Genomic DNA, 230686 nt, shown 5'->3' on the forward strand with positions numbered 1-230686 from the left:
TGGGGGGGGGGGCTGCTGTGGGGCTGGCGTGGTTCCTGAGGTTATCGTGGTTTCGGAGTGGGGTTATCGTGGTTCCGGAGGGGGCAGAGCGGGGCTCTCTCGGTTCCTGAGGCGGCGCGGCTCCGGGTTGGCGCGGCTCCGGGTTGGCGCGGCTCCAGGGCGCGGTGCAGCCATAAGTTATGTGCGATAGGGGTGAGGCGGAGTGTCACGTTGGGCACACGATACGTCATACTGAACACAAGTGTTGTGTGAGGAGCGGGCCGTGCCGTACGCGGCCATGTCAGGTGGGAGTGCGCATGAGTGACGAACAGCAAGAATCGCAGGGACAGCAAGAATCGCAGACGCCCCAGCCGGCGCCATTGCCGGGGAGCGTGTTTATTCGCCCGGGCATCGATGACCGTCCGGACTATGACAAGGCGTTAAGCGAGGAAGATAAGCGTGCCGTAGCACGGTTGGCAGTGCGTCAGCGAGTGCGTCCGCCCAAGGCCGCGAGCGAGCGTGTTGAGGTGCAAGCCGCGCAAGTCAACGCGGATGCGGCTCCCGTAACAGCCGCTGCCGGCTTGGACGTTGCTATTCCCAATCCGGATTCTGCGTTCTTGGATATGCGTGATCCCATGGTCGACGCTGAGGGGCATCGGCCTGATGCGCGTGAAGTGATTCGATTGCGCGCGGGGTTTGCGCTCGCGGCGTTGCTGGTGGCTATTCCGTGGACTGCAGTGAGTGTGGTGTTGCTCCCCGACCATATTGCGAGGGTTTTGGGGTTCGCGCGTGGTGTGCCGTGGGTGTGTATTGTTATGGCGATTGGCGCGTGCCTGCTGTTTGTGGCGAATGCGCTGGTCGCTGCGATAAGCGATCGTACGCGAACCAGGTTTGGTCGCCGTTCGCCGTGGGTGCTGATTGGCGGCGTGGTGGGCGCGGTTGCCATTGCTGGTGTGGTGAATACGGTGTGGTTGCCGGTGATGGTTTTCGGTTGGTGTCTTGCGCAGGTGGGGTACGCGATGGTAAGTATGCCGCTTGCTGCTGCTTTTGGTGAACGGGTGCCTGATAAATTCCGTGATCGGGCTGATGCCGACCGTGGTATTGCGTTGTCGGTGGGACAGCTTTTGGGTGGTGTGCTTGGTGTGGCGACTGTGCATATGCCCGATGTGGCGTTTGTGGTGTGCGGAGTGTGGTTTGTTGTCGCGTCGGTTGTGACGCTTGTTGTTTTGCCGCGGGAGCGGAGCAGTGAGTATTTGCCGTTGACGGCTATTACTATGCGAGTGCTGTGTGCGCCGTATGGCATGTCTCGTGTTGGGCGGCGTTTTGTGGTGGTCACGTTGTCGCGTATGGCGATGGCTGGGGCTTCGGGCCTGATTGCCATGATGGTGTGGCTGGCTGTGGTTGATTTGGGCAGGAGTGACGCGGTGTTGTCTGCTTGGGGCGGCGCTTCGGGGCTGATGCTGGCGGTTATGGTGTTGTCTTTTGTGGCGGGCATTGCCGCGGCGTTTGCGTTGGCGCCGTTGTTGACGCGTTGGGCTGAGCCAAGGGTTGCTGGTGTGTGCGCTTGTGTGGTTTGCGCGTTGGCGTTTGCGTTGCCGTGGCTTGTGGATGGTCCGTGGGGTTTGGTGGTTGCGGCCCCGGTGTACGGGTTTGCGTGCACTATTGCCGAGGGGGTTATGCAGACCATGGTGGTTTCTGCTCTTGACGCGGATGGCCGGGGTGTGGCGGTGTATCATGCGGCTGGCACGCTTGGCTTGGTTGCTGGAGCGTTGTTGGGACTTGTGGCGTGGTCGTTGTCAGGCATAGTGCTTGTTATGTTCCCCGTTGCGGCAGTGGCTGCGTTGATTGCTGCGGGCATATTGGTGGGCGCACGTTAGGCAAATGCGGTGTCGCTCGTGACGGCGAGTGGGCTGCGTGTATGAGTGGCTTGGGCGTATGCGGATGAGTTGGCTGTGTCATATATGACATAGTGCACAATTCTGCATATCTGTTCAGTATGCGATTGATATGTTCTTACTTTTTGGTCAATACATATAGATCAAAAGTTGGGAAACATTGATGATTGCTGGGAATGCGCTGATATGTAAGGCGTCGGCATGGGGTGGCGGATGTTGGTGAGGTCTATGCGGGGTGCCTGGTGTGTGCGTCGGATAACTTATGTTGGTACAACGATTTCAAGCTGAAACATCAGGCGATCTGTGGCGGTGGGTGAGAAAAGTCCGAAGAAAGTCTTCGTTGGAATGGCGCACTGTACCGCTGTATGCAGGGTGCATGCGATGCGTATATTATGCAATATATAGCATTTATGTCTATCGATAATGTCAATTTCCTTAAAATGTCTTGGTTGATTATTGACATAATGTCATTATTTATATGTAAAAATGTGATGAATGACACATTTATGTAAATTAGTCGTTGTGCCTTGGCGAAAGGCCGCGAAGGACTTGAGATAGCAGGGCTTTCTCGACCTAATGCCTGTGTTTTTGTAGGCATATTGGCGTGTGTTGTCTAAGGTGGGGGGGGGGGGGGTGTCATTTCTAGCTAGACTGTTGAGTAGTTGTCGCTAGGACTGTCTTTGTCATGCCTTGATGGGGATGGTCCCGGCTAGAAGTCCAACGTTAGAGTTGAGGAAGGTATACGATGGACCGTTTTCGTGGTGCGTTGAATGTGGTTGTCGGTGTGGTGCTGGCGTTGATGATGATGCTCAGTGGTGTGCCGGCGTATGCGGCGGTGTCGGCGTCCGAGGGGGTGACGGGCGACGCGGTGCTCTCGGGCGTGGAGCCGGGCGATCTGCTGGCGGATGGTTCGTTGCCGGTGGATGTGTCGGTGCAGGCGCCGGATGGGTCCGATCCGTTCGCGGCGTCGTTCGCCGGGGGCGCGTTGGCCGATCCGGGCACGCTGGGCTTCCAGGCGCCGAAACGGCAGGCGGACGGCGCCGACGGCTCGCAGGGCCAGGCCTCCCAGTCAGGCCAGGCCCAGTCGCGGGGCGAAGCCGGCTCGCAGGGCCAGTCCGATGCGGCGCAGCAGTCGACGTCGGGCAGCTCTGACGGTTCGCGGGATCAGTCTTCGCAGTCCGGTCAGGGGCAGTCGCAGGGCGAGGCCGGTGCGTCGCGGGCGTCGCGCTCTGATGGTTCCTCGGCCGGTTCGGTGACGGTGGGGTCCGTGGATGGTTCCGTCGTGTCTTCCGATGCTGAGGTGACGCCGTCGGCGGCGGTGGGCGCCGCGGTGGCGTCGGTGGCGGGCTCGGGCGTGCTCTCGTCGGTGGCGGGCGCGTTGGCGGGCGCGCTCTCGCCGGTGGCGTCGTTGCTGACGGGTCGTGTGGCGAGCGCGGATTCGGCGGCGAACTCGTTCGTGCCGGACCTGACCGTATCCTCCTCTTCTTCTTCTTCGTCTTCTTCGTCGGCGGCCTCCCAGGCCGCCTCCTCCGATGCTTCGGCCGGGGCGTCCACCTTACCTTCCTCGGACGCTTCGGCCGAAACCCCCTCCTCCTCGGATTCCTCCCCGTCGGATTCCGCTTCTTCCTCGTCTTCCTCGTCGGATTCGTTGGCGCGTGACGCGGCGACGCTGTCGGGCCTGCTGTCCGATCCGTCCTCGTACGAGGGCGCGTTCCTGGTGGATTCGGCGGACGGCTCGCCGGTGCGTGATTCGTGGGGCAATCCGTACCGGGTGCTCGCGGCCGACAGGCGCGAGGAGAATGGCGCGACGCGTTACGTGGTGTCCGGTTCGGACGAGGTCATGCAGTTGGGTTCGGGCCATGAGATCGTGCCCACGTGGAAGGCGGACGCTTCCGGCGAGCCCCTGTCCGTGACCATGGCCAAGACAAAGGCGCGTTCCGGTTCTGCCGAGGTACTTGCCACTGGCGGGGCGAGCGACCAATGGGGGCAGGTGACCGGCATCTACAAGGAAGTGGACGGCATTTTGGAGTCTTCTCCGAGCCTGTCCTATTCGGGAGGGTATTTATCCGGTAAGGAGCCTGTCCAGAACGGGTTGGTTTTCGAGCATGCGTACATTGAAATTGAGGGGATTCGTTACGAGCTTGAGTTCCTTGCGGCAGTGAATGGCAAGGTCAACTACGCCATCAAAGGTGCCTCCAATGGTGATACGGGTGACATAACACTGGTTACTTCGATTCGCAATGATTCGCAGAGGATTATTTTCTCTTACCGAAGCAACGCCAAAAAAGTGTCCGTGACGTACAAAGATATTAGTTATTTCTATCCTACCGTGCAGCCCCAGAATTCGCGATGGGTGTCAAGGACGACCTCCGCGTATGTCGGTGGAAAGGTGTCGTTCTCCATTATTCGAGCGCAAGGTACGTATTTTATTTGGAATATCAGTGGGGCCAACTCTCAGCCCAGAGAGGTGGCCGTGACTGGCACGCAGGTATATTATGAGCTCGACGGGATTACCGGGCCTGTGACGGTAGGCGTGACCGTACGTCCGGATGCGACGTCCTGGAAGGTGAATTTCACGGCTACGTCATATACGCCGCAGACGAATGACGAAACCCATCTTGAAAATTCGTTGTATGTGGGCGGGGTGCGCGACGACAAGCGTCCTATTTATTACAATTCTACGTGGGGATTTCCGAATCCGGATGGCAACGTGTTTAAGACTTTTCAGCGTACCCAGGGAATGGTGGCCGATGGGGAAGACGGATACGGTAGCGGCAGGGGACTGATTAGCCGTGCAAACTCTGGGTCGTGGAGTCCCGTGCAGGTGAAATTCTCGCAATATGTCGGGCAGATCGGAGGCGATTGGGGTAGGCTGACTATCAACGGCATCTATAACACGCTTCGTAACACGAATGCCAAGACCGGCAATTTCACGCAGCTTCCGACCTCAATTAGTGTCAATGGGGAGTCCGTGCAGCTGCCCGACATGAGTTATGAGTCGAATTCCGATGCCCCACCAGCCTATACGACCCTAAAGCAAGGGGCCGGGGAAGGCACCCAGGTCACGGTATATCGGTCCAGCTACCGTAGTGACACAAGCGCTTGGGTTCCGACCATTTCGATTGAGTTTAACAAGATCCATAGCGATCTTGACGTACAGGTTCGGTATTCTCCTACGACTCAGAAATATATGGCGGCCGGCAACCTCGTCGGCGTTGACGGACAGATTTATCAGAAACAAGACTGGTCGCCTTTCTTCAAGGGTTGGGTCGATATGAAGAGTGGTGATACCTACGCGGCCAAGAACGCCGCGGACTCAATCCTTGGCTCCGACAGTGGGGGCCGTTACACTTTCCGCGTCAGGCCCAAGAACGGGTGGCACATTAACTCGGTCACATCGACGGACGCTTCCTTGAGGGATTGGAACAAGGTCGATTACCAAGGGTGGCGTCTCTACTCGTTCAACGATCCTCTGTCGACGAATCTGGAATTCATCAACGTCGATGCATCTCCGACTCAATATAAGGTGGAATATTCTGCGAACGGAGGGCAGTATCAGGACAACCCGCCGTCGGACGAGGGAAGTTACGACATAATCAAGGCCGGAGCCATAGCGGTTCCGACAGCTGTACCGACCAAACAAGGATCGTACTTCTTGGGATATAAGGTGACGGAAGATGCCAACGGTCGGGTGTTCAAACCCGGTTCTACTGCTAAGCTATCGGACATGAATCTGGTGCCGGGCGGTACCAGTGCCGCCACCTCGACATTGCATTTCGTCGCTCAGTGGAAGCAAGGCTCTGGCGTGGGCACATTGGTGGAACGCCAGATACGTTGGATGAAACAGAAGGAAGACTCTTCCCAAAACGTTGTCTATGAGACGGCAAAGACCGAAAAAGTCAAAGTCGCGTACGGCACGACTTATAGCCTTTCCGGATATCAGGAATCGCTCGATACGGGATGGTCCCTTTCTAATCCCACGGGTGTTTCTGGAACCGTGGGAGATGACCAATCTCTGGCCGACTTGAATTACAGGCATAAGGCATCGGTGTCCTTTGGCGCAGATGGGGGAACGCCTATATCAAGGGCGGCCCCATCGTCAATGGGACAGTATTCGTACGACGAGATCACCCTTCCCCAGGCTTCGTATGCCAAGCCGAGCGCCGAGCAGGTTGGATGGCAAGCGCCTGATGGAACAAAGTACAATCTCGGGCAGAAAATCAAAGTCCCTTGGCAGTCCGTCACACTGACGCCGACATGGAAAAGTGTCATTGCCAAGGTAAAGTTCGACTTCACCACAGACCAGAAGAATTTGCAGGTATCTGGAACCGCTGCTCAATCTTCATTCGTCTATGATTTGAAGAACGGTAATATTGGTGCACTTCCGCGTATGACGAATCGTGGAGAATCTGGCGATGCATCGGATAGTGCGCGCATTATCGATGCGTGGCGAACTGATTCGTCGGATGCTGCTTCGTACAATCTGAATTATATTGAGGGTTGGTACACCCAAGAGAATGGCGGGGGCAGTAAGGCCACCGCAAACCAGTCGGCGGAAGATCTGAAGAGTAAGGGTGCATCTGTTGACAGTGCGGGCGTTATGACGTTGTATGCGCATTGGGTGGATCGTACGTTTGAGGCGAAGTTGGATACATCCACTACGCAGGATAAGTCCCTCCAGGTCAGTTTTGGCCAAGACGCCGCCACTTGGAACGTTAAGCTCTCTTTGCAAAACATGAAACTGGGAAGTACCGCACCTACGGGTAACGGTACCGGCGCATTGCAGCCGCGTATCGTTGATATCAGTTGGGTGTCATCAACTTCAAACGGAAGTTTCAAGATTGATAAGACGGGTATTTCGAGTGCTGTTGGACAAGGCATGAAGCCGACGAGTGGTGTATTCACCATTCCTGTGAAGCTCCTTGCCGGGTCCAACGGTGCAGGTACCTATACAGGCAACTGGAACATCACGCTTGATGCGGGTGACCAGGCCGGTGGTTGGAATTATAAGGTTGTAGTGCCGTTGACCTTGAAAGAAACGGTGAGCCGTAAGGCACGTACCGCGCCGAAGGCAACTATTGATTACGCTGGTGAGCAGGTTTCCTTCAGCGGAACAATGTCGGATGACCAGAATGGTTGGCAGGCCAACGGTTTGACCGGTGTCTCCGGCGCAGTCAATGCTGATGGCTCTACCAAGTATGCATTGACAAGTCTGCTCGATGGCAGCTCGCCGCATACGTTTACGTTGAGCAAGGATATCGACGCAACGTATAATGCGCTCACAGAGTCGTATCGGGTGAGCGACCGTCCCGCCGCGCCTTCTTTGGGTAGCGGTACGAATCAAGTGCAAGTGATTAATGCGTTGGATGACACCAAGGGCACCATCCGTGTCAATACTAACGATGCCAACGCGCAGTATCAGTACTACGCGGTGAATGGTGGCTCTGTGCCAACTTCGACGCCTCTGCCGGGCCAGTGGAAGACGCTTGGAGATAGCGGCCATGAGCTTACTGGTTTGGCTCCGGGCTTGTATCTTGTCCGTAAGGCCGCGTTGACCACACAAGGTTCAGAGGCATTTGCATCGCAGTATGTGCAGGTTCGTGTGAAGCAGACGTATACGGTGACGTTCAAGCACGTTGGGCCTGCCAGCAAGGATATGACGGAAAAGCTGCAGGGCGACCGTGCAGGTGAGGTCAACGTATCCAAGGTTGTGGATTCCGGAACGCAACTTACGTTGCCGTGGAGTACTGGTGCGGGTACGGGCGATGTGTTTATTCCTTATCACGTGCTTGCAAGTGTTTCTTCCAAGGTCGGTGATGGAAGTGCGACAGCCGTAACTCAAAATGATCCGAAGGTCACGATCGGCGGTAAGACACAAATCACGTATACCTGGAAGTCGTCCATCACCAAAGTTCAGTTTGTGTGGAAGCATGGTGCTGGAGCCAACTATGTGTCGGCGAGCGGTACCACTTCATCGACGTGGATCTATGATTTGACAGCGAATGGTAATGATAACGGAACGATTGGTGTGTTGCCGACGTTGTCCGATGCAGGCAGCTCTTCCGACGCCACTTGGCTGAAGAATAATCACCGTATCGATGCTTGGGACAACAGCAATAAGAGCAATCCGAAGAACTACATTGCCGGCTGGTGCCGTACCAGCTCCGGCACCTGCACGGATGTCAAGTCCACGGACAAGCCTGGCGATGATCCATCTTCGTGGGATATCAGCGGAGATACTGTCAAGGTGTACGCTAACTGGCAAGACCGTAGTTTTACAGTGGGGCTGAAGAACGCAGGACAATCTAGCTCTTCCGTTAACTTCACACTTAACAATGGTTATACCCAAGAGCAAGCAAGCAATACCGATGTTTCGGCAGCCGTCACTGACATTGTTCCGACAGGCAACACGTCAGTGGTTAAGCCGCGTCTGGTGAAGGTGTCGATGAGTGGCACAAACGCCAGTCTATTCCATGTCGTGCCAGTATCGTCATGCACCGTGGCGGAAACGGCGTCTGGAAATTGCTTCATTTCGGATGATGGTACGTTGGCGTTGAAGGTCACTTTCGACACAGGTCAGACCTCTGGGGCAGAAAGCACCACGTATTCGGCTACGGCAGCGTTGAGTTTTGATGCGGGTACCCAGCAAGGCGGGCACCATTATGTCAAGACGGCCACATTGAACTTGTCTGCCACGGTGGGCAAGACCGTGGGAACCATCACCTATGATCTCAACGGCGGTAAGTCGAGCAGTCCGCAAACGCCGAATGCACTTGATTCCATGCAGGTGTCTGATATTTATTCGGGTACGTTGGAGGACGCCCACGCCACCAAGAGTGGCAACAACCTCACGGGTCTATACAAGGCGTATACCTCCGACGCAAGCTGGTCAAACTTCTTCCGGAGTGATTACCGTTTCCTTGGTTGGTACACCAAGGATGGTGATGGCTCGAAGAACGATGGCTCTGGTGATGCCGAGGCCTGGGGCACGAAGCTCACCAACGATACTGCCAACACGGAAGCGTTCAATGGTAAGACTTCGCTGACGGTATACGCCCGTTGGCAATCGTTGCCGCTGACGCTAACGCAAACCGCGCCATCGACCACCGTAAAGGTTCCGTATTCCGACGCGGGAACCGAGTCGGCGACGACTACCATAACGTTGCATAACGGTTCCACGGTGCCCGAGCACGTATATGAGCTTGGCTTCGATGCGAACAACACCGGTATGTCGATTGCTTCGGTGAAGATCGACGGTGCCGATGTGAAGAAGGTTGACATCGACGGCCAGACCCCGTCTAGCGGGGCACCATGGCAATTTGACATTCCCGCTGGTAAGGATGCCGTGGTTACCATCACGCTCCCTGCCAACAAGGCTGCGGGAACGTATTCTGCGATTTTGGCTCCGAAGTGGAGCGGTCCCAAGAAGGACGGCGATACGGAATACAACATGCACTTTGGCGACAATCAGCGCACGAATCAGCAGATTCAGGCCACAGTGCAGGTGACGAAGATCGATTTCGATATTACGGCGCCGACTATCGACTATGCCAAGGAAACCATCACGTTCCATGGCTCGCAGGTGCAGGGTGCCTCCGTCTCCAATATCAGCGGATATACCAAGGTAACGGGTGGCGATGGTACTTCCACCTCGTTGACCGGTGTGCTGAATGGTTGGGACAAGAATGGTACGCCTGGTGGCACCGGTACCACTACGGTGACCGTGTCCAAGCAGGATACCAACCATAACTTGACTTCCAAGTCGGTGAATGTGCCGCATCGTCCGGCAGCTCCTGCGAATATCGCCACGCACTACGCATTGGACAACAAGGCCACTGGTACGTTGACGGTGAATAATCGAGAGAATGGTGCAACGTACCAATATCGCAAGGTCAACGCAGGTGATTGGACTGACGTGCCGAGCAATGGCACGGTTACGGGATTGGCAGAAGGCCAGTACGAAGTGCGGATTAAGTCCGGCGACAGCAACTTTGCGTCGCTGGCGTCTTCGCCGGTAACTGTGGATATGTATTACACCGTGAAGTTCGAGCATGTGAACAATGTCGGCAACACCGATGTGTCCCAGTCACTGGAAGGTGCTGGAAAGAGCCAGGTGCTGGATAGCCGTGAGGTGAAGCGCAATGGAACCACTTCGATTCCGGCGAGCGGTGCTTCGACTTATAGTCTCAAGGGGCATACGCTAAGCGCTTGGACGCAGATCACTGCGAGCTCTAGCGTGCAGCTTGGTGCTAATGCGGTACGGTCGCAGCCCATTACTGGTCCGACGACACTAAAGGCAACATGGAACAAGGTTAATGCCTTTGTGACATTTAACTATGGTGATGGCACGAACTGGTATATGAAGGATGGCTCTGCTACTAAGGGCGGCAAGGATACGGATTATTATCCTGCATATTCGTCTGCGACGGGTAGCGTGAAGTCTGGATGGGAGGATGGGTCTGCCTACCGTTTTGACTACACAGATGTCAATACGGCGAAGATTACGGTTCCTGTTCCTACGGCCTACACCAATACGAACATGACGTTCCCGAAGATGCCGTTCTGGCAGTCCGGCAAGTATTTCACGGGATGGAACACGAAGCAGGACGGTAGTGGTACTGCGGTTACCAGCGATACCGTGATGAAAGATTTGCTACCTGGCGTGTCGACTTCGGTAACTTTGTACGCACAGTGGGCAGATCTTACGGGCACCTTGTCTAGCGAACCGGCGCGCCTTGGCGTTGATGACGAGGGACAGGGCACGGCTTGGACGGCTACGTATGGTTATCAGCTAGCGTCTGCTGCGAAGTCTCTGACGGTAACGAAGCAGAATGTGGCTCCTGAAAACACCGAAATTACGGTTAAAACCGTGGCAATTGACGGTGCGAATAAGGATGCCTTCGCGCTGACCCAAAAGCCTCAGGCGGGGACGGCCATTGGCTCGGACGGCACGGTGTTCAAGGTGCAGCCCACGGATAAGGCGGTGAACGCCGGCACGTATAAGGCCAACATCGTCATCACGTACACGTTGGGCCAATTGGGGGGCGACCTGGGCGACAACATCAAGACGCTCACGATCCCGATGACCTTCACGGTGAAACCCAGCCAATGGGATATGAACTTCACTGCCGTGAATGTTAGCGATGAAACTGTTACCGTGTCTGGCGTTGGTTTGGGTACGGTGGCGATCGCCGGTACTTCGGCTGCTGATACCGCTAATACAGTAATTTCCGGTTTGCCGAATAGCTATAGTGCCGACAATTTGGCGCAGTCCGGCAACAGTTATGTGCTGACGCTGACCAAGGCGCTGGATTCCACGGAAGATAAGTGGGCGACCGGTGGCAGCCCGGTGCTGACCATCACGCGTAAGGCGGAGGACGGCAACCATATCGAAACAACTAAGACACTGACGTTGACTGCTCGTGCCAAGGCGCCGTCCATTACAAAGACCGACGCCTACGGTGAGGGCCAGAACGGTACCATTACCGTAACCTCTCCCAAGAATGTGACCTATCAGCACTATCACTTCGCCGATTCTAAGTACGCTGAAGGCGAAGGCAAGGCTACCGTGGGTTGGTCTGATTTCACCGGCGCGCTGAACCATGCGGCAGGAACCTATCCAATCCGCGTCGCAGGGGTGGCGGGCAAGATCAACTCCGTTGCCAATTCCGCGAATGCCAGCACGTATACGGGTACATTCGGCAGCCGCTCTGTGGGTGATGTGACCAAGGCAGAGAGTGATACAGCCAATGATCCGGTGCGTATCAACCAGTATTACCGTGTCATGCTTGGATTCACACCTGAATCCGGTAGCCGATTCTACGGCAAGCTGTCGGGCAGCTTTGGCGACGAAGGCACGGATGTGATGCTGATGCACGTCGGTACGGTGAAGAATGACGGTTCGGTTTCGCCTAATGATGATGGCTTCATCAAGCAGTACAACACCGATCCCATCGCTGGCACGCCGTCCTCTACGCCTCAGTACAACTCGTATTGGGTGAAGGCTGGCAGCTCCTACAACCTGCCGACATTCGGCAAGGAGAATCAGTGGGAGACGCCTGGTTATGACATCAAGTCGGTACAGCTGAAGCAGTTGCCGACGTCATACACGGCGAAGAATTGGGAGGAACTTAATAAGTTCAGTGGCAGCGACTCAACCAAGGCGACGGTGTCTGGCGTATCGGGAAGCTACTATGACGCCGCGAACCCTGCATTGGCGAATGTTCAGGGTGACATCATGGTGCAGTATGTACTTACCGAGCGTACGTACACCGTGAACTTCACCAATGCCGCCATGCTGGTCGGCAAGGATGAGGAGAGCGGGAAGACCGGTACGAACGAATACCAGCAGAACGCGGCCTCGACGCAGAAGCTGAAGTGGACGCGTACGGTAGCGACAACGCTTCCGGGTGGTACCTGGCCTAAGACCGGAGATACTGAGGAGCTGAAGTCGTATTGGAAGACCGTGTTTGGTGAATCATATAATGTCGACGATCTGGTTGATCCGGGTACCGTTACCGCGCTGAAAGAGGGTTGGGACACCGTTCCGTGGGCCATCGCACCTAACGGATATGCGTCGATTACTGACAAGGATTTCAACACGGAGTCCTTCCAGTACTTGTCCTCTATCGGCAATATCAGCAATTTGAAGCCGTCTCAGTGGGGACAGCAGGATTCTGCTGGCACGCCGTCGAACGCTACTTCTTGGCGTAACTTGGATGGCATCACCTTTGTGCAGAAGGCATATGCCAAGCAAGGGCAGTTTGGTGTGCGGTTTACCGTTCCTGAAAATACTGGCCTAGTGAACGAGAACGGTGCTGCTGCTCGTACTTCGTTGGTTTCTGGTGCTGCTACGTTTGGCTGGCCGCCGATTAAGGTGGCTTCCGGTAGCCAGCCTGCTGAAACAGGTATGTTGTTCGGCGGGTACTACTTTACGGCCGATAACACCAATAATGCTGGCTCGACGCAGGGTATTGAAGGGCTGCAACTGCAGGAATATGGTAAGAAGAACCCCTACAATACCCCGGTTACCGGCGATGCTGCACCGACCATGACTGAGTCGTTGGCTTCTGCATTCGGCAAGGACGCAGTGACGCCGTTGCAAAATACGCAATGCGTTGTTAACGGCGATCAAGAGGGATGTGCACAGGTCAATATTGAGGCGTTGATTGAAGATGCCAATTTGACGATTAACGACACCGTTCCTGCCGTCGAGCATGTTGCCGCTAATAGCAGCACAACCGAAAAGGCAACCTACAACGTGACGTTGAAGGCGCGTGACTTCTTGAGTAAGGCTGCTGGCCTGTCGTTGGAAGACCGCGGACTGAAGTCCCCGTCGTTCACGGTGACCAATGTGACGGTCGAACCTATTGCTCGTGCCGAAGATTGGATTGAGCTTGGATCCGACACTTCCGGGTGGAAGGGCAAGACGATCACGTCAGCAGACCAAACCATCACTGTGCCGGTGTCGGTGTCGGCGTTGGCCGTTGGTCAATATTCGGCGAAGGTGACGGTGGAATATACGTACACTGATGCGCATGGCGTGCAGCACACGCATACGGGCGAAGCGTCATCTTCGGTAATTGACAATAAGCGTATTCCGTTGGCCGAAACCACGATTTCAATGGACGTGCGTGCGACTACGGTTACTGAGGGTGAATACTCCGCCGCTATTCATGACTACGCCACCACTGCCGCTCAGGTGAAGTCTGAGCTCGCGAAGTCGGACACGACCGATCCGGATCCGGCGAAGTTCGCCGACAAGATGGGTCTGGTTGTGGCACGGACGGTGGGCGATAATCAGGTCATCATCGGTGCTGATCAGTACACCGTAGATAAGGTGACGCTGACCGCTGGAGCTGATCAGACTCCGGTCACGGCCATCGATGAGAAGATCACGCATGATCCCATCACGGTGAGCCTGCAGATTACGCCGAAGCAGAACACCACGTTGTGGACGTTGCTGGCAGGTCGAACCACGTTGGTACCAACGGCAACATTACGTGTGTTCGACACGGGTAGCAATGGTATCTATGCGGACAATGCGTCCAGCACACTGCCCGAGAAGGACCAGCATAACGGTGACGACACGTCCTGGACGGAGTACCTCAAGAAGGCCACCAAGGTGCAGGCATATGATACTGCCAATAACTGGCGTCCGGTATCGGTGACGCTGTCGTCGGATAGCGGCTTGAAGGCTGCTGGTGAGCCGGATATGGCAGCAGGCACTGATCATATGACTAATGGTTGGACGGTCGACTGGCAGGCTAGTGTGAATGGTGCTGACCAGCATGCCACCCCGTCGTACAAGTTGGTCAAGGTCACCAAGGACCAGCTGCCGAAGCTGTCCGTGCCGGGCAAGATGGATGATGCGGCCACCGATACGTCGGTAACCTTCACGGCCTCCACTCCGGAGACGCCGCTGGAAGACAAGTTCGGCAGCCATACCTATCTGCCGACCGTCGCCTATCGTGTGGATAATGGAGGCTCTGACGCGGATATGTCCAAGGGCTTGCAGGTAACTGGTCTGCAATCCAACACCAAGCACACGGTGACGGCCTATCTCAAGGGCAACAATGCGTTCGAGTCGGGCGACTTCACCGAGTCGGAGACGCTGTGGACCCGCCCCGCGAAGCCAACCGTGACGGACGCTGGAACCATTAACCGCACCTTCGATATGGCTGCGGAAACCATGAGTTACGCGTCCTCCTACACGGAGAACGGTAACGCGGTCAATGTTGCTGTCACCGGTTTGGGCAAGACTCGCACCAAGCGTGCGGCCGTGGCCAAGCAGACTGCCAGTATGGCAGTTGGCGACTACGCGGGCCGTTCCTACCGCTTCACCGTCACTGGTGCCGAAAGCGGTTTGAGCGTGGACTCGGAGAACGACACCGTGCCTGCCCGCCTGGCCACGCCGACTATTACGGTGACGCAGCCGGCATCGTCATCCGACAGTGCCGTGTTCAGGGTAACCGCCAATGCTGCGGCGCAGTATCAGGTCAAGGTCAACGGCGAATGGGGATCGGTCAGTTTTGATGGTGCCAAGATGTCGTTCCAGAAGGACGGTGCTATGACCGCGACCGATAGCACGTTGCTGACGGTTCCGGCCGCCTATCTGCAGGAGCATGGCTCGTTCGCCGCGCAATTCCGCGCAGTGCATACGAGCTCCCAGTTCGCTTCGCTGCCGACGGATGAGTTGACCGCAGGCGTTGGTGTGTCCATCAGCGCAGGCAACATCACCATCGGCAAGGATGAACTCAGCAAGTATCTGAATGCCGACGGCACGACTGTCGGCGGATACGACGAGAATGCTTTGACGCTGCGTTTGGTGCAACTTGCCAAGGCAAAGGTGAACAACGCCGCCGACGGCACCACGTCGCCGAAGATGCGGTTGGTTGCCGCGGGCGAGGCCACGGCGAACACCTACAAGCTGCGCTCCGCCGAAGGTGAGTACAAGCAGTCGGTAACCTTCTACGTCTCCGGCAACGGCGACGGTACCGAGGTCAGCAAGACCGTCGACGTCACCGTCACCTCGTCGGGTCAGACCGGTAGCCCCGATTCCTCCATCTATGCATGGAACTTCGCGGTGTCCAAGACCGAAGTTGCTGGCAAGAATCTCACGGACCTGAACAAGTTGGTGTGGGAACGTGCGAAGGCCAGCGGCACCAAGGTTAACGGCGACGCTCTACAGGCGAGCGACATCGGTACGGCGGTAACTATCGAATACAGTCCGTCTGTGACCGGTGGTGACTCTGTGCAATCGGGCAAGACTTACCGGGTTACTTTCGCTGTTCCTGAAGGCAGTGTGTCCACCACCGTGAACATGCGCGTGTATGACAATGGCGGTGCTTCCGAAGATGGACAGAACCTAGTGTTCTCTGATGCATTTAAGGCTGCTGCTAACGAGCTTGATGGCTATACCGGTTCCGATGCTAACGCGCTGACGGACTCGGAGGTCCGCTCCCGTGCCCACGCGGTGGCCTATTCCGCTGAGAATCCTTCTATGTCAGTTGATGAAGGGTCTATTCTGGTTAATCGCGAGAACTTCACCTCAACCCTTCACGAAAGTGGCGGCCAGGTGCAGGTTGGATTCTCCTATGGAACCGACAAGGGAAAGGCTTCTTCGATTTCTAATGTCACCGTATATGACAATGGCTCTGGTACGGAAGATGGTACCTCCCAAATTGCTGCGCGTAACTTCACCGCCAGCCGTGACGAGCTGAAGAAGCTGGAAGGCGAACCGGCGCAAAATGTGGAGTTCTTCTTCAACCGCGCTCACGTGTGGGGCCTCGTTGAGGGGAAGAACCTCACCGACGCTGAGGTAAGTGTTGCCGTTAAAGACGGCAATACGCAGGTATCCGCCGGCTCGGACTGGGCGAAGAACAGTTACCAAGTGACGTTCAGTGTCAATGGGCATGCTGGTATCGAGGCAACCGTCACTATGACCGTCAAGGATCATGGTGAGGAGAAGCCTATTGATCCGAACAATCCGGATAAGGGCTCGTATGGCGTCTTCTCTGACGACTTCGAGTTGAGTACGGAAGAGTTCGCGACGCTGGTACCGGAAACGAGCAGTGACCATTACGCGGCGTTGCAGACTCGTGCGAAGGTGGAGGCCTATTCGGTGGATGCCGATGGCAAGCGCACTACTCTGGCGGCCAAGGATGTGAATGTCCCGGCTGACGACGTGACGAAGCTGCGCAATACGAAGGCCGGTGGAAGCTCGACGGTGACCTTCGGTGTGATCGAAGGCAACCTGCAGGCTTACAGCACCTCCACCGGATATGTATACAGCGGCGGCCAGCAAGTTGGCGATAACAATATCTTCGCCGATGATTTTGTGGTTGGTCTCAATGAGCTTGCCGGTACCAAGCCCACTGGCATCACGTATGGAACGGAAGGTACTGCTGAACAGCAGGTTGCGTCCATGATGTTGGAACGTGCCGACGTGGCGGGAGTCCTGGATGGCATGGCCTACCCGACGGGCGAAAATCGTACCTACCCGCAGGGCGCCACCATCGCCATTAAGGCTGTGAAGACGGATGACAGTCAAGCACAGGAGTGGTCTGTTGGCAATGGCTGGAAGGTCACGTTCACCCTCACCAAGAACGATGTGCATCTCACGGCTACCGTGCGCATGGACATCAAACAGAACGGTGGGGCCAACGGTAACTTTGCGATCTTCTCGACGGATTCCTTCCGTGCATCCGTCAAAGAGCTGGAGTTGCTGGGAACGGGTAGCCCTCTGGTCACTCCGCAACTTGTATCTCGTGGTCAGGTCGAAGTATATAGTATCGTGCCTGGTGCTCCGATGAAGCCGGTTGAGAACTTCGTGGATGAGCTTGGTTCCGATGTATCGAACCTACAAAACAAGAAGGCTGGCGACGATGCTTCGGTGACATACCGATACAAGGAGGGTGACGTCACTCCGGCTGAGTCGACGACCAAGGTTGTCGTTTACGAAAACGGCATGACGGATTCCAACGGCACCAAGCGTAGCCTGTATGCAAATGATATGTATGCGGCCAAGAGCGAGTTCAAGCAGCTTTCCGCCGAGGAGTTGTTGAAGTTTGTGCTCAAGCGTTCTGGCGCTGTCGCAACCGATGCGGATGGCAATGAAATCGATCTGCAGCAGAATGCCAACCAAGTCACCGCCACCATTGGCGGCAAGACGATGACCGCTGATCTGTTGGTTGACGGCGCTGGCATCCTGCTGACGATGGGCAGTGGAGCGAACCAAGTGCAGGCGACGTTGGTGGCGCATATTCGCGACAACGGAACCATAACGCCGGGCGGTGAAGGTGAAGATGGAACGTTCTATGGGGCGTTCTCCAACGACTTCGACTTCCAAGCCAAGACCGACGCCATTTTCAACAATGCGAACAACTACCAGGCATTACGCACCCGCGCTCAGGCCTTCGGCGTGAAGTTCGATGCAAACATGGCCCCGGTGGAAACCACGCTGGAACCGACCGTTGATAGCGAGGACGTTACGGCACTGCAGGCGCTGGAAGCCGGCAAGGGCGGCGACATCACGTTCACGGTGCACACGGCGACCAGCAAGTCCAAGGCAACGGCTTGGGATAGCGCCATTATCCCCGACGATGGCAACGGCAAGCTGATGGCCAATGACTTCCATGCCTCTCGTGCCGATGACCTGACCGGCAAGGATGTGTCGCAGATTATCTCGACGATGTGGAAGAAGTCGGCGGCTGCAGGCTACACCGTGGCGAACGGTGTGCAGACTGCGCTGAATGCGGATTCTGTCTACGTGGCAGTGCGAGTCAAGGGCAGCAGTGCACAATGGACACAGCTCAATGGCTCCGGTACGTTGTCGTGGAATGAATCGGCCTATGAGGTACGGTTCACGGCAAAGTCGCAGTCGGCACTGGTCGCAACCGTCACCATGACGGTGTCCGACGACGAAGGCACCACCGACAACGGCGGCTACATCCGTGCGAATGGCTTCCCGGTGACCGTGGATGACATTGCCAAGATTGGTAATACGCCGAAGAACCAGTGGTTGTTCGAACGCGCCGGCGTCGAAGCCTACCTCGGCTCGGCCAAGCAGACGGTTGCCAAGGCCGACGTGTCTGACGCTGACTCCAGCCCGGTCACCGCGCAGGTGGCGAACTGGGATTGGTCCAAGCCTGCCGTCGGCGACTATCAGGTGACCTTCACCCTGCACGACGGTGACCAGACGGCCACCGCAACCGTCATCATGTCGGTGTTCAAGCATGGCGACGGCGGCAACGGAGATAGTAACAGCCAGTACATGGTGTACTCCAACGATTTCACCGTCTCCGAAGAGGAACGCAACGTCCAGAGCGACGAACCCTCCGACAGCGAACTTATCCGTCGCGCCGGTGCGGTTGCCTACCTCAAGACCAATCTGGTCACGCCATCCGGCACGGTTGAGCTGGCTCAAGGCGCTCGCGATACGCTTAACAAGGCATCCGTGGGTGACGTCATCGACATGGGCTTTACCGTGAAGGAAGACACCGCCAGCCCGAAGGCCACCGCCACTTCCAAAGTGACCATCACCAAGGGTGGCGCCACGGATCCGGAGCACAAGGCCGAGATCTTTGCGAACGACTTCACGGTCAGCCGCGAAGCGAAGCCCGAAAACTGGACCGACGGCCAGGTGCGTGAAGAACTGCTCACGCGTGCCGGCGTCACCGGTCAGCTCAACGGCACGCCTGCCGGTGAGACGAACGTCACCATTACGGTGGACGGTACGGTGACCATCGCGCCGAAGTCTGCCACTGCGACAGGTCGTGTCCTGGACGCTATCGCCAGCGTGTTCGCGGCCTCTGCCAATAACCAGATTGACTGGGCGAAGGACGAGCATACGGTCGTCTTCTCCTACGGCAGTGCATCCACCGCGCAAGCCACGGTCGCCATGCATGTGCGCGACCAGGGCACCGACCCGGTCGATCCGGGCGACGGTGGCAACAGACAGCAGGCTTCGATCTATGCCAACAGGCAGTTCATGGTCAAGCAGTCCGATCTGTCCGGCAAGAGTCTCGAAGCAGCCAAGCAGTTGGCTTATTCGGACGCCGGCGTGACCGGTACCGACACCAACGGCAAGCCGCTCACCTACACGGGCGTGACGGTTGCCATCGATGGTGCGGATGCTACCGTGTGGGGCAAGCCCAGCTACGAGGTCACGTTTACGGTTAACGGCACGGATAGCAAGCCGGTATCGGTCAAGTCCACCATGTTGGTGCGTGACAACGTGACTCCGGTCGACCCGAGCGATCCCGACAATGGATTGGCGTCCATCGCGTCGAACGATTTCACCGTACAGCGCAGCACCATTGCTGGTACGCAGGAGGACAAGCTCAATGAGTTCCTGTACTCCGGAGCTGGTGTGGCCGGCACTGACAAGACCGGTGCGAAGCTCACGGTAGATGGTGTGACCATCACTGTCGACGGCCAGGCTGTGGCCGAGGCCGCCAAGACCGGTTGGACCAAGCCCAGCTACCAGGTGACCTTCACCGTTACGGATACGCTCCAGGGCAAGAAGCCTGTCGCCACGACCGCGACCATGCTGGTGCGCGATCATGTGACCCCGGTCGATCCGACAGATCCGAGCGATCCCGACAAGGGCTTGGCGTCGATCTCCGGTGATGACTTCACCATGAAGCGCGGCGACCTGACTGGCGACGCAACCGCTCTGGCGGCAACCATGTATGATCAGGCTCGTGTCACCGGTACCGACAAGTCCGGCGCGGCGCTGGATGCCAGCAAGGTGTCTGTCACAGTTGGCGGCAAGCAGCTCGGCGATGTCACGGATTGGTCCAAGTCCTCGTATCAGGTGACCTTCACCGTCAAGGACGCCACCAAGGTGTCCACCACGGTGACGATGAGCGTGCGCGAGGACGGCGGAACGTCGAACACGTCGCAAGCCGAAATCTACGCGAACGACTTCTTCATGGTGCGCGGCGAACTCACCGGCAGCACGAAGGTGGAGAATGTGCCGGCGCTTATGGCGGCTCGTGCTCGCGTGGTCGGACGTGATAAGGACGGTGCGGATCTCACCGTAAACGGCATCACCATCACGGTGAACGTGAACGGCAAGGCCACCGCGGTCGATGAGGTGACCGATTGGAGCAAGGATTCCTACCAGGTGACCTTCACCGTTACCTCGGATGACAAGGCAACGGTGACCCGCACCATGACCGTGCGCGAGGACGGCGGCGATGCGAACAATCCGCTGGCTAGCGTGACGGCACACGGCTTCGCCGTTACCTTGGATGATCTGTCCAAGGCAGGCACGGAAGCCGCGGCCCGTGTGCAGTGGCTGGTGAAGCAGGCCGGTATGGCTGCCACGGACGCCAATGGCGATGCAATTGACTCCGCGAAAGTGACTGCTGAGTCGACTAGCCCGGTTGTCGTCAAGCTCGGCGGCAAGCTGCTTGGCGAGGCTACTTGGCCGACGGCCAAGGGTGAGTACCAGGTGTCCTTCACCGTCAACGGTACCGAAGCGACGGCCGCCGTCACCATGACGGTGTTCGACAACTCCAGCGGAGGCGACGGCGGAAGCGAAGGCACTACCTACGTGGTGTTCTCGAACAACTTCACCGTTTCCGAAGAAGAGCGCGATACCGCTAAGAACCTGCCTTCCGACAGCGAGCTCATCCGCCGTGCGGGTGCGGTTGCCTACAAGAAGGACGATTTGTCGAAACCTGCCGGCACTGTCATTGTTCCGGAAGATTCGCGCACCGCGCTGAATGCAGCCAAGGCTGGCCAAACCATCGACTTCACGTTCGGCGTGAAGGATGATGCGGCGACCTCCGTGTCCAAGGCCACCATCACCAAGGGTGGCACCACGGATCCGGATAACAGCGCCGAACTCTTTGCGAATGACTTCACCGTCTCTCGCAAGGATGACAACCCCACCGCTTGGGACAACGCCCGCGTGCGCGAAGAGTTCTTCAAGCGCGCCAACGTGACCGGACATCTGAATGACGAGAGCGCCACTAAGGACAACGTCACCATGAAGGTGGACGGCACGGAAATCGAGAAGCCAGCCACCACGGTGCTCGGCCGTATCGCAGCGTTCTTTACAGGAACCGATTCCACGTCCGCCAACACCATCGACTGGGACAAGGATGACCACAAGGTTGAATTCTCCTTCGACGGCACCAACGCCAAGTCGACGGTCACCATGCATGTGCGTGACAACGGCAGCGGCGGCGACGGCACCGATCCGGACAGCAAGGCCTCCATCCACGCCAACAACTTCGCGGTAACCCGTGACGAGTTGAACGCGGGAGATGCCCTTGCGGCATTCCTGGCCAAGCGTGCCAAGGTCGTCGGCACCAAGGCCGACGGCACGGCTCTGGAAGTGAGTGACGTAACCGCTACAGCGTTGGTGAATGGTCAATCCACCCCGGTCAGCCAGGTGAAGGATTGGACGAAGGACTCCTACCAGGTGACCTTCGCCATCACGGGCAACAATGCGGTATCGGCGACCGTCACCATGCAGGTGCGCGACCACGGTACCGGCCCGGTCGACCCGACCGATCCGGACAAGCCCGAAACCGGTCAGCAGGCGTCGATTTACGGCAATGACTTCACGGTCTCCGTCGACCCCGAGCTGAACGGTACCAAGAATGATGCCACCAAGCTGGCGCAGCTGCTGTACTCTGCGGCGGCAATCGTCGGCACGGATGTCAACGGCAAGCCTCTGAGCGGCGCAGATGGCGTAACCATTGCCATCAGTGGTTTCAAGACGTTGGACGAAGCGGCATCGTTCGCGTGGAAGGGCGGCAAGTCCTATCAGGTGACCTACACGGTTAAGGATGCGGACTCGAAGCCCGTCTCCGTCACCGTGACCATGACCGTCACCGACAAGGGCTCGCCGACTGATCCCGACAAGCCTGGTCAGGGCTCGCTGTATGCGAACAACTTCACCGTTGGCCGCGACAACGAGTTGATGGAGAACGGTGCACTGAAGGACGCCGACGCCATCGAAGCGCTGCTGCGCGACAAGGCCGACGTCGCCGGCACGAACGCCGATGGCTCCGCGCTTGACCGCAACACGGTGACTGTGACGATTACTTCGGGCGGCAAGCAGCAGAGCGTTGCCGACTACCTGAAGAACGGCGGTACCTTCGAGGAAGGCACCTATCAGGTGACCTTCACCAGCCAGTCAGGTGCCAGCGTCACTGTAACCATGACTGTCAAGACCGATACCGGTGGCGATCAGACCGATGGTAAGGCCCGCATCGAAGCCAACAGCTTCGCCGTGACGTTGGATGATCTCAACACGGCGCAAGCAAGCGGTATGTCGTTGTCGCAATTCCTGTTCGAGCATGCGTCCGTATCGGGTGCCGACAAGGACGGCGTCGAGCCGTTGAGCGTCGATAAGGTGACCATCACGCTGGCCGGCAATGCAGTGGACGCCAACACTGCCTGGCCGAACAGCAAGGGCGTCAGCACGGTGACCTTCACCGTCAAGGACACCAATGCGTTGGCAACGGTATCCATGCGTGTGTTCGAGAATGGCGGTGGTGAAGGCGACACTACCAACGGTGTGTTCGTCTACTCCAACGACTTCACCGTGGGCGCGAACCAGATCAAGAAGGATGGTCCGGCGTATCTCGACGATGCGGCGTTGCGCAAGGCGGCAAATGTGTTGGCCTATCGTTACGTCAACGGCGAGCGTACCACCATCACGGATCAGGTGACCAGCGATCGCGCAACGAGCCTGGATGACCATCCTGCCGGTACCGCCACGGTGACCTTCAGCGCCTCCGCACAGACGGGCGAAGGCCAGCAGACTGCCTCCAGCACGTCCAACGTGGTAATCACCGCCGACGGCGGCAGCAGCAACGATGGCACCTATCGCATCACCGCGCAAGACCTCTACATCTCCAAGCAGGAGATCGACGGAGCTTCTGACGCGGCGAAGCTGGCGACGTTGTTGATTGACCGTGCGCATGCCACTGTATATCGCAGCGGCGTGGCATTGACTGATGCCGATATTCAGGTCCTGCTCGGGCAGGAAGCGGTCAGCAAGGATACGATTGTCGATGGTTCGGCGATTACCTTCGCGTACACGATTCCGGCATCCGGCACAGCCAAGGCACGTTCGGCGCGTGCCGCCGGCGACACCATCACGGCCACGGTCACCGCGCATGTGCGCGACAACGGTGGTCAACCGGTTGGTCCGGACGAACAGGGCAACTCCTACCTCGTCATGTCGGACGATGTCACCTTGACGGTGGCGCAGCGCGATCAGTTGACCGATGCCGCCAACGCTCCGAACTACGCGGACCTGCAGGCAGCTGCGCATGTGGTTGGTGTGAAGGTTGATGCCAATGGCCTGGCCACGGCGTTGACCGCCGCAGAGATGGAGCCCACGGCAGATGACGTTGCCGCGCTAGCTGCTGCGTCGGCTGGTACCACCGCCCGCGTGGAGTTCCATGCAACCGCACAGACGCAGGCATCCAGCACCTCCGCGTTCACCATTTGGCAGGACGGTCAGGAGAACGAACACGGCAAGCTGTATGCATTGAACTTCGGCTTCGGCCTCAATGAGCTGAAAGACGATTATGCAGGCAGCAAGCCGAGCACTGTCAACAGCGTGAAGGCGCTTAAGACCGCTATGTTCGAGCGCGCGCAGGTCGAAGGTATGTTGGACGGCAAGAACCTGACCGTTGACGATGTCGCCGTGCAGGTGAAGGCTGCTGACGACGAAACGGCTGACGACGCATGGCGCATCGGTGACTACACCGTCACCTTCACGGCGGGCGAGGGCCAGAACGCGCTCAAGGCCGAGGTGACGATGACGGTAACAGCCGATGGCAGCGTCACGCCAATCGATCCGACCGACCCGAGCAAGGGCAATCTGGCCATCTTCTCGAATCCGTTTACCGTGTCTGAGGCGGAGATCGGGAATGGTCCGCAGCGGGTGAGCGATGCAGTGCTCCGTGATCGCGCCAAGGTGACCGCATACGTGTACGGCACGGACGAGCGCATTGACCTAAGCGATCAGGTCAGCATCGTCGACCGTGCGGGCACGCTCGACGGTCGCAAGGCCGGCGATGCCGACGCCAAGGCGCAGTTCCGCATTGAGTACGGTCAGGCCTCCGCGCAGACGACATCGCAGGTCACCATCTACTCGGCGAGCACCGTCGGACAGCATTATGCAATCTTCTCCGACGACTTCACCGTGGGCGAGGCTGAATTGCCGACGTTCGACGATGCGGCTTTGATCAAGTTGGGTAATGTCACCGTGTATGCCACGGATGACTACTCGACGCCGGTCAAGGATGCGGCCATTGACGTGGATGCTTCTGGCTTGAAGAATGGCGATGCGTACAAGACCGCAGGCCAGAATGCGTGGGTGGACTTCACCACTGCTGACGGTACGGTAACTCGCGCCGGACTGCTTTCCAGCCGCTCGCAGGTGCGTATCACCAACGGTGGCACTACGGATCCGGACTCCGGTATCAGCCTGCACGCGCAGGATGTGTACGCGTCCAAGAGCGAATTGCACGAACATGCCGATGCGCTTGGTGCATTCCTGTTCGACCGCGCGTATGTATCCGGTCGCAAGGCCGATGGGTCGGCGGTCACTGCGCAGGATGTGGAAGCGCTGGTGCGTATCAGCGGCAAGCTCGTTGACGCTACCGTGGATACGGTGACGGACGGCGCTACCGTGGTGTTCCGAATGGTGGATGATCACGCGGTCACCGCCTCGGTTACTGCGCACGTGCGTGATAACGGCGGACTTGTGCCGGTCGATCCCGAAGATCCGTCTAAGGGCGGGTACGTGGTCTTGGCCAATGACGCCGAGATCACTGCGGCCGAACGCGATCAGTTCGCGGCTGTCTCTCAGGCGCCGACATATGCGGGCTTGCAGCAGAAAGCCAACGTTGTGGCCATGCGAGTGGATGCCTTTGGTGCGGTTACTCCGCTGACCGCATCTCAGGTCGCTGCCGAAGAGACGTCGGTGGCTGCGCTACGTAAGGCGGGCGCAGGATCCACAACGGCGGTAACGTTCCAGATTGTAGATTTCCCGAAGGCCTCGGCTGTGGCGAAGTTTGGTCTGGGCGTTGTGCCGAGCGGCAATGTCGACGGTGGAACCGATGAGTCCGGCCGGACGACCACGCCGACGGGTGCGGCTGTGGCCGGTGTTGGTGTGCTCGTGGCCGCGATGGCCGGTCTGGCGTTCCTGCTGGTGGCCGGCAGGCGTAGGCGCGAAACCCACGCGGGGCGCTGACCGGGTGCTGTGAGGCCTGTGCCGCCTGGTCGGGGCGGCAGGGCCGGACGGCAGCGGTAATCGGACGCCGGGCGGGCGTGCCTGCCGCTGATCGTGTCCGACGGCTGGGAAAAAGGGAGCGGGTGATGGGCCCGCTCCCTTTGCGTATCCGGTGGGGTATGGATGTTGGTGGTTTGCGTCCGCCGGTTGGAGTCGTCTGCTGGCCGGTTCAATCCGTCGGTGGGGGCGTTGGTTGGTGGGGGTTGTCCGGTAGTGGGGTCCGCTGGTTGGTCTTATCCGATGGCCGTTTCCATCCGGTGGTCGTATTGGCACAGTGTGTGTTTGCGCCATCCGTAGTGGTTGGTTTTGGTGGGTTGGTTTGGCGCTGTTTTCGGAAAGTGTGTGTTTGCGCCATTGGTGGGTGGTGATCCCCGGGCCTTTTTCGGGTCTAGGTCGGAAAGTGTGTGTTTGTGCCATCCGTGGGAACCGTTTCGAGGCTCCACGAGTGTGGTAGACACGCATTTTCCTGCTCCGCATGGTGTATATGCGCACTTTGTGGGGTGTGGCGATGGTGTGTGCACGCACTTTCGTTCGATCACCTACGTGTGGGTGGCGTGGTTCATGTGTTTGGCGTGGTTCATGTGTTTGGCGTGGTTCATGTGTTTGGTGTGGTTCGTGTGGTTGGTGTGGCGGTGGGGCCGCGTACGGCGAAGCCCGCAATGGGCAAAGTGTGTGTTTGCGCCATTGGCAGGAGGCTGATGGGAGTGTGCGTGGGTGTGGGCAATACCCACGTTCACGTTCACGCCTGGAATGTGGCAATACGCACGGTATCGTGCATAACAGCGATGTTTTCACACACTATCAGGGTTCTGTTTGGTTCCGAGAGCCGGTTTCGCGTCGAACATCGCAGTCGTGTCGCGCAATATGAGTCGTGTAGGCATCAGTTGGTGGGGGGCATCAACATCGCGGCTTTCGAGCAGTGCAAGGGTGAGGGCTGCGGCGGTGCGGCCGAGCGTCAAGGGTTCTTGTCGGATGGTTGTCAAATCTGCGATATGCGCGATGTCGGCGTCGTCGAATCCGATGATCGAACAATCGTCGGGGACGCGCAGATGTTGGCGGCGGAGTTCTTTAACGAGTGCCACGGCCAACTCGTCGGTTTCCGCGCAAACTCCCGTTGGTCGTGGTGATAGGGAGAGCAACTGTGCGGCAAGCTGACGCGCAAGGAGGGCAGTAGTGTCTCCCCGCGCGGTAAGCGTATGGGAAGGGATACGAAGTTTGGTTGCGGCATCCCGGAAAGCGTGAACTCGCGCTGTGGTGCTGTACACCATGTCGGCAGGTGCTTCGCCGCCCACGAATACGCAGCGTTCGTGCCCGAGCGATTGCAGAAGATGCAGCGCTTGCGTCATGCCATCCGTATCGTCTACGTTCACTGATGCGTCAAAACCGGTGGTGGCCGGCGCGTCCAAGCCAACCACTGGCATGTGCATGGCGTGCAGTTGATCGTGGAGTGCTTCGCTGAACTCAAACGAAGAAACAATGATGGCGTCGGCGTTGCGGTTCTTGGGCAGCTCTTGGAAATACCTGTCGAGCTGTGCGCGGTTGGTGATGAATGAGGGGATGACGTCGTAGCCTTGCGGCGTAAGCGTTTCGTACACACCTTGCAGCACGTTGGCATTGAACCATCCGTTAAGTGTTCCCGACACTAGGAGCAGAATGCGCATCGCGCGGCCGGAGGCCAAGGCGGACGCGCTTTTGGAAAGGCTAAAGTTAAGCTGATCCGCGGCGTCGCGAACCCGTTCTTTGGTGGAGGGGCTTACATTGGCGGCGTTGCGCAGTGCGCGCGACACGGTGGCGGGGGACACGCCGGCCAGCGTGGCCACGTCGTTGATGGTGGCGCGGGTACGGCGGTCGTCAGTCACGGTGGAACCTCGATTGCGTCGGTATTGGTTGCTTGGCGTCGGCGGTGCGACATCCTCTCACCTATATGATAACGCTTACATGGACAGAGGAGCCGTCAATATGTCGTATATACCTAGATTGTTATGATTTATTGGCGCGTGTTGTTGCGCGTATAGCCCTCCCGTGCTGTAGTGGCGTGTCGCATAAATGAAAGCGCTATCATAACTCACGAATGATGTGGCGAAGACGTCTTGCACAACTTTGCCGCAGTGCAAAGCGCACGGCGCTAGATGTGGCATGCAAACGCTGCCACACAAAGCGATGCGGCGCATTGTTAGAGAACACTCAGAGCCGAGGAGAAGCTCATGACCAATACCGAACAACATAGCGCTTACGATCCTTCGCTGTGGTGGAAGCAGGCGGTTGTCTATCAGGTGTATCCGCGTTCCTTCAAGGACTCCACCGGATCGGGCCTGGGCGATATCGCCGGCGTTGCCGCCAAGGTGCCCTATTTGAAGCGACTGGGCGTGGATGCCATTTGGCTCAGCCCGTTCTATCCTTCGCAGTTGGCGGACGGCGGCTACGATGTGGACGACTACCGCAACGTGGATCCCAAGCTCGGCACCATGGAGGATTTCGATGCGCTGACCAAAGCCGCGCATGAGGCCGGTATCAAGGTGGTGGTTGATATTGTGCCGAACCATTCGTCGAACTTGCACGAGTGGTTCAAGGCGGCGCTAGCGGCGGGACCCGGTTCCCCGGAGCGCGACCGGTACATCTTCCGTGAGGGGCGCGGCGAACACGGCGAACTGCCGCCCACCAATTGGACCGCCTGCTTCGGCGGCTCGGCGTGGACGCGCGTACCCGACGGTCAGTGGTATCTGCACATGTTCACCGTGGAACAGCCCGACTGGAATTGGAACCATCCCGAAGTGCGCGAAGACTTCAAGAAAACCCTGCGATTTTGGCTGGACCACGGCGCCGATGGCTTCCGTGTCGACGTGGCGCACGGCTTGGCGAAGGACCTCGACCGTGATGACCTCGACGACTGGGATGTGACCGAAAGCGGGATGCCTTCCGACGGCAGCCACCCGCTGTATGACCGCGACGACGTGCATGCCATCTACCGCGAATGGCGCGAGGTGTTCAACGAGTACGATCCGCCGGCATTCGCTGTGGCGGAAGCGTGGGTGAACCCTGACCGTCAGTATTTGTATGCCGGCGCCGACGAGTTGGGGCAAGTGTTTAATTTTGAATACGCCAAGATGGATTGGGTGCGCGACGATTTGCATACGGCGATTGAAGAAGGGCTGGCGGCTGCCGAGCGTTCTGGCTCGACGTCGACGTGGGTGATGAGCAATCATGATGTGCCGCGTCATGCGAGCCGATATGGCTTGCCTCAGATGGACACTCAGGGCGCTCACCATCAGTTGGCCAAGGATTGGCTGCTGCGCGATGGCAAGACGTATGTGGAGAACCGCGAGCTTGGCGCTAAGCGTGCGCGTGCGGCGATTCTGATGGAGCTGGCATTGCCGGGGTCGGCGTACCTGTATCAAGGCGAAGAGCTGGGCCTGTATGAAGTGGCGGATATCCCGTGGGATCGGCTTGAGGACCCGACGGCCGTCACCAGCGCTGGCGCGCACAAGGAGAAGGGCCGTGATGGGTGCCGCGTGCCGTTGCCATGGGTTGGCGCGGATGCTGCATCGTTCGGATTCTCGCCTGCGGTGAAGGTCCCGGGGGCGGGCGTGAGCCAGGAGCAGGCTGGTGAAGCTTCGCATGAGCCGCATTTGCCGCAGCCTCGCTGGTATAGCTCGTTCGCAGCTGATGTGGAGGATGCCGACCCGCGGTCCATGCTGAATTTGTATCGCAGGGCGCTGGAGTTGCGCCACGAGTTGATGCCTGCTGACACGCAGCTGCAGTGGTTGCCGCAGGACCAGGCGTCCGAGGTGTGCGATGGCGCCGATGGGCATCGCGGTGGCGTGATTGCCTATCGCCGTTCGAATGGTTGGGCGAGCATCACCAATTTCGGCGCTCAGCCGGTGGATTTGCCTGCGGGCGACGTGCTGCTGGTGTCTGTTGAACTGACGGCTGACGGCAAGCTGCCGCAGGATGTGACCGCTTGGGTGCAGCTGTAAGGATGTGACGGCAAACGGAGGGCGGCGTCGGTTTCCGACGTCGCCTTTTGCGTGCGTGCCGCCTCTTTGCATGTGTTGTATTTATATGTCAAGTGGTAAAACTCAATTGTAACGTTTGATTAAGCATAATTGACGATATGTAGTTGGCCTAGTCCGGGAATATTCATGGTTTTTTCCCGAGAATATAAGGTATTTTTCGGTATCGGTTATAAGTTTTATGAGCTGATACCTATATTTTTTGTCCATTATATGAACATGGGTTGATTGTTACGTGGTATAAGGGATACGTTTTCCTCCAATCTCATCAGGAGTGAAAGGGGAAACGAATCATGAATAAGCGCATCTCGAAAGCGGGAAACCCAGCCACCGTGCCGACCATCTGACGCACGGAGGCGCACGCCATGCTCAAATATATCGCCAAACGTATCGTCAACTATGCGGTGATGCTGTTCGTCGCCATCTCCATGACGTACTTTCTCGCAAGCGCGTTCATGGATCCGCGGTCGAACTATCTGCAGCGCCATCCCCAGCCGCCGATCGAATCCATCAACCGTACGCTGACCAACGCGAACATCAACGATCAGACGCCGGTGATACTGCGTTATTTTCGTTGGCTGAAAAACATCGTCACTAAATGGGATTGGGGTCTGGCTCCCGACCAATCGCCGGTCGGACCTGCGGTGGCGTCGCGCATCGCCGCGTCCGTCCAGCTGGTCACCATCGCCACGGTCCTCGGCATCCTGATCGGCGTCAGCATTGGTGTATACACCGCCATCCGGCAGTATCAATGGCAGGATCGCGCGCTCAACGCCGTGGCGACGTTCTTCCTGGTGATTCCTCCGGCGGTGTTTGGTCTGTTTGTGGTGTTCGGTGCGATTGCATTGAACAATCTTACGGGTGTGCGCCTGTTCTTTGTCACCGGTTTGCATTCATACGAGGGGTCGAACCCGTGGGCGGCGTTCGTGGACTTCCTGCAGCACATCGTGTTGCCCACCATCGTGATTACGATTCCTGGCGCGGTGAGCTACCACCTGACCCAGCGTACGTATCTGTTGGATACGATGAACGCCGATTACGTGCGTACGGCTCGTGCCAAGGGCCTGACGCTGAACCAGGCGATCCGCAAGCATGCGTTGCGCACTTCCCTGATTCCCACCACCGTGAATGTGGCGTTTTCCATCGCCAGCGTATTCACCGGCGCGGTGATTACGGAAACCATCTTCGCCATCAATGGCCTGGGCCGGTATTTTGTGACGACCATCGCCAACAACGATATCAACGGAGCGGTATGTATCGCCGCATTCGGCGGCGTGTGCACGCTGACGGGCGCGCTGTTGGCCGATATTTTCTCGGCTTGGCTCGATCCGCGTATCCGGTTGAACTAAAGGTGGTGTAAGGCAATGGAACAGAACAAACAACAGACTGCCGCGCAGCAATCGGACCGGCCGTCGCAACTGCCGCAGGATACGGCGACTTCTTCGGTGACTACGACTTCGGAAGCGGCTCCGGTTGCCCCCAACTTCAAGCGCACCGGGCGCATGACCTTGTATGTGCGGCGGTTCTTCCGCCGTCCTTCGGCGGTATTCGGCTTGGTGATGCTGCTGGTGCTGATCGTGTTCGCCGTGTTTGGTTCGCATTTCTCCAAGTGGAGCTATGAAGATTTGGACTTCACCGCATTGGGTGTCGCTCCGAACGCCGAGCACTGGATGGGCACGACGAGCGGCGGCTCGGACTTATACGCCATGGTGGTGCGCGGTTTGGGGCGCTCGCTGAGCATCGGTATCTTGAGCTCAATGTGTACGACGGCAATTGCCGCGGTGATCGGCACGGCCGTGGCATTTTTCGAAGGTTGGGTGGAGAAGGTCGGCATGTGGATATTGGACATGCTCCTGGTGGTTCCTTCCTTCCTGCTTATCGCCATGATCGTGCGTTCCGCCGGTGGCAATTCGGGGTGGCTTGGCCTGACGTTTGGCCTTACCGTCTTTGGATGGATTGGCTATGCGCGTGTGCTGCGCACGCTGACGATGAGTTTGCGCGAGCTGGATTATGTGAAGGCGGCGAAGTTCATGGGCGTTGGTTCGTTCACGATTATTCTTCGTCATTTGATCCCCAATCTCGGCTCCGTGCTGATTATCAATACGGTGCTGGGCGTGGTCGGCGCGGTGAGTTCCGAAACGTCGTTGAGCTTCCTTGGCCTGGGCATCAAGGCGCCTGACACGTCGTTGGGTACGCTGCTCAACGAGGGACAGTCGGTATTGCTGACTGCGCCATGGGTGCTGATTTTCCCGGCGGTAACGCTTATTGTGCTCACGTTCTCCGTGCAGCTCATCGGCGATGGTTTGCGAGACGCCATCGATCCGTATTCGCGCTCTGGCGGCAAGGCGGAGTGACGGCCGTATCCATACGGCGAGGAATGTGCAGACACGGCGTGGCATACGTTGCGGTGCACGATGACAAACACGTTGAGAAATAAGGGGAAACAGAAATCATGAGTTGGTTGAAGACGAAAGTCAAAACAGCGCCTGGACAGACGATTCCCGCGCAGGCGGCGACTATGCAGGACGAGGCGATGATCCATTCGATCGCCAAGCAAGGCGATGTGGTGCTGGATGTGCGCGACCTGCATGTGAGCTTTGCCTCCGAAGCGGGCACGGTTCGTGCGGTGCGCGGTGTAAGTTTCGCCTTGAAGCGCGGTCAGACGCTGGGCATTGTGGGTGAGTCCGGTTCGGGTAAGTCGGTCACGTCCATGGCGGTGATGGGGCTGCTCAGCCCTAATGCGAAGGTCGAGGGTTCGATTCGTTTCCGTGGCGAGGAGCTGCTCACCAAAACCGATCAGGAGATGAGCAAGCTGCGCGGCAACCGCATTGCGATGGTGTTCCAAGATCCGTTGTCCGCGCTGACGCCGGTGTATAGCATCGGCGATCAGTTGAAGGAAGCGTTGGTCATTCATAATCCTGATATGACGGCCGAGCAGATTACGGCTCGTTCGATCGAATTGCTGCAGTTGGTGGGTATTCCGAACGCTGAGGAGCGGCTCAGGGCGTATCCGCATCAGTTCTCCGGCGGTATGCGCCAGCGTGTGGTGATTGCGATGGCGATTGCCAATGATCCGGATGTGATTATCGCCGATGAGCCGACCACCGCCTTGGATGTGACGATTCAGGCACAGGTGTTGGATGTGTTGCGCAAAGCGCAGCAGGAGACGGGTGCGGCGCTGATTTTCATCACGCATGACTTGGGTGTTATTGCCGGCACGGCTGATGACATTATCGTCATGTATGCCGGCCGTCCGGTGGAGAGTGCGCCGGTGGATGATATTTTCTTCCGCCCGGTGATGCCGTACACGATGGGCTTGTTGGGCGCGGTGCCGCGTTCGGACCGTAAGAAAACCAACCGTTTGGTGCCGATTCCGGGTGCTCCGATGAACTTGGTGAATTTGCCGCAGGGCTGCCCGTTCGCGCCGCGTTGCCCACTGGCTACCGAAGCATGTTTGGCGAGCGAGCCGGAGTTTGTGGCTGTTCCGGGGCGCAAGGGCCAGTTTGCGGCGTGCCATCGCATGCAGGATATTCTCGACCGTGGGTTGACGTTCTCCGACGTGTATACGGTGGGTGAGTCGTCGGTGTCGAAGTTTGCGGGCGTGCCGCGCGAGAAACGTGAAACCGTGCTGGATGTGCAGGGCTTGGTCAAGACATTCCCGTTGACGTCCGGCGGCTTGATGCGCCGCAAGATCGGCGAAGTGCATGCGGTGAACAAGGTCTCGCTGAATGTGCGTGAAGGCGAGACGGTGGCGCTGGTGGGCGAATCCGGATCGGGTAAATCCACCACATTGTTGGAGATTATGGGATTGCAGCGTCCGCAGGCGGGAACCATCACCTTGTTTGACCGTAACGTCGGCGAGAAGATGAGTCGCGCGGAGCGCCGTGATCTGCACAGCCAGGTGCAGTTCATTTTCCAAGATCCGATGAGCTCGCTTGACCCACGTCTGCCGGTGTATGACATTTTGGCGGAGCCGTTGAAGGTGCTGCATTACAGCAAGGAGGAGATCAACAATCGTATCGCGGAACTCATGCGGCTGGTCGAGCTGAACCCCGATCAGGTGGATCGTTTCCCCACGCAGTTTTCCGGCGGCCAGCGTCAGCGTATTGCCATCGCCCGCGCGTTGGCGGTGAATCCCAAGTTGGTTTTGCTGGACGAACCGGTGTCGGCGTTGGATGTGTCCATTCAGGCGGGCGTGATCAACTTGCTGGAGGATCTGCAGAACAAGCTGGGCGTGGCCTACCTGTTCGTAGCACACAACCTGTCGGTGATTCGCCATATTTCCAGCCGGGTCGCGGTGATGTACTTGGGCAGCATCGTGGAGCAGGGCGATACGTCGGATGTGTTCGACAACCCGCTGCATCCGTATACGCAGGCGCTGTTGAGCGCCGTGCCGGTGCCCGACCCGGAGGCGGAGCGTTCTCGCCAGCGCGTGGTGTTGGACGGCGAATTGCCCAGCCCGACGGAGCGTATTGCCGGCTGTCCGTTCGCGTCGCGATGCCCGTTGCGGCAGACGTTGAGCGAGGAACAGCGTGCGCGGTGCGATGGCGAATTCCCCGAATTGCAAGTCTCGCAGATGCAAGGCGACCATAAGGTGGCGTGCCATTTCGCACTGGCCTGAGCCGGCCTCACGTCTGCCCCGCAAGGCGTGATACCGCCGCCGCAATGGCGGGCGGTGTGCGTCAACCATATCTGTGGTGTTCCGGCGTAAGCTGCCGTTCTTCCGGAGGAGCGGCAGCGCGGAACACTGGCGGCATATCGCCGCTTATCCGGATTCCACACCGGCCATAACGGCCACGAGTAAGAGAGGATGACACCATGACGAGGCTCATGAAGCGTCTGACAGCAGCAGGAGCGACCGTAGCGGCGCTGGGTATGCTGCTTTCGGGTTGCGGCGGCAACACGAACGAAACCACACAGGCCGAGGGAACTCCCGAACCGGCTTCCGGTTTTCCTGCGGATTACGAGGGCGCGTACCCCATGCCTGACAAGGACAAGGCGTATAACAATCCGCAGGACCGTGACAATGTCAAGGATGGCGGCACGTTGACGTTGGCCACTACTTACACGCCGAATTGGAATATGTTCAGCGTGGACGGCAACACCGGCTATATGGGGGAGCTATGGCAGTGGTACATGCCGCAGCTGCTGAAGTTCGACGTCAAGGGCAACATGTCCTTCAATAAGGATTACATCACCGACGCCAAGGTGACGAGCGAGGATCCGCTGACCGTCGTATACACCATCAATCCGGATGCCAAGTGGAACGACGGCAAGGAGATTGATTGGACGGCGTTCAAGTCAACGTGGGAAGTGTGCAACGGCACCAATCCGGAATATAATCCGCCGATGACTGACGGCTATTCGTCCATCAAGAGCGTTACGGAAGGCGAGAACGCCAAGCAGGCTGTGGTGACGTACAGCACGCCGTATTATCCATGGCAGAGCGTGTTCACCACACTGTACAGCCCGGAGGCCACCGACCCGAAGACCTTCACGCAGGGTTGGGTTGACAATCCACACAACGAGTGGGCCGCCGGCCCGTTCAAGGTGGAAAGCGCCGATGAAAACGGAGCGGTCTTTGTGCGTAATGAGAACTGGTGGGGAGACACGCCAAAACTGGAGAAGGTAACTTACAAATACATGGAGGACACCGCGCAGCTCAACGCCTTCAAGAACGGCGAGATCGACTCGGTGAGCTTCTCCAGCAACAACAGCCTGCAGACGGTGAAGGATACGAAGAACATCCAGATCCGCTTGGGCTACAGCCTCAACACCAACGTGCTGACCTATAACGGTAAGTCCGGTGCACTCAAGGACATCAAGGTACGTCAGGCCATCACCGAAGCGCTGGATACGGACACAATCATCGAGGTGCTGTACCAGGGTCTGAATTGGAAGGCGTCCGCGCCTGGTTCCGAAGTGTTCCCTGTGTTCCAGGAAGGCTATGAGGACAATCGTCCGGAAGCCGCCCGCAAGGTGGATGTCGACGCTGCGCAGAAGTTGCTGGAGTCCGCCGGCTACAAGAAGGGCGACGACGGCTACTATGCGAAGGACGGCAAGACGCTGGATATCCGCTACACCTATTTCGGCGATGCGGCTACCGGCACGGCCATGGCCAAGGCGTATCAGCAGATGATGAAGACGGCTGGCATCAAGGTGACGCTTGATAACCGCGACACCTCCAAGTTTGCGACGACGGTGACGAGTGGCGACTACGATGTGCTGCCCATGTCGTGGCAGGCGACCAGCCCGTTCGGCCAGCTGAACATGTCCCAGCTGTATGGCTCGAAGTCTGAATCGAACTACACCTATGTGGGCAGCGATGAGGTGGACAAGCTGGTGGCGGTTCCCGGCACGATTGAGGATCAGAACAAGGCCGTGAAGGCTGCGAATAAGGCGGAGAAGGCTGCGCTGGAGCTGTATGGCACGGTGCCGCTGAGCACTCCGCCGGCATTCTATGCGGTGAAGGCTGGCCTGGCGAACTGGGGTCCGGCTGGTTTTGAAAGCATGGATCCGGTGAACATCGGCTGGCAGAAGTAAGCCGCGGTCGGCGGCTTGTGGCTGGGCGGCTTGTGGCTGTGGGGCTGACCGCAGCCTCCGCCGCTGCCGCCGTCACATTTGGCGACCGCCGCCAAGATGCGGTCGCTTCCAAACGGCCTCCGCTGCCAAAACTGTCGGCAGCCCGGATGGCATGTACTGCAGGGCTGCCGCAGAGCCAAAATACAAGACTTGGCGGGGATGACGCGCACGTTTTCGTTTCTCCTTTTTCGTGCGGGCATTCCGGCCAACACCAAAAACAAGCGGGGAGCGTGACTTTGAGCATGAGTCGCGCTCCCCGCTTATATGCTTATGCAGTGCGATTAATACAGTTCGGTGACGTCGTTGCAGGCGTCGGCGATATGCTCGTCGCAGGTGACGATGATCACGCAGCGTTTGCTGGCTGCGTCCGCGAGGGACAGCAGCAAGTTTTGGATGGCGGCCGCGTCGGCAGGATTGAGTCCGGCGGTCGGCTCATCCGCGATAATGACTTCGGCATCGCAGGACAATGCGCGAGCCAATGCTACGCGACGTTGTTCGACGTCGCTGAGGTCGCGGGTCAGTGTGTGCGCGAAGGTGTCGATGTCGTCGGTGGTGAATCCTACGCGTTCAAGAAGTTCGCGGGCAAGCGTTCGTTTGGGCTTGATGAAAGAACGGTTGGATGCGTCCATGGCCATGACCAGATTGTCGATTGGCGTGAGGTCGCCGCGCACCGCATACCGCTGCGGAACGATGCCGAGTCGGTGCCCTCGAGCGGTGATCGGCTCCAGCTCATGGAGGTCGGCACTGCGGTATCTCACCGTGCCGGAGGTGGGAAGACGCAGGCCTGACACCACTTGCATCAACGTGGTATGGCATTCCGTATCGTTGCGGTCTACGAGCAGGGCGTGCGTGGCGCCGTCGTAACATGCCATCGTGATGTGGTCGAGCGTATCGCGCCCGGTTTTGGGGTTTGACACGGTGACATCCTGCATGGAAAACGTTGGATACACCTTGAGCAGCGATAGGTCGTCTCGTCCTCGCAGCTTACGGTCGATGTGCGAAGAAGCCGTATTCGCCGCTGATGCCACTGCGCTGCCCGCATTATGAGTGTCGTCCGTATCATCGGTGGTGGTATTGGAGTCTGCGACGGCATCATCCGACGTTGTAGCGGCTGCATCGTAGACAGCATCCACATGACGGGTGGCCGCTTGCACAATGGTTTCATCCACGGCCGGAACAACGGTGTCATCGTCCTGCGAAGCGTCGGCATCATCGGCAGTTTCGGCGGAGCCGTCACCCTCGGCATCCGTGGCTGACTCGACTTCCGGCGATGCGGAATTCCAATCATCCGTCCAGTCGTCGCTCCAATCTTCGCCGTTTACCGGTCCTTGATCGTCGGGCAACGACGTATCGGCGTCGATGTCGTCATCGAACACAATGCTGAACGTCAGTGCGTCGGCAGGTGATGCATCGGTGGTAGTGCCGTCGTCTTCATCGCCGTCTGCATGGTCCGAGTTGTCGGCGTCAACGGTGGTGTCGGAGTCAACAGTCTCGTGGTCATCCACGCCATCTTCGGTAGGATCGATATGTTCGGCGGCGTTTGTCATCTCGACGTCGTCGAGCGGTTCGTTGTCGTTGCCGGTGGCCGTAGTGTCATGCTCGCTCATATCAGTCCTCCTCGTGCTCGCTGACGATGTTGCCGACGGTATCGTCAGCATCGTTGGTTGCGTTGTCGTCGCGGTGTTCATATGTCGTTTCATCTGTTGGCTTGGTATCAATATCGGTAGGTTCACCGGCGTTGATACCGTCGGTTTCGCTGTCCAGGGCATTCAATGCCGCATCCCTCGGTGCGAATACCGTCGCGTCGCGCATCATCAGCGCGCGCATCAATGCGATCAGTGCCAACACCAGGCATACGCCCAATCCGTACAGTACGGTTTTGCCGACCAAAGCGCCGGTAGCCGCAGTGGCGTGACCGTGCGTGAGCGCCGATCCAAGCGGGCCTGCAGTCCATGCGCCAAGTGCGGTGCCCACGGCCAACGCCGGGATGGTGAGCATCCATACTTCCAACATCATCTGCCATCCCAGGCGAGCTCGAGAAGCGCCGACCATAAGCCCGAAGGCAAGCTCTTCGGTGCGCCCGCGCAACGCCAGCGTGACGAGGATGAGCAGCAGTATGCCCGCAACAATCCACAAAGTGATCAGCGCGATGCGAGTGGCGTCGGCGAGCTGGTTCAACGGTTGAATGGATGTCTCGTATCGGTTAATCACCGGCGAGGTCACTTCGTGAGTCTTGGGAAGCTTTGCCTTCGTCACGGCCTTAACCATGGTGTCGTATTGTGTGGGGCTGCTGAGCTTGAATATGATGTTGAGATCGGGAATCGCCCACCCGCTGGCATCCGCAGCATCCAACATGTTGGAACCAAACGTGTAATACGTCACGTAAATAGCATTGTTGCGGTTGTCTTTGGCGTATTTTGCATCATTGCCGTAGCCGGCCGGTGCGCTGCCGGTGTATTCGTAAATGCCGCGCACGGTTAAATTGATGGTTGTGTCGGGATTGGTAGGGTGCCCAACCGTCAGGGAATCGCCGACCTTGAGATGGTTGGCATCGGCCAGTTCTTGCGAAATCAGCGCACCATTTTTGGCGTTTGCGCCGTTGTAGCGCAAATGCTTGCCTGAAACGATGCGATAGCGCCCAAACTCGTTTTCATGAGCCGCGTCCAGCGTATAGAAGGCGCGCAGCGTAAAGTCACCGCCGGTGCTCTCCGCGTCGGCTTCCGTGGTGTGTGAGGTGGTAACCGCATGCAAATCACCGGTTGCGCGAACGGGTACGGATTCCGCCAGCGTATAGTCAAATTGCAGTCCCTTGTTTTGCATCGCGGTGGCATACTTGGTGTAGTCGTCCCAAGAAAGATACTGCTTCGTCCAGTTCGCGTCAGCGCCGTCGCGCTTGGCCAAAGTGGTCTGCGTCGGGCGGATTACCGCGTTCGGGGCGAGGGCGTCATAGTCACTGCCCACGGCCAGCGACCGTTCGTGAAGTACTGCCATGCCAAATATCGATCCAACAGTGGCAACGAGGGCAACGAGTACGGTGCCGGTGGCGCGCCAGCGATGGCGGGCAACCGTGCCCCAAGCGTTTGTCATCACAAACATGCGGCTTCTCCAATATTCTCTATCCGTGTGCGCTGTGCAACGTGCAAGCGCTGTGGTCTCGGACAATGTGCGGTGTCATCGTTGGCGGCGGTGACCGCACACTATGTGTAATGTAACCACTGATACATTGTTATACCCCTTATTAAAACCTGAGAGTCGTCTGAAAGCACGGACGATGCTTGGTGGTGGCGGTATGCCGCTCGATGGTGCGAGTTGCGCAGATGGGGCCGTCGCCCAATGATAGTGGTTCGCGGATGTATAACGGCAATATATGGTGATGCCGGTATCGTCATGATTGTGAGGTGCAGACGATTCCGCAGCATGATGCTGCCCGCATGTTCCGTACTGGGCGTGGCTTTGGCTTTGGTGATTGTAGTGGCGTGGTTCCCTACGGGTACGGCAGCCTGGCAGTATCCGTTGCATCAAATCGATGCGCCAGCACACTACTATTTCATTCGCAAAATACTCGACGAAGGCATAGGCGCTGCCACCCGTCTGTGGCCCAACGACGCCTACTATCCGCCCATGTTCCACCTGCTTGCCGCAGGGCTGATCCGCGTCGCCGCATGGGTTGGATATTCGATGAACGTGTACACGGCGTTGAATCTCGTGTGGATCGTGACCTCCGGCGTGGTATGGCCCGCAGGCGTGCAACTGCTCGCCAGTTATTGGACGCGCAATGTGGACGGGCGTGACGCTGAATATGGTGCACACTGCGAGCGCAGCTCCACATGGCGACCGTTCTCCTGCTGCATGGCCATCATCGTGCCGGTGCTGGCCGTTACCTCGCCCTGCCATCCGTACTGGATGTTGTTTGCCGGGCCGCTGATCGCCTACGGATTGGCCACCACGCTACTGCCGTACTGGTTGTACGCCACACTGCGCCTATTCGACGCTTTCGCGCATTGGGCGCAAACGCGGCGTAGCAACATTCCCGCCTCCGCCCAAGCGCGACGGTCACTCGTTATCTGGCTGCTGCTCGCGGTTCTCGCCGCAGGTCTATGCATCTTCGCCCACCCTCGCATGGTGTTCACCTGGCTGCTCTTCATCGGTCCATTCGCGCTCCTGCGTCTGCCGTGGAAACTTATCGCCGCCATGTTCGCCGCCGTCTGCGCCGGGGCCGTCGCGTTTTTCTTCTATATGACCGCCACCTATCGCTCCAACCGCTATCTCGACCCCAGCAGCTGGTTTCATACGTTTGAACCCAACCGCACTGTACCCGAAGCGTTATGGGTCGGATTGCGTGAAAATATCAGCGGTATCGGCGGGTGGCTGATGGCGCTCGCCGTCATCATCGGCGTGCTGGTGTTGCTTGTGGTGGCGGTCCGTCCCCGGTGGTTTGCAAGCGGACAGTTGGCGTGCCGGCGCGTGCGCAAGGATGCGATCAGCGTGCTCATGGTGTGGGCGCTGGTGATGCTTGTATACGTGTGCTCCACGGCGCTGGTCGGCTGGTTCCCCAATATCGTGGCAGCGGCTTGGTACCGCGCGGAAACCCGCCCGCTCACCATGCTGCCGTTCGGCGTGCTGCCGGTACTGGTCTTCTCATGGTGCATGATGGCGTCGATACGGCGTGCTGCCAGTGCTGGCGGGGACTCCAGCCGATTGTCTGTGGGCGCCGGTGTCGGTGTGGATGTTGCTGGCGCGATGAGTGCGGATGCCGATGCTTTGGATGTGTCTGCTGCGGGTGCCCATGAATCTGGTGGGGGTGACGATGCCGGTGCGCAACCCGTTGGCGCTGCGGATGCAGATACTGACGTTGCTGGTGTGGCGACTTCGTCTATCTCCCGCTGCGCTCAACCTGTCTCATCGTCGGTTGCTTCGGAGCGGGCATCGTCTGCTAGCCGCTCCGGCTCTGGTTCGTGTGTTGTGGGACAACCGCCTGTGGGTGTGGAGGCAGGGTCTCCTGCGCGACGGCGCTCGCTGCGCGGAGTAGGACGGGGCGTGGCGTGTGCCATGGCGGTGGTGTTGGCGGTATGTTGCCAATTCGGTGACACGACTCGCGCGGAGCTGTCGGCAAGCGTATACCGCAATATGATGCTCACCAACGAGTCGCCTACCGAGCAGCTCACCTCTGCGAAATATAAGATTCTGTCGCGCATGGTACGGCTGACGGGCACTCGCGCCACCATTGTCTCCGATCCGCTGAACGGTTCCATGTATGGTGCGACGGTATTCGGTGCGAACATGCTGTATCCGATTTACAATCCGATGGTTGAGAACAACGGTGCCATCTTCGCCCAGGTCGAGCAGGCGTTCAACTCCGGCGACGGTTCCCTGCTGCTTGACACCGTATGCGGTATTACGCCTGACGAACCCGCATATTTCCTGAGTATGGGTACGCAGGCGGAGAGTTTGCAGATGTTCACGTTCAAAGCGCAGTATGATCCCTTCCACCGCGATGACCTCATCGAACAATATGTGGCCGACGGCACCATGCGTAAAGTGCAGGATTACTCCAACGTCGGTGACTATGCGCAAGGCTGGGCACTGTATCGTTTCGCGTGTCCGGTGCGCTAAGTGGCGTGGCCTTTCGCACTGCCGGTTGTGGCGGCTGCTAGGGTTTTCGTTCTGCCGGGCTTGGTGGTTTGGTGTCGGTTGGTTCTGCCGGTTGTGGCGGGGTTTTGGCCTTTCACGCTGCCGGTTGTGGCGGCTGCTAGGGTTTTCGTTCTGCTGGGCTTGGGCGTTCGGTGTCGGTTCACCGACTCTCTTCCCCCTCCCGTCCCGCGTCTCCGTTTCGGCTTGCCGTCCGTCTCTGCTCACATTCCCCGTTTCGGTAGGTCGCCGCAACTCTGCCCTGTGTTTCCCGTTTCGGAAGTTCGCATGTCCCGCCCCTCGTCCCGTTTCTAGTAGGTCGCATGTCCACGTCCTGATCTGCGCCCCGTCGGCCTGAAACTGTGTCTTTTCCTACTGATGGGACTGCCGTCGTCGGTCCTGTTTCGGCAGGTGTGTGTTTTCGACATTGGTAGTGGTTGCCGCCCGCGGTCCCGTTTCGGAAGGTGTGTGTTTTCGGCATTGGTGGGCGTTGTTTTGTGTGTGTTTATACCATTTTGGAAGGGAAGGTGTGTGTTTCCCGCACTCTTGGAGGCGTGAAACGGGCGTCGCGGATGTTGGAAACACGCACTTTCGGGTTCGGGGTTCGAAAAGGCGTGTGTTTTTGTCCATGTCGGTAGTGGGGGCATATACGTTTGCGTGGGCGTGGTGTATCCGGTATGGCGGGAGTGGCGTGTATCTGCAGTTTTGGGCGGTGGTGGGCGTGGAACAAGTGCTGCTTGGGGCTGGGGTCGTCCGGGAGTGGGCTTTGGCTGAGGCCGTAGGAGTGTGGTGGACACACACTTTTGTGCGTGTGGTTGGCCGGTTGTTTTGGAAGGTGTGTGTTTTCGGCATTGGTGGGCGTTGTTTTGTGTGTGTTTATACCATTTTGGAAGGGAAGGTGCGTGTTTCCCACACTCTTGGAGGCGTGAAACGGGCGTCGCGGATGTTGGAAACACGCACTTTCGGGTTCGGGGTCCGAAAAGGCGTGAGTTTTGTCCATGTCGGTAGTGGGGGCATATACGTTTGCGTGGGCGTGGTGTGTCTGGTATGGCGTGAGTGGTGTGTCTGGTATGGCGGGCGTGGCGTATCCGGTGCGGCGGGCGTGGTGCGTAGACGCGGTTTCGGGATGGGGCTGGATTCCTGCTTTGCAAATTGTGCATGTGCCGCACTCTGGGGCAGAGGTTGTGCTGTTACGACGCTCGTAGCGGACCAAAAGTGATGCTCTCGGTACGGTGTATGCACATTTTGTCCGGTGGCGTCTTGTTAGGGGCCGCAAGGGTGCTGCAGATGCACAGTTTCTACGTCGCGCGGCTCCGGGTGTATCGCGTCCTGCGCAACGCCGCGTGGCTTTATTTCCACGGCTCGCGTTACGATACGTTATACGTAGCGCTACGCAAAACGTAGCGATTTGGCAACGAGGGTTGCATAAGTCGTATGCGGATTGAGCGGCGCGGGTTGCTGGCCTCGTGCAGCCGACGCCGTATGGATGTCTGCCCCCGGAGCTGGTTGTGACCCGCACTCACGCCGTGGGCTCAACGCTCATCCGCGCCTCGTCATCCGAAGGAGAGCCGTCAATGGGCAATGTGTTCGCCATCATGCGCCGCGATATAGTGCGCGTGCTGCGCGTCCCCGCAGCGTGGATCATCATGCTGGGTCTTATTGTGATCCCGCCGATGTACGCCTGGTTTAACATCGTGGGTTTTTGGAATCCATACGGCAATACGGGCGGCATTCGCGTGTCGGTGGCGAATAACGACCGGGGGGCGACTTCGACATTGACGGGCGAGACGAATCTTGGCGATCAGCTGGTGGAGCAGTTGCGCGCCAACCATGATTTGGGCTGGACGTTTGTGAGCGAACGCCAGGCTATGGATGATGTGCGGTCGGGGCAGAGTTATGCGGCGATTATTATCCCGGCGAATTTCAGCGAGCGTTTGGTGGATACGATCGAGGGCCATGGGCAACGTCCGGAGTTGGCGTATTACGTGAACGAGAAGGCGAGTGCCATTGCGCCGAAGGTTACGGATGTGGGAGCGAACACGATCGATCGCCAGGTGAATAGCACCTTTGTTTCGACGGTGAGCTCGGTGGTTGGTTCGGCGTTAAATGATACGGAACGACAGTGGCAGGATGCTACGGGTAGCGCAGGCAGCAAGGCACGCAAGGCGTTGCGTGCGGCGTCGCAGAATGTGAGTGAGATTCGCAGTACCATCAAGGATTTGGATAAGACTTTGGATGGTGCTCCGCAGAAGACCCAGCAGGCTCGGGACGCCTTGGAGTCGGTTCGTCGCATCGGCAACGATGCGAGCGGTGCGTTGTCCACTACGTCGTCATTGATTACGCACGCGCAGGGTTCTCTGGGTTCGTTTGCGTCGTCTACGTCGGCTGAATTGGATAAGGGCAGTAGTCTGTTGAGCCAAGCGGTTGCGAAGGCGTCGGGTGGCGTGAGCGGCGTGAGCGGTTCGATGGTGGTGGCGAACGGATATGTGGCGAATGCGTTGCATACCGCGCAGAGCGTGACGGAGACGAATGCGTCGATTATCGAGCAGTTGAAGCATCTGCAGCTGCCGGCTATTCCTGGGGTGAGCGGTCAGTTGCAGGCCTTGCTTGAGCAGTTGCAAACGGCGAATGACAATGCGAAAGGCACTATTGATGATTTGACGACGTTGAATACGGATACGGCGGCTACGGCGACAAGTGTGGGCAAGTTGGCCGACCATGTGAATGCGTCGACGCAGCAGGCATTGTCGACGACGGATTCGGCGCGGCATGCGTTGAGCTCGGGCGCGATGCCCGAGTTGAATCAGGGGTTGACGCAGCTGGCGATCACTTCGGGTTCGATTGGCGCAAGCATCCAGGGGCAGAGCGCGTTGATTGACCAGGCTGACACGGTGCTTGACCAGTTGGATACAGCGGTGTCGAGTACGCGGCAGGCGTTGCGTGATACGGATACCGCGTTGGCTGATGTGCAGGATGCGTTGTCGACGTTGGATACGGATTTGACGGCTTTGGGTGATGCCAATCTGCTGTCGAATCTGGTGGGTGAGGATGGCGCGCTGAACACGGACGCGATTGCCGATTTCATGCTCTCGCCTACCGTATTGCACACCACAACGTTATATCCGGTGCCTTCGTATGGTTCCGGTATGGCGCCCTTGTTTATCAACTTGTCGCTGTGGGTGGGAGCGTTTGTGTTCATGGTGATTGTGCGTCTGGAAGTGGATGACGACGATCTCGATGTCATGCGCAAGGCTACGGTGACGCCATCGCAGCGGTATCTTGCCCGATATTGCACGATCGCGTTGCTGGCGATCATACAGTCCACAGCTTGTACCTGCGGCGCTTTGGCGCTTGGCGTGCAAACGGTGAACCCCTTGATGTTCGTGCTTACCGGCGTCATCACGTCGCTGGTGTATCTGTCCATTACGTATGCCTTGTCCACCACGTTCCTGCATGTCGGCAAGGGATTGTGCGTGGCACTGGTGATTGTGCAGATTCCAGGTGCGTCCGGCTTGTATCCCATTGAGATGATGCCGACGTTCTTCCGCGTGCTGTATCCGTTCTTCCCGTTCACGTATTCGATTGATGCGTTCCGTGAAACCATCGGTGGCTTCTACGATGGCGTTTGGTTACGTTCGGTCGGCGCGCTGCTGGTATTTGCCGTGTGCGCGTTCCTGCTGGGCTTGGCCGTACGTCCCAAGCTGGTGAATGTGAACCGTTTGTTTGCTCGTGAAATCAACGAGAGCGGCATTATTATCGGTGAGTCAGTGCAGCTGCCGGGTAGTGGGTACCGGTTGTCAAATCTTATGTCGGCGTTGGCGGATAAGGAAGAGTATCGTACGGCCATTGAGGAGCGTGCGGCGCGGTTCACCGTGCTGTATCCCAAGCTCAAGCGGGCGGCGTTGGCCGCCGGCATTGTGGTGCCTGCCGTGCTGATTGTGGTGTTCTCGCTGACCACTGGAACGGCATTGGCTGCGTTCGCCGCTTGGCTGATTTGGATTTTGCTGATTATCGGATTCCTGATGGTTATCGAGTCCATCAACGACAATCTGCAGCGTCAGGTAGCGCTGGGCAATCTCGGCGACGATGCTATTCGTGAGCTGATCGCCACACGCCGGCGCCGGTATGGACGCGGCCACCATGCGCAGCAGACGGCCGCCTCCGCAACACCGTTGGTCTCTGCGTCGTCGGCCCCAGCCCCCGCCCCGGCCCCTGTGTCACCGGCTCCGGCCTCCGCAACACCGTCGGCCCCAGCCTCCGCCGAACACCCCAATATCATCGCCCGTGAGGAAGGGGCGCAAGCATGAACACCATACGTCACATCGTCGCCGACGATCTCAAACGCATCACCGGCAATATCGTCTCCATCATCATTGTGATCGGCCTTACTGCCATCCCCGGCTTATTCACCTGGTTCAACGTAGCGGCCAGCTGGAATCCTTTCGGCAATACCGGCAATCTCACGTTCGCCGTGGCCAGCGTTGACGAAGGGTATCAAAGCGACCTTATTCCGGTAAAAATCACCATCGGTGACCAGGCGATCAACGCCCTACGCGCCAACAGTCAGCTTGACTGGACCTTCACCAGCAAGCAGGACGCCATCGAAGGTACCAAGTCGGGCAAATACTATGCGGCAGTAGTCATACCGAAAAACTTCAGCAAAACTATGCTGACCTTTTTCTCCGACGGCGGCCACCACGCCAAATTGGAGTATTACACCAACGAGAAGAAAAATGCGCTCGCGCCCATCGTCACCAACGAGGGCGCCGACGAAATAGCCGCGCAAATCAACCAAACCTTCGCGCAAACCATCACCAGCACAGCCTTCAGCGTTGCCGATGCGCTGGCCAAGCAACTCACTACGCCGCAGGCACAACAGCAGCTCACCGCATTCAACACGGGCGTTGCCAGCTTCGCCAAACAGCTCACCGACACCAGCACCGCACTCGGTGCCTACCGAGGGCTGACCACCGCCGCGGACAGTCTGCTCACTAGCACCAACACGTTGCTCGGCAACACCGCCGACGCGACCGGAGGAGCGGGCGCGCAACTCAGCCAAGCCGGCAAGGCCGTCACCAACATCACTGACGCGCTGCACACCAGTGCCAACACGCTCGGCAAGGCGCTCGCCGCAAGTGTCAATGGGTATGATGCGCTCGCCGGTGATGTGGACGAGGTGTATGCGAATGCTGGCAAACAGGCCGCCGACACGGCCGCGGCGCTGCGTAAGCAGGCGAAGACATTGGACAGTCAAGCCCAACAGTTGCAGTCGGTGCGGGATTCACTGGCGGCATTGCAGCAGTTGCTGCCTTCCGCCACACAGCCGGTGATCACCCCGATTCTCAACCAGCTGGATACGGTGATCGCGTTGCATGGGAATGCGCGTGACAAGCTCAACCAGGCGGCGGACACGTTGCAGCAGGATACCCAAGAGGCTGTCGCCACACGGCAGGAGGTTGCTGATCTTATCGCACAAGCCAAGCAGGGCATGAGCGCCATCAGCGCTGATTTTGCCGGTACGGTCAAGCCAGAGTTGAACAATATCGCGGGAGCCATCGCTGATACGACGAATACATTGAACGCCGGTGCCGGCGAGTTGGAAGATGCCATCGGCGCGTTGGCCGACACCAGTTCCGATGCGCATACACAGCTTGACAAGGTGCGCGATGTGATCGATACCACCTCGAAGCAGTTGGAGGATGCGGCCAACAGTTTGACGACGTTCTCGCAAACGCTGGGCAACGTGTTAAGCACCGGCAATATCGAGGAAGTGCGCAAGGCCATCGGCAATGATCCAGCCTCCCGCGCGGCGACTCTTGCCGCACCGGTCAAGCTTACTCGCAAGGCCGTGTATCCGGTCGCGCAATTCGGTTCCGCCATGACCCCGTTCTATACGTTCCTACCGCTATGGGTGGGCGCGTTGCTCATGGCGGTGACGCTCGTGACGCACATGTCGCGCCGCCGCCAGGCGGAACTCGGCAACCCCAAGCCGTATCAGTTGTTCCTGGGGCATTACGTGGTGTTCGCGTTGATCGCTTTGATGCAAAGCACGTTCTCGCTTGGGGGCAGTCTGCTATTCCTACATGTGCAGGCCGTGCATCCGTTGCTATTCATGCTGTCCGGCTGGGTAAGCTCGTTGATTTTCTCGCTACTGATCTACACGTTGGTCGTCAGCTTCGGCAATATCGGCAAGGCGCTTGGCGTGCTGATGCTGATCGTGCAGATATCCGGTGCGAATGGCGCGTATCCGCTGCAAATGCTGCCGGGATTCATCAGCAATATCAGTCCGTTCCTGCCGATTACCCATTCGGTGACGGCCATGAGGGCTGCCATTGCAGGCATCTATATGAACGATTATTGGCATGCGTTGGGCGCGTTGCTGCTGTTTGTGCCGCCGATTCTGCTTGTCGGCCTGGTGCTACGCAAGCCGCTGATCCGTTTCAACAATTGGTATATCGCCAAAGTGGAAAGCACGCGTGTGTTCTAATCGGCATGTGTTTTGGTTGGTTTTCTATTGGAGGAGGCAAAGGTGGACAGCATTCCCGCTCAGCCACGTGGTGAACGCACCCGTGAGGCCACCGACCGTAAAATTACGCAGGCAACCTTGCAAATCGCATTGTCGCAAGGCATTGGTGCCATCACCATCGAAGAAGTGGCGCGACAATCCGGTGTGGCGAAAACTACGATTTACCGTCGATATCGCAACTCCGACGAACTGTTGCGCACGTTACGGTCCTTGGGGTCATCCAGGCCCGATGATGCGCCCGTGCCCGAGCCTACGCGCGAGAACCTGTACCACCTGCTTGGCTGCATGATGAATCGCTTCACCGCGTTGTTCGGTCTGAAAGCGGTGGGTATGGTACTGGCGTCGGATAATGAGTATTTCCATCACATTATCGACAATGCGATTCGCCCAGAAGAAGCCCGATTCGTGGAATTTATTGAGAGCGGTATGCGCGCTGGCGTGTTTCGTGAGGGCGTTGACCCGCGGTTGCTGTTCGCCACCATGTTGGGTTCCATGCTAGCCGGGCAGGCGTTGCATGACGAGCTCGCCGACGGGTGGGCGGAGCATATGGTTGGCATACTGTGGGACGGTATTAGCGCCTCATAGCGCGCTGCGTTTTGGCTGGCCGTACGCAGATGTGCTGGGTGTATTGCGTGTGAGATGTGCGGTGAATTGTATCTTTGTGGACTGCTTGGTCGCAATCCACTGCAATCCCCTCCGGCATAGGCTGACCCAAGTGTGCGCAACAAAGAAAGCTGCGACGTAATAGGTACAAGATCTATCGCTGACAGGAACAAAAGCAAGCTGCACAGATCAGCTTTGCCAAATGGGAAGAAACCGAGAAGAAAATCCAGGCTGATATCCACTTTCTGCAAAAATAACAGCCCATGAGACAGACTTTGGCGAATCCTCCAATGGTCACTTGGTCGAGCGTATCACCATCAGGGAGGGGAACATTAGGACGCAGTTCAGGTCACGGTACGTATTCGAGTGTTAATCCGATGAAAGCGCGATTTTAGGCAGTACCACGGCAGTGCCACTAATTTCTGAGTGTTCTTTCGTTATATGGTTAGTTGTTAAAGTAACTGCCTGAAGTCTATCGATAATCTTTTGATCTGCTTTTTCTGCTGAACATCTTAAACATCAGGATTATCCGACATTGAAGCAGAATCCTCTTTTTCATTTGTATCGCCTTGGCTATCCAGCCATGTAGGTTTTCCGTTCGGATAATTTTCCAATTGTTCTAGGACTTTACCATGTTCCGCCATGTCCAGTTTAAGCGTATCCCACATCGCATTCTGATTCATATCGACAGACAATGTGACTACATCTCCATCCCAAGATATTGTATAGGCGCCTTGTGAGATGGCGGGAAACCCATCATCTGGAGAAAAGCCCGTTTCCAATTCACGAACGAGCAGTGGCGAAGTTCGTTCATACGGCTGTATATTGGCTAATAGAAGGAATGTCGACTCCCTTACGACAAGCGAATGTTTTTTGTTCGGTGAATAGAACTCATACCACGTTGTGGTTGAGCGGACTACAAGCCAAAACAGGCTTCCCAACATCATTATTCCGATGAGTACCACCCAACAGACAACCAGTAAGCCCTTATACAGTTTACGGGCAGTTTTCTTCCACAGGTGAATCAGTAGATAAATTACGCCAACCCCGATAAAACATAAGAATATGAAGAAAAGATCATGCAGATCCATCTTGCTGATTTGTAGTAGAACTTGTTGATTGGTAACTCGCTCTGTCTCGAATAGGGACAGACATAGAATACCCAACGCAATTACTGCAAGTATGTAGATACGTTGTATCAATCTCATTGGTACCCCCACCCCATCTGATTTTGTCTAACCAACTATGGCCATACAATAATACTGTACTATCGCTCCGGTACCTTGAGCTGTGTTCTCTTATTAACCGCTGGTAATTCTGCGACCATCGACTGAACTAAGTCTTGCAAGAACGCTTGGTTATCTACATTATCGATGAGGAGCGTTTCTGTTGTTTTTCATGCCGTCGCGTTTATCGAGGTAGCCGCGTTTCGCATCGGTGGGCAGTGCGTTTCACGGTCGTGAGATGGTGGTGTCTTGTTCGCGGATGGTGTCGAGTATTCCGGCAAATTCGCGGAAGTTGACGACGAATACTTCGTGGCCGCGCAATGTTACTCCGGAACGGAACGCGCTCCACCCGTTGAGGCGTTTGCCGTACTCGCGTTCGGCGGTGTCGGTTGGCCGTTCGCTGGTGTGCTTCATAGAGATGGTGCGTCAAAGATGGTACGTCTGATGCTTTTGTATTCCATGCTATTGCTCCGAATATGCGATTTAGGAACATTATGCGTCACTATCTGCTGTTCTATTGTTCCCTTTTGCCAAAAAGGGAACAATAGAACAGCGTGAGATTGTATCTAATGTTCCCTGATAGTCGATGTCTTGCCGTGGGCAGTGTCATGAGTTATCCACAACATGCCCGAAACCCCAGCCTTCGACCACAGAGGTTGGAATCGACGGTATGGGAGTTGCCGGTGTGTTTGAATGACGGGCATGATACCTCATGAACAAGGCGCTCTCGGTGGTGGCGCACCGCGCGATACGTGGCTGCCCGACGTGCCGTCGCGCATGCAGCCCATGGCTCAGCCGGTGGCGGCTGCGGACGGTGGCGTGTATTTGCCAACGCCACACGAACATGTGCCGCTGCGTAATACGGTGGTGTGTAGTGGTGCTTCCGGTGGCATTGGCACCAGTGTGTGCGCTGCGTTGTTAGCGGCTTGTCTGGCTGATGTGGGGGTTGTTTGTTCGCTGGTTGATGTGGATGTACCCGGTGGCGGTATGGATGTGCTGTTGGGCATCGAACATCATGAGGGACTTCGAGGTGGAGATTTGCCGTCGTTGGGATCGGCGACGGAAGCGGAACGTTTGCGGGCGGATATGCCGCGTTGGCATGAGGTTGCGGTGCTTGCCACGGATGCGTGGCGGGGTGGCGTCGGGGAATGGTGGACGTTTACGGCTGCGGTGCGGGCGTTGGACGCCGCAAGTTGTGTGGTGGTTGATGCGGGGCGCGGCGAGGCGGTGCGTCGCATGGAGGTGCTTGGTGACGTGCCGCACGTGGTGATGGCGGAGTTGTCGGTATTGGGTTTGGCGCGAGCCAAAGAGCACTGTGCGTGGCTGCGGGAGCGTGGGGCCACGTCGTTGCGCGTGGTATTGGTTGAACCGTTTGCCGTTGCGGGGGCGCGTGCACAGTTGAGCGTTGATGAAGCCGCGGATTATGTGGGCGAAACGGTGGCGGGAGTCATGCCGTGGCGTCGAAGTGTTGCACGTGAAACATTGCAGGGCATGGGCGTGCCGGTTCCGCATGCCAAGCAGCGGGCGGTGTTGGAGTCGATTATTGGCTGGTTGGGGGAGTCGATGCCATTGGTGGAGCGTTGCGGCGTTGGATCTACGGGTTGGCGCGCGCAAGCCGGGGACTCTGCGTACGCGTCCGGCTCGAGGGCTGGACGGCGTGGCGTGGAGCGAGGTGTGGGAGCCGGGCGGATATTTGGTCGAAGAAGCTCGCGGCGGTGGGGGCGCAATGGCTAGTGTTGCTGCCGTATCTGCGCCTGCAACGTCGTCATCTGCCGCATCGCGCTCTGCCACGGCGCTGGTCTTCGGGCCGCTGGCTCGGATCGTGGCCGACCCTCGCGTAACCGATATAGCCGTCACGGGCACAGGCGCAGTGTGGGTGGATTGTGGTGCCGGGATGCTGCGCTATGAACCAGACATTCCTTTTGATACCTCGCAGAAAGTACGCGAATACGCGGTTCGTTTGTGCGCGCAGCTTGGCAAACGCTTGGACGACGCTTGCCCGATAGCCGACGCATCCACTCCCGAAGGATTACGGGTACATGCGGTTATCGAACCATTGGTGCCCCAAGGGGCAGAAATTTCCATCCGCATCCCGCGCGGTGAACGGGTAAGCGTGCGCTCGCTGGTGGAGTCTGGTGTGATTGCGCCGCAGTGGGAGCGTGTGCTGCGCGGCGCGGTTCGCGGCAAAGCCAATATGGTGGTTACGGGTGCGACGGGTGCGGGCAAAACTACGCTGCTGCGGGCTTTGCTTGCGGAATGCCCGGATCATGAGCGTATCGTCATGGTGGAGGAAGTACGTGAGCTGGGGGTCAAGCCGGGAGCGAATCAGGTGGCGTTGGCTTGCCGCGAATCCAACGTGCAAGGTGCGGGCGGCGTAGGGTTGCCTGATTTGGTAAAGGCTACGTTGCGTATGCGTCCTGACCGGGTGGTGTTGGGGGAGTGTCGCGGTGAGGAGATTGCTGATGTGCTGCGTGCCATGAATGCCGGTCACCGGGGTGGATTGGTGACCTTGCATGCCGATGGAGTTCGCGGTGTTCCCGCTCGGCTGCTGGGATTGTGCGGCTTGGCGGGGATTGACGCGCAAACATTGCCGGTGTTGGCGCAAGGGGCTTTGGACATGGTGGTGCATATACGGCGTTGTGGTGCGCGGCGTTATGTGGAACATATCGGTGTGTTGCATACGGTCGGGGGCAGGCTGGTTGGGCGTGCGCTAACGGCTTGGCGTGGCGAAGGAGATATTGTATGTGCGCCGGACTGGCAGGACTTTCGCAGACGCTGGGAAATATGGGGGTAGAGCAATGCGCGGTATATGGTGGTTCGTGTGCGTGGCGGCGTTGGCATGGGGATGCTGCGCGGATAGTGGGCAGGCGGGACGTATGCGTGCGTTGCCGGCTCGAGCTGGTAGCGGGGGAAGGGCGGGGGCTGGCCGTTATCCATACAGGTCTGCGGTCGAGGAATCGCGTACTGACGGCGGGCTGGGTGCTCGTGATGATATTGCCTCCTTGTTGTCGTTGTGGTGTGCGCGTTTGCGGGCCGGAGCATCGGTGAGCGAGGCGATTGATATCACGACTATTCGTGCCTTTCGTGTTGGCTCGATGCATGGCGGAATCAAGCGAATGAGCCGGTGGGCGCGGGCTATGCGTGTGCCTTCCGGCGAGGATGACAGTGTCAGGTTACTGCGTCATGCTGCGATGGTTCGTAAGCTTGTTGAGCGGACCGGATGTAGCGCGGTGACATGTTGCGAAGCATTGTTGCGTGAGCATCGCCGCATGATGGTGTTGCGCAGGCAGGCCGGAGTCGCGTTGGCCATGCCGCAAGCCACCATGCGTTTGTTGGCGGTGTTGCCGCTAGGGAGCATACTGTGCACTGAACTTATGGGCATTCACACATGGACGATATTGGTGGGCAGTGTGAAAGGCTGGTGCTGTTTGGCGGTGGGATTGGTGTGCTATGCGGCCGGCTTGGCATGGGTGCAGGCTCTGATCCGGCATATGGGCGACGTCGCCGATCGGGTGCGGCAATGGTGATGCCGCCAATTGCATACGCGGTGTGCTGTGCGTGTGCTGTAGGAATATCCGTATGGCTGTTGTGTGACGAGTGTGATCAGGATGTGCGTCTGGCCGGATTGCACGCTGATATCAAGGTATCTATGACGGTGGCGGTGCGCATGATGATTGCCGTATTGGAAAGCGGTGCATCGATTCCTTACGCGTTGCAGGCGGTAGGGGAGGGCTTGGGGCAGCGTCAAGGAATGCCTTGGTGCGAGGTTGCGCGCCGCTTGCAATCGGGGCAATCGTGGCATAGCGCTTGGCGTCCTCCTGATGATGCGAAACTTGATCATCGTTGGCAGGCGGTGGGGAATGCATTGGAAGAAGCATGGTTGCATGGCGCCTCTCCCATAAGCGCGTTATCGGTGGTGGTTGAGCAGTGGGAGGGCGACAGCGCAGCCTCAATCGAACGCGAATGTAGTCGTCTTTCCGTTCGGCTGCTGATGCCCCTGGGGTTATGTTTGCTACCTGGATTCGTCTGTTTTGCGGTGGTGCCGTCCATGATGGCGTTGTTCGGCGCTCAATAACGGGCGACATGCCGGTGGGCAAGCCTTCGACCACATTACTCGCAATCGCTGGATGCGTACGCATCACCTGTTGCACAGTGAAACAACCCGCGCACTGCGGGGCAGTGACGACATTGATGAAAGGACCATATGATGAATCCACTTCACAAAGATACGGGCGAACACCTGTATGGCAAAACCCAAGACATCGGACCGATATGTCGGGCAATGCGCCGCATGCAAGCGTCAGCTGTCATGATGGACGCACGTTTGCGGCTGCTTACCGCAGAACCTGAGCGGGGCGCAGCCACCGCGGAATACGCGGTGGTGCTTATCGCAGCCACGGGTTTTGCTGCGCTGCTGGTCGGCATTATCAAATCCGGAGCGGTGAAAACACTCCTTACCGAGTTGGTGAAGAAAGCGTTGAGCCTGGGATGATGCGAGGGCCCATGCCGCGAAGTAGCGGCCAATGGCGTCGGCGGGTAACACATTGGTTTTCCGCCGACGCCGGCGCGGTTACCGCCGAATATGCCACGGTATTGCCATGCATCATCATGGTGATGGCGCTGGTATTGGCGTTGGGGCGGACCAGTGTAGTGATGATGGGATGCCATGATGCCGCCGCCAATGTGGCACGCGCCCTGACCGTCGGCAACAACGAAGAACAAGCATTGTCTACAGTGTCCCGCTCATCGGGAATAACAGTGTCTCTTGCCCGGCGAGAAGGCAGTATCGAAGTTGCGACAACATGTCCGGTGATTCCCGACCCGTGGCATGTGTTGCCGACATGGGTGCATGGTCGTGCGGTTGCGGTGACATCATGACCAGTCATGCGAGAGTCAAACGATGGATGCTGTCGATATTGCGCGCAATGCGTGGCGTACGCCAGTGGTGTTGCCGTGCGGATCATGGAGCGGGGACGGTTTCGGCAGTGGCGGGTATAGCGGTTGCCGCAGTGATGATGGCGACGATTGCGGCTGGCGGCAATGTGCTGCTCTGTCGCGAACGGGCCCGCGCCAGCGCCGATCTTGCGGCTCTTGCCGGAGCGCAGGCTGCATGGAATGGTAGCGCTGACCCATGCCTTGCGGCACAGGAAGCCGCGCGGTTGAATACGGCAACCATGCAGCAGTGCGTTGTGAACCATGGCGATGTGACGGTACAAGTGCGCGTGAGAACTGCCGTGCCATGGATAATCGCTTCAGTGTCTATGCGCTCGCGGGCTGGTCCAGTGCCTTGTGATGACGTTGATACCTTGTCTCACCGTGGCCATGTGTGAGACTGGCGGGCTGGAGTTTGCCTTGGCCGTTGATTACAGTGGCGGGTATGGTTATACGACAGTTCACCGTGGCCATGGTAGGCAATCCCGCTTCCGATAGGGGCAACGGCGCACGTATGAGCGCTGAAGTGCTTCGTATGTTGCAGCAGAAAGGTACGCGCCACGGGTTTGACGTATTGGATTTGACTGGCGTCAGTTTTGATGATTCACTCGACAAAGCCCGCGAATACCGTGCGTCCTACGATTTTCTTGTCGTTGTTGGTGGCGATGGCATGGTGGCATTGGGCGCGAATGCGGTTGGTGCCAGTGGTATTCCGTTGGGTATCGTCGCTATCGGTTCTGGCAATGATTTTGCCAGAGGTTTGCGACTGCCGGTGAATCGGTTAGATACGTCTGTGGAAGGTATTGTCAGTGCCATGCTGCACGGCAGCCATCTCGATGTGGATATGGGACATGTCACTTCCATTGCCGATCTTGCTGACACGGTGCCGTCGGCAAGTTCCGAACAGCATGGCTTGGTAACGGTGCCGCAACAGTGCATTAACCGATATTATGCGGGCATGCTGGCATGCGGTTTGGACGCCAGCATCAATGATCGCGCCAACCATTCTCGATTGCGTAACGGTTCCATGCGATATTTGCTGGCGGTATTGATGGAACTTCGACATTTGCGCCAATATGGCTACCACGTGCGGTTCACGCTGGCGGATGGCAGCGTTGAGGAGCGTGATATTATCTCGCCGATGCTGACGGTAGCGAATTCGCGTCATGTCGGTGGCGGGTTGGAAGTGTCGCCATATTCGCGCTTCAGCGATGGATTGTTGGATGTGGTGTGGCTGGAACGGATGCCCTCCGCGCGCGAGGTGGTGCAGGCGATAGCGAAAGTGCATGCTGGGCGTTTGCTCAGCTGCCGCATGTTCGGCTGGCAGCGAGTGCGTGACGTGGAGATCAGCCATAATCCTGACGGTGCCGCATTGCCAATATTGATGGCTGACGGTGAATATGTGGGACGCTGTCCGGTGAAGGTCACTGCGCAAGACTGTGCGCTACGTGTATTGGTACCTCCGGCGGTGGTGGAGTGTGAGCATGCGTATACGGATGACGCCGTGCAACGTCTGATTATGCGAGATGGCCGTGATCCGATTACTGGCAAATTCCTGTAGTGCGGGGTCGTCTGTATGGGGCGAAGTCGTCGCTATAGAGTTGTGGCTCGCACCGCCAAGCGGTGCGAGCCACAACTCTATAGACTATGAGACACGTGTATTATTCACCAACGTAGTCTTCGATGTGCAGCGTTTCCGCCACAATGGTGCGAATCTGCACGGTGCTGATGTCGGGGTTCATGCGCATCAGCGACACCAAGCCGATAATCAGCATAACCATGATTTCGTAAGCGTTGGTAATCTTGCGGCCGTGCAAACGTTCGAAATCACGCACTGCGGTTTGGCACATGAATTCTGCGATCTTATCTGCTGCGCGGTCAAGGAAGGCCAAGTACAGTTCGGCGTTGCCGCCGTTGATCATCTGCTCGCGGAACGGGCCATTGCTCCGTACGATGCGGCGCATCAGTGCAATCAGGTCATCTACGGCTTCGCGAATATGACCGACCTTGCGGTTGTTGTTCCAATCATTGAGCTGGTTGATGGTCTGCTGGATGGCGTCATCGAGAACGGCTTCTGCCACCGAGCTCTTGTCGGGGAAGTAGTGGTAGAACAGTGAACGGGTCATGCCAACGCGAGAAGCAATATCACTAACCGTGATGTGGGAAAATCCCTTTTCCATACAAATATCACGAGCAGCCTGTACGATTTCGCTGCGCCTGTTAAGGCCTGCAGCTGTCATTCTTGCTCCGGTACGCGGCATGGGTGTTCTCCTTGTTTTGTGCGTCTGGGTAACACTACGCAGGCGGTATATCGACCGCCTCTCCCTCTACTCGTAGCGAGCCCTTCTATCTGAATCGATAGCATTATATGGGTTTTTGTTGGTTCAGTCAAGAGATTTACTAGTTGTGTTGCATATATAATGTGAAAAATTTGCCAAGAAAATATAGGCATCCAATGAGTTCATGATTAATACAAGATATAGCGTAACATTTTCAAATCATGCTCCGCTGTAAGGATAAATTGGCCGTAGGCCCCATCGGTTAGGGCATAGGTCTCGCGGACGACGGAGGTCCCGAGCGTCACCCGTGCACGATTGGCGCACGGGCATACGCAGATGCACAAAACCGTATCTGGGAGTTTACCTATGAGATGAAGTTACAATCGCACAAAACGTATGATCGTACTTTTATGTGCATGACTTGGTCCACGTTAACCTTGCTAATGTGTTAGACCTTTCTCGTGGTGCAATACCCATGAAAAATGCCTGGCCCCGTAGCGTGGCTAATCGCCGACCTCATGAACTTGGACGAATCCTAGAGATAGTATCCAGCGGCTTTACGGGTGACTTCTTTGCCGTCTCATTTGACGTCATATACAGAAAAAGTCTCGATCGATTACTCGAACGAGACTTCTGACAAGTGCCCCCTCAGGGACTCGAACCCTGGACACGCTGATTAAGAGTCAGCTGCTCTAACCAACTGAGCTAAAGGGGCGTTGGTCATTTCTTGAGCCGAGTGATTACTATACTCAAAACTTGCTTGAACGCAAGAATCGGCGTGTCGCACGTGGGCCTTGTATGCGTGGGTACGTTATGCGTGAAGCAGGGTGCATATCCATGCACTGTGTTGGCGGCATGTTAAGTGTATGACTGTGCGTGGCACCGCAGATCAACCGGATTGGCGAATCGGCGTGCCTTGGCGATAGAGTGGACGCATATGCTGGTGGAGACTAGCGGATATCGTACGTATGGTGGCGCATATCAAGCATGGCGGTGTCGCCGTGTACATCGCTAAGTATCGGCATGCATCAGCGTGTGCATCGACTCATAGTGACTACGTCAAGTTCCGCCTCGGCCCGGCACGCATAACTCCACGTATGACAAGAGGCTCCCCGCAGTGCGGGAAGCCTCCGGCGCTTAAGCTCAGACATGGGAATGTCTGGAGTGGGTACGCAGCCAACTGCATACCTGTGCCGAATTACTCAGCCACGACCTTCACGGTGAAGGAAGCGGTGATCTCCGGGTGCAGAGCCACCGTAGCCGGGAATTCACCCGTGGTCTTGATGGTCTCGACCTTGATCGCCTTCGGATCAACGGCAGCCTTGCTTTCCAGAGCGGAAGCAATGGCATCGGCGGAGATGCCGCCGAACAGCTTGCCGGACTCGGAGACCTTAGCGGCGATTTCCACGACGGTGCCTTCGATGACACCCTTGGCGGCTACCGCATCCTCACGGGTGGCGACGGCCTTGGCCAGACGCGCGCGACGCATCGCTTCGATCTGAGCGGCAGCGCCCTTGGACCAAGCGAACGCCATGCCCTGCGGAATCAGGTAGTTGCGGGCATAACCGGACTTGACGCTCACCACGTCGCCGGAATGACCCAGGTTGCTAACGGTCTTGGTGAGAATAACCTTGGTTTCAGCCATGTCGATATCCTCCTTGTGCTCAGCGACCCGTGGTGGCGTACGGCAACAGAGCCATCTCGCGGGCGTTCTTAATGGCCTTGGCGAGCTCGCGCTGTTCCTGGACGCTCACGCCCGTGATGCGGCGGGAGCGGATCTTGCCGCGGTCCGAGATGAACTTGCGCAGCAAAGCCACGTCCTTGTAATCGATCTCGGTGACCTTGGCGGTCTTCAACGGATTCGGCTTCTTCTTAAACGGCTTGACCGGTGGTTGCGGCCTTTTACGTGACATGGGTGTTCTCCTTAACACTGATGATTGCTACAGACTGTATGGAAACGGTTTAGAATTCCGGTTCGTCGGAACCGCCACCGAAATCGCTGGTGCCGCCAAACGTGGTGAATTCATCACCGGCAGGGGCTGCGGTATTCCACGGATCTGCCGCAGGCGCCGCCATAGGCGCGGCAGGCGCTGACGGCTGCGCGGGCTGTTGGTATCCGGCACCGCCGGTATACGCTGCCGCACCGCCTTGGTATCCGCCGCCGAAACCGTCATTGGACGGGGCTCCGGCGAAACCGCCACGATTGTTCGGGTTGCCGGCGAAACCGCCGGTGACCTTGGTAACTTGCGCGGTGGCGTTGCTCAATGCCGGACCCATGTCGTCGATGAGCAGTTCGATCGAACCGCGGGCATCGGGCTGGGTCGGGTTGGGACGGCTTTCACGCAGACGTCCCTGCACGATCACGCGCATGCCCTTGGACAGGCTCTGGCTGATGTGCTGCGCCAAATCGCCGAACGCGACGCCGCCGATGGCAACGTGGTCGCCATCCTCCCATTCGCCCGTCTGACGGTTGCGCTGACGGGACGAGGCAATGACAAACACGCGAACGTACGCATTGCCGCTCGCTCCAGTGCGCAACTCGGGATCGGTGCCCAAATTGCCGATGATGGTGATGGTAGGCACTGCCATGACGTTACCTTCTTACTCCACACAGCTGTGGCTGTTATTACGACTTACTTGGCGTCCTTGCGAAGAATCTTCGTGCGGATCACGGATTCGTTGAGGTTCAGCACGCGGTCGAGCTCATCGCAGGTCGCGGGCTCGCACGCGAAGTTGACCACCACGTAGTTGCCTTCGGTCTTGCCGGCGATCTCATAGGCCAGCTTGCGACGACCCCAAATATCGATGTTGTCGACGGAACCGCTTTCCTTGGTGACGAGCTCCAGATACTGCTCGGTCAGCTTCTTCAGACCACGCTCATCCAGCTCAGGATCGGCAATGAACATCAGTTCGTACTTATGCGCAGACATCACCCACCTCCTTCGGACTTAAGACGGCTGCGGACGTTCCGCAGCAGGAGTGTGTATACGCGTGTGCCGGTTGGAACCGACACAACTTGACCAGAATACGCTGTGGCGGGGACTTTAGCGATGTGTTTCTTGGCGGGGTGGCGCGAGTTTATGACGATGGCCTGGGCGGAGCTTTCGACAACGATTTTGAGCAGGAGCTTGGTGCTTGCGGTGCTGCGTATCAGTGGCATCGCAATCGGGTGCGCGAACATTTGGAATTGGCATGTGGGAGCTTGGTCGGGATGTGGCACACCGTGCGCGGCGCTATGCCATGTCGCTGTTATATTGGTGGCAGAAGTTTGTGTGCAGCCTGAACGGCATGTGGTGTGGCGGGCTGGCATGCGTCCGATGCGTATGCGTCCATCACGTATGCGTGACCTAGGTGAAAGGCGTATAGATGTCGGCTATTCTTGAAGGCACTCCGGATAAGCGTCTGGCGTTGGTCACGGGGCGCGCATACCCTCAGCAGGCAGAGGAGACGGCGCAGTGCCTAGGCACTACCATTTTGGAGACCACCGCCTATGATTTCGCCAATGGTGAGATGTATATTCGTTTCACCGAGCCGGTGCGTGGTGCAGACGTATTCGTTATGCAGTCGCATACTGAGCCGATCAATACGTGGATAATGGAACAGCTCATCATGATTGATTCGCTCAAGCGTGCTTCGGCTCGTTCCATTACCGTAGTGGCGCCGTTTATGGGCTATTCGCGTCAGGATAAGAAGCATCAGGGGCGCGAGCCGATTACGGCGCGTTTGGCGTTTGACTTGTTCCGTACGGCCGGCGCTGACCGCATGATGACGGTGGACTTGCATGCCGCCCAAGAGCAGGGCTTCTTTAATGGCCCGGTTGACCATCTCACCGCGATGCCGGTGTTGTTGGATTATGTGCGTACCACTATGCCGCTGGAACAGGCCACGATGGTGTCTCCTGATGCCGGCCGTATTAAGGTTTCTGAACAGTGGGCGGCCAAGTTGGGCGGTCTGCCGTTGGCGTTTATTCATAAGAGCCGTGACATCACGCGTCCCAACCATGCCGAGGCTCACGGCATTATCGGCGATGTCGCCGGGCGTGATTGCATTGTGGTTGACGACATGATTGATACCGCCGGCACGATTTGTGAGGCGGTGCGCACGCTGCATGGCGCTGGTGCGCGTAGTGTGACGCTGGTGGCGACGCATGGTTTGCTGTCCGGACCGGCGATTGAACGTTTGCACTCCTGCGATGTGCGCGAGATTGTGCTGATGGACACTGTTCCGGTGCCGCAAGAGAAGCGCTTGCCCAACATGACGGTATTGTCGGTGGCGCCGCTGTTGGCGGCGGGCATCCGTAGCGTGTTTGAGTCCGGGTCGGTTTCGACTTTGCTCAACGGTTTGCCGGAAGATATGAAACCGCGTAATATCTATGCCTAGAAGTCAAGCGCTTAACCCGTGTGTCTTGTCTGGCATGCGGGAGTTCGGATAGCGTTGTCCGGATATGGCGTGAGCAAGGAGGGCTGAGGGGATGTCGCATCGTGTGACGCTGAAGGACGTCGCCGCTGTCGCTGGGGTTTCGGTGGCTGCGGTATCGCTGGTACTCAATGGTAAACCGAACCGTTTGAGCGAAGCGCGTCGTCGGCAGATTCTTCAGGCGGCTGAGTCATTGCATTATGTGCCGAATCAGAATGCTCGCAGTCTGGTGACCCGTCGGTCGATGCTGGTGGCGTTGGTGGTGCCCGATATCGAAAACATGTTTTTTGCTGCATTCGCCAAAGCGTTGGACGAGAGATGCCGTGCGGATGGGTATTCCCTGATCGTGGCGAACTCTGATGATGGTCGTGACCGTGAGCATGCTTTGCTGGAGCGCTTGGAATCGCGTGGGGTTGATGGTTTGATGTTGATTCCCGCCCGCGAATCCACTGGGATGGTGGATGTGTTGCGGGATGATGTGTTGCGGATGAGTTGTCCGGTGACGGTAGTGGATCGTTTATTGGATGTCCGGTGGTGCGATACCGTGGGATCGGACAATTATCGTGGCGGCATGTTGGCTGGAAATGCGCTGCTGCAGCAGGGGCATCGACGTGTCGCCTGCATTTCTGCGGCTGATTTGTCCAACAGTGCGAGTGACCGACGTGAAGGTTTCCTCGGGGCACTGCGCTCGGCGGGATTGGCCCTGGATCCTGAACTGGATATTGTGGGCGACTATCGTTTTGATAGTGGTTTTGCTGCGGCCGACCGCCTGGTGGAGCATGGTGCGACTGCGGTGTTTTGCTGCAACGATTTGATGGCGTTGGGGTGCATGATGCGTTTCGTGCAGCGTGGTGTGTCGGTACCGTGTGATTGTTCCGTGATTGGATACGACAATGTCATTCATCGGCGGTTGGGGTTGGCTCCGACGCTGGCGACGGTTGACCAGCATATCGATATCTTGGCCGATAGGGCGTATGCGCTGATGCGCCGGCGGATGGATGAGCCGCAGTCGGAGCGGTATTGGTTTTCCGAGCCGGAACACATCGTGGTGAAACCCTCGTTGGTAGAGCGCGAGAGTGTTGGGGCTGTGGCGACTGATCGGTGAAGGCGGGGTTGGGCAGGCAAATACTGCCCATGTTGCTAGACGGTATGTATATTTTTCTGTGCTTTTGGGGTAGTTGGCATTGGTGATATTGACATATTGTATAAAATAGGCAACACGCGGGCTGGTTGTCGGCTGGGGTGAAGTGGGAGTGGCGTTCGAATGCGTTGGGGGAAGACGTGTTGCATAGTGTCGGGGCGCTGTGAAGTATGGCTCGGCGAAATATGTTTCATATTGCAGCAGCATTGCGCATGGTGTATGATACACCAGTGTACCAATATGGAGGCATGCAAAATGCAAGTTCTTCATAAGCGGTATGCCTATCAACGTTGAAGGCGCTGAAGTATCGATGAACACTCGATGAGGAGATACAGTTGAGCAAAAGGGTAAGAAAACAGTTGGCGGGTGGCGCGATTGCCTGCGCGTTAATCATTGGTGGCGGAACGGTGTGGGCTCAAGCGGCGCCGATTACGGAGGGCATGCAGCGTGTGGTGTCAGCCGCAACCGCAGCCTCTGAGTACACCGCTCTCGAAGTGGCCTCCATGCCGACGACCACTATCTATGCGGTAGGGTCGGCGTTTGATTCGTCTGGATTGGTCATCAATGGTGTGAAGGCGGACGGCGGCAAGCAGAAGCTGCAATCCGAGGAGTACACCCTGTCGGGATTCAACTCGAACACGCCCGGTTCATCGAGGATAACGGTGAGCCTCGTCACGGACGCCAAGATAACCACTACGTTCTCCGTGGCAGTGGTGGATACCAAGGTGCCAAGCGACAACATGCTGACGAACGGAAGCTTTGAAAGCGGTACTCCGCAGGGCTGGGATGTCACGTATGCCGTTGGGAGCGGAGCAAATGTCGTGGGACAGAACACCAATGGCGTGCAAAAAAGCAATGCGCATGAGGGCTCTTATGGGTTCAATTTTTGGGACAAGGAACATTTGACCCAGGCAAGTGCGGAGCAGACGGTGGGTAATCTGCCCAAGGGATGGTATGAGTTCAAGGGGTATGCTGAAGGCAACGCAGGTGAGGCATCGGGAACAATATATGCCAAGCCGACGAAACAAGGCAAGGTGTCAGGGAAATTCACTGGCTGGACGCATGATGTCAACTTGGCCGGTGGTGAACAATGGGATGAGGCGTCTACTCGATTCTATTGGGGCGGCGGATCCATCGCCTTGGGTTTCAACGTCACTATGAAGACAAAGGGCGGATGGGTTGCGTTTGATGATTTCTCGTTGACCCGAACCGCGCCGGCAAATGAAGTCACCGGCATAGTGGCATCCGCCGTGAAGGATACCTACACCGTAGGGGAAACGGTCAAGCAATCTGGTTTTGCCGTGCGCAAGGTCATGAGTGATGGAACGACGTTCCGCGCCGCTGACAACGAGTGGACGCTGTCGCCTGTCGACACCTCCTCGGCCGGCAAGAAGGACGTGACTGTATCCTATGCCGCCAAGCCGGAATTGAGCGCAACAACCAGTGTGACGGTGGTGGAGCCCCAGGACTATTCGCGTATTGCCAAGCTTGTGATTGCGTCGCTTCCGGAACGTTCCACGATTCGCGTGGGTCGTGACCTGAACGTACGCGGGCTGGTGGTTGCCGGCTATGACACAAAAGGCAATTACCAGGGAGTGGTGCCCGGAAGCGAGTACACGATCTCAGGATTCGATGGGTCACGTGCAGGCAAGCAGACCGTCACGGTGACGCTCAAGGCTAATCCAAAGGCGACGGCTAGCTTCGATGTTTCGGTGGTGGAGCCTCAAGGTGTGTACACCATCACTGATCTGACACAGTCAAGCGGCGACGGTGTGGTAACCGTCAAGCAGGGGGCGGCGACGGTGGACCTGACTAAGGTAGCCAACGCCAATACGGTGACTATTGCCAAGAATGTTGCTAGCGCTGGTTTGACTTCCCTGACGTTTGCGGAGCACGCCGGATCGGTATTGGATGTGACCGTAGAGGATCGTGCGTTGGCGCAGGAGAGTTCGCCTACGTTGACGTCTGTGACATTCCCGCAAACGTTGGATACGCTCACCGTAGGCAAATCGGCATTCTTCCAGTATGCTTCCCATGGCGCCACGGCGTTGAAGACCGTGGTGTTCCCCGAACAGGTATACGACTTGGTGCTCGGCGGATCTTCGTTCCGCCAGGATGCGCAAACGGTGGCTACGTTGGCCACGGTGTCCTTCCCTGAGTCTGCTCATGCGGTAACTATTGGGGAACAGGCATTCCGTCAAAAGTTTGGGACCGAAGGGGCATTGCATCATGTGACGCTGCCGGGATCCGTCGGGTCGCTGCATCTTGGATATCGTGCTTTCTCCGCAAGCCCGAGTTACCGTGCATCCGGCGGTGTGCAAACCATCTTCGTCAATGGTGATGGCGTGACCAAGCCTTCGGGCAGCACTGTGGGTGATCAGATTGCGTTGAATGGCTCTCCCACATACCAGCGTGCAGTATCGTGGAGCTGGTCTGGCGCTGCGACACTGGCCGAGGCGTTGGGCGTTGCTGCCGATCAACTGCCGGGCGATATTCAGGAGGCTGCGCAGTCCAGCCCCGGTCACTCCTTGCGGTATGACGGCAATGATGCGGACAGCACGGTTCGAGCCACCGGCGTGCCTGCAGGATCGGGATATGTGCCTACGACCGTTGGTGCCGCGACCATGTGGTCGCAAACGGTGACCAATGTCGCTCCGGTGCGTGCGGGCTATACGTTTGCCGGTTGGAACACGAAGGCGGACGGCACTGGTGCTCAGTATCAGAGCGGCGACACCATCGTATGGCAGTCGGACACTGAATCGTCTGTACTATACGCGCAGTGGAAGGCGGATCCCTCCACGGTGACCTTTGACGCCAATGGTGGTGTTGGTAATGCGGATAAGGTGCAGGGCGAGACGGGCTCTATGTTTACGCTGCCGGACGCTTCGGCATTTACCTACGCTGGCCGCACGCTGGCTGGTTGGAGTGCCAATGCGGATGGTACGGGCATGGTATATGCGCCTGCAAGTATGCAGCCGCTGCCTGCGGGCAATGTGACGTTCTATGCGGTATGGCAAGGCGGCACGCAAAAGCCTGATAATACGCCGTCGCCAGAAGAGCCTCAAGCCCCCGCCGAAAAGCCTGTGAATAATACGGACAAGTCGGAGGCCAAGAAACCTAATACCACCGTAGCGCGCACTGGTGCTTCAGTGGCCATCATTGCCGGATTGGCGATATTGGGGTTCCTGGGTGGCAGTGCCATTCTGGCCCGCCGTAAGGCCGAATGATGATGCGGCGTGCAGTAGTTGATGGGCCGACAGATAATAAGGAGTTTGAACAGATGACAACCACAATGCAAGGTGCTCGCCGGGGCTGGCGCGCCATAGCCACCGCCGCGGTGGCGGCCATGTCGGTATTGGCGTTGGTTAGCGGTCCCTCGGCCATCGCCGATGTGACAAGCGGACAGCCGATGACCGCGGATGAAGTGCTGGCCAAAGACAAGCAGGCGTTGCTGGATACGGGCGTATTGGATTTGCATGCGCCGCAGCAGGCCACGGTGCTGACACCGGACCAATTCCAATCGACGGATACCAATTCGGCGATTGTTCGCTTGGACAACGACAAGATTGCCTTCATGGTCAAGGATGCGAGTGGCAAAGAGCAGCCATTCCTGCCCATGGCTTCGGAAACCGGTTTCTGGGACAGCCGCTCCTGCGGCGGCGTATATGAGCATCGAAGCGATAAGCTGTTTTCGTGCGTAACGGCGAAGCAAAGCCCGTTCTACAAGGACGGCAATTACGAAGCCGGTATGAAGGAGCTGTTCCGTCAGATGAAGCAGGACTATGGTTTGAACACCGTGCAGATTACGGTGAACTGGGCGGAGTGGGATCGCACCACCGATCCGAATAACCCGAAGTTTGATTTCTCCGTTATGGATGATTTGGCCAAATGGGCTGGCGAGGCCGGCTTGAAGGTATTCTGGGTGCTGTTCTTCCATGTGCAGGTGAACATGCCGTCCTATGAGACGGGATACCGCCCCGATGGATATCCGGCCGACGAGGCAAGTCAGACCAAGAAAACCGTGTACAACCTGGCCGATGAAGGTAACTTCAGCTATGGCATCCAGTGGGGCAACGGCAATGATCGCACTGTCAAGGAGTACACGGATGCAAAGAACGATAACTCGGCGACCCCGGAATTATATCCGGAGTATTGGCAGCCCACCATTCACAAGCAGCTGATGACCGCTTTGAGCACCATCGCCAAGCATTACCGTGACAGCAAGGAAGTCATCGGCTATCAGGTGGGCAACGAAGAGGGTGTCTGCGGTGGTACCGATTACAACTACCGTGACAATTTGAATACGGCGAATCCTTACTATCAGGCGATGTACAAGCTGTGGCAGGAGAAGACCGGCAGCACGAACTACACGCAGTTCCGCAAGGACCTGGGACTCGGCGTGTGGCAGACGATGGTCGCGGCCATGCGTGCCGAGGATCCGTACAAGGTGCTGACCACCAACTTCCAGTCCAGTGACGTGGACAAGCTGGGTGGCAACATCTCCGGTGGACAGGATCTGAACTTCTACCGGGACGCCGGTCTGGATCTCATCGCCCCGATGTATTACGGCGGCACCGAGGGGATTCGTGCCAACGTCGACAGCTACTATGGTTCTTCCGATCATGACATCTCTGCAGTGGCACAGGAACTGCCGGGCTTGTTCCCGTCCGAAATCGGAGTGAGCTGGGATCGCGGGCCGAATACGCAAAGTGATATTTTGGATACTTTGGCGCGCGGCGGCATCGGGTTTGGTCTGTACTCCTTCGGAGAAATGCAGGCACTGACCAAGGATATGAAGAAGACCGTGAAGAGTCTGCTGCAGATCTTCAACGCCTATGAGCAGAATCTGTGGTCGTCGCAGCCCGTCGGTGCGCAAACCACCCGCAATCTGCACATGGCCAGTAACGACGCCAACATGACTCTCACTACGTTGGAAACTAATAATCCCGATGTGACGATGGGATTGATGTGGCGCGATTACTACAATGGAGGGGCCGGTTCTGCGGCTACACGCAGTGTGACCGTCACGGCTAAGCAGGCCGGCACCTATCAGGTGGAAGCCATGGTGAATGCGAACGCCGACAATGCAAGCAGCGTTGCGGCACAAACATTTACCGTCCAAGCTGGAGGTAGCTTCACCTTTGATGGCATTTCCATGGATGATTACAGTGCTGCGGTGCTGAAGATCACCAAGGTCGCCTGATACGGCCATCGTAGAGGACTGCCGCCGAAGCCCGAGGAGTGGATCGGGTTTCGGCGGTTTTTGTATGTTTTGCGGGGCAAGTGTGTCTGTGCGCGAGGCGCTGGTAGGGGTTATGCGTTACGGTGGAGGCAAGATCGGTCGGACGGTGCGCACAGGTCGTAAACATTGCGCGCTGGTGCCGGATGATCGTCACGCCAAACAACACGTTGTGGAAGAGAGCGAAGAATACTGTGGATTACTCACTGATGACCAAACTCGCCGCCGAATTCGTCGGCACGGCATTGCTGCTGGTGTTCGGCAACGGCGCGGTGGCGAATGTGGAATTGAAGAACACCAAGGGCCATCATGCCGGATGGCTGACGATCGCCATGGGCTACGGTTTTGGCGTTATGTTCCCCGTGTTGATGTTCGGAGCGGTGTCCGGTGCGCATATCAACCCCGCCATGACCTTGGCGCAGGCCATTAACGGTATGTTCCCGTGGAACGAAGTCTTGCCGTACATCGTTGCGCAGCTGCTGGGCGCGTTGGTTGGGCAGCTGATTGTATATGTCACCTACTATCCGCATTATCGCGATACTGAAGAGCGGGACGCGATTTTGGCGACGTTTTGCACGACCGATGCGGAGAACGACAAGCTGAACTACTTCGTCAACGAGTTCTTCGGGACGTTGGTGCTGGTGCTTGCGGCGCTGTGCTGTCTGACCATGCCGTGGGGCGAGAAGACTCCCGCTGCGGCGGCCATGGTGGTTGGCTTCGTGGTGTGGGGCCTGGTTACGTCTATGGGTGGCCCGACTGGCCCTGGTCTGAATCCTGCTCGTGATTTGATGCCGCGACTGCTGCATGCCTTGCTACCGATTCCCAACAAGGGTTCGTCTCGTTGGCATGAGGCGTGGATTCCGGTGGTGGCCCCGATTGCAGGTGCGATTGTGGGCGTGGGTATTTATCACTTGGTGTTTGCCGTGTAAGACAACGTGTGCAGTTTATGATGGAAGCGGCTGGTTGACCGATGGACGACCAGCCGCTTATTGCTAAGGAGCGAGTATGGGCAGACCGCATTGGTGGCAGGACGCGCGGGGGCGACGCCGCATGGTTCGGTGGTTGCGCCGTCGTCTGCGGCATTGGGGGCGAGGTGTAGCGCGGTGGTGCACGCGGATATGGCATGATGTGGTGGCGGCTATGCGTCCGGCTCGAGGTAGGCGGATTAGTGCTCGCACGTATGCGATTCGGCGTCTGGTGGTGCTGGTGGTTGCCGTGTGCGTCATTGCTGGCATATGCTTCGGGGGCATGCGGTTGTTTGGATTTGGTGGCGAGCCGGTTCAGGCGCGCCCGACTGCTGTGACGCAAGAGGCGACCGGTGATGCCAAGTCTTCCCATAAGGCCGGTGGGCAAGCTGATACGCGGTCTGGCGATGGGCGGTCTTCGGACAAGCAGGAGGGCAGGCGGTCCGAGGCGCAGGACGACGGTTCGCAGGGGAGCGCATCGGCCGATAGCATCCAGGAGCGTGAAGGTGCTACGGGTAATGTCGATGCCACGGCAGACAAGGCCTTGCAAGACTTGGGCGCCCCTTTGGATGATGCGACCCGCGCAGCTATCTTGTCGAAGGCCCGGCAAACGGCCGTGGCTTCGGGACGGACACCTGTGCAGTACACCTATTGCGTCATGACCAAGGGGAATGTGGGCGATACGTCGGCTTTTGCGGCAACTGTATACCGCACGCTCAACGATCCGCGCGGGTGGGCTCGCGCAGGCGCGACGTTCGTGCAGGCCGGCGAAGGGCAATCCTGCGACATGCATCTGGTGCTGTCGGCGCCGGAATATATGACTTCGTTCGCCCAAGGGTGTTCGGCCGAATACAGCTGCCGGGTGGGCGATGATGTCATCATCAATGTGAAGCGGTGGAATGGCGGCGTGCAGGCGTGGTTTTCGGCGGGCGGCACGTTGGCGCGATATCGCCAAATGGTCATCAATCATGAGGTTGGGCACAGGCTCGGGCATTACGATAATGAACAAGTGTGTTCGGGAGCGGGCAATCCCGCGCCGTTGATGCAGGAGCAGTCCATGGATTTGCGTGGTTGCACGCCGCAGGAATGGCCGTTGGACGAGGAGTTGTGGATCGCGTCATGACGGGTAGGTTCGCGCCCACGCCGTCGGGGCGGATGCATGTGGGCAATATGGTGGCGATGCTGGCGGCGTGGTTGTCTGCCCACGAACGCGGTGAATCGATGGTGCTGCGTATCGAGGATGTGGATGGTCCGCGTGCCGTGCGCGATGCCGATGCGTGGATTATGGATGATTTGGCGTGGTTGGGCCTTGAATGGCAAGGCGAGCCCATGTATCAGTCGCAGCGTGGGGAGCGTTATGCCGAAGCGCTTGCGTGTGTACGCGAATGTACCGGTATGCTGGACGCCGATATGCCGTTGCTGTATCCCTGCTGGTGTTCGCGGGCGGATATTCGAGCCGCTAGTGCGCCACAGGAGGGTGACGGTGCGGTGGTGTATCCGGGAACCTGTCGTTGTCGTGCCCTGCGGTTGGGGAGTCGCGTGTGGGAACGGGCTGAGGTTGAACCGCGATGTGCGTGGCGGCTTGCCGTGCCGGAACCTGATGACAGTCGTGCGGTGATGCGGTTTACGGATGTGGTGTTCGGGTCAATCGCGGTAGACATGCCGGCGGCGGTAGGCGATGTGGTGCTGCGCCGTTCGGATGGAATCGTGGCCTATCATCTTGCCGTGGTCGTGGACGATCTGGATATGGGCGTTACGGATATTGTGCGCGGACGTGACCTGCTCAACGCGTTTGCCGTGCAGCAATGGTTGCGGGAGTGTTTGCGCGCCGGTGGGTGGCGGATCGCGCCAGTCGTTGGTGATGCCGCTGGAGAGCGGTCTGACGGTGAGATCCCGGACAGATTGTGCGATGCATTGGCGCCTACGGTGTGGCGGCCTCGCGCGGCGCATATCCCGTTGATTGACGATCGGGACGGCCGGCGGCTGGCGAAACGCAACCGTGACGTCGACATGGGCCAGTTGCGCGAGCGGGGCGTGAGCCCGGAACGCGTGCTCGGCGCGTGTGCATGGCTGCTGGGGCTTATGGATGAGGGGCAGTTGCCGCAAGCCATGTCGTTGGATGAAGTCATCGCGCGATTTTCATGGGATCGGGTGCGTGCCCGGCGTGATGACCGGGTACTGGACGACGCGGTGTGTCGTCTGTTGGAGATGTAATCGGCGATAAAGCGAAGGCGGAGTGTCGGGTATGCCGTAGACGTATGCCCACGGCGGTCAGGAGGTAGACAAGTGGCGGTAGCCAGCGAACACACGACGGTACAGAATCTTGCCGAACGTCTCGCCGTCAGCGAAGTAACTGTGGAACGTGCCCGGACCATTGCGGACAATGTGAGCCGCGTGCGCGAAACTGTGGCGCTCGCCGCGCAGGAATCAGGTCGTTCGGCGCAGGATGTGACGCTGCTGGCCGCGAGTAAAACGCGCAACGTCGGGGAGATTATGGCGGCTGTGGATGCGGGTATTCGTGTATTGGGAGAAAACCGTCCGCAGGAAGTCGTTGCGAAAGCCGAAGCGTTGCGTCAGGCCTGCGAGGAGCGGGGGTTGGATTGGGGATCGCAGGTGTCCTATCAGCTCATTGGCCAATTGCAGGCGAATAAAATCAACAAAGTGTTGCCGGTTGTATCGACGGTGCAGTCCGTGGACAGCGCGCAGTTGGCGCAGCGTCTGGCCAGTCGTGCCGTGATGCGCGGCATCACCGTCAACGTCATGCTGGAGGTCAATGAATCCGGCGAAGAAAGCAAATCCGGGTGTGCTCCCGATATGGCATTGGATATCGCGCAGCATATCGGCATGCTGGATGGGATTCATCTGATCGGGTTGATGACCGTGGGTGCCCATACGGACGACGAGCGTATGGTGCGTGGTGGTTTTGCTCGGTTGCGCCAGCTGCGCGAACGCATTATGGCGTCGGGGGCGGTCGGTACCCAGGATTGCACCGAACTATCGATGGGCATGTCATCCGATCTGGCGTGGGCCATTGCCGAAGGTTCCACCATGGTACGTATCGGTACGGCAATATTTGGCGCTCGCGAATATCGGTAGGCTGGCGATACACTGAGCCTCATGAGAATCGCACGTTTTTCATATGATGACATGCCGCGGTACGCCTTTGTGCAAACCGACGAGCAGGATGGCAAGGATTATCTGGTGGAGCTGGACGGCTACCCGTTGAGCGGGCAGCAGGTGCAGCCAACGGGGAAGCGGTATGCGCTGGACGCTGATGGTGTGCGGCTGCTGGCTCCGGTGATACCTTCCAAGGTGTACGGTTTGGCCCGCAATTACGAGGCGCATGCGCAGCACATGTTCGAGCAGGGGCATGGCGATTCGCCGCATGCGCCTGAGGATATGGTGATTTTCAGCAAGCCGAGCACCAGCGTGATTGGCCCCGATGATGCGATTGTGCTGCCCGCGTGCTCGCAGAATATGAATTTCGAGCCCGAGGTGGCGGTGGTGATCGGTCGTATCGCCAAGCATGTGTCGGTGGACCAGGCGATGGAGTATGTGCTGGGCTTTACCTGCGTCAATGATGTGACGCTGCGTGATGTGCAGGATAATGATCCGACGTGGACGCGTGCCAAGGGATTTGATACGGCATGTCCGCTCGGGCCGTGGATTGAGACCGACCTGAATTGGCGTGACGCGAAGATTGGCTTCCGTCTCAATGGCAGCAAAGTCGAGGACGCCAGTGGTTCGACGGCGAATCTCATTCATGGCATTCCCGAGCAGATTGCCGCGATTTCCAGCTTTGCCACGCTGCTGCCAGGGGATGTCATCATGACCGGCACGCCGCATGCCACGGGGCGTTTGCGTCCCGGTGATGAGGCCGTGGTGTGCGTGGAAGGTATTGGCGAGCTGCGCAATGTGGTGGTGGCCGATCGCTGAGTCTTTTGCGGAATGGTTGTCGCTGGCTATGGTCGGTGGACTGTCGGAAACGCCGTATCGAAAGGGTATGCATCCCCGCTGGTACGGCGTTTTTCGTAGCTGTTGCAAAAGTTGAGTGTGGTGCACTCAACTTTTGGGAATAAGGTGGCTAATATGGATGTTGTTCATAACAGATGACGGACATGCCCCTGATGATCGGGGGCGGTAACGGAGGATGATATGGAACAACAATTCACCACCATGGCGCAGGAAGCCATTGCCGACGCCGTAAGCAGCGCCGCCGCTGCCGGCAACGCCCAAGTCGAACCGTGGCATTTGCTGGATGCGTTGCTGCGGCAAAGCAACGGTGTGGTTCCGGCATTGATCCAGGCTGCGGGCGCCGATCCGCAGGCCATTGGAGCCCGCGCGCGCAATGCGTTGGTGGCGCTGCCCAGCGCCGCAGGGTCAAGCACCATGCAGCCGCAGGCCAGTAGGCAGCTCTCCGCCGCATTGGTGAGCGCCGAAGAGGCCATGCGGGATATGGGCGACGAGTATGTCTCCACCGAACATCTGTTGATGGGGTTGGCCAAGGCCGCTCCCAGCGAAGTCGCGGATTTGCTGCGGTCCAGTGGCGTCACTGCCGAAACCCTCGCCAAAGCCATCCCATCGGTGCGGGGCAGTGCGAAAGTCACCAGTCCGGACGCGGAAGGTGCGTATAAGGCGTTGGAGAAGTTTTCCACGGATCTGACGGCCGCCGCCAAGGAAGGCAAGCTCGATCCGGTGATTGGCCGCGATGAGGAAATTCGACGGGTGATTCAGATTCTGTCGCGGCGCACCAAGAACAACCCCGTGCTGATCGGCGAGCCGGGCGTGGGCAAAACCGCAGTGGTGGAAGGATTGGCGCAGCGCATTGTGGCCGGCGATGTACCGTCGACGCTGCAAAACAAGCGGGTGATCAGCCTTGACCTGGGTTCGATGGTCGCCGGCAGCAAGTATCGCGGCGAGTTCGAAGAGCGCCTCAAAAGCGTGCTGGGCGACATCAAGCAGTCCGATGGACAGATCATCACCTTCATCGATGAGATCCACACCATTGTCGGGGCGGGCGCGGCCGAGGGCTCCATGGACGCGGGCAATATGCTCAAGCCCATGCTGGCGCGCGGCGAGCTGCGGCTGATCGGCGCCACCACGTTGGATGAGTATCGAGAAAACGTGGAGAAGGATCCGGCGTTGGAGCGTCGTTTCCAGCAGGTGTTCGTGGGCGAGCCGAGCGTGGAGGACACCATCGCCATCCTACGTGGTCTGAAGGAACGCTACGAGGCGCACCACAAGGTCACCATCGGCGACGATGCCTTGGTCGCGGCCGCCACGTTGAGCAACCGGTATATTTCCGGTCGTCAATTGCCGGACAAGGCCATCGATTTGGTGGACGAGGCGGCGGCCCATCTGCGTATGGAGCTTGATTCCAGCCCTGAGGAAATCGATGCATTGCGCCGTAAGGTCACGCGCTTGGAGATGGAGGAGATGCAGCTGTCGAAGGCGGAGGATCCCGCTTCGCGCGACCGTTTGGAGAAGCTGCAGTCCGATGTGGCGAGTACGCGCGAGCGGCTTGCCGGCCTGCAGGCTCGATGGGAGTCGGAAAAGGCCGGGCATAATAAGGTAGGCGATCTGCGTGTGGCATTGGATGCCAAACGTGTGGAGGCCGACAAAGCCACCCGTGAAGGTGATCTGGAGAAAGCCAGCCGCATTCTGTACGGTGAGATTCCGGCAATCGAAAAGGAGTTGGAGCAGGCGCAGCGTGAGGGTGATTCCCAGGAAGCCGAAGCGGTGGAGCCGATGGTGCCCGACCACGTGGATGCCGATTCGGTGGCGGGTATTGTCTCCGAATGGACCGGTATTCCCGTGGGGCGCTTGATGCAGGGCGAGAACGACAAACTGCTGGCCATGGAAGATTACCTTGCCAAGAGGGTTATTGGACAGCGCGAAGCCATCCAGGCGGTGAGCGATGCGGTGCGTCGTTCGCGTGCCGGCATCGCCGACCCTAATAGGCCTACCGGTTCGTTCCTATTCCTTGGCCCTACGGGCGTGGGCAAGACGGAACTGGCCAAGGCGCTGGCGGATTTCCTCTTCGATGACGAGCGTGCCATGGTGCGCATCGATATGAGCGAATATATGGATAAGGCGTCGGTATCTCGGTTGATCGGTGCCGCGCCTGGGTATGTCGGTTATGAGGAGGGTGGGCAACTCACCGAGGCTGTGCGGCGCCGTCCTTACTCGGTGGTGTTGTTCGATGAGGTGGAAAAAGCGCATCCCGAAGTGTTCGATGTGCTGTTGCAGGTGTTGGATGACGGTAGGCTGACCGATGGGCAGGGGCGTACCGTGGACTTCAAGAACACCATTCTCATCATGACATCGAATTTGGGTTCGCAGTTCCTGGTGGATCCGAGTATGGATGCGCAGGCGAAGACCAAGGCGGTGATGGATGCGGTGCACATGCAGTTCAAGCCGGAGTTCATCAACCGACTGGACGAACTGGTGGTATTCCACCCGTTGACGCGCGAGGAGCTGGGCGACATCGTGAACATTCAAGTGGCGCAGGTAGGCGAACGTTTGGCGGAGCGCCGCATAGTGCTGGAGGTGAGCGATAGCGCCCGCCAATGGCTAGCGGACACCGGATACGATCCGGCCTATGGCGCGCGTCCCCTGCGGCGGTTGGTGCAGCGTGAGGTCGGCGACCGGCTGGCACGGATGCTACTGGGTGGCGGCGTGCATGACGGTGACCATGTATCGGTGGGCTATGACGGTGGCGAACGGCTGACGCTGCGCGCGCAGGCTCGCGAGGCCGAACATGGCGCGGCAGGCGGCGGGTCGGTCGCGGCTCCCGAAGAATCCTCGGTATCCCAAACGCGGTAATGTCGGGCGATCTAAGGCGGTGTGCGCTGGTTGGGGCTACGCTCTGCCGGCGCACACCGCCCGTTCGTTGCGGCGGCTGGCGGCGGGTCGGCCGGGGTATCTATGGCCGACGGCGTTTCATCGTCCACACCCTGCATTGTAATAGAACATATGTTCGATAATGTCGTGGTGTTCATCGTCGTGATACTGGTTGTGGCGGCACTCGCCGTTGTCGCGGGTGTGTTGATGGGGCGCTCGCAAGGGGCGTCGCAGTTGCGGGCCGAGCAGGATCGTGCTCGTCGGTTGGAATTGGAATTGCGTCAGGAACTGGCGACAAGTCGTTCCCAGGTCGACGGGTTGGAGCGTCAGTTATCGTTCACTGCAGAGCAGTTGGAACGCGTGCGGCAGGAGGAGGCACAGCGTGTGCAGCGCGAACGTGAGCGAGAAGCCGAGCAGGCGGAGCGTCGTCGGGTGGAGCAGGAGCAGTCGTTGCGTGAGCAGGGCAAGGTGTTGGCGGCATTGGCGCCCGTGCAGAAGAATCTTGATGCCTTGCAGCAGAAGGTGACGCAAATCGAGGAGGGACGCAAACTCGAAATGGGCCAGTTGGGCGCGCAGCTCAAGGGGCTGAGCGAGCAGCAGTCCCGGTTGGATAGGGAAACAATGTCCCTGTCGGCAGCCTTGCGGGACAATAAGGTGCGCGGCGCATGGGGCGAGGCGCAGTTGCGCAATATCGTGGAGTCCGCAGGGTTGTTGGAGCATGTGGACTTTGATACGCAGGTGGTGGTGCAGGCTGACGGGCGTCAGCTTCGCCCGGATATGGTGGTGCATTTGCCGGGCGGCAAAAGCATTCCTATCGACGCCAAGGTGCCGTATGCGGACTATCAGCGTGCGTGCAGCATCGCGGAAACGGGGAGCGAAGAGGAGCTTCGTCAGCGTGCCAGCCTGCTCCAGGCGCATGCCAAGGCGTTGCGCGAGCATGTGAAGACATTGTCGGATAGGGCATACTGGCAGGCGTTTGCTACGGCGCCCGATTTCGTCATTGCCTTCATTCCCAATGAGGCGTTGCTGCAAGCCGCGCTGCAGGTCGACCCCACGCTGATGGATGATGCTTTCGCACATAAAGTGGCGCTGACCTCGCCGGTGACGTTGTGGGCGGTGCTCAAATCGGTGGCGTATGCGTGGCAGCAACAAAGCATGACCGATGATGCCAGGCAGTTGTTCGACTTGTCGCGTGAGTTGTATGAACGCTTCGCCAAGCTGGGCGAGAATGCCGTCAAGCTTGGTTCGTCGCTGGGCCGCACGGTGACCGCGTACAACCAGTTCGCGTCATCGCTGGAATCTCGTTTGTTGGTGACGGCTCGCAAACTACAGAAAATGGATCCCAGCAAGGTTATCGGCCAAGTGGAGTTGCTGGAGGGCGACAAGCATGCGATTCGGTCGCTGCAAGCGCCCGAGCTGACCCAATCTATTGCCGATGAAGATGGTGATCGCAGCGGCGGTGCGGCGGCGCAGGATGCGCTTGCTGGCCTGCGCTAGCTTGGCTCGGTAGTGGTTACGGTAGGCTGAGTCACATGGTAGAAGAGCAGACTTTTCGTCCCACGGGTGTGCGTCGAGACGGCACCCCGACAGCTTCGCATGCAGCATCAAACACACAGGTGGCATTCGCTATGCTCGAACCGCGGGAGCAATTGCGAAGTTTGTTGGCCACGGAGCTCGAAGGAAAGCCTTTCAGCGAATTATTCGGCGTGACGATGGACCATCGTGGTGCCGGCGTCATGGGTCATCTCCTGTTGGATACCTTGGAGGAACAGGGGTATTCGGTCGATGACTTCGATGCGGTGGGCGCACTCACCGCAGCCGCCGTGCCAGTGGTATCCGCGTTGGTACATGCCGCGGCCTCGCGGGGTGAGGACTTGGACGGCTTTCTGATGGACTTCGTATACCCTTCGACCAAGGGACCCTCGATTGCCGGCAAACGAGTGCTGTTGGTGGATGCCTGGCTCTCCGAAAAGTCATATGTGCAAACATCGTCATTGGTCACATTGCGCAATGGCAACGAGTTGAACCTTGACTTTGGCGTCGTGCAGGCGCAGGGGGCGAGCGTGGTGGCCATTGCGTCGCTGATCGGTGGACTGGATGCCACGCAGGATCACATCACTGTGGTGAATCCGGTTACCGAAGCATCGTCGCAGGTGCCATTCATCTGCGTGTTTCAGGAGTCGGAGCTTCGCGCAAAGACCGACGTCGATGCAGGTAGCGATGCGTGAGCCCAATCCCATTACGGCGGCAGCGAAAGCTTCCGGTGAGCCGATATTCCGCGAAGTTGGCGTAGGGCCATGGGAATGCACGCACCCCGGTGAACCGCGTCCGGACGATTCTCGGTCCGACAACTACGATGAACGCTATGATCCGGTACTGCTTGATGAAGGCGATCGGCGCAATGTACTGGATCGGTATCGCTACTGGACGGTACAGGCAATTCGCGACGATTTGGACCGTCGTGGACGTCATGGTTTTGAGGTGGCGGTGGAAAACTGGACGCACGATTTCAATATTGGCTCCATGGTGCGTACGGCCAATGCGTTCACCGCTCATACCGTACATATTGTCGGTCCGCATAAGTGGAACCGCAAGGGCGCGTTGATGACCGAGCTATACCAGCATGTCGAGCACCATCCCTCCATCGCCGCGTTGGTGGAGCAGTGGCGGGTCCGGTGCGCCAGCGAAGTGGACGCGGCTCAACGTCGGATGCAGGATGCGGCGCAACGCGGCGATTGCGCGATGGAGGAACAGGCGCGGCAGGCCGTGGAAGAATGGTCGCAGGCGCGCATTATCGCGCTTGATATCGTGCCAGGGGCCGTGCCGTTGGAAACCTACCGATTCCCACAACGGTGTTTGATGCTGTTTGGTGCGGAAGGTCCCGGATTGAGCGAAACCGCATTGCAGCTGGCGGATGACGTGGTGTACATCAGCCAGTTTGGTTCGGTGCGATCCATTAATGCGGGTGCTGCTGCGGCGGTGGCGATGCACGCGTGGATTGCGCAACGGGCGGCATTGCCGCGATAAGCGTTCAGACCTCGATAGCCAGGCCTTAGGTGCAGGTCTCGATCGGCTGACCTTGATTGTGTGCGCCACGATTGGCGCACGATGACCGACGGGCTTCAATCGGTGGTTGTGACGGACGTGGGTATCGGCGAATCTTGATCGCTGGTTCTCGATGGACGGCACACGCAGGGCATACATGCGTTACAAGCATCTTGCGCTATGCTGACAGCATGATTGAGATTGACAATCTCACCCATCATTTCGGTGAGTCTACGGTGTTGAACGACGTGAGCTTTACCGCATTGGATGGCCGCGTGACGGGCTTCCTTGGTCCCAATGGTGCAGGCAAATCCACCACCATGCGTGCGTTGATGGGTTTGTTTGCTCCAGAGTCGGGGCGCGCAGTATTCGATGGCAAGCCACTGGTATCACTGCGTTCGCCGATGACCGTAGTGGGAGCGGTGCTTGATCCCAGGTCCGCGCATCCTGGACGTACCGCTTACGCGCATCTCGAATCGCTGGCTTTGATGAATGGATTGCCTCGGCGTCGAGTAGGTGAAGTGCTGGAACTTACTGGATTGGGAGGTGTGGCGAAACGCCGGGTCGGTACGTTTTCTTTGGGTATGAATCAGCGCCTAAGCATTGCGGCGGCGTTACTGGGGAATCCCCGTCATCTCGTGCTGGACGAGCCCGTGAATGGTTTGGATGCCGAAGGGGTTAAATGGGTGAGGGAGTTGTGTCGGTATTACGCCTCGTTGGGGCGTGCGGTGTTACTGAGTTCCCATGTGATGAGTGAAGTGGCGCTTACGGCCGATGATTTGGTGATTATCGGGCGCGGCACGATTTTGGAACGCACGACGGTCTCCCGATTTGTCGCTCAGCATTCGCGGCACACTTCGCGTATTGTCACACCGCAGCCGGAGTTGCTGCACGCTATATTCTCTAAGTCGCCGCAGGTGTCCATCGAAGCACTGCCGCGGCAGACGTATGATCCTCGGGATGGTCATGTGTTCAGAATCCGAGGTGCAGATATGTGCAGGGCGTCTCGAGTGTTTGCCCAGGCTGGGCTGGTGGTGTACGAGCTGGTTGAGGAACGTGCATCGTTGGAGGAGGCTTACATGGAGCTGACGCATGAGCAGACGCAGTATTCGTCGGTGTCATTGACTGTGGATATTCCGAGCGATGCATTTAGCGGGTTGCGTGCCGATGAACCTAATAGAGGTAGGGCGTCTAATGGGTCGGTTGCCGCACCGGATGAAGCGTCGGATGCTGTGGGCGCCCATGCGTCTAGGCAGACGTCCAGTAGTATGACGAGCAATGCGCGTGCCGGTGGACGCCCACTGTCAATGCCCCCCGCTCCGCCTTCTTCACCATCGAGGGAACGAGCTTCGGTGGAAACTGGTCAGGGAGTGGAACAATGAGTGAATCACAGAACATGGGACGTGGCCGCGCCCGTCGCGCGGCCCAGCAGAATGGTGTGAAGTCCGCTCGCCGGGCACGGCCTCGCATACGATGGTCGGGCTGTGTGCTGGCGGAGATGGTGAAGGCGACAAGCCTGCGCTCGACGTGGTGGATGCTCGCCATTGATGTGGTGTTGGCGGTTGGCGGCGCAGCGTTGGCAGCGTGGGGTTATATTCTGGTCGCCCAGATGGAGGTTGCCGCCCATAGGCCAGGCGGGAGCAGCGCTCTGGGATCGGCCGCGACATCCACGACTGATCTGCCGCAGGGGCCGATGACGATTTCCGGTGTCGCGCAATGGTTGTCGGTGACTGGCTTTCTATCGACGGCGGTGTTCGCCGTAGCGGTATTCTCCATTATGTTCATCGGCTCGGAGTACGCGCAGGGCGTGATTCGGGTTGGCCTCATGGTGAACCCGCGCCGTGGACGGTATGTGATGGCGAAGGCGGTGGTGGTGGCGATACTGACACTGGTGACGTCGTTAGTGGCGGTGCTGCTGTCGTATGCCGCGGTACTTATGGTGTTGCGTGACCAGCATGTCCAACCGTTGCCGTCCGACCAGTGGGGCTTGCCATGGATCGCCGTGCTCGGCGCACCGATGATGTGTGCGTGCGTGGCGTTGGTTGCTTTTGGTTTGGGCGCGGTGTGTCGTTCTACGCCGGGTGGTGTGTTTGCGTTCATCGGGTTGTATATGATCGCTCCAGCCATTATGGGTTTATTGACGCTGAATGAGGATTGGGCATGGATTCGTGGCATTACGAATTGCCTGCCCAGCCAGGCGGTTTCGAACTTCCTGACAGGTTCGGCAAATACGGGTGTAAGCGTTGGTTCGGTAACGTTACGTGACGGTTCGTACTTTGATCCAACTTGGTGGCAGTCGGGGCTGATCGTACTGGTGTGGGCGGCGGTATCCTTGTTCGCCGGCGTGGTGGTGACCAAGCGTAGCGACGTGCACTAGTGACGTGTGGCGGCGACGTGCAATCATGGTGCCCAGCGACGGCAGAGGCATCGCTGCGAGCTTAGTGTGGCGGGGCCGGCATGGTCGCCCCTGCTGGTCGTCGTAACGGTCTGGCATGGCGTGGGCGGCGTTTGTCCACATGCCGCTGGGGGAGTTCCCCGTGTCACATACGGCTCATATAGTGGTGGCTATGCCTACTTTCACACGAGAAGAAATCGAGCATTTGGGCGATCTTGCCCGAATTGCCCTTACGGATGAGGAAATCGTCCGTCTGCAAGGCGAGCTGAATGTCATCGCCGAATCCATTAACAAGGTGCAGGAGGTGGCGTCCGCCGATGTCGCGCCTACCGCGAATCCTGTGCCGCTGGAGGCGTATTTGCGTCCCGATGTTCCCGAGCAGTCGTTGAGCCAGCAGGAAGCGGTCTCCGGCGCACCGGTGTCGGAGTCGGGTATGTTTGTGGCTCCGCGCATTTTGGGGGAGGAGTGAGTATGGTTGACGCATCGTTGGTGACATTGTCTGCCGCCGAGATGGCGGATCGTGTGCGCGGCGGCGAAGTGTCCAGCCGTGAGCTGGTCGAGGCGCATTTGGCGGTGATGGATGCCGCGGAGCCGAGTCTGCACGCGTTCCTAGCGGTTTCTGCCGATCAGGCTTTGGCTCAGGCGGATGAGGTTGACGCCCGCATTGCCAAGGGCGAGGAAGTGTCCGCGTTGGCCGGTGTGCCGATTGCAATCAAGGACATGATTGTGACTAAGGGCATTGCCACGACGGCGGCGTCCAAGATTCTTGAGGGATGGATTCCGCCTTACGACGCTACGGTTATCGAGCGGTTGAAGGCTGCTGGCACCCCGATTTTGGGTAAGACGAATCTTGACGAGTTTGCGCAGGGTTCTTCTACGGAGCATTCCGCATATGGTCCGACGCGCAACCCTTGGGATACCGAGCGCGTGCCGGGTGGTTCCGGCGGTGGCTCGGCGTCTGCGGTCGCCGCGTTCGAGGCGCCGTTGGCTTTGGGTACGGATACCGGCGGTTCGATTCGTCAGCCGGGCGCATTGACCGGCACGGTCGGCGTGAAGCCCACGTATGGAGGGGTGAGTCGTTTTGGCGCGATCGCCATGGCGAGCTCGTTGGATCAGATTGGCCCGGTCTCGCGTACGGTGTTGGATTCCGCCTTGCTGCAGGAGATTATCGGCGGTCATGACCGCCGTGATTCCACGTCCATTCCCGCTCCGGCTCGTCCGATGGCGCAGGCCGCTCGCGAGGGCATGAATCGCGATTTGCACGGTATGCGCATCGGCTTGGTCAAGGAGCTGGGCGGCGAAGGCTTCCAGGCTGGCGTCGAGGCTCGTTTCCATGAAGCGGTGGCGCTGTTGGAGCAGATGGGCGCCGAAGTGGTTGAGGTGTCTTGCCCGCACTTCCCGTATTCGTTGGGCGCGTATTACATCATCATGCCGTCCGAGGTGAGCTCAAACCTGGCTCGGTACGATGGCATGCGTTATGGCATGCGCGTGATGCCGCCGCAGGGCGTGCCCGCTACGGCTGCGAATATGATGGCGTACACGCGCGAGGCCGGTTTCGGCGACGAAGTCAAGCGCCGCATCATTCTTGGTACGTACGCGCTGTCCGCCGGATACTACGATGCGTGGTATGGTTCGGCGCAGAAGGTGCGCACGCTGATCATCGAGGATTTCAACAAGGCGTTTGAGCAGGTGGATGTGCTGGTATCTGCGACCAGTCCTTCCACGGCGTTCAAGTTCGGCGACAAGATGGACGATCCGATGGCCATGTACATGAACGACATCGCCACGATTCCCGCGAATCTTGCCGGTACTCCGGCAATGAGCATTCCGTCGGGTCTGAGTGACGACGGGCTGCCCGCCGGCATTCAGTTTATTGCCCCGCAGCAGCGTGACGAAGTGATGTACAAGCCTGCGGCGGCGTTGGAAGCCGCGTTGCAGGAACAGTGGGGCGGGCCTATTTGGCGTTCGCTGAACACCCCGTGGCTTGATGGTTTGGGCCGCTGACGCTTCGGAAGGAATGAATCATGGCTGAAAAATTGATGAAGTATGCCGATGCCGTGCGTCAGTTTGACCCGGTGATTGGTTTGGAAACGCATGTTGAGCTGAGCACGACCACGAAGCTGTTCTGCCCGGCCGAGGTGGAGTTCGGCGGTAATCCGAACACGCAGCTGACGCCGGTTTCTCTAGGCTTGCCCGGTTCGTTGCCGGTGCTCAATGAGGCGGCAGTGGATTATGCCATCAAGCTGGGCTTGGCGTTGCATTGCGACATCGCTGAGTGGAGTCAGTTCGCCCGGAAGAACTATTTCTATCCGGATATGCCGCGTAATTATCAGATTTCCCAGTACGACAAGCCAACCAATGGCAACGGGTACCTGGATGTGGAGCTGGAGGATGGCACGGTGTTCCGCGTGCCGATCGAGCGTGCCCATATCGAGGATGACGCCGGCAAGAACACGCACGTGGGCGGTGCCGACGGTCGCATCGAAGGCGCCGATCACTCGCTCGTGGATTACAACCGTGCGGGTGTGCCGCTGATTGAGATCGTCACCAAGCCCATCGAGGGTGCGGGCGAGCGCGCTCCGGAAATCGCCGGCGCGTATATGCGTGCGATTCGCGATATTGTGCGTGCGCTGAATATTTCCCATGCACGTATGGAGCAGGGCAATATGCGTGCCGATGTGAACGTGTCGCTGCGTCCGAGTAAGGACGCGCCGTTCGGCACCCGTTCGGAAACGAAGAACGTGAACTCGTTCCGCGGCATCGAGAAGACGATTCAGTATGAGATTCGTCGTCAGGCTGCGATTTTGGCGGATGGCGGCGAGGTGCTGCAGGAAACGCGCCACTGGGATGAAGGCTCGCAGGCGACGGCTGGCGGCCGTGTGAAGTCCGATGCCGACGATTACCGTTATTTCCCTGATCCGGATTTGGTGATGCTGCACATCACCAAGGAGCGCATTGAGCGTTTGCGCGCCGAGATGCCGCAGATGCCGCGTGAGCGTCGCAATGCGTTGCAGCAGGCGTGGGGCTTCTCGGATTTGGAGATGCGCGATGTGGTGAATGCCGACGCGCTTGATCTGATCGAGGCCACGGTTGCCGCTGGTGCGTCGGCATCCGGCGCGAAGAAGTGGTGGCTGGGCGAGCTGTCCCGTGAGGCGAACGCCAAGGGCGTCAGCTTGGAGGAGCTGCCGGTGAGCGCGCAGGATGTGGCTCGTGTTGAGGCGCTGATTGCCGAGGGCAAGCTCAACGACAAGCTGGCCAAGCAGACGGTTGCCGGTGTATTGGCTGGCGAGGGTTCGCCGGACGACGTGGTGGCCAAGCATGGTTTCCAGGTGGTGTCCGATGACGGTGCGTTGGTTGCCGCCGTCGAAGAGGCGCTTGCCGCGAACCCGGATGTGGTGGAGAAGCTCAAGGCTGGCAATATGAAGCCGATGGGCGCCATCATTGGCGCGGTCATGCGTGCCACTAAGGGACAGGCCGATGCCAAGGCGGTGAACAAGATCGTCATGGAGAAGATTCACGCTTAAGCGGCGTGTGTATTCAGCGTCCATACAGCCAAGTGCGCTATGTTCGTAACTGGTTGTATGGACGCTATTCAAGGAAACGAGACGCATGACTCACATTGCTCAGATCCCGTCGGTCGAACCGCAGGCTCGCGAGTTACCGGATCGTATCGTCATTCCGCCGATTCGCGGTGAAATGGTGCATTTGCGCCCCGCCACGGTGGAGGATTTGCCGCAGTTGGATGCGCTGGATGCCTTCTACAACGCGTCGAGCATTACCGGTAAGGATCGCTCCGCGGAGCGTGCTTTGGTGCATACGTGGGTGCGCCGCTCGGTGGCGTGGATGGAGGGTCGGTCTCCGGACGAGTCCGGCGTGGGTGATCCGGAGTCCCGCCGCACCATCGCATGGTCGGTGTTGGCGGATTGCGATCATGACGGTGATGGCACGCCTGATGGCGCGGGTGCCGATCATGTCATCGGCATGGTGTTTCTGATCGATATCGACGCATGGGCGCGTTCGGCTCGTATTCAGGTGGTGTTGGGCAAGGATTATCGTGGCCGTGGATACTCGCGTGACGCCATGCCTCGTGTGATGACCTTCGGTTTCGCTCCGATGCCTGCCGGGTTGGGCATGCATCGCATTTGGGTTGGCGTGCCGGAGAAGAATACTCGTTCGATTTCCGTATACCAGTCGTTGGGATTCCAGCCGTCGGGCACGGCTCGCGATGGCTTGTGGGATGTGGAGAATGCCAAGTATCAGGACTTGATTGTCATGGATACGTTGGTGGATGAGTACGATCCGATTCGCTCGTTGGACGCTTTCGGCATGCATGTGCTGGAAGATAATCCGGGTGTGAAGGAAGCGTTGAGCATGCGAGAGCATTCCATGGCGATTCGTCAGCGTTCGCAAGCTGCGCCGGATGGTGCTGTGGCGGATGCCGACGTGCGTTCACAGTCGCAGGCCAAGTCGTCGTCGGCTGACGAGCGTGATGATGCTTCGGTGCAGGCCGACGAGCACAACGACAAGTCCGGTCAGGCGCAACGTGATACGGAAGAGGGCTCTGCGCCGAATGAGGTAGCCGGTGCCGGTGGTCATGTGGGCGGCGGCGAGCAGGAAATGAACTGGCCGTATAACGATTCCCAGCGTGCTGCTTCGAAAGAGGCATGGTGGCGTACTTTGGGGCGCGGTCGCAAACGTGACGTGGAGGACGACAAAGCATGAGCGCCGAAGACTTGGATAATTACGAAACCGACGCCGAGCTGGCTTTGTATCGCGAATATCGTGACGTTATCAAACTGTTCACGTATGTGGTGGAAACGGAACGTCGTTTCTATTTGGCGAACAAGGTGGACTTCAACGTGCGTTCAGCTGGTCAGGATGTGTATTTCGACGTGCAGCTTACCGACGCCTGGGTGTGGGATATGTACCGCTCCAACCGTTTCGTCAAGAATGTACGCGTGGTGACCTTCAAGGATGTCAACGTGGAGGAAGTGCAGAAAAGCGATATCGACATTCCCGACGACATGCACTAATCCAGGAACTCTGCGAGAAGAGCGAAGAGCATGATGAAGCGTAATGCACGCTGTCTGGTTGCGTGGCATTCGTGAATGATGCACAGGGCTGATGTTCGTTTGTCGATGTTTCGTATAAACTATCGGTGATTTGTTGTGATGAAGGAGAACCCTGTGGCGCAAAAGCAATCCGTGGTGATTATTGGCGGTGGTCCGGCTGGTTTGACCGCCGCGTGGGAGCTCGTGAAGGACGGCGGTTCCGAGCAGTATGACGTGACCGTGTTGGAAGCGACTCGTGAGTTCGGCGGGATTTCCCGCACGGTAAAGTATCGTGGCAACCGCATGGATATTGGCGGTCACCGTTTCTTTTCCAAGGATGACCGCATTATGGATTGGTGGCGTCAGACTCTGCCGTTGCAGGGCGCTCCCAGCTATGATGACAAGAAGTTGGGACGTCATCATGATCTGGAGCCTGGCGGCCCTGATCCGGAAGTCACCGACGAGGTGATGCTGAAGCGTCATCGTGTGTCGCGTATTTTCTGGAACCGTCGTTTCTTCGATTATCCGATCAGTCTGTCGCCCAATACCTTGCGTGCCATGGGTTTCAAGCTCACCATGGTTGCGGGTTTCAGTTACCTGAAGTCCATGTTCCATAAGTTGCCGGAAGACAACTTGGAAAATTTCTATATCAACCGTTTCGGGCGCAAGCTGTATTCGATGTTCTTCGAAGGGTATACGGAGAAGCTGTGGGGGCGTCATCCTTCGCAGATTTCTGCTGATTGGGGCGCGCAGCGCGTTAAGGGTTTGAGCATTACGGAAGTGTTGAAGAATGCGGTGCTCAAGCTGATGCCTAAGAAGCGGGATTCGTCACAAGTGGAAACATCGCTGATTGAGGAATTCTGGTATCCCAAGCTTGGTCCGGGTCAGTTGTGGGAGACGGTGGAATCCAACTGCCGCAAGGCTGGCGCTCATGTTGTCACGGATGCCAAGGTGGTGCAGATTCGTCAGGATGGCGGTCGCATTGTGTCGGTGGTGTATGAGGATAGTGAGGGCGTGCGTACCGAGTTGCGTGCCGACCAGTTTATTTCTTCGATGCCGGTGAAGGATTTGGTCAATGCGATGGGTAATGGCGAGCAGCGGCCTGGCGAGCTGGTGCCAACTGATATGCGCACGGTGGCCAATGGCTTACCATACCGTGATTTTGTGACAGTTGGTTTGCTGGTCAAGCATCTTCGTCTGCGCAATACCACGGATATCGCAACATTGGGCAATCCGCCGATTGTGCCGGATTGCTGGATTTATGTGCAGGATCCGGGCTATAAGGTCGGCCGTATCCAGATTTTCAATAATTGGAGTCCGTATCTGGTCAAGGATGTTGACGATACGGTGTGGGTCGGTTTGGAGTACTTCTGCGAAGAGGGCGATTCATTCTGGAGCCTGACCGACGAGGAAGCGAAGAAGTTCGCGATTCAGGAGCTGGTGCGTATGCGTGTCATCAGTGGTCCGCACGATGTTATTGACGCGCACCGTGAGCGCGTGCCCAAGGCGTATCCGGCGTATTTCGATACGTACGCGCAGATGCCGGAGCTGATTGAGTATCTTGATTCGTTTGGCAACCTGTATTGTGTGGGTCGTAATGGTCAGCATCGTTACAACAATCAGGATCATTCGATGGCCACGGCGATTGAGGCAGTGTCCAACATCCGTTCAGGTAAGACGTCAAAGAAGAATGTGTGGAGCGTGAATACGGAGCAGTCCTATCACGAGAAGAAATAACAACGTTGATCATGCGCGATGCGCGTGGTGCCGTACGGAAGGGCGTGGTCTTGCGGCCACGCCCTTTTACTATAGGCGCACCGCCGCAATCAGAGGAATGTAGGACATGCCGAAGTGGTGTGCGGGGTTTTTCGTCAGGACGATGGTGTACGGTAAGGGTATTCGACATAGATCCCTCAGGGCGTCGAGTATTCATGAGCGGTTTTCCGCAATCTTTTTGAGCTGTTGCTGGCAAGGTCCAGCAGGCATAAGAAAGGCATACCAGTGGCAACTAGCCAAAATTTAGAAGATATGAAGCTGTCGGAGCTTAAGGATCTTGCCAAGCAGATGGGACTGCGCGGCACGTCCGCCATGCGCAAGACGGAGTTGATGGAAACTCTGCAGGCTGCGCGTTCCGGCGGCGAGGCGCCTCAAGGCGTGTCTGTTGTGGCGGCTAAGCCCGCTTCCACCGAGGATCATGCGGCGACGCGTGTGCAGGATCGCCCGTCGGCGTCGGTGAACAAGGAGCAGTCTGCGCCCCGTCAGCAAGAGTTGAGTTTGGAAGAACAGGCGCAAGCTCCGTTGCAGGATCGCCGGGTGATCAGTCGACGTCATCGTCGTGGTGCGGAGGATTCCGACGCCGTGCTTGATGGGGCGGAGCTGCGTGAGGCTCGCCGGCATGAGGGGCGTGAGGATATGCCGCGACGACGCCGTGGCATGGCTGATGCGCCAAAGACACGGACAGATTCTACCGATTCGGAACTTGACGATATTCTGGCGTCCCTGCCTGAGCAGCGCGACGGTGAGTCCCATGAGGTGCGCGAGCCTCGCGAATCACGCGAGACTCGTGAATCCCGTGGCGACGAGCGTGAGATGCGTCGTGGCCGTAATCGTGACCGCGGGGAACGTGGTGATCGTGGTGGCGACCGTCATCAGCGTCGTCTGCGTGGTCGTGACCGTGATATGGACGAGCAGGAGCGCGAGGAGCGCCGCGATCAGCGTCGTGAGGAACCGCAGCAGGATGACTTGGTTCCTGTCGCCGGTATCGTCGATATTCTCGATTCCTACGCGTTCGTGCGTACGTCGGGGTATTTGCCCGGTCCGAACGATGTGTACGTGTCGATGGGGCAGGTCAAGAAGTATGGCCTGCGCAAGGGCGATGCGGTGAAGGGCGCGATTCGTGCACCTCGCGAGGGCGAGCGTCGCAATCAACGTCAGAAGTTCGTGCCGTTGCAGTCCATCGATTCGGTGAATGGCATGAGCGTGGAGGATGCGCTGAATCGTCCGCAATTTGCGAAGCTGACGCCATTGTATCCGCAGGAGCGTTTGAAGCAGGAAACCACGACGAATAAGTTGACGGGCCGCATCATGGATATCGTGGCGCCGATTGGCAAGGGACAGCGTGGTTTGATTGTTTCGCCTCCGAAGGCCGGTAAGACGATTACCTTGCAGAATATCGCCAATGCGATCGCGACCAATAATCCTGAAGTTCACCTCATGGTGGTGCTGGTGGACGAGCGTCCTGAGGAAGTGACCGACATGGAACGCACGGTGCAGGGTGAGGTGATTTCCTCTACCTTCGATCGTCCAGCCTCCGACCATACGACAGTCGCCGAGTTGGCGATTGAACGCGCGAAGCGTTTGGTCGAGCTTGGTCAAGACGTAGTGGTGCTGCTGGATTCAATGACCCGTTTGGCACGTGCGTACAATATCGCAGCTCCGGCTTCGGGTCGTATCCTTTCGGGCGGTGTGGACGCACAGGCGCTGTATCCGCCGAAGAAGTTCTTCGGTGCGGCACGCAACATTGAAAACGGTGGCTCGCTGACGATTATTTCATCCGCACTGGTGGAAACCGGTTCGAAGATGGACGAGGTGATTTTCGAGGAGTTCAAGGGTACGGGCAACATGGAGCTGAAGTTGAGCCGTGAATTGGCCGATAAGCGTCTGTTCCCGGCCATCGACGTGAACTCGTCGGGTACGCGCCGTGAGGAGCTGATTACTGCCGCTGACGAGCTGCCGGTGATTTACCGTCTGCGGCGTTTGCTGGGCGGTTTGGAGCCTGAGCAGGCGTATCAGACGCTGGTGCCGCGTTTGAAGAAGACGGCCACAAACCGTGATTTCTTGGCTGCGATTGTGCAGCAAAGCAACGGTGGTGCGGCGAACTAAGCGAGACGAATACGGCGTGGTCCAGGCGGCAACGGTGTGGTGACCGCTGACAGCCGCTGGTAGGCAGCGGTGACGCTGTGTTGATGCGCATCTATGGTGGGGTGGCTAACGGGAGGGCCGGTAGCCACCCCACTTGTGCTATGCGGGCGCGTGTATGCTGGTGTGCATGGGTACGGTGAAGGTTGTGACTGGCGACGACTTGAGTGTGCAAGACACGGCGGTGGCTGATGCGTTGCGCGATGGGGGTGAGGCCGGTCGGGCCGCACAGTCCATTGCACGGCTGCGCCAGTCCATTGATGCTGTTGATGAAATGATAGTGCGGTTATTGGCACAGCGGTTTGCGTTAACCCGACAGGTAGGGCAGTGCAAGGCAAAGGCTGGGTTTGCGGCGTTGGATAGTGAGCGCGAACGTAGACAGGTGGCACGTTTGACCGGCTTGGCAGAGGAGTGCGGACTGGATCGTGAGATTGTGCGTCGCTACCATGCGATGGTAGTCGATGCTTCGAAGTCACGTCATCGTGCGATTGCTGCGCGGCGAGATGATATCGTAACATGAGACGACATGGTAAACGTTGTTGCACAATGGCGAGATTCGATGTATCGCAGTAAATCATAGAGCGGCCCACAAGGGCGATGCAGTCATATTGTCTGTATTGGTGGCGTGTCGCCTCTCTTGCCTTCCCATAATGTGCCGTATAGTGGGGCGGGTGAGACAATGTGTGGCGCTGTGCGCTGCTGTAGCCTGTGCTGGTCCGTGTCTTGATGGGTGTCTACGCCAAATATGTGGCGATATTATTCACAGTGAGTTGGCGTGACGTAACCATTGCGGGTAGTATGTAAAACGTTGTCAGACATATGACGGGAGGCAAAAACGTGAACGACGTGTTCGGTGCGGAAACCTTGGGGCGCTCGGGGTTGGATTCCATTGATGAGTTGATTCTTGACTTGCTGGAAGAAGATGGCCACGCTACGCTTTCGTTCCTTTCACAGCAGACCGGCTTGTCGATTTCCGCGGTGCAGTCGCGCGTGCAGAAGCTGGAACGTCGCGGCGTGATTTTGGGGTACCGTGCCATTGTCAACCATGATGTGCGCGGCGTAACCATCAATGCTTTTGTCTCGGTGACTCCGTTGGATTACTCCGAAGAGGAAGATATCCCGCGCAAGCTAGAGGGAATTCAGGGTATCACATCCTGTCACTCGGTGTCCGGGACGCCAAGCTATATGCTGATGGTGCGGGTGGCCTCTCCGGCGGAGTTGAAAGAACTGCTGAATCTGATTCATCGTACCGTGCCGGTGAGCACCGAAACCACGGTGATTTTGCATACGTGTTTCGATAAGTGACCGTAGGGGCGAGCAGCCTTATCGACGTCAAAGGGGGCGGGCGAATCACTCATGATTCGCCCGCCCCCTTCGTGATGTGCGCGCAAGCCGCTGTTAGCGCTGTGCGCGGCGTCGCACAGCCAGCACGGTGACGCCAGCAAGCGTAAGTACAAGCAGGGCGGTCGCGCTGGAAGCGGATGCCACGCCCGTATCGGCCAGGAGATCCGCCGTCTTGGCGGCGGCGTTGTTGTTGGTCGTGGTATCCGTGGTGGTGTTGTCGGTGTCGGTCTGATTGTTGTTGTTGCCGGGCTGGTTGTTGTTGTCATGCTGGACTTGCACCGAAGGTGCATCGGCGTCAGCAACGGCGATGACTTCGCCCTGCTCGCTCAGCGTGACGGTCGAGCTCAACGCGCGAGCCAAATTGATGCGTAGCCAGCCTTGCGAAGAAGCATCCAGCGGGTAGCCGGAAGTGATGGCGGTGGCGGCAAGCACCGCATTGCGCTGTGCCACGGTGAGCGTGGGGTAGGCGATGGTAAGCAGCGCGGCGGCACCTTCAGGGGCGGTGAAGGCGGCGCGAGTGTTGCCCGCGGGTTGGAAATTGTACGTCATACGCGCGGTATAGGCGGCCAGTGCGGATGCGCGGTCGGTCACCGGCTTGGTGACTACCGTATCTACGAAATCGTTAGTATAGCCCTTGTCGCTGCCTGCGCCCGTATTGGCGATGCAGTCGGCCAGCGTGCTGCCGTAGCCGTCGGCGGCGCAACGCTGTGTCAAATATGTTTGCAATTGCTGGGACGCGGCCTGCACCTTGGCGGCGTTCGTCTCCCAGTAGGCGGCGTTGGAAGCGGTGCCGGCAATGCGGCCGCCCATCACGTCAAGCGCGTAATGCACGCCGAGTACAATACGGTTGTTACCGGCTTCCGATGTGCGGGCCAGAATCTCCGGGGCGAGCTGCGGCAGCATGACTGCCAGTGCCACGCCGCGCGAATACACTGATGACGTATGTCCGGAGGGAAACGAGCCCTGTCCGTAATTGCCTACATAGTTGGCTGTTTGCCCGGTGGAATTGGCGTCCGGAACGTGAATGATGTTGAGCGTGTCTGCCAGGCCTGCAAGGTTGTTCTTCCCTTGAGCTGTATCATCCTGCCCTGAGATCCAAGTGGCGCGATTAGTGTATGGCCTTGGATACGCGTAAGCGGCTTTGGCGGGAGAGGTGGAGCGGCCGGTGCTGTTCATAACGTCGAAGACTTGGGCGAGTTCTCCGTTACGGTATCCATCAACGAAGTATCCGCCCAGCACTGGCCCGAGTGCATCGGCGAATTGCGCGGGCACATTTTCGGTTTTGTCGTCGGAATCGCGCAAGGCGCGCTGTTGCTGTTCGGTGATGACGTCGGCTGTTCCGCTTGCGGCAGCGTTGTTGATAGCTACTGTGATCGTATCGTTATGGCCAAGTACCCCTGGGTTCAACACGGTTCCGCCGGTGGCGGTGCCATCGGCGTCTACTGTTCCAGGTTGCCAGTAGGTAGAGTATTCAGAGAGTAGGGTGGTGAGCGGATCGCTGTCCGGCTGTTGGTCGTTGGCGTATGCGGTGGGGACAATGCTGGTGGCAAACATTGAGGCGGCCAGTGCCGTGGCAAACAGTTTACGTCGGGTATGCCGAATCATGAGATGAATCCTTTCATATGAAGTTTGGTCCTCATGGATAGAGAGTCAGATTCCAAACGAATTCATTATGTGGTTTCATCGTGAATTGCCATGCACGCAAGGATGAACGGTCGATGAATCGTAGATGTCTTTTTTGGTGGAGGCCTGGCAGATTTTTGGGAGCAGATAGCGCACTATGAGGAGTGCGGTGGATGGCGTATTGAGCCGAGAGCTCCTTGATATGCGAAAGGCGTCGGCACAGTGAGTGCCGACGCCTCATTCGCTGCTCGATACTAAACCGGTTGGGCAGTTCGATCTGAGCTCTTGTGAGCTTAGTTCTTCTTCGGCTTTGCCGGAGGCTCTCCCAATTCGCTGGAAACCACAGCAATGTTCGATGTGCCCTCGGACCCCTGCGCCTGCGTCTCGCCTTGCGCGAAGGTCATGCCGCCGGTGACGCGGCCCGCTTCGGCCAAGTCGGCGCTGACGCTGTTAAGCGCATCAACCACCGTCTGCGGGGCGGCCAACGTTACGGCAAGAATCGGAGTCTTCATGGAGACCTTCGCCTTGGACTTGATGCCACGTAGAGCTGCCAACGCCTCGCCCGCGTAGGTCAACGCGTCCTCGGTGGCGTCGCCGGCGGCAGCCGCATACACCTCGGCGGCAGGCCATGCGGCGCGATGTACCGAGCCTTCGCCCTCATGCATCCACGACCACACTTCTTCCGCCGCGTACGGCAGATACGGTGCCAGCAAGCGGGCAAAGGCATCCAGACCGAGTCCCAAAGTGGCGCGGGCGGAAGCCACGGCAGCTTCGCTCGGCACTGCTCCGGTGGCGTCGGCCGTGCCGTAGGCGCGGTTCTTCACCAGCTCGATGTAGTCGTCGCAGAACTGCCAGAAGAAGCTTTCGATGGTTTCCAACGCCTTGGAATGCTCATACTGGCTCAATGCTTCGGTGGCCTCGCGCACCACGCGGGCCATGCGTGCCATGGCCGAACGGTCCAGCGGCTCGCTGACGGCGGAAGCATCCCACACGGCGGTAGCGGCGTCGGCCACATGATGCTGATCATCCTCACGGCCAATAGCCAGCGCGAACTTAGTGGCGTTGAGCAGCTTGATGGCCAGACGGCGGCCAATCTTCATCTGCCCCTCGTCATACGTGGCGTCGAGACCGAGTCGTGCGGCGGCGGCCCAATAGCGCACGGCATCCGCACCGTACTTGGTGATGGGCTCGTTCGGCACCACGACATTGCCCTTGGACTTCGACATCTTCTTGTGGTCGGGGTCGAGGATCCAGCCGGAAATGGTGGCGTTGGCCCACGGCAGGCAGCCGTTCTCCAAATGCGCGCGATCGACGGTGCTAAACAGCCAAGTGCGGATAATATCCTGGCCCTGCGGTCGCAGATCCATGGGGAACGTGGCCTTGAACAGTGCCTCGTTCTCTTCGCCTGATTCGGCCCAGCGGGTCACGATCTGCGGGGTCAGCGAGGACGTCGCCCACGTATCCATGATGTCCTGCTCGGCGGTGAAGCCACCGGGCAGGTCGCGCTGCGCCTCCGTGTAGCCTTCCGGCACGTCGTTGGTCGGGTCGATGGGCAGACGATCCTCGGACGGCACGATGGGATGTGCGTAATCCACTTCACCCTGCGCGTCGATGGGATACCATAGCGGGAACGGCACGCCGAAGAAACGCTGGCGGGAAATCAGCCAGTCGCCGTTGAGGCCGTTCACCCAGTTCTCGTAGCGCACGCGCATGAAATCGGGGTGGAAATTCAGTTCCTTGCCGCGGGCGATCAGCTCGGCGTTCAGTGTCTTGTCGGTGCCGCCGTTCTTGAGATACCACTGGCGGGACGTGACGATTTCCAGTGGCTTGTCGCCCTTCTCATAGAAGTTCGTCATACGCTTCGTGGGCGTCGGTTCACCATCCAAATCGCCGGACTCGCGCAAATGGTCGACGATGATGGTTCGCGCGGAGAACGTGGTCTTGCCGGCGGTTTCCTCGAAAATCGCCTTGCCGCCCTCGTCCTCGATCCACTCCGGTACGGTCATGGTGATGCGGCCGTTGCGCTGGATGATGGAACGCAGAGGGAGCTTGAGGTCGCGCCACCACTGCACGTCGGTCACGTCACCGAACGTACAGCACATGGCGATGCCGGCGCCCTTGTCCATCTCCGCGGCCGGGTGGGCCAGAATCGGCACCTTCACCTTGAACAGCGGCGAATACACTTCCTTGCCGAAGTACGGCTGGTAACGTTCGTCGTCCGGGTTGGCGATCAGCGAGGTGCAGGCCGCCAGCAGTTCGGGACGGGTGGTTTCGATGTAAATCGGGGTACCGTCCTCGAAACGGAACGCAACCTTGTGGTAGAAGCCCGGATACTCACGGCTCTCCAGCTCGGCTTGGGCCACGGCGGTTTGGAACGTGACATCCCACAAGCCGGGAGCTTCCTGCTGATAGGCTTCGCCACGGGCGAGATTGCGCAGGAACGCGCGCTGCGCCACGCGCTGCGGGTGCTCGCCGATGGTGTGATAGGTCTGCGTCCAATCCACGGACAGGCCGAGAGAACGCCACAATTCCTCGAACAGTTTCTCGTCCTGCGCGGTAAGACGCTCACACAGTTCGATGAAATTCTTACGGCTGATCGGCACCTGATCCTTGGCGTTGATCTTCTTGCCGTCGGTGCCTTCGAACGGCGGCTTGAAATCAGGATCGTACTTGAGCGATGTGTCGACGCGCACGCCGTAGTAGTTCTGGACTCGGCGCTCGGTAGGCAGACCGTTGTCGTCCCAACCCATCGGATAGAACACATCCTTGCCGCACATGCGCTGGTAGCGGGCGATGACATCGGTATGCGTGTAGGAGAACACGTGTCCGACGTGCAGCGAACCCGACACCGTGGGCGGAGGAGTATCGATGGAATAGACGGCCTTGCGGTCGCGCGACCCTTGGAAACGGTAGGTGCCCTGATCCTCCCAGACCGAGCGCCACTTGTCTTCCAGACCGTCAACACCAACCTTATCGGGCAACGGCGTCAAATGAGCATGAATTGCGTTGAGCTTATCTTGGCTGTCTGTCATACCGCTAGTCTAGGAAGTCTTTGTGACAAGCCGTGCGGCATACCGGTGCGGGCGTTCCGTCATGCGGACGCGCCCGCTACTTCTTGTACAAAGCGGACAACGTCAGCATCTGGTCGGTCATGTTGGTGTTGTATCCCTCAATCGCATTGGCGGCGACAATAGTGTCCTTGCCGTAATACAGCCACCCCGCAACGGCCTCCTGACTCAAGGCGCGGGCGTACTCTTTCAGACCTTTGATGTATTCATCGTTATTGGTGGCGCCGATAAGCGTGTCGTATAGCTGCTGCACATCGCCGTTGACGTACTGGGATAATCCGTTTGGTGTGGCGATTTGCGTGGTATCGTTCGTGTCGGCCATGGTGATGATGGTCATGTCGAAGTCACGGGAATCGAGACGCTGCTGCAAGGCTGCATCATCCAAAGCCTCAAGCTTGACTGGAATATTAGCCTGTTCTATCTGTTGCGCAATGGTTTGTGCCAGTGATTCGTATCGTTGCGGCACGACGAAACGCAATCCATAGTTGTAATATCCCGGTGAGAAATACCGGGCGAGTTTCGCGCCGGTAGCGACATCGTGGGGAAACAGTCCAGTCAAGTCTTCGTAACCTGGTTCGAGCGGGCTGAACGGGCCTCCCAGCGGGCCTGCCGCATCGTTACGGGAAGCAACGATGGCGTTGGGGTCGATCGCATACCGTACTGCTTGCCGCATACGCCCGTCCGACATGATGGAATCCGTATCGGCGTTGAAGGCGATCAGGGTTTTCACCGTGGTGGAACCGTTGGTTACCGTAATGGTCGGATTATTCGCTACTGATGAGGTATCCGTATCTGCCGAGGGGAATGCCACATCGAGTTTGCCATCGGCCACATCCTGCAACATTGCCTGTTCGTCTGTGTAAAAATGCAGCGTCAAGGATGACGCCTGCGCAGGGGTCGACCAATAGTGGCTGTTACGGGTCAAGGTAATGCTGGACCCCGGCGTTATCTTGGTGACGGCAAAGGGGCCGGAACCTGCGCTCTGTCGTGCATAATTCACCGAGGCATCCTGATCGTACACGGCGCCGACGCGGGAAGACAAGGTACGCAACAGCATGGGGTCGGCCTTCGACAGGGTGATGTCGACCGTGAGGGTGTCTGGGTTGGTGACTTCGGCAAGATCAGCAAGTTTGTCCGCACCGATGTACTGCTTGTTCACAGCCTGCTGCAGAGACCACACCACATCGGTGGCGGTGAGCATGTGTCCGTTGGAGAACCGGACTCCTGAGCGTAGATCGAACGAATATCGCAGACCGTCTTTCGATATCGTCCAGCGTTTGGCGAGACCAGGCACAAGCTTGTTGTCGTTATCGCGGGCTACCAACGTTTCGTACACATTGCCGAGCATAATGCGATCAAGGTTACTGCCTTCTTTGGTACGCATGTCCAAAGATTGCGGCATGTCGGTCAATCCGACATGCAAAGACGTGTTGGTACTCACCGAATCGGGACCGTGTACGATTTTGCCTGAATGCAATACCGAATAGCCCATCCACACCAGCGCTGATAAGACAGCGACGACGATGAGAAAAACCAGCCATGTGGTGAATGCCTTGCGCTTATTACCCTGCATAGTTCCGAGTGTACCGCACGGGGTTGTGACGAATCGGGCATCTACTGATTATGGACGGGTGGGATCATGCTGGGCAAGCAAAAAGACCAGTGCCACTATGAGCAAAATGGCGATGGACAGCACGCCCATGGAAGCGTTGCCGGTCAGCGTGGTGGTCGTAGCCACGATGAACGTGCCCAAAATAGAAGCGGTTTTGCCAAAAATGTCATAAAAACCGTAGTATTCGTTGGCATGCTTCTTCGGGATGATCTTGCCATAATACGAGCGCGACAGTGCTTGAATGCCGCCTTGGAACATACCGACAAGAATCGCCAAAATCCAAAATTCGGTGGCGGACTTTAGGAAAAATGCGGCAAAGAACACGATGCAAAGGTATGCGATGACGGCGGCAACAATCATCGGTTTAGCGCCGAAACGTCCGGCGAGCCGACCATAGAGAATCGCACAAGGGAACGCAACGAACTGAGTTACCAACAGCGCCACCACCAGCTGGGTGGAATCAATGCCCAACTGGGTGCCATACGAGGTGCTCATGGAAATCACCGTGTTAACCGCATCGATATAGAAGAAGAAGGCAATCATGAACAGCAACAGGGACTTATTGCGGCGAATCTTGCCGAAAGTGCTTGCCAGCTCGCGGAACGCGCCGCGCACCGCTTCGCCCGTATGATCGGCGGTAGTGCGATAGTGCACCTGACGATAACTGCGTAGCAACGGTACGGTGAACGCCACCCACCAAACGGCGGTAATCACGAAACTCAAACGGGTGCACAGTACCGTGTCCAGTCCCAATGCCGCTGGGCCGGCGAAAATCAACGCAATACAAATAATGAACGGGATCGTCGACCCAACATATCCCCAGCCGTAGCCGTGCGACGATACCTTGTCCATCCGCTCGTTGCTTGTGGTATCCACCAGCATCGAATCATAGAAGGTCAGCGAACCATTCAAACCGATGGTGGCAAGCACGCATACAACAAGGAATGCCATCCATCCCAACGGCAGCGCCATGCCCAAGCACATCACCACGCCGGTAAGGAAGAATCCGAGGAAGAACTTGATCTTCATCCCCTGCACGTCGGCAATCGACCCCAAAATCGGCATCAGCACAGCGATGATCAGCGAAGCCACGGTTTGCGCATAGCCCCATGTAGACACAATATCATCGTGCCCGGCGGCCTCCAGCAACGAATTGGCGTAAATCGGCACTACCGCCGTGGACAGCAACACAAAGGCCGAGTTGCCGACATCATACAGAATCCACTGCTTTTCGCGTTTGGACAGCTTGCCCGAGGGGCCAGAAATGGCGCCTTCGACAAGGCCCTCGGGAGCTTCCTGCCCCTTGGCCGCAGCTGCGGCGGCTTCCAAATCCGCTTCATACATGGTGTTATCCGACATCGGTACTCCTACAGACGGTTGCGATATCCTTTATGGTAAAGCCAAGGTTGGGCGGACATGCGCATTATGGGTAAACGCAAAGTGAACACAAGGGGCGTCGCCGGCATATGCGCGAGATGCATAAAGGCTCGCGGAGCCACGCTACCGGGCGTTGACAAGCGCCATCACATCGTCGCGATTCGGACATCTTGGCACGCCATCCGTATGCTGTTCGATTGCCAACGACGCAGCCGCATTGGCGATATTCACCGCATCCAACAACGACCAGCCCTGAGCGAGCATCGCGCACAACGCACCCGTATGGCATGAACCAGCCGAACGCGTATGCACCGGCTTCGTCTCGAAGCCCTCCACATGGCTCACTTCGCCACCGGGAAGACGCACCCACGCGCCCCTCGCGCCGGCGCGTAATACCAGCGGTGCACGTAACGCGCTGCCCAAATCATCGCACAACTGCCGCATGGCATTATCGAAACTACCACCCACAGTGAGCTGGCTATCGGTGAGATGCACCCCCAGTCGGGCGGCCAGCGTGTGAGCTTCCTGGCGGTTGCATGACCACAACGGACGGGCAAGCACCAAATTCTCCAACATGTGGTCGCTGACCAATTGCAGGGCGTTGATCGGATTCAACACCAGCGTATACGGCCGGTCGTCGGGATTGACGTCCAGACGGCGTATGAACGCGTCTAGACCGGTGGCCGTATGATCCATCAATGTATTGCCGCTGATATGAACCACATCGCCCGGCCGTGGCACAATTGCGCTGAACGTATCTTCCTCACCTTGCGACTCCGCACCATATGACGCCACAAATGTTTTGCGCTCGCCATCGGTCAGCACTAGGCGAAAACCCGAATCAGCGTCGACCCGATGCTGTCCGATATGACTGATGCCGTTGGCTGCAAGGCGCTCGCGAATGACATCCGCCCACATGCCGTTGCCGATGATGGCGGCGTGGCTCGCCGGTGAGCCCATGCGCCGTGCGGCGAGCAATACCGGATAGCTGCCTCCTATCGTCGGCGATGTGCGTTTTGAAGTAGCGAATGCGCCTGGTTCAGGGACGGCGTCGAGTTGCATCATGATGTCGACCCAGATTTGTCCGAGTGAAATAACCGTGGGGGTGCGGTCGTTCGGTTCGCCCTGGTGTTGACGTTGCGGATGGTGCGGTAAGCGAACGTTCATGCCAACCTCCTTGCTGCACATGGTGTATACGATGTTGTATCGTGAGAAGTTGAGCGTTCGCTGGGAATGCCGGCGTTTAGGGTCGGCACTGGATGGGCTTGATATGGGGTCGGCGAAAAGGGGGCGAGCATGACGTGCCATGAACTCTGCTTGCGCATAAAATGCAATCTTTTGCATTTTCATAGTGGTCATGGTTCCGCATTGCTGCAAAATATAAGCGGCAACGGTAGTGATATCAGCCATGTCTGCGAGCCTCCTTCCTTGCGTCGAAACGTAATGTTATGCATTACTTTTAGGGGTCGTCTACGCAAGCGTCTGTGGTCAGCGGGAACAGGGCCTGCAAAGCAGGACAAGTGCTTCGGGTCCGGGTGGGGTGAACGCAGAGTACGACGCTGCTGTGCGTGATGCGAAGCGTTGGCGTGCCCAACATGCAGAGCCGACAAGGTGCTGCTTTGCTTAGATGTTGGAGCTAACCCGGGTATTTCCGCAGGCGTTCCGTAGATATGAATATTGGGATACGGTTGAGGGGTGTCTCTGCCAGGTGCGGTAGATGAGGCTGGCGAAGTGTATGATAACGTCGTTTTGGTGAGCGCGAATAGCGTGGAACAGCTTGCGCTTGCTTATCCGAACTTACTCCATTAATATTGGGCAGTTCGTGGAGCGTGTGGAAGAATATAGGTGACCACTATCAAGGTGGTGCTGTGGTGGTAGAGGCTTTTCTAAGAACACGCAAGAGGGTTGCGTTTGTACTTGTGTGGCTGTACAGTTGTGTAGTTGTGTGTTCAGGCGCATGTTTGCTCATGCCGTTTGAACAGTACAAGACTTGCAAGTCAAAGAATAGTAGGAGTCCATTATGGCAGCTCGTTGCGCAGTGTGCGGCAAGGGACCGCAGACCGGTTTCACCGTTTCGCATTCGCATATCCGCAATAAGCGCACCTTCCGTCCGAACCTGCAGCCGGTTCGCACCACGATTGACGGCGAGAACGTTCGTCTGCGCGTGTGCGTGAAGTGCCTGAAGGCGGGCAAGGTTCAGCGCGTCGCCGCGTGAGATTGCGAAAACCACGCTTAAAGCCCCGGATCACTAGGATTCCGGGGCTTTCGTGTATGTTGGAGAAGTATGAGCGTTACCTTGCAAACCCCGTTGTCGCAGATTATGGCGAACAAGCGCCGTGTGAGCGCGCTGAAGTCATTGGGCGTGGTGACGGTTGAGGATGCTCTGACGTATTATCCTTTTCGCGTGACCGATCCGGTACCGATGCGTGCGTTGTCGCAGGCGTCGATCGGTGTGCGCATGGCATGTGTGGTGGACGTGATGCAGGTGCGGGTGGCTCCTATGGCCCGGCATGGTTCGCGCGTCGAAGTGTTGGTCGAGGATGCCGGGTTGTGTGGAGCGCCGGTGGGCTCGGCGCGGGCTAGCCTGGTGTTTTTCTCCTACAAGCGCCAGTATGTGCAGTGGCTGTGTTCCCGCTTGGATGTGGGCATGCGGTTGGTGATTGCCGGTGAGCCGAGTGTGTTTCAAGACCGGTTGCAGTTCACCCATCCGGACATGTTGACGGTACTGCCGTCTATGGACGGTTCGGCGAGTGGTAGAGAGGATGTCGGCGAACTGGCAGATGCCATCGATGGGACGGGGGTGCAGGCGTTGCCGCGCGGCGAGCGGCGTTACGATGTGCGCGATGCTTCCGAAGGTTTGCAGCGCGTATGTCGCCCGCGTCCGGTGTATCATGCGTCGTCGCGTATTTCCACGGATCATATTCACGATACGGTGGTGCAATGCTTGCAGGCCTTGGGCGACGGCGCATTGCCCGATATTATTCCCGAATCCATGCGCAGTGAGCGGGGGCTGCTGCATCGTGCCGAGGCGTTGCATGCGATTCATGAGCCGCCTTCGGTGAAGGACTTTCATGATGGTGTGCGCACCATGAGATATGAAGAAGCGTTGGTGTGTCAGACGGCGTTGGTGCAGTCGCGGTTGCGTAGCAACGGGCGGCGTGCAATACCGTGTGAGCAGACGGCGGCGCGCGATGCGATGTTGGCTGATTTACCTTTTGCCTTGACGGATGGGCAACGCTCGGTGGTGGATGCCATTGCTGCCGACATGTCGAGCGAACGGCCCATGCGACGGCTGCTGCAGGGTGAGGTTGGTTCGGGCAAGACGGTGGTGGCACTTGCTGCCATGATGCAAGCCGTTGGCTCGGGGTATCAAGCGGTGTTGGTGGCGCCGACGCAAGTGTTGGCCGAGCAGCATGTGGCGTCGATATCGAAGATGGTGGGCGATGGTGTGCCGGTGGTGCTGCTCATGGGGGGTATGCCATTGGCGGCGCGTCGTCGTGCTTTAGCTACGATTGCCAGTGGTGAGCCGTGCGTGGTGGTTGCTACGCATGCGGCGTTCTCGCGTTCGTTCCAGGCGCCGAATTTGGCGTTGGCGGTTATTGATGAGCAGCACCGTTTTGGCGTGGAGCAACGTGCGGCGTTGGATGCGTATGGTGAGGTGGCGTTGCATGTGTTGGTGATGACGGCGACACCTATTCCGCGCACGGCGGCAATGACGTGGTTTGGTGATTTGGATATGTCGTGGCTGACGGAGTTGCCTGGAGGTCGCAAACCGATTCGCACGGTGGTGGTGCGGGAGGATGATGCCCGCCTTATGTCGGCAATGTTCCGTCATGTGCGGCAGCGCATTGATGCGGGGGAACGGGTGTTTGTAGTGTGCCCGCGTATTGATGACGATGAGCGGGATGAGGTGCTTGCCGAGGATGAATTGTCTGCGGTGGTGGCGTTTGGCAACGAGTCGGAGGGCGGTGAGCGTGGTGGCGAAGAAGCTGCCGAGCCGCGCGTGCTGCATTCGGTGACGCAGATTTTGCAGCGCTTGTCTGGATTGGATGCGCTTCGCGGGGTGGCGATGCAAACCTTGACGGGTCGTGATGATGATGAACGTAAACGCGAGGTAATGGAGCGTTTCGTGAGTGGCGAGTGCCCGCTGCTGGTGGCAACGACGGTAATTGAGGTGGGTGTGGATGTGCCGTTGGCCACGTGCATGGTGGTGTTTGATGCCGACCGTTATGGATTGTCTCAATTGCATCAGTTGCGTGGCCGTGTGGGGCGTGGTGGTTTGCCGAGCTGGGCTTTTCTTGTTTCCTGCGCGCCTCAAGACAGTGTGGCACAGCAACGGTTGCAGGTGGTGGAGTCATCGTTGGATGGCGCGGTGATTGCCGAAGCTGATTTGTCCTTGCGTGGCGCGGGTGACGTACTGGGGGACGCTCAGTCGGGTTTACGTTCCAGCTTGAAACTGTTGCGTGTGGTCCAGGATGCCGCGATTATTGAGGATGCTCGTTGCTATGCGCAAGCGTTGCTGGCAGATGACCCTGATTTGACCGGTGAAGTGCCGTTGGCTGGAGCGGTGTTGGATATGATGCGCGGCAACGAATCGATGTTGTTGCATCATTGAGTGCCTGACGTTGTCGTGGGGCGGTGTTTCGCGTCGGGCGCGCTCGATACAGTGGCGATATGCGAGTGATAGCGGGACGTTTTAAGGCAGTGGCGTTGACCACGCCGCGTGAGGGTACCCGTCCGACGACGGATCGTACTAAAGAGGCGATATTTTCCCGTTTGGATGCGTGGGGTGTGTTACATGACGCGCATGTGTTGGATCTATATGCTGGAACCGGAGCTTTGGGGTTTGAAGCGTTGTCTCGGGGGGCTTCTCATGTCGTAGAGGTGGAGGTGTCTGCTTCCGCTGTTGCGCTCATTGCCAGAACATGTGCGGTGTTGCGTCGCCATGGTAACTGGGATGGGTCGATGTCGGTGCGTGTGGTACGGGGCAAAGCGGAACGCTTCGTGCGGATGTATAACGCTGAGCGTGGCGAATCGCCCTTTGATGTGGTGTTCATCGACCCGCCGTATGCGGTTTCGACGCAGGATTGTGAGATGCTGCTGCACGATATGGCTGCCGTTGGAGTGGTTTCGGCTGGTGGCATGGTGGTGTTGGAACGGTCGGTTCGTTCTGAGCCACCGGAACCGCCTCAAGGTTGGTCCGTGGCGGAGCGGCGGGATTATGGCGAAACCACCGTATGGTATCTGAACGTGGCGTAATAGCTATCGACGCTTGTACTTGTCGGCAGTGTGCTGGCGGTATAAGGATGTTTGTCTGAGGAGGTTGGGGTATCGCGGGGGGGGGGGTGAGGTCCGTTGTCTGTAGGGTCAATACGTAAAATTTCGTATTTCAGACACGCCGATAGAGGCTTTATCTTGCAATATTTTAGTGGTAGAAGGGGGTATATTTTCAGGTTGAGCTTTTAAGTTTTGCGCATATTATGTTTGTTGGGGGTGTTTAGGGGGATTTTTATAAAGTAATTGTCGATATGAGGGTATGCGTAAACGATGAAGTTGCTAATTCGATATGGTGTCAATTTTTCGGGTGTGCTTGCGACGAAAAATGATTGACAATTAATTCGACAAAATATAAAAAATCTGTTTTTACCCGACCCCCCCCCCCATGAAAATTCATGTAAATAGCAATGTTTCTTATATATACTGCATAAACTCCCGTCTAGATGAGGACTAAAGTGTTCCGATGTTTCGTATGACGTTTTACAAGTAAAACGACACAGGGGGTTTGTGCGATGAAGACTTGGGTTGAAGTATGCCAAGAAATCCGTCGTATATGGGGTGCGTCTACGGTTGAGGGACCGCATGCGCGCCATCGTGCTGTTAAACAAGGGGGCGCAAGGTTGTGGGCGCTGCTCGTCGCGGCTGCCATGGTGCTCTCCATTGGCTTGGTGTCCGTGCCGTCTGCGCATGCCGACGACACCATGGTTGCCGATCCCGATACCTCGGGTACGTGGTCGGATTCCATGAATCCGAGTGGTTCTACGTTCACCACCGGTCGTGTATGGACCGATAAAACGGTGTCGGCATCGGACGGTGGCATCACAGTATCTGGCAATGAAATCAATGGCGGCACGACGGTGAAGCCCTCGCAGCAGGGCGATTTCACCGTTGGATTGTCGGCGTTGTCGTCCGCACAGAAGCTTACCGGCGAAGTCAGCAGCTCTGCCCCCACGGATATCGTGCTGGTGCTGGATGTGTCCGGCTCCATGGACTATACCATGGATGGTCATTCGTGCTTGTTTGAATGTTCTGCTTCGCGGTTGAAAGCTTTAAAATCTTCGGTGAATCTTTTTCTAGACCAAGTTGCTCAGCATAATCGCGAGTTGCCGAAAGCGTCTGTTCGTGTGAGCTTGGTTAAGTTTGCTGGTGACGAGACGAATGCTGTGGGCAATGACCGCGAAGGTGGTTTATTTGGTGAGAATTATACGCAGGTTGTCTCTGATTTTACCGATAACGTTGAATCCCTGAAAAACGTGATAAGGAAGCTAAAAGCAAGTGGCGGGACTCAATCGGATTATGGTCTCCATCAGGCGCGACGTGTGATTGATGGTGATGGAGACTTAGTGGGTGTGAGGAAAGACGCTCGCAAATCCGTTATTTTCTTTACCGACGGGGATCCGAGCTCGTCGTCGTCATTTGATGCTGAGGTCGCTAACGGGGCTATTAGTCAAGCTCATCTTCTCAAGAATGAAGATGTTTCAGTGTATATTGGGTGTGTTTTCTAAGGCTAACCCAGACGATGTAAGTGATCGTTTCAATGCCTATATGAATGGCGTCTCTAGTAATTATCCGAACGCAATCTCGTATCAGAATCTTGGAACGCGATCGCAAAAAGGTAACTACTACTACGTGGCAGCAGACGCGGATAAACTTTCTGATGCATTCGCTAATATTTGGACGCAGGTAAGTTCGGAAGCCAATTCGCCGTTGTCGCAGACCTCTACGTCGGGCGCGGAAGCCAAGCAGGTGGTGTTCACCGATCAACTTGGCGACTACATGACCGTACACAATTTCACTAGTGTGGTCGCGTACGGACATCGATTCGACAATCCCAAGAAGACTACGGATAGCAAAACCAATACCGATACGTATACCTTCTCGGGTACGGTGTCGGGCAATCCTGTATATGAGCATGATGTCAATCTGAATACGATGGATATCACAGTGCAGCATCATGACAACGGCCAGGGCGATACGGTTGCGGTCCGTATTCCCGATACGTTGCTGCCGATGCGCTTGTATACTGCGTTTGTCGATAAGGATGGGAAGGTAACCACCGGGCTGGAGCCCGCAAATCCGATTCGCGTATTCTATTCGGTTGGCTTGCAAGATGGCGTGCAGGATGCGCTGGCTTCTCCTGATGTGGCAATGAAGCAGTACATTGCATCTCATAGCGACCAGCAGGGCAATGTGTACTTCTATGAAAGCACGTATGGGGATGGTGAGTCTGGAGCGCAGGCTTCGTTTACGCCTGCCGCCAGCAATGATTTCTATTATTTCGCCAAGGATACGAAGCTGTATACGGCACAGGATACCAATCATCCGGCGACGAAGTTTGATCCCAGCGCCACCTACTATTATCCGCGCACGGTGTATGCGGATAATCAGAAGAAAACCATTTGGATTACCGCCAACGCGTCCAGCCACTTGGACGGCCATGTGGAGTGCGGTTCCGGTTCGTGCGTAGTGAAGGCAGGCACACCGCGATTCGATTTGATGGAACATTACGCCGTCGCCAAGAAGTCCGACAATGGCAATCCGACCAACACGGCATCGTATGTGTCTACGCCGTCGTGGGATGGGCAGCGCATTGTGGTGTCGTTGGGCAACAATGGCCGCATGGTCAAGCCGCTGCCGGGAATGTTAAGCATTGCGAACGCGGTGGATTGGGGCAATGGCACCAAGAACGCGGACAAGCGGTTTACATATCAGGTGCATTTTGCCAATAGCCGCGAAGCCGTAACCGACGATTACCTGTATACGCTGTACAACGCTGATGGTTCGTCGAGCACGGACACCTTGCATGTGGTCAATGGTGTGGGCACGTTGTCGATGAAGGATGGGCAGCATGTCACCATCGTGGGCGCGACTCCGGGAACGTCATACCACGTGGAGGCGGTCAACCCCGGCGAAGGCTGGACGGTTGATCCTACCGGCGGTGTTTCAGGTGTACTGTCGGCGAATGAGCGTAAGCAGGTGACGTTTGCCAGTACCTATCACGCCGCTGCGGCAACGTTGCAGGATGGCGCTATCGCCGGTACCAAGACGGTTGTTGGGCGCGCTTGGGCGAAGGACGAATCGTTCACCTTTGATCTGCGCAAGGCGGGTAAGGCTGCCGAAACCAAGAGCGAAGCTGCTCCGGAGGCCGATGCAAACCTGGTGCAGAGCGTGACCGTCTCCAATGAGGGTGACGGCCATCAAAGCGGCGACAAAGTCACGTTCAAGTTCAAGGCAATGGAATATACGCAGCCCGGAGACTACTACTATTTCGTCAGCGAGCGTCATCCGGACGTCGCCAAGGCCGGTATGCATTATTCCGATGCCGCATATTTTGTGCATGTGACGGTGACTGATACCGGCGCGGGCCAGCTGAAGGTAAGCAATACCAAGATGTGGCTGGCTAAGACGGACGATGGCGAGCAGGTTATTTTCCGCGACGAGTCGTTGTCGGATTCGACGGCGGTGTTTTCGGCTGATTTCACCAACACCTATGATGACGCGCAGCACAATACGCGAACCGTCACGGTGAAGGGCGTCAAGCAATACATCGATGAAACCGGCAGCAATCCGAACAACCGCATTGGCAAGTTCCAGGTGCGCATTGCGCCGAGCGCGAGCAATGACAGCGCGTCCGACCCGTTGCGTTCGGTGAAGAACTTCGCTGATGGCTCGGCTGTGGTTGATGTGGATACCGCGGGTGCATGGTCGCAGAGCCTGACTTATGGCACGGCCAACATTGGCAAGAACTACGATTACACGGTAAGTGAAGTGGTGCCTAGCGGTGTAAGCGCCGAGCATGCCACGCTCAATGGCATGACGTATGACACCCGCACGTACACGGTACATGTGCAGGTGGGTCACGATGACGATGGGCTGACCAACCCGGTTGTGACAGTGAACGATGCTAAAGGCCAGCCGGTGTCGGAGGGCATGACGTTTGCAAATACGTATAAGGCCGCTCCTACCGGTGCGGTGAGCTTGGATGACCAGCTGCGCCCGCAGGTGCAGGTATCGGGACATGATGCTGCCGAAGGTAAGTTCGAGCTGGGCATGAAGCTCATGTCCAAGAACGATAAGTCGGTGCAGCTTGCCAAGGGCGATTCGTTTACAGCTTGGGAGGATCAGGCCGTAACCACCGGTGCGCTGAAGGACGGTGAGACCGGTGAGGTTACGTTCCCCGGCGTGCGGTTCACCAAGCCTGGCACCTATACGTTCCAGATTTGGCAGACCACTGAATCCGGCAGCGGCTGGAATGTGGACGGACACAAGTATCTGGTGACGTATACGGTGACGGATGAGAATGGCACGTTGGTTGCCAAGGCCAGCACGAGTGGCGATCGCCTGTTCGCCAATGCATATTCCGCGGCTGATGTGGCATACGAAGGCATTGTGATGAGTGTGAAGCTGTCGGGACGTGCGCTGCAGGCCAACAACTTCACGTACACCATTACGCCGATTACCGAAGGCGCACCGAGCGTGCCCCAGGATGATGCGACCTTTTCGAATCCTTACGGTGGTGCGGATGGTCAATATGTAACCTGGCCTGCCGGTGAAGCTGGTGCCGTGCATCGGTATCCCTTGGAGGGGCTGACATTCACCAAGGCCAACGCCGGTAAGACGTATGAGTATCTCGTTTCCGAAGTGAACGATGGCGTCGGCGGCTACACGTACGACGACCAGCCGGTAACTGTGGCCATTCATGTGTATGACAATGGTGATGGCACGTTGCATACGACCACCTCAGTCACCAAGCACGGCCAGACGACCGACTACCAGCACGGTGACAAGGCGGTGGCGTCCTTCGCCAATACGTACCAGGTTGCGCCGAAGAGTGCGACGGTGGACTTCCATAAGGTGATCGATGGGCGCCAGTGGCAGGACGGCGACAGTTTCACCTTCGACATCAAGCCGCAGGTGGATGGCTCCACCGTTGACGAAGCGGCATTGAAGGCAGCGATTACCGGAGGCTCCAGCAAGACGGTCGCCACGTCGGATACCGTTGCTTCGGCAGGCAAGTATGCGCCGTTCTCCTTCGACTTCACGTTCTCCAAGCCGGGTACGTATGTGTACTCGGTGAGCGAGCAGGGTGCGGGCGAAGTGAGCAAGGGCGTGGCTAAGAGCAGCGAAACGGCCACGATTACCTACACGGTGTCCGATCAGGGTGACGGCACGATGAAGGCTTCCGCCAAGGTGTCTGGCTTGACCCAGCAGGATGGCGCCTACACCTTCCACAACACCTATTCGATTGCGCAACAGGCGTATCAGGGTGTGCACGTGTCGCAGACGTTAACCGGTCGTGACATTAAGGACAGTGAATTTGGGTTCACGGTGACGGGTACCAAGTCCGACATGCAGCGTGCTGGATTCGACAAGAACAGCGTGACCAAGCACTTCGGCGCGGCCTCCCAGCAGAATGGCACGGCGACGAGCGCAGTGGAGTCGCTGCTGTCCGGCATCACCATGACGCAGCAGGATGTGGAGAACAACACGGTGCTGTCGTACACGTTGGATCCGGTGCTTCCTGCCGATGATGATGCGCAGACGGCCGGCACTCAATCGCAGGGCGTGACCTATGACACTGCCAGCCATACGGTGTTGGTGTGGGCCACCGACAACCTGGACGGCACGTTGACCATCCACACGAAGGTGGACGGTAAGGAAGTGCAGGGCGTGCCGAGCGTGACGTTCGCCAACACGTATCATGCCAATGCGGCAAGCCTGTCGGGCAAGACCTCCGTTGGTGGCACGTTGACGCTGAACGGGCGTGACATGTGGAACGGCGAATCCATGACCTTCACGCTGACCCCGCAGGATGACGCCACCACCCAGGCGGTGGCGGACGGTGTGGTGAGCATGGCATCGAGCAAGCGTCGCGCAGCCGCTGCGGCATTGGGCACGGTGAAGGTTACCGATGCCACCGAAGGCAAGCGGCAGGCGTTCTCGTTTGGCACGATGCGCATTACGGCTGCGGGCACGTACACGTTTGCCATCAATCAAACCGCGCATAACGACAAGGCCATTGCCGACATTGCTGATGGCGCGGATGGTATGACGTATGACCGTCACGCCGGTACGGTGACCATCACCGTGACTGATAACGGCATGGGCAAGCTGCAAGCCGAGGTGCGCTATGGCGGCAAGGGTGACAAGACGTCTGCTGACTTCGTGGATGCGTATGCGGTAACGCATGACGCCACGTATGGCGACGATGCCGACGTGCTGCTTGGCGGCCATAAGCGTATGGCGGATTCCTCCGGCTCATACACGCTCAAGCAAGGTGACTTTTCCTTCATGTGGCGTGCCAACGATGCTTCGGCTCCGTTGCCGCAGGGCGAGGGGGTTGAAGACGGTCAGGACAACGGCGGCAAGCCGGTAAAGATTGTGAAGAACGGTGCACCTGTAGATGGTGTGGCTACCTACGATTTCGGCACCATCACGTTCGGCCACAAGGATATGTCTGGCGCAAAGACGGTGGCGGACCAGCCCGGTGTGCTGGAGAAGACCTTCTCGTATGAAGTCTTCGAAGATACGTGGCATGACATGGCCGCCGGCGTTTCTCCGGACAACGCCCGCTATGTGGTGACGTTCACCGTGCAGGAGAACCAGCAGCATGGCACGATAACGGTGACGGATGTCAATGCCGTGCGTGTGGTTGATTCCAATGGCATCGACACAAAGGCCTCCGCGCAGGATGCCGTCAAGATGGGTGCGTTGGACTTCACCAACAAGTACTCCACCGAATTCGTCACGGGCTTCCAGAATATTCGAGAAACCCTGAACGGTAGGAATTTCACCAAGGACGAGAGCATGTCGTTCCACGTTGCGGTCGAGGGCGTCGACGCGGAAGGCAAGGCATTGTCGAAGGACGAGATGCCGACCATCGACAACAGCAACAACAACGCCAGCAGCTCGGTGGAAAGCCAGGAAGGCAACACAGTGGTGTATGACCTGACGGTTACGCCTAGCGCGACCGGCGGCGACGCCAATATTGCGAACTTCACAACGGGTACGATCACGTATCGCCATGCCGGCACGTATACGTTTACGATTACGCAGCACGAGCCGAAGAGCATGGCCAAGGTGTCGCATGACACGACGACGTACAAGGTAGTTGTAAAGATCACAAAGAACGGCAGCAGCAATGCGTTGAAGCGTGAGGTGTCGGTATTCAAGAATGGTGAAGCATTCACGCCGAACGGCACGCTGAACTTCGAGAACGACTACCGTCCGGACGACGTGACGTTGTCTTCCGTCAATGCGGTGAAGGCCAAGGTTGCCATGCAGGGGCGTGTGTGGAAGTCTTCCGACACAGTGACCTTGCAGCTCAAGGCTCAAGGTTCAGCGCCAATGCCAAACAAGGCTGGCGAGCACGAGACGTTGTCCGAAGATGGCAAGACGCTGACCGCAACATTGCCTGCTACCGAGGGTGGCAGTGAAGCGTTGAAGCACACGTTCAGCGCCATGCAGTTCACCAAAGACGACATGGGCGGCGCCATGAGCAAGACGTACTCCTACACAATCGAGCAGACCGGCAAGTCCGGCAACGGCGTCACCATCGATAGCCATGTCGCTACGGTGAAGGTAACCGTTACCGACGATGGCAAGGGCGCGCTTACGGCCAGCACCGCGGTGGATAACCGTACTGCTGCCGACGAGCATGACGCCAAGGCCACCGACACTGCTGCGTTTACCAACGTGTATAAGGCGTCGAGCGTGAGTGTGAACGGCGACAATGCGCCGAAGATTACCTCGCAGTTGACTGGTCGTGATGTGGCGTTGCAAGCCGCAGAGTTCTCCTACACGGCAACGATTGCGCCGTATGACGACACGGCGAACCTGGATGGCGTGCGGACTACTGAACTGCACGGCGTGAACCAGGCGACCGGTGCGGTAGTGTTCGACGGTGCGTTTGACTTCACCAAGCCGGGCACCTATCAGGTGTCGGTGACGCAGGACAAGCCCGCGCAGGCATCGCGCTTCATCACCTATGATGAGCACGCGTTTACCTATATGGTGACTGTGTCCGATCCGCTGGATGGCAAGCTGCGCGTGCAGGTGTCCGACGAATCCACCGACAACGGTGGTTCGACCTTCACCAACACCTATCAGACGCCGCAGAACGTGGAGCAGATCACCAAGACCTTCGTTGGCGAGGACGACAAGGAAACCTCGACCATCGATGTGAATCGCCACATGGTTGGCGTAGGTGACAAGCTCACCTACACGGTGACATGGGTGAACACGGCGATGGACGCGGCTGGCGAGAGCATTCCGGCAGATGTGGACGTGCTGGTTGGCTTGCCCGACGGTTTGTCGATTGTTGACGGCAGCATTACGCACGGCGGTCAATCGCGCGAAAATGAGGCCGGCTCCTACAGTCGTGTGGTTTCCTGGACGCTGCCCAATTGTGCTGCCGAGGCATCCGGCACGGTGTCCTTCCAAGTGGAAGTCGCCGAGGGTGCGGCCACGGCCACGGCTTTGAAGAGCCAAGCGCTGGTAGATGTGGAAGGCGAATCGTATGCGGGCGCATCCGACCTGGAAGTTACCGACCCGGTATATGTCAACGTGCCGTCGGTATCGGCAGCCGTAGCCTCGCCCAAGGGCGTCAGCCGCGCCGAAGGCGAAGCGCATGTGGGCGATATCGTCACGTACACGGTGAAGTTCCGCAACTCCAGCACCGGACGTTCCGATGCCGTGGTGGAAGATACGTTGCCGCAAGGCCTGACGTATATTGATGCCTCCGATGATGGCACGTACAACGCTCAGGAACGTACCGTGCGTTGGTCGGTGCGCAGCATCAGCCCCGAAACCACGAGTTCGGTAACGTTCCGTGCCAAGGTGAACGAGGACGCCACGGGCGGTAGTATCGACAACGTGGCCCGCGCCACCATGAACGTGGCTCGCGACCAGGCGGCGAACGATACGAACGAATCGCCGCGCGACATCGACCCGCAGCTTAAGAGCAACGTCGTCTCCACCCGTGTCGGTGCCGGTTCCGTGACGGTGGGTACCACCATCGAAACCGATCCGCAGGATGGCACGGCTGTGGATACTGCCAAGCGATTCACCATTACGGTAGGGTTGCATGATGCTGCAGGTGAAGCCTTGACCGGCGCATATGCCTACACCGGCACGGTGGATGGCCAGCAGCAGATCAGCGGCACCGTCAGCAACGGAAACACGATTACCTTGGGTCATCAAGGTTCGGTCACCATTACGGGGTTGCCCACCGGTACGGCGTACACCTTCGAAGAGGCGGCCGAAGCGGGTTACACCGTCGACAACGGCACCCGCCGCGACGGTGAAGTTACCGATGGCAGCACGGCAAATCTCCAGTTCGTCAACCATTATTCGGCGCAAACCGGAGACAAGGTGCCTACCAACTTCGTGCTGACGTCCTTGCTGAAGGGCACGGCTTGGAAGCCCAACGCATTCGCGTTCACATATACCTTGACGGCGAAGAGCGGCGAAACCGCCGCCGGTGAGGCCATTGACGCGAAGGATATGCCGATGCCACAAAGCGCCACCACGACGGTAACCGAACCCACCGAGGGCGACGGTCAGACGGCACTGTTCGACTTTGGCGGCATGGAATATCACCGTGTGGGCACGTATGTGTACGAAGTGAACCAAGCCAAGGGCGACAACATGGGCGTGGCGTATGACACGCACACGGCCACGGTGACGGTGAATGTGGTCGACAACCATGACGGCACGATGTCCGCCACGGCCAAGGTTGAGGACGGCACGTTTACGAACCAGTACAGCGCCGGTACGGTGAACTACGACCAAACGGTTGGCATGCGCATTGTCAATACGTTGACCGGCCGCGCTATCGACGAAGGCCAGTACCAGTTTGCGGTGAAGCCGACGAACGAGGACGCCAAGACGCTGCTGGGAGCCGATGGGCAGGTGCTCACCGCCGGTGCGGCCTCGCTGGGCGGTGCCGATGGCAACACCAGCACGAGCACGTTGCCGATTACCCTGAGCCATAGCTTCGCTCTGGCGGATGCCGGCAAGACGTACACGTTCACGGTACGCCAAAGCAAGGCGCCGACGGCTACGGGCTATGCGAACAGTGGCCATGTGTACACGGTGTCGATTGCCGTGTCGCATGACGGCAAGGGCACGCTGCAGGTGGCGACCACGGTGGACGGCGAAGTGGTATCGAACGTTACCGCGTCGAAGTCCTCACCGTTGTCCGATCAGCCGATTGATCTGACCTTCGCCAATACGTATACGGCGAGCTCGGCGTCGCTGGGCGATGACACATCGGCACCGTTCGCTGTGTCCAAGACGCTGATTGGTCGTGCAATGCAGGCCGGTGAATTCCAATTCACCCTCCGCAACGCCAAGGGCGAGACGGTGCAAACGGCTTCCAACGCCGCTGCCGCCGATGGCCAGCCTGGAGCGGTGACGTTCCAGCCGATGACCTACAGCTTGCAGCAGCTGAACGCCGATGTTGCCAATGGAATCGCCACCCGTCGTGCGCAAGGCTCGCAGGTTGTGTACGAGTACCAGTACACGATTGCGGAAGACACTGCCGCGTTGCCTGCGGGTGTGACCGCGCTGGTTGGTGCCGGGGCGCTCACCGTGTCGGTGACGGATGACGGCAATGGCACGTTGAGCGCAGCGGTGAGCTATCCGCAAGGTGCGGATGCGGTGTCGCTGGTCAATGAGTACGGTGCTGATGCCTCGGCTACGCAGACCATGAACATTGTCGGTTTGGAGCAGCTGCATGTGCAGTCTGGCGACAATCCGCCGGCCATCCAAGGTCGATACACGTACACCATTGCCGGCTCGCAAGGTGCGCCGATGCCTGCGCAGACCACAGCCATCAGTGATGAATCCGGTACGGTGAACTTCGGTGACATTACCTACACCATGCACAATGTGTTCGGTGAGTCGGCGACTCGAACGAAGAAGAACGTCGGGTCCGAGGCGCGCGAGAAGACCTTCACCTATACGGTGTCCGCGACGGGGCAAGTGACTGGCGTCACCATGCAGCCGAGCGAGCAAACCGTGCAGGTGTCGGTGCGTGACAACGGCGACGGCACGATAACCGTGTCCAAGGTTGCGTCCAGCAATGCGGCGCAGAACGGCATGGACTTCGTGTTCGATCCCACCTATGCGGTGCAGCCGGTGTCGAGCAGCGTTACCGCGAGCGTGCCGGTAAAGACGATGATTGACGGTCGTGATTTGCGTGAAGACGAGTTCAACTTCCGCATGGTGGACGAGACTTCTGCCGACACTGTGTGGACGGCGGCGAACAACGCCGACGGCAGCGCTGACTTCCCGGCGATTGAGTTCACGCAAACCGGTGAATACCGTTATCTGATCGGCGAGCTCAACGACCATCATACGGGCGTGGTGTATGACGCGCGCACCTACGAAGCGGTGGCCACGGTCACTGATAACGGTGACGGCACGCTGCAAGTGTCGTGGCGAGTGTTCTTGGTGGACAATGCCGAGCAGGGGGAAGCGAATGTGCACGCCAATGTTGAGGTGGACACCATGACGTTCGCCAACTTCTACGAGCCATTGGCTACCTCGGTGCAAGTGAGCGGTGCAGTGCGTTTGTCGGGCAAGGCGTTGCAGTCCGGCGAGTTCAGCTTCGTCCTGCAGGGAGACCAGGGCGCGCCGATGCCGATCGGTGCCCAGGGCGATACCAGCAAGGTGACGAATGACAGCAAGGGCGTCATCATGTTTGAGCCCATCATGCTGACTAGTGTCGGTACGTACCGCTATGTTTTGACACAGGAGATTGGGAACGTCGAAGGTATGACCTATGACGACTTGGCGTATGTCATTACCGTAACAGTGGCTGATGTTGGACAGCAGGGTCGCTTGAGCGCGACTGTCAGTTACGGCGATGGCATAACGGGCGCTGTGTTCACCAATACTTATGTGCCGAAGCACGATGAGCCTTCTGAACAGCATTCGGTAGGTAACGGTGAGGCACGTAAGGAGGATGACGAAGCTGGAGCCACCACAGTGGCTGATACAGGTTCCGCCATTGTACCGGTGCTGTTGTGTGGATTGCTTGCCGCGGCTGCGGGTGCGACCGGCAAACGATATGGTCGTCGTCGGTAACAGGTAACTATACGCGCCAGCTTTACGGTCGTATTGACGAAACAACAATTGAATTCGCGTCCACCATGTAACGTGGTTCGTGGTGGACGCGAGATTTTTCGCACACAATCGATTATGGGGATACATAGATGAAGCGGGGAACGTTCACTGACGATGAAAGGGAATATTTGATGTCACTACCGGCGGTGAAATCGGTGGTGCAAGGACGTATTTTTTACTCGGATGATTTCCGTCACGAGTGCATGCGTCGCTATTGGCGGGGGGAATCGCCGACCAAGATTTTTGCTGAAGCAGGCATGCCCGTTAGCTTGATGGGGTACAAGCGCATCGAACGGTGCATTGCTCGTTGGAAGGCTGACCATCCATGGCATAAGTATGGTTCCGAACCGGTAAGAGAGCAGTGCGAACAGGAATCTGGCTCTGGTGAAGTGTCGCATCGCGTATGGACGGAAAGTTGTGGATACGTCAATGTAGATGTGGATTCTTCGCGTACCTTGCGTCTGCGTCACCAGAGGCGTTCAGAACGCCGTAACGACCGTGTCGCTGTGCCGGCAGACGCTTTCTTGGGATTGGAATATCAGGCCTCTCTGATTGTCGAATACGAGGCTCGATTGCGCGAGCTGGAGCGGCGCATCATCGAGCTGGAATCGTGTGTAAGAGTGTCGCATGCTGGGACAGATCAGGACCAGCAGCTTACTGCGTAAGGCTTGCGCAACAGTATTGCCGATGGTGCTGCGATGAACTACATACGTCTGGGGTGTTCGCCGGATACCTCCCATCCCAGCGCCATCAATGTTTTGCGATCGGCTTTATCCAAGGTTTTGCAGTTCAGGCGTTGGATAAGATCAGGTCGCAGTTCATGTGTGCGTGTGAGCGCCTCGTCTCGGCGGAAACGGTGCACTTTGCCATGGTCGCCGGAGAGGAGAATTTCGGGAACTGTGATATCGCGCCATGTGGCCGGCTTGGTGTACTGACGGTGCTCCAGCAGCGCATTGCCGCCGGTGTAGGATTCTTCCACAATCGAATCGGGATTACCCATAAATCCCGGCAGCAGGCGGGTAATGGCTTCGAGCATCACTGATACCGCTACTTCGCCACCGTTGAGTACGTAGTCTCCGATGGAATATTCGCGCACATCGATGCCCCGATCGCGATAGTACATGGGGATACGTGCGTCATATCCTTCATAGCGGCCGCAGCCGAAGACTAGGCGGTTGGCATGACTCAATGCGGTAGCGTCACGTTGAGTAAACAGAGGAGCAGAAGGGTTGGGGAGAATGAGTACGGTATTGCCTGACGTGATGTCGCTGGAAGTGGCATCGGGGGGCGCGGGGATATTCGATATGGTATTTTCCGGCACAATATCGCCCTCAGCGGTGGTATCGGCTATTGTCTTGTCGGCGGGTGCCGAGCACGTGTCCTGTTGGCCGCCGAGTGGCTCGTTTCGTAGCAATTCATCCTGCAGCAGGTCATCAAGGCACTCGGCCCACACCTCGGGCTTCATCACCATGCCTGCGCCGCCTCCGACCGGAGTGTCATCCACGGATTGATGCACATCATGCGTCCACTGGCGTAGATTGTGTGCTTGTACCCGTACCAGCCCCTTGCTTTGCGCTTTGCCGAAGAGACTCAGGCCCAGAACGTCGAAATATTCAGGGAATACGGAAACGATGTCAATATCCATGCTGTTGCGATACTCCAGGTAACGATGTTGGTGGTGGGTGGTGATGAGCCGTACCACGGCGGATTGCATGAGTGTGTCATGGTGCGTATTGCCGCGGTCGGTGGGTTTGCGCGTATGGTTGTCGGTGCGATGCTGTGGGTCGCCTCGATGCCAACATGGCCGCAGGTGATCACAGCCAGGGGATAAGCCCACCTGGCGGGTCTATGGTGAGATATTCCTGATCCAGGTCAATGTCTGGCACCAATTGCTCGACGAACGGCACCAGCGCAGTGTTGTCCGCTTCCGGTTCCTGATGGTCCATCTCGTCGTTTGCTGCGGGGGACTGCTGTGCAGGTCGGCGAATTTTCAGCAATGATTGCGGGCCATCCAACACATCAACCACGGTACCGATAACCTGGTCGGCTGGCAGTCCCAGCTGATTATCGTCGGCAAGCCGCGCTTGCAGGCCCACCAAATCTTTCGGGTACCAGGCGTCGTCATCCAGCATGGCTTCGGCGTCATCAGCTTCGCCGTAGAGTTCCAAGCCGTTCAACGCTTCTGAAGCATTGCGGTCGGCAACGCCCTCAAAGCTGACGATCCAACGGTCCTTGAAGGTCCGTGAATGGGCAACGACATAGGTTTGGGCTCCATCCTTGGTGTAGAGCACCGAACCGGGAGCGAACCGCTCTTCGGGTTCGCTCGTGAAAAGACGCACATTGACTTCGCCTTTGAGCCCCTGCGCGCGACCAATACGACAGACCCTCAGCAGTTCAATCTGCTGAGGGTCGTCCGCATGCTGTTGACGCACCACGCTAGGAACCCTGCCTATCGACGGACGTCCATGATATCGACGCGCACCTTGTGGTCAGACAGGGCCTGGGCCACGGTACGAATGGCATTCGCGGTACGGCCACTACGACCGATAACACGACCGATATCCTCGGGATTGACACGCACGCGAATCAGCTCGCCACGTGCATTCTCATGAGACTTAACGGACACATCGTCGGGAAAATCAACGATGTTCGTGATGAGGTGTTCCACAGCTTGGGCGAGCATGATCACTCAGCTTCCTCTGCGGGGGCTTCCTCAGCCGGAGCTTCCTCGGCTTCGGTGGCTGCAGCTTCGGCGGCTGCCTTAGCCTTGGCATCAGCTTCGGACTTCGCAGCCTTCAGCTTCTGCGCCTGGTTTTCGGCGGCCTCAACACGAGCGGCGGCATCCGGGCCGGCTTCCGCGACCTTCAGGGTGCCTTCCGCGCCCGGCAGACCCTTGAACTTCTGCCAGTCGCCAGTGATCTTGAGGAGCTTCAACACGGGCTCGCTCGGCTGAGCGCCGACGCCAAGCCAGTACTGAGCGCGCTCGGAATCAATCTGGATGAGCGAGGGCTGCTTGTTCGGATCGTAGATGCCGATCTCCTCGATGGACTTGCCGTCGCGCTTGTTGCGGGAATCGGCGATGACCACACGGTAGAAGGCATAGAACTTCTTACCCATACGCTTCAGACGAATTTTGGTTGCCAAGATGGCTCTCCTTGTTACTTAGGGATGTGGATTTTCGATTTTGTGTGGGGCACTTCAACCGAGAACCCACGCGTTCCTCATGTCACACAGGATTAGAGGGCTCTGCGCACATGAATAACTGCGTCATTATAACTCATAGGGGTGGATAGGGCGAAACACCTTGTGCGTATTGATGCAAGTCGTGTCAACAACCATGCGCGTATCGGGGATGTATCCCCACCCTAATGTCGTCCGACTACACCTGCTGCGGAGAGGAACTGTCGACGGCGAGCGTCACCAGTATGGCCAAATGGTCGCTGCCTGATATGGGCAGGGTGGCGATGTCGTACGGTTGAATCGGTCCGTAGAGGAGCACATGGTCAAGCTCGATGCGAGGCCATGCCATCCATGAAGGGAACGTTCTCGTAGTGCCATGGGCAATCACCAGACTGGCATCACGCAGACCTGCCGCAAGCATGGCGCGGAAGCTGGGATGGTTGGTATTGGAATTGCAATCACCGGCCACGATGAGCGACTGCCCGGCGGTGGTGCGGGTAAGCTCACCTATCCGACGAATGCCTGCAGACCAATCTTTGCATCCTCGCATCGGCGATTTGGGGTGAACGCTGACTAAGGTGACCGGCTGTCTGACGGCGGGCAATGTGACCGTCAGAGCGGGTACTTCGGCGGCAGGCATATCGATGATGGATGATGTCGCCGATGATGGTTCCAGTCGTGAGCATACCGCATTGAAACCACCGTTGTCGGTGGCGGTGCTGCGTCCGCGGGCCTGATGGGCGAGACGGTCGGTAAGTCCGCATTCGTGCAGCTGCTGTAGCAGTGATTCGGAGAGCTCCTGCAACATGAGTACATCCACCTGATATTGCTGTACTGCCGCCACAATATCTGAGGCTTGAGCGCGTCCAAAACGGCAGTTCAGCGTCATCACCCGTATGGTGGGGTGGTCATCGGTGGTTTCGTGCGTATCGGCTCGGCTTGCAAGCACGCCTCGGTAATGCGGCAGTCGCAATAAGGCAAGCCATAGCAGGTTCAGCAATGCCGCGACCGTCAGTGCTGGTGCATGGTGTGCAAGTGCAATGAGGGCAATAATGGCGTTCGGCATCCATAGGAAAGGAATCAGTGCGATGAGGTATGGCAAAGGAGCGTGGCCATCCCATCCGGCTGGCAGCCATCGCAACAGCGTCCAAAGAACCATCAGCAACAGCAGTACAGCGCATATCCAAAGAACCATAGGATGCCTCCATGATCATCTATACATCAATGCCGGCGGCATCTCCCGTGTTATGCCGCCGGCATTGCGCGACGATGGTCGTTCTGCCGGCAGCAGTGATTTTGCCGGTACGAAATGGGACTGATCAGCCCAGCAGGCCACTCAATCCGCCACCGAGGTTCGGCGGCAATTCGCCGTTTTCTCCCAGCATATCCTGCAGTCCGGCAGGCAATGCCGGATTCTGAGGTTTCTTGACGAAAGCCGAGCCGGCAGCCGAGCCGGTTTTGCCGGCCAATTTGTTGCGCAATGCGAGCTCTTCGGCCTCGCGCTTCATCGGGTTGCCGGACTTGGAGCCCTTCTTCTTAGACTTCTTGCCGTTCTTCTTGACGCCTGTGGCCGGGCCGCCGAAACCGGGAATGCCGCCGCCTGCGCGGTTGCTCATACGCTTCATCATTTTGGCAGCTTGCTCGAAACGCTGCAGCAAGGCGTTGACCTGAGAGACGGTGACACCAGCACCATAGGCGATGCGGGCGCGGCGTGAGCCATCGATAATCTTGGGATCGCGTCGCTCTGCCGGGGTCATGGAACGGATGATAGCTTCGGTGCGGTCGATCTCGCGCTCGTCAAACTGTTCCAATTCCTTGCGATGCTGTGCCATACCGGGAATCATGCCCAGCAGGCTCTTCATCGAACCAAGCTTGCGGACCTGCTGCAGCTGATCGAGGAAATCGTCGAGACCGAATGTGCCCTGCGACATTTTCTCAGCGGCCTTGCGGGCTTCCTCTTCATCGAACTGCTTTTGCGCCTGTTCGATAAGGGTGAGAATATCGCCCATGTCGAGGATGCGGGAGGCCATGCGATCGGGATGGAAGACCTCGAAATCCTTCAGGCCTTCACCTGTGGAAGCGAACAGAATGGGCTTGCCGGTTACGCTGGCCACGGACAACGCCGCACCGCCGCGAGCGTCGCCGTCCACCTTGGACAGGACCACACCGGTGAAGTCCACACCCTCGTCAAAGGCCTTGGCAGTGGCGACTGCATCCTGGCCGATCATGGCGTCAATGACGAACAGAATTTCATCAGGCTGCACGGCATCGCGGATATCGCGGGCCTGCTGCATAAGCTCGGCGTCCACACCCAGGCGGCCTGCGGTATCGATAATTACCGTGTCATACAACTTCTGCTGTGCCAATGCGATGGAGTCGCGCGCCACCTGCACCGGATCGCCGGTGGTAAGGCCCGGAGCGGAAACTGCGTCGCCGCCATCGGACTGCACGCCCTTTTCAGGCGCATACACCGGAACGCCCGCCCGTTCGCCCACCACCTGCAACTGGGTGACGGCGTTGGGGCGCTGCAGATCGGCTGCGACCAACAGCGGTGTGTGACCGGAATCCTTCAGCCAGTATCCTAGTTTGCCGGCAAGTGTGGTTTTGCCAGCACCCTGCAAACCGGCCAGCATAATGATGGTGGGCGGCTTCTTCGCAAAATTCAAAGGGCGGTCCACGCCCTGTCCGAGGATATCTGTCAACTCGTCATGGACGATCTTGACAACCTGCTGCGCCGGGTTCAGTGCCTGCGAGACTTCGGTTCCCAACGCACGTTCGCGCACGCGACCGGTGAAGGCGCGCACCACGTCAAGTGCCACATCGGCATCGAGCAGAGCGCGGCGAATCTCGCGTATGGTGCCGTCAATATCGGCTTCGGAAAGTTTACCTTTGCTCTTCAAATGCCGGAAGGCGTTCGAGAGTCTATCTGTCAAAGAACTAAATGCTGCCATAATGCTCTCCAGTCTAATCGGCGCGTCGGAAAAGCGGGCCGCGGCTGGCGAAATCAAAGATGACATGTTACGCCGGCAGCTGCTCAAAGCCGTCATCATGACGATATGTATCCAAATGTGAGTTAAGTCATAGGCATAAATGGGAAAGTGTGATGCAGGTCATACAAAACCCTGCGAATTGCCTATGAAACCGTGTTACGGTAGCTCATAACCGATACGCAACGGTCCGCGGACATGGTTTCGCAGCGAGCGCGAAACCGCCGGGCGCAACTGGCCGAGCAGTATCGCAACACCAACGACGGGACTACAAGTCCGGTAGGCAAAGGAGCTACTCATGGCGAAAAACGTTATTCAGTTTGGCTTCGACAGCAAGTCGGCCAACGAGCATAAGGAAGGCACCATCAAAGCCGGTGTCGCTACCGTCAAGGTGCTCGAATCCTGGGGTGTCAAGCATATCTACGGCATTCCCGGCGGTTCGATCAACTCGCTGATGGATGCGCTGTACGTTGAGCGTGACAACATTGACTACGTCCAGGTGCGTCATGAGGAAGTCGGCGCGCTCGCCGCCTCCATGCACGCCAAGTACACCGGCCATATAGGCGTATGCTTCGGTTCGGCTGGCCCCGGCGGCACGCATACGCTCAATGGCCTGTATGACGCCCGCGAAGAGCATGTGCCGGTCTTGGCCCTGATCGGCCAGTTCGGCACCGTTGGCCTGAACTGGGATACCTTCCAGGAAATGAACGAGAACCCAATCTACGCTGATGTGGCTGTCTACAACCGTCAGGTGTCCACCGCGGCGCAAATGCCGCACGTCATCGACGAGGCGATTCGCCAGGCGTATGCCAAGCGTGGCGTTGCCGTCGTGCAGCTACCGGTCAACCTCGGCTGGGAGGATATCCCCGAAGACGGCTGGTATTCCGCCGCCAATGCATTCCGCCGCTTCCCCAAGCCGCAGCTCAACGAAGCCGATATCGATGCGGCTGTGCAGATCCTCAACCAGGCTGAGCGTCCGGTGGTGTTCGCGGGCATCGGTACTCGCGGTGAGCATCAGATCGTGATGGACCTGTGCCGCAAGATCAAGGCTCCGCTGGCCAACACCGGCATCAGCTTCGATAATTTCCCATCCGATTTTGAAGTGCTGTTGGGCAGCCCGAACCGTGTGTCCACCAAGCCGAGCGTGGAGGTCTTCCCCGAGGCTGACACTGTACTGTTCGTCGGCAACAACTATCCGTTCGCCGAAGTGTCCAATCTTTTCAAGAATGTGAAGAAGTTCGTGCAGATCGACATCGACCCGTCCAAGCTGGGGAAGCGTCATTACACGGATGTCGCCATCTTGGGCGATGCCGGTGACGCCCTGCGTGCGATCTATGAGAAGGTCGACGAGAAGGACAGCACGCCATGGTGGCGTGCCAATGTGGCAAACGTGGCCAATTGGAACGCCTACGTCCACAAGTTGGAAACCAAGACCGACGGCGATCTGCAGCTGTATCAGGTGTACAACGCCATTAATGAGACCGCGGACGAGGACGCCATCTTCTCCGTCGACGTTGGTGATGTGACCCAGACCTCGATTCGTCATCTGCACATGAATCCGAAGCAGATGTGGCGCACCTCCTCGCTGTTTGCCACGATGGGCATCGGTCTGCCGGGTGCGATTTCCGCCAAGCTGGATTTCCCCGAGCGTGAGATTTGGAATCTCGCCGGCGATGGTGGCTTCGCCATGACCATGCAGGATTTGGCGACGGCCGTGCAGTACGAGCTGCCGATGATCAACGTCGTGTTCGCGAACAAGCAGTTCGGCTTCATCAAGGACGAGCAGGAAGACACCAACCTGGGCTACCTTGGCGTGCACTTCATGGATGTGGATTACGCCGCCGTGGCGCGCGCCATGGGTGCCGTTGGCTACACGCTGACCGAAATCAGCCAGGCCAAGGAGATTTTTGCCAAGGCCAAGGAAGATGTGCGCAACGGTAAGGTGGTGGTGATCGACGCCAAGATCAGCGGCGACCGTCCGCTGCCCGCCGAAATGCTGGAGCTGGAACCGCGCCTCTACTCCGACGAGCAGATCGCCGCGTTCCGCGAGCGTTACGAGGCCGACGAGCTGCAGCCGTTGAGCTACTTCCTGGAGCGCGAAGGTCTGGAAGCCCACATTGCCGTAATCGAGCAGGGCGGCTTCTAATCCCCTAGAGACTTCATTGTCCCACTTCCTCCTCATGGTGGGGCGGCACGTAAGTGCCGCCCCACCATATTCATATATGGAACGAGGTATGGTGCCTGCGGTATGCAACGAGCCCCATGGGCAGTGGACGCCGCATGGGGGATTGGGGTATGGGGACGGGCGACACCGTGTTCCTGGCCTGCCGCGTAAGCGCTGCAAAGCGGCCAGTGCGGTTAGGCCAGGCTCCAGGACGAACCTTGCGGGCCGTCCTCCACAACGATGCCGGCGTTCTTCAAGGTATCTCGAATGGCATCTGCCGTAGCGAAATCCTTGGATTTGCGGGCTTCTGCGCGAGCTTGCAATTGAGCCTGGATAAGGGCGTCCAACGCTTCGGTGGCGGCATCGTCGGTATCACCGTTGGACTGTTGGGCGCTCCACGGTTCGGCCAGCGGGTCAAGCCCCAAGGTGTCGAGCATGGCACGTACGGCCAGTACCGAGTTCTCCAACGCCTGCTTGGCGGTCGTGCCCCATCGGGCGGCCGCTTGCGGTACGTCGTCGCGCCCGGACTGCACGGCGTCGAGAATGCTGTTGCCCTCGCGGATGGCGGTGAAGATGGCGGCCGTAGCGCCGGACACGTTGCAATCCTCGTTCATAGCGGACACGAAGTCGTTCGGCAGTTCGTCGGCGGTGACAGCTCGCACATGCTCGACGGTTGGCTGCTCGATGACCGCACCGGCGCGATCGAGGAAGTTGCTGATGCGCTCGAAGGCGCTGTGCGCTTCGACCAGCGTCTGATCTGACCACTCCAGCATCGAACGATACTGGACGCTGCCCAAGGCATAGCGGACCACCCACGGGCTATGTTCGGCGAGCACGGCGGGAACGGACAGGCCATTGCCCAGGGACTTGCTCATTTTTTCGCCCTTGGCGGTCACCCACGCCGAATGCATCCAGTATTGCGCGAATCCCCAGCCTGCGGCCCGGCTTTGCGCCATCTCGTTTTCGTGATGCGGGAAGCGTAGGTCGAGGCCGCCGCCGTGAATGTCGAAGGCGTCGCCCAAATAACGGTGGCTCATGGCCGAGCATTCCAAATGCCAGCCGGGGCGTCCCATGCCAAATGGTGTTGTCCATCGTGCCGATTCAGGATCGGAGGGCTTCGGAGATTTCCACAGCGCGAAGTCGCGGGGATCATGCTTGTCGTCCGACATATCGGCCGGATCGGCGGGGTTGTAAGGATCGTTGCCGGACGCGTCGACGCTCGGGCCCATGGCGTCGGCCACCGTGGCGGCATCGTCGGCCGGCGCAGCCGTGCTTTGTTTCTGATGGGTAAGTTCGCCGTAATGCGGCCAAGAGGGAACGTCGAAATACACGTCGCCCGTGGGATTGCCGGCGTCGTCACGCACCATGTAGGCGTGCCCGCGTGCGATCAGTCGTTCCACCAGTGCCACCATGTCCGTGATGTGCCCGGTGGCTCGCGGCTCGACGCTCGGCGGCATGAGGCCCAATGTGTCATAGGCTTGGGAAAACTCGCGTTCGTAATGGTAGGCACGCGCCCACCATTGTTCGCCGGCTGCAGCGGCCTTGTCCAAAATCTTGTCGTCAATGTCGGTGACATTGCGCACGAACGTCACGTCGTAGCCCAAACGCATCAGCCAACGGCGCACGATATCGAAGGCCACACCGGCGCGGATGTGTCCGATGTGCGGCGCGCTCTGCACGGTCGCCCCGCACACATACATGCCGACCTTGCCGGGGTGCACCGGCGTGAACGGCACGACGCTATGGCAGGCGGTGTCGTACAGGCGCAGGCTGCTCGCCGCCTCGCACAGTGACGGCGTTGCGGACGGGTCGGAACGTTGGGATTCTTGGGCTTTCGTCATATGAGTAAGCGTATTCGCGTTAGGCGACAAGAGCCGCTTGGGATTGCCCAGTGTCACAATGGAAACATGCCAACATCGCAAGTGCTTATGCTTCAGCATGCCCCATGGCAGCGCCCGGGGCGTATTTTGGAGAACCTGGAAGACTTGGGTGTGGCCGCCAGCGTGGTAGATGTGTCGCGGCAGAAGAAGCCCGATTGGCCGGATTTTGATGAGCTGGCGGGTGTGGTGTTTTTGGGTGGTCCCATGAGCGTGGCCGATACGGACAAATATCCCGGATTGAAAGCGGAAGCCAAACTGGCGAAAGCGGCACTCAGCGTAGGCAAGCCTGTGTTGGGTGTGGGGTTGGGCCATCACATCGTTGCCGTGGCGTTGGGAGCGAAGCTTTCGACAATGGACGAGCCGGAAATCGGCTTCGATGCCATCAAGCGCATGGATAAACATGACTATTTTTCCATGTGGAACAAGCAAATGCCGGCGTTGCATTGGCACCGTGAGTGCGTGGGGCTTCCCGCAGGCGCACAGTTGTTGGCGCGATCAAGCCAGAGTAAGGTGCAGGCATACCGGGTGGGGTCGGCGCTCTGCATGCAGTTTCATTTGGAAGTAACTTCCACCATGTTTGAAGAGTGGCTTGTCGAGCCTGCGATGGTCAAAGGCATGAAGAAGTCCAGGATTGCGACGCTGCGTGAGGAGTTCGCCGCCGTCAATCCGCATATCCAATCGTTTGCCGACGACGTGTTTTCCGGATTCGCGGCACGATGCCGCACATACGCGCAAGCCTTGGAACGATAGGAACGACCCGGACGCTCGCCAGTCCGTCGTGGATGTGAGAGCGGCCTGCTCTTGATGGTGTCGCCAGGTTGCCTTGGCGGTCGCCTCGATGTTCTACGGTGGGAAATTATGCCGACGTATGATTTGGGTTTGGAACAAGTTTCGCTGTCGTTCGCCACGAAAACCGTGTTCACGAACGTCACGCAGGGCGTATTCGAAGGCGATCGCATCGGCATTGTGGGCCGCAATGGCGACGGCAAATCGACGTTGCTGCACTTGTTCGCCGGCACTCAGGAACCTGATTCCGGGCGAGTGACCAAACGCGGCGGGCTGACCTTCGGCATGCTGGATCAGCGCGACCCATTGCGCGATGAGCAAACCATTCGCGAAGCGGCATTGGAAGGGCGTGCCGATTACGAGTGGGCAAGCGAGGCTCGTTCGCGTGAAATCGTGCAGGCATTGCTGGGCGGTATGAGTTTGGAAGCCAAAGTTGGATCGTTGTCGGGCGGGCAGCGACGCCGCGCTGATTTGGCGCGATTGTTGCTCAAGGATTGGGATATTCTCGCTCTCGACGAGCCGACCAACCACTTGGACGTGGTGACCATTCATTGGTTGGCCGAGCATTTGCGGCACCGCTGGGCTTCGGGGCAAGGCGCGTTGCTGGTGGTGACGCACGACCGCTGGTTCCTCGACGAGGTATGCGAATCCATGTGGGAAGTGCATGACGGTGTTATCGACCCGTTTGAGGGCGGCTACAGCGCGTATATGCTGCAGCGGGTGGAACGTGAGCGTCAGGCGAATGTTCGCGAGGAACGCCGTCGCAATCTTGCGCGCAAGGAGTTGGCATGGCTGAGCCGTGGCGCTCGCGCTCGTTCGACCAAGCAGAAGTTTCATGTGAAGCAGGCGCGTGAGTTGATCGCCGACGTGCCGCCGATGCGCAATGAGTTGGAATTGCGGCAGATGGCCACGTCCCGTTTGGGCAAGCAGGTGGTCGATTTGATTGACGTGACGCAGATTTATGAGCGTGACGGGGCGTCTGGCGTGGATCCCGATGTGGCGGCGATGGAACGTTCGGCGTCGCAGGTCGATGTGGTGCCGGCGCTCTACGCCGAGCCGACGGTGCAGGGGTCGGTGGAGATTGCGGTGGATACGCGGGGCGAAGCGGATGATTCGTCGGATACGGCGGCGGCGCGACATGTCACCGTGTCGGGCCGTAAGGTGCTGGATGATGTCACTTGGCTGATTGGTCCTGGCGACCGTTTTGGCATTGTGGGGGCAAACGGCGCGGGCAAGTCCACATTGCTCAAGATCTTGGATGGTTCGTTGACGCCGACTTCGGGTCGGGTGAATATCGGCAAAACCGTAAAATTCGCCGTGCTTACCCAGCAGTTGGATGAACTGGAGAAGCTGGGTAAATATAAAATCAAGGAAGTGCTCAGCCGGTACAAGCCGAGTTATGTGGTAGACGGCAAGGAGGTCACGCCCGGGCAGCTGATGGAGCGTTTGGGATTTGCCAGCGCACAGCTGATGACGCCGATTCGTGACCTGTCGGGCGGGCAGAAGCGTCGTATGCAGTTGCTGCTGATTTTGTTGGATGAGCCGAATGTGCTCATTCTTGACGAGCCGGGCAATGATCTGGATACCGACATGCTGGCGGTGATGGAGGATTTGCTGGATACGTGGCCCGGCACCTTGATTGTGGTGTCTCATGACCGGTATCTGCTGGAGCGCGTCACCGACCAGCAGTTTGCGCTGATCGGCGGCAAGGTGCGCCATCTGCCCGGCGGTGTGGACGATTATCTGCGGATGGTTGAGCAGGCGCAGCATGCTGGCGTATCGGGGCAGTCTGCCGGTGCGGCTGGCGGCGGAACGGCTGCCGGTGATGGCGTTGCATCGTCTGCTGCTGACGGTGCTGCGCCAACGCAGGATGTTGCGGGCAAACTCACGGGCAAGGCATTCCACGAGGCATCGAAACGCGTCGGTGCGATTGAGCGCAAGCTGGCGAAGCTGGAAGAGCGGCGTGATGCGCTGGAAGTGCAGATGGCGGGTCATGACCCGAGTGATTATGTGGGCCTGGGTGAGCTGAACGCGCAAGTGCAGGAGGTGCGCGGGCAAATCGAAGAACTGGAGCTGGAGTGGATGGAGCTGTCCGAACAGTTGTGATGCGTGATTGGTGACGCCGTGCCTTCGGCGAATAATGAGACACTCCGTCTATCGCATCGATAATTGTAAAGATAGTATACTTGCAGCATCCTTGTCGCCAGAGTTGGCGATATCAAACGACGATACAGAAGGAGCTGTATGAACGGGGCATCGTTGAAGAAAGGTGTGGCTGTTGCGATAGCGGCATGTCTGTCCGCCGCAATGGCCATAGGCGGACCGGGTGCGCTCAAGCCGACGGCGGCATGGGCAGATTCGTCGGTTGCTGCCGCTGGCGAAGCGCAACAGGGGTATAAGCTGTATCCCACGCCGCAGTCTATTGCGTACGCTGACGGAAGTCAGGTGTTGCGAGGAGCGGCCACTACGGTTATCGGTTCGTCCATCGATACCGAAACCGTGGGCCGTTTGCAGGAAGCGTTGAAACTGCAAGGGATTACCGCTACCAGGGCGCAGGATATCCCGCAGTCCGGCACGGTGTTCTTAATGGGTGTGCACGGCGCTCAAGGCGATGTGGCCGATGTGTATCTGAACGAGCATGCCAATGCGTTGGGTGTGGATGCGGACACGCTGTTCTCCAAGACCGATGCTTACGTGTTGGCTTCGGTGCCCGGCGGCGAGGGGAAGCCGGATGTGGTGCTGATCGTAGGTAAGGATACCGATGCGGCATTCTACGGTGCCACAACGTTGTATCAAATATTCCAGCAAATGGGTGATGCCTCGCTGCGCGGCTTCGTCATCAAGGATTATGCCGACGTGAAAAGCCGTGGTTTCATCGAAGGCTACTATGGCAACCCGTGGAGCGTGGAGGACCGCGTCAACCTGATGAAGTGGGGTGGTTATTACAAGCTCAACGCCTACGTATATGCGCCGAAGGATGATCCGAAGCATAATGCGAAGTGGCAGGAGCTTTACACAGACGAGGAGCTGCAGAACATCACCAAGGAAGCGGTGGCCGGCAATGAGTCGAAGTGCCGCTTTGTCTACGCGCTGCACCCGTTCATGAGCAATCCGATTACCAGCGCGAACTATGACACTACCGTGGCCAAACTCAAGGCCAAGTTCCTGCAGGTCATCGACAAGGCCGGTGTGCGCCAGATCGCGATTCTCGCCGACGATGCCGCAGACCAGGGCCAAGCGTTATATACCAAGCTACTTGAAGATATGACCGGTTGGTTGCACGGGTTGCAGGCGGAGAAGAACGCCGACGGTACGGCGAAGTATGCCGGACTCAAGGACACCATCGTGTTCTGTCCGCCGAACTATATGTCTTGGGGCGAGGCATGGTACAAGAACCTGCCGAGCACCGTGCAAGTGGTGAACACTGGCGGCGAAGTGTGGGGTACGGTGAACAACAACTTCACTTCCAACTTCACCAAGACGTCCGGAGTCTCGCCGTTCATGTGGATCAACTGGCCGTGCTCCGACAACACCAAGTCCGGTTTGATTATGGGCGGTCACGACAGTTTCCTGGGCAAGGACGTCAAGCCTGGCAATATTCAGGGTCTGGTCTTGAATCCGATGCAGCAGTCCGAGCCGAGCAAGCAGGCTATTTTCATGGCGGCTGATTTTTCTTGGCATTTGTGGACGGCGAATACGGACACCAATACCATGTGGAATGATTCCTTCAGCTATGTCGATCACAATTCGCCGGTGGCGACCAAAGGCTCGGATGCCTTGCGCGAGCTGTCCAAGCATATGATGGAATCCGCCAGGAAGAGCGGCGACCAAGGCGAATCCGCCGAGATCAAGGACACGCTGCTGTCGCTGCAAAGCAAGCTGAACAACGATTCGGTAACCGCGCAGGACTATGACACTATCGCGGGTATCTTCAGCAATCTTGCGCAGGCGGCCAAGACGTACCGCGCAAATGCAGGGAACAAAGACATGCTCAATCAGATTGTGTACTGGATTGACACGTGGGATGACGTTACCGAAGCCATGCAGCACTTTGTCGATGCCGGCAAAGCTGCATTGGAAGGCAATGTTTCCGAACTGGTGAGCAACTATTCCCAAGGCCAGGAGGCTTATCGGCGTTCGCAGACGCATGGGTTCCATTACGTGGATCACACGGAATATGCCAAGGTTGGTATCGCGTATATTACACCGACGATTGCCGCATTGGATTCCTACCTGTCTGCGGCGGTGCAGAACGCGGTTGATCCGGATGCGATCACGCGCACGTTCATTACCAGTCGTACGGATACGCCGGTTGGTTCGACAACCCAGGTCTTCGACGGCAACACTAGCACCGCTGCGAGTTACCGTGACCCTGCCGCAATTGCTAAGGGTACGACCATCGGCGTGAAATACAGCAAGCCGATTGATGTCAATGATGTGTCGTTCACCATGGGTAGCGGCAAGAACCACATCTATCACGCCCAGCTGCAGGTGTCGTATGATGCCAAGTGCGCTGATTGGCAGGATGTGTCAGGTGCTACGTTCAACCAGGAGTATTCCAATGCCCTTGTGACTTACTCCAAGGATGGGCTGGGGTTGAAGAACGTGTATGGTGTGCGGTTGATGGCCACGCAGGATAACGGCATCGATGCGTATTTGGATGTTAACGAAATCGTGGTGAACAAGACCGACGACACGACGCCTGGGAACGATGCCGCGGTTTCTCTGCAGTTGGAAGGCATGACGGCTGGCTCGGGCACATGGGCTCAGGAGCATGCCTTGGATGGCGATGCCAGCACGGTGGCTGCATTCTGGGCGACGGCGCAGAAGGACCAGCTTAAGGCCGGCAATGCTGTGGATTTTGTGTTCAGCAAGCCGGTGACGCTTACCGGAGTTTCCGTGACCCGCGATGCCGGCGCTACCAATGATTTCCCGTCTAGCGGCGTGTACGAATATCGTGCTGCCGATTCTGACGAGTGGAAGCAGTTCGGCACGGTGTCCAACGACACCACGCAGACGGTGACGTTCTCCGATGGACCTCAGACGGTAAGCGCGGTGCGTTTGCGCGTGACTGCCGACAAGGCTGTGTGGATGCGCATCGCCGAGTTCACGCCGCAGTATGCGGCGACGGGCAACGAAGAAGCACCCGTTGCCAGCGATGGTGTGGATACCGGCGATATACAGGTACTGCACAAGGATGGCGAAGCGAGCATTGCTTCAGGTTCGGTGACGCTCAAGCCCGGTCAGTATGTTGGCATCGACCTCGGTTCGATTCGTACCGGTGTGACGGTTGATTTGGGCAGCACTGTTTTGCATGGCGCCCAACTAGTCACGTCTACGAACAAGCTGGGATGGGATACGCTCAACACGTCCAAGGCCGCCAAGGCAGCCAGCACGTCTCGTGAGGTTGGCGTCAACGCTCGATATGTGGCGGTGCGCAATGCCGGCCAAGCTGATGCGGCAGTGTCGCTGAAGAACCTTGTCGTGCAGTACACCACCATCAAGAACCCCTCGGTGTTGAGTTCCACCATTGGCTCGGCCAGCAATCCCGATCGCATGATTGACCAGGATTTGAGCACCGCCGGTGGATACAACAGTTATCCGAAGAAGGACGACACGATTGTGTTCGACCTCGGCCAGGAGCGCACCATCACGTCGCTGAAGTACGAGATTGCGGAAACCAGTAAGGACTTCATCCGCAATGCCGTGGTGGAAGTGGCGGATACTCCGGATGCTGAAACGTGGACGCCACTGCTGAAAATCAATGATGCCGCGGTGGACAACGCCTATAACGAGGACACTGCCAAGCAGGCTGCATGGTTGACGCATGACAGCGCCAATCCAGGCAACATGTATACCGCCAATCCCAAGGATTCGACAACCTCGGGAAACACCAATGATCCGAACGGTACGGAGCCGCTGAACGCGAAGGGCCGCTACCTGCGCGTGCGCTTCACCGCACCGTACGCCTATCGTTGGGTGGCCGGTGATTTCATCATCAACAACGGCGCATATGTGAGCAACTATGACGGTGGGGCATTCGTGCAGTCCGGCAACGGCGAAGCGGACAATATGAGTCCGGCGAACCTGCTCGACCGTGACCTGAGCACCGTATGGGCGCCGCGCGATGACGAAGGTACCTTGCAGTACAACGTGGATACGCCGATGGATGCGGACGGTAAGGGATATCAGGGCATTCGTTTGGTGTCTCAAGGTACGCCGTCCAACGCCACGGTGACTGCCGAACTGTACACGGACGACACGTTCAACGAGACCACCAAGGTGACGCTGGGGACGTTAAGCCAACCGGTAACTGATTTCCGTTTTGCTGCGGCGGTGAAGAAGGCTCGTGCCGCCGGAGAATCCGCCACGGGCATCGTCAAGGACATCACCGTGCAGTGGGAGGGCGGCGCCAAGCCGGTGCTTTCTGAAATCTACCTGCTGTCTTCAGCGCCTACGGCTGATGCGGACGTGGTGGCAGCATTGCAACAAGCCATCAAGGATGCGCAGGGTAAGAGCGAAGAAGTATCCACGTGGACTGCTGACACCAAGGATGCGTATGATAGCGCGCTGGCTGCTGCTCAGGCTATTGCCGAGCAGTCGGTTCAGGGCACGCTGACAGACGATGTCATCAAGGCTGCGACCAGTGCCCTCAACAGTGCTGTGCAAGGCGGTGTGGTGCGCTATACCGGTAAGGAACTGTCGCAGCTGGTTGAACAGGCTGTTTCCAACGAGGATGGCCGGTACAGTGCGCAAAGTTTCAATGATTATGCGGATGCGCTCAACGATGCTCAGGTGGCGTTGAACGATGCGCAGAATCTATCTGCTGAGCAGGGCGAGACGTTGGCGGAGGCGCTGAAGAACGCCAAGGCTGCGTTGACGTTCAATGAGGTGACCTACCAGCGAGCTTCGGCTGCAGTGCAGGACGCGCAGCAGTTCGCCGAAGCCGATTACACGTCGGCCAGCTACGCGCTTTTCAAGCAGGCGGTGGAATCGCTGTCTCAGGCAGTGGAAGCCGCCAAGGATGACGCTGCCAAGCGTGATCCGAAGCTGTTTGACGTAGATGCTGTGTATACGGCTCAGCAAGCACTGGTGGATGTGACCTTGCTCAAGCAGGAGCGCGCCGCATTTGAATTGACCAATGCCGACGACTACAAGGCTGGATATGCCGCTTACAAGGATGCCTATGACAACAGCACGACGTTGCTGGACAACGGCACCGTCAAGCAGATTGCCGATGCAGTGAAAGCATTGCAGGAAGCCCGCCAGGCGCTGGTCATCGACGATGCGATTGTAGGTGTGGCAGCACAGGCTTTGCAGCATGAGGATCAGTACACGGAGGCGTCTTTCGCCGCGCTGAAGAGTGCGTATCAGGATGCCACCGCAACCAATAATGCCACGCTTGAGCAGATTACGGCGCTGAAGAACGCCTACCAATCGTTGGTTGATATCAGTGCGCTGCGAGCCAAGGTGAATGCTATCACCAGTGCTGCGTTGCGTGCGGAGGATTACACGGCGTCCAGCTATCGCGCGTTGAGCGATGCGCTTAATGCCGTGCCGGAGCAGTATCGCAACGGTACTAATAATTCGGTGGCCTCGCTGTTGGTAACGCTGGAGCAGGCGCGTCAGGGACTGGTGAATGTGACAGTACTTACCGATGCGATCAAGGCTGCCCAGGGGCTTAATAGCAAAGATTACACTGCTTCCAGCTGGCGGATGCTGCAAGGGGTGCTTGCTTCCGTGCAGCCGTTGCTGGATAATGCCTCGGCACAGAGCATTGCCGAAGCTGCCGCACAGGTACGTGGTGCCATCGCCGATTTGGTGAAGGTTCAGCAGAACCACGATGCTACGCAGAACCATCAGTCCGGAACCTCGCAGAAGATGCCGGATAGCGGTGCCGTGGTGATGTCCATCGCAGTAATCGTGATGGTCTGCATGGTGCTTGCTGTTGTAATGCTAGCGGTACGCCGCATGCGTCGCTAGGCATTCCCTGCATAGGAGGCTTTGTAGAGTCCCTAGCAATTGGTGGGGGCGCAAGTCTATGGACTTGTGCCCCCACCCGTTATATCAGGGTTCTACAGAAAATGTTGCCCAGTGTGTAACTGTGGTCGAAAAGAAGCCATGGAATTTATGCGTCGATATACACGTTGTGTATCTGCCGCAAAGCTCGTATTTGGGCAATAATATGGTGCCATGCACGCTCATGCATGACGGCGTTTACCGTAATACATGCCAAGCCAGAATGGTCTTGCTTACTGGAGATGTAATCGATATTCACAGCCCGACGTGCAAACAATCCGCAAATGCGGGTCAGCACGCCGGGCTGATTTGCTGCCAGTATGGTGAGGCGATACGAGCGAAGTTCTGCTGCGGTGACACTAGTTGCACTCTGTGGGCTACTGTCGGCCTCGACTCCAGTTGCGCGATTGACGGCGATGGTGGCGTCATCGGATTGCCTGGACAGCGGGGTAATGCCCGGCAAATACGTCACGTCGTCATTCGCAGCGCCGGCGGCCACCATTGGCCATACTTCGGCAGTTTGGCTCACACGGCAATCAATCAACACTGGGCGATCCGTGACCGTCTTGGCGTGTGCGATGGTTTCGCGTACCTCTTCGGGTGTTTCGGCACGCAATCCCACGCAACCATACGCTTGGGCCAAGCGAACGAAATCCGGGACGGGTGCGGCTATATGCGCATCGGTGCCATTGCCATCATATAAGTCGGTATGGGAGTAATGGCGCTCATAAAACAGGCGTTGCCATTGCTGCACCATACCGTAGGCGGAATTGTTCAGGATCATTATGCGAATCGACAAACGAGCCTGTACCGCCGTGGCAAGTTCTTCACTGGTCATTTGGAAACTGCCATCGCCGTCGATGAGCCAGACGGGGGCGGTGTGGCCTTCGTCTTCACGGACGCCGGCATTCGCGGCAAGCGCGGCGCCAATGGCCGCTGGCAGTCCAAAACCCATGGTGCCCAAACCGCATGAGGATACCCAATGATTGGGCTGATGGAAGGCGATGCATTGGCTGGCCCACATTTGATGTTGTCCCACGCCCGAAACCCATATGGTGTCTGGCGAAGTCTGCCGTGCGAGTTCCTGCACCACCCATTGCGGGGCCAGTGTGCCGTCGATGGGCTTGCGGTAATCGAGGGGATATTGCTCTTGCCAGGTGCGTAGCTTGCGCCACCATGCGTCACGGTCGGGCGCGGCTTCACGGGAGAGTACATCGCGCAAGTGCGCGCACCAAGCGTTGAGTACGGTTGCTGCGTCGCCGTGCATTGCAAGATCAGCCTTACGGTTTTTATGTATTTCGGCGGCATCGATGTCGATATGGATAACGGCGGCGTGGGGTGCGAATGCGGAGAGTTTGCCGGTGACGCGATCGTCGAATCGTGCGCCCACCACAATAAGCAAGTCGCAATGCTGCACCGCTCCTATGGCGGCGATGGTGCCGTGCATACCTATCATGCCTAGGGCATGTGGATCGTTGTCATCGATAATGCCGCGTGCCGGAAGTGTGGTGACAACCGGAGCGTCGCTCAGCGTTACCATCTCGCGTAAGGCTTGTGCCGCCCGCGATCGCACGGCGCCTCCGCCTACGTAGAACACTGGTCGTGCGCTGTGTTGCAGCATGGCGCTGGCCTGATCCAACTGATGCTGGCAATCACTGCGCCTGGTAGCATCAGCGTGGTTTGGGTTGGCATAAGAATCGCCTGCGTCGACGTTCTTGCGCTCCGGCATGGGAACGCCGTCATAATGGCATATGCCTATTTGCGCGGTTTTCGTAATATCCACCACTACTGGACCGGGGCGGCCCTCTTGGGCGATGGCATAGGCTTCGGCGAGCACATGGGGGATGTCTTGGGCGTTGGTGACTAGGTAGGAGTGTTTGACGATGGGGTAGGTGATGCCGGTGATGTCGGCTTCCTGGAAAGCGTCCGTGCCCAGCACGTCGGCGGCGACTTGGCCGGTGATAATCACCAGCGGTACGGAATCGAGATGGGCGTCCGCGATGGCGGTCACCATATTGGTAGCCCCCGGTCCGGAGGTGACGATGCAGACGCCCGGCTTGCCGGTAACCACCGCATAGCCTTCGGCTGCATGCCCGGCGGCTTGCTCGTGACGAGTAAGGGTAAAGCGGAATGCCGTATCATCGGTCATCGCATGATATACCGGCAAAATCGCGCCTCCGGGAATGCCGAACACTTCGGTGACGCCAAGGTCTTCCAAGCCGCGGATGACGGCCTGCGCGCCGGTTAACTGACCGTTGGTGTGAGGGCGGTCGGCGGTCATGGTTACTCCTTGCTACGGTTACGGCACTATGGGTTATAGTGCGGTTAGGGTATGGCGCGTTGGGTTGCGACGCCGCATACGGACAGCCAAGGCATGTTACTTGGACGTGTCCAAACGATGCCATGCGTCCTCGGCAGCGGCGAGCTGCGCCTTGCGCTTGCTGGAACCGGTGCCGGTACCGACAATGTCGTCATTGGTGCCGAGCATCACGTTCGCCGTGAATACGGGAGCGGACATGGGACCGTCGGTAATGGTGTCGTATCGTGGCTCGCCCAAGCCCATGGAATTGGCTTTCACGGTAAGCGAAGTTTTCCAGTCCAATGCGGGGCCTTCGGTGGCAACCTCCGCCAAGGTGTCGTCGATAAGATGATGCACTACACGGCGGGCTTCTTCAATGCCGTGGGTGACGAAGGTTGCGCCGATTAACGCTTCGACAATATCGCACAGAATCGAGCTTTTTTCAGCTCCTCCCGCTCGCCGCTCGCCGTTGCCCAGCAAAATATATGGGCTGACATGCAGTTTTTCGGTGGCGATATGTGCCAAGGAATCTTCGGATACCGCTTTGGCGCGCATTTTGGCGAGATCGCCTTCGCTTTTATCGGGGTGCGTGGTGAACAGCGTTTCGGTGGCTACCAATTCCAGTACGGCATCGCCAAGAAATTCCAATCGTTCATAATGCAGCGCGCCCTCATGTTCATGCGCAAAGGAACGATGAGTCAGTGCCTGTACCAGCAATTCGGGGGGAATGGTGGTGCCCAGGGCATCAAGCAGTGCGTTGCCGTCGTCGGTATGGTCGCCGACGCTGGTGCGCGTCGCAGCATGGTCGGAAGCATTGGCAACAGCGTCATGACGTGTGGCATGGTTAGACGGTGGCGTTGCCGGTGTGGATGCCACAGTGGCGGAGGAGGACGGGTCGATACGTCGAGTGCGTGCGGTCATGATCAATATGCTCCTGTGATGGAAGGGATATGCAAAGACCCCGCCACCCGTCGATGGCAGGGTCTTTGGTTGCCTATTCAGTCGCTCACTTGGTGTGGGCGGAACGAATGGCTTCGCGATAAACGCGGCCACGGAAGGAACCGCAGCTCGGGCAAGCCATGTGCGGCAGCGCAGGAGCATTGCAGTTCGGGCAGTTCACGGTCTGCGCGGCAGACGCTTTCCAGTTGGCGCGACGCGAGCGCGTATTAGCGCGCGAGGTCTTGTACTTAGGCAGTGCCATGGTTTTCCTCTATTTCGTTCAAACGTTTGAGCTTAAGCGTTCAAGATATTAACGCATGGTGCGTACAAAGCATGACGATGAACCATTGGTGGCGTGTTTCACTGCTGTTCGGCTTCCAACTGCGCCTTCAGCGCCGCCAGCTGGGCGAAGCGAATATCCGTCGTATCGTGATGATGATCTGGTTCGTCGTTGAGGTTGACGCCGCACTGCGGGCACAATCCCAAGCAGCCTTCATCGCATACCGGCTGCAAGGGCAGCGACTCAACCAACACGTCACGAATCAGCGCCTCGATATCCACGAACGCGCCGTCGGCGCTCATCGGATACACGTCCTCGGCCTCATCCTCGCCGGCGATGATATCGCGTTCGCCGTTGCGTTCTTGGCGTGCCAGCCGAGGATCGTCGCGATAGGGGAACAATGCGGTGGCTTGCGCCGTCCACACGCGGCGCAGCGGCGTGAGGCAGCGCGTGCATTCGGTGTGAATCGGCACACTGAGTTCGGCGTTCATCATCAGCCCGTCCACCAGGGAATCGATGGTGCCGCGCACATGAATCGGTTCGTTTTCCCGCACGCCGATAATGTCGTCGCCGATGCCGCTGGGGGCGGGAAAATCTTGGTCAATGTCGGCGCTGTTGCCGGGGCGCATGGCTACTTGCGCGACGGCAATGGCCCACGGCGAATCGGCTGGTCTGCTCATCGGTATTCCTCTCTGCTGGTGGTTGTGCTTGGATGTGGTGTCTTGGGAGATCAGAGACCGTGCGAAACTGCGCGGGTGTATCATGGCGTACGCTGTTTCGGGATTGGCGCCTGATATCCGGCCTGATTCGTGGTTAGTGAGTCGTTTCGATATCCTCGTCATCCAGGCTGGGCAATTGTTGTCTGGCTGCCTGCTGGCGGTCGCGCAGCACTTGCAAACCACCCTGCAGATCATGGCTGACCTTGTCCAGCTGCTGCTGCAAGCCTTCCATAACCGTCACGCAGTATTGGTCGGCGCCGCGCGTCAAATGATCCGACTTGGCTTGCGCCTGATCGAGCATGTCTCGTGCGCGATCACGGGCAATATTCGTAATATTCTCTTGCCCTGCTAGGAACTGCGCCTGTTCGTTGGCTTCGCGCACCATATCCGCCGCCCGGCTTTGCGCCGAGGAGATAATGGCGTTGGCTTGTGTCTGGGCGCTTTCCAAACGACGTTCCGCCTCACGCATCAAGGCCGACGCGCGTTCCAATTGCACGGGAAGCATTTTCTTGAGTTCGTCCAGCTGTGTCTGCATGCGTTCGCGGTCAACTTTCACCGTACCGGAGAAGAATCCCAAGCCGGTTTTGGCATTGTCGAGTTCTTCTTCCAGCGAATCAAGGATGTCGTACACGGTGGTGAATTCGGCATGGCTGGGGGATGCTCCGTCCGGAGTGCCTGCGGACGATATTGTGTCGCGCAGGTCGGGGAGATCCTGCATGGCGAACAGGGGGCGGACCGAAGTGGCTCCCGCTTCGCCCGACGATTGCGTTGCGCCGGTAGTCATGGTGTCCGCGTCGCGAGAGGCTTCGGCGGTGTGATTGTTGCGGTATTCGTTCGTGTCGTCCATCAGTGCCTCTTTTCTGTGTGCAGAGCTTCGTGTAGCAATGGAATCACGCAATCCGGCACCATGCCGGTAACATCGCCGCCGTGTCGGGCCACGTCTTTGACGATGGAGCTGGAAATGTATTCTACTTGGGGATTGGCTGGCAGAAACAGTGTTTCGATATCGGCCAGCTTGCGGTTGACGAGCGCCATACTCAACTCGGATTCGTAATCGCCGGTTTGCCGCACGCCTTTGACCATAACCGGAGCGCCGACTTGCTTACAGTAGTCGGCAATCAGCCCCTCGGTAGAGGCGACGCGCACGTTGGGGGTATCTAGTGTTGCGGTGGCGCGGCGGATGATGTCCATACGGGTATCAATGTCAAACAACGGTGTTTTGGCAGCATTGATTGCCACGACGACATGGACTTCGTCAAACATGCGCGTACAGCGCTTGATGACATCCAAGTGTCCTGCGGTGATGGGGTCAAACGACCCTGGGCATACGGCGATGGTCATAGCCACAAGCCTACCGCGCGCTACGGGCAGCGACGCTCTATGATGGATTCAGTGAGTCGCGCGACCAACGCGGCGTCGATATGCAAGGAGCATCATTATGAAGACATCAATCCGGTGCGTGCAGGGATGGTCGGCCGTGCCGGCAACCGATGAGGCGGAGCCGTTGGGGCCACTGTCTGATCCTGGCGTGGGGACGGGTGCTGCGGTGCTGGAGCGCCCCGAAGTCGAGGAGCGAACCGAACGCACCGATGACGGCGACGCCGATCGTTTCGCGCATTACGTGTCGCGCGATCGGATTGCCGAATCGCGCATGACTGGTCGGCCTGTGGTGGCATTGTGCGGCAAAGTGTGGGTACCCAAGCATGATCCTTCGCAGTATCCGGTATGTCCGGATTGCAAGCGTATTTACGATGAGATGGGGCGTCGTTAGCCTGTGCCACATCGTGATTTGTAGGGTGGCTGGCTGGCGCATCCCATAGTTCGGCGACGGTGATAACGCGAGATGGGCGGCGTGTCGTATATGACGACATGCCGCCCATTGGCATAAGTAATCGGTGTGGGCGATTACACTTCGCGAGCTGCGATGGCGTCAATGGCACGCAGCTCTTCCTCGCTGAAGGTGGTGTCGCGCATCGCTCCCAAATCATCGAGAATTTGCTCTGGACGAGATGCTCCCACCAGCACTGAAGTGACGGCTTTGTGATGCAGCAGCCACGCCAGAGCCATGTCGGCCAGCGTCTGCCCGCGCTGGTCTGCGATGTGCTGCAGGTCGCGGATTTGCAAGAGCCGTGCCGCGGTTAAGTCGCCGGAGTGCAGGAACCGGCCGTCGCTGGCGATGCGGCTGTCGGCGGGAATGCCGTCAAGATAACGGTTGGTGAGCAGTCCCTGAGCCAGAGGCGAATAGGTAATCAGTCCCTTACCAAGCCGTTCGGCGGTGTCTTTCAGGCCATTGCGTTCCACGGTGCGGTCAAAGATGTTGTACCGGTTCTGGTTGATGACGAAAGGCACGCGCATGTCGGACAGCAATGCCGTGGCACGCTCCAAGGTGTCACCATCATAATTCGATAAGCCCACGTACAAAGCCTTGCCGCTGGTTACCGCCTGCGCCAGCGCCCCCATGGTCTCCTCCAGGGGTGTGTCCGGATCCATGCGGTGATGGTAGAAAATATCCACATAATCCAGGCCGAGGCGTGCCAAACTTTGGTCCAGCGACGCCAGAAGATACTTGCGGCTGCCGAAATCGCCGTAAGGGCCGTCCCACATGCGGTATCCGGCCTTGGAACTGATAATGAGTTCGTCGCGGTGATGGGAGAAGCATTCACGCAGGATCTGCCCCGCGTGGATTTCCGCAGAGCCGGGTCGTGGGCCGTAGTTGTTCGCCAAATCGAAATGGGTAATGCCATGGTCGAAGGCCGTGCAGGCCATGTGTTTCATGGTGTCATATGGTGTGTGATCGCCGAAATTATGCCAAAAGCCAAGCGAAATCGCCGGCAGCATCAGCCCAGAGTGACCGCAGCGGCGATACGTCATAGTGTCGTATCGGGTGGGATTCGGGGTACGCCAGTCGTCGTCAACCATAATGCTCCTTCGTTGGAAACGGTCAAACCATCATGACTAGTGTACCGTTGCTCCTGCGTGGCATTGAGTTACGCCGAAGGTATAGTGGCGCAAGCTATGACGTTATTCCAGCACAGTGACCATCGTGGGAATTACCGGCTCGCCCTTCATCAAGGATTGTGCGGCGATAGGCAGCTGCTCCATTGTGCGCGCATGATAGTCATGCGCCGCCATAATGGCGTCGTGTCCGCGATACTGCGGATCGATATTGCCATGATTGACATAATCCACCAGCAGATTGCGCCAATTATCGGGTGCGGTAAAGCCGTGCAGCGCATCCTCGCTGCCGGCCACTACATGTTCGCATTCTGCGAGATTGTAGGTGTATTCGCGGAAGGCCAATTTGCGTCCCGGTACCGTGGCCTTGTCCTTGGATTTTTTTGCTACGGGTCGCATCGTGCCATCCGTATCGGCACGTTCGGCCAGCTTATACACCATGCCGCAGGTCGGGGCGCCAGATCCCGTAACCAGCATAGTGCCAACGCCATAGGCATCCACCGGGGCGGTTTGCAGGGATGCCAGCGCATATTCATCCAAATCATTGGTCACCGTAATCGTCGTATGTGTTGCGCCCAACGCATCCAATTGGTTACGTACGCGCTGCGCCATCGCCGCCAAGTCGCCGGAATCGATGCGCACGCCGCCAAGTTCGGGCCCTGCCACATCCACCGCCGTACGCACCGCCTCCTCGATGGTATACGTGTCGACCAGCAGCGTAGTATCCGTACCCAAAGCGGCGACTTGAGAGGCAAAAGCCTCGCGCTCGCTGTCATGCAGCAATGTGAAGCAATGGGCGGCAGTACCAATGGCTTTCAAGCCGTACAGACGCGCGGCCAGCAGATTTGCCGTGCCCTGGAAACCGCCCACCACGGCAGCACGCGCCGCGGCCACGGCGGCCCACTCATTAGTGCGTCGGCCGCCCATATCCATGCACGGGCGTCCGTTGGCGGCGCTGGTCATGCGGGAAGCTGCGGAAGCCACCGCGCAATCGTAATTGAGGATAGACAGGAACAAGGTCTCCAGCAGGGTGCATTCGCCAAACGTACCTTCCACCTGCAGGATCGGTGAATTGGGGAAGAATGCGTCGCCCTCGCGGTAGCCCTTGATGGAACCGCTGAAGGAGAAATGCTCCAGCCAATTGAGTGTCTCGCGGCTGACAATGTGGCGGTCGGCAAGAAAACGAAGGTCATCGTTGTCAAGATGGAAGTTGTCTAGCGCGTCGAGGATACGGCCGGTGCCGGCCACGATGCCGTATCGTCGTCCTTGGGGCAGATGTCGTGTGAAGATCTCGAAAACACAAGGGCGGTTTGCCGTGCCATCGCGTAGGGCGGCGTCCAGCATCGTGTACTCGTACATGTCGGTCATCAATGCCGGTGAATAATCAGCCATGACTGCCTCTTTTTCTACTGCGTGTTCATCTAAGTCGTGCCGCCATATGGCCGCATGTCCATATTGCCGTGTCGGCAACCGGGCGGTATTGGCGAAACGATCCTTATCCCTGGGCGGGGAACGATCTAGGTGGCCCGTCCTGTGCTTACAAGTAAGCGTAGTGTTGTGGTGCGACGGTGGCGCGATGCCGACGCGGCTGTGTGCGGTGGGTGAGGCAGGGAGCTGGTGATATGTTGCCCCGCACAGGTAGGTTGGAAGCCATGGTTGAAATCAAAGACATGCTCAATGGCAACACGGTGCTGCGTGCTGACGGACGCGCAGTGGATGAGTTGCGTCCCGTGCGTATCACCCGTCATTTCACGGACGCTCCGGAAGGCTCGGTATTGATCGAATGCGGCAATACCCGCGTGATGTGTACGGCGACATTCACCCAAGGGGTCCCGCGCTGGCGTAAGGACTCCGGTTTGGGTTGGGTAACGGCAGAATATGCGATGCTGCCGCGAGCCACCGCAGAACGTACCGATCGCGAAGCGGTGCGCGGCAAGATCGGTGGGCGCACTCATGAAATCAGCCGTCTGATTGGACGCTGTCTGCGTGGCGTGGTCAATATGAAGGCGTTGGGTGAGAACCAGATTCAGCTGGACTGTGATGTGCTGCAGGCCGACGGCGGCACGCGTACCGCTTCAGTGACAGGCGCATACGTGGCGATGGTGGATGCCCTGCGTTGGGCGGAGCGCCACCACATGATTCGTTCGGCGGACCGGGTGCTCACCGATTGCATTTCCGCGGTTTCGGTAGGTGTGATCAATGGCACGCCCATGCTGGACCTGCCATACATCGAAGATAGTCAGGCCATGACCGATATGAATGTGGCGATGACAGGCTCTGGCGCGTTCATTGAAATTCAGGGAACGGCGGAACACCAGCCCTTTACCCGTGACGAACTGAACGCGTTGTTGGATTTGGCGGAGCGTGGCAATCGTGCGTTGCAGTCCGCGCAGCGCAAGGCATTGGATCAAGACTAAACGGCTTGTTTGTGCGGGTCATGCGGAACAGGTGAGTGTGATCCTTGCAAGAAGTGGACGTACGTCATGCGGGCTATGAATGGAGGAGTTGGCAATGAAGATCGTGGTGGCTACTCACAACGAAGGCAAACTGGCGGAAATGCGCCGTATCATGACCGATCATCTCGGTGGCGACGTGCAGCATGTGGAATTGGTGTCAGCCGGATCACTGCAGCTGCCCGATCCCGTAGAGGATGGCGTGACCTTTGAGGAGAACGCTCTGCTCAAAGCGCGTGACGTGGCGCAGCGCACTGGTTTGCCTGCGGTTGCGGACGACTCGGGACTCATTGTGGATGTCATGGGACGCGCTCCGGGCATTCTCTCCGCGCGATGGGCGGGCGTGCATGGCGATGATACCGCGAACAACACCTTGCTGTTGGCGCAAATCAGCGATATTCCCGATATGCAGCGTACGGCGCGGTTCTGCTGTGCAGCCGCGTTGGTGGTACCTCAGTCCGAGCCCATGGCTGAAGGTGATGCGCAAGCCTGCGATGGCAAGCGTTTTGCCATCGCCGAGGAAACGGTGCAATTGGGTGAGATGCGTGGCGTGATATTGCGTGAGGCGCGCGGCGAGCATGGTTTTGGCTATGATCCGCTGTTCGTGCCGAACGACCAGCCCGCGCGCATAGGCGAGGACGACGAGCCATTGACCTCGGCGCAAATGACACCCGAAGAGAAAAACGCCATCTCCCATCGCGGCAAAGCGTTGGCGGCGTTGATGCCGGCCATCGCGCGGTTGATGGCATGAATCTAGTGGAAAACTGATACGTCAGTATGTCGTTCAGTGATGTAGGCTCTGTCCGAGTTGAGTTCAGTGGAACGGGGTGTTGACATGAAGTATGGCGATGCCCTGTTGGCGTATTGGCTCTAATGTTGTGATGCAATTGCGCATGCATCATCGAGCATGTTGTGGATTCGCCACAGTTCGCTGGTACGGCTGGAATGATACCAGCATCGTTCATAATCGCTGCGCCATGCGGCGATGTCGGCGATGACATCGGGGTCGTCATGGTGTAGTAGGTGATGGCCCAGTCGATTGAATATTACCTGTCCTTCGGCGAGTATGCGAAGATGCTCTAGGTATTGCCTATTGTATGTATCACATGTGTCGGGTTTGTTGTTTGTGGCGTTGTTGTCATAGCGCTGGCGTATCAACCGGATGATGGTTGCATTGGCTTGTTCGGTGCAGTCAATCCATGGGGCGAGCGTGCGCAGATAGCATTGGCGGGCCTCGTCGACTGGCATACCGACATGCAAGTCGGGGCAGTCAAGCCCCTCGTATGCTGCCCACGACATGATGGTTCTTATGACATCGTCATTGGCGCGGTGGTTATCGCTGACGCTCAATTCTACGAAGCGTACCAACGATTCCCAACTGAACGTAACGCATGCGGCCAGTTGTCGATATAGTTGCAGTATAGGTTGGCCTTGATAGGCGAGTACGTTGATGGCGTGCTCGATGGAATCTCGTGCTTCGGGCTCGTGCAGATGAGTTGGATTCCAAGCGGCGCAGGCACCGTACCATAATCCGGGAATACTGGAGGTGGGGTCGTTAAGGTGGGCGTAATCGCCCCAGTCGGTAACCATGAATCCCGCAAGTTGGTGGCGCTGTGCGTGCTGTGCAAGACGAGTGCAGTTGTGCCATGCGTCGTCGATGCGCGGCAGCAGCGAGTTCCAGGCGTGGACGGCTCCGCAGGCGTATTGGGGGTGCCCGGTGCTGGCAAGGGTGGCGATGGTGTCGTCGGTGACGTCAGGTGCGTATTGCCAGTTGAGCAGTATGGTGGATTTAGGCAAGGTTGTGGCCAGTTGCGGATGCCGCGCCAGTACGTCGGCCCATATCATAGGAGTCATGCCGCGTTTGATAGTGTGTTCGCAAAGTTGTCGTACCGCGGTAGCATAGGTTTCTGGTCCGGTGAGCGGGATGCCATGTTCATCACGAATTCCGGTGCCGAGGTCGAAAGGCTCATCTGCACAGATATTGCAGGCATCGGCATGGAACGGCGTGCTGTAGCCGTCGATGAGATGTTGCGCGAAACGTATGGCTTCCGAATCGGCGGTATTGATGGTGTGGTGAAGTTGGCGTTCGACGAAGCTGAAGGGGCGATCGGCCAAGTCGGGTCGTTCGCCGAGATGACGGTGGGTCGTGGTGCGCATAGGCATGTATTGGTGTCCGATGGTGGCGACCGCGGGTACAAGCCGTATGCCCAGTTCACCGCAGCATTGCGCGACGGCTCGGATGTCGTCGTTGGTGATGGGGTCGTATGATGCTTGGTGGGATTCGGAAGAAGGGATGTCGGGGAACGTAAATGCATGTTCCACGTAGAGCTGCAGTTCGTTGTATTTGGCGAGGGCAAGTTGCTCGACCCAATGCAGTAGCCATTCGCGCGTGGGCACTCGGCCTCGCGTGATATCAAGCATATAAGAACGCGTTTCGAATGTCGGATGGTCGTCGATGCGCAACTGCGGCAATGCGTCGCCGTATTGCCGTAACAGTATGCGCAAAGTCTGCATACCGTGGCGCAGTCCTGGGGGATTGCCGGCGGTGATGCTGATGCCATCATTGATGGCGAGTTGATAAGCCTGTGCTGGAATTTCGGTTGATAGAGTGCAGGTTATGGATGTGCGCTTCGGCGTAGGCCCCGTGTTGATGCCGCAGATAACATTCGCGTATTGTCTCAAGTCATTCTGCAGTCGTGCCGCCGTGGATTGGCAGTCCTGGACGGCTGTCTCGGGAATGGTGATGTGTCGAATGGTGTTTGTGCGCAGTAGGGCATCAGATATAATGCATTGCCGTGGCTGCGGAATGATAATGGGGGCATTGGTCATGTCGTGTCCTCGCTGATGCCGGCAATGTGCGTCTTGTCACCTGTTGAAGGCGATGTGTCTCGCTTTTCCTCATAATTTCAATACGTATTGACAACTAGATATATCTTGCACTAGTGTCTAGAGGTATCTATTTGTGCAAATGGCGCACAGATAATTTGTCCCCAATGGAGAGGGTGAGGTATGAGGCGAATAACGGCAATTACGGCTTCGTGTATGGCGGTGGCAATTATGACGGGCGCTGCTGGTTGCGGCGCACAATCTTCGGACGGTCCGGTGACTATCAGCTTCTACTCATATCTTAATCGTAAAAATATAGAGCCAGTGGTCGAGGCTTTCGAAAAAGCGCATCCGGAAATCAAAGTTGATGTGAGTTATGGTTCGAGCTCTACTCAATATTACGAAGTGCTGAAAACACGGGCTGCCGGTAACCAAATTCCCGATGTGTACAATCTTTCGGGCGATGTCATGCGTGCCGGTGCGGCGTTGGATCTGACCGGCGACGATATGCTGGATGGGATTGACGCTGCCACGCTTGCTCCGTACAGCATGGACGGCAAGGTGTATGGCATGCCCGTGACAGGTTGGGTCGGCGCGCTAATTTACAACAAGGATTTGCTGAAGAAAGCCGGCTATGACACGTTCCCGACCACCTGGGATGAGTTCATCGAAATGGGCAAAGCCTTGCACAAGCAGGGTGTTACTCCGTTCCTGGAAACTGGGTCGGAAATGTCCGGCACATTTACGGGTTTGTTGGATAGCTACTACGAAAAGGAAGGCATGGCCACCGGAGGCGATTTGGATCAGCCGATCTGGGATGGCAAGAAGACCTTTGAAGAGCAGTGGCTTAAGCCGTTGCAGGAATGGATCAAAATCGTCGATGCTGGTGTACTGCCGAAGTCGACGGTGTCGTTGAGCGGTGATCAGATCAAGCAAAGTTTCTTTGTGGGCGATGTGGCGGTATACCGTTCCGGTGCTTGGGATTTGGATGATTTGCGCAAGTCTGGCATTAACTGGGCCGTGGCGCCGATTCCCGCGTATCCCGGCGGCCAACCCACAGTGAACGGCGGTCCCGATCAGGCGTTCTCCATCTCCTCCAAGGCAAGCCCGGAGAAGCAGAAGGCTGCCAAGACCTTCCTGTCGTTCATTAATAGCGCCGACGGATTGAAGGTGCTGACAGAAAACACTGGCACGGTGTCATTGTCCAAGCATTACGATGGCGAGGTTCCGGCAGAGTTCAAGGACGTCATCGAGCAGTATTTGCAAAAAGGTCATTTCCATTGGGTGAAGTGGCCCAAGGGCGATACGGCAATGACAGCTGAGCAGATTGCGCAGCAGCAGCTGTTGATTCAGGGCAAGGCCACGCCTCAGGAGATGCTGCAGGATCTGCAGGAGAAGTGGGATCAGGTTTCTCAATAACCAGTTGTGCTTGATGGCAAAGATTAAGGCGGGGCGTCCATGTTGGGTGCCCCTATATATCAACCAACCAGCCAGTGGAACATCGTGGTGAGCATGATGGCGATGACTGCGGTAAGCGACAGCGTGAATCCTGCGAGTTTGGCATTGCCCAGCACACGGTCGGTGAACATGGTGGCGAACACGGCTGTCGGAGCCATGCAGCATATGGCTACGGCTTCGCGCACCATGGGGTCGAATGGCAGCAGGAACCAGGCAGCGGCTGCGAACAGGGCGGAACAGGGTAGTCTCCAGGCGAGCACGGTGCCCACGGCTTTGACGTCATCGATGGAGTTGGGAAGTTCCATCAGGAGCCCCACCATCAGCATGGAACATAAGGTGTTGGCTGAGGAGAACGGCTGACATATGGTGGCGATCCAGCTGGGAATCGGTACTTGCATCAGCATGAGCACAATCATGAGTAGATAGGTGTCGAAAGAGGCCGAGCTGAAGAAACCTTTGGCGACTGTACGATACATGCCATGGCGCGCCAAGCGTCTTGCGTCTTTGTCTTGTGGACGCTGGTGGGGCAGGGTTGGAGCGTCGCTGGCATGCTGTTCGGCAAGGGTTTTGCCTGGCTGTATGTGTAACAGTGATTGCGTCATGACGTTGGTTCCGGCGGCCACCATGACGGAATTGCCAACGTCGAACATGGCGGCCGGAACGAGGGCTGCAGGGCCGATGAGGGATTGCAACACGGGGAACGAGAAGCATCCTATATTGAATCCGGAGCCGTTGAGCATGAGGAAGGTACGGCGCGTCACCGGCGTTCGACGTGTGGTGAGGAAGATGCATATCGGCGGTATGGCGGCGACGATGACGGCAAATACCGATACCCATAACAGGTGCAGGTCGTGTGGGTTGGTGGCGAACGAGTAGATGATGGCGCCGGGAAGGACGAGGTTGAATTCGGCGGTTTGCAAGACTCGATAGTCTTTCGCTCCGAACAGTCCGCATCGCTTGCAGAGGTATCCAGCGAGGATGATGAGCACCAGTGTGCATGATTGCAGCATGGGAAGTCACCTCGTTTTCGTGCGTTATGTAGTGTGCCGTGCCGCCATCCCTTATGGGGGCATGTATGGGGCATGCTCCATCGTAACCCTTCGTGGGGCCGGTGAATCGAAGGTATGGCAAAGTAGCGAAAAGGGTGCGCGAGATGGGACTTGAACCCACACGTCCGAAGACACAGGAACCTAAATCCTGCGCGGCTACCAATTACGCCACTCGCGCGTGATGCATGCAGTGGAGGCACGTAGGTGACCGCCAGCTGATATGCAAAACCCTAGACGGTGGAACCATCTAGGGTGATGGAGCCACTTGACAGAATCGAACTGTCGACCTGCTCATTACGAGTGAGCCGCTCTACCGACTGAGCTAAAGTGGCGTATGCTTCAGAAAACTTACCGTGTTCTGCACACAAGAAAGATATTGTAGCTGAATATCAGGATTTGTCCAATTGGCTGTGTCGCGGGGTGTCATACGGTGTGGGGTCCTTGAGTTGCTGCGTTTTTGGGGATGCCGTGGTTGGGGGAGTTGTTGGCAAAGCCGCAATGACAACGTTTGCGGTGTCTGTCTTACCAGTGTGCTGGTCTGTCCGCTTTTGTGAGTATCTTGTGAGATGACAAGCGACGGTAGGCATATGCCACCGTGGTGCGGCAGGTTTCGTGAGATCCTGACCGTCTTCGGGACATAACTACCGCTTTGTGGTGATATGAAAGGACCTAATCCCATGGCCATCAATCCTCCCGTTGACGCCACCAAAACCCCTGAGTGGGCGGCGCTGCAGAAGCATTATGACGAGTTGCAGAACGACGGCATCAGCCTCAAGCAGTGGTTTGCCGATGACGCCGAACGCGTGGAAAAGCTGAGCTTCGAGCTGGGCGATCTGCACATTGATTTGTCAAAGAATCTCGTTAAGCCCGAGACGCTGTCGCTGTTCGCCGATCTGGCGAAAGCCGTCAAGCTGGATGAGCGCACCAAGGCGATGTATTCCGGCGTACACATCAACAACACCGAGGACCGTGCCGTGCTGCATACTGCGCTGCGTCGTCCTGCAAGCGAAGTCGGCACATTGATGGTTGACGGACAGGATGCCGTCAAGGACGTGCGAGACACCTTGGACCGTATTTATGCGTTTGCCAACAAGGTCCGTTCCGGCGAATGGAAGGGCGTGTCCGGCAAGAAGATCGAAACCGTGGTGAACATCGGTATCGGTGGCTCCGACCTGGGCCCGGTGATGGTGTACGAGGCACTGAAGCCGTACGCCGACGCAGGCATCAGCGCTCGTTATGTGTCCAACATCGATCCCAATGATTTGGCGGAGAAGACCAAGGGGCTCGATCCGGAAACCACGCTGTTCATCGTCGTGTCCAAGACGTTCACCACGTTGGAGACCCTGACCAACGCTCGCGTGGCCCGCACCTGGCTGCTGGATGCCCTCAAGGCTTCCGGCGCCATCGACGGATCCGACGAGCAGGCCGCCGAAGCCGTGCGCAAGCACTTCGTGGCGGTGTCCACCGCGTTGGACAAAGTCGAGGCGTTCGGCATCGACCCGAACAATGCGTTCGGCTTCTGGAACTGGGTTGGCGGCCGTTACTCCGTCGATTCCGCCGTCGGCACGTCGCTGGCCGTTGTGTTCGGACCGGAGCGTTTCGAGGAGTTCCTGCAGGGTTTCCACACGGTCGACGAGTACTTCGCGTCCGTGCCGTTTGAGAAGAACGTCGTGGTGCAGCTCGGCATGCTGAACGTGTGGTATCGCAACTTCTTCAAGGTCGCGTCCCATGCGGTGCTGCCGTATGACCAGTATCTGCACCGCTTCCCGGCGTACCTGCAGCAGCTGACCATGGAGTCCAACGGCAAGTCCGTGCGTTGGGACGGCACTCCGGTGACCAGCGAGACCGGCGAGATCTTCTGGGGCGAGCCGGGCACCAACGGTCAGCACGCCTTCTATCAGCTGATTCACCAGGGCACCCAGCTGATTCCGGCCGACTTCATTGCGTTCGTCAATACGCCGAACCCGACCAAGGATGGCGACCAGGATGTGCACGAGCTGTTCCTGGGCAACTACTTCGCGCAGACCAAGGCGCTGGCGTTCGGCAAGACCGCCGACGAGGTTCGCGCCGAGGGTACGCCGGAGGAGATCGTCCCGGCTCGCGTGTTCACGGGCAACCGTCCGACCACGTCCATCTTCGGTGTGGCGCTGACCCCGGCCGCGGTGGGTGAGCTGATTGCTCTGTACGAGCACATCACCTTCGTCGAAGGTACGGTGTGGGGCTTGGATTCCTACGATCAGTGGGGCGTCGAGCTGGGCAAGCAGCTTGCCAAGCAGATCACCCCGGCCATTTCGCAGGATGACGAGGCGCTGGCGGCGCAGGATGCGTCCACCCAGTCGCTGATTCGTTTCTATCGCGCGAATCGTCAGTTCTAAGCGCGTCATGCGCTTAGGCGCGGAGTAAGAGCTGCGCCATGAAACATTGGACCGGTGCCGTTTGGGCACCGGTCCAATGTTGTAGGTGGGGGCAGCCGGGATGTGGCAGGGTATGGGCAGAGTATAGGCAAGGTGTGGTCTCATTGCGTCCAGCAGTGTGGATATACTTTTGCTCCGATGTGTCGAAACGCGGGCGCCGCATAGTCGTGCGTTTCCCTTGAGTCCAGCCGAGCATCATGCGTCGGCGGATTGGCACGCTTCCGCAGGGCAAATCCTGAGGAATACCAACCGGGCGCGCATCCGCGCGCGTCCCAGAGCATGCGCTGATATGCGGCAGCGTGTAAGGAATAGCAATGGTGAACGCTATTGAGGCATTTGATGCCAAGCATATGAAGCCCGCCGAGGAGATCCCGGCGTTCCGTCCTGGCGATACCGTCGACGTGAACGTGAAGATCCAGGAAGGCAACAACTCCCGTATCCAGACCTTCACTGGCGTGGTGATCGCGCGCCAGGGCGGCGGCGTGCGCGAGACCTTCGTGGTGCGTAAGATCAGCTTCGGCACCGGCGTTGAGCGTCGTTTCCCGCTGCACTCCCCGTCCATCGACTCCATCAAGTTGGTGCGCAAGGGTCGTGTGCGTCGTGCGAAGCTGTACTACCTGCGCGCTCTGCGCGGCAAGGCCGCTCGTATCGTCGAGCGTCGCGACAACAGCGCCAAGGCGTGAAGTTTTCGCTGAATGCGGGGAAACGGTTTGGGAACTTTTATGGTTTCCGAACCGTTTTTCATATATGGCAATAGTACAATGAGACGAAGCATGCGTTGCCGGTGGCGCAACGCGACCCTGCACTGACTATCGAGGAGAACCATGCAGCCAGAGCCTACCCCGTATCCTGAGGTTCAGCGTGATACCGACGAATATACGATGAGTGTGGCGGGGCATGCGGTTGATCCATCGCCGTTGCCGATGCGCGTGGTGGAACCGACCCAAGATCCGGTGCATCGTCGCAGAGGTAGTAAGTTGGGTACGGTTGTGGTGATATGCCTGCCGGCGATTATATTGCTGCTGCTGCGTCTTTTCCTGTTCGGCATGTATGTGATTCCATCGGGGTCGATGGAAAATACGATTCTTCCCGGCGACCGGGTGATTACGACCAAGTTGACCCCGGGTGTGTTTGCTTTGCAGCGCGGCGATATCGTGGTGTTCAAGGATCCGGCGAATTGGTTGCAGTCGGAGGAGCAAAATGGTTGGATTGGCGATGATTTGATCAAGCGTTTGATTGGTCTTCCCGGGGATACCGTGGAATGCAGGGGCGGCGGGGCTCCAATTACCATTAATGGTGTGCCGATTGACGAAAGCGCCTATCTTCCGGAGGGTGAGGAACCTAGTTCGTTTCCCTTTAGTGTGACGGTGACTCCTGGGCATATTTTTGTGTTGGGGGATAACCGTTCGCATTCCGCCGATTCTCGCTACCATCAGGATGATGGTGCTCATGGTTTGGTACCGATTAGTGACGTAGTGGGCGTGGCGTTGGTTACCTATTGGCCGGTGTCGCGGTGGACGGTGTTGGACGCCCATCATGAAGTATTCGATAAGGTTCCGGATCGTAGCGCTGGTCAGTGAACGTGGATGTGACGTTGGATATGTCCGGGCATGCCCGTCCGGCGGAGTCGGTGTCTGTGGATGAAGGTGGCGGACAGAAGCCGTCGCCCACTTTGCAGTTGGAGACTGCTTTGGCGGATGCGGGCCATGATGTGATTGTTGGCTGCGACGAAGTTGGGCGTGGAGCGTTAGCCGGTCCGGCGATGGTTGGCGCTGCTGCGATTTGGTCGCGGGACGTATATGATCTGCAAGTTCCCGAAGGCGTGGCCGATTCCAAAATGTTGACGGAGCGCCGCCGTGAAGCGTTGTTTGAGCCTTTGCAACAATGGTGTGCGGCATGGGCTATTGGTCAGGCGTCGAATGAGGAAATCGACGAATGGGGTATCGGACATGCCTTGGGAGTGGCGGCGTTGCGAGCATTGCGCGAGGTCGAGAGGACGCTGTCAGTGCGGGAGGGTATGAGCGTCGGTGTCATTCTTGACGGCCCGCATGATTACATCACCAAGGCGGTGGATAGTTTCGACGCGCCGGAAGTGGTAGTTCGTCCTACCGTCATCACCAAGGTAAAGGGGGATCGGCATTGTGCGTCGGTGGCTGCGGCGGCGGTGTTGGCCAAGGTGACTCGTGATCGGCTGATGGTCGATGTGGCTCGGGGCAATGCTCGGTTTGCGCCATATGCGTGGGAAAAGAACAAGGGCTATGGTTCGGCTGCACATCGGGCGGCAATTGCCGAGTATGGTCCTACGGCGTTGCATCGGTTGAGCTGGCATTTAACCTGACCGTCGGATTTCGTCCGTTGTGTTGCCCGGATTATCGTTGCTGAATGGTCGCCCGAGGTGCATCTATTCATTCTTGCGGATGAATAGCGGGGAAAACTCATGCCGTCGTCCGATGGCGCAAGGCTACCAGCCCTCATACTGTGATTGGCATGACAACATATAATGTGACAACGTCGGGGCGCGACGCATCAACGGGATTGCTGTGGGCAAACGATGTAGTGATGGATTATGCTATGTCGGGGCAGACATCGGGTTCCTTGGATCATCCGGTATCCGGCATTCCCGTTGACCACGCGCAGTGGGATACGGCGACCCGTGCGCTCAATCATGTATCATGCGCTATTGTTCCGGGGCAATCCGTAGCGGTGATGGGGCCGTCGGGTTCCGGCAAATCAACGTTGCTGCATGTGCTGGCGGGTATTGTGCGCCCTACAAGTGGCACGGTGATGTTTCAAGGACGCGATCTTGCCGCCATGTCGGACGCGGAGCGCACCGCGTTGCGTAGAAAGGATTTCGGTTTTGTCTTCCAATCCGGACAGTTATTGCCGGAGCTACCTGCTGTAGAGAACATTGCCTTGCCATTGATGCTGCAGGGATGTAACTATGACCGAGCCACCGATACGGCCATTGCATGGCTGGAACGGTTGGGGCTACGCCAGCTTGCCGCACGCCGGCCTGGCGAGATGAGCGGCGGTCAAATGCAGCGCGTGGCCATAGCCCGAGCGTTATCCATCCGTCCTCGCGTAGTGTTTGCGGATGAGCCTACGGGTGCCTTGGACCAGCAGACAGGACGCGACGTTATGGCGCTATTGATGGACACCTGCCGTGCATTGGGTACTGCGGTAATGGTGGTGACCCATGATGCGTCGGTGGCTTCGTTTTGCGACGATCGCATGGTGATGCGCGATGGCTATCTGACGGTGGAGCGGAAAGGATGACGATGAGTACGTGGACGTTGTGGAGGTTGGTCCATGGCCACTATCATTGCCGGCATCGACGTGGACAGGATGCGATATCGATAGGGCGGCGAAGAGTCGGAGTGAGTCTGCCCTCGATACTGGCCGTGGTCGCGTTCGCCGCTTCTACGTCGTTGCTACTCACGGTATTGGGTGGCGTGCACGCGTTCATATCGCGCGCGTCCGCCGACCACACCGTCGGCTGTTTTTTCAATGTCACGCGGTGTGATCCTTTGGCATTGGCGGCATGGTCCGATCGCACATCACAGGATATGGCGACTGACGTAGCATCCACTTATGTGATATTGGCGGTGTTCGCAGCGATATTATTGTGCGTACCGATAGCGACGCTGGCCGCTGCGGCGGCACGACTGGCTGCAGGCAGGCGTGACGCGCGATTGGCGACGCTGCGTCTGATTGGGGCCAGCACAGGGCAGGTTGTCAGACTCACTGCATTCGAATCATCGGCGCAGGCCTTCATCGGCGCATGGTTCGGGGTTGTCGGCTATATCGCATTAATGCCGCTGGTGATGCTGTTGCCGTTCCAGAACCAACGGTTCACCTTCGCGCAATTATGGGTGGGCGTTGGTGTCATAATGGTTACGGTTGCGGCGATAACGCTGCTTGCATTAGGCTCGTCGCTCATTACCCTTCGACGTGTGGCCATTACGCCATTGGGAGTCAGTGCCAAAATATCTCAGCCATTGCCTTCACGGTGGCGCGTTGCGGTATTCGTCATCGCCATGGCAGCGGCGCTATCGGCGCTCGGAATGCGTGCAAGCCTTGCCACGGTATGTGGTATCGGCATAACCATTGCGGTGGTATGCGGGGTATTCGCCGGAATGCTGGGACTGATGAATCTCGTGGGAACTTGGATGGTGGCCTGCCGGGCACGGCATCATGCGCGTCATCCAAAAACCGCAGCGCGTATGCTGGCCGCACGTAGGATTTTGGCTGATCCGAAACGCGCCTGGCGCAACGTATCCGGTGTGGCGCTCGCCGTATTTATCGCTGGTGTGACCTCGATATGCGGGGTGTTTGCAACCGTTGCTGTGTCAAGTGGCGTGCAAGATACGGTGAGTGTGACGTTGTTCCGCGATATTGGATTGGGCGGCGTGGTGACGCTGGCCTTCGCGGCGGTATTGGCGTCGGTGTCGAGCGGCATTATGCAGGCGGGAAGTGTGTATGATCAAGCTGACCACTATCGTGCGCTCGTTTGGGAAGGAGCGGACGAGGGGATGCTGCGTAAGGCTCGGTTCGAGGAGGTCATGCTGCCGTTACGGCAGGTGGTGACAGTATCCGCCGGATGCTCGATGATGTTGATGCTGCCTATGTTTGGCGCGGTAATGATGCGTCCGGAGACGCTGGTGCTGTTCGCGGCGGGTATCGGTTTGTGCTTTGGACTGGTGTCGGTGGGAACATGGGCCGCCAATCGAGTGGCGTCCGGTCTGCAGGCTACGGATTATCGGGCCGATGATTGACGGGTTATGTGCGGGGAGCGCCGGCATGGCTGCATGCGGCGGCACGGTCATGTAATCGTGTGGTTGCATGACTGAGTGCCGACGAGGCGGCGCCGATGCAAGGTGGCCTAGTCAAGCAACAACGCGATGATGGCGATGATAACCGGGCTGGTGAGCGTGCTAAGCAATATGCCGTCGCGGGCGAACCCCAAGCCGACTTGATAGCGTGCCGCATAGTTGTACACATTCTGACCGGTGGGGAGCGCCGCCAGCACCACGCAAGCGTATAGGGTCGCTCCCCGAAAACCCATCCAGTAGGCGATGGCAAAGGCTATGGCAGGCATGACGAGGTTTTTCAGGATGGTGACGGTGATGACGGCCGGACGGTTGCCGCGTTCGCGCATGGGCGAGCTGCCGCGCAGGGACATGCCGAACGCCATGAGAATCATGGGGACGGCGGCGTCGCCCACCATGCTGATGGGGTCGTAAAGATAGTCCGGTACGGGGAAGGCACCCGTGTATGACGTGGTCAGCGAGACGGCGATGCCGAGCAGTGAACCAAGCAGCAGCGGTTGGTGCAGCGGCTGGGCGGCGATGCGCCGCAGAGAAGGCCGTCCGCTGGAGCACAGGTCGAGGGCGGTGAGGGCCACGGGTGTGAACAGCGCCTGTTGCATGACGAGGATTGGGGCGACCAGACCGGGATTGCCGAGGATATAGGTGGCGACCGGTAGGCCGATGTTGTTGGAATTGAGATACAGGGCGTTCAGTGCGCCGATGGTGGCGTCGGCCGCGGGCAGGTGAAACCAGAGGCGGTTGATGACGAGGAACAATGCTCCGACGGCTAACGCCGAACAGAAGGCCACCACAATGGAAGGGTGCAGAATGTCAAGTATCGGCTCTTTGGCAAGGATGGCGAACATCAGACAGGGGCTGCATACGAAGAAACTGAACTGATTGAGCACGTGTTGCGCTTGCGGGCCGCCGATGCGCAGTCTGGCGGCGATGTAGCCGATGGCGATGACGAGTCCGATAACGATAAACCCTTGCATCGCATGTATCATGGCTGCTCCTTATATGCCTGAACCCACTGTCAGTTTGCCATGCTCCGTTGGCGTATTCAACGGCATGTCCATGTATTGTCTGTGATTCTGGGCTATGCGGATGGTTATGGGTTTCCGGCAGCTACGATAGAAGCTATGGCTGACGTATATGAATCGATCGATATGCAATTGGGGTATGATCCGAACTTGTCTCGTGGCGAGGCCTTGAGGCGGCTGCTCACCGAGGTAATGGGGGTGTATTCGGTAAGCGATTGCGAGACGGCGTTGGCCGATGCCGTGGAGCGAGCCCTGCGTCGGACCGAGCATCTGACGGTTCGTCGGCATGGTGACACAGTGGTGGCTGCGACCCGGCTGGGACGTGCGCATCGTGTGATTGTGGCGGGGCATCTCGATACGGTGCCGGTAATCGATAATTTTCCGCCGGTGTGGTTGGAACCGGGGGATGATCGGATTCGTTCGCAAATTGCGCAGGCGCATCCCACTGATTGGGTGATGTGGGGGCGTGGCGCTACCGATATGAAGGCGTCGGTGGCGGCGCAGCTGTACTTGGCGATGACGATGTCCGAGCCGCGCGTGGATCTTACGTTCGTGTTCTACGATCATGAAGAGGTTGTGGGTAGCAAGAATGGTTTGGGGCATGTGGTGCGTGACCATCCGGATTGGATCGAGGGCGATATTGCGATCATCGGTGAGCCGACGAATTGCGGCATTGAGGGTGGGTGCAATGGCACGATGCGTTTTGACGTGGTGACGCATGGCACGGCAGCGCATTCAGCTCGCGCATGGATGGGGCATAACGCCATTCATGACGCTGCCGACGTGTTGGACAGATTGCGTGCATTCAAGCCGCAGACGGTGACGGTGGATGGGCTGACGTACCGCGAGGGCCTCAACGCCACGATGATCGAAGGCGGCACCGGTACCAATGTGATCCCCGACGAGTGCCGTGTGCATGTGAACTACCGTTTCGCGCCGGACAAGACACTTACGGAAGCCAAGGCGCTGATGATGGGCGAGCGTGACCAGGCGCAGATGGATGGTGTGGAACGTGTGGCGACCGGCGGTGTGTTCGAGGGATTCGGCATCGTGATGAAGGACGAATCGGCGTCGGCGCGTCCTGGCATGGACACGCCGCTGACGCAATCGTTGGCTGATTTGGTCCGCCAACGTACCGGCCGTGACCCGGTGGCGAAACTTGGATGGACGGATGTGGCGCGTTTTGCCGATTTGGGCGTGCCTGCGGTGAATTTTGGTGCCGGTGATCCTTTGCTGGCGCATAAGCATGATGAGCAGGTTCCCTTCTCGGATGTACTGATGATGGTGGATATTCTTCAAGAATGGCTCCGGTAGCCTCAATCTTGTGTCATACTGGAATACGGTGGTGCTGCAAACCACCGGAGCATTCGACGGCGTCGATCCCCTCGCAAGGTGCTTTGTGATTGCGAGCGCTGGTGTCCGCTGTTGTGCAAGCAGACTTTTGACGGAAGTTTTCCGGCGAGGCGTGTAATACGCGGCCGCGGTGAGAGCGTGGTGATGAGACTCGTGCGGAACGGGAAAATTGGCGATGCGGTTGCAGCGCGTCGCGAGGAGCATTGTGCCCAGAGCAAAACAAGAGAGTTTCGACGAGGTCGAGGCTACGACAACAGTTGAATCAGTTGATAGTTCGATCGACGCCGCGGATTCGACGCCAACTCGACGCCGTCGTGGACGTCGTGTGGTTCGTGTTGCCGCTGCCGCTGATGCGCCGGTTTCGTTGACGGTTGAGGAGCATGATCCTACGCAGTCAGGCGTTGTCGCCGATGCCGGCGCAATCGCGCCGGAGGCTACGTCGACGCATGATGAAACGGATGGCCGTTCTTCGTCGCGCCGTCGGCGTTCGCAGGTGTCGCAGGATTCGTCGCAGTCGGAGCGGTCTGCGTCGTCGCGTGCTCGCTCGCGTCGCCGTATTGCCGCGCACGATGACCAATCCGGTGATGAGCTGGTTGATTCCAGCGATCTATCTCACGACGCGGATGTGGCGGCGGATGTGGCTGCGCAGAACCGTTCGGCAACGCCGGAGAGCCAGGATCGTCGTTCATCTCGCCGCCGCTCAGCGCGCCGCAGCGCCGCTGAACATACGGATGACCGTATAGCCGATGATTCGATGCCGGTCGATGTGGAGCAGGACGCGGTGCCGTTCGAGACGGATGAATCCGTGTCATCTCGCCGCAGGTCGCGTACGCGTTCGTCGCGTCGCAGCGCGGTGGAGGAACCTTCCCAGACCAATGCGGATATGGGCGACGACGTCTCGCAACAGCCTCAGCCCGCAGCTCCGCCCGCGCGTCCGATGACGTCGTTGTTGTTCCAGGAGCCGGTACTGTTCCAGGAGCCGGTTCTGCCGGTGTCTCGCCGCGTGCAAGAGGATGATCAGCGCGATCAGGAACATGACGATGACCCGCGCGAGGATCGATCTGGCCGTCGTCGCAATCGGCGTGGCAAGGGGCGTGACCGTGAGATGCGTGAGGCAGATCGTCGTCGCGAGGAGCCATTGCAGTCCGCGGATACCGATGACATGGCCGTCGGGCGCGAATCTGAGGTGTCGTTGGAAACGTTGGTGAGTTTCGATGATGCGCAGGATCGGCAGTCTCGCCGTTCACGCAGGCTTAATGCTCAGGAACGCCGTGCGGCCGCTGAGGTTGAGCAGATCGAGGAAGATCTTGAGCTTGATGACATCACCTACACGCCGATTCGTGAGGAGGATGGGGAGGATAATGCGGACGAGGAGCAGTCCACGCGTACGCGCCGTCGTCGCCGTTCCCGTGCGGAGCGTGATGAGCAGCAGGTGTCGGATGATTCGCCGCGCGAGCGTCGCAGCAGCGTAGACGAAGATGACGAGGATTCGACGGTTACGCGTCGTCGTCGCCGGCGGCGTAGCAAGGGTGGCGATGAACCGGTGGAGGAGATGACGGTTCGTCGTTCGCGCAAGCAGCAGTACATCGATGAAATCACCGATGTGGAGGGCTCCACTCGTTTGGAGGCTAAGAAGCAGCGTCGCCGCGACAATCGTCGTGAGCGCAGTCGCCAGAGCCAGATTATGGAACAGGATTTCCTGGCGCGCCGCGAACATGTTGAACGGTTGATGGTGGTACGCGAGCGTGGCCGCCACACGCAAATTTCCGTTATCGAAGACAACGTGCTGGTGGAGCATTACGTATCCGATATTCAGGAAGTCGCTACCGTTGGCAATGTCTACCTTGGTCGTGTGCAGAACGTGCTGCCGAGTATGGAAGCGGCGTTTGTGGATATTGGACAGGCCCGCAACGGCGTGCTGTATGCCGGCGAAGTCAATTGGGACACCACACGCCTGGAGGGACAGCCCCGTCGTATCGAGCTGGCGTTCAAGTCGGGCGACCCGGTGCTGGTGCAGGTCACCAAGGATCCCATTGGGCATAAGGGCGCGCGTTTGACCAGTCAGGTGACGTTGGCTGGGCGTTTCCTGGTGCTGGTGCCGTCCGGTGGCATGACGGGTGTCAGCCGCAAGTTGAGCGACCGGGAACGCTCTCGCTTGAAGTCGATTGTGTCGAAGATTGCGCCGAAGGATATGGGCGTGATTATCCGCACGGCTGCCGAAGGCGCTTCGGAAGAGGCGATTGTCAAGGATTTGGAGAGCCTGGTTCGCCAGTGGGAGCGCATTAGTGACAAGCGTGAGGAATTCCTGCATGGCCGCCGTCCCAAGCTGCTGCAGGGCGAGCCGGATGTCGCCATTCGTGTGGTGCGCGACATTTTCAACGACGATTTCAGCAAGATGATTGTCGAAGGCGAGCAGGTGTACGGGCGTATCGAGGAGTACCTTGATACGATGGCGCCTGATTTGCGCGATAAGTTGGAGCGTTGGGAGCCTGGCGAACATGGCGGCAAGGATGTGTTCGACAAGTGGCAGATCGATAGCCAACTGCGCAAGGGGATGGAACGGCAGGTGTACTTGCCGTCCGGCGGTTCGATTGTGGTCGACCGTACCGAAGCCATGACGACGATTGATGTCAATACCGGTCGTTTCATCGGCAAGGGCAAGTCGTTGGAAGAAACGGTGACGCGCTGCAATTTGGAAGCTGCCGAGGAGATTGCCCGCCAGCTGCGTTTGCGCGATATCGGTGGCATGGTCATGATTGATTTTGTTGACATGGTGATGCCGGCGAACCGTGATCTGGTCCTGCGTCGCTTGGTGGAATGCTTGGCGCGCGACCGTACGAAGCATCAGGTGGCCGAGGTAACCTCGTTGGGCTTGGTGCAGATGACGCGCAAGCGCATTGGACAAGGCCTGGTCGAGGCATTCTCCGAAGAGTGTCCGACGTGTAAGGGCCGTGGGTTCATCGTGCATGATGAGCCAACGGTGTCTGCTGACTTCGACGATCCGTACGCGTTGAAGGGCGGCGATCCGTTCATTAAGACGAACAAGCATGGGCATGGCACCGATGTGCAGTCTCCCAAGGGCTCGTCTCCTGATGTGCGGGCCAAGCTTGCCCAGATTGCGGCGGCGGCAGTGGCGGCGAACTCGGCGGAGCTTGAGGAATCCGGCGCTTCCGACGATGATGATGCGCGCGCCGTGGAGGTTTCGGACGAGTCGCACGAGGAGCACGACGAGCATAGCGAGAAGTGACGGCTGGCGGCGGTGCGCGTGATGATACGGCGTGCCGCCGCCTGTTGACACGCATTAACCTATTGGACTTGCGTTAGTACATGGGTCAGTGTAATTTAGATAGCTGGTGTCTGGCCGCGAGGCTCGAAACGTGCCGGACAGTAAGCTTTCCAACACAGCAAGGAACGGATTATGTACGCGATTGTGAAGGCCGGCGGCCATCAGGAGAAGGTCGAGGTCGGTGACGTGATTCTCGTCAACCGTCTCGATGCCAAGAAGGGCGACACCGTGGAGTTCCCGGTTGCCCTCGTTGTCGACGGTGCCAAGGTTGTCCTCGGCACCAAGGATCTCGCCAAGATGTCGGTGAAGGCCGAAGTCATCAACGACGAGGCGAAGGGTCCGAAGATTAACATTCAGAAGTTTAAGAACAAGACCGGCGTTGCGCGTCGCAAGGGCCATCGCCAGCCGCTGACCCTCGTGAAGATCACGGCGATCGCCTGATTCGAGGATTGGCGTTAAGGACCGAAAGGAACAGACATGGCACATAAGAAGGGCGCTTCCAGCTCGCGCAACGGTCGCGATTCAAAGCCTCAGTACCTTGGTGTGAAGAAGTTCGGCGGCGAGGCAGTGGTGGCTGGCAACATCATCGTTCGTCAGCGCGGCACCGCCTTCCACCCCGGCGAGAACGTCGGCATGGGCAAGGATCACACCTTGTTCGCGCTGACCGACGGCAACGTGAAGTTTGGCGTTCGCCGTGACCGCAAGGTCGTCGATGTGGTGACCGCCTGATCACTGCCGGTAGATACGTAATAAGCCGCGCCCATTATGGACGCGGCTTTTCTTATGTCTATGCGGCAAACCGTGCGGCGAGGGATTTTCCGGTTGGCTTGCTACCGTACTGCAGATAGATGAGTTAAGTATGGCGGTGGCGTGCGAATGATAGGTTTGCCTGACGAACATACGGGGGCAATGGGTAGAGTGGGACACTATGAGTGATTTTGTGGATAGGGTGACCGTTCATGTCAAGGGCGGCGACGGCGGCAACGGTTCCGCAGGGATTCGTCGAGAGAAGTACAAGCCGCTGGCTGGTCCCAATGGCGGTAACGGTGGTAATGGCGGTTCGGTGATTTTTGTAGCGGATCGTAACGCCAACAGCCTGCTTGACTATCGTTTTATGCCGCATCGCAACGCGGGCAACGGCACGATGGGTCTGGGTGACACCAAGGATGGTTCGCAGGGTGATGATCTGCTATTGCCGGTGCCGGTGGGCACGGTGATTTTCGAGGCCAAGGGTGCCCAAGGCAAGCCGAAGCATCCCGGCGAGCAGCTGGCGGATCTGCGTCATGAAGGCGATCGCTTTGTGGCTGCTGCCGGTGGTGCCGGTGGGTTGGGCAATGCGGCACTGGCGAATAAAACGCGTCGAGCGCCAGGCTTTGCATTGCTGGGTGAGCCGGGCGAAGAACGTGATGTGGTCTTGGAATTGAAATCCATTGCCGACGTGGCACTGGTAGGGTTTCCTTCGGCTGGTAAGTCAAGTTTGATTGCCGCCATGAGCTCGGCCAAACCGAAGATTGCGGATTATCCGTTCACGACGCTGGTACCGAATCTTGGCGTGGTGATGGCGGGTGACAGCCGTTACACCATTGCGGACGTGCCGGGTTTGATTCCAGGAGCCTCTCAGGGTAAGGGCTTGGGGCTGGAGTTTTTGCGTCATATCGAACGCACGGAGATCATCGCACATGTCATCGATTGCGCGACGTTGGAGCCTGACCGCGATCCGGTCAGTGACTATCATGCCTTGGAGCGTGAGTTGGCGCAGTATGCCGCCGATTTGGAGTTGCCGTTGGGGGCGATTCCAATTCCGGAACGTCCGCGCATCGTGATTTTAAACAAGGTGGATGTGCCGGAGGCGCAAGAGCTTGCCGAGTTCGTACGCCCGGAGTTCGAGAGCATGGGCATGCGCGTATTCGTGGTATCGACCGCTTCGCATGTCGGGTTGAAGGAACTGGGCTTTGCCTTGGCTGGTATGGTTGATGAGATGCGTCGTGAGGTGGCTAGCCGCGAACAAGCTCAGGAAGAGGAGCGCGTGGTTATCAAGCCGTTGGAGCAGCGTCGTCGTACGGGCGGCAAGGGGGCTGAGGAATTCAGCATTGTGCGCGAAGAGAACGGCAATGGCGACTACTGGTTTACCGTAACGGGTGCCAAGCCGGAACGTTGGGTGAGGCAGACGAACTTTGACAATGATGAGGCCGTCGGGTATCTGGCCGACCGTTTGGCCAAGTTGGGTGTTGAGGATGGTTTGCGCCGCCGTGGCGCCAAGCCGGGTGACGAAGTGCATATCGGTGTGGGCGATCGTGCCGTGGCCTTCGACTGGGATCCGACGATTGCCGCCGGTGCGGAAATGTTGGATGGTGCGCAGTTGGGTGCTCGCGGCAAGGATTTGCGTTTGCAGGAGCAGGATACGCGGGCTCGCCGTCGTACCAATGCGGAGCGTCGCCGCCAGTACCATGAGATGATGGACGCGCGTCAGGCGGTGCGTGAGGCCATGATGGCAGAACGGTTGGCGGGCCACTGGGCCGATCCAAGTGTGAACGACGATCCGCATGACCATACCAGCCTGTTCGGCCGTGGTGAGGACGAAAGCGAGTAATCATGGCGTTGCCGTTGGCTTGCCCCATGTCGCATGAGCAGGTGCGCCGCGCGATAGGCGCTGCCCGCACGGTAGTGGTCAAAATCGGTTCGAGCTCGCTGACCCAGCCATCGGGACATTTGGATGCCGATAAGTTGCATGGCGTGGTGTGCGCGGTGGCGCATGCGGTGCGTATGGGCTGCCGTGTGGTGATGGTGTCGTCCGGTGCCATTGCCGCCGGATTCGGTCCGTTGGGTTTTGATGCCCGTCCGCAGGATGTGGCGACCCAGCAGGCCGCCGCCTCCGTGGGGCAGGGGTTGCTCATGGCGCAGTATGAAATGGCGTTCGCGCGCTATGGTGTGCGTGTCGGACAGCTGCTGATTACGGCGCAGGACACCATCAACGCGGCGCAATACCGTAATGCGCAGCGCACGTTGGAGCGGCTGTTGGATTTGGGGGTAGTGCCTATTGTCAACGAGAACGACGCTTTGGCCAGCAATGAGATTCGTTTCGGTGACAATGACCGGCTCTCCGCATTGGTGGCGAATATCGTGCGTGCCGATGCGTTGGTGCTGCTCACCGATGTGGATGCGTTGTATACCGCGCCGCCGTCGCATCCGGGAGCGCATCGCATCGCATTCGTGGAGGATGTGGTGGATGCCTTGGGTGATGTCGAAGTATCCGGCAGCGGCTCGGCTGTGGGTACGGGTGGTATGGTTACCAAGCTTGAGGCGGCGCGAGTGGCGGCTATTTCGGGTATCCCTGCGGTGTTGACCAGTGCGGCGAATGCTGGTCCCGCGCTGATGGGAGACGTTGTGGGCACGGCATTTGCGCCGTTGAAGCATCGTGGTACCTCGCGCCGGTTGTGGATTGGTTTTGCCGCTGAACCGCGCGGCGAATTGGTGGTTGACGAAGGCGCGGCCCGTGCGATCCGCGGAGGGCGAGCAAGTCTGCTGGCGGCTGGGGTGGTTGCGGTACGCGGTTCGTTTGCCGCGCATGACCCCGTGTGGATCGTCGATGAGCATGGCATCCGTGTGGCGAAGGGATTGTCGGCATATGATGCCGAGGAATTGCCTCCAATGCTGGGACAAACCACCGATGCCCTGCATGCCGGCTTGGGCGAGGATTACGCGCATCCGCTGGTACACCGCGACAATCTGGTGGTGCTGTAACGTAGTCATGCCGCTTGATACGGCTGTTTACCGCGGCTGCTCGGTGTAGCTGATGGCATCAAGCGGCGTGTCGGGCGTAATGGGATGGATTGTCGTTCTCCGTGTGTCGGACGGGGTGCGGATGGTTCTCATCCTGTTGAGAAGGTTCTGTCAGTCGGCAATGACGGGGGCGGGTCCTACAGTGGGCATCATGACTATGGCTCCTTGGCAGACAGTAAGTGAACGTATCGATCGTGTGGCGCCAAGCGCAACGTTGGCGGTGGATTCCAAAGCCAAGGCCATGAAGGCCGCTGGCGTCGATGTGATCGGTTTTGCTGCGGGCGAGCCTGATTTTGCTACGCCCGCCCCGATTGTTCGAGCGGCCAGCGAAGCCGTGATGGACCCGGCGAATTATCGCTATACTCCGACGGCCGGTTTGCCGCAGCTACGTGAGGCCATTGCCTGCAAAACCTTGCGTGATTCCGGCTATGAGGTCAGCGCCCAGCAGGTGGTGGTGACCAATGGCGGCAAGCAGGCGGTGTATGAGGCATGCCAGATTCTGCTCAATGATGGCGACGAAGTGATTATCCCCGCGCCGTATTGGACGAGCTACCCGGAGGCAGTGAAGTTGGCGGGTGGCGTGCCGGTGACGGTGTTTGCCGGTGCCGAGCGCGGATTTGAGCCTGATATTGAAGCTATTGAAGCGGCGCGTACCCCTCGCACGAAGGCGTTGATTATTACGTCGCCGTCCAATCCCACTGGCGCGATTTGGAGCGAGGATACCATTCGTGCGTTGGGTGAATGGGCGGTGGAACATCACGTGTGGGTGATTTCCGATGAGATTTACGAACATTTGCATTACGACGGTGCGCTGACCAGTTATGTTGGTGCGGTGGTGCCGCAAGTGCGCGATCAGCTGCTGGTGCTCAACGGCGTGGCGAAGACCTATGCCATGACCGGTTGGCGCGTGGGCTGGATGGTGGCGCCTGAGCCAGTGGCCCAGGCGGCGGTGAAGTTGCAGGGGCATATGACCTCCAATGTGTCGAATATCGCGCAGCAGGCGGCGTTGGCTGCGGTTGCGGGGCCGTTGGATGACGTGGTGCGGATGCGTGATGCATTTGATGCGCGGCGTCGCGCGATTGTCGAAGCCTTGAATGCTATCGATGGGGTGTGGTGCCCTATGCCGAACGGCGCGTTCTATGCGTTCGCTGACGTGCGTGGATTGTTGCATCGGCCGTTGGGTACGCAAGGCCATCAGGCGAGTACGTCGAGCGAACTTGCGGCGTTGTTGCTGGAAGAGGCTCATATTGCCGCCGTTCCAGGTGAGGCGTTTGGTGCGCCGGGATATCTGCGATTCTCGTGTGCCTTAGCTGACGATCAGTTGGCTGAGGGTATGCGCCGTTTCGCCGCGTGTGTCGCCGGTAAGTAAGACGACGCTGCTCGGTCAATCCGACATGCCGTGTGAACCCTTGCAATCGTTGGACTTGTGAGGGTTTCATTGGTAATGTCCTGTGTTGTTCGCTAATATAACTTTTTGGCGGTTTTGCCGCAGGCTACACAAGTTCCAAGGCTATGTGTAGCATGGGCAGAGTTCACCTAGGGATGTGGCGCAATTGGTAGCGCAACGGTCTCCAAAACCGTAGGTTGTGGGTTCGAGTCCCGCCGTCCCTGCCAAGTTAGCAACACTCAGCTCATGCGAAGGACGGGAAAATGGCTAAGAAGTCTGATCAGCCCAAGAAGCCCAATGTCTTTATGCGCATTGGCTTGTTCATCAAGCAGATTATCGACGAGCTGCGTAAGGTCGTTGCCCCCACCGGTAAGGAATTGTTGGGCTGGTCTTTTGCAGTGTTCGTGTTTGTGCTGCTGCTCATGGCAGTGGTCACAGCCATGGACTTCGGCCTGGGCAAGCTAGTGCTGTGGGTGTTCGGCTGATACCAAACCATAAGGTGAATGTGCATGACTGACGAAGTGAATTTGGAAAATCTCGACGCGCTCCCCGACGTTGCCGCAGATGCGTCCGTCGTGGACGAGCCGGTGGCTCACGAGTCCGCAGACGAGCAGCTTGTGACCGAGACGACGTCTCAGGAACCTGTTGAGCAAGAATCTGAGACTGAACTGGTTGAGCAGGCTGACGACGACTTGGATGCCGGAGCTGCTGCGATTGAGCAGTTCTCGAAGAGTTTGCGCACGCTGGAGGGCAAGTGGTATGTGCTGCATACCTATTCCGGTTATGAGAAGCGTGTGAAGACCAACATCGAGTCCCGTGTGGCGAGCTTCGGTCTGGAAGATGTGATTTTCCAAGTCGAGGTGCCCATGGAAGAGGTCGAGAAGCATACGGAAAAGGGTAAGAAGGTTATTACCCGCGTTCGCGTGCCCGGCTATGTACTGATTCGTATGTACCCGGATGAGAATGCCCGCCGTATTGTGCGCGAGACTGAAGGCGTTACCGGCTTTGTTGGCCCGACCAAGGAGCCTGCGCCGTTGAGCCGCAAGGAAGTTGTGGCCATGATGGCGCCGATGATTGCTTCGGAAGCTTTGAAGAATGCTGGCGACAAGCCTGCCGCTGCCAAGAAGCGTACCGTGGAAATCTCCTACGCCATCGGCGATCAGGTCACGGTTACCGAAGGCCCGTTTGCCACAATGCCTGCTGTGGTATCGGATATCGAGCCGACCACGCAGAAGCTGACGGTGCTGGTGTCGATTTTCGGACGCGATACGCCGGTTGAGCTTGGTTTCGACCAGGTGGAACGTTTGGCGTAACACAGTATTTATGGGAGTTATCCCAGATGCAAGGGCGATTCTCTGCAGAGGAGAATCGCCCTTGTTGCATATGGGTACGGCGATATGCAGGGGCTGCTGCGACTCATATAACGAAAGGTATGCAACCGGTGCATTTGTCATACTGCCATGACATAATGGGCAGGCTTGTGTCTGGAGGGCTTGCCCGCTAGCACAGCACAGCAATACCAGTTGCGGGAGGAGACCGCGAAACGCATGCGTTTCGCCGGCGACCGTTATTACCGCTTCATAGAAAGAAGAACCATATAATGGCTCCTAAGAAGAAAGTCTCAGCACTGATTAAGCTTGAGATCGAGGCCGGCAAGGCCAATCCGGCGCCGCCGCTGGGCCCTGCTCTGGGTTCGCACGGCGTGAACATCATGGACTTCTGCAAGGCGTACAATGCCGCCACGCAGGACAAGATGGGCTCGATCGTCCCTGTTGAGATTACCGTTTACGAGGATCGTTCCTTCACCTTCATTCTGAAGACCCCGCCGGCTGCAGCGCTGCTGAAGAAGGCCGCTGGCATTCAGAAGGGTACCGAAAACCCGCTGACCCACAAGGTTGGTTCCGTCACCAAGGCTCAGGTGCGCGAGATCGCCGAGATCAAGATGCCTGATTTGTCCGCCCGTGACGTCGAAGCCGGCATGAAGATCATCGAGGGTACCGCCCGTTCGATGGGTATTACGGTCACCGACTGAGAGGAGAAGGACTCATGGTTAAGCATTCCAAGAAGTACCGTGAAGCGGCCGAGAAGATTGACCGCAATAACCTGTACACCTCCGCCGAAGCCATTGCGTTGCTCAAGAGCATGCCGGCCTACAACTTCGACCAGACGGTCGAGGTGGTGTACCGTTTGAACGTTGATCCGCGCAAGGCCGATCAGCTGGTTCGCGGCACCGTGAACCTGCCCCACGGCACCGGTAAGACCGCCAAGGTCCTCGTGTTCGCTCGTGGCCCGCAGGCTACCGCCGCTACCGAAGCTGGCGCCGATATCGTTGGCGATGACGAGCTGATCGAGAAGGTCGCCGGTGGCTTCCTTGACTTCGATGCCGTCGTGGCTACGCCCGATATGATGGGCAAGGTCGGCCGCCTGGGTCGTGTACTCGGTCCGCGTGGCTTGATGCCGAACCCCAAGACCGGCACCGTGACCATGGATGTGGCCAAGGCCGTTGCCGACATCAAGGGCGGTAAGATCGAGTTCCGTGTGGATCGTCACGGCAACCTGAGCTTCCTCATCGGTAAGCTCTCCTTCGACGAGAACGCGCTGGATGAGAACTTCAAGGCTGTTGCCGACGAAGTCAAGCGTCTTAAGCCGACGACCGTCAAGGGTCGTTACCTGACCAAGGCGACCATCACGTCGACGATGAACCCCGGCATTCCGGTGGATATCGCCACTCTGGTCTGAGTCGCGCATACCGCTAATGCGGTTGAGGCGATAGTAAGAACCCCGCTCTCCGTGCAGAGAAGCGGGGTTCTTACATATGTCAGAGCTGCATGTCGAATCGTGGGCATGCGTTATTTGTTCTGCATCCTTCACAGATAAGCAATCACGCTTGTTCGGCGTCCATCATGCGTCCGATGGCAATGGCAGTCTGCAGCACGTACGCTTCGCGGGGAGCGGTAGCATCCCATCCGGTGCTTTCCGCGGCTTTTTTCAACCGATACCGTACCGTGTTGGGATGCACATTCAGTGTTTTGGCGGTGAGCTCCAGCGAACTACCGGAACTGAGGAACGTGGCAACCGTCGTGAGTGCCGCGTCATCGTTGCCTTCGCCGTGGAGCGAAGCATACACCTGATGATACAAATCCTCGCGCGCGAGCGGGTCGCCCAGCAAGGCACGTTCCGGCAACACGTCATCGGCACGCATGGGACGTGGCAGATTGGGGACGGACGATGCGGCCCGAAGTGCCATAACGACGGCTTGTATGACTTGCGCAGCGCCGAGTACTCCTCGGCGTGCCGAGCATAAACATACCGGATTGTCTTCGGCAAACAGCGGAAGACTAGTGGCACAGGCGACTTCGGGAGTAACCGCCGCCTGCATGGGGATGGCCGCCACACACCATGCGCCGTGCTGTCCAACCAGGCAGGACTTACCGCCCAAGTCGCGCACCATAGCGCGTAGGCCAGTACGAGTTGCGGCAAAACTATCCTTGGGCGTTCCTGCAATGGCAAACATTGCGGTGTCATCACTGTATCCACAGGTGCGCAATAGGGAGGCGGCTCGTTCGTCGTGCAAGCCGTGCGCCAAGGCCTCGAAGGTCATGGCTTGCCACAGCTCACGAACCGCTTGGGATGGGTCATCATGTGTGAAGCGTTCATCGTCAGAAGCATGCTGGCAGGCAGCTTGATATGCCGACTGCATGAGTGCGAGCACATCGCCATCATGATCTATAAGCTTCATGTCATCACCTACTCGTTGCTCTCTTTGCATGATACCGCGTGGCGGCGTGATTCACGAAGAAACAGCAGCATCAGGAATCCGAAACAGAATGAGATGGGCAGCATATGCCGTTCAAAATTATTGGCAGGCGCGGTAATCATCACGCCCATTAGCAGTAGCAGGGGAAGATGCCAAGCCAAGGTGCGCCAGCGGCGCAAAATCACTTCCGCAGCGCCAACCAGCAGCGTAAGCGTCACGTACAGGTTACCGTGTTGCAGCCAGCCAAGCACTGGAATACGGCTCCACCAGCGGGCGGTATCGGCTACCCATTGCCGCCAGTCATGGCACCAATAGCGAATCCAAGTGGAGGATTTTTGCACGTAGTCACTGGAAACATAGTAGTCCATGGATACGTAGGGGTTGTCGGTAACGTTGAAATAACCAAAACACTTGGCGAGGAAAGCATCAAAGGCAATAACTGGATTGTCCTTGACAATGCGCAGCCAGGCATCGTTGAAGTGTTCCATATCTTCTGCGGTGACCGACCGCCATTTATAACTGACCTTCTTGGACTGGATGCCTGAGGATTTTACGGGATCAGCGTCTTGTCGGAAGTAGGCTTGCGCCATTTGGTCCAAGTTGAAGATAGGCTCAAGCTCTTGACGGGCGGTGGCATCAATGCCATCCGGACGCAGTTTGGCGACGCGGGCGATTTGCTGCAGTTGCACACCGCGACTTTCGATGGGGTCTCCGCTGATGACCAATCCCGTTGAGGTAAGGACTTGCAATCCGCCATGCAGCACCACAATAGGCAGCAGTACCGCCACTGCATACGTGCGCCAGCGACCATGGTCGGCCAGCATAAACAGCACCCATTGTGCGGCGAGGATAATCCAGCCATATTTGGCGGAGATCATCATTATTATGCAGGCTGTAATCATAGCGGCGATGGTGTGGGCATGTACGCGTCGTGACCGGTTTCCAGGCTCGGCTTGGGCGCGTGTGTCGTGCAATTCGTAACAGAGGCCGAACCACCAGAGGAATGCAAAGGCAAACAGCGGCGATTTGGTGAGGGAAATCGTGGAAAACAGTACCAGCGGGCAACACAGGAAGAACACCAGCAGAATAAGGCGGGCTATAGGACCGGATTCATAGGACGGACGCACGCGGTGCATGCCGCGTTCGGGGTGTGTCCAGTCGATGGCGTTCATCAGGGCGTTGCGTTCCGGGTGCGTCCAATCACGTGCGCGTAACTTGGGCTGTCTCCAAGGCAGGTTAAGGAAACGATGCATGGTTGCGGTGCAGCACGCAATGGCAAAGGCCCATTGCGTGGCCGAGAGCAGTGCAATGCCTGCGTCATTGGAACCGGTGAAATACCGGGAGGCGGCGGCAACCGCACCGTAGCATACGGTGAGCGCGATATTATGCTGGTCGGTGAGGAATGTGGGCGAATCGGGCCATAGATAATGCGCCGTAGGGTAAATGTCCATGGGAACAAACGAAAAGAACCCGATATATGGCTCGGTGATACCGGTCCACTGGTTCCATGCCCAGCTGAATTCGCGGATTTGCGAACGTACGTCGGCGCCGAATGCGCTGACTAATGTAAGGGGAACCCATAGCCAGCCAATGAAGAGGATAAGTGCGATTTTCCAACGGCGGTCGGTAAGCTGGGGCAGTGCGCGTGCGGTCGCCCGCCAAAAGCGACGGAGATAGCGAGGAATGCTGTGCATTGCCCGGCCTAGCTTCTGCATCACCATGGTGGTGTGGCGACGGCTTTCAATGGATATGTTCGCCGATGTGCGGGAACGATGACGACGGCATGCAACCATGGTGGCTATAAGGTCATACGCACGGCTAATGGGTCGTGTGCCTTGCCCGATACGCACCAAGAGTATGACTATCGAACCGTAGGCGAGGAACGATATGACGCCATACGCCACGTTGGCCCAAGTGGCGTCGGCAATAGAGGAGTCGGACCAATACAACGGTCCGACAGCGGTGCATAAAGCCAGCCACAGGCATGCCAACACCGCAAGTGTCCACCGGGACACGGTGCCGATGGTGTCCAATGCCGTGGTGGAGTGCGTTGTATTGCCGTCAGTCATGAAAGCTCATTGTAGCGTGGGAGGTTGAACGTCGGCTGGAGACATCAGGCTCGTCCGCAGGCATGTTGGGCGGTGTCTCAGTACGGAAAATGGACGGAGGCTATGCCGCATATGCCGGGTGGTCGGGGTAGAGTTGAAGACATGACAGATATGCAATATTGTCCACCTTATATGCCGCGCACACAGGCGGCTGCCGCGCATGTGGAGTGGTTGGATTGCACTGATTCCACGAATGCGTTTGCGCAACGCATGGTGTTGGGCGAAAGCTTGCCGTCCGGATTGCTCGACGGTCGCATGATGGTGATCGGCGCCGACATGCAGGACGCTGGACACGGCCGTTTGGGACGTACTTGGGTGAATCGTCGGGGCGAATCGCTGATGTGTTCGCTGGTGACGGTGGTCCCGCGCTCGCTAGTGGATGACGATTGCTTGCGCGGATGGCTGCAGATGGGCGTGGGGTTGTCGGTGGTGCAGGCCATTGCCGCTACGTTGGAGGAGTGCGGTGCGAAGCCGTATCGTGAGGATTGCGATTTGCTGATTAAATGGCCCAACGACATCTATTGCCATGGCTTGAAAATGGGCGGCATATTGTCGCAGGTGGTGGCATTGCCGTATGGGTATGCCGCGAAACGGACTGCCGTTGCCGAGGATGAGGGCGGCGATATGGTTGCTGTGGTGTTCGGCGTGGGACTGAATGTGTTGATGCCGGCGGATGCGTTGCCGACGACGGAGTCGACGTCGCTGCAACTGCATCGTGGTCCGTTGCCGCCGTTCAATGAGTTGCGTGATATGGTGGTCGCTCGTATGGTGGTCTTATCGGGTGAGTGTGTGCGGGCATTGGTCGAGTCGCCTGATGCTGCCGTCGCTTCGATTGGCGAACGGACTCGGGCAATGTGCTGGACGATAGGTCGCCGTGTCGATGTGGCGTTGCCGGATGGTTCGCATGTGCGCGGATTGGCTCGCGCTCTTGACGATGCTGCCGCGTTGGTCGTGATTGACGACCAACAGGTTGAGCATGTAATAAGCACTGGCGATGTCGGAGTTCTGCCGTGGGCATGAATGTCTGAAGAATGTGTATTCAGGGCGATATCAGTGGGGCGCGGCTGTTTCGGCCGCGCCCCACTGATATGCGATATATGTGCTGTGCGTTAGCGCAGTCGTGCCAGGCCGGTGGCGACCAGCGACGCTACGGCTGCCTTAATGAGGTCGCCGATGATGAAACCGGTGGAGGCCACGGCGATGGTGCCGAGCGGTACGGTGGTAATGGCGGACTGCACCAGGATGCCGATAAGATAGACGAGGCCGACGCAGCCGATCAGTGACGCCAGGAAATAGCGTGCGGCTGTGCGGATGGCGCGGGAAGGTGAGTCAAGGTTGGCGTCACCCTTGAGTAGTGCAGTGACGGCAACTGCCGGAACGAAGCTGAACAGGAAGCCCGCACTTGGACCAACCAATGCTGCGGTGCTCATACCTCCGGCGAATACGGGTAATCCACATGCGCCCAAGGCGAGGTATCCGAGTACTGCTGCGGTGGCTTGTCGCCAGGTGAGCATGAGCGCGGCGAGCATGAGCACGCCGGTTTGCAAGGTGATGGGAACGGGCGTGCCGGGGATCGGCAGGGCGCCTGCCATGGTCGCGATGCAGAGCAATGCGGTGAACAGCAGTGTTTGACCGGCACTGATGAACATACGGCGGTGTTTGGTATCGACCGTACTCAGCGAACGAGTATTCATGGGGTCTCCTTTACAAACGGCGAGGCGGGATATGCGGCGGATTGCCGGGATGGCCTCGTGTTGGTGTTGTCCATGATAAATACCATGCAGAAGTGGCATATTTGCCGAAATGCACAAAATCTGGAGCTGGTGTTTGTCTACGATCGCCGATTTGTGGGTGTTTGGTGGAATCGCACAAAACCCCGAACGTAACTTTGTAGGTTCGTTGGTCGGCGTGATGTGCCATTTTTGGGTATCTTGACAGCATGAATAACTCTGTCAGCAAGCTGTTGGTGGCCAACCGCGGCGAAATTGCCTTGCGCGTGGTGCGCACCGCGCAGGAAATGGGCATCGCCACTGTGGCGGTGTATGCCGAGCAGGATCGTGAGTCGCAGTATGTCACGATGGCGGACGAAGCCTACCTGTTGTCCGGCGACACTTACAAGGACACGTATCTGAACGAAGATCTGCTTATCGACATTATGAAACGCAGCGGTGCGAATGCCGTGCATCCTGGATATGGCTTTCTGTCCGAGGTGCCGTCGTTTGCGAGCAAGGTCGCGCAGGCTGGCGGCATTTGGGTAGGTCCCTCGCCGACGGCATTGGAGGATTTGGGCGATAAGATTACCGCACGTCGTGTGGCCCGCAGTGCGAAGGTGCCACCTGTCCCCGGCATCAGTGACCCGGTGGGCGATATCCGCGCGCTGTACGATTTCGCGCATACGCATGGGTATCCGATTATGATGAAGCGCACGGATGGTGGTGGCGGCCGCGGCATCACCATCGTGCACGACGATGATGAGCTGCGCAGCTTCTATATGAGCCATGATTCGTTACAGGGCGGCGATTTGAAGAATTACTTCATCGAACGTTTTGTAGACAAGGCCCGTCATGTGGAAACCCAGTGCGGACGTGACAGTCATGGCAATTTCACCGTGTATTCGACGCGTGATTGTACGGTGCAGCGCCGTAACCAGAAGCTGGTGGAGGAAGCGCCTGCACCGTATTTGAGCGAGGACGTGCAGCGTCAGCTGGACCAGTATTCGCGCAATTTGTTTGAAGCGGTGGATTATGTGGGACTAGGTACCTGCGAGTTCATGGTGACGCCCCAGCAGAAGGTATATTTCCTTGAGGTCAATCCGCGCCTGCAGGTGGAGCATACGGTGAGCGAGGAAGTGTGTGGCTTGGATTTGGTGCGCGAACAGCTCACCATCGCTTCCGGAGGAGAGCTGACGGTGGATCCGCCTACACGCGGACACAGTTTTGAACTGCGCATTACATGCGAGGACCCGGCCACCAACCTGGCCCCCAGTTCGGGGACGTTGACGGCCGTGCATTGGCCTTCCGGCCCAGGTATCCGTGTGGATTCCGGTGTGCAGGAGGGTGATACGGTATCGCCGAAATTCGATTCCATGATGGGGAAGCTCATTGTGACCGCGCAGGATCGTCTGACGGCGGTGGCCCGTGTGCGTCGTGCCTTGCGCGAGCTACGTATCGAAGGAGTGCCGACGCCGACGAGCTTGTTCGAGGAGATTTTCCGTGATGAGGCGTTTACGGCCGAACATGGTCATCCGTTTGATGTGAGCACGAAGTGGTTGGAACGTACGTATCTGAATCGTCCGGCGGAATCCGAACGCGCAGGACAGCCGGCGTCGCTTACCGCGAATGGCGCGGCCGAGCAACCGCAGGCCACGCCGAGTGAAACTTTCGTCATCGAAGTCAACGATCGTCGCGTCAAGCTCACGGTGCCGATGGATATTGTGGAGAATCTCACGGGTTCTGCCAAGGCCCGTGGTGTGAAGCGTCCCACGCAGCCGCTGCGTGGCCAGGGGTTGCACCAGGTTGATGCCGCGCCGAAGAACGATGAGGGGCGTTCCGGTGTGATCGCCGCGCCCATGCAGGCGGTGGTGACGCGTATTAATGTCGCCGAAGGCCAGACGGTTGCCAAGGGAGATCTGCTGGTGGTGCTCGAATCCATGAAGATGGAGAACTACGTGTATGCGCCCGCGGGCGGCACGGTCACCAAGATTTTCGTTGCTCCGGCGGCAGGCGTGGAAGCCGGTGAAACGTTGGTGACGCTTGATGTACAGGCGGGAGGTAGCCATGAGTGAAACGGCGACGTTGGAACGTCAGCCGGTACGCGCCGCCGTGGCCCGTGCCGCGCAACTGGCTGGCGAGGCGGAGGAACGTGCCCGTTCCCGTCAGCATGCCAAGGGCAAGAACACGGCGCGCGAGCGTCTGGATTTGTTGCTTGACACTGGTACGTTTACCGAAGTCGGTCGTTTTTGCGGCGGCGACATCAATGGTGGCGCTGCCGGTGCCGCGGTGATTACCGGATTCGGCGAAGTATTGGGGCGCAAAGTCGGCGTGTATGCCCAGGATTTTTCCGTGAACGGCGGCACATTGGGGCATGCCGAAGGTGAGAAAATCTGCCATCTGATCGACATGGCGATGGATATGCAGGTACCCGTGGTCGCATTGATCGATTCCGGCGGCGCTCGTATCCAAGAAGGTGTGGCGGCGCTGACGCAATATGGTCGTATTTTCAAGAAGACTTGCGAGGCCAGTGGATTCATTCCGCAGATTTCCCTGATCCTCGGACCTTGCGCAGGTGGTGCGGTGTATTGCCCGGCGCTGACTGATCTGATCATCATGACTCGAGAACATTCCAACATGTTTGTCACCGGCCCGGATGTGGTGAAAGCTGCCACCGGTGAAACCATCAGCATGGATGACCTTGGTGGCGGCGCGGTGCATAACACCACGTCTGGTGTGGCGCATTACTTGGGCGAGGATGAGTCCGACGCCATCGACTATGCGCGAACCGTGCTGGCCTATCTGCCGTCCAATAGCAATAGCCAGCCGCCGACGTACGCGTATGCCGCGACCCGTGCCGAACGTGACGTGGCCAAGCGTTTGGCGAGCATCGTTCCCGACAATGACCGTCAGCCGTATGACGTACTGGAAGTGATTCGCTGCATCGTGGATTACGGCGAGTTCGTGCAGGTGCAGGAATTGTTCGCCGCTTCGGCTGTCGTCGGATTCGCTTGCATCGAGGGTCATCCAGTCGGCGTGGTCGCCAACCAGCCGAATGTGCGCGCCGGCATTCTCGACGTGGACTCTTCGGAAAAGGTGGCGCGTTTCGTGCGTTTGTGCGATGCGTTCAACCTGCCGGTGATTACACTGGTCGACGTACCCGGATACAAGCCCGGTTCCGATCAGGAGCATGCGGGCATCATCCGTCGCGGCGCCAAAGTCATCTACGCCTATGCCAACGCGCAGGTGCCCATGATTACGGTGATTTTGCGCAAGGCTTTCGGCGGCGCCTACATCGTTATGGGGTCGAAGTCCATCGGAGCCGATTTCAATTTCGCTTGGCCCACCAGTCAGATCGCCGTACTTGGCGCGGGCGGCGCGGTGAACATCATCCATCGCAAGGCATTGCAAAAAGCCAAGGAAACCGGCAAGGATGTGGAAGCATTGCGCGCCAAACTCACCGCCGAATATGAGGAAAGCACGGTGAACGCCAACCTGTCGCTGGAAACCGGTCAGATCGACGCCATGATCGATCCGGAACAAACCCGCGACACCATCGTCGGCGCGCTGAAGCTCCTCGAAGGCAAGCGCCGCGTGCGCAAAACCGGCAAACATCACGGCAACCAGCCGCTGTAACGGCGGCCAAACGCATAACACAACGACTTATGGAACAAGAACAAGCAAGTAAGGAACCACGAATGAGCGAAACACAGTTCTTCCTGAACCGACTCAACAGCGAACCGCATGCGCTCGCCTTCGCAGGCCAGTCCACGCCGTGGACGAATGCGCTGGCGGATGCCATGGCCAATCCCGAAGTTGGCGAGGCACTGCGTGCGCATATGAGCAATGCGCAGCAGGTGTTGACGCCTGTCTCCGCCGATGTGTTGGCAACCACGGGACGTCCTGTGGATTTGTTTGGTTTTGAGGCAAATCCCGTTTCGTTGGGTGCGGCGGCGGACGCTCCTGCTTCGGTACCAGGCATTGCCTTAGCGCAACTCGGCGCACTGTTGGATGCCGAACAGCTGGGCTATGCTGTTGCGTCGGCTCATCCCGTGGCATTGCTGGGCCATTCGCAGGGCATTCTTGCCGTGCACATGACGCAGGCCGTCGAAGAGGCTGGCTCGTTTGCCGCGGCCGGCGAAGCCATCGATCGCATTCTGGCGTTGGCCACGCTGATTGGTGTGGCCGGCACTCGTCAGGCTCGTGCGCTGGGATTGAACGCCCGCTTCGGCGAGGCGACGCCGATGCTGAGCGTCAAGGGCGCGACGCTGCGTCAGATCGAGGCATTGATCGCCCGCGTAAACAACCCCCACGGTCCGATTTCCATCGCAGTGACCAACAGCGACAATCATATGGTGTTGTCCGGCTACCCGCAGGATTTGGCGTCGTTCGCCGTGGAAGTCGGCAAGGAGCATGTCAAGCAGCAGAAGTTGCGCGATGAAAAGATTCGCGGCGGCCGTGTGTTCGACCCCGTGCTGGAATATTTGGACGTGACGCTGCCCTTCCACAGCCCGCTGATGCAGGAAGCCGTGGAACAGACGGTTGCGTGGGCCACCGCATGCGGTTTGGACGCCGACCATGCGCGCCAGCTCGCCGACGAAGTGCTCGTCAACCATGTTGACTGGGCCGGGCGCGTGCGCAGCATGCTCGCCGACGAAGTGCTCGTCAACCATGTTGACTGGGCCGGGCGCGTGCGCAGCATGCTCGCCGGCAGCGATGCAAGCGCCCTGTGGGTGATGAACTTCGGCCCCGGCCTCACTGTCGGCAAGTTGCTGTCCGCCGTGGCGCAGGGCACCGGTCTGGGTGTGGTGGAAGCCTCCACCGCGGCCGATCGCACCGCATTGTCCACCATGGATACGTTGCCCGAACGTCTGCAAGATTGGTCGCGTTTCGCCCCCCGCGTCGTGCACACGGCTGCCGGCGACAAGGTACTCACCGCCTTCAGCAAGCTCACCGGCAAGGCGCCGGTGCTACTGGCCGGCATGACGCCTACCACCGTGGAGCCCGACATCGTCGCGGCAGCCGCAAACGCCGGATATTGGGCCGAACTTGCAGGAGGCGGCCAGGTTACCGCCGAAGTGTTCGACAAGCATGTGGCCCTGCTCGAAGAGCAATTGGAAGAAGGCCGCACCGTCGAATTCAACGCCATGTTCATGGACCGCTACCTGTGGAACCTGCAATTCGGTTCGCAGCGCATCGTCCCCAAGAAGCGTGCCAGCGGCACCCCCATCGACGGCGTGGTCGTGTCCGCAGGCATCCCCGAATTGGACGAAGCGGTGCAGTTGGTGCGCTCGCTGAACGCCGATGGTTTCCCGTACGTGTGCTTCAAACCCGGTACGATCGATCAGATTCGCCAGGTCGTGCGCATCGCGCAGGCGGTTGAACCGGCGAATATCATTGTCGAGGTTGAGGGTGGCGCTGCTGGCGGCCATCATTCGTGGGAATCCTTGGATGATTTGCTGCTGAGCACGTATGCGCTGATGCGCGAGCAGTCGAATCTGGTAGTGGTTGCCGGCGGCGGTATCGGCACTCCCGAACGCGGTGCCGACTACATCACCGGCGAATGGGCGAAGGCCTATGGCATGCCGCTGATGCCGGTGGACGGTGTGCTGGTGGGTACGGCCGTGATGGCTGCCAAGGAAGCGCATACCAGCCCTGAAGTCAAGCGCATGTTGGTTGAGACTCCCGGTATTGCCGCGGATGCGCAGGATGACGATCCGTTCGCGCCGATTGGCGAGCAGTGGGTGCCGTCCGGCGAGGCCAAGGGTGGCGTGACTTCAGGTTTGAGCCATTTGCACGCGGATATTTACGAGTTGGAGAATTCCTCGGCGGCTTGCGGTCGTCTGTTGGTGCGTGTGATGAAGCATCCGGAGGAGTTGGAGTCGCGTCGTGAGGAGATCATTGCGGCGCTGAATGCTACCTCCAAGCCGTATTTCGGTGACTTGGCAAGCATGACCTATCGTCAGTGGGCGCAGCGTTTCGCAGAGTTGTCGTTCCCGTGGGCGGATGACACGTATGCGGATCGTTTCCTGCACTTGCTGCAGCGCATCGAAGCCCGTGTTCGCGAGCAGGAGTGCGGCGAGTTTGCGTCGCTGTTCGCCGATCGTCAGGCGGTGCAGGACGATCCGATGGGTGCCATCGCCACGTTGGCACAGGCCTATCCGCAGGTTGATACGCTGACGGTAGTGCCGATGGATGTGGCGTGGTTCCCGGTGTTGGTGCGCGAGTACCCCAAGCCGATGCCGTTTGTGCCGGTCATCGACCATGATTTGCTGCGTTGGTGGGGACAGGACCAGCTGTGGCAGTCGGAAGACGCTCGATACAGCGCGGATTCCGTGCGTATTATTCCGGGGCCGATTTCGGTGGCGGGCATCACTACAGTGGATGAGCCAGTGGCTGATATTCTGGGCCGTTTCGAGCAGGCGATGGTTGAGCGCGTCGGCGCGGATGATCGCAGCGAAACGGTGTTCGCCCAGCTGGGCGCGGTTGCCGACGCCGAGGCGTTTATCCGTCGCAGCCCGAACATTTCGTGGGTGGGTCACACCATGGCCAACCCGGCGTATGGCACGCAGCAGGGCGATGCCGCTTACGAGATCGTCAAGATCGGCGAGCGCGATGGCGCCGAACTGTTTGATGTGGATATTCATCTCGATACGTATTGGGATGGTGACGTCGATGGTGGTGCGTCCAAGCATGCCGTGCGCGACATTGTGATTCCGTTGGTGGTCAACGGCAAGGAATCCGGCTTGTATCCGGTGGTTGACCGCGAGCGCCTGCCGCAGCATGTGTATCGTATGCTGGCGGCTACGGCCGGTATTGGCAATACGGCGATTACTGGCGATGAGCTGACGGCGATGCCGGTGGTGGAGCCTGATGCGGATACGGATCGTTATCCGTTTGGCAAGGCGCATGCCGGGTATACGCTGTCGGCCAATCTGGGCTTTGACCATGAGGCGGCCACCGGTGGTGCGCTGCCGCATAGCCTGATGGCTTCTCGTATCGCTCCGGATGCGTTGGTTGGTCCGGCGTGGCCTGCGATTTATGCGGCGTTGGGTTCGGTGTATGTTGACGGCTTCCCGGTGATTGAGGGCTTGCTGAATGCCGTGCATTTGGATCATCTCATTGCGTTGGAGGTGAGCGAGGACGAGCTGCTATCGCATACTGGCGAGCGCATTGCGTTGACGAGCTGGGCGGAGCAGTATCGTGAGTCCGCGTCGGGTCGTGTGGTCACGATTCATGTGGAGCATACCGCGCAGGATGGCACGGTGTTGGCGCATGAAACGGAGCGTTTCGCCATTCGTGGCCGCGCGTATAGCGATGAATTGCCGACCGAGGCGCCTGATTATGGCAATTGGCTGGCGTATCAGGGCGATGGCGTTGACTTGGCGGATACACCGCGCCGTTTGCTGCGTCGTGTGACGGTGACCGCGCCGCATGAGATGACGGCGTTTGCGCGTACTTCTGGTGATTTCAATCCAATTCACACGTCGCATCGTGGTGCGGCGGTGAGTGGTTTGGTCGCTCCGCTGGTGCATGGCATGTGGCTGTCGGCGACGGCGCAGCATGCGGTGCAGGCTACGGATGAGGCGGGCGCTCATTATGAGATTGCCGGCTGGACGTACAACATGTACGGCATGGTGCAATTGGACGATAAGGTGGAGATTTCCGTGGAGCGTGTCGGCCGTGTGCGTCACGGCGGCATGACGTTGGAGGTTACCAGCCGTATCGATGGGCAGATTGTGTCGCGTGGCACTGCGGTGGTGCGCGCGCCGAAGAGTGCGTTTGTCTACCCCGGCCAGGGCATTCAGCAGCAGGGTATGGTGTTGGATGAGCGCAGCAAGTCGGCGGCGGCCCGCAGTGTGTGGGAGCGTGCCGATAAGGTGACGCGCGAGCGTTTGGGCTTCTCGATTCTTGCCGTGGTGCGTGACAATCCCAAGGAGCTGACCGCACATGGTGTGACGTATCGTCATCCGGAGGGCTTGCTGAACCTTACTCAGTTCACGCAGGTGGCGTTGGCGACGGTGGCGTTTGCGCAGACCGCGCGGTTGCGTGAGAGCGGCAATGATATGTGGCCGGCGTATTTCGCGGGTCATTCGTTGGGTGAATACAATGCGCTGAGCTCGTTCGCGGATGTCATTCCGTTGGAGACGGTGGTGGAGCTGGTGTTCCATCGTGGTTCGACCATGCATCATCTTATTGATCGTGACGCGCAGGGCCGTTCCAACTATCGCATGGGCGCGTTGCGTCCGAACCAGTTCGGCATGGGTGACGCCCAAGTCAAGGAATATATTGCCGAAGTGTCGCGCACGAGCGGTGAGTTCCTGGAGATTGTGAACTACAACCTTGCCGGCCAGCAGTATGCGGTGGCGGGCACGATTGCCGGTTTGAAGGCGTTGCAGACGGATGCGTCCCGCCGTGCCGCCGAATATGGTGGCAAGCCGCCGTTCATGATGGTGCCGGGTATTGACGTGCCGTTCCATTCGTCGGTGCTGCGCAAGGGCGTGCCGGAGTTCCGCGACAAGTTGGATGCGCTGCTGCCGCAGACCATTGATTATCGTGGTCGTTTGGTTGGCCGTTATATTCCGAACTTGGTCGCGGCGCCGTTCGAGATGACCCGCGAGTTTGCGGCGAGAATCCTGGAAGTGGTGCCGTCGGAGCGCATTGAGCGCGCGCTGGCCGATGAGTCGGTGTGGCGGTCCTACGCGCAGGACGATCAGAAGTTGGGCCGTTTGCTGCTCACGGAGCTGCTGTCTTGGCAGTTCGCGTCTCCGGTGCGTTGGATCGAAACGCAGGCGCTGCTCTTTACGGAGGAAGCCAAGGGCGGTCTTGGCGTCGAGCAGTATGTCGAGGTCGGTTTGGGCAATGCGCCGACGTTGGCGAACTTGGGCGCCAAGACGCTGCAGTTGCCGGACTTCTCGAACCGCACGGTGACGGTGTATAACGTCGGCCGTGACGAGGGTCGCATTTACATGACCGACACTGATTCGTTGGTGCCGCAGGATGAGGACGAGGAGGTGAGCGAAGCGCCGGCAGTAGAGTCCGCGCCCGCTGCCGCTCTGGCTGCTGCGACTGAAGCCGCGGCTGTTGCCCCTGCTGCCCCCGCAGTTCCTGCCGCAGGTGGTGTCGAGCGTCCGGCGGATATCGACTTCCGCGCCAGCGACGCCATCGGCATGCTGTTGGCGTACTCGGCGAAGGTGCGCCCCGATCAGATCGGTGACAACGACACCACTGATACGCTGACCAATGGTGTGTCGTCTCGTCGTAACCAGCTGCTGATGGATATCAGCTCCGAGTTGGGCGTGGCTAGCGTGGACGGTGCCGCAGAGGCGAGCATCGGCGCGCTCAGCGCATTGGTGAACAAGGTCGCGCCGAATTACAAAGCGTTTGGCGCGGTGCTGTCCGATATCGTTCGTGACCGTATGCGTGCCATGTTCGGTGCTTCCGGTGTCAAGCTCGCCGGGGTGGAGAAGCGCGTGGCCGAAACCTGGCAGTTGGGCGCGGGCTGGATCAGCCATGTCGTGGCGGCGTTGGTGTTGGAAACCCGCGAGGGTGCCAGCTCGCGTGGCGGTGATTTGGCAAGCCTGAGCACTACCGCCGCATCCAATGCGGCTGCGGCCAATGAGCTCATCGATGCTGCGGTGCGTCATGTGGCGGCTGCCCGCGGTATTGCGGTGGCCATGCCGTCCGCTGGTGGCGCTGCTGGTGGCGCGATGGTGGATTCCGCCGCGCTGCAGGCTTTCGCCGAGCAGGTGACCGGTGAGCAGGGAGTGCTCGCGGCAACCGCGCGCTTCGTGCTGGATCAGCTGGGCGTGCGTGCTCCCGCGGCCGAGACGCAAGAGGACGAGAACGCCGCGGTGGTGGCGGCCGTGCAGGCCGAGCTGGGTGCGGATTGGCCTCAGCAGGTGACTCCGCGTTTCGACGAGGACAAGGCCATCTTGTTCGATGACCGTTGGGCGTCGGCTCGTGAGGATATGGCTCGTGCGTTCTATGACGGCGAATCGCAGGTGCTGGACGGCAATTATCGGGGTGCCGGCCAGGCGGTGGCCGAGCAGGCCGCATGGTTTGCCCAGCGTGCCCGTCATGCGGGCGACGAGGCGTTGGCGCAGCGCTACGAGCAAGTGGCGCAGCAGGCGGTGACCCCGACGGCGGATGACGAAGCGTCGTCGCGCTTCGCCGGTGACATCGCCGTGGTCACTGGTGTGGCGCCGAACTCAATCGCCGCGCAAGTGGTGTGCGGTTTGCTGGCTGGCGGCGCTACGGTTGTGGCCACCTCGCACAGCTTCAAGCCGTCGGTGAAGGCATGGGCGAAGCAGGCTTACCGCGAGCATGCGGTGGGCGACGCCAAGCTGTGGTTGGTGCCGGCGAACCTGTCGAGCTACCGTGACGTGGATGCGTTGGTGGCGTGGATCGGCGGCGTGGTCAAGAAGACCAGCGGTGCCACCACCACCATCATCAAGGAATCGTATGAGCCGACGCTGTTCTTCCCGTTTGCCGCGCCGCCGGTTCGTGGCACGCTGGCCGACTCCGGCGAGCTGTTTGAATCGCAGGCTCGTCTGATGCTGTGGGGAGTGGAACGCGCGATTGCCGGTTTGGCGGCCATCGGTGCCGACACCCACGTGGAGCATAAACTGCATGTGGTGCTGCCGGGTTCGCCGAACCGCGGTATCTTCGGCGGCGACGGTGCGTATGGCGAGGTCAAGAGCGCCTTTGATGCCATCGTGAACCGTGCCCGTGCCGAACGGGTCTGGGCCGACCGGGTGACGTTCGCGCATCCGCGTATCGGTTGGGTTCGTGGCACCGGTTTGATGGGCGGCAACGATCCGCTGGTGTCCGTGGTCGAGCGTCAGGGCCTGACCACGTACTCCACCGAAGAAATCGCCGTGAAGCTGCTGGATTTGTGCTCGGCGCAGTCGCGTGCCGAGGCTGCGGTCAAGGCGCTGGACGTCGATTTGACCGGTGGCTTGGGCAATGATCCGATCGACATCAAGGCGTTGCGTGCGCAGGCGATGGCGGAAGCGCAGGCCGAAGAGGAGCGTCGCGCCGATGAAACCACCACGATGCCGGCGGTGCGGACCATGGTCAAGGCGCTGCCGACGCCGCATGTGCCCGCGCAGCCGAAGGTTGACTTGGAGGATTGGACCGCGGTCAGCGCCCGTCCGGAAGAGGAAATCGTTATTGTGTCGGTGGGCGAGCTGAGCCCGTGGGGTTCGGGACGCACGCGTTTCGAAGCCGAGCTGGGCATTCACCACGACGGCACGGTGAATCTGTCCGCAGGCGCGGTGCTGGAACTCGCTTGGAACATGGGCTTGCTTGCTTGGCAGGATAGCCCCAAGCCCGGCTGGTATGACGTGGAAGGCAACCTGGTGCCCGAAGAGGATATCGCTGAGCGTTACCATGACGAAGTCGTGGCTCGCTGCGGCATCCGACCCTTCGACGATGGCATGGGCGGCGACTACCGCGATGGCACCGACGAAGAGGAAACGGAAGTGTTCCTCGAGCATGATGTGACGTTTACGGTGCCCAGCCAGGCGATTGCCGAAGGCTATGTGCAGCTGGATGCCGACCATACGAGCATCGCTCCCGATCCGGAAAGCGGCGAATGGCAGGTGACGCGCCGCGCCGGTTCCATGGTGCGCGTGCCGCGTCGTGCCACCATGACCCGCACGGTGGGAGGCCAGTTCCCGACCGGTTTCGATCCGCTTAAGTGGGGTATCCCCGCGTCGATGGTCGGTGACGTCGATCCAATCGCACTGTGGAACATCGTGACCACGGTGGATGCGTACCTGTCCGCAGGCTTCACGCCCACCGAAATGCTGCAGGCGGTACATCCGTCCATGGTGGCCAGCACGCAAGGCACGGGCTTCGGCGGCATGCGATCCATGCGCAAGCTCTACCTGGATCGTTTCCTCAACCATGAGATTCCGACCGATATTCTGCAGGAAGCGTTGCCGAACGTGGTGGCGGCGCATGTCATGCAGTCCTATATCGGTGGCTATGGCAACATGATCCAGCCGGTGTCCGCCTGCGCTACCGCCGCCGTCTCCCTGGAGGAAGGCTGCGACAAGATCGCGCTGGGCAAGGCCGACTTCGTGGTCACCGGCGCCATCGACGACATTGGCGTGGAATCGGTGATCGGCTTCGGCAACATGAACGCCACGGCCAACTCCGCCGAGATGTACGCCAAGGGTATCGACGCGCGCTTCTTCTCGCGTGCCAACGATCGTCGCCGCGGTGGATTCGTCGAATCGCAGGGCGGCGGCACCATCCTGCTGACGCGCGGTGACATCGCGTTGCGCATGGGTCTGCCGGTGGCCGGTGTGGTTGGCTTCATCCACTCCTATGCAGATGGCGCGCACACCTCGATTCCGGCTCCGGGGCTTGGCGCGTTGGCGGCTGCCCGTGGTGGCAAGGATTCGCGTCTGGTGCGCGATCTGGCCAAGCTGGGTGTGACGCCGGACGACATCGCCGTGGTGTCCAAGCACGATACCTCCACCAATGCGAACGATCCCAACGAGTCCGAACTGCACAACACCGTGGCTCATGCCATTGGCCGCAGCGAGGGCAACCCGTTGTTCGTTATTTCGCAAAAGACCCTGACCGGCCACGCGAAGGGCGGCGCCTGCATCTTCCAGATCAACGGCCTGACCCAGCTGTTCGGCTCGGGCGTGGTACCGGCGAATGCGTCGCTCGATTGCGTCGATCCCAAGCTCAAGCGTGACGACCATATGGTGTGGCTGACCAAGCCGCTGCATGTGGGCACGGTCAAAGCTGGTTTGGCAACTTCCTTGGGCTTCGGCCATGTCAGTGGTTTCGCCGCCATCGTGCATCCGGGCGCCTTCGAAGCGGCCGTGGCGCACACGCAAGGCGTGCGAGCCTTGCAGGAGTGGCGCGAGCGTGCCAACGAGCGCCTTGCCGCAGGACAGCGCCGACTGGAAGAAGGCATGATGGGCCGTCAGCCGCTGTACGAGGCGATTGACAACCGTCGATTCCATGAAGATGGGCGCGGCTACAACGCTCACGATGTGGAGAAGGCCATGCTGCTTGATCCGCAGGCCCGCCTTGGCGCAGAAGGGTACTTCGAAGCATGAGCGTGCTTGCCATAGGACATGACGTGGTGGACGTCGCTGCGTTTGCCGAACAGCTTGCCGCCCCTGGCTCGCGTATGGAACAGTTGTTTTCCCTGCGCGAGCGCCGGCAGGCGGCGGCGTTGGCGCATGCCAAGCATGATGCGCGCGACGTTCACCTGTCCGCCAAATGGGCAGGCAAGGAATCGGTGGTCAAAGCATGGTGCGCCGCCGTTGGGCAAGATGACTATCCGTATACCATGGAAGGGTTCCCCTGGGATGGTGTAGAGATTATCGATGATGGTCGAGGCCGTCCCCAAGTGGTGCTGCGCAATGATGTACAGGCGGCGTTGAACGCATCCGTATCGGTGTCGATCCGACCAGGTTCGACACCAGTGCTGCGGTGGCATATTTCCCTAAGCCATGACGGGCCGGTGGCCTCAGCCATGGTGATATTGGAACGCTAAGAAACGTAAATGCCATACACACGTCGCCTATGACCATGGTGCCGCCAGCGATATGCTGGCGGCACCATTGCGTATGTGTGACAGGGCAGCCAACGCGGTCTCCATCGGCCTACGCCGGCCTACACCGTGGTCAGCAGACCGCCGAACATCACAATCAGCAGCGCAACCACTTCAATCGCATAAAACAGCAACATGGACGCCCAACTGCGTGTCAGCACATTAAGCTTGCAATCCTTACGGATCGTCACCAGCAATCCAACGAACACCACGGCATACACGGCCACTGCCAAACCGGCGGCAATAATACCGAGATTCGCGGCGTTGGCTAATCCGGCATGCTCGCCATACACCACGTAGGTGGAATACCAAAAATCAGTCTTCAACAGGCACAAACCGGCGATGCCCTGTTCGGCAGCCAGCCCCAGCACAAACATCACGCGCCACGCCCAATTGTGCGCTTCGACAATCATCAAGCCCAAGCCGCTTAACGCAATAACCGTTACCGCCCAGGATACCAGCACCACGCCGCGTGGTTCTAACATCGACACATGCGTCACCAGCCACTGCGTATGTTTGGCCGCAGCAAACCTGCCAAGCCAGTACGGTGCGATAATGGCGGCCAATATGGTCAAGCCATACAGCGCGCGCACTATCGGGCGCGAACGGCGGCGGGCGATGTCCGGCAATGACAGCGAAGCATCCTCGGCCGAAACATTCGTCCCGAGCGGCGACTGGTCACACTGCTTATCCATTGCAAACCCCTGTGTTATTCGTTTGTTGTTTCTACCCGTACCGGTGACTACTACCATACGCTTATGTGTGGGAATGGGAGGTCATCGCCGGAGATGATGCTGTGGAAACCGTGAATCGTTCAAGCGCATGATATGGTTCCTCGGGCATATGCGGTACGCTATGGAGAGTTTAAGGGAGGACACATGGCTACCAGCATGGCTTCGTCGCGTGCCAAACAATCCGGCGGCACCTCATCGGGGAAACGTTCACGCAAACGGCATCCGGTGCTGCGGCTCATCTGCGGCATATGCACGCTTATCGCTTTAGTTTCGGCATTGGTGCGCATTATGCCTGCGCAGATTCAACAACTGCCGTACCTACCCGTGATCGCTTCGGCCACACCATGGTTCATAATCGTTGCCGCTATCGCCGTATTGGCGGGATTGGTGTCGCGTCGATGGGTCAACGTCCTGTTGTCGCTGCTGTGCATTATCGCCAACATATGGTGGCAGTATCCATTTTTCGCACAAGGCACCGCATTGGACGGTCGTGCTTCCGCGGCGGTTTCGGCCGTGCAACCCGATACCACCGATCGCTATGCGCGGGTCATGACGTTCAATGTGTACAAAGGCCACGCCGACGCACGCAGCATCGTGGAAAAAGTACGCGATGAACGCGTGGAGGTGTTGGCATTGCAGGAAACCACTCCCACATTTGTTGAAAAACTCAAACAAGCGGGTATCGACGAATATCTACCATATTCCAAAGTCGTATCTTCGGATCGGCATTATGGCAATGGTTTATGGTCGGCAACACCTCTGCAGGAGGTAGCCACTGACGAAGTGCATTCTATCGCATCTTTCATGCCGGGAGCCACCATTATGTTCGACGGCGGTCGCAAACCTGTGCGCTTCGTATCCGTCCACACCATCTCACCCTCTCCGGGCCGTTGGGATCGTTGGAGTACCTCCGTCAACGACCTGTCAACATTGCGCAACCGCAATGACTACACCTACGTATTGATGGGCGATTTCAATGCCACCATGGATCACACGGTGTTTCGCAATATGTTGGGAGACCGATTCCAGGATGCAGCCTACCTTTCCGGCCACGGGTTCACGTTCACGTGGCCGTTGGACCGCGCTTGGCTTCCGGCATTCTGCGACCTCGATCACATCATCGTGGACCAAGGTATGACCGCCGGGCAGGTGGAGGTTGACAAACTGCCCGGCTCCGATCATGCGGCGCTATTGGCCACCATTGATGTCGGTGCTTGATGCTGGCTGGGCTGGTTGTGTGATGTCCTCATATAACGCGGCCAACCGTTGTTCGCGGCATGCACGGTTCTTCAACTCGCATTCCCACACCACGATGACACGCCATCCAGCCTGCCTCAACTGCTCATGTTGCACGCGGTCGCGCTCGCGGTTGCGGGTAAGCTTCGCCGTCCAAAACTCCACGTTGGATTTTGGCATCCGATATTTGGGACAGCCTTCGTGACTATGCCAAAAGCAGCCGTTGATGAACACGACGGTATGCCATTTGGGCAGCACGATGTCGGGGCGTCCTGGATAACGCTTGTCGTTTTTGCGAAACCGCAGCCCGCGTGCGAATAAATATCGCCTGGTCAACACTTCGATGGAGGTGTCGCTGCCGTGGATACGCGACATGATGTAGCTGCGTGTGCCCCGCTCATACGGTGAGGACTCGTGTTGCTTGGCGGAAATGTTCATCGCCTCCATTATGCCAAGATACGTGGCTGGTGGCCCAGCTTGGCGGTGTGTGGCGTTGCTGGTGTGACAGGTGTGTACAATGGTGCATTGCTGCCCGGGTAGCTCAGTGGATAGAGCACCGCTCTCCTAAAGCGGGTGTCGCGCGTTCGAATCGCGTCTCGGGCACTGGAATACAGTTGTGCGGCGGCCGGATGGGTTGTGCCATGCGTTGGTTTGCGTCATGGCGACATAAGGGATGGTCCCGAGCGTCGCGATATTCCTATTACACTGGAGTGCAGTTATACCAATGCCGCTGGCGTAAAGGAGGGTATGGCAATGACTGCTATGACGTGTGGAACAGTGAGCGCGGTGACGTTGGGGCTGCCTCCTTCGGTGGCGGTCGCACAGGAGCGTGGCGCACTGCCGAAGGCGGCATTTGTGGGGAAAGCGCCGGTGTCGGCCAAGTTAAAGCAACGTTTGGTGAATGACATAGCGAGCATTGCGTTTCTGGCGCTGATGCGCGATACCAACACGGGAGTGCAGCCGGGGATTCGTGTACCAGAGATTCTGGTGATGGGCTTGCGACTTGCCTCGGGAAACGTCGAGGTGCCGACGGCGGTCATCGATCATATTGCCGCACAGCGTAGGTCGGCCATGCTGTTTGTGTGCGTGCGCGATAAGGAGGATGGCGAGACGGGCGCGGTGCGGCAGGAGTATGCGCTTGCCGTGCGCCGTGCGTTGCCGGGGCGTGCCGGACATATTCCTACGTATATGGTGTATGTGGGATCGTGGAGGTCGGCCGAAGAGGCAGCGTTGCGCGTGCTGGGCGACACCTTGGATGAGGTGTGGGATGCGTTGACCGCGCAGGCGATTCTGGGACAGGATCATGTGTCTGATATCGACGCGGCGATTGCCCGCCGTGCCCGCATGGCGCAATTGGAAGCCGACATCGACAAACTCACCCGCGACCATGCCCGGGCCAAGCAGCCGCAGCAGCGCAATGAGGTTTTTGCCAAACTGCACAAAGCCAAGGCTGAATTGGAGGCATTGAGCAAGCTGTCACAGTCGTGAGTTGAGCGATATCCGCGTGTTTGGACGTATATAGCGAAGTCCCGTCTTGGCGTGTGTCAAGACGGGACTTCGCTATATGCCGGTTGCCGGAGAGGCGCGCGTCAGATATTAGTCAAGATTCGACTGCGTGCCTGCAGTATTGGCGGTGGCGGCCTGCTCGGCTGCGGCGGCATCTAGTTTCGCACGCACGTCGTTGAGCAGGGCTTGCGCACGGCGTGCCAGCGCTTCGCCGATTTCCCACTGGCGCATGGACTGGTCCAGGTTCAGCCCGCCGGCTTCCAGCGCTTGCACGGCTTGAATGAGTCGGTCGCGCGCCTCCTCGTAAGGCAGGTTGTTGATTTCCTCGCGCTCGCTGTCGGTGAGGCTGGAGGCGGTGGAGTTCGTAGTGTCGGTCATGGACGTTCCTTTGGTTGTGTTCCAGTTGATGGTCTTGAAAGTTGGGGCCTGTGACAGTCCGCCCTGTTACTGCGCCTGTGCCACGATGTTGCCGCGTTTGAGCGTGACCGTAAGTATATCGCCGGCCGTCACGGTGTCGGCATCATCCACAACATGCCCGTCATTGCGTTGCACGATGGCGTATCCGCGGTCCAAGGTGGATTGCGGGCTGAGCGCGGTAAGGGACGCGTGGGTTTTTTCCACGGTGAGGCATGCGTCATCGAGGATACGTGTCAATCCGTGGCGCAGACGCTGTACGGCATCGTCCACAAATCGTTGGTGCGGTTCGAGCATCGTGTGCGGCTGCGTCAGGCTTGGCCTAGTGGCATATCCTGAGATAAGCCGTTCCTCATTGCTCACGCGCGCTTCGATGCGGTTGCGCATGGTGTATTGCGCGTTGGCGATCAGCTGCCATTGCTCGCGAATGTCGGGCACGACTTTTTTGGCGGCATCGGTGGGGGTTGAGGCTCGTAAGTCCGCTGCCAGGTCGATGAGAGTCCAATCGTCTTCGTGTCCGATGGCCGAGATGATGGGGGTGACGCACTCTGCCGTAGCGCGAACCACGCCTTCGTCGGAGAATCCGATGAGATCTTCGAAGCTACCGCCGCCGCGTGCCACGATGATGACGTCCACGTCCGGGTCAGCGTCGAGCTTGCGGATGGCGGCGATGATGTCAGAGGGACATTGCGCGCCTTGCACGTGTGCGTGCACCACAGTGAATTCAGTGACCGGCCAGCGCAGACGCACATTGGTGATGACGTCGCCTTCGGCGCGGGCTTGCGGTGCGCAGATCAGACCGATGCGGTGGGGGAATTCCGGCAGTGGCACTTTGCGGTCTTCGTCGAATAGTCCCTCGCCTTTCAGGCGTTTGCGCAGTTCGTCGATATATTCCTTGAGTCCTCCAGAGCCGACGCGTCGGATGTCGTCGGCGACGAAGCTCAGGCGTGTGGCCTTCATCCACAGGTCTGGTCGGCCGTGGATGACTACGCGGTCGCCTTGACGAAAATCACGGGCTTTGGCAACGAATTGGCTGAAACCCATCACGGACAGGGAGATTTCTTCGACGTTGTCGCGCAGGGTGATGTAGCCGGAGGAGGCGCGTCGCATGTTGATTTCGACGATTTGGCCTTCGACCCACGCACCGGGCCATTTAGCGACGGCGTTGTGGAATTTTTGGCTCAACACGCTGACGGGCCAGGGGCGTTCGGCGGTGGTGTCCATCGCTCGAGCGGGCAGTGGCTGGGGTGCTGTGGCGGGCTGGGGAGCCTCGCTGCGTGCCATGTCAAACGTCATGGTTCTAGGGTTGTGCATCGAATGGACAAGCTTGTCGCGCAAGTGCTGTTGATGGCTGATGGGGTGCGTGATCGTCGGGTGTGTTGAGGTCTGTGGCGTGCGATCAGCGGTCGCCGCGAGGGTGTGGAAACGTGTTGCAGAGGTATGGTTGTGATGTGTGATGCACAACGCGCCGATGTGGTGTCGATTTTTATATCAGTTTTGGCGGAGTTTCGCCATATTCACTATATCTAGGTGAAAAATATCGATGGAAGCACTATATCTCGTTGTGTAGTGGGTGTACAGTCGTAAGCACCACACAACTTACCGTCGTGTAATTTGGCTCGCCGATTATGGTTGCGGTCAGTGTTGGCGGGTTGGTGGCGCATTGGATAGGAAAGGATGATGATGGACACTCAGGTGCTGGCCGCGCAGACCGCGGATACGGTGTTGGTGGAGAAGCGTGATGGTCGTGTGGTTGATTTTGATGCGGTGAACATCATCAACGCGGTGAAGTCCGCGTTTAAGGACTTGGATAAGAACGTCGGCCCCGAAGAAGAACTGATGATTCGTGATTTGGCGAATCAGGTTGAAGGTGAGATCAAGAATCGTTACAATGGCCCGGCGAAAATCGAGGACATTCAGAACTTGGTGGAGCACGCGCTCATTGAGTCGCATTTGTATGAGGTGGCGCGCAATTACACGACGTACCGTCTGAACAAGGACATCGAGCGTGCCAAGGCGACGGATATCAATGAAGCGGTGAGCCGTTTGGTGAATCGTGACGAGTCGCTGGTGCGTGAGAACGCCAATAAGGATTCCAACGTATACGCTACGCAGCGTGACTTGTTGGCGGGCGCGGTGTCCAAGGCTTCGGCGTTTTCCATGCTGCCGGATGCGGTGTCCAATGCCCATATGAAGGGCGATATCCACTTCCATGACGCCGATTATTCGCCGTTTACCTCCATGAACAATTGCTCCCTGCCCGACTTCGGCGACATGCTGCGCCATGGGTTTGCACTGGGCAACGCCATGATGGATTCGCCGAAGTCCATTGGCACGGCATCGACGCAGATTACGCAGATCATCAAGGATATTGCAGGCGCACAGTACGGCGGCCAGACGGTCAATCGCGCTGATGAAATGTTGGAACCGTATGCCAAGCGTGATTACGACAAGAATCTGAAGATGGCTCACGCCATGATTCCGGATTCGACCCCGGTGTCGGTTGCCGAGGATATGGTGCGCGGGCTGAAGATGCAGGAGCCGGATTGGCTGCATTTCGAGAACCGTGAGCCGCTGCCCGATGATGAGGCCTTCGATACCGATTTGCCGGAGCTGGAGCAGCTGCGCGAGGTGTATGCGAAGATCATGACCCGCAAGGCGATTTACGATGCGATGCAGACCATGGAGTATCAGATTAACTCCAACCGTGTGTCCAATGGTCAGACGCCGTTTGTGACGGTTGGTTTTGGTTTGGGCACGTCGTGGTTCGCTCGTGAGATTCAGCGTGCGATTCTGCTCAACCGTATTCGCGGTTTAGGCAAGGATCGTCACACGGCGATCTTCCCGAAGCTGGTGTTTACCGTCAAGCATGGCGTGAACGCCGATCCTGGGGACCCGAATTACGATCTCAAGCAACTGGCGTTGGAGTCCGCCACCAAGCGCATGTACCCCGATGTGGTGTTCTATGAGAACATCGTCAAGATTACGGGCAGCTTCAAGGCGCCGATGGGTTGCCGTTCCTTCCTGCAGGGCTGGATTGATCCCAAGACCGGCGAAGATGTGGAAGACGGCCGCATGAATCTTGGCGTGGTGACGGTGAATGTGCCGCGTATCGCGTTGGAGTCGCACGGCGACGTGGACCGTTTCTGGAAGCTGTTCAACGAGCGTATGGAAGTGGCGCATCAAGCGTTGCAGTTCCGCATCATGCGCTGCAAGCAGGCGACGCCGGTGAATGCGCCGACCTTGTTCCGTTACGGAGCGTTCGGTCGTTTGGGGGCCAATGAAAGCGTTGACCAGTTGTTCCGTAATGAACGGGCGACGGTGTCGTTGGGATACATCGGTTTGTATGAGACGACCGCGGTGTTCTTCGGCAAGGATTGGATGCGTGACCATGGCTGGGATCCGCAGGGCAAGGAGTTTGCGTTGTCGGTGGTGCGTCGCATGAACGAACTGTGCAAGCAGTGGAGCGCCGCCGAAGGCTATCACTATTCGGTATATTCCACGCCTGCCGAATCATTGACCGATCGCTTCAACCGCATGGATCGCGCGAAATTCGGTGAAATCGCAGGCGTTACCGACCATGATTTCTATACCAATTCCTTCCACTATCCCGTGTGGCTGCAGCCCACGCCGATGGAGAAGCTCAACTATGAGAAGGACTTCCCGTACTATGCGTCGGGCGGCTTCATCAACTATTGCGAGTTCCCGTGTCTGCAGGACAACCCCAAGGCGTTGGAATCGGTGTGGGATTATGCATACAACATCGGTATCGGATATTTGGGGACGAATACGCCCATTGACCATTGCTTCGTGTGCGGTTTCCAGGGTGATTTCGAGCCTACCGAAGAGGGCTTCAAGTGCCCAGAGTGTGGCAATGCCGATCCAGACAAGTGCAATGTCACCAAGCGCACTTGTGGTTATTTGGGCAACCCGGTGCAGCGTCCGATGGTGCACGGGCGCCATGAGGAGATCGCCCATCGCGTCAAGCATATGAGCGGCGAGACCGGACATGTGACGTTGGGGGATGGCACGACGCGCGAATGGTTTGAGGAAACCAAGTAGCGCTCGATTGGTGATGCACCAGGCGTAACGGGGCGAACGTGATTTGGCGTTGCGCCCCGTTATGCTACGGGTGTATGGATACTGGGGGTGATGATGGCGAATGAGGAGCGGGCGCAGTGCACGCATCATGATTTTGCCGCCGGTGAGGAGGGGCGCGGCCCTTTCGTGCCATGTGTCGGTACTAATAATCCGAAGGCCGGGCAGTGGGATGGGCGGCGAATGAGCCGCAATATTGTGGCGGATTACAAGCGTTTTGTCATGACAGATGGCGAAGGGATTCGTTGCTCGTTGTATGTGGCGGGTTGTCCGTTTCGTTGCGAGGGTTGTTATAACGCGTCTATTTGGGACTTTCGGGCTGGCCGTCCCTATGATGAGCGCTTGGAGTCGCAAATCATGGAGGATCTGGCGCAAAGCTACGTGCAGGGTATGACGCTGCTTGGCGGCGAGCCGCTGCTGAATACGCCGATGCTGATTCCCTTGGTGCGTCGTATTCGTGAGCGGTTTGGCGATACCAAAGATATATGGTGCTGGACGGGCTACACTTGGGAGGAGCTGATGCGGCCTGGGGAGACGCCGGATAAGCGTGAGTTGTTGTCGCTTATCGATGTGTTGGTGGATGGCCGGTATATCAAATCGTTGCATGATTCGCTATTGCAGTTCAGAGGTAGTTCCAATCAGCGCATTTTGGATGTGCCGCGTTCGCTGGAGCAGGGTGAGCCGGTGTTGTGGGCGAAACTGCATGACCAAGAACGGTTCATCCCGTCGATATATGGCAAGGATCGTGCCACTGGTGAAGGCAATGCGAGCTAGGGTTTGCGAGAGCTACCAAGACACGGTACATCGATGATATTGGGCAGTATGTTGATTACATTACACAACAGCGGTGCATGTCACCGATACGGTATGGAAGAGGTGTGATGACTGACAGGAAGCACATGCCGTCCTCGGCAATTCGGGTGGGGCTAGATATCGGCTCGACTACAGTAAAGGCAGTGGCGTTGGGGGAGCGCGATGGGTTGGACGAGGCATTGTTCCGTGATTACCGTCGTCATCATGCGAATGTTCGTGCCGCCGTTACCGAACTCATGGAAGACGTTCATGCGACGTTGACGCAGCGGGATATTGGAGATGTTCCGATCCGACTGGCGATCACCGGCTCGGGTGGTTTGACGCTGGCAGACGCGCTGAATGTGCCATTTATACAGGAAGTCGTTGCTGAAACCGAAGCCATAGACCGCGAATATCCACGTGCCGATGTCATCATCGAACTTGGTGGTGAGGATGCGAAAGTGACGTATCTCAAGCCAACGCCGGAACAGCGTATGAACGGTACGTGCGCCGGGGGCACGGGAGCGTTCATCGACCAAATGGCCACCCTGCTGGATACCGACGCCAGTGGACTAGACGAGATGGCCTCTCATTATGAGACGTTGTATCCTATCGCCTCCCGCTGTGGCGTATTCGCTAAAACTGACTTGCAGCCATTGATTAACGACGGTGCCGCCAAACCCGATTTGGCAGCCTCAATTTTTACGGCGGTGGCGACACAAACCATCGCCGGTTTGTCGGCCGGTCGACCCATCCATGGCAATGTGGTGTTTTTGGGCGGTCCGCTCTTTTTCCTCCCTCAATTGCGTGAAGCCTTCGCCCGTGCATTGGATGGCAAGGTGGACGAGTTTATCGTGCCGGGCGACGCCCACTTGTACGTGGCGTATGGTGCGGCATTGCTGTCCAGCCAAACGTGTGACGGCGATGCGAATGGTGTGGACAAAGCGGCTGACGCGGGTGAGGAGATGACAATCACCTGCGTGGACGTGTTGGAGCGATTGGATGCCCTGGAGCATATGCCGGGCAGTGCGCAAACCATGCCACCGCTGTTCGATGATAGGGAGGCGCGCGAAGCATTCGAAGCACGTCACCATCGCGAGCATGTGCGTATCGGATCATTGCAGGGTGCCTGCGGTCCGCATTTCCTAGGCATCGACGCTGGGTCCACCACCATCAAAGCCACGTTGATCAATGATGACCGCGAGATTGTATGGTCGAGCTATGCCACCAATGACGGCAGTCCTCTCGACGCTGCCGTCGATATCGTCAAACGTATTGACGCGCAGTTGCCGCCGGAGGCTTATATCGCACGCAGCTGTTCGACCGGATACGGCGAAGGGCTGATCGCTGCCGGTCTGCATGTGGATGAGGGTGTGGTGGAGACCATGGCGCATTATCGGGGCGCGGAAATGGTTAGTCCCGGTGTGACGGCGGTTATTGACATCGGCGGTCAGGACATGAAGTATCTGTCCATCGACGATGGGGTGATCGATTCCATTGCCGTCAACGAAGCCTGTTCATCCGGCTGCGGCTCATTCCTGCAGACGTTCGCGCGATCCATGGGATTGACCATCGAGGAATTCACCCAGGCGGCATTGCGGGCCAAGCATCCGGTGGATTTGGGGTCGCGCTGCACGGTGTTTATGAATTCATCGGTCAAACAGGCGCAGAAAGAGGGCGCGACGATGGATGACATCGCCGCAGGCCTGTGCTATTCGGTGGTACGCAACGCCTTGTATAAGGTGATTAAGCTGCGTGATTCGGGCGAACTGGGCGACACCGTGGTGGTGCAGGGTGGCACATTCCTCAACGATGCCGTGCTGCGTGCGTTCGAACTATTGACCAAGCGCGAGGTGGCCCGTCCCAACATCGCAGGATTGATGGGAGCGTATGGTGCTGCGTTGACGGCACGCATGCATTACGTGGACGGAGCGGACGAGGAAGACGGTGCGGGCTGCGAACACGCGCACTCGGGATTGCTTTCGGGCGATCAGCTTGATGGGCTGTCCATGAGTGTGCAGCGCGACGTGTGCAAACTATGCCAGAACCGGTGCAAGCTCACGGTCACCACATTCCAAGACGGTTCGCGGTATGTGACCGGCAACCGTTGCGAACGCGGCGGCGATTCGACCAAACAGCGCAGCAGCCGACCCAATCTGTACGACTACAAGTACAAGCGCTGCTTCGCTTACCGCCGTCTGACGGATGCCAAGGCCACGCGCGGCGCCATCGGCATCCCCCGTGTGCTCAATATGTACGAGAACTACCCGTTCTGGTTCACGCTGTTGACCTCGCTGGGATTCAAGGTGGTGATTTCCGGCCGGTCCAGCCACGAGCTGTTCACCACCGGCATCGAATCCATCGCCTCGGAAAACATCTGCTACCCGGCCAGACTGGTGCACGGGCACGTGCAATGGCTGCTGGACAAGGGCATCACCACGATTTTCTATCCCTGCGTATCGTACGAGGACACGTTGGTGCAGGATACGGACAACCATTACAACTGTCCGGTGGTGGCGAACTATCCGGTGGTTATCGAAGCCAATATGCCGCAGCTGCGCGATGAGGGCATCCGATATTTGCGGCCGTACTTCAACTTGGCCGACCATGCGCTTATGGTCGATCGCATTGTCGAGGAATTCGCCTGGGCTGGCGTGACCCGTGAGGAAGCGCAGCAAGCCGTGAATGCCGCCTATGCCGAGGATGCGGTATTCAAATACGATGTCCAGCAAGAGGGGCTGCGGGCGTTGGCGTACATGAAGGAGCACCAGTGCCGTGGCATTGTGCTGGCTGGACGTCCATATCACATCGATCCTGAAATCAACCACGGCATTCCCGAAACCATATGCTCGCTCGGTATGGTGGTGTTGTCCGAAGATGCCGTATATGCGCTCGATCCGGCCATACGGGATAGCATCACGCAGTATCTGGCCGATGGCGAACATAATGCACGCGAACATGATGGAGACGGATTCCGCCATGTGGCCCGCGCGACCAGCAGCATGCCGTTGCGGGTGACGAACCAATGGGCGTACCATTCGCGGCTGTATGAGGCGGCGCGTTTCGTCTCGCAGTACCCAGGCCTGGAATTGGTGCAGCTCAATTCGTTCGGCTGCGGCCTGGACGCCATCACCACCGATCAGGTGGCGGAAGTCTTGGCAGACAAGGCCGACGTGTATACGCTGCTCAAGATTGACGAAGTTTCCAATTTGGGTGCGGCGAAGATCCGGTTGCGTTCGCTGAAAGCCGCTGTGGAGGAACGTGAATCCCTTGCGGCTTCACAGGGGTTCCGACACACCGGCGGACGGGCACCAACGCCAGGGCGCCAAGTGCTGCTCGACGCGGTGCAGCATGACAATCATCATACGGCCACGCTGTCGCATTATGCCAACAAGATTCCATTTGGCAAATCCATGAAACGCGACTACACCATTGTTGGTCCGCAGATGAGTCCCATCCACTTCTCATTGGTTGAATCGGTGATTCGTTCCGGCGGTTACCATTTCGATATCCTTGAACACGCCAGCCGCGAAGACGTCGAACTCGGCCTGCAATACGTCAACAATGACGCGTGCTATCCCGCCATTATGGTCGTCGGCCAATTGGTGGACGCCATTGTGCAGGGCAAATATGATCCGGATAAGGTGGCGCTTGCCATTACGCAGACCGGCGGCATGTGCCGTGCGACGAATTATTTCGGCTTGATTCGCAAGGCGTTGATTGATGCCGGGTATCCTCAGATTCCGGTGATTGCGCTCTCCACGCAAGGTTTGGAGGATAATCCCGGATTCAAGGCGACTCCGGCATTGCTGCATCGTGCCGTCAAAGCGCTCATGATCGGGGACGTACTGCTCAAATGCCTGATGCGGGTGCGTCCGTATGAACAGACGCCGGGCAGTGCGAACGCACTGTATAAGCAGTGGGATACGGTAGTGCGCGAAACATTGGAACATCACGGCTATTCGCGTACTGCACGGCGGCTGTGGGGAGTGGGATACCTGCCGTATGGTCGGCTGGTCAAACGTATTGTGCGCAGTTTCGACGCGTTGCCGCTGCGTGACATTGCCCGTAAGCCGCGTGTAGGCGTGGTGGGTGAGATTTTGGTGAAATACCACCCCGATGCCAACAATCATCTGGTTGAGGTCATCGAATCGCAAGGTTGCGAGGCCGTAGTGCCCGGCATTATGGAATTCATGACCACGCGGCCCTACATCGATGATTGGAACCGCCACTATTTGGGTAAGGGCGGCAACGCGTTGTCGTATGCGGCGATGCGGTGGATTCTGGATCGTTACCACGCGCCGGTGCATGCTGCGATAGCCTCGGCGCACGGCAAATTCGAGCAGGATCTACCGATGCCCGAATTGGTCAAGAAGGCAGCGGAGGTGACGTCCATCGGCGTGCAGGCTGGCGAAGGTTGGCTGCTTACCGCGGAAATTTTGGAGCTGATCGCTTCGGGATGTCCCAATATCGTGTGCGCGCAGCCGTTTGCCTGCTTGCCGAATCATGTGACCGGTCGTGGCATGTTCGGCAAGATTCGCCGGCTGCATCCGGAAGCCAATATCGTATCCATTGATTACGATCCTGGCGCTTCGCAGGCCAACCAGCTGAACCGTATCAAGCTGATGATCGCCGCGGCGAAGAAAGCCCACGCACAGCAGGTCGGTGAGGTGCGGTAGCCCGGCCTGATGAGTGGGCTGTCCTGTCGTCGTGGGCAGGCCGGTGCCGGCAATACGGGTCGGATGTGACATGAAAAGGTGATGTTGGTCACGTTACGACGGTGGTATGCCGCGTCGGACAGCGGTTTTGCTGGGTATCGGCTTGCGCCTAGGGCCAATCCATGACGTGGGTATCGCCGAAAACCAGTGGACGCTATACACTGGGCAAGGTAAGCAACCTGTGTGGAAGGAAGCAGCATGAGTGCGGAAGCAAACGTAGGCGTCATTGGATTGGCGGCAATGGGCGGCAGCCTGGCGCGTAATCTTGCCCATCACGGCAATAGGGTGGCGGTGTTCAACCGTTCGTATGGCCGTACCGAAACCCTCATGGCGGAACATGGTGACGAGGGAGCGTTCTTCCCCGCCCGCACGCTGGAAGAGTTCGTCGATAGCTTGGAAAAGCCGCGTACCGCCATCATCATGGTCAAGGCCGGAGCGCCTACCGACGCCATGATCGATGCGTTGGCCGATCTGATGGAGCCGGGCGACATCATTGTGGACGCCGGCAACGCCTATTTCCCCGATACGATTCGTCGTGAGCGTGCTATTCGTGCGCGTGGTCTGCATTTCGTGGGCTGCGGAGTATCCGGCGGCGAGGAAGGTGCCTTACGTGGTCCGTCCATGATGCCGGGCGGCACGGAGGAATCCTGGAAGACGCTCAAGCCCATCTTTGAATCCATCGCTGCCAAAGCCGAAGGTGAGCCGTGCGTGACGCATATTGGTGCCGATGGTGCTGGACACTTCGTCAAGATGGTGCATAACGGCATCGAATATTCAGATATGCAGCTGATTGCGGAAAGCTATGATTTGATGCGTCGCGGTTTGGGCATGTCCACTGAGGAAATCGGCGATGTGTTCGCCGCATGGAACGAAACCGAGCTGGATTCCTACCTGATTGAGATCACGGCCGAAGTGCTACGCCAGCGCGATCACGCGACCGGCCAGCCGCTGGTGGACGTCATCGTCGACCACGCGGGCATGAAGGGCACCGGCACGTGGACGGTGCAAACCGCATTGGACTTGGCGGTGCCGGTCACCGGCATTGCTGAAGCGGTGTTCGCCCGTGGCCTGTCCTCGCAGTCCGCGCTGCGCGAGGAAGCCATGCGCCAAGGATTTGCCGCCCCCACCGAAGCGGTGGATATGCCGTTGGAAGAGCGTCAGGCGTTCGTCAACGACATCCGTGAAGCCTTGTACGCTTCCAAGATCGTCGCCTATGCGCAGGGCTTTAACGAAATCACTGCCGCCGCGCAGGAGCACGGTTGGGACATCGATCTGGCTGCCGTGGCGCGCATTTGGCGTGGCGGTTGCATTATCCGCGCCAAGTTCCTCAACCGTATCGCGGAAGCGTTCGAGTCGGGAGAAGCGAATGTGTCGCTGCTGTTCGCCCCGTACTTCAAGGACGCCATCGAAACCGCGCAATCCTCATGGCGGCGTGTGGTGGCGCGCGCTGTACGGTTCGGCATTCCCGTTCCCGCATTCTCCTCGTCGCTGGCGTATTTCGACGGATTGCGTTCACCGCGTCTGCCTGCCGCGTTGATTCAGGGACAGCGTGACTTTTTCGGCGCACACACCTATGGTCGTGTGGACAAGCCGGGTGCGTTCCACACACTGTGGGCAACCGAGGATCGTCAGGAAATCGAAGCCTAGGCGCACAGTAGCCAACGAGCGTCGCCAATAGGCGCTTGATACGACCGTGGGGTGGCAGTCCGTATAGGAACCGCCACCCCACGGTCATATTGTCCGTACTCCAGCCGGCCTTCATGCGCATGCTATTTATGGTGCAAGCTGTCGTATGCGCGCACTGTCGTATGAGCACGCCGTTGTATGCACGCACTGTTGTTGCGCAGACTGTCAGAGTTTACCGGCGGCCACGGCGATTACGACAGCAGACTAGCCGCAGCTTGGTCCACCATCCACAGCACTTCTCCGGCAGCATCGGCATACGAGACCGGTGCCTGCGGGTTGCGCGGTGCATCGCATGCGAGTCGCAGCGCCTTGGCCTTGCCCTCTCGTGAGGTGATGATCCAGGTGCGCTCGCTGCGGGAGATCATCGGTACGGTTAAGGTCAGGCGCAGCGGCGGCGGTTTGGGTGAATCGCGCACGCCGGCGACCAGTACGTGCGGATCGTCAATGCATACTTGCGGCAGACCGGGGAACAGCGAGGCGAAATGAGCGTCCGGCCCCATGCCGAACATGGCGATGTCCATGCGTGGCTGCGTGCCGAGTTGGTCGATAAGCTCGCGCTGGTATTGCTCTGCGGCATATGCCAGAACGGCGTCCTGCTCCTCATCGTTGGCGGCGGCAATGGTGTCGGCAGCGCGGGTGTCGGCTGGCATGGGATGGATGTTGGATTCAGGCAGCAGGCCGTCGGCCACCAGCGCTCCCAAGCACAGTTCGTAGGCCTGTTTGGCGTTGCGGTCCGGGTCGTCGGCGGCGACGAACCGTTCGTCACCCCACCAGCAGTGGACGCGTTTCCAGTCCACGGCGCCGCGCAGCGGACTGGTGCCGATGGCGTGGAGGATGGCGTTGCCATCGGTGCCGCCGGTAAGCGCGATATCCACGCGCGTGCGCGTCGGCTCGGCAAGCAGGTCGATGATGGTGAGCAGCAGTCGCTCGGTGGCGACGGCCGCAAGGGTGTTCGGGTTGTCGTATATCAGCATGGATGATGTACTCACGATGTTGGCTTTCTATGCGGTTGCCTCCACGGCAGCCGCATAGGCGGAGCATGGAGGCAACGGTTGGTTGGCAGATATGCCGGTCAGTGTTCGGGATGGATGAGTTTCCATCCTTGGCTGATGACTTCGCCGTAGACTTCGTCCGGGTTGAGTCGGCGCAGTTCTTCGTTGAGGCATTCTTCCAAACTGCGCTTCGGAACATTGATATGCTGCGGAGCCTGTCCGGGAATGCATAATTGCGCCGCGCCGGAATCCGGTTCGGGGCGTTCAAAGCGCAGCGTGCCGTCGGCCCGGGTGAATGAGACGCCGGTGACGGCGGAGGCCGTAGGCTGCTCGTCAATCAGAACCGGTACGCCGAGTCGTAGCCGTAGCCAGGCGGCTAGGAGTTCGGTGGGCAGGAAGTCGCGTGGTCCGCACACGGTGGCGGAGAGCACGGGATTGTGCGGCGGCTGGTCAAGCATAGTGGCCAGCAGCGCGCGCCAGATGGTGAGTCTGGTCCACGACAGGTCGATGTTCTTCGGCGAACGGTTACGGCGCAAATCGTCCATGGTGCGCGCCGGATTGGAGGAGCGCATGGCGTCGGTGATGCGGCTGTTTGCCATGGCGCCCAGCAAATCGCGTGAGGGGTCTGCGGGAGCGTCGGTGGGCCACCAGGCCACGACCGGCGCATCGGGTACCAGTAGCGGAATGACCAAGGTATCTTCGTGGTGGACCAGACCGCCGCGGGGGCGCAGCACGATGATTTCGCCGGCGCCGGCATCCGAACCGAAACGGATTTCCGCATCCAGGAAGGTGTGTCGTTCCTCACCGGCTTGTTCCTGCGGTGCGGCGTCGGGACCCTGGTCATGCGCAGTGGTCGCGGATTGGGTTTGCGCGCTGGTGTACGGGGCAATGGCGATCACCCGGCAGGGGTGTTCGCGGCTGGCGTTGTTCGCCACGCTTAACGCCGATTCCAGCTCCTGCTCGGTGGTCGAGATCAGCAAGGTCAACACCCGGCCTTGGGCGGCTTCGCCGCGTTCTTCGTGCAATTGGTCGATGCGTGCCGAGATTTCGCGGGTTTCGGTATTGGGCATCACGATGATCATGGCATCCTCCAATGGCGTCCGTCGCGGGCCAGCATTTCGTCCGCTTCTGCGGGTCCCCATGTACCCGAACGATATGGTTGGGGCTGTCCGAGGGTGGCCCAGAATTCTTCGATGGGGTCAAGGATCTTCCACGACAATTCGACTTCGCGAGTGGTGGGGAACAGCGGCGGATCGCCCAGCAGCACGTCGAGGATCAGGCGTTCGTAGGCTTCCGGCGAAGATTCAGTGAAGGAGCGTCCATAGCCGAAGTCCATGGAGACATCGCGCACTTCCATGGAGGTGCCGCCGGGGACTTTGGCACCGAATCGCATGGTGACGCCCTCGTCGGGCTGCACGCGGATCACGATCGCGTTATTGCCCAGCTCGCGCGTTGCCGTGGACTCAAACGGCAGGTGCGGCGCGCGCTTGAAGACGACGGCGATTTCCGTGACGCGCTTGCCCAGCCGCTTGCCGGTGCGCAGATAGAACGGCACTCCGGCCCACCGGCGCGTATCGATGTCGAGACGAATCGCCGCATAGGTTTCGGTGGTGGACGCTGGATCGATGCCCGATTCGTCCAGGTAGCCGACGACTTCATGCGAGCCTTGCCATCCAGCGCCGTACTGGCCTCGTGCCGTGTGTGCGGCCAGATCGTCGGGCAGGCGCACGGCGGACAACACCTTGGTTTTCTCGGCGGTCAGATCGGCTGCGGAGAAGGAGACGGGCTCCTCCATGGCGGTGAGTGCCAGCAACTGCAGCAAGTGGTTTTGGATGATGTCTCGGGCCGCGCCAATGCCGTCATAGTAGCCGGCTCGCCCGCCGACGCCGATGTCTTCGGCCATGGTGATCTGCACGTGGTCGACGTAGTTGGCGTTCCAAATCGGTTCGTACATGGCGTTGGCGAATCGGAAGGCCAGCAGGTTCTGCACGGTTTCCTTGCCTAGATAGTGGTCGATGCGGAACACGCTGGAAGGGTCGAAGACTTCCGAGACCACGCGGTCGAGTTCCTTGGCGCTGGCGAGATTGTGGCCGAACGGTTTTTCGATGATGACTCGTCGCCAGGCGTCTTCGTCTGATTTCGCCAAGCCGCAGTCGGCCAGCTGTCGGGATACCTGTGGGAATGCGCGGGGCGGCACGGACATATAGAAAGCGTGGTTGCCGCGGGTGCCGCGATCGCGGTCAAGTTCGGCAACGGTTTCGCTCAATCGCGCGAACGCCTGCGAATCGTCGAACGTACCTTGCACAAAGCGGATGCCTTCGGCAAGTTGATGCCAAGTCGCTTCGTCAAAGGGGGTGCGGCAATGCTCCATGACGTTGTCGCGCACGAATTGGGTGAATTGTTCCTGGTCCCAGTCGCGTCGCGCGAAGCCGGTCAGGCCGAAGCTGGGTGGCAACAGGCCGCGGTTGGCGAGGTCGTAGATCGCGGGCAGGAGTTTCTTGCGCGACAGGTCGCCGGTGACGCCGAAGATGACGATGCTGCACGGGCCTGCGATGCGTGGCAGCCGCAGGTCGCGAGGATCGCGTAACGGATTGCGCCAAGGTTGCGCGCTGTGCGTGCCGGCGGTTGTGGTTGAGGAATCGGTCATGGGTCCCATCCTAATGTGTTGACCGCTCGCACGCATGGTGCACTTCGCGGTTGGGTAAATAATGCCCCTTATTTTGCAAGCTTTTGCAGACGTAAGTGTGAGGTATCTTACATTGTGTGCCTCATCGTGCGGAAGGCCGCGTTGTTGGTAAGGCGATGTCGAGACATTATGCCGCTCGCAGTGCTCGTGTGGATTTGCTGGCATGGAATGTGGTGTGGCGTTCGCGTGTTCCGTGGTGTGCGCTCGTAAAATTGGTGGCGGTGTCGCCGTGTCGATTGGATGGGCGCGGTTGGAAGAAACACAGTGCATGCCAAGGCGGGTATGCGGCAGAGGATGCGGCGGACGCAAGGAGTGTCATTGATGGTGGATGAGATGCCTGATTATCGTAATCCGCAGTTGTCGGTGGATCGGCGAATCGCCGATTTGCTTGGGCGTATGACGTTGGAGGAAAAAGTCGGCCAGATGATGCAGGTGGATGCTCGTGGCACGGATGTGCGCGAGTTGATTTTGCAACGCCATGTGGGTTCCATGTTGCATACGAAGCCGCAGGATATTGCGCGTGCGGCCCGTATTGTGCGCGAGGAGTCTCGGTTGGGCATTCCGTTGCTGATTGCTGATGATTGCATCCACGGGTATTCGTTCTGGCCTGGCGCGACGATTTTCCCGGAGCAGTTGGGCATGGCGGCTACGTGGGATCCGCAGAAGGTGGAGCAAGCGGCGAGGGTGACGGCGCGTGAGGTGTCCGCCACTGGCGTGCATTGGACGTTTTCTCCGGTGTTGTGCATCGCGCGTGATACGCGTTGGGGGCGTGTGGGCGAGACATTCGGAGAAGATCCGCTGCTGATCGGCGATATGGCGTGTGCGATGGTGCGTGGATATCAGGGTGGCGCCGGCGTGGGCGAGCCGTTGCCGAAGGATGCGATTTTGGCATGTGCGAAGCATTTTGCCGGGTATTCGGAAACACAGGGTGGTCGTGATGCGTCGGAGGCTGATTTGTCGCATCGTAAGCTGGCTTCCTGGTTCCTGCCGCCGTTTGAACGTGCCGCGAAGCAGGGGTGCGGTACGTTCATGCTGGGGTATGAGTCCATCGATGGCGTACCGGTGACGTTCAATCAATGGCTGTTGACTGATGTGCTGCGTGGCGCTTGGGGGTATGGCGGTACGTTGGTGACCGATTGGGACAATGTCGGCCGTGCGGTGTGGGAGCAGCATGTGAAGGCTGATTATGTGCAGGCTGCTGCTGATGCGGTTGCGGCGGGCAATGATATGGTCATGGCTACGCCGAAGTTCTACGAGGGCGCCATTGAGGCGGTGCGTTTCGGGCTGCTGAACGAGTGCGTGCTCGATCAGGCGGTTGCGCGTATTGTGGCGTTGAAGTTCCGTTTGGGACTGTTTGAAGATCCGCGTGTGCCTGACGATGGGTTGATTCGTGAGCGTATCGGGGCACCGGAGCATGAGGCGTGCAATTTGCAGTTGGCGCACGAGTCGGTAGTGCTGCTACGCAATGAGGGTGCGTTGCCGTTGCAGCGCGATCGGGTTGCGCATGTGGCGGTGTGTGGGCCGTTGGCGGATGATGCGCAGATGCAGTTGGGGGATTGGGCCGGCAATTCCGGTCAGGTCGATTGGATGCCGCAGGGCCATCCACGCAATTGTATTGTGACGGTGGTTGATGGCTTGCGCGAGGTGTTTTCCGAAGCGCGGGTGACGTACGAGCCGGGCGCCCGTGTGGTGGATTTGATGCCTGATCCGGCCGGGGAGACGTATCCGGATGGACAGCCGCGCCCGAAGATTGCAGTGCCTGCCGCTGTCGATCGCGATATGGTCGCCCGTGCGGTGGAGCAGGCTCGCCGTGCCGATGTTGTGGTGGCTGTGGTCGGTGATGTGATTGAGCTAATTGGTGAGGGCCGTTCTACGGCGACGTTGGAGTTGCAGGGTGGTCAGTGTGCGCTGTTGGAGGCGTTGGCGCAGGTTGCGCATGAGCGTCAGGTGCCGTTTGTCGTGGTGTTGATGAGTTCCAAGCCGCAGGTGTTGCCGCAGGCTGCGTTGCAGGCTGATGCGTTGTTGTGGGCGCCGAGTCCGGGCATGCAGGGCGGTCGTGCGTTGGCGCAGATTCTTGCCGGTGTGGTTGAGCCGAGCGGCCGTCTGCCGATTACATTCCCTCGTCATGCGGGACAGTTGCCGGTGTATTACAACCAGATTCGCGGTCAGCATGGTGATCGGTATGCGGATTTGACGCAGGATCCTGCGTTTGTCTTCGGCGAGGGTCTGTCGTATACCTCGTTTGCGTATGGTGGGCCGCGCTTGCAGGGTGATGGGGTGTTTGGCGTCGACGATGTGCTGGAGTTGAGTGTGGAGGTAACGAATACCGGAGATCGGTTTGGCGTGGAGGTGGCGCAGGTATATGTGCGCGATATGGTGACGTCGCTGAGCTGGACGGATAAGGAGTTGAAGGCGTATCGTCGCGTGGAGCTTGCGCCGGGGGAGCGTGCGACGTTGCATTGGCAGATTCCGGTATCGGCGTGTTCGATGGTGGATGCGCAGTGCCGTCGCGTGGTGGAGCCTGGTGAGTTTGCCCTGATGGTGGGGCATTCGTCTCGCGAGTCGGATTTGCGTTCGGTGATGTTTACCGTGCGGTGACGCTACGTGGTGCGCGTGGTTTCGGTGGACGTTATGGCTCACGGGGCTATGCTGATGGTCGGATCCGGTGTGTTGCCGGCTCCGATGTTTCCGCTGGTGCATGGTAGTGCTCCGGCGTGTCAGTTGCTGTCGCGCCGTTTGTCATGACGTCAACTTTGTTGTATCTACAACAGTTGTATATGCCTCATATTACGATGCACCTTCGGTGCCGCAAGGCATCTGGATATGTCGAAACGAGGTGCGTGGAAGGGTGATACCTCATGGTGGAACGCGGGCGATTAGACATTCACGAAGTGGATTTGCCGCGTCCCAGTGTGGAAATTTGCTCGCTGCGCAACATGATCGACCGATATCTGACGGTGACCATGCCACAGGATGCGCGGATCGCCACCGGAGGGAATGCCAGAATTATCGGATTCCTGGATCATAACCGTGACCGAGATATTTTCCAGTATGACATCGAGCAGCGTTTTTCCATTACCCGCTCCACTGCTTCTCGGGTGCTGGGGCTGATGGAGCGCAAAGGGTTGATTGAACGCCGCAGCGTCGAACGAGATGCCCGGTTGCGCAAGATTGTGCTCACCGACAAGGCCGATGCCATCGCGGATGCGTTGCGTGTCAACGCTGCCCATATGGAAGCAGTGCTGTTGGAAGGGCTTGACGGTTCCCAGGTGGAGCAGTTGCTGGAATATCTAACGGTGATGAAAAGCAATCTGCGGCGTACGGGATTGGCCGGATGTGAATGGCCTAGGCAGCATGACGGGCACGAGACTGCGTCGTGCGCGTTGGAAGTGGATAATGAGGAAGGAAAGGAAGCTAATGAGTGAGATCAATGCGCAGCATGGCGCGTCGCAGGCACCGCCCAAGCATGTGATCCGAACGTTGTTGCGATCGTTGCGCGAATACAAAAAGCCGAGTTTATTGGCTCCGGCGTTCGTGACGGTCGAAGGTATTTTGGAAATCATCATCCCCACGGTGATGGCCATGCTCATCGATTACGGCATCTCCGGTAAAAGCATCGCCAACATTTGGAAATTCGGCATCATTCTGCTCTGCTGTTCCGCAGTGTCGCTGACGTCTGGCTTCCTGTCCGGCAAGTGCGCGGCCATCGCCTCATCTGGGTTCGCCAAGAACCTGCGTCATGATCTGTTCAAGCACGTGCAGGAGTTCAGCTTCACCAATATCGACCGGTTCTCGACCGGCTCGATTATCACCCGTCTGACTACGGACGTGACCAACGTGCAGAACGCCTACCAGATGATCATTCGTCTGGGTATGCGTGCGCCGGTAATGGTGATTGTCGCGTGGCTGTTTACCTTCCGTATCAGTCCTGATATTTCGATGGTGTTCCTGGCATGCATTCCTATTTTGGGCATCGGACTGTGCGGTTTGGTGGTGTTGGTGCACCCGGTATTCGAGCGCGTGTTCCATACGTATGACCGCCTCAACACGGTGGTGGATGAGAACCTGCAGGGCGTGCGTGTGGTCAAGTCGTATACACGCGAACGTTTCGAAGACCGCAAGTTCTCCGGCATCTCCGCGCTGATCTACCGTGATTTCGTTAAGGCGGAACGTGTGCTGAGCTTCAACATGCCGCTGCTGCAGCTGTGCATGTACGCTGCGATGCTGTTCATCGCCTGGTTTGGCGCGAATCAAATCGTCGCCTCGGGCAACAATGAGGCGTTCGGCTTGACTACCGGTGATTTGACAGCGTTGGTGACGTACGCCATGCAGATCCTCATGAGCATGATGATGCTGTCCATGGTGTTCGTCATGGTTATTATTTCGCGCGCATCGTCCGAGCGTATCTGCCAGGTACTTGTCGAAGAAAGCACCGTGGCGGAGCCCGCCAATCCGGTTATGGAAGTGTCCGACGGCTCCATCGACTTTGACCATGTCACCTTCAAATATTCGGATCATGCCGAAAAGCCGGTGCTCGACGACATCGACCTGCATATCGCATCCGGACAGACCGTTGGCATTGTCGGCGGCACGGGTTCGTCGAAGTCGAGTCTGGTGCAGTTGATTCCCCGCTTGTACGACGTCACCCAAGGGTCGCTTAAGGTCGGCGGCCGCGACACCCGCGAATACGATTTGCAAGCCCTGCGCGACCAAGTCGCCATGGTGCTGCAGAAGAACGTGCTCTTCGCCGGCACCATCAAAGAAAACCTGCGCTGGGGCAACCCGGACGCGACGGACGATCAGCTTCGGCACGCCTGCAAGCTCGCCCAAGCCGACGGCTTCATCCAAGAATTCCCCAACGGCTACGACACCTACATCGAGCAAGGCGGCACCAACGTGTCCGGCGGTCAGCGTCAGCGCCTGTGCATCGCGCGCGCCCTGCTGAAGAAGCCCAAGATCCTCATTCTGGACGACTCCACCAGCGCGGTCGACACCAAAACCGATCAGCTCATCCGCAATGCTTTCCACCACGAGATTCCCGACACCACCAAGATCATCATCGCTCAGCGCGTGGCTTCCGTTCAGGAATCTGACCTCATCATCGTCATGGACGATGGCAAAGTGCTGGCTAAAGGCACCCACGACGAGCTGCTCGCTACCTGCGACGAATACCGCAGCATCTACGAATCGCAAACACAAAACCAGGGAGGTGAGCTCGCATGAGCGAACGTAAGCCACAAGGCATGCAGAAAGCCGCGCCCGGCACCACCCGACGCATTTTCAGCTATATCTTCCAATACAAGTGGCGCGTTGCCCTCGTTGTGGTATGCATCCTCATATCGGCGGCGGCGCAAGCCGGCTCGGCACTGTTCCTGCAGTCCCTCGTCGACAACTACATCCTGCCTATGGTCGGCGTCAGCAACCCCGACTGGACCGCACTCATCGAAGCGCTCGTGATGATGGGCAGCCTCTACGCAATAGGCATCCTCAGCGTATGGGGATACAGCTGGTTGCTCGTCACCATCGAACAAGGCACGCTGAAGCACATCCGCGACGCCATGTTCGCCCACCAGCAGGAACTGCCCATCTCCTATTTCGACACCCATGAACACGGCGACATCATGAGCCGGTACACCAACGACACGGACACCCTGCGACAGGCCATCAGCCAGTCGTTCCCGCAAATGTTCGCCTCCGGCGTCTCCGCCCTGGCCGCACTGCTGTCCATGATCTGGCTATCCGTGCCCTTCACCGTATTCGTGCTCGCCTTCACTGTTCTGCTCATCATCGTCGTACGCAAGATCGTCGGCCGATCCGGCCGATACTTCGTCCGCCAACAGCAGGAACTCGGCGACGTCAACGCATTCGTCGAGGAAGCCGTCAACGGACAAAAAGTCGTCAAAGTCTTCAACCACGAAGCCGCGATGCAACACACCTTCGACCAGAAAAACGACGCCCTCTACCATGCCAGCGCCGAAGCCAACACCTACGGCAACATCACCATGCCCGTCGTCGGCAACATGGGCTACCTGCTCTATGTGCTCCTCGCCATCGTCGGCGGCATCGCCGGCATCTGCGGCGTCGGCAACTTCGGCATCAAAGGCGCCGGCCCCCTCACCCTCGGCACGCTCATCTCCCTACTGACCCTATCGCGCTCCTTCATCAACCCCATCGGCCAAGTATCCATGCAGTTCAACATGGTCATGATGGCGCTCGCCGGTGCCTCCCGCATCTTCGCGCTGATGGACGAGCCGGTCGAAAGCGACAACGGCACCGTGACGTTGGTAAACGTGGAACTCGGCGAAGACGGCCGCACCATGACCGAAGTGGATTACCCCACCGGGCATTGGGCGTGGAAGCGCGAAGCCGACGACGATGGCACACGCTCGCTTGCGGCGGCCAGCAAGCTCAGCCCGGCTGCGGCGGAAGTTGCCCGCAAGGCGCGTGAAAACGCCATCACTTCGCCCGACGGCCGACTGACCCTCCTGCAGGGTGATGTGCGCTTCACCGACGTGACCTTCGGGTACAACCCCGACAAGCCCGTGCTGCACGACATCACGTGGTTTGCCAAGCCCGGTCAGAAGATTGCACTGGTTGGCGCCACAGGTGCCGGCAAAACCACCGTCACCAACCTCATCAACCGGTTCTACGACATCCAGGAAGGGCAAATCCTTTACGACGGTATCTCCGTCAAAGGTATTCGCAAGCCTGATTTGCGGCGCTCGCTTGGCGTGGTGCTGCAGGATGTGAATCTGTTCACCGGCACGGTGATGGACAATATCCGCTACGGCAAGCTGGACGCCACCGACGAGGAGTGCATCGCCGCGGCGAAGCTGACCAATGCGGATGGATTTATCCGCATGTTGCCGGATGGCTACCAGACGGTGCTGGAAGGCGATGGTGCGGGATTGTCGCAGGGACAGCGTCAGCTGATTTCCATCGCCCGTGCGGCGGTGGCGAATCCGCCGGCCATGATTCTTGACGAGGCCACCTCGTCAATCGATACACGTACCGAATCCGTGGTGCAGGAGGGCATGGATAACCTCATGAAGGGCCGTACGGTGTTCGTTATCGCGCATCGTCTGTCCACGGTGCGCAACTCCGATGTGATTATGGTGCTTGACCATGGTCGTATCATCGAGCGTGGCTCGCATGAGGAGCTGATTGCGCTGGGAGGCGAGTACTACCAGCTGTATACCGGCGCGTTGGAGCTTGAGTAACGATTCGCTCGTGTGAAAACGATGGTGAAGGCGGGGTTGAAATAGATCGGTCCCGCCTTTGTCATTGGTGTTTGAGACATGCTGACTTGTTTTTTTGTGGTTAAGCGTTATACTTATCAAAGGTAAAACGTTAAATCCGCGAAGATGGGGGACTGAGAAGTCTCATGCGAAACGTAGAGGTTCGAGGCAACGCGCTCACTGCCGAGATTTATGAAGTTGTGCGCGCCACTGCTGATTTTCCGTATTACGACAGGGCTGATGTAGACGTTGCGCTACGTGGAGGGCTGTATTCTGCAGTGGCGTATGTTGATGGTCATGTTGCTGGTATCGGCAGAGTCGTCGGTGATGGACGGATCGCCTTCTTCATCAAGGATTTGGTCGTTATGCCACAGTTTCAGAAGACCGGCATTGGGGCAATGCTTCTTGAACATTTACTGCGGTATGTTCGCGAGCATTGCTGCCGGCATGCGTATGTGGGCTTGATGTCGACTTCCGGAGCTGAAGGTTTTTATCGGAAACATGGATTCATTCAACGACCTGACGGTGCGTTAGGCAGCGGCATGGTGTTGTTCGTGGATCCCGAACGATCGGCGGCTTAACGGCCCACTTTCGTCGACGTTTATCACCGCGGCGCGGCGGTATGCGTAGATTACAGCGAAGTTATATACGAATAAGGAGACGATTATGAGGACTATTCCTCTGATTATCGATACTGATCCAGGAATTGATGATGCCGTGGCCATTGCTTTGGCATTGTATTCTCCGGAATTCGATGTGAAGCTTATTACTACGGTGGCAGGCAATGTAGGTATCGAACATACTACTAACAACGCGTTGCGGTTGCTGACGTACTTTGGCAAGCGTGTACCGGTAGCCCGTGGCGCTGCGGAGCCGTTGATGCGTCAGTTGGATGATGCCAGCGACATTCACGGTGCATCTGGTATGGAAGGTTTCGATTTCCCGGATCCTGATATGTCGTTGCTTATGGACAAAGGTGCTGTTGAGGCAATGCGTGATGTGTTGATGTCCTCGCCTGAACCTGTCACCATTATGCCGATTGGCCCTCTGACGAATATTGCATTGCTGCTTAAGGTCTATCCCGAGGTTCGTGAGCATATAGCACGTATTGTGCTCATGGGTGGATCCGTTACACGCGGTAACAAGGGGGTTATGGCGGAGTTCAATATCTTCGTTGATCCTGAAGCAGCGAAGATTGTGCTTGCTTCTGGATTGGACATTACCATGGCGACGCTTGACGCCGGCTTGGGTACGGCGATTCCTCCGGAGGAGACCGCACGTTTGGCCGATATGGGCAAGGTGGGCCGCATGGCGCATGATCTGTTCCAGCGCTACCGTAAGCGTAGCTTTGGCGCCGGGCTGAAGATGTATGACGCGTGCGCGGTGGCATGTATGTGCGCTCCGGAATTATTCACCATGCAGGAAACGTTCGTGGACGTGGAGGTCGCCGGGGAATTGACGGCTGGCTGCACTGTCGCCGACCTTAAGGGGTACCTGCATAAAGAACCTAATGCGACGGTTACTACTGGTGTGGACGCGGATAAATTCTGCGCATGGTTCATGGAACGCATGGCGTTGTGTGAGTAAAGGCGAGAATAAACAACAAAGAAAGGTAAGATTATGGAAGCCGTAGTCATGTATGTGGCTGCCATATTGGCTGTTGCCGTTGTGGTATTCATGCTGATTAAGAAAATGGATATTAAGATTTCCCTGTTTCTTATCGGCATTGTGCTGATGTATGTTGCGTTGTGCATGGGGAAGTCGATTGCTTTCTCCGATTTTGAATCGAGCGGAGTCGCTTGGCTCGATCCGTTCAAGGTAGTGGGCGATCAGTTTATTGATACCTTGACTTCCGCCGGTTTCATCATCCTGATTTTGGGTGGCTACACCGCATATATGTCGAAAATCGGTGCCAATGAAGTAACTGTGAGTGTACTTGCCCGTCCGATCGCACATATCAAGTCTGCGTATATTCTTGTCCCGATTACATTCTTGTTGGGCAACTTGCTATCTTTGGTGATTCCGAGTGCTTCGAACCTGTCGATCATTTTGTTGGCGACGTTGTTCCCCGTATTGCGTCAGGCTGGTATGAGTACTTTGAGCGCGGCCGCCGTCATCGCTACTTCTGCTACGATCATGCCGACCCCGCTGGGATCGGATAATGTCGCCATTGCTGCCGAATTGGCTAAGACTCCTCAGTTCGCTGGCCTTACGGCAAGTGATTATGTGTTCCGTTATCATGTGTTGATCTCTATTCCGACGTTGATTGTGATGGCCATTGCTCACTATGTATGGCAGCGTTTTATGGATAAGCGTGCCGATGCGCAGATGCTTGACGAAGAAGCCGAAATTGCCGAAGTGAAGGCGATCGAAGGCGGCAAGCTGTTCCGCTTTGTTTATGCTTTGCTGCCTTTGCTGCCTATTGTGATGCTGTTGGTGGTGTTTGCGGTGAACGGTATCGCCGGTACGAAGATCAACATTAGTGTGGAGTTGGCTTCTATCCTGTCCTTGGTGATTGCGATTATTTGCCAGTTGATTCGTACGCGCAACGGTCGTGAAACGCTGGATGGCACTGAAGCATTCTTCAAGGGAATGGGCGGCGCCATGCCTATCGTAGCGTTGCTGGTTGCGGCTTCCGTGTTTGTCGTTGGTCTGAAATCCATTGGTTTGATTGATTCTCTGCAGGACGCAATGACCGGTATGCAGGGATCTGGTATGGGCTTCGTACTGCCGTTGATTCTGGTTGCGCTGACCGCGCTCATCGTGTTGCTGTCTGGGTCGGGTACCGCGCTGTTCTTCGCAATTGTGCCGCTTATGGTGCCGCTGGCAGCTGCCGCTGGAATCAATGTTTTGGCTATCTCCCTGCCGATGGGCCTCGCCGGCAACCTGCTGCGTGCCGTGTCGCCGGTGTCTGCAGTGGTGATGATCGTCGCTGGTTCTGTGAAGAAGAATCCGTTCGAGATTGTTCGTCGCACCAGCGTGCCGATGATTGTCGGCGTTGTAGTGATGTTCGTGCTGTCCATGGGTGTCTTCCTGCCGATGGGTGCATGAGTGGCGTCCTTGGTCGTTGACTGAAGGATAATCGTCGGTTTCTTGCCGACGGAGACAGGTGTCGCCCGTCAGGAAGGTCATGGGTTCCTGACGGGCGCATTTTATGAGTTTTCATGAATGGGGAGTGTAGTATGAGCGATTCATCGCTACTGCAGCATATGGATTTTTCGCGTGGAACGGTTGCGGTGTTCGGATCTCTGAATGCTGACTATACGGTGACTACGGATCGTCTTCCGTCACCGGGAGAAACAATTAACGGCGGCCCGTTGGTGATATTGCCTGGAGGCAAGTCGTCGAACCAAGCGGCGGCTGCGGCACGTCTGGGTGCCCATGTACGGGTGTTCGGAGCTGTGGGCGATGATGCGAATGCGGATTTTCTGGATGGTCGTTTGCGGGATGCCGGTGTGGACACGTCGGCGTTGGCTCGAGTCGAGGGCGCGAGCGGAACCACGGTTATTACAGTTGATGCACAGGGCGAGAACACTATTGTGTATTCACCCGGTGCCAATGAAAAAGTTGATATCGACTATGTTGAATCAGTGCAGGACACGTTGTATGAGGCCAGTGTGTTGGGATTATGCCTGGAAAGTCCGTTGGAAGTCGTGACGCATGTTGCGCAAAAGGCTCACGAGCGTGGGATGACCGTGGTGGTCAATAACTCGCCGTTTATGCCGCAACTGCCAGAAGCATTGGTGAAAAATTGCGATTTGTTGCTGCTGAATGAGCATGAGCTTATGTTGATGCTTGATGGGCAGGAATCCTCGTGCGCGGATGTGAAATGGGATGATGTCGCCGAGCGCATACGGCAACGTGGTTTTCGTCGGGTTATTGTGACGCTTGGCGGTGATGGGTCAGTGGTGTTGGATGACGGCGAGGTTTTCCGCGTTCAACCTGTGCGTGTGAAGACAGTGGATACCACCGGTTGCGGGGATGCGTTCATGGGTACTGTGTTGGCTGGATTGGCCAGTGGCAACACGTTGTTGGACAGCGCCAAGGCCGCGTCGTATGTAGCGGCGTATGCGGCATCTGGCTGGGGTGCGCAGTCGTCTTACGGTACCTTGTCGCAGGTCCTTGCTGCATTTGTGGGTGATTGTTAGTTGCTGTCTATATCGGTGACATATGTGTGGCCGTTGGAGAGGCTATTTGACTCTCCGACGGTTTTTTTATATGCAATATTGCTTGGGCGCCATATGAGACGGCGTGTGCGGTCGGTGATGCCCCGTGATACACTGTCCGCATCGTGGCGATGATCCGTTATCACCGGGGAGCCTTCGGAAGAACGGCTGTGGCGGCGTTACGCGGCGCAGCTTAGTAGAACCGACGGGGTCGGCCCGACATAGCCGAACACAAGCGGTTGCGCTGGCAGTCCTTAGGGGCGTGGGCGTGGCAAGCGAGGTGGTACCGCGGTACCGGTCGTATCCGATCGGCGTCGTCCTCGTGGGTAGGAACCAATGACGATACTCACACGAGGAGTGCAGCGGTGAGCGAAACTACGGAAACCAAGCATGTGTATCCCAAGGTGTCGGTTGATGGCGGCAATGCCGCGGTGACGCCGAACCCGCATTTCCCCCAGTTGGAAGAGGCGGTGTTGCGCTATTGGGATGAGCAGAAGACGTTTGCCAAGTCGGTGGAACGCCGTCCTTCGGGCGACCACAGTCAGAATGAGTTCGTGTTTTTCGACGGTCCGCCGTTTGCGAACGGTTTGCCGCATTACGGCCATTTGCTGACAGGCTACGCCAAGGATGTGGTTCCGCGCTATCAGACGATGAAAGGACGCAAGGTTAACCGTGTGTTTGGTTGGGATACCCACGGTTTGCCCGCGGAATTGGAAGCGCAGAAGGGGTTGGGCATCGATTCGGTCGAGCAGATCGAGGAGTTGGGCATCGACAAGTTCAACGATGCCTGCCGCGCGTCGGTGCTCAAGTACACCAACGAATGGGAGGCCTACGTCCACCGCCAGGCCCGTTGGGTGGATTTCGAGCATGGCTACAAGACGCTCGACATTCCGTATATGGAATCGGTGATGTGGGCGTTCAAGCAGCTGTACGACAAGGGTTTGGCATACCAGGGGTATCGCGTGCTGCCGTACTGTCCGAAGGATCAGACGCCGTTGAGCGCACACGAGTTGCGTATGGATGCCGACGTGTATCAGGATCGTCAGGACAACACAGTGTCCGTGGCGGTGAAGCTGCGCGATGAGGAAGACGCCTACGCGGTGTTCTGGACGACGACGCCGTGGACGGTTCCGACGAACTTCGCCATCGTGGTCGGCGCGGATATCGATTATGTGGAGGTGCGTCCCACCGAAGGCAAGTTCGCGGGCAAGAAGTTCTATATCGCGCAGGCGTTGCTTGGTTCGTATGCCAAGGAGCTGGGCGAGAACTACGAAGTGGTGCGTGAGCTCAAGGGCGCACAGATGGAAGGCTGGAGCTATTATCCGGTGTTCCCGTATTTCGCGAATGAGAATGCGTTGGCTGAGGGCGGCACACCGGGAGCGAACGCCTATCATATCTTCACCGCCGATTACGTGGATACGGTGGAAGGTACCGGTTTGGTGCATCAGGCACCGTACGGCGAAGACGATATGAACACGTTGAACGCCAAAGGTATCCGCAGTGTCGACGTGCTGGATGCCGGCTGCCATTTCACGTCGCTGTGCCCGGATTACGAGGGGATGTTCGTATTCGAGGCGAACAAGCCGATTTTGCGTAATCTGCGTGCCGGCGATGGTCCGTTGGCGCAGATTCCTGCCGAACACCGTGCGTTGTTGTTCCAGGAGAAGAGCTATGTGCACTCCTACCCGCACTGCTGGCGTTGCGCCACGCCGCTGATCTACAAGCCGGTCAGCTCGTGGTTCGTGTCCGTGACGAAGATCAAGGATCGTTTGCTGGAATTGAATCAGCAGATCAATTGGATTCCGGACAATGTGAAGGATGGCCAGTTCGGCAAGTGGCTGGAGAATGCTCGCGACTGGTCGATTTCGCGCAATCGTTTCTGGGGTTCGCCGATTCCTGTGTGGGTGAGCGACGATCCGAAGTATCCTCGCGTCGACGTGTACGGGTCGTTGGAGGAGCTGAAGGCTGATTTCGGTGATTATCCGCGCGACCATGAGGGCAATGTGAACATGCATCGTCCGTATATCGACGAATTGACGCGCCCGAATCCGGACGATCCGACGGGCAAGAGCCGCATGCGTCGCATTAGCGATGTGATGGATTGCTGGTTCGAGTCCGGTTCGATGTCGTTCGCGCAATACCATTATCCGTTTGAGAACAAGGAAGCGTTCGAGCAGCATTTCCCCTGCGATTATATTGTCGAGTACATTGGCCAGACCCGTGGCTGGTTCTATGTGCTGCACATTATGGCAACGGCGTTGTTCGACAAGCCGGCGTTCAAGAACGTGATCTGCCATGGCATCGTGTTGGGTTCCGACGGGCAGAAGATGTCGAAGCATCTGCGCAACTATCCCGATGTCAATGGTGTGTTCAATGAGTTTGGTTCCGACGCCATGCGTTGGTTCCTGATGAGTTCGCCGATTTTGCGCGGCGGTAATCTGATCGTCACGTCGGAGGGTATTCGCGACACGGTGCGTCAGATTATGCTGCCGGTGTGGAGCTCGTATTATTTCTTCACGCTGTATGCCAATGCAGCCAACCATGGTGCTGGTTTTGACGCGCGGATGTTGCGGGCCGATGAGGTGGCGGCGTTGCCGGAGCTGGACCGGTATTTGCTGGCGCGTACGCGCAAGCTGGTGGAGCGTGTGCAGCGGTCGTTGGATGAGTTCCTGATTTCCGAAGCCTGCGAAGCGGTGTCTGATTTCATTGACGTGCTCACCAATTGGTATATCCGCAATTCGCGTGACCGTTTCTGGAATGAGGATCCGCAGGCCTTCAATACGCTGTACACCGTGTTGGAGACCCTGATGCGGGTGATGGCGCCGCTGGCTCCCATGGAGGCCGAAGCGGTGTGGCGTGGTCTGACCGGCGGCGAATCGGTGCATTTGGCGGATTGGCCGTATCTGGTGGATGACGAAACCGGCGAGCCGACCGAGTTGGGCGCGGTGTTGGTTGCCGATGAGGCGCTGGTCGCCACGATGGAAAAGGTGCGCGAAGTGGTGTCGAGCACGCTGTCGCTGCGTAAGGCGGAGCAGATTCGCGTGCGTCAGCCGTTGGGCGCCATGACCGTGGTGGTGGAAGATCCGGCTGCGGTGTCGGCGTATGACGACACGTTGCGTGCCGAGCTGAATGTGAAGCGCGTGGTGTTCTGCACGTTGGATGAGGCTGCCGATTATGGCCTGCGCATTGTCAACGAGCTGAAGGTGAACGCGCGCGCCGCCGGTCCGCGACTGGGCAAGCAGGTGCAGTTTGCGATCAAGGCGTCGAAGTGCGGCGACTGGCATGTGGATGCGGCCAGTGGTGCGCCCGTAGTGGTGACGCCGAATGGTGAAATCGCGTTGGAAGACGGCGAATACGAGCTGATCAACCGCGTGGAGGAAGCCGACGCCGATGCGCAGACGAGCATGGTGTCGACGGCGCTGCCTACGGGTGGCTTCGTCATCCTTGACACCACGCTGACCGAGGATCTGCTGGCCGAAGGCTATGCACGTGACGTGGTGCGTGCGGTGCAGGATGCGCGTAAGGAAGCGGGATTGGATATTGCCGATCGTATTACGCTGTCGCTGGTCGTGCCGCAAGCCGATGTGGCGAAGGTCGAGCAATTCACCGATTTGATCGCGCATGAAACGTTGGCGCTGTCCGTGTCGGTGGATGCCGGCGATGCTTTGGCGGTGGAGGTCGCCAAAGCGTAGCCGTATCCCACACCTTCGGGGGATGGGCCGTGAGTGCCGACGTTGTACTCGCTGGTGACCGGTAATCTCACGTCACCAGTGGTCCGATGTCATCGGTATTTCGTCACAGGGCGGAAGCGAATCTATCGCTTCCGCCCTTATGCATATCTAGGTACTGGTTGGATTCGACACGCCGATAGATTGATGTTGCTTATTTTTATACACCGTGTGGAAAAAGCTTTATCTTTGGGTTTTTGCAAGGTTTTTAGATTGAAATTCACTTGCAAAACTTCAATAGACTATAGTTAGTGTTTTTTGTGGTAAGCGCATAATACAAAGATAGGGGCTTCCTGGCCGAAGCCCCCACGTAAAGGAAGGAGGATATAGTCTTGCGCGCGAGCATGAGAATATCGCCCATCCGATGAATAAGTATAGCCGCTTGTGGCGATAACGCCACGAGTTGTGTTTTTCATTGTGGGCTATATTCTATTTATTTTGCCATGGCTATGGCAAAATTCCCGCCCTCGGGCGGGCTTCGCTGAAAGCGGTTGTGGGCGTGTCTGAAAAGGAGCTCGCCCACAATACGCTTCCCTGTATCAATCCCGGCAAAGCAACGTTGTTTTGCCTCTATTCGTGTAATGAAAGGATAACCATGAATAACAAACTTACCCTCGACGATTTGAACGAAGCTGCTAAGATCGGTGGTCCGAGCAGTCTGCGTGTCCGTATTGAATTGGAACCTGCTGGTGGCGAAGGGGCGGTTGTTGCTCCTGCAAGGTACACCTCCGGCCGATCCGCAACATATGTGTATGAAACTCGCTATTTTGACGGTGAAAATTCCGCGCGGCGCACAGTGCTGATTGATTCTCGTACCTCGTTTGCCAATCGTATGGAATCGGTAGTGACGCAGGCGATTCGCTCTGGAGAAGGTGTTCTGGGAACCATGCCGCACATGGTCGTGCGATACGATCTCGGTAATGGTCTGATGGGTGAATATTTTGACACCGAATTGCCGCATCGTGCGTTTGACGGTCATCTTCGTGTCGGCTTCCGTGATGGTGCTCCGGCATCCAAGGATCAGCAGTACGTTGATGCAAGAAATTCTACGTTGGGCAACTTGCTCCCTTTGTTCGAGCTGTCCCCGGAAACGGTAATGTTTGGTGGCTGGGATTCCACCCGAAGCGCTAATCAGCTGCGCATACCGTCCGTGTGCACGGGTGAGGTTGTTGGTGTGTTGGCCGACCAGAGCGACGAGGATAGCGCCATTCATCGTTCCGGAGCGCGTATTGACCCCGTTGGAGCTCGAGTAGAGGTCGCGGACAAGAAAGATCGTGAGGCGATCGTCGATGCCAGTATTGATTTAAGCGAAAATACGGGGAAGAAGTTCCTTGAGGACAAAAGCGGAAAAGGGTCCACCATTGGATTGGGTTCTGTGCCGCCGAACGCAGGCCGTGACGCGTTGGATGGTATTGCCGTCAGTCGCGTGGTCTCGATGCGTGTGCTGAGCTTCGCGACATTGCGGTCTTTCCATTTCGGCAAGGGCAAAGAGGGGGACGAGGCAATTCGTGTGCTCATTGCGGCTGTATTGCTGCGGGCTATGGCGGGTTACGATGAGAATCCGGTAATCCGTGCCAACTGTTTCCTTGCGGAAAAAGCAGCTCCTGAGGTCACATTGGATAAGCGCTTTGGTATCAAGGAAACATTGGCGCCGCTGACTGTTGAGGATATGGAAGAGCTTTTGCGGCAAGCCTATGCGCAAGCCCATGAGCGCGCTGGAATTGTGTGGGCGGGGCAGGAGTTTGTCGTAGACGGCAATATGGCGGTATTGCGCAATAGTGGTGCCGAAGACGCGGAAGCGGAGTAGCCATGGCGTTGTGCATTAAAGCTATTTTTTTGCTCGGGCGGTATCAAGGGGGCAGTGCCGATGGCACGCCAGAACGATACCCTTCTCCGGACCGGTTGTATAAAGCGCTGGTGTCGGCGGCATACAAGGTGCATGGCTTTGTCGGCGGCATACAAGATCGTATGCTTGATGATGCGGCCATCCATGAGGCGTTGTCATGGCTGGAGGGTAATCCGCCGACGGCTATCTATCTTCCTGCGTCCTGCCGCCCAACTTGTGATGCGGTGGCATACCGGGACAAAGGCTATGTGTCTGATAAGAAAAATCCTGCATTGCGGACCGTGCTTCCGGCGCGAGCGACTAGTTCGGTGTCTTACCGCCAATCGGGTGACGGAGACGTGCTGGCCTGGCAATGGGAACAGGAGCCGAAAGCCGCTGTATGCGATACCTTACGTGCGTTGTGTCATGAGATTCCGTATCTCGGTGAGTCGACGGCGCCGGTGCAAATTGGCGTGGAGTCAACTCAGGACTACCCCATTGATGGATCGTTGACGCTCCGCAATGATTTACCCATGAGGGATGTAGTCAGGGCCGTTACCTTTGCCGTGCCAGAAGTGGGACGATTGGAAGAACTTAATCACTCCTACGACAAAGTGTATTGCAGCCGCAAAAAAACCATTGGTGAGCGAGAAGCAGAACAAAACCTTGCTGACAGTTTGCCGGCGAGGAGCACCGAAGGGTCGGCTTTCTATATGCCTGCCAAACGCATGGAGTCATCGTTGTCAGCTCCATGGTCAATGGCGATATTCATTCCTGCACGTGTTGACCGGAACGAAAGCGGCGGCGAAGGATGGCGGGTGTCTGAATCGCAGTCAGTTGCTTGGGCGGTGGCTATGCACCGTTTTCTTGTGCGGGCCTGGAGCGTGAGCGTAACGCCTATGTTGACTGGGCGATATCAGTGTCGTCCCATTGAGCGTCCTGCCAACAATGTTGCCATACATGTCGTCAGTGACGATTGGGAGGGGCAAACTCTTGGCAAGCTGCGCGATGATATCGCGGCGAGAGCTCCGGGCTTTCTGCTCATGCTGCCTTGCGACATGCCGAAAACCGATGTGGAACAGCTTTATGCGCTGTGCGGGCGTAGCCAGGAGCGCTACGTATATTGCCATGGAAGTATTCCGCGAGTGCAGCTTGGCGAGCCGTACATGATCGACGCCACGCAGTTATGGAAGTCCGTACCAGAGGGATGTCAGAGATACTGGGCTCCTCGGCCGTTGGCCATGGCTGAGACTCGAGCAATGCCGGGGAGGCGCGGTCAACGCCGATGGGGTGCTCGGGAAGCTGCCGCACTGGCGGTGGCGCATGTCTGGCGTTCGTGGACGTTGGGACAACGCGTATCGCAGATCTCTGCTGGAGAACAGCGATATTGGGACATGGTAGATACCGTACTTGATGAAGAATCGCCATTTCGTTTGTACGGATGGCGGCCTGTGTACCGCAATGATTTGAGGCACTATGTGCATAAAACCGATGCAGGTAATGTGCTTCGAGCGATGGACGGGTTGATTGCTATCGGTGGAGATCATCATGAATTAGACAACGCTGCTATGGCAATTGGGCAGGCCAGACATCTCGGTGGTGGACTTCTTGTGCCGATTGATTTGCCGGAATCGTTGATTCGGCATGATGATCCCTTCGGGAAAGGTACTCCGTTATGGATGTAGTGAATAAGGTTGAATTGTATTTGCGTAACCACTATCGAGCATTCGTTGCGGCATCTCATGACGATGGCTCCGGGCAGTTGCGTCAGCCGTATCAATGGCAGGAGCGATTGATGCTTTACGTGGCGCGTACGGGACGGTGGCCAGAGCAAATTTCTGCGCCAACGGGTGCGGGAAAAACTTGCGTCATCGATATCCACGTATTCCTCAATGCTATGGCAGGATTGGCTGCACATGATGACGGCAGTGAGGATCTGCCGGCGGCGGAGCTTGCAGACTGGAAGCTTGCCGAGGTACCTCGCCGTATGGCATTGACCGTGAATCGTCGTTCATTGACGGATGATCAATATGATGAGGTGCTTACAGTCCAACGTCATGTGCTATCCGATGATGATGAATGCATGAGAATGGTTCGTCGTGGACTTTTGCTCCGTTCAGGCGGTCTTCTTCCACGGGATGATACTGAGTGGCGAGAAGGGGGCAACCAGGCGCTGCGTACTTTTATCACCGCGGAATTACGCGGTGGACTTGGTATGACGGCTTCGGCCCGTGAATGGCGGTATTACCCACAGACTTGTGCGATTCTATGCGCGACTCCAGATATGTTTGGCAGCAGGTTGTTATTCCGGGGTTACGGTACCACACGTGCGATGCGTTCTCTGGAAGCAGGATTGCTGGCGTACGATACGGTACTTATTGCCGATGAAGCGCATTTGAGCCAGCAGTTGTTGCGTACGGCACGTCAAATTGACCGCATCGAAGCGCGTGCGCAGCATCGTCTGCCAACAGTACGTCCGTTGATGGTCGTGGAAATGACCGCAACGCCAAGCACGTCGGACAATCAGAATTGTGTCGGTGTGGAAAAGGCGGACATCGAAGTTGATGCGTCGTTGGCGCGACGGCTGTGCACTGTGAAGCCGCTGACGGTAAACTGTGATGCTAGCGACGCGAAGCAGCAGGTGTCAGCCATTGTTGAGCAGTGCTGGCGATTGTTGGAACACTATGACAAAGCTTGTGCCGCAGGATCTTTGGAAGGTGCGGTGTTGGGGTGTGTGCTTAACACGGTAAACAACGCGAATAATGTAGTGGCACAGCTTCGCAAGCTGACTTTGCGCGCCAAGAAGCCGTATGTCATTCATTCGCTGGTGGGGCCGATACGTCCGTACGATAAAGCTAAAACGTTGCAGGCGATACGTGATGCGTCGGGGTCGTCGGCCCCCGGTGTCCATTGCGTTGTGGGAACGCAGACCTTGGAGGTCGGCGTTGACTTGGATTTCCAAGATCTGGTCACGCAATTGGCTCCGGGAACTGCGTTGGTGCAGCGATGCGGGCGAGTTAACCGACGAGGTCTTCGCCAGCAGGGCAATGTGTATGCTTATGGTTTGGATGCTTCTGGTATGAGCGATAAGCAGTTTGCCAAGGAGTCGTTGCCCTACGATGCGGAAGATTTGCAAAGAACGCTTTCGTGGGTGCAAACGTTGCCGCGATGCGGTGGGGATGCTCATGATGTGTGTGCTTGGTCGGTCGTCGAAACTTTGCGCCAGGGCAATGCGATTCCTGCAGAGAAACCGCAGCGTATGCTTTTTCAACGTTTGGAGTGGGGGGGGGGATGTTGAACATCTAGTGCACACAGACGAAGATTGGTTCGCAGATATTCGCGAGGACGGGCTTCTGCAAGGACAGGCTGATTTGGGATTGTGGTTGCGTGACGATTTGCGTCATGATGATGGCACAAACGTTGGCATTGTGGTCAGGGATTTACCTTGGGATGACAATACTGCGTGTGCTGTTTTGGAATCCGCCGTGCCAGTGTCAGATGAGGTGGTTCCCATTCGGTATTGGGGACAAATTGTCGACGGCCGCAACAGTATCCGACAGTTCGTCGATGATGTTGATTCTCCGCAGCATGGCGATGGTGCTATTGCTTTTGGGCAGCATCGTGTTTTTCGGTACCGGCCTTCACTGGATGCAGGAGACCGTGTGGCGTGTTGGCGTGCGGGGTCGGATTTATCGGTCCAGTCTGGAGACATACTGATTGTCGATGCAGACGCTGCTTTGTTTACTGAGGCGGGAAGTTTCGATCCAAGTGCCTATGGTGACGTGAAGCGTTGCCACGAACATCAGCTGCATGATATTTTCAATCACTGTCAAGATGAGATGCGGGTGTGCAATTCGCATGCCATACAGCATTCGCAATCATTCGTGGACTCATTGGTCGATGCGGTGGCATCGGTACGTGGTTTCGATGATACTTCGTCTACTTCACAAACGCATGATCGCTTTTTTGAGCAAGTACAGGAGATTGCGAGAGCCATTTGGCAAGAATGTGGTGATGTCAGCGAAGGTCCGGCAGCCGTTCTGGTGGACGGTGTGTTTGATGATTCACTAGCGTCGGATGCCGGCGTGGATGACAATACGGTGAAGTGGGTTGTGCTTCGCTCTGACGATTCGTTGACCGGTTCGGAGGAATCTCAGGACATGCTCCGTGACCGGCAGTCGAAGACATTGCTGCTGGGAGGTATGTTCGGTGACGGTTCGATGACTGCCGGTCATGAGTGTGATGCTAACGGACAGGGGCATCAGGATCATGTGGCTGATCGTGCGTGGCGCATTGGAGTGACGTGCGGCATGTCTGAGCCGATTGTACAGGCTTTGCATACTGCTGGGTTATGGCATGATGCGGGCAAATGTGACGAACGTTTCCAGACGATGTTGCGTTATGGTCGTGCGCGTCGTCCGCAGGAAGCCTATTTTGCCAAGAGTAGGTTTATTGCAGTTGATTGGGAGCGTCGGTTCCGCGCCGAGCATCAATTACGTGGTTGGCGGCATGAACAGCGTTCCGTCATTGCGTTTGCGCAGTACTTGGAGAATCATGGCGATATACCCGATGGAATCGATCCGCAGCTGGTGAAGCGTCTGATTGGTACATCCCATGGGCATGGGCGATCGGCATATCGTCATGGAGCACAGTTCGTCGTGCCGCAAGGCGAGGGCGATGCGCTTATTGGCGTACAGGGAATGGAAGCGGCAAGGCGTTTGTTTGAGGTGGGCGAATGGGAGACATTGATGGATCGCA

140 protein-coding genes, 5 tRNA genes and 2 pseudogenes (1 of these 147 only partly in view) are annotated in these 230686 nt (G+C 58.1%); 101 read left to right on the forward strand and 46 right to left on the reverse strand.

Annotation, left to right across the window (positions count from 1 at the left end):
• The first annotated feature begins 296 nt into the window (after nt 1-296).
• Complete coding sequence (locus AC1AWK_RS06785; RefSeq protein WP_476569224.1) at nt 297-1856, forward strand: MFS transporter; 1560 nt, start codon at nt 297-299, stop codon at nt 1854-1856.
• A gap of 763 nt (nt 1857-2619) precedes the next feature.
• Nucleotides 2620-25611: a hypothetical protein gene (locus AC1AWK_RS06790; RefSeq protein ID WP_476569226.1), complete on the forward strand. Its 22992-nt coding sequence runs from the start codon at nt 2620-2622 to the stop codon at nt 25609-25611.
• An 830-nt stretch (nt 25612-26441) separates the two neighbouring features.
• Here AC1AWK_RS06790 and AC1AWK_RS06795 read toward each other — a convergent pair.
• Nucleotides 26442-27509, reverse strand: a complete 1068-nt coding sequence (locus tag AC1AWK_RS06795) for a LacI family DNA-binding transcriptional regulator (RefSeq protein WP_476569228.1) — start codon at nt 27507-27509, stop codon at nt 26442-26444.
• Between the two features lie 345 nt (nt 27510-27854).
• On the opposite strand from AC1AWK_RS06795, the gene AC1AWK_RS06800 reads away from it, so the two are divergent.
• The 5 genes from AC1AWK_RS06800 (at nt 27855) to AC1AWK_RS06820 (ending at nt 36203) form a co-directional block, all read left to right on the forward strand.
• Nucleotides 27855-29624: a glycoside hydrolase family 13 protein gene (locus AC1AWK_RS06800; protein WP_476569230.1), complete on the forward strand. Its 1770-nt coding sequence runs from the start codon at nt 27855-27857 to the stop codon at nt 29622-29624.
• A gap of 401 nt (nt 29625-30025) precedes the next feature.
• The gene (locus AC1AWK_RS06805) at nt 30026-31009 is read left to right on the forward strand and encodes an ABC transporter permease (RefSeq protein ID WP_476569232.1); all 984 of its coding nucleotides are present in this window, start codon (nt 30026-30028) and stop codon (nt 31007-31009) included.
• A gap of 15 nt (nt 31010-31024) precedes the next feature.
• Nucleotides 31025-32014 carry an ABC transporter permease gene (locus tag AC1AWK_RS06810; protein WP_476569234.1) on the forward strand — a complete coding sequence of 330 codons (990 nt, stop codon included), beginning with the start codon at nt 31025-31027 and terminating at the stop codon, nt 32012-32014.
• 164 nt (nt 32015-32178) lie between these two features.
• Nucleotides 32179-34281 carry a dipeptide ABC transporter ATP-binding protein gene (locus AC1AWK_RS06815; protein WP_476569680.1) on the forward strand — a complete coding sequence of 701 codons (2103 nt, stop codon included), beginning with the start codon at nt 32179-32181 and terminating at the stop codon, nt 34279-34281.
• A gap of 197 nt (nt 34282-34478) precedes the next feature.
• Nucleotides 34479-36203, forward strand: coding sequence for an ABC transporter family substrate-binding protein (locus AC1AWK_RS06820; RefSeq protein ID WP_476569236.1), 1725 nt, complete (start codon nt 34479-34481; stop codon nt 36201-36203).
• Between the two features lie 320 nt (nt 36204-36523).
• On the opposite strand, the gene AC1AWK_RS06825 is transcribed toward AC1AWK_RS06820, so the two are convergent.
• Together AC1AWK_RS06825 and AC1AWK_RS06830 are read right to left on the reverse strand one after the other, a co-directional pair.
• Entirely contained in the window at nt 36524-37849 is a 1326-nt protein-coding gene (locus tag AC1AWK_RS06825; protein WP_476569238.1) for an ATP-binding cassette domain-containing protein, read from the reverse strand.
• 1 nt (nt 37850) lies between these two features.
• Nucleotides 37851-39338, reverse strand: a complete 1488-nt coding sequence (locus AC1AWK_RS06830) for an ABC transporter permease (protein ID WP_476569240.1) — start codon at nt 39336-39338, stop codon at nt 37851-37853.
• Nucleotides 39339-39635: 297 nt separating this feature from the next.
• Here AC1AWK_RS06830 and AC1AWK_RS06835 point away from each other — a divergent pair, with 297 nt between their 5' ends.
• From AC1AWK_RS06835 to AC1AWK_RS06850, 4 genes are all read left to right on the forward strand, one after another.
• Nucleotides 39636-41855 carry a DUF6541 family protein gene (locus AC1AWK_RS06835; RefSeq protein ID WP_476569242.1) on the forward strand — a complete coding sequence of 740 codons (2220 nt, stop codon included), beginning with the start codon at nt 39636-39638 and terminating at the stop codon, nt 41853-41855.
• Between the two features lie 1589 nt (nt 41856-43444).
• Nucleotides 43445-46177: a YhgE/Pip domain-containing protein gene (locus AC1AWK_RS06840; protein WP_476569244.1), complete on the forward strand. Its 2733-nt coding sequence runs from the start codon at nt 43445-43447 to the stop codon at nt 46175-46177.
• A complete protein-coding gene (locus AC1AWK_RS06845; protein ID WP_476569246.1) occupies nt 46174-48357 on the forward strand; it encodes a YhgE/Pip domain-containing protein in 2184 nt (727 codons plus the stop codon). Before AC1AWK_RS06840 ends, AC1AWK_RS06845 begins: the two co-directional genes overlap by 4 nt.
• A 42-nt stretch (nt 48358-48399) precedes the next feature.
• Nucleotides 48400-48981: a TetR/AcrR family transcriptional regulator gene (locus tag AC1AWK_RS06850; protein ID WP_476569248.1), complete on the forward strand. Its 582-nt coding sequence runs from the start codon at nt 48400-48402 to the stop codon at nt 48979-48981.
• Between the two features lie 530 nt (nt 48982-49511).
• Here the strand turns inward: AC1AWK_RS06850 and AC1AWK_RS06855 are convergent.
• Nucleotides 49512-50090: a hypothetical protein gene (locus AC1AWK_RS06855; RefSeq protein ID WP_476569250.1), complete on the reverse strand. Its 579-nt coding sequence runs from the start codon at nt 50088-50090 to the stop codon at nt 49512-49514.
• Between the two features lie 360 nt (nt 50091-50450).
• Complete coding sequence (locus tag AC1AWK_RS06860) at nt 50451-50639, reverse strand: hypothetical protein (protein WP_476569252.1); 189 nt, start codon at nt 50637-50639, stop codon at nt 50451-50453.
• A 288-nt stretch (nt 50640-50927) separates the two neighbouring features.
• Here AC1AWK_RS06860 and AC1AWK_RS06865 point away from each other — a divergent pair, with 288 nt between their 5' ends.
• The 8 genes from AC1AWK_RS06865 to AC1AWK_RS06900 all read left to right on the forward strand — a co-directional run bounded on the left by AC1AWK_RS06865 (nt 50928) and on the right by AC1AWK_RS06900 (nt 56718).
• Entirely contained in the window at nt 50928-51959 is a 1032-nt protein-coding gene (locus AC1AWK_RS06865) for a CpaE-like family protein (protein ID WP_476569254.1), read from the forward strand.
• Complete coding sequence (locus tag AC1AWK_RS06870) at nt 51952-53019, forward strand: CpaF family protein (protein WP_476569256.1); 1068 nt, start codon at nt 51952-51954, stop codon at nt 53017-53019. The genes AC1AWK_RS06865 and AC1AWK_RS06870 overlap by 8 nt, the downstream gene beginning before the upstream one ends.
• Nucleotides 53020-53023: 4 nt before the next feature.
• The gene (locus tag AC1AWK_RS06875; RefSeq protein ID WP_476569258.1) at nt 53024-53752 is read left to right on the forward strand and encodes a hypothetical protein; all 729 of its coding nucleotides are present in this window, start codon (nt 53024-53026) and stop codon (nt 53750-53752) included.
• Nucleotides 53746-54300 (forward strand): type II secretion system F family protein, encoded by a 555-nt coding sequence (locus AC1AWK_RS06880; protein WP_476569260.1) that lies wholly within the window; start codon nt 53746-53748, stop codon nt 54298-54300. The genes AC1AWK_RS06875 and AC1AWK_RS06880 overlap by 7 nt, the downstream gene beginning before the upstream one ends.
• Nucleotides 54301-54507: 207 nt before the next feature.
• Entirely contained in the window at nt 54508-54717 is a 210-nt protein-coding gene (locus tag AC1AWK_RS06885) for a DUF4244 domain-containing protein (RefSeq protein ID WP_476569682.1), read from the forward strand.
• A gap of 11 nt (nt 54718-54728) precedes the next feature.
• Nucleotides 54729-55103 (forward strand): TadE family protein, encoded by a 375-nt coding sequence (locus AC1AWK_RS06890; protein ID WP_476569262.1) that lies wholly within the window; start codon nt 54729-54731, stop codon nt 55101-55103.
• The gene (locus tag AC1AWK_RS06895) at nt 55100-55555 is read left to right on the forward strand and encodes an Rv3654c family TadE-like protein (RefSeq protein ID WP_476569264.1); all 456 of its coding nucleotides are present in this window, start codon (nt 55100-55102) and stop codon (nt 55553-55555) included. The genes AC1AWK_RS06890 and AC1AWK_RS06895 overlap by 4 nt, the downstream gene beginning before the upstream one ends.
• A gap of 47 nt (nt 55556-55602) precedes the next feature.
• Nucleotides 55603-56718 carry a diacylglycerol/lipid kinase family protein gene (locus AC1AWK_RS06900; protein ID WP_476569266.1) on the forward strand — a complete coding sequence of 372 codons (1116 nt, stop codon included), beginning with the start codon at nt 55603-55605 and terminating at the stop codon, nt 56716-56718.
• 100 nt (nt 56719-56818) lie between these two features.
• On the opposite strand, the gene AC1AWK_RS06905 is transcribed toward AC1AWK_RS06900, so the two are convergent.
• The 6 genes from AC1AWK_RS06905 to rpsF all read right to left on the reverse strand — a co-directional run bounded on the left by AC1AWK_RS06905 (nt 56819) and on the right by rpsF (nt 60366).
• Nucleotides 56819-57397 (reverse strand): TetR/AcrR family transcriptional regulator, encoded by a 579-nt coding sequence (locus tag AC1AWK_RS06905; RefSeq protein ID WP_476569268.1) that lies wholly within the window; start codon nt 57395-57397, stop codon nt 56819-56821.
• A 680-nt stretch (nt 57398-58077) separates the two neighbouring features.
• Nucleotides 58078-58151, reverse strand: a tRNA-Lys gene (locus AC1AWK_RS06910).
• Nucleotides 58152-58634: 483 nt separating this feature from the next.
• Entirely contained in the window at nt 58635-59081 is a 447-nt protein-coding gene (rplI, locus tag AC1AWK_RS06915; RefSeq protein ID WP_476569270.1) for a 50S ribosomal protein L9, read from the reverse strand.
• A 19-nt stretch (nt 59082-59100) separates the two neighbouring features.
• Nucleotides 59101-59349: a 30S ribosomal protein S18 gene (gene rpsR / locus AC1AWK_RS06920; protein WP_476569272.1), complete on the reverse strand. Its 249-nt coding sequence runs from the start codon at nt 59347-59349 to the stop codon at nt 59101-59103.
• A gap of 49 nt (nt 59350-59398) precedes the next feature.
• A complete protein-coding gene (gene ssb / locus AC1AWK_RS06925) occupies nt 59399-60025 on the reverse strand; it encodes a single-stranded DNA-binding protein (RefSeq protein WP_476569274.1) in 627 nt (208 codons plus the stop codon).
• Nucleotides 60026-60069: 44 nt separating this feature from the next.
• Nucleotides 60070-60366, reverse strand: coding sequence for a 30S ribosomal protein S6 (gene rpsF, locus AC1AWK_RS06930; RefSeq protein WP_476569276.1), 297 nt, complete (start codon nt 60364-60366; stop codon nt 60070-60072).
• 436 nt (nt 60367-60802) lie between these two features.
• Here rpsF and AC1AWK_RS06935 point away from each other — a divergent pair, with 436 nt between their 5' ends.
• The 25 genes and pseudogenes from AC1AWK_RS06935 to AC1AWK_RS07055 all read left to right on the forward strand — a co-directional run bounded on the left by AC1AWK_RS06935 (nt 60803) and on the right by AC1AWK_RS07055 (nt 91754).
• Nucleotides 60803-61816: a ribose-phosphate diphosphokinase gene (locus AC1AWK_RS06935; protein ID WP_476569278.1), complete on the forward strand. Its 1014-nt coding sequence runs from the start codon at nt 60803-60805 to the stop codon at nt 61814-61816.
• A gap of 91 nt (nt 61817-61907) precedes the next feature.
• Nucleotides 61908-62957, forward strand: coding sequence for a LacI family DNA-binding transcriptional regulator (locus AC1AWK_RS06940; protein WP_476569279.1), 1050 nt, complete (start codon nt 61908-61910; stop codon nt 62955-62957).
• A 371-nt stretch (nt 62958-63328) separates the two neighbouring features.
• On the forward strand, nt 63329-66220 hold the full coding sequence (locus tag AC1AWK_RS06945) for a bacterial Ig-like domain-containing protein (protein WP_476569281.1): 2892 nt from the start codon (nt 63329-63331) through the stop codon (nt 66218-66220).
• A 53-nt stretch (nt 66221-66273) separates the two neighbouring features.
• Complete coding sequence (locus AC1AWK_RS06950) at nt 66274-68196, forward strand: hypothetical protein (protein WP_476569282.1); 1923 nt, start codon at nt 66274-66276, stop codon at nt 68194-68196.
• Between the two features lie 230 nt (nt 68197-68426).
• Entirely contained in the window at nt 68427-69161 is a 735-nt protein-coding gene (locus AC1AWK_RS06955; RefSeq protein ID WP_476569684.1) for an MIP/aquaporin family protein, read from the forward strand.
• A 76-nt stretch (nt 69162-69237) separates the two neighbouring features.
• Nucleotides 69238-70320 carry a DUF3152 domain-containing protein gene (locus AC1AWK_RS06960; RefSeq protein WP_476569284.1) on the forward strand — a complete coding sequence of 361 codons (1083 nt, stop codon included), beginning with the start codon at nt 69238-69240 and terminating at the stop codon, nt 70318-70320.
• Entirely contained in the window at nt 70317-71411 is a 1095-nt protein-coding gene (locus AC1AWK_RS06965) for a glutamate--tRNA ligase family protein (protein WP_476569285.1), read from the forward strand. The genes AC1AWK_RS06960 and AC1AWK_RS06965 overlap by 4 nt, the downstream gene beginning before the upstream one ends.
• A 72-nt stretch (nt 71412-71483) precedes the next feature.
• Nucleotides 71484-72293, forward strand: coding sequence for a YggS family pyridoxal phosphate-dependent enzyme (locus AC1AWK_RS06970; RefSeq protein ID WP_476569287.1), 810 nt, complete (start codon nt 71484-71486; stop codon nt 72291-72293).
• Between the two features lie 21 nt (nt 72294-72314).
• Entirely contained in the window at nt 72315-73133 is an 819-nt protein-coding gene (locus AC1AWK_RS06975; protein ID WP_476569289.1) for a fumarylacetoacetate hydrolase family protein, read from the forward strand.
• 219 nt (nt 73134-73352) lie between these two features.
• Complete coding sequence (gene clpB / locus AC1AWK_RS06980; protein WP_476569291.1) at nt 73353-76022, forward strand: ATP-dependent chaperone ClpB; 2670 nt, start codon at nt 73353-73355, stop codon at nt 76020-76022.
• A gap of 150 nt (nt 76023-76172) precedes the next feature.
• The gene (locus AC1AWK_RS06985; RefSeq protein WP_476569293.1) at nt 76173-77537 is read left to right on the forward strand and encodes a DNA recombination protein RmuC; all 1365 of its coding nucleotides are present in this window, start codon (nt 76173-76175) and stop codon (nt 77535-77537) included.
• 35 nt (nt 77538-77572) lie between these two features.
• Nucleotides 77573-78268 (forward strand): type I phosphoribosyltransferase, encoded by a 696-nt coding sequence (locus tag AC1AWK_RS06990; RefSeq protein WP_476569294.1) that lies wholly within the window; start codon nt 77573-77575, stop codon nt 78266-78268.
• Nucleotides 78261-78729 (forward strand): annotated as a pseudogene (locus AC1AWK_RS06995) (RNA methyltransferase); the annotation flags it as partial. The gene AC1AWK_RS06990 and the pseudogene AC1AWK_RS06995, both read left to right, overlap by 8 nt.
• Before the next feature lie 53 nt (nt 78730-78782).
• A complete protein-coding gene (locus AC1AWK_RS07000) occupies nt 78783-79067 on the forward strand; it encodes a TrmH family RNA methyltransferase (RefSeq protein ID WP_476569686.1) in 285 nt (94 codons plus the stop codon).
• Nucleotides 79068-79276: 209 nt separating this feature from the next.
• Nucleotides 79277-80281 (forward strand): annotated as a pseudogene (locus AC1AWK_RS07005) (ATP-binding cassette domain-containing protein); the annotation flags it as partial.
• Nucleotides 80282-80463: 182 nt separating this feature from the next.
• Nucleotides 80464-81462 (forward strand): ABC transporter permease, encoded by a 999-nt coding sequence (locus tag AC1AWK_RS07010; RefSeq protein ID WP_476569296.1) that lies wholly within the window; start codon nt 80464-80466, stop codon nt 81460-81462.
• Between the two features lie 190 nt (nt 81463-81652).
• Nucleotides 81653-81949, forward strand: coding sequence for an Asp-tRNA(Asn)/Glu-tRNA(Gln) amidotransferase subunit GatC (gatC, locus tag AC1AWK_RS07015; protein WP_476569298.1), 297 nt, complete (start codon nt 81653-81655; stop codon nt 81947-81949).
• A gap of 2 nt (nt 81950-81951) precedes the next feature.
• Complete coding sequence (gatA, locus tag AC1AWK_RS07020; RefSeq protein WP_476569300.1) at nt 81952-83484, forward strand: Asp-tRNA(Asn)/Glu-tRNA(Gln) amidotransferase subunit GatA; 1533 nt, start codon at nt 81952-81954, stop codon at nt 83482-83484.
• 20 nt (nt 83485-83504) lie between these two features.
• The gene (gatB, locus tag AC1AWK_RS07025) at nt 83505-85004 is read left to right on the forward strand and encodes an Asp-tRNA(Asn)/Glu-tRNA(Gln) amidotransferase subunit GatB (RefSeq protein WP_476569302.1); all 1500 of its coding nucleotides are present in this window, start codon (nt 83505-83507) and stop codon (nt 85002-85004) included.
• 85 nt (nt 85005-85089) lie between these two features.
• Nucleotides 85090-86202 carry a GNAT family N-acetyltransferase gene (locus AC1AWK_RS07030; RefSeq protein ID WP_476569304.1) on the forward strand — a complete coding sequence of 371 codons (1113 nt, stop codon included), beginning with the start codon at nt 85090-85092 and terminating at the stop codon, nt 86200-86202.
• Nucleotides 86199-86513 (forward strand): DUF2469 domain-containing protein, encoded by a 315-nt coding sequence (locus tag AC1AWK_RS07035; protein WP_476569306.1) that lies wholly within the window; start codon nt 86199-86201, stop codon nt 86511-86513. The genes AC1AWK_RS07030 and AC1AWK_RS07035 overlap by 4 nt, the downstream gene beginning before the upstream one ends.
• 153 nt (nt 86514-86666) lie before the next feature.
• The gene (locus AC1AWK_RS07040; protein WP_476569307.1) at nt 86667-88268 is read left to right on the forward strand and encodes an NAD(P)/FAD-dependent oxidoreductase; all 1602 of its coding nucleotides are present in this window, start codon (nt 86667-86669) and stop codon (nt 88266-88268) included.
• A gap of 264 nt (nt 88269-88532) precedes the next feature.
• Nucleotides 88533-90413 carry a transcription termination factor Rho gene (rho, locus tag AC1AWK_RS07045; protein ID WP_476569309.1) on the forward strand — a complete coding sequence of 627 codons (1881 nt, stop codon included), beginning with the start codon at nt 88533-88535 and terminating at the stop codon, nt 90411-90413.
• A gap of 166 nt (nt 90414-90579) precedes the next feature.
• Entirely contained in the window at nt 90580-90969 is a 390-nt protein-coding gene (locus AC1AWK_RS07050) for a chorismate mutase (RefSeq protein WP_476569311.1), read from the forward strand.
• 299 nt (nt 90970-91268) lie between these two features.
• Nucleotides 91269-91754, forward strand: a complete 486-nt coding sequence (locus AC1AWK_RS07055; protein WP_476569313.1) for an Lrp/AsnC family transcriptional regulator — start codon at nt 91269-91271, stop codon at nt 91752-91754.
• A 93-nt stretch (nt 91755-91847) separates the two neighbouring features.
• Here AC1AWK_RS07055 and AC1AWK_RS07060 read toward each other — a convergent pair whose 3' ends face one another.
• The 5 genes from AC1AWK_RS07060 to AC1AWK_RS07080 form a co-directional block, all read right to left on the reverse strand.
• Nucleotides 91848-93398: a phosphatase PAP2 family protein gene (locus AC1AWK_RS07060; RefSeq protein ID WP_476569315.1), complete on the reverse strand. Its 1551-nt coding sequence runs from the start codon at nt 93396-93398 to the stop codon at nt 91848-91850.
• A 311-nt stretch (nt 93399-93709) separates the two neighbouring features.
• Nucleotides 93710-96448 (reverse strand): valine--tRNA ligase, encoded by a 2739-nt coding sequence (valS, locus tag AC1AWK_RS07065; RefSeq protein WP_476569317.1) that lies wholly within the window; start codon nt 96446-96448, stop codon nt 93710-93712.
• A 76-nt stretch (nt 96449-96524) separates the two neighbouring features.
• Nucleotides 96525-98057 carry an ABC transporter substrate-binding protein gene (locus AC1AWK_RS07070; protein ID WP_476569319.1) on the reverse strand — a complete coding sequence of 511 codons (1533 nt, stop codon included), beginning with the start codon at nt 98055-98057 and terminating at the stop codon, nt 96525-96527.
• Between the two features lie 48 nt (nt 98058-98105).
• Nucleotides 98106-99455, reverse strand: a complete 1350-nt coding sequence (locus AC1AWK_RS07075) for an MFS transporter (protein ID WP_476569321.1) — start codon at nt 99453-99455, stop codon at nt 98106-98108.
• A 141-nt stretch (nt 99456-99596) separates the two neighbouring features.
• Entirely contained in the window at nt 99597-100640 is a 1044-nt protein-coding gene (locus AC1AWK_RS07080; RefSeq protein WP_476569323.1) for a PfkB family carbohydrate kinase, read from the reverse strand.
• An 853-nt stretch (nt 100641-101493) separates the two neighbouring features.
• On the opposite strand from AC1AWK_RS07080, the gene rpmB reads away from it, so the two are divergent.
• The 6 genes from rpmB (at nt 101494) to AC1AWK_RS07110 (ending at nt 117547) form a co-directional block, all read left to right on the forward strand.
• Entirely contained in the window at nt 101494-101688 is a 195-nt protein-coding gene (rpmB, locus tag AC1AWK_RS07085) for a 50S ribosomal protein L28 (protein WP_476569324.1), read from the forward strand.
• 69 nt (nt 101689-101757) lie between these two features.
• Nucleotides 101758-104088, forward strand: coding sequence for an ATP-dependent DNA helicase RecG (locus tag AC1AWK_RS07090; RefSeq protein ID WP_476569326.1), 2331 nt, complete (start codon nt 101758-101760; stop codon nt 104086-104088).
• A 23-nt stretch (nt 104089-104111) separates the two neighbouring features.
• Complete coding sequence (gene rsmD / locus AC1AWK_RS07095; protein ID WP_476569328.1) at nt 104112-104732, forward strand: 16S rRNA (guanine(966)-N(2))-methyltransferase RsmD; 621 nt, start codon at nt 104112-104114, stop codon at nt 104730-104732.
• Between the two features lie 530 nt (nt 104733-105262).
• Nucleotides 105263-106255, forward strand: coding sequence for a vWA domain-containing protein (locus AC1AWK_RS07100; protein WP_476569330.1), 993 nt, complete (start codon nt 105263-105265; stop codon nt 106253-106255).
• A gap of 40 nt (nt 106256-106295) precedes the next feature.
• Nucleotides 106296-116843, forward strand: a complete 10548-nt coding sequence (locus tag AC1AWK_RS07105; protein WP_476569332.1) for a Spy0128 family protein — start codon at nt 106296-106298, stop codon at nt 116841-116843.
• A gap of 170 nt (nt 116844-117013) precedes the next feature.
• Nucleotides 117014-117547: a hypothetical protein gene (locus AC1AWK_RS07110; RefSeq protein WP_476569334.1), complete on the forward strand. Its 534-nt coding sequence runs from the start codon at nt 117014-117016 to the stop codon at nt 117545-117547.
• A 38-nt stretch (nt 117548-117585) separates the two neighbouring features.
• Here AC1AWK_RS07110 and trmD read toward each other — a convergent pair whose 3' ends face one another.
• From trmD to ffh, 6 genes are all read right to left on the reverse strand, one after another.
• Nucleotides 117586-118527, reverse strand: a complete 942-nt coding sequence (gene trmD / locus AC1AWK_RS07115) for a tRNA (guanosine(37)-N1)-methyltransferase TrmD (RefSeq protein WP_476569688.1) — start codon at nt 118525-118527, stop codon at nt 117586-117588.
• A gap of 169 nt (nt 118528-118696) precedes the next feature.
• Nucleotides 118697-119317, reverse strand: a complete 621-nt coding sequence (gene rimM, locus AC1AWK_RS07120) for a ribosome maturation factor RimM (RefSeq protein ID WP_476569336.1) — start codon at nt 119315-119317, stop codon at nt 118697-118699.
• Between the two features lie 14 nt (nt 119318-119331).
• Nucleotides 119332-119565, reverse strand: coding sequence for an RNA-binding protein (locus AC1AWK_RS07125; RefSeq protein ID WP_476569338.1), 234 nt, complete (start codon nt 119563-119565; stop codon nt 119332-119334).
• A gap of 2 nt (nt 119566-119567) precedes the next feature.
• Nucleotides 119568-120026 carry a 30S ribosomal protein S16 gene (gene rpsP, locus AC1AWK_RS07130; protein WP_476569340.1) on the reverse strand — a complete coding sequence of 153 codons (459 nt, stop codon included), beginning with the start codon at nt 120024-120026 and terminating at the stop codon, nt 119568-119570.
• A 235-nt stretch (nt 120027-120261) separates the two neighbouring features.
• Nucleotides 120262-121257 (reverse strand): endonuclease/exonuclease/phosphatase family protein, encoded by a 996-nt coding sequence (locus AC1AWK_RS07135; RefSeq protein ID WP_476569342.1) that lies wholly within the window; start codon nt 121255-121257, stop codon nt 120262-120264.
• A gap of 124 nt (nt 121258-121381) precedes the next feature.
• Nucleotides 121382-123013: a signal recognition particle protein gene (ffh, locus tag AC1AWK_RS07140; protein ID WP_476569344.1), complete on the reverse strand. Its 1632-nt coding sequence runs from the start codon at nt 123011-123013 to the stop codon at nt 121382-121384.
• A gap of 334 nt (nt 123014-123347) precedes the next feature.
• Between ffh and spxB the strand changes: the two genes are divergently transcribed.
• Nucleotides 123348-125195, forward strand: a complete 1848-nt coding sequence (gene spxB, locus AC1AWK_RS07145; RefSeq protein ID WP_476569345.1) for a pyruvate oxidase — start codon at nt 123348-123350, stop codon at nt 125193-125195.
• Nucleotides 125196-125407: 212 nt separating this feature from the next.
• Here the strand turns inward: spxB and cysS are convergent, their stop codons facing one another.
• On the reverse strand, nt 125408-127054 hold the full coding sequence (cysS, locus tag AC1AWK_RS07150; RefSeq protein ID WP_476569347.1) for a cysteine--tRNA ligase: 1647 nt from the start codon (nt 127052-127054) through the stop codon (nt 125408-125410).
• A 66-nt stretch (nt 127055-127120) separates the two neighbouring features.
• Between cysS and AC1AWK_RS07155 the strand changes: the two genes are divergently transcribed.
• The 3 genes from AC1AWK_RS07155 (at nt 127121) to AC1AWK_RS07165 (ending at nt 135862) form a co-directional block, all read left to right on the forward strand.
• Nucleotides 127121-127843: a type 1 glutamine amidotransferase gene (locus AC1AWK_RS07155; RefSeq protein ID WP_476569349.1), complete on the forward strand. Its 723-nt coding sequence runs from the start codon at nt 127121-127123 to the stop codon at nt 127841-127843.
• A 108-nt stretch (nt 127844-127951) separates the two neighbouring features.
• A complete protein-coding gene (locus AC1AWK_RS07160) occupies nt 127952-129985 on the forward strand; it encodes an ABC-F family ATP-binding cassette domain-containing protein (RefSeq protein WP_476569351.1) in 2034 nt (677 codons plus the stop codon).
• A 138-nt stretch (nt 129986-130123) separates the two neighbouring features.
• Complete coding sequence (locus AC1AWK_RS07165; protein ID WP_476569353.1) at nt 130124-135862, forward strand: beta-N-acetylglucosaminidase domain-containing protein; 5739 nt, start codon at nt 130124-130126, stop codon at nt 135860-135862.
• Between the two features lie 145 nt (nt 135863-136007).
• Here AC1AWK_RS07165 and ilvB read toward each other — a convergent pair whose 3' ends face one another.
• From ilvB to coaD, 6 genes are all read right to left on the reverse strand, one after another.
• Entirely contained in the window at nt 136008-138179 is a 2172-nt protein-coding gene (gene ilvB / locus AC1AWK_RS07170; RefSeq protein WP_476569355.1) for a biosynthetic-type acetolactate synthase large subunit, read from the reverse strand.
• A 96-nt stretch (nt 138180-138275) separates the two neighbouring features.
• Nucleotides 138276-139118 (reverse strand): ribonuclease III, encoded by an 843-nt coding sequence (gene rnc, locus AC1AWK_RS07175; protein ID WP_476569357.1) that lies wholly within the window; start codon nt 139116-139118, stop codon nt 138276-138278.
• 85 nt (nt 139119-139203) lie between these two features.
• Nucleotides 139204-139398, reverse strand: coding sequence for a 50S ribosomal protein L32 (gene rpmF / locus AC1AWK_RS07180; protein WP_476569358.1), 195 nt, complete (start codon nt 139396-139398; stop codon nt 139204-139206).
• Nucleotides 139399-139496: 98 nt separating this feature from the next.
• Nucleotides 139497-140096 (reverse strand): YceD family protein, encoded by a 600-nt coding sequence (locus AC1AWK_RS07185; RefSeq protein ID WP_476569360.1) that lies wholly within the window; start codon nt 140094-140096, stop codon nt 139497-139499.
• 133 nt (nt 140097-140229) lie between these two features.
• On the reverse strand, nt 140230-140919 hold the full coding sequence (locus AC1AWK_RS07190; RefSeq protein WP_476569690.1) for a cell division protein: 690 nt from the start codon (nt 140917-140919) through the stop codon (nt 140230-140232).
• 62 nt (nt 140920-140981) lie between these two features.
• On the reverse strand, nt 140982-141476 hold the full coding sequence (gene coaD, locus AC1AWK_RS07195; protein ID WP_476569362.1) for a pantetheine-phosphate adenylyltransferase: 495 nt from the start codon (nt 141474-141476) through the stop codon (nt 140982-140984).
• A 97-nt stretch (nt 141477-141573) separates the two neighbouring features.
• On the opposite strand from coaD, the gene AC1AWK_RS07200 reads away from it, so the two are divergent.
• Nucleotides 141574-141906 (forward strand): DUF3039 domain-containing protein, encoded by a 333-nt coding sequence (locus AC1AWK_RS07200; RefSeq protein WP_476569364.1) that lies wholly within the window; start codon nt 141574-141576, stop codon nt 141904-141906.
• A gap of 134 nt (nt 141907-142040) precedes the next feature.
• Here the strand turns inward: AC1AWK_RS07200 and AC1AWK_RS07205 are convergent, their stop codons facing one another.
• Together AC1AWK_RS07205 and AC1AWK_RS07210 are read right to left on the reverse strand one after the other, a co-directional pair.
• Nucleotides 142041-143054, reverse strand: coding sequence for an aldo/keto reductase (locus AC1AWK_RS07205; RefSeq protein ID WP_476569366.1), 1014 nt, complete (start codon nt 143052-143054; stop codon nt 142041-142043).
• A 102-nt stretch (nt 143055-143156) separates the two neighbouring features.
• Nucleotides 143157-144530 carry a nicotinate phosphoribosyltransferase gene (locus AC1AWK_RS07210; protein WP_476569692.1) on the reverse strand — a complete coding sequence of 458 codons (1374 nt, stop codon included), beginning with the start codon at nt 144528-144530 and terminating at the stop codon, nt 143157-143159.
• Nucleotides 144531-144742: 212 nt separating this feature from the next.
• Between AC1AWK_RS07210 and rph the strand changes: the two genes are divergently transcribed.
• Nucleotides 144743-145507, forward strand: a complete 765-nt coding sequence (rph, locus tag AC1AWK_RS07215; RefSeq protein WP_476569368.1) for a ribonuclease PH — start codon at nt 144743-144745, stop codon at nt 145505-145507.
• Nucleotides 145508-145601: 94 nt separating this feature from the next.
• Nucleotides 145602-146294 (forward strand): non-canonical purine NTP pyrophosphatase, encoded by a 693-nt coding sequence (locus AC1AWK_RS07220; protein ID WP_476569370.1) that lies wholly within the window; start codon nt 145602-145604, stop codon nt 146292-146294.
• 119 nt (nt 146295-146413) lie between these two features.
• On the opposite strand, the gene AC1AWK_RS07225 is transcribed toward AC1AWK_RS07220, so the two are convergent.
• Complete coding sequence (locus AC1AWK_RS07225) at nt 146414-148372, reverse strand: glycoside hydrolase family 20 zincin-like fold domain-containing protein (RefSeq protein ID WP_476569372.1); 1959 nt, start codon at nt 148370-148372, stop codon at nt 146414-146416.
• Between the two features lie 213 nt (nt 148373-148585).
• On the opposite strand from AC1AWK_RS07225, the gene AC1AWK_RS07230 reads away from it, so the two are divergent.
• Nucleotides 148586-149788, forward strand: a complete 1203-nt coding sequence (locus tag AC1AWK_RS07230; protein WP_476569373.1) for an ABC transporter substrate-binding protein — start codon at nt 148586-148588, stop codon at nt 149786-149788.
• Between the two features lie 59 nt (nt 149789-149847).
• Here AC1AWK_RS07230 and AC1AWK_RS07235 read toward each other — a convergent pair whose 3' ends face one another.
• The 3 genes from AC1AWK_RS07235 to AC1AWK_RS07245 form a co-directional block, all read right to left on the reverse strand.
• Nucleotides 149848-150837 (reverse strand): AEC family transporter, encoded by a 990-nt coding sequence (locus AC1AWK_RS07235; protein WP_476569375.1) that lies wholly within the window; start codon nt 150835-150837, stop codon nt 149848-149850.
• A 135-nt stretch (nt 150838-150972) separates the two neighbouring features.
• Nucleotides 150973-151054 (reverse strand) — tRNA-Leu (locus AC1AWK_RS07240).
• 78 nt (nt 151055-151132) lie between these two features.
• Nucleotides 151133-151208, reverse strand: a tRNA-Thr gene (locus AC1AWK_RS07245).
• A 345-nt stretch (nt 151209-151553) separates the two neighbouring features.
• Here AC1AWK_RS07245 and pgi point away from each other — a divergent pair.
• From pgi to AC1AWK_RS07275, 6 genes are all read left to right on the forward strand, one after another.
• The gene (pgi, locus tag AC1AWK_RS07250) at nt 151554-153251 is read left to right on the forward strand and encodes a glucose-6-phosphate isomerase (RefSeq protein WP_476569377.1); all 1698 of its coding nucleotides are present in this window, start codon (nt 151554-151556) and stop codon (nt 153249-153251) included.
• Between the two features lie 353 nt (nt 153252-153604).
• Nucleotides 153605-153973, forward strand: coding sequence for a 50S ribosomal protein L19 (gene rplS / locus AC1AWK_RS07255; protein WP_476569379.1), 369 nt, complete (start codon nt 153605-153607; stop codon nt 153971-153973).
• A gap of 141 nt (nt 153974-154114) precedes the next feature.
• A complete protein-coding gene (gene lepB / locus AC1AWK_RS07260; RefSeq protein WP_476569381.1) occupies nt 154115-154870 on the forward strand; it encodes a signal peptidase I in 756 nt (251 codons plus the stop codon).
• 20 nt (nt 154871-154890) lie between these two features.
• A complete protein-coding gene (locus AC1AWK_RS07265; protein WP_476569694.1) occupies nt 154891-155628 on the forward strand; it encodes a ribonuclease HII in 738 nt (245 codons plus the stop codon).
• Between the two features lie 149 nt (nt 155629-155777).
• The gene (locus AC1AWK_RS07270; RefSeq protein WP_476569383.1) at nt 155778-156566 is read left to right on the forward strand and encodes an ABC transporter ATP-binding protein; all 789 of its coding nucleotides are present in this window, start codon (nt 155778-155780) and stop codon (nt 156564-156566) included.
• 2 nt (nt 156567-156568) lie between these two features.
• Nucleotides 156569-158065 (forward strand): ABC transporter permease, encoded by a 1497-nt coding sequence (locus AC1AWK_RS07275; protein ID WP_476569385.1) that lies wholly within the window; start codon nt 156569-156571, stop codon nt 158063-158065.
• Nucleotides 158066-158172: 107 nt separating this feature from the next.
• Here AC1AWK_RS07275 and AC1AWK_RS07280 read toward each other — a convergent pair whose 3' ends face one another.
• Nucleotides 158173-159105: an AEC family transporter gene (locus tag AC1AWK_RS07280; RefSeq protein WP_476569387.1), complete on the reverse strand. Its 933-nt coding sequence runs from the start codon at nt 159103-159105 to the stop codon at nt 158173-158175.
• Between the two features lie 162 nt (nt 159106-159267).
• On the opposite strand from AC1AWK_RS07280, the gene dapE reads away from it, so the two are divergent.
• The 12 genes from dapE to rplA all read left to right on the forward strand — a co-directional run bounded on the left by dapE (nt 159268) and on the right by rplA (nt 171686).
• The gene (gene dapE / locus AC1AWK_RS07285; protein ID WP_476569696.1) at nt 159268-160455 is read left to right on the forward strand and encodes a succinyl-diaminopimelate desuccinylase; all 1188 of its coding nucleotides are present in this window, start codon (nt 159268-159270) and stop codon (nt 160453-160455) included.
• A gap of 220 nt (nt 160456-160675) precedes the next feature.
• Nucleotides 160676-163741 carry an Rne/Rng family ribonuclease gene (locus AC1AWK_RS07290; RefSeq protein ID WP_476569698.1) on the forward strand — a complete coding sequence of 1022 codons (3066 nt, stop codon included), beginning with the start codon at nt 160676-160678 and terminating at the stop codon, nt 163739-163741.
• 171 nt (nt 163742-163912) lie between these two features.
• The gene (gene rplU / locus AC1AWK_RS07295; RefSeq protein WP_476569389.1) at nt 163913-164221 is read left to right on the forward strand and encodes a 50S ribosomal protein L21; all 309 of its coding nucleotides are present in this window, start codon (nt 163913-163915) and stop codon (nt 164219-164221) included.
• Nucleotides 164222-164257: 36 nt separating this feature from the next.
• Nucleotides 164258-164509 carry a 50S ribosomal protein L27 gene (rpmA, locus tag AC1AWK_RS07300; protein WP_476569391.1) on the forward strand — a complete coding sequence of 84 codons (252 nt, stop codon included), beginning with the start codon at nt 164258-164260 and terminating at the stop codon, nt 164507-164509.
• Nucleotides 164510-164708: 199 nt separating this feature from the next.
• Nucleotides 164709-166370: a GTPase ObgE gene (obgE, locus tag AC1AWK_RS07305; protein ID WP_476569393.1), complete on the forward strand. Its 1662-nt coding sequence runs from the start codon at nt 164709-164711 to the stop codon at nt 166368-166370.
• A gap of 26 nt (nt 166371-166396) precedes the next feature.
• Complete coding sequence (gene proB / locus AC1AWK_RS07310; protein WP_476569700.1) at nt 166397-167521, forward strand: glutamate 5-kinase; 1125 nt, start codon at nt 166397-166399, stop codon at nt 167519-167521.
• A gap of 196 nt (nt 167522-167717) precedes the next feature.
• Nucleotides 167718-168929: a pyridoxal phosphate-dependent aminotransferase gene (locus AC1AWK_RS07315; protein WP_476569702.1), complete on the forward strand. Its 1212-nt coding sequence runs from the start codon at nt 167718-167720 to the stop codon at nt 168927-168929.
• A gap of 169 nt (nt 168930-169098) precedes the next feature.
• Nucleotides 169099-169174, forward strand: a tRNA-Trp gene (locus tag AC1AWK_RS07320).
• A 36-nt stretch (nt 169175-169210) separates the two neighbouring features.
• On the forward strand, nt 169211-169432 hold the full coding sequence (gene secE / locus AC1AWK_RS07325) for a preprotein translocase subunit SecE (RefSeq protein WP_476569395.1): 222 nt from the start codon (nt 169211-169213) through the stop codon (nt 169430-169432).
• Between the two features lie 24 nt (nt 169433-169456).
• A complete protein-coding gene (gene nusG / locus AC1AWK_RS07330; RefSeq protein WP_476569397.1) occupies nt 169457-170260 on the forward strand; it encodes a transcription termination/antitermination protein NusG in 804 nt (267 codons plus the stop codon).
• Between the two features lie 287 nt (nt 170261-170547).
• The gene (gene rplK / locus AC1AWK_RS07335; protein ID WP_476569399.1) at nt 170548-170979 is read left to right on the forward strand and encodes a 50S ribosomal protein L11; all 432 of its coding nucleotides are present in this window, start codon (nt 170548-170550) and stop codon (nt 170977-170979) included.
• A gap of 14 nt (nt 170980-170993) precedes the next feature.
• Complete coding sequence (gene rplA, locus AC1AWK_RS07340) at nt 170994-171686, forward strand: 50S ribosomal protein L1 (protein ID WP_476569400.1); 693 nt, start codon at nt 170994-170996, stop codon at nt 171684-171686.
• A 142-nt stretch (nt 171687-171828) separates the two neighbouring features.
• Here rplA and AC1AWK_RS07345 read toward each other — a convergent pair whose 3' ends face one another.
• Entirely contained in the window at nt 171829-172686 is an 858-nt protein-coding gene (locus AC1AWK_RS07345) for a PucR family transcriptional regulator (RefSeq protein WP_476569402.1), read from the reverse strand.
• Nucleotides 172687-172694: 8 nt separating this feature from the next.
• Nucleotides 172695-174773, reverse strand: a complete 2079-nt coding sequence (locus tag AC1AWK_RS07350; protein ID WP_476569403.1) for a DUF6020 family protein — start codon at nt 174771-174773, stop codon at nt 172695-172697.
• 141 nt (nt 174774-174914) lie between these two features.
• On the opposite strand from AC1AWK_RS07350, the gene AC1AWK_RS07355 reads away from it, so the two are divergent.
• On the forward strand, nt 174915-175832 hold the full coding sequence (locus AC1AWK_RS07355; protein ID WP_476569405.1) for a biotin--[acetyl-CoA-carboxylase] ligase: 918 nt from the start codon (nt 174915-174917) through the stop codon (nt 175830-175832).
• 89 nt (nt 175833-175921) lie between these two features.
• Here AC1AWK_RS07355 and AC1AWK_RS07360 read toward each other — a convergent pair whose 3' ends face one another.
• Nucleotides 175922-176506 carry a biotin transporter BioY gene (locus AC1AWK_RS07360; protein ID WP_476569407.1) on the reverse strand — a complete coding sequence of 195 codons (585 nt, stop codon included), beginning with the start codon at nt 176504-176506 and terminating at the stop codon, nt 175922-175924.
• A gap of 245 nt (nt 176507-176751) precedes the next feature.
• On the opposite strand from AC1AWK_RS07360, the gene AC1AWK_RS07365 reads away from it, so the two are divergent.
• The 4 genes from AC1AWK_RS07365 to AC1AWK_RS07380 all read left to right on the forward strand — a co-directional run bounded on the left by AC1AWK_RS07365 (nt 176752) and on the right by AC1AWK_RS07380 (nt 190052).
• The gene (locus AC1AWK_RS07365) at nt 176752-178596 is read left to right on the forward strand and encodes an acetyl/propionyl/methylcrotonyl-CoA carboxylase subunit alpha (protein ID WP_476569409.1); all 1845 of its coding nucleotides are present in this window, start codon (nt 176752-176754) and stop codon (nt 178594-178596) included.
• Nucleotides 178589-180157 (forward strand): acyl-CoA carboxylase subunit beta, encoded by a 1569-nt coding sequence (locus tag AC1AWK_RS07370; protein ID WP_476569411.1) that lies wholly within the window; start codon nt 178589-178591, stop codon nt 180155-180157. Before AC1AWK_RS07365 ends, AC1AWK_RS07370 begins: the two co-directional genes overlap by 8 nt.
• Nucleotides 180158-180219: 62 nt before the next feature.
• Nucleotides 180220-189609, forward strand: a complete 9390-nt coding sequence (locus AC1AWK_RS07375) for a fatty acid synthase subunit beta domain-containing protein (RefSeq protein WP_476569413.1) — start codon at nt 180220-180222, stop codon at nt 189607-189609.
• On the forward strand, nt 189606-190052 hold the full coding sequence (locus AC1AWK_RS07380) for a holo-ACP synthase (RefSeq protein WP_476569415.1): 447 nt from the start codon (nt 189606-189608) through the stop codon (nt 190050-190052). The genes AC1AWK_RS07375 and AC1AWK_RS07380 overlap by 4 nt, the downstream gene beginning before the upstream one ends.
• A gap of 119 nt (nt 190053-190171) precedes the next feature.
• Here AC1AWK_RS07380 and AC1AWK_RS07385 read toward each other — a convergent pair whose 3' ends face one another.
• Nucleotides 190172-190804, reverse strand: a complete 633-nt coding sequence (locus AC1AWK_RS07385; protein ID WP_476569417.1) for a hypothetical protein — start codon at nt 190802-190804, stop codon at nt 190172-190174.
• A 183-nt stretch (nt 190805-190987) separates the two neighbouring features.
• Here AC1AWK_RS07385 and AC1AWK_RS07390 point away from each other — a divergent pair, with 183 nt between their 5' ends.
• Nucleotides 190988-192061: an endonuclease/exonuclease/phosphatase family protein gene (locus AC1AWK_RS07390; protein ID WP_476569419.1), complete on the forward strand. Its 1074-nt coding sequence runs from the start codon at nt 190988-190990 to the stop codon at nt 192059-192061.
• Here the strand turns inward: AC1AWK_RS07390 and AC1AWK_RS07395 are convergent.
• Nucleotides 192032-192526: a very short patch repair endonuclease gene (locus tag AC1AWK_RS07395; protein ID WP_476569421.1), complete on the reverse strand. Its 495-nt coding sequence runs from the start codon at nt 192524-192526 to the stop codon at nt 192032-192034. The genes AC1AWK_RS07390 and AC1AWK_RS07395 overlap by 30 nt on opposite strands.
• 83 nt (nt 192527-192609) lie before the next feature.
• Here AC1AWK_RS07395 and AC1AWK_RS07400 point away from each other — a divergent pair.
• Both AC1AWK_RS07400 and AC1AWK_RS07405 read left to right on the forward strand, forming a co-directional pair.
• Nucleotides 192610-192682 (forward strand) — tRNA-Arg (locus tag AC1AWK_RS07400).
• Between the two features lie 150 nt (nt 192683-192832).
• Nucleotides 192833-193567, forward strand: a complete 735-nt coding sequence (locus tag AC1AWK_RS07405) for a DUF4391 domain-containing protein (protein WP_476569423.1) — start codon at nt 192833-192835, stop codon at nt 193565-193567.
• A gap of 108 nt (nt 193568-193675) precedes the next feature.
• On the opposite strand, the gene AC1AWK_RS07410 is transcribed toward AC1AWK_RS07405, so the two are convergent.
• Both AC1AWK_RS07410 and xseA read right to left on the reverse strand, forming a co-directional pair.
• Nucleotides 193676-193963 carry an exodeoxyribonuclease VII small subunit gene (locus AC1AWK_RS07410; RefSeq protein ID WP_476569425.1) on the reverse strand — a complete coding sequence of 96 codons (288 nt, stop codon included), beginning with the start codon at nt 193961-193963 and terminating at the stop codon, nt 193676-193678.
• A gap of 66 nt (nt 193964-194029) precedes the next feature.
• Nucleotides 194030-195295 (reverse strand): exodeoxyribonuclease VII large subunit, encoded by a 1266-nt coding sequence (xseA, locus tag AC1AWK_RS07415; RefSeq protein ID WP_476569427.1) that lies wholly within the window; start codon nt 195293-195295, stop codon nt 194030-194032.
• A gap of 387 nt (nt 195296-195682) precedes the next feature.
• Here xseA and nrdD point away from each other — a divergent pair, with 387 nt between their 5' ends.
• The 4 genes from nrdD to gndA all read left to right on the forward strand — a co-directional run bounded on the left by nrdD (nt 195683) and on the right by gndA (nt 205254).
• Complete coding sequence (nrdD, locus tag AC1AWK_RS07420) at nt 195683-198061, forward strand: anaerobic ribonucleoside-triphosphate reductase (protein WP_476569704.1); 2379 nt, start codon at nt 195683-195685, stop codon at nt 198059-198061.
• Between the two features lie 93 nt (nt 198062-198154).
• A complete protein-coding gene (gene nrdG, locus AC1AWK_RS07425; protein ID WP_476569706.1) occupies nt 198155-198871 on the forward strand; it encodes an anaerobic ribonucleoside-triphosphate reductase activating protein in 717 nt (238 codons plus the stop codon).
• A gap of 107 nt (nt 198872-198978) precedes the next feature.
• Nucleotides 198979-203568: an acyl-CoA dehydratase activase-related protein gene (locus AC1AWK_RS07430; protein WP_476569428.1), complete on the forward strand. Its 4590-nt coding sequence runs from the start codon at nt 198979-198981 to the stop codon at nt 203566-203568.
• 237 nt (nt 203569-203805) lie between these two features.
• A complete protein-coding gene (gene gndA / locus AC1AWK_RS07435; RefSeq protein WP_476569430.1) occupies nt 203806-205254 on the forward strand; it encodes an NADP-dependent phosphogluconate dehydrogenase in 1449 nt (482 codons plus the stop codon).
• Between the two features lie 230 nt (nt 205255-205484).
• Here the strand turns inward: gndA and pgl are convergent, their stop codons facing one another.
• The 3 genes from pgl to zwf all read right to left on the reverse strand — a co-directional run bounded on the left by pgl (nt 205485) and on the right by zwf (nt 208941).
• Nucleotides 205485-206282, reverse strand: coding sequence for a 6-phosphogluconolactonase (pgl, locus tag AC1AWK_RS07440; RefSeq protein ID WP_476569432.1), 798 nt, complete (start codon nt 206280-206282; stop codon nt 205485-205487).
• An 83-nt stretch (nt 206283-206365) separates the two neighbouring features.
• Nucleotides 206366-207367, reverse strand: coding sequence for a glucose-6-phosphate dehydrogenase assembly protein OpcA (locus AC1AWK_RS07445; RefSeq protein WP_476569434.1), 1002 nt, complete (start codon nt 207365-207367; stop codon nt 206366-206368).
• Nucleotides 207364-208941 (reverse strand): glucose-6-phosphate dehydrogenase, encoded by a 1578-nt coding sequence (zwf, locus tag AC1AWK_RS07450; protein WP_476569436.1) that lies wholly within the window; start codon nt 208939-208941, stop codon nt 207364-207366. Before zwf ends, AC1AWK_RS07445 begins: the two co-directional genes overlap by 4 nt.
• Nucleotides 208942-209292: 351 nt before the next feature.
• Here zwf and AC1AWK_RS07455 point away from each other — a divergent pair, with 351 nt between their 5' ends.
• The 13 genes from AC1AWK_RS07455 to AC1AWK_RS07515 form a co-directional block, all read left to right on the forward strand.
• Nucleotides 209293-211569, forward strand: a complete 2277-nt coding sequence (locus AC1AWK_RS07455) for a glycoside hydrolase family 3 N-terminal domain-containing protein (RefSeq protein WP_476569438.1) — start codon at nt 209293-209295, stop codon at nt 211567-211569.
• Nucleotides 211570-211829: 260 nt separating this feature from the next.
• Nucleotides 211830-212396, forward strand: a complete 567-nt coding sequence (locus AC1AWK_RS07460; protein ID WP_476569440.1) for a MarR family winged helix-turn-helix transcriptional regulator — start codon at nt 211830-211832, stop codon at nt 212394-212396.
• Entirely contained in the window at nt 212389-214194 is a 1806-nt protein-coding gene (locus AC1AWK_RS07465) for an ABC transporter ATP-binding protein (protein ID WP_476569442.1), read from the forward strand. Before AC1AWK_RS07460 ends, AC1AWK_RS07465 begins: the two co-directional genes overlap by 8 nt.
• Complete coding sequence (locus tag AC1AWK_RS07470) at nt 214191-216191, forward strand: ABC transporter ATP-binding protein (protein WP_476569443.1); 2001 nt, start codon at nt 214191-214193, stop codon at nt 216189-216191. Before AC1AWK_RS07465 ends, AC1AWK_RS07470 begins: the two co-directional genes overlap by 4 nt.
• Before the next feature lie 164 nt (nt 216192-216355).
• Nucleotides 216356-216790: a GNAT family N-acetyltransferase gene (locus AC1AWK_RS07475; RefSeq protein WP_476569445.1), complete on the forward strand. Its 435-nt coding sequence runs from the start codon at nt 216356-216358 to the stop codon at nt 216788-216790.
• Nucleotides 216791-216875: 85 nt separating this feature from the next.
• Nucleotides 216876-217796 (forward strand): ribonucleoside hydrolase RihC, encoded by a 921-nt coding sequence (gene rihC / locus AC1AWK_RS07480; RefSeq protein ID WP_476569447.1) that lies wholly within the window; start codon nt 216876-216878, stop codon nt 217794-217796.
• Nucleotides 217797-217829: 33 nt separating this feature from the next.
• The gene (gene dcuC, locus AC1AWK_RS07485; protein WP_476569449.1) at nt 217830-219260 is read left to right on the forward strand and encodes a C4-dicarboxylate transporter DcuC; all 1431 of its coding nucleotides are present in this window, start codon (nt 217830-217832) and stop codon (nt 219258-219260) included.
• Nucleotides 219261-219391: 131 nt separating this feature from the next.
• Nucleotides 219392-220357, forward strand: coding sequence for a ribokinase (locus tag AC1AWK_RS07490; RefSeq protein ID WP_476569451.1), 966 nt, complete (start codon nt 219392-219394; stop codon nt 220355-220357).
• A 383-nt stretch (nt 220358-220740) separates the two neighbouring features.
• Nucleotides 220741-224067, forward strand: a complete 3327-nt coding sequence (gene ileS / locus AC1AWK_RS07495; protein WP_476569452.1) for a mupirocin-resistant isoleucine--tRNA ligase — start codon at nt 220741-220743, stop codon at nt 224065-224067.
• Between the two features lie 631 nt (nt 224068-224698).
• On the forward strand, nt 224699-225910 hold the full coding sequence (gene cas7g / locus AC1AWK_RS07500) for a type I-G CRISPR-associated RAMP protein Csb1/Cas7g (protein WP_476569454.1): 1212 nt from the start codon (nt 224699-224701) through the stop codon (nt 225908-225910).
• A 2-nt stretch (nt 225911-225912) separates the two neighbouring features.
• Nucleotides 225913-227613 (forward strand): type I-G CRISPR-associated protein Csb2, encoded by a 1701-nt coding sequence (csb2, locus tag AC1AWK_RS07505; protein ID WP_476569455.1) that lies wholly within the window; start codon nt 225913-225915, stop codon nt 227611-227613.
• The gene (locus AC1AWK_RS07510; RefSeq protein WP_476569457.1) at nt 227604-229226 is read left to right on the forward strand and encodes a hypothetical protein; all 1623 of its coding nucleotides are present in this window, start codon (nt 227604-227606) and stop codon (nt 229224-229226) included. Before csb2 ends, AC1AWK_RS07510 begins: the two co-directional genes overlap by 10 nt.
• A gap of 7 nt (nt 229227-229233) precedes the next feature.
• A protein-coding gene (locus tag AC1AWK_RS07515) for a hypothetical protein (RefSeq protein ID WP_476569459.1) crosses the window boundary here: on the forward strand, nt 229234-230686 show its 5' portion. It continues 89 nt past the right edge of the window; 1453 of the gene's 1542 nt are visible here — the first part of the coding sequence; its start codon is at nt 229234-229236; its stop codon lies beyond the right edge, outside the window.

It is taken from the genome of Bifidobacterium sp. LH_491 (assembly GCF_056356495.1).

Excerpts from the sequence above, each read along its gene's own strand:
- AC1AWK_RS06785 (WP_476569224.1), top strand. The coding sequence starts at position 297 with ATGAGTGACGAACAGCAAGAATCGCAGGGACAGCAAGAATCGCAGACG.
- AC1AWK_RS06790 (WP_476569226.1), top strand. The coding sequence starts at position 2,620 with ATGGACCGTTTTCGTGGTGCGTTGAATGTGGTTGTCGGTGTGGTGCTG.
- AC1AWK_RS06800 (WP_476569230.1), top strand. The coding sequence starts at position 27,855 with ATGACCAATACCGAACAACATAGCGCTTACGATCCTTCGCTGTGGTGG.
- AC1AWK_RS06805 (WP_476569232.1), top strand. The coding sequence starts at position 30,026 with ATGCTCAAATATATCGCCAAACGTATCGTCAACTATGCGGTGATGCTG.
- AC1AWK_RS06810 (WP_476569234.1), top strand. The coding sequence starts at position 31,025 with ATGGAACAGAACAAACAACAGACTGCCGCGCAGCAATCGGACCGGCCG.
- AC1AWK_RS06815 (WP_476569680.1), top strand. The coding sequence starts at position 32,179 with ATGCAGGACGAGGCGATGATCCATTCGATCGCCAAGCAAGGCGATGTG.
- AC1AWK_RS06820 (WP_476569236.1), top strand. The coding sequence starts at position 34,479 with ATGACGAGGCTCATGAAGCGTCTGACAGCAGCAGGAGCGACCGTAGCG.
- AC1AWK_RS06825 (WP_476569238.1), bottom strand. The coding sequence starts at position 37,849 with ATGAGCGAGCATGACACTACGGCCACCGGCAACGACAACGAACCGCTC.
- AC1AWK_RS06830 (WP_476569240.1), bottom strand. The coding sequence starts at position 39,338 with ATGTTTGTGATGACAAACGCTTGGGGCACGGTTGCCCGCCATCGCTGG.
- AC1AWK_RS06840 (WP_476569244.1), top strand. The coding sequence starts at position 43,445 with ATGGGCAATGTGTTCGCCATCATGCGCCGCGATATAGTGCGCGTGCTG.
- AC1AWK_RS06845 (WP_476569246.1), top strand. The coding sequence starts at position 46,174 with ATGAACACCATACGTCACATCGTCGCCGACGATCTCAAACGCATCACC.
- AC1AWK_RS06855 (WP_476569250.1), bottom strand. The coding sequence starts at position 50,090 with ATGGATCTGCATGATCTTTTCTTCATATTCTTATGTTTTATCGGGGTT.
- AC1AWK_RS06860 (WP_476569252.1), bottom strand. The coding sequence starts at position 50,639 with ATGAAGCACACCAGCGAACGGCCAACCGACACCGCCGAACGCGAGTAC.
- AC1AWK_RS06865 (WP_476569254.1), top strand. The coding sequence starts at position 50,928 with ATGATACCTCATGAACAAGGCGCTCTCGGTGGTGGCGCACCGCGCGAT.
- AC1AWK_RS06870 (WP_476569256.1), top strand. The coding sequence starts at position 51,952 with ATGGCTAGTGTTGCTGCCGTATCTGCGCCTGCAACGTCGTCATCTGCC.
- AC1AWK_RS06875 (WP_476569258.1), top strand. The coding sequence starts at position 53,024 with ATGCGCGGTATATGGTGGTTCGTGTGCGTGGCGGCGTTGGCATGGGGA.
- AC1AWK_RS06880 (WP_476569260.1), top strand. The coding sequence starts at position 53,746 with ATGGTGATGCCGCCAATTGCATACGCGGTGTGCTGTGCGTGTGCTGTA.
- AC1AWK_RS06885 (WP_476569682.1), top strand. The coding sequence starts at position 54,508 with ATGCGCCGCATGCAAGCGTCAGCTGTCATGATGGACGCACGTTTGCGG.
- AC1AWK_RS06890 (WP_476569262.1), top strand. The coding sequence starts at position 54,729 with ATGCCGCGAAGTAGCGGCCAATGGCGTCGGCGGGTAACACATTGGTTT.
- AC1AWK_RS06895 (WP_476569264.1), top strand. The coding sequence starts at position 55,100 with ATGACCAGTCATGCGAGAGTCAAACGATGGATGCTGTCGATATTGCGC.
- AC1AWK_RS06900 (WP_476569266.1), top strand. The coding sequence starts at position 55,603 with ATGGTTATACGACAGTTCACCGTGGCCATGGTAGGCAATCCCGCTTCC.
- AC1AWK_RS06905 (WP_476569268.1), bottom strand. The coding sequence starts at position 57,397 with ATGACAGCTGCAGGCCTTAACAGGCGCAGCGAAATCGTACAGGCTGCT.
- rplI (WP_476569270.1), bottom strand. The coding sequence starts at position 59,081 with ATGGCTGAAACCAAGGTTATTCTCACCAAGACCGTTAGCAACCTGGGT.
- rpsR (WP_476569272.1), bottom strand. The coding sequence starts at position 59,349 with ATGTCACGTAAAAGGCCGCAACCACCGGTCAAGCCGTTTAAGAAGAAG.
- ssb (WP_476569274.1), bottom strand. The coding sequence starts at position 60,025 with ATGGCAGTGCCTACCATCACCATCATCGGCAATTTGGGCACCGATCCC.
- rpsF (WP_476569276.1), bottom strand. The coding sequence starts at position 60,366 with ATGTCTGCGCATAAGTACGAACTGATGTTCATTGCCGATCCTGAGCTG.
- AC1AWK_RS06935 (WP_476569278.1), top strand. The coding sequence starts at position 60,803 with ATGTCGGCTATTCTTGAAGGCACTCCGGATAAGCGTCTGGCGTTGGTC.
- AC1AWK_RS06940 (WP_476569279.1), top strand. The coding sequence starts at position 61,908 with ATGTCGCATCGTGTGACGCTGAAGGACGTCGCCGCTGTCGCTGGGGTT.
- AC1AWK_RS06950 (WP_476569282.1), top strand. The coding sequence starts at position 66,274 with ATGACAACCACAATGCAAGGTGCTCGCCGGGGCTGGCGCGCCATAGCC.
- AC1AWK_RS06960 (WP_476569284.1), top strand. The coding sequence starts at position 69,238 with ATGGGCAGACCGCATTGGTGGCAGGACGCGCGGGGGCGACGCCGCATG.
- AC1AWK_RS06965 (WP_476569285.1), top strand. The coding sequence starts at position 70,317 with ATGACGGGTAGGTTCGCGCCCACGCCGTCGGGGCGGATGCATGTGGGC.
- AC1AWK_RS06975 (WP_476569289.1), top strand. The coding sequence starts at position 72,315 with ATGAGAATCGCACGTTTTTCATATGATGACATGCCGCGGTACGCCTTT.
- clpB (WP_476569291.1), top strand. The coding sequence starts at position 73,353 with ATGGAACAACAATTCACCACCATGGCGCAGGAAGCCATTGCCGACGCC.
- AC1AWK_RS06985 (WP_476569293.1), top strand. The coding sequence starts at position 76,173 with ATGTTCGATAATGTCGTGGTGTTCATCGTCGTGATACTGGTTGTGGCG.
- AC1AWK_RS06990 (WP_476569294.1), top strand. The coding sequence starts at position 77,573 with ATGGTAGAAGAGCAGACTTTTCGTCCCACGGGTGTGCGTCGAGACGGC.
- AC1AWK_RS07000 (WP_476569686.1), top strand. The coding sequence starts at position 78,783 with ATGGAGGAACAGGCGCGGCAGGCCGTGGAAGAATGGTCGCAGGCGCGC.
- AC1AWK_RS07010 (WP_476569296.1), top strand. The coding sequence starts at position 80,464 with ATGAGTGAATCACAGAACATGGGACGTGGCCGCGCCCGTCGCGCGGCC.
- gatC (WP_476569298.1), top strand. The coding sequence starts at position 81,653 with ATGCCTACTTTCACACGAGAAGAAATCGAGCATTTGGGCGATCTTGCC.
- gatA (WP_476569300.1), top strand. The coding sequence starts at position 81,952 with ATGGTTGACGCATCGTTGGTGACATTGTCTGCCGCCGAGATGGCGGAT.
- gatB (WP_476569302.1), top strand. The coding sequence starts at position 83,505 with ATGGCTGAAAAATTGATGAAGTATGCCGATGCCGTGCGTCAGTTTGAC.
- AC1AWK_RS07030 (WP_476569304.1), top strand. The coding sequence starts at position 85,090 with ATGACTCACATTGCTCAGATCCCGTCGGTCGAACCGCAGGCTCGCGAG.
- AC1AWK_RS07035 (WP_476569306.1), top strand. The coding sequence starts at position 86,199 with ATGAGCGCCGAAGACTTGGATAATTACGAAACCGACGCCGAGCTGGCT.
- AC1AWK_RS07050 (WP_476569311.1), top strand. The coding sequence starts at position 90,580 with ATGGGTACGGTGAAGGTTGTGACTGGCGACGACTTGAGTGTGCAAGAC.
- AC1AWK_RS07055 (WP_476569313.1), top strand. The coding sequence starts at position 91,269 with ATGACGGGAGGCAAAAACGTGAACGACGTGTTCGGTGCGGAAACCTTG.
- AC1AWK_RS07060 (WP_476569315.1), bottom strand. The coding sequence starts at position 93,398 with ATGATTCGGCATACCCGACGTAAACTGTTTGCCACGGCACTGGCCGCC.
- valS (WP_476569317.1), bottom strand. The coding sequence starts at position 96,448 with ATGACAGACAGCCAAGATAAGCTCAACGCAATTCATGCTCATTTGACG.
- AC1AWK_RS07070 (WP_476569319.1), bottom strand. The coding sequence starts at position 98,057 with ATGCAGGGTAATAAGCGCAAGGCATTCACCACATGGCTGGTTTTTCTC.
- AC1AWK_RS07075 (WP_476569321.1), bottom strand. The coding sequence starts at position 99,455 with ATGTCGGATAACACCATGTATGAAGCGGATTTGGAAGCCGCCGCAGCT.
- AC1AWK_RS07080 (WP_476569323.1), bottom strand. The coding sequence starts at position 100,640 with ATGAACGTTCGCTTACCGCACCATCCGCAACGTCAACACCAGGGCGAA.
- rpmB (WP_476569324.1), top strand. The coding sequence starts at position 101,494 with ATGGCAGCTCGTTGCGCAGTGTGCGGCAAGGGACCGCAGACCGGTTTC.
- AC1AWK_RS07090 (WP_476569326.1), top strand. The coding sequence starts at position 101,758 with ATGAGCGTTACCTTGCAAACCCCGTTGTCGCAGATTATGGCGAACAAG.
- AC1AWK_RS07100 (WP_476569330.1), top strand. The coding sequence starts at position 105,263 with ATGAAGACTTGGGTTGAAGTATGCCAAGAAATCCGTCGTATATGGGGT.
- AC1AWK_RS07105 (WP_476569332.1), top strand. The coding sequence starts at position 106,296 with ATGAATGGCGTCTCTAGTAATTATCCGAACGCAATCTCGTATCAGAAT.
- AC1AWK_RS07110 (WP_476569334.1), top strand. The coding sequence starts at position 117,014 with ATGTCACTACCGGCGGTGAAATCGGTGGTGCAAGGACGTATTTTTTAC.
- trmD (WP_476569688.1), bottom strand. The coding sequence starts at position 118,527 with ATGGATATTGACATCGTTTCCGTATTCCCTGAATATTTCGACGTTCTG.
- AC1AWK_RS07125 (WP_476569338.1), bottom strand. The coding sequence starts at position 119,565 with ATGCTCGCCCAAGCTGTGGAACACCTCATCACGAACATCGTTGATTTT.
- AC1AWK_RS07135 (WP_476569342.1), bottom strand. The coding sequence starts at position 121,257 with ATGGTTCTTTGGATATGCGCTGTACTGCTGTTGCTGATGGTTCTTTGG.
- ffh (WP_476569344.1), bottom strand. The coding sequence starts at position 123,013 with ATGGCAGCATTTAGTTCTTTGACAGATAGACTCTCGAACGCCTTCCGG.
- spxB (WP_476569345.1), top strand. The coding sequence starts at position 123,348 with ATGGCGAAAAACGTTATTCAGTTTGGCTTCGACAGCAAGTCGGCCAAC.
- cysS (WP_476569347.1), bottom strand. The coding sequence starts at position 127,054 with ATGACGAAAGCCCAAGAATCCCAACGTTCCGACCCGTCCGCAACGCCG.
- AC1AWK_RS07155 (WP_476569349.1), top strand. The coding sequence starts at position 127,121 with ATGCCAACATCGCAAGTGCTTATGCTTCAGCATGCCCCATGGCAGCGC.
- AC1AWK_RS07160 (WP_476569351.1), top strand. The coding sequence starts at position 127,952 with ATGCCGACGTATGATTTGGGTTTGGAACAAGTTTCGCTGTCGTTCGCC.
- AC1AWK_RS07165 (WP_476569353.1), top strand. The coding sequence starts at position 130,124 with ATGAACGGGGCATCGTTGAAGAAAGGTGTGGCTGTTGCGATAGCGGCA.
- ilvB (WP_476569355.1), bottom strand. The coding sequence starts at position 138,179 with ATGACCGCCGACCGCCCTCACACCAACGGTCAGTTAACCGGCGCGCAG.
- rnc (WP_476569357.1), bottom strand. The coding sequence starts at position 139,118 with ATGACCGCACGCACTCGACGTATCGACCCGTCCTCCTCCGCCACTGTG.
- rpmF (WP_476569358.1), bottom strand. The coding sequence starts at position 139,398 with ATGGCACTGCCTAAGTACAAGACCTCGCGCGCTAATACGCGCTCGCGT.
- AC1AWK_RS07185 (WP_476569360.1), bottom strand. The coding sequence starts at position 140,096 with ATGAGCAGACCAGCCGATTCGCCGTGGGCCATTGCCGTCGCGCAAGTA.
- AC1AWK_RS07190 (WP_476569690.1), bottom strand. The coding sequence starts at position 140,919 with ATGACTACCGGCGCAACGCAATCGTCGGGCGAAGCGGGAGCCACTTCG.
- coaD (WP_476569362.1), bottom strand. The coding sequence starts at position 141,476 with ATGACCATCGCCGTATGCCCAGGGTCGTTTGACCCCATCACCGCAGGA.
- AC1AWK_RS07200 (WP_476569364.1), top strand. The coding sequence starts at position 141,574 with ATGAAGACATCAATCCGGTGCGTGCAGGGATGGTCGGCCGTGCCGGCA.
- AC1AWK_RS07205 (WP_476569366.1), bottom strand. The coding sequence starts at position 143,054 with ATGGTTGACGACGACTGGCGTACCCCGAATCCCACCCGATACGACACT.
- rph (WP_476569368.1), top strand. The coding sequence starts at position 144,743 with ATGGTTGAAATCAAAGACATGCTCAATGGCAACACGGTGCTGCGTGCT.
- AC1AWK_RS07220 (WP_476569370.1), top strand. The coding sequence starts at position 145,602 with ATGAAGATCGTGGTGGCTACTCACAACGAAGGCAAACTGGCGGAAATG.
- AC1AWK_RS07225 (WP_476569372.1), bottom strand. The coding sequence starts at position 148,372 with ATGACCAATGCCCCCATTATCATTCCGCAGCCACGGCAATGCATTATA.
- AC1AWK_RS07230 (WP_476569373.1), top strand. The coding sequence starts at position 148,586 with ATGGCGGTGGCAATTATGACGGGCGCTGCTGGTTGCGGCGCACAATCT.
- AC1AWK_RS07235 (WP_476569375.1), bottom strand. The coding sequence starts at position 150,837 with ATGCTGCAATCATGCACACTGGTGCTCATCATCCTCGCTGGATACCTC.
- pgi (WP_476569377.1), top strand. The coding sequence starts at position 151,554 with ATGGCCATCAATCCTCCCGTTGACGCCACCAAAACCCCTGAGTGGGCG.
- rplS (WP_476569379.1), top strand. The coding sequence starts at position 153,605 with ATGGTGAACGCTATTGAGGCATTTGATGCCAAGCATATGAAGCCCGCC.
- lepB (WP_476569381.1), top strand. The coding sequence starts at position 154,115 with ATGCAGCCAGAGCCTACCCCGTATCCTGAGGTTCAGCGTGATACCGAC.
- AC1AWK_RS07265 (WP_476569694.1), top strand. The coding sequence starts at position 154,891 with ATGTCCGGGCATGCCCGTCCGGCGGAGTCGGTGTCTGTGGATGAAGGT.
- AC1AWK_RS07270 (WP_476569383.1), top strand. The coding sequence starts at position 155,778 with ATGACAACATATAATGTGACAACGTCGGGGCGCGACGCATCAACGGGA.
- AC1AWK_RS07275 (WP_476569385.1), top strand. The coding sequence starts at position 156,569 with ATGAGTACGTGGACGTTGTGGAGGTTGGTCCATGGCCACTATCATTGC.
- AC1AWK_RS07280 (WP_476569387.1), bottom strand. The coding sequence starts at position 159,105 with ATGATACATGCGATGCAAGGGTTTATCGTTATCGGACTCGTCATCGCC.
- dapE (WP_476569696.1), top strand. The coding sequence starts at position 159,268 with ATGCAATTGGGGTATGATCCGAACTTGTCTCGTGGCGAGGCCTTGAGG.
- rplU (WP_476569389.1), top strand. The coding sequence starts at position 163,913 with ATGTACGCGATTGTGAAGGCCGGCGGCCATCAGGAGAAGGTCGAGGTC.
- rpmA (WP_476569391.1), top strand. The coding sequence starts at position 164,258 with ATGGCACATAAGAAGGGCGCTTCCAGCTCGCGCAACGGTCGCGATTCA.
- obgE (WP_476569393.1), top strand. The coding sequence starts at position 164,709 with ATGAGTGATTTTGTGGATAGGGTGACCGTTCATGTCAAGGGCGGCGAC.
- proB (WP_476569700.1), top strand. The coding sequence starts at position 166,397 with ATGTCGCATGAGCAGGTGCGCCGCGCGATAGGCGCTGCCCGCACGGTA.
- AC1AWK_RS07315 (WP_476569702.1), top strand. The coding sequence starts at position 167,718 with ATGGCTCCTTGGCAGACAGTAAGTGAACGTATCGATCGTGTGGCGCCA.
- secE (WP_476569395.1), top strand. The coding sequence starts at position 169,211 with ATGGCTAAGAAGTCTGATCAGCCCAAGAAGCCCAATGTCTTTATGCGC.
- nusG (WP_476569397.1), top strand. The coding sequence starts at position 169,457 with ATGACTGACGAAGTGAATTTGGAAAATCTCGACGCGCTCCCCGACGTT.
- rplK (WP_476569399.1), top strand. The coding sequence starts at position 170,548 with ATGGCTCCTAAGAAGAAAGTCTCAGCACTGATTAAGCTTGAGATCGAG.
- rplA (WP_476569400.1), top strand. The coding sequence starts at position 170,994 with ATGGTTAAGCATTCCAAGAAGTACCGTGAAGCGGCCGAGAAGATTGAC.
- AC1AWK_RS07345 (WP_476569402.1), bottom strand. The coding sequence starts at position 172,686 with ATGAAGCTTATAGATCATGATGGCGATGTGCTCGCACTCATGCAGTCG.
- AC1AWK_RS07350 (WP_476569403.1), bottom strand. The coding sequence starts at position 174,773 with ATGACTGACGGCAATACAACGCACTCCACCACGGCATTGGACACCATC.
- AC1AWK_RS07355 (WP_476569405.1), top strand. The coding sequence starts at position 174,915 with ATGACAGATATGCAATATTGTCCACCTTATATGCCGCGCACACAGGCG.
- AC1AWK_RS07360 (WP_476569407.1), bottom strand. The coding sequence starts at position 176,506 with ATGAATACTCGTTCGCTGAGTACGGTCGATACCAAACACCGCCGTATG.
- AC1AWK_RS07365 (WP_476569409.1), top strand. The coding sequence starts at position 176,752 with ATGAATAACTCTGTCAGCAAGCTGTTGGTGGCCAACCGCGGCGAAATT.
- AC1AWK_RS07370 (WP_476569411.1), top strand. The coding sequence starts at position 178,589 with ATGAGTGAAACGGCGACGTTGGAACGTCAGCCGGTACGCGCCGCCGTG.
- AC1AWK_RS07375 (WP_476569413.1), top strand. The coding sequence starts at position 180,220 with ATGAGCGAAACACAGTTCTTCCTGAACCGACTCAACAGCGAACCGCAT.
- AC1AWK_RS07380 (WP_476569415.1), top strand. The coding sequence starts at position 189,606 with ATGAGCGTGCTTGCCATAGGACATGACGTGGTGGACGTCGCTGCGTTT.
- AC1AWK_RS07385 (WP_476569417.1), bottom strand. The coding sequence starts at position 190,804 with ATGGATAAGCAGTGTGACCAGTCGCCGCTCGGGACGAATGTTTCGGCC.
- AC1AWK_RS07390 (WP_476569419.1), top strand. The coding sequence starts at position 190,988 with ATGGCTACCAGCATGGCTTCGTCGCGTGCCAAACAATCCGGCGGCACC.
- AC1AWK_RS07395 (WP_476569421.1), bottom strand. The coding sequence starts at position 192,526 with ATGGAGGCGATGAACATTTCCGCCAAGCAACACGAGTCCTCACCGTAT.
- AC1AWK_RS07405 (WP_476569423.1), top strand. The coding sequence starts at position 192,833 with ATGACTGCTATGACGTGTGGAACAGTGAGCGCGGTGACGTTGGGGCTG.
- AC1AWK_RS07410 (WP_476569425.1), bottom strand. The coding sequence starts at position 193,963 with ATGACCGACACTACGAACTCCACCGCCTCCAGCCTCACCGACAGCGAG.
- xseA (WP_476569427.1), bottom strand. The coding sequence starts at position 195,295 with ATGACGTTTGACATGGCACGCAGCGAGGCTCCCCAGCCCGCCACAGCA.
- nrdD (WP_476569704.1), top strand. The coding sequence starts at position 195,683 with ATGGACACTCAGGTGCTGGCCGCGCAGACCGCGGATACGGTGTTGGTG.
- nrdG (WP_476569706.1), top strand. The coding sequence starts at position 198,155 with ATGGCGAATGAGGAGCGGGCGCAGTGCACGCATCATGATTTTGCCGCC.
- AC1AWK_RS07430 (WP_476569428.1), top strand. The coding sequence starts at position 198,979 with ATGACTGACAGGAAGCACATGCCGTCCTCGGCAATTCGGGTGGGGCTA.
- gndA (WP_476569430.1), top strand. The coding sequence starts at position 203,806 with ATGAGTGCGGAAGCAAACGTAGGCGTCATTGGATTGGCGGCAATGGGC.
- AC1AWK_RS07445 (WP_476569434.1), bottom strand. The coding sequence starts at position 207,367 with ATGATCATCGTGATGCCCAATACCGAAACCCGCGAAATCTCGGCACGC.
- zwf (WP_476569436.1), bottom strand. The coding sequence starts at position 208,941 with ATGGGACCCATGACCGATTCCTCAACCACAACCGCCGGCACGCACAGC.
- AC1AWK_RS07455 (WP_476569438.1), top strand. The coding sequence starts at position 209,293 with ATGGTGGATGAGATGCCTGATTATCGTAATCCGCAGTTGTCGGTGGAT.
- AC1AWK_RS07460 (WP_476569440.1), top strand. The coding sequence starts at position 211,830 with ATGGTGGAACGCGGGCGATTAGACATTCACGAAGTGGATTTGCCGCGT.
- AC1AWK_RS07465 (WP_476569442.1), top strand. The coding sequence starts at position 212,389 with ATGAGTGAGATCAATGCGCAGCATGGCGCGTCGCAGGCACCGCCCAAG.
- AC1AWK_RS07470 (WP_476569443.1), top strand. The coding sequence starts at position 214,191 with ATGAGCGAACGTAAGCCACAAGGCATGCAGAAAGCCGCGCCCGGCACC.
- AC1AWK_RS07475 (WP_476569445.1), top strand. The coding sequence starts at position 216,356 with ATGCGAAACGTAGAGGTTCGAGGCAACGCGCTCACTGCCGAGATTTAT.
- rihC (WP_476569447.1), top strand. The coding sequence starts at position 216,876 with ATGAGGACTATTCCTCTGATTATCGATACTGATCCAGGAATTGATGAT.
- dcuC (WP_476569449.1), top strand. The coding sequence starts at position 217,830 with ATGGAAGCCGTAGTCATGTATGTGGCTGCCATATTGGCTGTTGCCGTT.
- AC1AWK_RS07490 (WP_476569451.1), top strand. The coding sequence starts at position 219,392 with ATGAGCGATTCATCGCTACTGCAGCATATGGATTTTTCGCGTGGAACG.
- cas7g (WP_476569454.1), top strand. The coding sequence starts at position 224,699 with ATGAATAACAAACTTACCCTCGACGATTTGAACGAAGCTGCTAAGATC.
- csb2 (WP_476569455.1), top strand. The coding sequence starts at position 225,913 with ATGGCGTTGTGCATTAAAGCTATTTTTTTGCTCGGGCGGTATCAAGGG.
- AC1AWK_RS07510 (WP_476569457.1), top strand. The coding sequence starts at position 227,604 with ATGGATGTAGTGAATAAGGTTGAATTGTATTTGCGTAACCACTATCGA.